The organism is Chryseobacterium sp., from assembly GCF_019236175.1.
GTDB lineage: Bacteria > Bacteroidota > Bacteroidia > Flavobacteriales > Weeksellaceae > Chryseobacterium.
The window spans coordinates 1-230,686 of sequence record NZ_JAFAJM010000006.1 but is presented as its reverse complement, the minus strand read 5'-3'; the positions used below and the strand labels follow the sequence as shown (position 1 = coordinate 230,686).

Genomic DNA, 230,686 nt, shown 5'->3' with positions numbered 1-230,686 from the left:
TAATAAAGTAGTGGGTGAAGAGCGGCTGCTCGTTGATCAGAAAGAACGTTTCAGGGATGTACTGAACGGGATGGACGGGAACTTATACGGGATAACAGACAGTGGGAAACTCTATAAGATTTCGAAAAAATAATATAAAAAACTCCTGAAAATGTTATTCAGGAGTTTTTTGGTAAAAAATATTAAAATCTGAAGTTCAGCCTTGCGAATACCTGTCTTCCGGCAAACCCCATTTGCACAGGATCAAAAATACCTCCTGATTCCGTATTTCCGGAACTTACCTGAGTAGTTTGGAGCGTTGGATATCTGTTGAATATATTTTTACTGCCCAATGTTAAGTTGAGGTTTTTGGAGAACTCATACCCGAAAGAAATGTCTGTGGTCACTTTCGGATTATATACCTGTTGCGCTCCGTCATACCCGATCAGGGTTATCTTATCGAATCTTACCAATTGTAGGTTTGCATTAAATCTGCTGATTTTATAATTGAGATTCAGATTGATTTTCGTTTTGGGAGCTGAAGCTAAGATAAAAGCTTTTTCTCTGGCACTAAGGTAGATATCTTCCTTACCCTTCAGTTGTTCAGAAGTATTTACTTTGGTAATTTCCATGTCGTTATAATTTCCGGCTAAAGTAGCGGTCAGTTTACCGGAACCGATATTTTCATTATAGCTTAGTATGACGTCAATTCCTTTAGTGCGGGTATCAATAGCGTTGGAAAAAAACTGAACCTGATCTATGTATGGGTTTTCATCCTGTATTGTTTGGGGCAGATCGTCTCTGGAGAAATATCCTGTCAGAACAATTCTGTTTTTAACCTTGATGTAATACCCGTCTACAGTTGCGGTAAATTTTCCCGTATTGAACGTAAATCCGGCACTCCCGTTCAATGATGTTTCCTGTTTTAACTGAGGAATTCCGAGATTATTGGCCAGTTTACTGTCATTAGATGCAAGCTGAATGGTAACAAGCTGTCCTCCCTGAAAATTAGTGAATTGCTGGCTGTAATACTTCTGAGCCAGAGAAGGCGCTCTGAAGCCGGTAGAAACCGACCCGCGGAATGCAAACTGAGGAGTGATGGCATATCTTGTAGCAAACTTACCGTTTAAAGTACTTCCAAAATCATTATAATTTTCAAATCTTCCGGCCAGACTGATCATCCATTTTTTTGTAATATCCAGTTCCGTGTCTACATAAGCGGCAAAATTATTTCTGCTTTTGGCGACATCCGTGGAGTAGCCCGGAAACCCCTGAGAACCGCCGGGTCTTACCTGTCCGGATAAGGGATTAGTAATCAGGAGAGCTCCTGGAGTGGCTGACGTTACAGGGTTTCCGTTGATATCATACATCGTATACGAAGCCTGTTCTCCTTTTATAATTTCAAATTTTTCATATCTGAATTCTGATCCGAAAGCAATATTAAGTCCTTCGAGAACTTTGAATGGTTTGCTTGCGTTGAAGCCGGTGGTATTTTGTAGTAAAGAATGTCCGCCGGCATAAAAGCTTGTCGGAGAATTTACTCCCAAAGTCGCATTAATGGTATTTTTTATATCATAGGTAAATCTGTTGCTCCCGAAGGCGTTATAAAAGTCCACATCCCAGTCTGCCACTTTGAATGTAAGTCCGTTATCAAATGTGAAATCTGTAATATTAGTATCCTCAATCGGATTAAAGCCGTTGGGATAAACTGCAGGGATGTTTCCGTCCGCATCAGGAGTTCTTGTCCATGCATATGCGTTGGTATTTCTGTGTGAGAATCCCTGACGTGAATAGAATTTCAGCCCGTCAGACAATGGAAGCTCAATATTTCCGAAAAAATAAATATTTTGAGCCTTAGCATCGCCGAAACGTTGTCTGGGCGCGGTATATTTGTCAGGATTGGCATTACGGATGGCATAATCTTTATTGATAAATTCAGCGGTAAAGTTTCCGAAACCTCCCCTGGAACCTATTTTCGTTCCCAAATTTCCGTTAAAATCAAAGGTAATACCATCAACTTTATGGTCGGATACAACATCATTGTTTCCGGGGCTTTTAAATAAATTCATTCCGTAGAAAACATTTCCCTCGAAACCTTTATTACGGTCATTTAAAATAACATTGATGACCCCGGCAATCGCATCCGAACCATATTGGGCTGAGGCTCCGTCGCGAAGAACTTCTACCCGTTTTATGGCCCCAATGGGAATGGTATTCATATCTGACCCGGTGTTTCCTCTTCCTTTCGTTCCGAAAAGATTTATCAATGAAGACTGATGGTATCTTTTTCCGTTCAGTAAAAGAAGAGTCTGGTCCGGCCCCAGTCCTCTGAGTGTAGCCGGATCTACAGCATCAGCGCCATCTGATCCCGATTGTTTATTGGAATTGAAAGAAGGGGCAGCAAACTGTAACAGCTGATTCACTTCTACCTGTCCGGTTGACTGGCTTACCTGTTTAATATCAATAATATCAATAGGTACCGGTGTATTAATGACTGTCCTCTTTTTATTCCGGCTTCCGGTGATGGCAACTTCTTCTATTTTTGATTCTTTGGTAAGAGTGTCTTTGATCTGCTGAGCATAAGAAAGAGAAGAAGCGCAAAGAAAAATAGCGCTGATGTATTTTATTTTCATATTTGAGACTTTTGGTGGTGATTGTCTCAAAATTATATATTTTTATGTTTAAATCGGCATTAAAATTTGCTATTTATTAGTAATATTTTAAGTTTATTGTGTTTTGGTTAATTTTAAGTAAAATAATAACTTTTTGTATTTTTTTAATGAAAAATTTTAACGCTAAAAGCTTTTGAGAAGTCGGTGAAGTCCTTCTTCTAAAATCTCCTGAGATGTTGAGAAGCAGATTCTTACATGGCCTTCCGCGCCTTTTCCAAACCATCTTTCCGATCCGGGAACAATCGCTACTTTTCCGTGATGCAGAGCATGATTGGCGAACTCCTCGCTGGTTAGTCCGTTTTTGATTTTTGGAAATAAAACAAAAGTAGCTTCAGGAAGATTAGGATGCAATACTTCAGAATGGCTTAATGTCTTAAATGCAAGATCGCGGTTGTGTTGTAAATGACTGAGAAAGTCTCTGTACCAGGGTTTTGCTTTTTCCAGCGCTACACTGGCCGCAATTTGTGATAAGGTGGAAACCCCTTCTATGGTGGAATTGAAATTTGATTTTTCAATAAAGTCTTCAAAAATTTCCTGATCATGGCATAGAACAGCACCGATCCTCAGCCCGGCAATTCCAAATGATTTTGAGAAACCATATACTGTGAAGCTTTTTTTCTTCGCTTCTTCAGAAACCGATGAGTAGGTGTGAAAGTCTTTTTGATCGTATACGATATCACTCCATATTTCATCACTCATTACCCACAGATCGTGAGCAGAAGCTATTTCAGAAATTTTTTTCAAAACTTCTTTAGAATATACTTTTCCCAAAGGATTGTGAGGGTTACAAATGCTGATCATTCTGGTGTCTGGCGTGATTAAAGAAACCATTTTTTCAAAATCAATGGCTCCGGTTTCCGTATCAACAGGGCATAATACAACCTTTCCACCAACGGCTTCTACAGATTTTTTAAACAAAAAATCTACAGGGTCTAAAATAATAGCTTCTTCTCCGGGCTTTAAGAGATAAGATGCTATCAGAAACATTCCCTGTGCGGCACTATTGACTGCTAGAACATTTTCTGGAGTAAAATTCCCAAATTTTTCTGTGTTAAAGTGGTCTGAAACAGTCTTCTTAAACTCAGGAAGTCCGGAAAAAGGGCCATAGCTGAGATAACCGTCTTTAATATATTCAATGATTCCCTGTTCAATTGCAGGAGCAGTTCTGAAATCCGGGTCTGCAGCTGTCAACGGGATAATCCCGTCTTCCAGTGTTGCCCATCTTCCGTTATAAGCTTTTCTTTTCAGAGCCTCAAAATTGATATCGTTATTAGTAAACATTCTTTTTATTTATATGAGATTGGTAAAATATTTTGTGAGTGTTGGTCGAGAGGAAGTAAAAACTGTTCCAGGAGAGTTCTTCCGTTTTTGATGTGAATGTCAATTTCCGGTCTCCTTTCCGCTTCATATTTTCTGAAAGCACTGAAGCTGTTTTCTTCTTCAACGAGATATTTAGTGAGAATGAATGAGTCCTTTAATGCTGAGGTTACTCCCTGGCTGGTAAAAGGAATCAGCGGATGAGCGGCATCCCCGATAAAAACTATATTGTCCTTATAAAACGGGTTGAGTTCTTCCAGTTCATAAACATGCCATAAATGTACGTTTTCATAGCTGGATTCTCTGATAATGGATGAAACCAGAGGATGCCATTCTTCAAAAATTTCTGCCATGTATTTTTTCAGATTGCCTACAGAACATTCTTCACTAATCTTATATTTTTCATTATCAAATTGTGAATACCACAAAATAGTGTCTGCCGAAATTTTTAGTATTCCGAAGGTAAGCCCTCCTTTTTCATGGTGGAATTTCATGAAGTTATTTTCAATACGGGCTGCTATTTCCTCATTTTGAATAATATTGACTACTTCATTTTCCTGAACCATTTTCATTTTTTCATCCTTAAACATTTCCTTTCTGATACGGCTTCTGGATCCGTCCGAGATAATAGCAATGTCAAAATCAATAGCTGTTCCGTCGGGTTCTGTCAGACTTCCTTTTCCGTCAGCCGAAAGTGCCAGTGTTTTTTCATACGTAATTTTTTCAGGAGCGATGTTTTGCCCTAAAATACGAATCAATGATTGTCTTGAAATAACAAATACATTGTTGAGGTCTTTCTCGGCCAGTATTTTTCCCGTATGTGAATATTGTATATATTTTTTCAGAAAATTTCCGTGTCGAAAAAGAAGATCCGGATCTACAATATGGGACAGGAGTTCAATACCTTCCTGTGGAAGAAGAAAACCATGTCCGGCCAGATCCTCTTTTTTTCTTCTTTCATAAATATGATAATCAAAATTATGTTTTTCTAAGTAATTCGCCATGCTCAAGCCGGAAATACCGGCGCCCACGACAGCAATTTTCTTCATTTCGGAATAACGGATTTTTTCAGTTGGTGTTTAATTACTTTTCGTAATTTTTTTAGATAGGTGCAAATGTAAATTAAAAACATTCATGATTTGAAAAAAATAAATTAAATTAATTTAGAATTTCCAATAAATAAAATGAAATGCATAGAATATGTGTTGACGTGCTAAGTTTTTGATTTATTTAATATTAGCAGCATAATAATCTGGTGAAAAGGTATAAAAAAACCGGAAAAGATTCCGGTTTTGTTTTTATGCTTTTTCAAGGTGAACGGTGAAATGCCTTAATATTTCCGGCTCCCAGGTGATTTTATACCCTTTTGCAATCTCCTCACGCCTTTCATAGACATTCTTTACGGCTGCTGCAATATAATCCATATGATTATTCGTATAGGTTCTTCTCGGAATAGCCAGACGTACCAGCTCCAGTTTCGGATAACGGTTCTCTCTCGTTTCAGGATCTCTGTCTGCCAGTAAAGTCCCGATTTCTACAGTTCTGATCCCTGCCTCTTTGTAAATCTCAAGTCCCAGGGTTTGTGCCGGATATTCTGCACGGGAAACATTGGGAAGGAAATTTAATGAATCTATAAAAACAGCATGTCCTCCGATAGGTTTCTGTACCGGAATTCCATACTCGATAAGTTTATTTCCGAGGTATTCTACCTGAGATATTCTGCTTTCAAGATAAGCGAATTCTGTAGCTTCATCAAGACCTACAGCCAATGCTGCCATATCTCTTCCTGCCATTCCTCCGTAAGTAATAAAGCCCTCATAAATAATGGTGAAGTTAGAAGCTTTTCTGAAGATTTCTTCATTGTTTAAAGCGATAAAACCACCGATATTTACCAGTCCGTCCTTTTTAGAACTCATGGTCATTCCGTCTCCGTAGGAGAAAATCTCTTTACAGATTTCTTTAATGCTTCTGTTTTCTTGTCCCTGCTCTCTTTTCTTGATGAAATATGCATTTTCGGCAAATCTTGCAGAATCGAAGAAAACCGGAATTCCATATTGATCCGAAAGAGCCTTTACGGCTTTCATATTTTCAAGAGAAACAGGTTGCCCTCCTGAAGAGTTACAGGTAATGGTGATTAAGCAGAAGGGAATATTTTCTTTAGGATGACTTTTGTAAATATTCTCCAGTTTTTCAAGATTGATATTTCCTTTGAATGGGTGGAGATCATTGATATCAAAAGCTTCATCAATTGTACAGTCAACAGCATGAGCTTTTCTGAATTCAATATGTCCTTTTGTTGTGTCAAAATGAGAGTTTCCGGGAATTACATTGCCTTCTTTTACCAATACTGAAAAAAGTACGTTTTCAGCAGCTCTTCCCTGATGGGTAGGGAGTAGGTATTTAAACCCTGTAATGCTTTCAACGGTATTTTGTAATTGCTCAAAAGAGCGTGATCCTGCATAGCTTTCATCTCCGGTCATCAGTGCTCCCCATTGTCTGTCGGACATGGCTCCGGTTCCGGAATCTGTTAAAAGATCAATAAAAACTTGTGAAGATTTTAAGTTGAAGAGATTATAGTTAGCTTCTTTAAGCCATTGTTCTCTTTCCTCTCTTGTGGATTGGCGGATTTCTTCCACCATTTTAATGCGGAAAGGTTCCGCGTACGGTAAATTCATGGGTTGGTATGTTTTTAAATTGTGTGTAAAGAAAATTTCTTTGAAAATAATTTTCAAATTCATCAATGTACATCTAAAGTGGAATAGGGGTTATTCCGGAGCTTTAAATATATTTTCATCAGAATGAAATCCGGCAACACCGCCGCTTACTGCAAATTTCATAGCTGAAGCTGCAGTCATTCCCACTACGGGTTTGATGTTTTTTTCTTCAGTCACAATCACCCAGCCTGAAATCGCGTACGAATGGGGCAGGTATACCGCAACATAGTTATGTTTATCAACGTCTGACATTTCTTTTTGGGTTAAAAAGCCAATTCTCCATATTTCAGGATTTTCGTTGGTTTTTACCCATACAGGATCGTTGAATTTTTTCTTGTCACCCACAAATGAAGACATCACGTCTTTGGTAGGAGTATAAATATGTTTGACTCCCGGAGTTTTTTCCAGTAGGCTGTCCATGGTGTCAAAAAAGAATCTTCCAACCACAAACTTATTTCCAAGATACCCTAAAATAGCTGTAAATAGTATAATTGAAACGAAAACAAGGCCCGGAATCTGGTGGGCAAGAGCTGGGATCAGATTGTCAATAGCGCTGACAATATACCAGATCACAAAAATGGTAAGCCCGATAGGACCAATAATCAGTAATCCCTGAAAAAAATTTTTCAGAAACAGATTGGCTATATTTTCAAAGCTTGGTTTCTTCAATGGATACTCTTTACTGTTTATATTTTAACCGTGTATGGTTTCTTTATTACCAAAGGATTTAATAATTTCTGCTTCATATTCCAGCCATTCTTCCCAACGTTTGTTAACGGCTTCGGTCTCTCCGAGCTGCCTTGCAAACCCGATGAAAGTCGTATAGTGGTTGGCTTCGGAAATCATGAGTTCCTTGTAGAAAACTTTAAGTTCTTCGTCTTTTATGTTTTCAGTAAGCACTTTAAATCTTTCGCAGCTTCTGGCTTCAATCATGGCGGCAAAAAGCATTTTGTCTATAATCAGGTCTTCTCTGCTTCCCTGAATAATGAATTTTGCTAGCTGGTTGACATAATCATCTTTTCTGGCTCTTCCGAAAGTATATCCTCTTTTCTTGATGATCTCATGCACCTGATTGAAATGCTCAAGTTCTTCCTGTGCGATAGCAAGAAGTTCTGTTACCATTTCCGGATATTCCGGAAGCATAGTAATCAAAGTAATTGCGTTAGTCGCTGCCTTTTGTTCACACCATGCATGGTCCGTCAAAATTTCTTCAATGTTTCCTTCTGCAATATTTGCCCACCTGGGATCAGTGGGAAGTTTCAACTTAAACATGTTATAAATTTTTGTAAAATTAAAACAAATTGAGAAAAGAAAGATGATTTTATTTCAAATTAACTGTTAAAGTGCTAAGAGGCTGTCTTTCTTCTTAGGAATTCCAAAATGTTCCATCCTGCAGTATCCACTTTTTTTAAGGCAGCTGAAATAATGAAAGCCAGCATAATATTGATGCTGTAGATCATGATCATCAGAATCCACCAGGGCATATTTTCTTTTAAAGGGACGACCAGAAAATAGACCAGCGAAGAACTTATTCCCTGAGCGAAGTAGAAAAAAATAGCATTTCTGCCTATATAAGTAATGAAGTTCTCCTTTGTGATTTTTAACCTGTTGTAAAGTGTAAATAAAGTGGCCAGCGAAAACAGGGCCCATATAATATAAGGAATTTTCGGCGGGAATTTATTCTTATTAATTTTGTAAAAAATATCGGATCCGTAATACCAGAACATCCAGATCAGGGCTCCGGCAATGAAAGTATAGATAGCCGGAATGATTTTACCGGGAATCTTTTTTCCGCGCATCCTGTTCCCGATTAAAAATACAGCAAGGTAAAACGCTACATAACCCACTTGTCCTGCGGGGTAATATTCAGGGAAAATGTTGAATAATAAAGTTAAACTTATACAAAGACCGATGAACCAGTTGATATGTTTGGGAAAGAATCTTAAAATTAATACCCCGAATACAGTCAGAATAAAATAGACTTTAAGATACCAGAAACTTCCCATAACTACCGGAAATGTATCGGCATTGGTATATTGATGCAAATACCAGTTACCGAGATTTTCCCATTGCGGGACAGCAGAAATGTTTGTGGCTGAATATTTTGATCCGAATGTTGAGTAGAAGTTCTGAAGCCACTCCATAGAGAAGAATGTCAGTCCAAATATTTTAAAGAAATAATCCAGAAAAAACAAAAACGTTACAAAAATCATATAAGTGATCTGTAGTTTCAGAAGTCTGTAAAAGGTTTTTTCAATATGGGCTCCGGAAGTAATTCCGCTTAATGCATAAAACAAAGCCACATCAAAAACAAGAGAAAATACCCTTACTTCGGCCGGAATATAAAACTGTCCTGACCAGAAGGCGGTGTGGATGAATACGATGGAAAGGGTTGCCAGCCCTTTAGCAAAATCAATATAGAGATCTCTTTTCATTGTAGAAGTTATGGTTCAAAAGTAAATAAACTTCTGCTATTTTTCAAGGGCATAAAAAGAGGCAAACAAAATTGTCTGCCTCCTTTATTAAATATGCTAAAAATGAATGTTGTGTTATTTTAACTGCTTGAACTCTTCAGCAGAAATTTCTCCTGTCTGAATTTTTCTAAGCTCATCGATATACTGGCTCATGTAAGCATCAATTTCAGGGCTTACCGTATTCTTAGCCATCTTGTAAGTTCCGTTTAAAACTCCCTGATAGTAATAGAAGAAGTTATAGTCGAAATTAGCGGCATTAAGATCATATTGACCTAAAAGGAATCCTAAACGCACTGCAGATCTTCTTTGTGCAGGGGTTCCGTGGTGTCCCGGGCTGGTTGTCTGGTAATCACCGATGCTTTGTGCGAATTCGTAAGCTGCTGCAATTTCGCTGAAGTTGGTTTTATTGTAACCGTTTGGTCTTCTCAAGTAATATCCTGCAAAACCGTCTGCTTCCAGTTCATTAGGTCTGGCGGTATTTTCATTGACTGTTGGAAGTCCGAAGATATATTGTAACTGATGACCGTACTCATGAGCAAGGATCATAGCGTTGACAATATCTCCACCTTTTGCTTTTGCATCATAATAGATGGCATAGCCATAATAAATCTTTCCTGTGGAGTAAGAAATGGCGTTGTACGTCGAATTGAAGTTGGAAGGATCGTTTACAAATCTAAGAGTTGGGTTGCTTCTTCCCCACATGCTGGCAATTTGAGTCATCTGGCCATTCATAAAGCTGGTATCTGCGGAATTTTGAAGCCCGGTCATCAGAACAGATGATGAACTCCAGTTGTTATCCACATAATAGCATGCTTTTTCAAGGGCGCTTGGCTGATCCAGTTTTGCACTTGACGCCTCTTGTTGAGGAAGTACAGTGTCTTCCATTTTGTCATCGCTGCACGATGTGAGTGAGGAAACAGCGATAATACCTGCTAAAAAGCAGAAATTAAATGTTCTTTTCATAAAAATATTAGTTTTGGTTAAACGAAGGTATGAAATTATCTCTTATATGTGAATACTTTATTGTTAAAAATTATTCAAAACATAGTGAATAGAATATTTGTAAAAAAAACATTGCTTTGATTGTAAGCAGTTTAGAATTTTATTTGTATATTTGCACCTCGAAATAACTAAAAATTTTATAAACAATGTTTGCAATTGTAGAAATAGCAGGGCTTCAATACAAAGTTGAGCAAGACCAGAAGTTGTTTGTAAACCGTTTAAAAGGAGACAAAGGAGGGAAAGTTTCTTTCGATAAAGTTCTTCTTACTGTAAACGGTGCAATCACTGTAGGCGCCCCAGCTGTAAGCGGTATCACTGTGGAAGCAGAGATCCTTGACCATGTAAAAGCTGATAAAGTAATCGTTTTCAAAAAGAAAAGAAGAAAAGGTTACAAAGTAAAAAATGGTCACAGACAATCTTTAACTCAAATCGTAATCACTGGTATTACTGGTTTTGAAGGTGGAGCTAAAAAAGCTGCTAAAAAAGAAACTGTGAAAGCTGAAGTTCTTTCAGACAACGCAACTGTTAACTTTAGTGAAGATCACGAGCTGAACTATCACTTAAAGAAAAACAACTTGTCTCAGTCTAAAGAAAACAGAGAAACTTTAATTACTTTAGGTAAAGCAGTTAAAGTTGAATTAGAGAAAAAGATCCTTACTCACGAAGAAGTAGATGCTGCTATCGTTAAGAATATTGATCAATTTAAAGCACTTAATAAGTAATAATAATCCACTAATAAAATGGCACACAAGAAAGGAGTCGGTAGTTCCAAGAACGGTAGAGAGTCTCACTCTAAAAGATTAGGTGTGAAGATTTTCGGAGGACAAGAAGCTATTGCCGGAAATATTATTGTTAGACAAAGAGGTACTCAACACCACCCAGGTGATAACGTGGGAATCGGTAAAGATCACACTTTGTTTGCATTAGTAGACGGTAAAGTAGTTTTCAGAAAGAAAGCAAACAACAGATCTTTCGTATCTGTAGAACCAAACGCATAATTTTTAAGCGTTTTATAAAAATTAAAGCCTCAGCATTTGCTGAGGCTTTTTTGTTTGTCTATATAATGGTAAATATTCTTATATATATACCATTATGAGTGAAATATTTATATATTTGCTAACAACCAATCCCTAATCAATTGTGAATGCCGAAAAGCATATAGGCTAGGCTATATAATAAACAAAATAACTATGAAAAATTTAAGAAAACTAACCAAATCGAGTTTGAAAAATATTATTGGCGGAGTAGCAGCAAGCTGCCCTTCCATGTTCCAGTCATGTGATCAATGGTGCAGATGGAGCCCGTGGGAGCAGTCGCACTGTATGCTTTCGGAACCATGTTCGCTGTCAGATTGCCTTTAGACGAGATATTGATAATAAGATTACCGAGGTTGCTGATTCCGGTACTTAGATAAAATTTAATAGCCGTAGTTTCGCTGAGACTGCGGTTTTTATTTTTAATTATATTTTAATTTTTTTAAATGGTGGTGAATTTCAAAGTGGTAATTTTGTAGCCCATTTTAAATAACTTGAACATGAAAGGAAAAATTTTACTGATGCTGGGGCTGCTGGCTTCTGTAAGCTGGCAGGCGCAGACTAAAATATTATTTGATGCTACAAAGGCAGAAAGTGCAGGAAATGCAGACTGGGTTATAGATGCAGACGTTCATAATCTTTATTTTTCATCTACAGGGGTCGCCACTACAGGTACACAATCTAATCCGCAAAGAATTCCGACTCCGGCACAAAGCTCAATTAATGCAGCTACTCCGGAAACCTATTGGCAGGGAGCTTTGAGTTACTGGGGAATTGATTTGGTCCGACAAGGTTATGTGGTGGAAACACTTCCCTATAACGGAAGTATCACCTATGGAAACTCATCCAACCCGCAGGATTTATCAAATTATAAAGTATTTATTATCGATGAGCCTAATATTAAATTTACGGCTTCAGAAAAAACCGCTATGCTGAATTTTGTTTCCAATGGCGGGGGGCTTTTTATGATTTCGGATCATAACCAGAGTGACAGAAATAATGACGGATGGGACTCTCCGGCGATCTGGAATGATTTTTTTACATCAAATGGAGTGATTTCAAATCCTTTCGGAATTTCTATTGATCTGAATAATGTGTCTCCGTCTACTTCTAATTTTGCCCCGGTAAATACAAATCCAACAATTTTATCAGGTCCTCAGGGGAATCCTACACAAATGAAATTTTCTAACGGAGCAACGATGACCTTAAATAGAAGTGCTAATTCGTCTGTACAGGGACTTGTATTTACTACAGGTTCTTCCAATACGGGAACGACAAATGTAATGTTTGCAACAGCAACCTATGGTAATGGCAAGGTATGTGTGTTGGGTGACAGCTCTGTGCCGGATGATGGTACAGGTGACCCCAATGATACATTGTATAACGGATATGCGGCAGATGCCAACGGAAATCACAGACCTCTTCTGGTGAATTCAGTAGTATGGCTTGCCACTCCGTCTAATTTGGCGGTAAAGGAGGATTTAATTGCAAAGGATCGTCGTGCAGAAGTATATCCTAACCCGGCTGCGGATTATGTATATGTAAGGAATCAACAATATAAGACCTATAACATAACGGACGAAGCCGGAAAAATAGCGGCTTCAGGAGCTATACAGGAGAATGGTTTTATCGATATCCGGTCTTTGTCTGCGGGAGTATATTATTTACGTCTTCAGTCAGATAAGGATGTGCAATCAACGAAACTGATTAAGAAATAAGAAATAAAAAGCCGGACATTATCATAATGTCCGGCTTTTTATTGTATATCTATTAGAATCCTACCTGTATTCCTGCTTTAACCCCGAATTTTGATATTCCCGGTCTGTCCAAATAATTTCCTCTCCAGTTGAAGTCCACTCTGAAAAGTCTGATATTTCCGAATCCAATATTTTCAATACCGAATCCGTATTCATAGTAAATATGATCGCTTGGTGCAGAATATTTAAATCCTTCAACATTGATGGCTTTGGAGGCGTCACTTAAAGTTCCATAGGCACCTCTGATGAAAGCTACTTCTCTAAGTTTCAGTTTTTTGATCAATGGGATGTAAGAAAGTATTTTCCCGTTAAAATGATGTTCAAGGTTAAGCGTTGCATAAGTGTCTGCTACAAACTCATAATAATTAAGCTGTGCAAAGGTATTAGGAACGAGCCCGTATGAAAGGTTGGCGGGGATTATATTCTGTAATGCCAAAGGAACGGTGTTGAAGTTTTTTCCGGCTTCAATATTCACAATCGTTTTTCCTAGTGTTCCGATGAGGAATGGTTTGGAAAGCATAAACTGAAGTTTGTCATAATTAAAGTCAGCATTGAAGAGGCCTTCAATGCCTCTCGTGTACCTCAATACAATAGTAGGAGCCAGGTTTTTAGCCTGGTATCTGTCTATTCCGGTCTGAGAGAATCGTGCGCCGGGTTTTGCAATAATACTGAATGTAATATGAGAATCATTGACCGTTTTTCTTAAGTTTCCATCCTTATAATACATAAGGTTAAAAAGCTCAAGATTAGCAGATTTAATACTTTGCATTACCCCGTCTAGCCTTAATTGCACGTTTTTCCAGGGTTCAATAGCTACAAATACCTTAGTTTGATTAACTGAGCTTAAAGAATTATTGTCTCCTCTTGCAAAAAATGTTGATGCAGACTGAGCTCTGGTTGTCACTCCGTCTCCGCTGGTTAATGCGCCTCCAAGCTGGAGAATATCTCTGCTTGTTCCGGCTCCAACCATAAACCGGTTGAGCTTATTGAACATATATCTGGCTTCAAGGCCATATTTTATCTGTTGATCTTTGAATCCGTAGGCAGTATAAAACTGAACCCTCCACATATCGTTCAGCCCAAAATAAGTTCTTCCTCCCAGTCTTATTCTGTCTCCTTCTACTTTATTTCTTCCGTATATTGAAAAAATGGGCCCGAAATCAAATCCTCTAAAGGCATTATAGTGGCGTGATCCCAGGGTTTCAAACAACTTTACCATTCTGTTGAATTTGGGAGTCTGTTGCAGCTTATCAAGCATATTGTATACTCCCTGTTCGGATTTGGACAATGTATCAGGTCTGGCTTTGGTCCAGTAAGCTTCATCTTTTTCAACAAACTTGTCTTCGTATTCTTCTTCTTTTCTTTTGAAAACTTTCGGATCTAAAGGTTTATTGAATTGATAATCGGAGTAATCTACTGATCTTTTAGCAATAATACTTTTAGAGCCCTTCTTTTTTGAAAAAGGGCTTATTTCAAATTCCGTAACAAGCTTTTTGGGAAGGAATGTGTTTTCATCAGGATTATCATACTCAAGTTGAGTAGAAACGCTATTAACGAAATTCACATTGATTTTTTGTGTTGATTTTAAAGTTGCTCCTATAACAGCATAAGTATCAGTATCAATGTAAAGGTTTCCCTGAAATGCCAGAACATCTTTTCTTTTAGGCTGATATCTGATATGAAAAGCTTTCTCTCCGTGAATAGCAATAGTGTCTACAAGACTGTAGTCGTAAGTACTGAATCCATCGGATCCTACGGGGCTCTGGAAGCCGATATCAAAATAATTAAGGGTATTGTCGTATATATTGATATCCCTGTACAGGTTTTTGGCAGAAACGGTAATCACCTGATTGTCCTGAAAGCCTGATGTTTTTTGGGCTACCAATGTTCTCTTGCTGTCTTTGTCCGGTTTGTTTCTTCCGTAATTTTCATATACTGCCTCATTCAGGAATATAGGAAGCCCCAGTCTTCCGCTGGCGGTGGAGTCTGCATAATCGAAAATAAAATCAAGCTTTTTGAAGATCTTTTTCTTCATAAACGTACTGTCTATGTTGTTAAGATCAAATTGTGTCTTTTCGTATTCTTTATACGAGTAAGTATCAAATTTTTCTAATCCGTTATTTCTTTTACGGTCCCATACTTTTTGCATAATAGCATAAGCCGGGTTTTCTTTTTTGTTTTTGTATTTGGGTTTGGAAGTACTGATGACAATTTCCTGGATATTGCTCACCTTTGCCTGTGAAAGCTGTACGAAAATATTGTCAGCAGTTTCAGCAGTAATATCAAGCGTTTCCGGAGTATAATTTTTTTTGGAAAATTTCAATTTATAGATAATACTGTCAGACTGAATACTGAAATTCCCGGAAGTTGTCGTTAATGCAGGTGTTTTGTCATTGTTGATAAAGATATCAACTTTACTAAGTTCTTTGTTGTTTTTTTCATCAACAATTTTACCACTGGCCTTGTTCTGAGCCCACATAAAACTGGTGGCAGTCAGGAAAAAAAATAAAAAATTGTGTTTAGAATTATAATTTAACATCATTCGTTTCTTCAAGCAATTAGCACAAACAAAAAGTATGCAGTTTATTTAATAAAAAAAATTAAAAAATAAAATATTTCCGTGATTTAAGGTGAAACAGCAAATGTAACGAAAATAAGTCTAGTATTTATTAAAAATAAACAGGAAATTCCAGGATCTAAAATATGATGGATCAGTGAATTAATCCTGTCTGAAAATGTCGTACCGTCAGGGATTTATAGAGTCTCCGAAATTGAATATCAGAGAAGGTTTTGAAGGCTTGTATCCATTTTAAATATTCTCCTGCGCGGGAAATGAATAGCCAAAAAAAAGACCTACATTTCTGTAAGTCTTTTTTGCTCCTCCTGCTGGGCTCGAACCAGCGACCCTCTGATTAACAGTCAGATGCTCTAACCAACTGAGCTAAGGAGGAATTTCCTTTGTTTTAAGTGGTGCAAATATAACAGGAATATCCGTACCAAGCAAGTTTTATTCCTTATTCTGTAATATTTTTAACTAAATGTATTGAATTTCAATTAGAAATATTTCGATTATTTTTTTATAACATTACAAATATTTTCCAATAAAGATCATAAATAGCATTATGAGGATGATAAATGACCGTTGTTAACGGATCATTTTATAGTTTTTCAGGGGTTTTTGGAACTGATTGTAATTCAGTTTTAGTTTTTCCGATAACCGGAATATATATTTAATAAAGTTATTTAATCAATAAAAATGACTGTAAAAAAGACTCACATTTCTGCAAGTCTTATTTTTTCTATTTCTTCAAATCTTTAAATATTTCCTGGACAGCACGTTCCAGTTGAGGATCGTTATCCTGTTGCCTGTCCATGAATGTGTTTTTGATATAAATATCCGGTTTGACCCCTGTTTTTTCCAGATTCTGCCCATCCAGTGTATAGGTTCCCCATGCTGGAAGTCTGTAATATGAACCGTCTACAAGGCTTTTTCCGGATGTAAAGATAATCCATCGATAGGTGTCCTGACCGATAATTTTTCCCAATTTCAGCGCTTTGAAGCCTGCTGCGGTCATTTCAGCATCACTTAATGAACTTTCATTTATTAACAGGACAATAGGCTTTCCGGAAGGCGCGAAATTCGGCTGGGTTGTCATTTTCCCTTCGCGGTATTTCCACTGCAGATAAGGCTTCTGGGCAAGGAAATTTAATACTTTATCATGAACATTTCCACCGGTATTGTAACGGAGATCAAGAATCACGGCATCTTTTCTGTTTTCCTGTTCCACCATATCCAGAAGAAAACGGTCCAGTTCATCAGTAGACATATTCTTCATGTATGAATAAGCAATACGGTTATTGCTGAGCTGATTTACCCGTTGGCGGTTGTTGAAAATCCAGTCATCGTAAAGCAATCCTTTTAACTCTGTATAGGAAATCGGGTGTACCTTGGTTGTTATATTTTTTCCTCCGCGGTTAAAAGTAAGAGCAAGTTCATCCTGTTTTTTAGGAGTGGTGAAGTAAGTATCCCGGTTTTCATTAGGGTCGATATTCTTTCCATTGACACTAAGTAACTGATCTCCCGGTTTGATATCGACACCTGAACGGAATGCCGGAGATTTTCGGAGAATCCGTTCTACTGTGTAAGGTTGATCTTTCTTAAAAATAATTCCGGTTTCATTGGTGAAATAATTCAGGTATCTGGTTTCCTCTTTTCCGGTTGAAGAGAATCCTGTATGCGAAGAATTGAGTTCACCCAAAAGATCATTAAGTAAGACCCGCAGATCATTTCTGTTATGTACATAAGGCAGATATCGGGCGTATTGTTCTTTTTTTGCTTTCCAGTTGATGCCATGAAAGTTTTCATCATAAAAGTTTTCTTCAACGCCGGTCCAGGCTTCATCGTACATTTGGGTGAATTCGGAAGCCAGATCTTTATTGAAAGTAAACTGAATGTTGATTTTTTCCGGTTTTAAAGCAGTCAGAGTTGTCTTATAGATGTTACCTTCTATCAGACTAAAAAGATTCTTGTCATTTTTTGTGATATAATCTGCTGCTTTGTCGAAGATTTTTTCGGATTTGGCAGGTTCAAAATCAGTGAAAACCTTTTTAAATAACTGTCTTTTGCCGTTATCCTGATTGGAATTGAATAACAAAATTTCTTTTTTGTCATCCATGAAAACAACAGGGTCATCCTGATAGCCATATCTGTCTGTAACCAGCTCAATTCTTTCCAGAATATTTTCGGGATTGACTTTCAGCTCTTTTACAACCGGCTCTTTTTCCTTTTCTTCTTTTTTCTCTTTGCTTTCTTCTGTTTTTTCTTTTTTATCCTTGTTGTCTTCCTTGCCGTCTTTCTTTTTTTCTGTAGATTTTTCTTCTTTCTTTTCTTCCTCGGTAAACAATTTGTCAAATTTTTCAGATTTATAAGGCTCATCAAACCAATCCAGCGCCATTCTGTAAATATTAGATTTCTGCATGCCTAAAGGATAAGACGGGTTGGTTCTGTCACTGGCAAAATAGATATACTTACCATTGGGAGACCAGCAAGGATCCTGTTCGGAAACTCCGGTGTTGGTAAGGTTTATCGTCTGCCCTTTTTTGATATTATAAACGAAAATATCCAGTTCAAAATTTCTTTTTGCCGAGAACAGCACATATTCATTATTGGGTGAGAAAGAAGGTGCAGAGTTTTGGAATGCCCAGATTTCATCTTTTACAATTGTCGTAGAGCTGAAGTTCTTAAGATCCATCAGTCTTACTTCATCACGGCCACTTAGATATACCGCTTTTGAAAGATCATTGTTAAAGGTTATATTACGGTTGTTGCGTACATCATGTGTTAATTGTTTGGATTGGCCTTTTCCGTCTGCAGGAATACTGAACCAGTTTTGATAGCCTTTGTCGGTCTGGCTGAAAAGAAGGGTACGGTTATCTTTGAGCCATTTAACTTCCATGACGCGTTCCTTACCGTCCGAAATCTGCTGGGTAAACTTTCCTTCGATATCAGAAACAAATAAAACGCCACGGCTTACAAAGGCCATTTTTTTGCCATCCGGAGAGATGTCATAATAAGAAATAGTATTTTCTACACTGAAATTCTGTTCCTTTCCCAGGGTTTTATTTGTATTCAGGCTGGTGGAGAGTACCTTTGTGGTTTTGGCAGCAGTATCATAAATATAGATCTGATAATCTTTTTCAAATATTACTTTGGATCCGTTTGCAGAAACAAAGGGTTTTTTAATCGAGGTATCAAATTGGGTTAATGCTGTCTTTTTGCCGTTTTCAATTTTATAGAGATTGTATTCATTATTATTTTCATCGGAAATAAAATAAACAGTCCCGTTTTTGTCTACACTTGGATTAAAATCTTTCCCTTCATAGGTGGTGTATTGTTTAAAGGATCCGCTTTTGGGGGTGTATCCTAAAATATCAGGATTGTTTTCTCCTTTATAATGTTTACGCTGTACCTGGTTGGCGCTTTCAGAAGAGCTTGTAAAAAGGTATTCTCCGGCCGGAGTTTCTGCAAGTCCATTGGTGTTGTTAAAATAATTATTAAAGAGCTTTTGTGGAGTTTTTCCCTCAATACTTGTTTTAAAACTTCCGAAATTATTATCTCTGTTGGATGTAAAATAAATGGTTTTGCTGTCCCAGCCCCAGTTTTCCATTTCGTCTTTTCCGGTATGGAAGGTGAGTTGCTTTATTGTTCCGCCTTCAGCGGGCATTACATATACGTCGTAATTTCCATATTGATTGGAGCTGAAAGCAAGCCATTTTCCGTCCGGAGAAATACGGGGATTGATTTCCTCTCCGTCCAGGGCAGTGATTCTCGACGCATTTCCGCCATTGGTATCTGCTTTCCAGAGGTCTCCGTCATAAGCAAAATAAGCCGTTTTTCCATCCGGGCTTAGTGAAGGACTTGATAAGAAATAAGATTTTTCCTGCGCTGAGACCTGGATAATGGCAAAGGCAGTGAATAATGAAATAAAGACTCTTTTCATGGGTAATTTGATATTCTTGGAAAAAGGATGATGTTATTTTTGAATGAAAATAGGTATTTTTCCTGTAAATAGGTAAAGTTTTTAAACAAAAAAAAGACTTACAGAAATGTAAGTCTTTTTGCTCCTCCTGCTGGGCTCGAACCAGCGACCCTCTGATTAACAGTCAGATGCTCTAACCAACTGAGCTAAGGAGGAATGTCCTTGTTTTTAAGTGGTGCAAATATAGGACGAATATTTATACCCTGCAAATATTTTTAAGAAATATTTTTAAAAAAATTATAAACCTCCGGTGATCATTTTGAAAATATCACTTCCGAAAATAAGTAACATTAAGCCTAACAGGAAGATAACTCCTACCATCTGGGCATTTTCAAGTACTTTTTGAGGAACAGGCTTTCCTACGATAATTTCGTATAACGTAAATAAAACGTGTCCGCCATCAAGTCCCGGAATAGGAATAAGGTTTAAGAATGCCAGCCATACGGAGAACATTGCTGTGAATCCCCAGAATGCAGTCCAGTCAATAGAAACATTTCCTTTAGCATCTTTGTTGACAGGCATGTTTTTTACGATCGCGATAGGACCGCCCACTTTCTTGTATCCCTGTACTTTTTTATTGAAAATCAGCTTAAACTGTTTGATTTGATAAGTTAAACTTTCAATAGTAAGGGTGAATCCTCTTTTGATGGATCCGAAGAAGCTATAATCATTATGAACAGAATATTTTTCCATTTCCTTGAAAGATAAGATGCCGATAGTTCCTTCTTTAGAAACCGGAATTTTTAAATCTTGCTCCTGATTATCTCTTAATACCTTAAAATCTGTAACTTTTCCTGCATTAGGAATTACCAAAGGCTTTAATTCGTCGTAATAGGTAATCGGTTTTCCGTTGACAGAAAGAATTTTGTCTCCTACCTTCAACCCTGCATCTATCGTAGATTTTGTTACAATAGTATCAACGATCGGAGTCATTCTTGGTGTTAGGAAAGCTTTAGGTTCAGGATCCTGAAAAGCAATTGCTTTTCCGTCATCACTGGTAGGGAAGGTCACTTCTTTTCCGTCTCTTAAAACTGTTATTTCGTCACTTAACAAAACATCTAAAGCCAGTTTCTTGAAATCTTTCTGAGTATTGCCGTCTACTTTTAATATTTTATCCCCGTCCTGAAAGCCCATTTTCTTTGCAGCTTCCGTATAGTGAAGCGGGGTAGTGATTTTATCTGCTTCAAAGATATTTTCTCCGTTCTTACCTACTAAGGCTGAGAATATAATCCACGCCAGGAAAAAGTTTACTGTAACTCCGCCCAGCATAATGATTAATCTCTGCCAAGCCGGTTTTGCTCTGAACTCCCATGGTTCTGCGGTTTTTTTAAGTTGTGCAGTATCCATACTTTCATCCACCATTCCGGCAATCTTCACATATCCCCCGAAAGGCAGCCATCCGATTCCGTATTTGGTTTGCTCAGGATGTTTTCTCCAGTCGCTGTCAGGAAGTTTTGATATATCGATAGGAACTTCTTCTTTTTTTCCGTTTACCTCTATTACTTCAGTGTCCGGAAGATTTTGTGAGAAAAATTTATATTTCCACTTTCCGTTGATTTTTTTCATTGAGAAAATGGAAAACCACGGATCAAAAAATAGGAAGAATTTTTCTGCTCTTGTCTTAAACCATTTGGCCGGTAAGAAGTGCCCGAGTTCATGAAGAACTACAAGTATAGAGATACTCAGAATGAACTGGAAGAGTTTTATTGCTATTTCCATTAATAAATTTTAGATTTTAATTTGCAAAGGTAACAATTATCAAAACTATGCCAAATAAAAAAGCCTCCCGAAACGAGAAGCTTTGTCATATTTAAAGACATTGATTATAAATTAAATGAGACACCAAGGCTTCCGTTGTTACCAACCTCTGCAAAAACACCTATTCTTTCTGTGAAAAAGTATCGGGCTCCGATATGGGCCCCTATTCCAAAGTCTTTTCCAAGAACCCCAAGGTCAACACCCGGATAAATATCCCATTTTGCCGGCAGATTTAATGCATCCTGTAAGTGAAAATTCAGTCTCCCGAAAACAAATACGCGGTTATCCTTGTCATTATCCTTATAATTGTCGAAATAACCATTAATACCGGCACCTACTGATATAAGTTTGTTAAGACCATAATCATACGTTCCCGTAATACCCGTTCCGTATCCCCAGGCGCTCAGTCCCAACTGAATTTTCTGGTCTCCTTTTCCGGTCCATGCCTGAGCATGAGCTACAGTTCCAAAAAAGGCTAGCATCACCATAAAAACCAATTTCTTCATAAATTCTAATTTTTAATGATATTAATAAAAAATACCAAACATCAAAAATGAAACCGAAAATGCATGAGTTTATAAAAAGAAAATACTTTATGAATTATTAAGAAATCCGGTTTTTGATAAATATTTTTAAATATGGATCCCGCTAACCGTTGCGCAGATCAGATTTAGATGTGATTAGCTTGTTTTTTGGTAAAAATAAAAGGTGTATTTTTATACATCGGATTGAAATAATTTAAAAGTAATTAAAGATGAAAATTGTAGGGCTTAATTTAGATATCGTCTGGAAAAATAAAGCGGAAAATTTTAGAATTATTGAAAATGAGCTGCAAAACCAGCAGGCAGATATTTTTCTTTTACCCGAGATGTTTTCGACAGGTTTCTGTATGGATGCCGCTGAAGTTTCAGACAGAAATGAAGAGTCTCTGGAGTTTTTAAAAAAGATTTCAAAAGAAAAGAATACGGCATTCTGCGGAAGTGCTCCGGTAGAGCAGAATGGTCATTTTTACAATAGAATGTATTTTGTACAGCCTGATGGTGAAACCCTGTTTTATGATAAAAGACATTTGTTTTCTTTTTCAGGAGAAGATAAAGTTTATACTCCGGGTAACAAAAGAGTGATTGTAAATTATCAGGGAGTCCGGTTTTTGCTTCAGGTGTGTTATGATCTTCGTTTCCCTGTTTTTGCAAGGAATAATGATGATTATGATGCTATATTGTATGTGGCCAACTGGCCGGAAAAAAGAGTAGGAGCATGGGAACATCTTTTGAAAGCAAGAGCTATTGAAAATCTGGCCTTTGTTTTTGGATTAAACAGAATCGGGACGGACGGGAATAATCTTTTCTATCAGGAAAGTTCTCACTGTTTCTTTGCTGACGGAAAAGAAATTTCCAGTAAAAACGGAAACAGAGTATCGGCAGAATTGGATATGGATGAGCTGAATGATTTCAGAACTCATTTCCAGTTTCTTAATGACCGGGATGATTTTTCCATTCGGCTATAAAATAAATAAGGCTAAGCCAGATGTTATTCCTTCTCAGCCTTAATGTTTTTAGATATTCTATGCAATATTATATGTATTGTTGTAAAAGCCGGGTCAGCGTATTAACGTCACGTACTCCGCTTTCTTTCCACAGCAGTTCACCTTTTTTGAAAACCATTAAAGTTGGTACGCTGCGAACCCCGTATTGTGAGGCAATAGCGGGATACTGGTCAATGTCCACTTTTATAATTCTGGCTCCTTCGCCAACATTTTCTTTTACACTGTTTAAAACCGACGACTGTACTTTGCAGGGCTGACACCAGGTGGCAAAGAAGTCAATAAGTACCGGTCTTTCGGAATTAATGATTTCCTGAAATTTTTGTGACATAGTTTTTAGCTTAATCTGTTATTTTTTATCAGTTTCATTCTGGATCGCTTTTACATTCTTCCAGCTTGTTCCGTCGTAAGCGTCCACTCCGTTTTTCGATAGGATTTCCATCGCCTGATCTGCCTGAATGCCTTTATTGCAAAATACAACAACTTTTTTCCCTTTCAGGGTTTCTATATGATTCTGAATTTCTGCCAAAGGAATATTGATTGCATTTTTAGCTGTTCCGGCAGCATACTGTTCCGGAATTCTTACATCTACCAGTATTACATCAGAGCTGTTGACGACTTCTTTAATATTGCCTTTTGGTGCAAGGACTGCATGGTTTGTTCCGCAGGCAGTCAGCATAAAGGATGATGCTAACACAATTCCCCAAAATTTACTCTTCATTTTATGATGTTTTAGACTGGCATACAAAATCTGTTGTCGGGAATTTTTCGGTTTTTTTAATCCCGTTAAATCCCCCTTCAATTTCAGTGAAATTTCTGATTCCGTGCGAGTTGAGAATGCTGGCTGCAATCATACTTCTGTAACCTCCGGCACAATGCAGGAAGAAATGTTCAGAGTCATCAATACTGCGCGCCCAGTCACTGATGGTATCCAGTGGTTTGTTGTATGCGTTGTCAATATGCTCAGCAGAGTATTCTGTTAATTTTCTGACATCAATTACTTTGGCATCCTGCGTAAACTGTTTTGCAAATTCAGCAGGAGTAATTCTTTTAATTTCATCTGTTTCCAGACCTGCATTTTTCCATGCTGTAAAGCCTCCTTTTAAATACCCTATGACATTGTCAAAACCAACTCTGCTTAATCGAGTAATTACCTCTTCTTCAGTCCCCTCGTCTGTTACTAATAACAGCGGATGTTTGATGTCTACAATCAAAGTTCCTACCCATGGGGCAAAATCTCCTTTAAGCCCGATATTGATTGAGTTAGGAATAAAACCTTTGTGGAATTCTGCTGCACCTCTGGTATCTAAAATCAAAGCTCCTGTTTCTTCAATAAGCCCTTCAAGATCTTCAGCCGCAACAGGGTGTAAGCCTTTGTTCATCACAATATCCAGACTTTCATATCCTCCTTTGTTCAATGCTACATTCATTCCGAAATATTTAGGTGGGGCCGTTAAACCATCCAGTACCTCTCTGATAAAAGATTCTTTATCGGGTTGATTCAGCGCATAATTTGTTTTTTTCTGATTCCCCAGAATATCTACGGTTTCCTTCTGCATGTTTTTTCCACAGGCAGAACCCGCACCATGCGCCGGATAAACAGTAATGCTGTCATCTAAAGGCATGATTTTGTTTTGAAGACTGTCGTATAAAATTCCGGCAAGATCTTCCTGAGTAAGGTTTGTTGCTTTCTGAGCCAGATCTGGTCTTCCCACGTCTCCTAAAAATAAAGTGTCTCCGGTAAAGATTGCTGTTTCAGTCCCGTTTTCGTCAATCAAAAGATAGGTACTGCTTTCCATGGTATGACCGGGAGTATGGAGAACTTTTATTTTTATATTTCCAATTTTAAAGATTTGCTGGTCTTCCGCGATAATGGCTTCAAATTCCGGAGCGGCCGTGGGACCGTATACAATCGGAGCACCTGTTTTTTCACTTAGATCCAGATGTCCTGAAACAAAATCAGCATGGAAGTGAGTTTCAAAAATATATTTTAACGTGACATTATCTTTTTCAAGACGGTCAAGATAAGGTTTTACTTCTCTTAACGGGTCAATAATGGCAGCTTCGTTTTCTGATACAATATAATAGGCACCCTGAGCCAGACAACCTGTATATATTTGTTCAACTTTCATTGGATATTTTATTTAATAGTTAAAGATACAAAGTATTAGATGAAATGTATAAGAAATGTTAAATCCGATTGATAGTTTCTTTCAATAAGACAGACCACTAATACCTGAAGTGCTTTCTTGGCAACAAAAATAATGCCTTACATAATGTTAAATTATAAATACTGTTTTTTATCATGTTTTCTCAATGAAAACCAGATTTATAAGGTGATTATTTATTCTAATCTATAGTAAATTTTGTACAAAATTTCGTTGGTGTTTTCTGAAATGTTTTGATCTGATTTAAATCTAAGATAAGCATCCCTTGCGGCAGATCCTTCTTCATAGTTGATCACTTTATTATACTTTTCATAGATATGATCTTTAATTTTTCCGTTGTCAACAATGCTTACCATCTCATTAAAATATTTTTTGGTGTCATCATGCATAGGCCAGTCTTTTTCATGGAGTTTGTAGAATTCCACCATTTTTTCAATTGCAAATACTTCGGAATCAATTCTCATGTCATTAAACCCTGTCAAAAGCTCTTTCTGTTCCAGGTTTTTTCCGAGCCAGTATATTTTTGCCTGTGCAGCTGCAATTGCCGAATTGGCCATCATGGAATCTCTTTTTACCGTAGGTGAAAGAATGATATCCGGTATTTTACTAACGGGCAGGGGATTCCTGGAGGCAATTTGCAGAATTCCAAAATAGCTTTCAATCTTATTTTTAAGTCCGGCTAACTGTTCATCTGTCATGTCATCACTGGATACTCTGATTTTAAAATCCCAGCCTCCACACTCATAAATGGAAAGGAGCGAATTTTTCTCTACATATTTTACACCCTTAAAAAAATCTGCCTGTCCCATTGAGTGGCTAAACAGAGAATAGATATAATTTACCTTCAGCTGGTCATTGGAAATGCTCCCGAATAAAGGCTTTAACTCTGTACCCTTGTCCGAGTTCTGGTTAAGAGCGTATTCGTATGAAGTGAACGAATCTCTAAGTCTTTGATTATCAATCGAAATTTTGGGGTATATGTATAACGTAAGCGTAGTTTTGGTTTTCTTATCTTTTTGCTGAATATAAGAGATCGCTAAGTGTCTGTTTTTTAAATCATAAGAGTAGATGGCTTCTCTCTGGAATCCGGACCATACGGGAGGGAAAATAACTGAAGTGGCTTCATGGGTGAAATCCCCTTTTACTGATAAATTGATCGGTTGTTTTCTTGGTTGAGAAAAAAGAACTGAAAACAAAAAAGATAGGATGATAATAAAATTCTTTTTATATAAATTCATGTTTGGGTACGTATATTGTTTCAATGCCGAAGGTAAGTATTAATTTACTGTGATTAAAAACAAAAACTTAATAGTATAATATTACTTTAGGTTCGAAATGTTTTATAAAAAATTTTATATTTATAAGTTAAAAAGAGATTAGATGGCAGACAAAACACAATTTATCGAAGAATTAAATGCTAGATATACTCCGAAAGGAGATCATATTATTTTGGGAAAAGCAATGCTGGATGGAGAAGTGGTTCCCGAGGTAAACGTAACGATTCCCTTAAAGACCATCAACCGTCATGGCCTTATCGCGGGAGCTACCGGAACAGGAAAGACAAAAACCCTGCAGGTATTTGCAGAGCAGCTTTCTCATGCGGGAATTCCGTCTCTTGTTCTGGATATTAAAGGCGATTTTTCAGGAATTGCAGAACCCGGGCAAATGAATGCCATTATTGAAGAAAGATATGCAAAAACACAGCTTCCTTACAATCCGCAGGGATTTCCGGTAGAGCTGATGAGTATTTCCGGAGGGAAAGGAGTGAAATTAAGAGCTACCGTTACAGAATTCGGACCGGTTTTACTGAGTAAAATTCTGCAGCTGAATGATACTCAGCAGAGCATTATGTCTATTGTTTTCAAATATTGTGATGATAAAGGGCTTCCTCTTATTGATCTGAATGATTTAAAGAAAGTATTGCAATATGTGACAGATAATGCCCAGGGAAAAGCGGAGCTTGCTGCGAATTACGGATCCATAGCACCGGCTTCTCTGGGGGCTATTCTGAGGTCCATTGTGGCACTGGAACAGCAAGGGGCTTCCGGCTTTTTCGGAGAACTGAGCTTTGAAGTTAATGATTTACTGAAAACAAGAGACGGAAAAGGAGTTGTGAATATTTTAAGAGTAGATGATATTCAGAATAAACCGCAGTTGTTCTCAAGTTTTATGCTTTCTCTTTTTGCAGAAATCTATATGACGTTTCCTGAAGAAGGAGACAGCGGAAAACCAAAACTGGTATTATTTATCGATGAGGCTCACCTGATTTTTGATGAAGCATCAAAAGTACTTCTTTCACAAATTGAAACGATGGTAAAGCTGATCCGCTCAAAAGGGGTAGGAATCTACTTCATTACTCAGATTCCGGGTGATGTGCCTGAGAATGTGTTGTCTCAGCTAGGATTGAAAATACAGCATGCACTCCGGGGGTTTACGGCAAAAGATAAAAAAGAAATCTCTAAAGCGGTGGAAAACTACCCGACTACAGAATATTATAATGCATCAAGCCTGATTCAGAATTTAGGAATAGGAGAAGCTTTTATAACGGCTCTGGACGAAAAAGGAATTCCGACACCACTGGTGCATACTTATCTTATTTCTCCGGAATCCAGAATGGATGTTCTCAGTGATGCTGAAATTTCAGAACTTACTTCCCAGTCTGCTTTAGCTGCAAAATACGAAAAGTTTATTGACAGGGAATCTGCCTATGAAATTTTGAGTGCCAGAATGGGGCAGGCAGTTCAGAACTCAGGGCCTGCTTCAAGTGCAAAACCTGCGAAACAGGAGCCAACGGTGTTTGATCAAATATTGAAAAGCCCGCTTATGAAGAGTTTAGCTAATACAGCATTACGGGAGATGTTTAAATTTATGAAAAGATAATAGATTCGAAGGTTCGTTCTGTTAGAAAGGGGTCAGTTAAATCTTATATATTTTTTTGTTATTTTAGCAGGCTATCTTACTGATCAGGCAATGTCAGTTTAGAGGATTATTAATTTAAATTAAAAAAGCGGTTAGCAAAAATTCAGATGTATTCAATTATAGATATAGAAAGTAATGGTGCAGGTTATAGACATGAGTGCATTATAGATATTGCCATCTACAGGTATGATGGTCAGAAGATTACTGACCAGTTTATATCGCTGGTGAATCCGGAAAGTGATATCACCCCTTTCGTACAGAAATTAACGAGCATTACCCCCAAAATGGTTAAAACTGCCCCGAAGTTTCATGAAATTGCCCGCAGGGTTATCGAAATTACTCAAAATACCACATTGGTAGGTCATAATATCGATTTTGATTACAGGATGCTTCGTCAGTCGTTCAAAAGACTGGGTTATGATTTCACAATCAATACTTTAGATACCATTCCTCTGGCAAAAAAACTGATTCCTGATGAGGTAAGTTATTCATTGGGAAAACTGGTAAAGTCGCTGGGGATTCCTTTGACCAACCATCACCGTGCTGAAGGAGATGCCAGAGCTACTTTAGAGCTTTTTAAACTTTTAATTTCGAAAGATACCGGAAACGAAATCATTCAGAAACAGCACGAAGAAACCAATGCGAAAACCTATATCAACAAAATCAAGCAACTGACTCAGGATTTGCCCAATGAGAAAGGGTTTGTTTATTTTCAGGATGATAAGGGGAAAATTATTTTTTCGGATTACATTCAGGATATTAATAAGTTTTCGAAAAAAGTTTTTAATTCTAAATCAAAAAAATGGGAACAGATCCAGAGAGAGGTTGAGCAGATTAATTTTGAACTTACCGGAACGGATATTATTGCCAAATTAATTCTGAACTCCAAGAATACTAAGAAGAAAGAAGTTTTGCCGTTTGGTCTTTATTTCAGAAATGATAAATATATTGTTGAAAAGAATAAACTCAATAAAACAGAAAAACCCATCTTAAAATTCAGATCCTTTACCCAAGGAACAAAAGCCGTTGAGTTTTTAGGAACCCAGGAAGAATTTAAAGACTGTACCGCATTAAAACAAAAAATAGAATTCAGAAAAAGAAATGAGCTTTGGCTGGGATCCGGAAGAAAACTGGGTGAAAAATTATTTTTGATCATTGAAAACGGAAAGGTGGTTTCATTTGGTTTTTATGAATTATTTACTCAGATTCAGACCCTGAGTAAGCTCGCCAAGCTTAAAATTGATTTACCTTTATCTTCAGGAGATTTAAATAATGAACTGCAACTGGCGCTGCTTCGCGGTGATTTTGAGACCTTACCGTTACCGAAATAAAGGGAAATCTGTTTTGAGACAGGGATCAGAAAATAAGGATGCTTTTCAAAGCAATTTTCTTAAAATAAAAAAATAAGTAGTACTTTTGTAAAAAATAAGTAAAAGCAATGCAAAATTTTAAACAAATTAAAACTGGAAAAAAGGGAGCTGTAAGGTTCTCTAAGGTTTGGAATATTTAAAAGAGTTGTCTTGCATAAAAAATAATCAATGTGGCAGACTCTTCTTGTAAGAATCTGCCTTTTTTTATGTTAAAATGAAATTATGAATTCAAAAGAATTATTAAAGATTGCCAATGAGTTTGGCACCCCGGTGTATGTTTATGATGCTGAGTCCATCAAAATTCAATACGAAAAACTTACATCTTCTTTTTTAAAACACACAAAGTTTTTCTATGCCGCGAAGGCGTTGACAAACATCAACATTTTGAAGTATGTCAAGAACTTGGGTGCTTCTTTGGATTGTGTATCTATTAATGAAGTTAAACTTGGGCTAAAGGCAGGGTTTCCGAAAGAGAAAATTTTGTTCACACCCAATTGTGTTGACTTAGCTGAAATAGAGGAAGCAATGGCTTTCGGAGTTCATATTAACATTGATAATATTTCTATTCTTGAGCAATTCGGTAATAAATACGGAAATTCCTACCCGATTTTTGTGAGAATCAATCCGCATATTTTTGCCGGAGGAAACTATAAAATTTCTACAGGACACATCGACAGTAAGTTTGGAATCTCTATTCATCAGCTTCGTCATATTGAAAGGGTGATGAAGAGTACCAACCTGAATGTTGAGGGGCTTCACATGCATACGGGAAGTGAGATCAAGGATCCGGAAGTTTTTCTTCAGGCTTTAGATATCATGCTTGATCTTTCTGAGCATTTTCCTAATCTGAAATACCTGGATATGGGTAGTGGATTTAAAATTCCTTATCAGGACAGTGAAGAAGAAACTGATGTTAGAACATTAGGAAAGAAAGTAGAAAAAGTGTTGGCTGATTTTTCTAAATCCACAGGAAGAAAATTTGAACTTTGGTTTGAGCCCGGAAAATTTCTGGTGGGTAAAAGTGGCTATCTTTTGGTAAAAGCTAATGTGATTAAGCAAACGACAGCTACTGTTTTTGTGGGAGTAAATTCAGGGTTCAACCACCTGATCCGCCCTATGTTCTATGATTCTTACCATCTTATTGAAAACCTTTCTAACCCAAAAGGAGCAGAAAGAATCTACACTGTGGTTGGAAATATTTGTGAGACGGATACTTTTGCATGGGACAGAAAATTACATGAAGTAAGAGAAGGAGATATCCTGGCTTTCCACAATGCGGGAGCTTATGGTTTTGAAATGAGTTCGAACTTTAATTCAAGACTGAAGCCTGCTGAGGTTTTATTCTTAGACGGGAAAGCACATCTGATTCGTAAAAGAGATGAATTTGAAGATTTGTTGAGAAATCAGATCGAGGTCATCTAAAATGATAATATAATACATACAATAAAAAGCTCCGCAGTTGTGGAGCTTTTTTTTATATACTCCTCAGAATTAAGCAGTTTTTAATGCATAAGTCATCAGAAAATTCAATTTAATTATTTAAATTTGATAGAGCTGGGAATGACTTTAAATAAATTTCCGGCTTTCACAAAAATAGAACACCAAACTTATTAATTATGGCCAAAAATATAGCAGAGCAAATTGTAGAAATGCTCGAAAAAGCCAATGTGAAAAGAATTTATGCAGTCACCGGCGATAGTCTTAATCATTTAAATATTGCGGTCAAAAAAAGCAGTATTCAATGGATTCATGTAAGGCACGAAGAAGTGGGGGCTTATGCCGCTGCGGCCGAGGCTGAACTGGACGGTCTTGCGGTATGTGCGGGAAGCTGCGGCCCGGGACATGTACACCTGATCAATGGAGTATACGAGGCTCACCGTTCTCATGTTCCAATGCTGGTTATTGCTTCTACGATTCCCAGCGAAGAAATGGGAATGGATTATTTTCAGGAAACCAATACCATTAAATTATTTGACGATTGCAGCCATTATAATCAGATGATTACCAGACCTGAACAGGTACAGCGGATCGTTCAGTCCGCTATTCAGCATGCTATATCCAGGAAAGGAGTTTCGGTGATCGGACTTCCGGGCGATGTATCGGAGCTTGATGCCGAAGATGCAACGACTTCTTCACAAATATTTAAAACCAATCCGGTCATCAGACCATCAGATGATGAACTGAAGCATCTGGCCGGCCTTATTAATGAAAGTAATAAAGTAACCCTTTACTGTGGGATAGGTGCAGGAGAAGCCAATAAAGAAGTAGTGGAATTATCCCGGTTATTGAAAGCCCCTGTAGGATATTCGTTTCGTGGAAAAATGGCTATCCAGCCCAATAATCCCAATGAAATAGGACTTACTGGACTGTTGGGATACCCGTCAGCTTATCACGCCATGCATGAAGCGGATCTGGTGGTCCTGCTGGGAACAGATTTTCCTTACCAGAAATTTATGCCGGTAAAAAATAAAATTGTACAGATAGATGAAAGCACTGAAAGATTAGGCAGAAGAGCAAAACTGGAACTTGGGCTGACGGGAGATGTTAAAGAAACGATTAAGGCGCTCCTCCCGTTGCTTAAAGAAAAAACAGATGAACATTTTCTTAATGAGCAGCTGGCTTTTTATGAAAAAGTAAAAGAAAATCAGCTTACCTATGTGAAAGATCAGGGTAAAGAAAATGCAATTCAGCCTGAATATGTAGCCCATACTTTAGACAGGGTTGCAGAAAAAGATGCCATTTTCACTGTAGATACAGGAATGTGTTGCGTCTGGGGAGCAAGATTCATTACCGGAACCGGACAGCGAAAAATGCTGGGATCCTTTAATCACGGATCAATGGCCAATGCGATGCCTATGGCTATAGGAGCCTCTTTGGCACATCCTGAAAAACAGGTGATTGCGATGTGCGGAGATGGAGGTTTATCAATGCTTTTAGGTGATATGGCTACCATTTTTCAGTATAAACTTCCGGTAAAACTGATCGTGTTTAATAACAGGACCCTGGGAATGGTAAAGCTTGAAATGGAAGTAGGGGGTATGCCGGATAATGAGACCGATATGATTAATCCTGATTTTGCTATGGTAGCCCGTGCAATGGGGTATCCCGGAAAAAATGTTCACGAGCCGGAAGAAGTGGAGAGTGCTATCAGAGAATGCCTGGACCATAACGGACCTTATCTTCTGAATATCTTTACAAATCCTAATGCACTGGCTCTTCCGCCAAAGATAGAATTTGAACAGGTCATGGGAATGACAAAATCTATGGCTCAGCTCATGCTGGGAGGTAAAATGGAGGAAGTTTTTGAAACCGTAAAATCCAACTATAAACATATAAAAGGACTGTTGTAGAATAATATATAAGTTGCTTAGTGTATTCCTGATCGATAAGTCTTTAAAATTTACATAAAAACTTCATATTTTCCGTAAAGTTTTCTTTTGATACAGGTGGTAAATATTTACCTTTGCCTGCTTTTTAATAATTAATGAATACAATTTAAATTATGAGAACTATATTTTTGTTTTTAGCTCTTTGTGCTGCTCATTTTGCATTTGCACAGGACCAGGAAGAAAGAGATGATTCTTTTATCAAAGACAATAATAAGAATCTTTTAAAAATAGATATTAAAGAACCTTTTATGCAGGTTGCCGTGAAATGCCCTAACTTTAAACCGGCGGCTTATGAAGGCGGAGTGGTGGTCTACAAAAATATTTTAAACAGATATATGTTTGCCTACCTGAATTCGGATTTCTATGCACTGGCCGGAGATTTTACATTTACATTAACCGTGGATGCCAAAGGAAAAGTTGTTGATGTAACGGGTTTTCCTAAGGTTCCGAACAGCGAGGTTTTCTTTGATGATATGCAGTATGTGGTGAGAAGGATTAAGAAAAACTGGATTCCGGCTTCCTGCAACGGACTACCCGTAACCTCCCAGATAAAAGTTAAAATGAGTTTTTCTTCAATATCCGCTGACATCGATTAATCTATGAAAAAATATCTTTTAATTTTACCGCTGTTGTTTTTAGGCTTTAAAGGATTTTCACAGGCAGTTGTTCCCCGGTATCAGGGACAGGAAAGTTTTCAGAAAGCAGAATTTCCGGGCGGAGAAGAAGCTTTTAAAAAAGAATTTTTAAAAATGGTTTACTCTTATATTGATATGGCTTTATATGCTGTTCAGGGAGAGGTAACTTTTATATTTAATATTGATCCTAAAGGAAAAATTGATAAAGTGGATATACTTCCGAAGTTCAAAAACAACGAAATGTTTATTGATGATATGAAGTATGCGCTTAAAAAAGTGAAAAATAAATGGAAGCCTGCTGTAAGAAACGGGGTTCCCATTGATTCTAAATTTATAATGAAGATCAATTTCGAGCATAATCTTTATGACGTTAACTAGCATATATATTTGACTAATAAAACAAATAAAAACACTACCATGAATGAAAAAAAAATGTATACTGCCTTAAAAGGTATTATTGTACTCCTTTTCGCGGGCTGTACAGTTTTATGTAACGCTCAAATTCTTGATGAGTACCCTAAGAATCAGGAGTTTTACGAAGGAGGAAGCGTTAATTTTTACAAAGAAGCCCATGAGTATCTCGTAAGTAATAATTTAAAGGAATGTGATGCCGGAGAAATTTATCAGCCAAGAATTATTGTAACGGAAGAAAAAGGAATTAAATTTATAAAAGATACCGATACGGCAAATATTGCAAAAAATAAATGTGCATACGATTTGTCCAGACTGTTGATCCAAAATCTGAAGAACTGGAAGCCTGCAGAAGTTAATAAAAGAAAGATAGGCGCCGTTACAGAGTTTATATTCTATCCCAAAGATATAATGAGTAATTATAAACCGGGATATAATGCCAGTCATTTTGTAAAATATGCACAATATCCTGAAGGTGTAAAGAAATTTAAGAACCTTTTTCATGATAATTTTATGATGATTTTTCAGGATTACGCTGTTCAGGGAAACATAAATCTGGAGTTTTATATTGATAAAAACGGGCAGATTGCTAATCCTAGGATTTATCCTGAGATTGATAATCGTAGTTTTAATATTGATTTTATGAGAACTCTTGCAAGGATGAAGAAGCCCTGGAAGCCCGCATTGTATGGTGAGATACCTATTAAAGAAAGGATTTCTTTTCCCTTAAATTTTTCAGTTATATATACTGAATATTAGCCCTGCCATTCTGTCACAATATTTTGTATCTTTGCAGACTCATCTGTTTGGAGTATAAAATTCATCATATAACCCCTGAGATTTAGATTCCGAACTTTAAATTGATTATCGTGCAAGAAAAATATATAGACGAAACAAAGCAGGGAGAAGCTTTTGCTATCGCAGAAAGACCGGAGAACTCTAAGAAACTATTTTTGGAAAGCTATGGTTGTCAGATGAATTTCTCTGATTCTGAAATTGTAGCATCCATTCTTAATGAGCAGGGATATAATACAACGATGAAGGTAGAAGAAGCTGATCTTATTTTACTTAATACCTGCTCCATCCGTGAAAAAGCAGAACAGACCGTAAGAATGCGTCTTTCCCAGTTTAAAAATCTTAAGAAGGAAAAACCGAATATGACGGTAGGGGTTCTTGGATGTATGGCGGAAAGATTAAAAACTAAATTTCTTGAAGAAGAACAGTTGGTTGATCTGGTGGTAGGGCCGGATGCTTATAGGGATTTGCCTAATCTATTGATGGAAACAGAAGACGGCAGAGATGCTATCAATGTTATCCTTTCTAAAGAAGAAACCTATGCAGATATTAATCCGGTACGTCTGGGTGGAAATGGGGTGACTGCTTTTGTTACCATTACCAGAGGTTGTGATAATATGTGTACATTCTGTGTAGTTCCGTTTACCAGAGGCCGGGAAAGAAGCCGGGACCCGCATTCTATTATTGAAGAATGTAAAGATCTTTCGAAGAACGGATACAAAGAAATTACCCTTTTGGGTCAAAATGTAGATTCTTATTTATGGTACGGAGGAGGTCCTAAAAAGGATTTCGCCAAAGCTTCTGAAATGCAGAAAGCTACTGCTGTTAATTTTGGGCAGCTGCTTGATTTAGTAGCTAAAGCTGTTCCTGAAATGAGAATCAGATTCTCTACTTCAAATCCACAGGATATGAGCCTTGATGTATTCCACATGATGGCCAAGCACGATAATATCTGTAAATATGTACATCTTCCAGTGCAGAGCGGTAGTAACAATATGCTTCAGGCTATGAACAGACAGCATACTCGTGAAGAGTATCTTGAACTGATCAAAAAGGCGAAGGAAATCGTTCCTGAAGTTGCATTTTCACAGGATATGATTGTTGGATTCTGTAACGAAACAGAAGAAGACCATCAGGATACGCTGAGCCTTATGCAGGAAGTAGAATATGACTACGGATATATGTTTGCGTATTCAGAAAGACCGGGAACACCTGCACACAAAAAAATGGATGATAATATTCCTGCAGATATAAAACAAAGACGTCTTGCTGAGGTAATTGCATTACAGGGAGAGCTTTCAAGAAAGAGAATGAAATCTTATGTAGGAAGAATGCATCAGATTTTAATCGAGGGTACTTCCAAAAAGAATGAAAACCAATGGAAAGGAAGAAATTCACAGAATGCCGTATGTGTTTTTGATAAATCGGAAGAACAGAAAATAGGTGACATTGTGAACGTTTTTGTTTACGATAATACACAAGGCACACTTTTAGGGAGAATTGCCGAATAATATTACGCTGATTACACTTAAAATATTATGCTGAAAATAAATGTACGGTTATATTGCCGACATATTTTTAGTAAATTGTGAAGAAAAGAAAGGATCATAAAAGGGTAAGCAGATTATGATCAATATTTAATCTATAAAATTGAAGATGGAAAAGTTTCAGAGGTATTACCTTAGCTTTTTGTTACTTATAGTTTATACCAATACTATTGCACAGGTAAATTGTAATGCAATAGAGGGTGAAGACTGTAAAAAAGCTTGTGAGTTATACAACTGGGCTTCAGAGTTGCAGGATACAAGGGGATCTCAGGGATATGCTGATCAGAGGATCAAGCTTTCTTCCGATCTTATAGAGGGGTATATAGAAAAGGGCATTCCATATTTTAAAAGCGGAAACTTTTTTACCCGGAAAATAGCAATCAACAGAGCCATTGATCTGGTTTCTGAAAATATTCTGGGATACAAAAGCTGGGGTCAGTTTCAATTTCAGGGAGATTATAACAGGGTAATCCGTGATTTTGAGATACTGAGGAAATATTATCCTGAAGAGCCGGTAAGGTCTCAGAATAGAACGGGTAACCCGGGTATAGTAAAAGCTATATCCTATCGTGGCTTTGAACAGAACGAAAAAATTACAGGGATTATTGACATGCAATTTGCTGTCAGAGCTTGTGTAAAGGGAACGTCTGATCATGACCAGCCTGGATTAGCTTTCTGTGAGCAGGGGAAATATGATAAAGCCCTTGAAAATTTTGAAAAACAAAGGAAGGCATACAACTTTGCCGGAAATATATACTTTAAAAGTAAAGTTTCTAAAATCAGAAACAAGGATTATTTGGATTTAAAAGCGTTAGCATTACAGACGTATGACGAGGCAAAGACCATGAAAGACGGCTATACGCATTATCTTAACAATGTCTACAGAGCATAGAAAAGCTGTAGATGACATTAAATCAATAATCAAAAATTTACTTATGAGCAACGAGTTACAAAGCATAAAAAATCGTTTCGGAATCATCGGAAACTTTCCGGCACTCAACAGGGCATTAGAAAAATCTATTCAGGTTGCCCCTACGGATATTTCCGTTCTGGTCATCGGAGAGAGTGGCGTGGGAAAGGAATTTATTCCGAAAATCATTCATTCAGAATCAAGAAGAAAACATCAGCCGTATATTGTGGTCAACTGTGGGGCGATTCCTGAGGGGACTATAGATTCTGAATTATTCGGACACGAAAAAGGCGCATTTACAGGAGCCACAGCAACCCGAAAAGGATATTTTGAAGTAGCAGACGGAGGAACAATCTTTTTAGATGAGGTAGGAGAATTACCACTGCAAACACAGGTTCGTCTTTTAAGAGTATTGGAAAGTGGGGAGTTTATGAAAGTGGGTTCTTCACAGGTTCAGAAAACCAATGTTAGGATTGTTGCAGCTACCAATGTTAATATGATGAAGGCTATTCATGACGGAAGATTCCGCGAGGATCTGTACTACCGTTTGAATACTGTTCAGATTGACATGCCTCCTTTAAGAGAAAGAAAGGGAGATATTCATTTGTTATTCCGAAAATTTGCTATTGATTTCGCGGAAAAATACAGAATGCCTGAGCTTGAACTTGAGCCTAGTGCAGTACATTATATTGAAAATTATTCTTTTCCCGGGAATATCCGCCAGTTAAGGAATCTTGTGGAACAAATGACTGTTGTGGAAAGAAACAGGAATATAACAGCAGAAAAACTTGCGGAATATATCCCTATGGAAACCCATCTTCCGATGGTCGTCAACAGCCAGACTACTCCCAAACAGAATGACTTCGGGAGTGAAAGGGAGATTATGTACAAGATTCTTTTTGATATGAGAAATGATATCAATGATTTAAAATCCTTAACTTCGGAATTGATAAAGAACAGAGGAACAAGCGACCTGAGCAGTCATGAAAAAAATCTGATCAACAGGATCTATACTCCTGAAAGCCAGCCGCAGGTCAATCAGGGATCTTTATTGTATTTTGAAAATAATAATGATGCCCCGGTAGTCCAGACTCCTACGATTATTTCAACACCGGATGATACTTATGAAGATATTGAAGACATTGAGGTAGAGGAAAATAAACCTGAATCTCTGTCTCTTCAGAATAATGAAAAAGATTTAATCATCAAAGCGTTGGAAAAACATAAGGGCCGCAGGAACAGAGCAGCAGATGAACTGGGAATTTCACAGAGAACGTTATATAGAAAAATAAAACAGTATAATCTGGAAGATTAATATCCGGCTTTTGTAAAAAAGCTTTTGATATAATTCCATGAAATAATATAAAAAAATGAATATTAAGATTAAAAATATTAGTCTGAAAAGGCCAATATTAGTGGGGATGCTTTTCGTTTTGCTGGGAGTTCTACACTCATGTTATAGCTTTACGGGATCATCATTAACAGATGAAAAAACAGTTCAGATCAACGAGTTTCCTAATAATGCCGCTCTTGTGAACCCTACATTATCCCAGCAATTCTCTACAGATATTCAGAACAGATTTCTGCAGAGAACAACATTGAAAGGAACCAAAGAAAATCCTGATATTCTGATAGAAGGAGAAATTACAGATTATAGTATTACTCCTACAACCATCAGTTCCACTACACAGACCACTCCTTCGGGAGGAGTAGTGCAGCAGGCTCAGAACAAACTTACCATCACTGTGAAGGTACATTATGAAAATAAAGTACATCCGGATTCAAGTTTTGACAGAACCTATTCTGATGAAGCAGCTTTTAACAGTGATTTATCACAAAGTATGATAGAAAGTACTCAGGTGAAGATAGTTACCGATAGAATTATTAATAAGATATTTAACGACATTGTAGCGAATTGGTAAGATGAATCCAAGAGTTTTAGAATTAATAAAAAATCCGAAAAATATTCAGTCAGAAGATCTTGGTCTTTTGAAAGAGGAGATTCATGCTTTTCCTTATATTCAAAATATCAGGGCGCTCCATTTGTATGGGGTACATCTTTATGATCAAGGTAATTATCAGAAAGAACTTTCTACAACAGCAGCCTATACTACAGATAAAAAGATTCTTTATCAGTTGATCAACGGGATCATTCAAAAGAGCCCGAAGCAGGAGTTTGCTGAAGAGAAACAGATCCTTAAAAATGCTGACAAAGCATCCCGGTACGGGTATAAAGACAAAGGGTTCCCGCTCAGAAGAGATGAATCTCCTGTAAAAGAGGAAGAAAAAGAAAATATATCCTGTGTAGTAGAGACTCCGCAGGAGGTTAAACATCTTTATATCAACGGTGAAAGAAACCGGATTCTTTTTGAAGGAGAAGAAAATTTCCTTGATGAAGAAAATCAGGAAAAAATAGATATTGAATCTACAATGGAATCGGGGGTTCTGGTAACTCAGACAACAGCGCCTGTTTTGGGAGATGCGGAAAAGGAGGAAGTAAAAGACGAAAATGCAGGTGAAGATTTTACGCCCGAAACGATCATTGATGAAGATAAAATTTCTTCAGAAGCAGAAGTCAGAGAAGTAGAACAGGAAGCAGAATTGAGTTTCCATGAGACTGAAGCTTTATTACCTGAAGTTACTATTGAAGAAGAGGCTCAGGAAATAAAGGAAACTGCTGAAAGTGATGCGATTTTGGATTCAGTAGAAGAGAATAATATTGAGCAGCCTGATGCTGAACTTAGCTTCCACGGAACTGATGCATTTCTGCCTGATGTTAAAATCCAGACACATAATACTGAAGAGGTAACACCAGAGACCCCTGAAGGTACTCAGTCAAATGTTAATAAGCATGAAGACGAAATGAGACGCCTGATTGAAGAGGTGGAGAAAAAAATGAAAGAGGCAAAAACTGTTCCTCAGGAGATAAAAGAAGAGCCTGAGCCGGTATCTGATGCTGAAATTAGTTTTGCGGAAACCCAAAGTTTTCATTTCTGGTCAACTGAAAAAGAAGAGCCGGTAAAAGCTGAAGAGGCAGAGACAAATTCCACAGAGGGTATTTCTGAACTTTCTGACCCTGTAAAAGATGAAGCTACCGGAGAAAGTGCGGAAGAAGAAAAAGAAGCCGTTTCTGAAGTTCAGTCTTCCTGGAAGCCCATGAGTGTTGAAACCAATGTGCCGGATTCTTTGATCAGTAAATCTGTACAGACGTCTGACCCCCAAAAAGATGCTGCTGTACATCAAAAGCTACCCGTAGCTGCTAAAACTGAGGAGAAAGATGAAAATAAGACGGAAGATACTACTGAGAAAATGACTTCCGAACCGGAAGGAATCTCTGAGCCGGTAGAATCTGAAAATACCGAAAATATCAAAGATGAAACGGAAGGAGTAAAAGACGAAGTTCCTGTAATGAATGTATCATTCTTTGGTACGGATATTTCCAGTCTGAGAGTGGAAGAAAAAGAGAAGGAGAAATCAATACAGGTAAAAGAGTCTCAGGCTTCTGTAAAAGAGTCTGCGCAACAGGTTCTGGACAGTAACGTTCCCGGCTTTATCAATACATGGCAAAGCTGGCTTAAAATCGACAGAACGGAAGAGGTTGAAAAAGATAAAGTTGAAAATAAAGAAAAAGTGATTGATTCTTTTATTGAGAATAATCCTAAAATCAGCCAGCTGAAAGAAGAAAGTACCTATGTCGTTAAAGAAAAGAATGATGATATTTCACATTTAATGACAGAAACGCTGGCTAACCTTTATTTTGAACAGAAACTCTATACCAAGGCCGTCAAGGCATTTGAAATATTAATCAGGAAAACACCTGAGAAAAAAGAGTATTTTGAGTCTAAAATTCAGGAAATAAAAGATTTCAGAAGTAAAAATTAAAATAGAAAGGTACTGCTTAAAAACAGTACCTTTTATTTTTATGAAACCGGGGTTTTATGAATCTTTTTGTTGCCCCGTAATTTCTTCCAGGCTTTTCGCCCGAAAACAATAACCAGGATAATCAGTATAATACTTAAAACTGCGGCAATTACAGGCATTGCCATTGCCAGAATCGACATAATGCCGGCTCCTGCTGTTTCAGTCGTTCCTACAACAGAATTTCCTAATCCTCCCGTGGTAGCCGTAGAAGCAGCCCGTATTCCGGCAAAACCGGAGCTGATCGTCGCTGCTGTTCCTCCTCCTGCAATCAGAGCGAGTGCCCACTGTGGAAATGTGCCCAGATCCGCAAACTGGCTGGCAAATAATATAGAGCCGGCGACAGTAGCCATAGGAACAGAAATAGTATCTAATAAATGATCTATAAAAGGAATATAATAAGCTAAAATTTCAACAATGGTAGCAATTCCTGTCGTAATGAGGGTAGGTAAGCCTGCAAGCCACTGAAACTGTTCATTCATGGGAATCCAGTTAAAATAAGAAGCCAGACTTACAATAAACAGAGGCAGGAAAACCCGAAACCCTGTAGCCGCCGCCAATCCGATTCCGATAAATGCGCCGATGACATAAGAAAAGTAAGGAACATGGTCTAACATATTAACTTTCAGATTTATTGTTTTCCCTAAAATTACAAAAAGTATCCGAGATGTAATGAAATTCCGGATTTAGTAAAAACAAAAAATATAACCTCTGAAATCTGCAGGAACAGGCTTGAAGTAAACAATGATTGAAAAATTATTTTTTCTGTGCTTCACAAAGTTTGATAAACTCTGCTTCAACATCCTGATATTTTTGGGGCATTTCGGAAGAAACCCAAAAAAGCATGGCTAGAGTTTTTTCTCCAAAAGCTTCTCTGAATAAATTTTTATTCAATCGGTAACATTCTCTCAAAAGCCTTTTTAAACGGTTTCTATGCACTGCTCTCTTAAAATACCTCTTAGATACAGAAACTCCAAATTTGCCGCTTTCTATGGGTAATCCCGGTTTATTTTTCAGAATAATGATTCTCAGATTTCCACATGTTCTCCATTTACCTTTTTCGAAAAGTAAACTGATTTCAGTGTTTTTTTTGAGCTTTTCTGCGGTAGGATATTTGAAATTCTGCATTAATCTTGTTTCACTAAATAATTGATTACTTCGGCAGCTGCATATAGCCCAAAGATGGCCGGGATGAAGCTGATGGTGCCATAAAATGACTTTTTGAAGTTGCTTCCGTCCGTCATTTTCAGGCTCTCTTCCTTTTGAATCTCATTGGAGAATACACATCTGAAACCCTTATTGATTTTTTCCTTCTTTAACCTTTTTCGGACCTGCTTGGCCAGAAAACAATTGTGGGTTTTGCTGATGTCTCTCACCATTACCATGCTAGGGTCGGTTTTTCCACCGGCGCCCATTGAGCTGATCACTTTTATTTTTCTTCTTCTGGCAGCCTTTATCAGGCATATTTTTGGAGTTACACTGTCGATACAGTCAAGAATATAGCTAAACTTTCCGGAGTCCAGTACTTCATCCATTCTCTCAGGATTCAGAAATTCATTAATTTTGATGAGCTTAAGTTCAGGATTGATGTCCAGCAGGCGCTCTGCAACCACTTCCACTTTATGTTTTCCAACGGTAGAATGTAAAGCCGGGAGTTGTCTGTTGATATTCGTAATGTCCACCGTATCACCATCTACAATTGTCATACTTCCGACACCGGCTCTGGCAAGAAATTCTGCAGCAAAAGAGCCTACTCCGCCAAGACCTACAACCAGAACATTTGCTTTCATCAGCTTTTCTAATCCGTCTTCTTTGATTAAAAGTTCAGTTCTTTCCAGCCAGTATTTATCCATTTCTTATCGTGTGTAAATTTTCTAAAATTTGTTCGTTAAGTTGTTCCAAAGAAATCTCTTTTATCTCCGAAACTTTCTGATAGAGTTCTTTGATGTTAAAATCTTCATTATCAGTCTCTAAAAAGATTTTGTCTATTGGAGTATTTTTTAAAATATCCTGCAAAGATAGATTATACAAAACAGCTTTTCCAAAACTCAGATAAAAATTATTGGCTAACAGATCTTCGGCAATCCGTCTTTTTTTGTTAAAACCATGAATAATCATAGGTTGTCCGGCTTTCTTTTTAAAAGAAATAACCTCATAAAATTTTCTGACGCAATGAATAATAATAGGTCTTTTGACTTCGTTGGCTATAAGAATCTGTTTTAAAAAAAAATCTTCCTGAGTTTTCTGATCAACACTTACCAATGAATCTAAGCCGCATTCTCCAATAGCAAAGCAGTTGGGAGAAAGGATACGCTGCAACCAGTCAAACTGCTGTTTCTCATTATTTACATCAATATCATTCGGATGAATGCCTGCCGAATAAGGGAAGTCCGGGGGTGTCTCTCCGATATTCAGATTATAAATACCATTTTCAGTATTTTTTTTATGATGATGAAAATCAAAAAAATCCATCCTCAAAAATACTATTATTTAGAATTAATGTAAAATTATTAAACGATCGTTTATAAATGTGTTAAAAATTTCTTAACTTTACTCAAAGTACACTTCATGAAGAAAAAATTTACAGAAAAACAGATACACATACTGGATATTGCTGAAGAGTTAATTGCTAAAAAAGGGTACGAAGGAACATCTGTCCGCGATATATGCTCCAAAGCTAATATCAATGTTGCAATGATTTCTTACTACTTCGGCTCTAAAGAAAAGATGATGTCTTATCTTTACCAATACAGGGTACTAAAAACAAGAGAGAATTTTTCGGAATTTGCAGATACCATTAAGGAAGGAAAACCCGAAATGCAGATGAGAGAAATGATCAAGTACATTGTTTCCCAGTTATTTAAATACAATTACTTCCATGGGTTTGTTACTCAGGAGCTGCGTCATACAGAAAATTTAAAAGATGAGCTGCTGGATTTCTATCAGTTGTTTGTAAAAAAACTGGATGAGGTTATTAAAAAAGGAGTTGCTTCAGGAGTCTTTACATTTACTCCTAAACCTGAAGATATTCTGACCATGATTATTGGTTCAACTTTATTTGTGATCAGGAATAAAAATTTTTACGAGCTGTATGTGCCTAGTAAAAATGAAGAAACCTATACCAAAGAAGCAGAAAAAAAGGTGCGGATGAATCTTTTATTGAGTGTTTTTGCAATTTTGGGATACGCTGCAGACTAAAATTACGTTAAATATTCATAAAAAAAAATCTATTGACAAAAAAGTTATATTTTTGCAAATTAGTAAATCGGCTGTATAATCCGAAAACTGTTGAATTTTTTATATGAAAAAATATATTTTAGGTCTGTTTGCAGTAGCAGTAGTCGCTTCATGTGCAAGCCGTCAGGAAAAAGCAATGAAGAGTGCTGACAAAGAGTTTATCTTAAAAGCAGCGAATGACAACTTTGCTAAAAAAAGATGGAAGAATGCCTTAGCTCTCTATGACAGACTAGCCAATTTGGTTGCAGGAACAGATGATTTCCCGAACGTAGGTTTTAATACGGCCTATGCAAACTATTATGATAAAAGTTATAAACTGGCAGGACATCAGTTTAAAAATTTTGCAGTCAATTTTCCAAAAGATCCGAGAGCAGAAGAGGCAGCATATATGTCTGCACTATGTTATTATGAAGGGTCTATGGATTATAATCTCGACCAGTCCAGTACAGAACTGGCTCTGAATGAGCTTCAGGATTTCCTGAATAATTATCCTAACTCCGAAAGAGCTAAAAATATCAACCAACTTATTGAAGAATTGTCTTACAAACTTGAGTTTAAAGCGTATGAAAATGCAAGACAATATTTCAAAATGGGGCAGTATAAAGCCGCTAATGTAGCTTTGGAAAATGTATTGGAAGATTTCCCGAGTACAAAACTTCGTCCAAAAATTTATGATTATATCATGAAGGCCCGTTATGAATTGGCAATGAATTCTGTATATGATCTTAAAGACGAGCGTATTGAAAGTGCATTGACTTATACGAAAGTGGTGGAAAAGGAATTACCTAATACGGAATATTCAAAGACAGCAGCAGACATGCGCTCAAAGTTAGAAAAAGAGAAAACTAATTTTGTTGTTGTTAAGAAACAAACAGAAGCCAGAATCGCAGCTTTAACGGCAAAGCAAAAGAAAGAAGCCGCTAAAATGGCAGAAAAGAATAAAACTGATCAACAAATCAAAGATCAGATCAGCAATGAAAAGAAAGCAATGCAGATGCAGAGGGATAGTGCAGCACTTCAGACCCCTCCACCGGCAGCGACTTTCAAAATTAAAAGATAATTTGTAAATTTGCCATCTTAAAATAAAAATAATTTTCTCAAAATGAGTGTAAAAGATACAAAAGCAGAAGTAAATACGATTACTTACGACAAAGATAAGATTGAAGATAAAGTAGGCTCAATCTATGAAGCTATTGTTATCATGGGAAAGAGAGCAGAGCAAATCAATGCGGAGATCCGTACGGAACTTCACAATAAATTAGATGAATTTGCTGTTCACAATTCTACATTAGAAGAAGTTTTCGAAAACAGAGAGCAGATTGAAATCTCTAAACATTACGAAAAACTTCCAAAGCCAACTTCAATTGCAATTGAAGAGTGGCTAAACGATGATGTTTATTTCAGAAAAACAGAAGACAGAAAATAATCATTTGTGTTTTTTATATATGAAGGTCATAAAGGAATTGAATTCTTTTATGACCTTTGTTGTTTTAAACCCTGATTGTGCGAAAAAATAAGTATTTTAGTATTTCAAAAATTAAAACTAAATGAGTATTTCCGGTAAAAAGATACTTATCGCAGTTTCCGGTGGAATTGCGGCTTATAAAATTCATTTCCTGATAAGAGACTTTGTAAAAAAAGGGGCCGATGTACAGGTGATTATGACTCCTGATGCAGAACATTTTGTAACGAAACTAAGCTTATCAACCCTATCGAAAAAGCCTGTATACTCTGACTTTTATGGGGATAACGGAAACTGGAACAGTCATGTGGAACTGGCCCTTTGGGCTGATGTAATGGTTATAGCACCCTGTACAGCCAATACTTTATCTAAATTGGTACACGGAATGTGTGACAACCTTGTGATTGCCACTTATATGTCTGCAAAATGTCCTGTATTTATTGCTCCGGCAATGGACCTTGATATGTATGCCCATCCTTCTACCGGAAAAAATCTTGAACTGGCAGAAAGTTTCGGTCATATCGTGATTCCTGCAGAAAATGGTGAACTTGCAAGCGGACTGATAGGGCAAGGAAGAATGGCAGAGCCCGGAACTATCTGTACGATTGTTGAAGATCATTTTAATGATGGAAGTAAAACAAGGAGTCTGGAAGGAAAAACGATTTTAATTACTGCGGGACCTACGTATGAAGCTATAGATCCCGTAAGGTTCATAGGGAATCATTCTTCCGGGAAAATGGGATTTTCTCTGGCGGAAGAAGCATCAAAAAGAGGCGCCAAAGTCATTCTTATTTCGGGACCTACTTTTCAGTCCGTTCATGATCAGAATGTAAAGCTGTATAAAGTGACTTCGGCTAAAGAAATGCTGGCAAAAGTTTTTGAATTTTATGATAGAATAGATATAGGCATTGCAAGTGCTGCTGTTGCAGACTATGCACCGAAAGAAGTCGCCAAAGAAAAAATTAAAAAAAATGATGAGAACCTGACCATTGAACTGGTTAAAAATCCTGATATCCTTAAAACTATGGGCGAGAAGAAAACCCATCAGTTTCTGGTAGGTTTTGCTTTGGAAACACAAAATGAAGAAGAAAATGCAAAAGCTAAGCTTGAAAAGAAAAATCTGGATATGATTGTGTTGAACTCTCTTCGTGATGAAGGGGCCGGTTTTAAAAACGATACCAATAAAATCAAAATATTGACCAGAACGGAAAAGAAAGAATTCAACCTTAAATCCAAAGACGAAGTTGCTAAAGATATTCTCAATTTTGTTGAGTCTCGGCTTTTAAAATAATTTTAATAAATTTCCGTTCTCAATTTTTAATAGACAATGAAAAGAATTATAAGTTTATTTTTTCTGTTACTGATATATAATACAGGCTTTTCTCAGGAACTGCTGGCAACGGTTCAGGTGAACTCTCAGCAAATAGGAGGAAGTAATCAGCAGGCTTACAAGTCATTGGAAAAAGGTCTTAGAGACTTTGTCAATAATACCAGCTGGACCGGGAAAAAGCTTCAGAACTTTGAAAAAATAAAATGTGGTTTTTCAATCATTATTTCTGAAAGAACGGACAATAAATTCAAAGGAAGTATCGTCATACAAGCTGTAAGACCTGTTTATAATACAACCTACGAATCTCCTCTGATCAACCTTCAGGATAAGCTTTTCTCTTTTGAGTATATTGAGAATGAAAATCTTATTTTTAATGAAAGACAGTTTTCCGGAAAGAATCTTACCGATGTGGTCAGTTATTATATCTACCTGATTTTGGGATATGATGCAGATAGTTTTCAGTCTATGGGAGGATCTCAATGGTTTTCAAAAGCCCAGCAGATTGCTCAGAATTCACAGAACAGGAATTATGAAGGATGGAATACAGTGAATGAGCCAAGAAGCCGCAGTATATTAGTCAATGAAATCTTGAACCCGAACTGGAGCCAGCTGCGATCTACTATTTATACCTACCACAGAGCCGGATTGGATAATTTGTTTAATCAGGATCAGGGAATGGCCAAGAAAGTGATTTTTGATGCCCTGATGCAGCTTAAAATGTATGAAAACTCATTCCAGCAGGCTTATTTTTTCAATCTGTTTATGGATAATAAGAGCGATGAAATCTTTAATATTTTCAACTCGACAAATAATGGTCCCGTTAATATCAATGATTTGAAACAAACGATGATTATCCTTTCACCGAAAAATATTGATAATAAATGGAATAAGTGGAAATAGTAGAATTGAGAAAAGATACTATTGAATACTGATCTCTAAAATTTTATATTTGCATTGCTTAAAGTAATCAGCGATAAATCCATGCTCTCAAGAATTTACATTAAAAATTTTGCCTTAATTGATACTCTGGAAGTATCATTAAAGAATGGTTTACAGGTAATAACCGGTGAAACGGGAGCAGGTAAATCCATTATTTTAGGAGCTCTGAGACTTATCCTTGGGGAAAGGGCAGATATCAAATCTGTTTCAAATGCCGAAGAAAAAAGCATTGTAGAGACTGAATTTGCCCTGAATAATCAATTTAAAAAATTCTTTATTGAAAATGATCTTGATTATGAACTTCAGACGATTATCAGAAGAGAAATTCTGCCTTCCGGAAAATCGCGTGCATTTATTAACGACGTTCCGGTAACTCTGGATGTTCTTAAAGAATTTTCGTCTCAACTGATCGATATTCACTCACAGTTTGAAACATCCAATCTTTTTACTTCAGAATATCAGTTTAAAATTATAGATGGGCTTTCTGAAAACAAACAGCTGATTGAAGAATATCAGCAGGAATTTTCTGATTTTCAAAATTTAAAACTGCAACTTAAAAAACTTCAGACGCAGCTTTCCGAAACCAATAAAGAAAGTGATTATAAAGAGTTTTTGCTCAATGAGCTTGAAGAACTGAGGCTGGATGATGTAGATTATGAGGATATGCAGAATCAGCTTGCCATTCAGGAAAATGCAGGAATGATATCTGAAAATCTGGGGCAGATTTTATCAAGATTTCACCAGGAAGAAATTGGTATTCTGTCTTTTTTTAATGAAGCTAAAAATAAACTTTCAAGGATTTCTGAAATTTCAACCAGTTTTGCAGAATTGGATGCACGTCTTGAAACCGCTTTTGTGGAGATAAAAGATATCATTGCTGAGCTTGAGAATGAAGCTGAAAGAGTAGAAAGTAACCCGGAGAATTTATTGCGGCTTACAGACCTCAATAATAAAATCAATGCATTGCTTCTAAAGCACAGCGTTGCAGATTTCAGTGAGCTGATTGATATAAGGAATGCTCTTGCCGGAGATCAGAAAGGGGCAACGGAACTGGAAGCTCAGATTGCTGAAACAGAAGAAAGCATTGCTGCAAAGCAAAAAATACTTCAGTCTTTGGCGGAAAAATTATCTAAAAACAGGAAAAAAAATATTCCCGTTTTTATAAAAAAAGCAGAAAGTCTTCTTAAAAAATTAGGACTTGAAAAAGCTAAAGTGGATATAGAACTACAGGATACTGCTGATTTTACTCCTTTCGGGAAAGAAAATATACAGCTTTTATTTCAGGCGAATTCGGGATTTCCTTTACGTCCGATTCAGACAGCTATCTCAGGTGGAGAAAGATCAAGGGTCATGCTTGCGGTGAAAAAAATTATCGCTGAAAGTGATGATCTTCCGACATTGATACTCGATGAAATCGATACCGGAGTTTCAGGAAAGGTCGCAGAAGAAATCGGAAATCTGATGCGGGAAATGTCTAAAGATATGCAGCTGATTGTTATTTCACATCTGGCTCAGGTAGCTGCAAAAGGAAATGATAATTATAAGGTCGTGAAACAGGATATTTCAGGAAGAACACAATCTACCATTATACCTTTAAATAATGACGAAAAACTGACGGAAATTGCCCAGCTGCTTTCCGGAAGTAAAATTACAGAAGCGGCTTTGGCGCAGGCCAAAGAGCTTATCGGGTAAAAAAAATCATTCATTTTTGAAAATAAAAAAGGATCAGAAGTCACTTCTGATCCTTATCATTATTTATATTTAATTGCTATTGTAGGATTTATTTCAGACTTCCTACCATATCTTCAGGTTTTACCCACTCATCAAACTGTTCAGCGGTTAACAATCCCAGATTGACAGCCTCCTCTTTTAATGTGGTTCCGTTTTTATGGGCTGTTTTTGCAATCTTTGCCGCATTTTCATACCCAATATGGGTGTTGAGAGCAGTTACCAGCATTAAAGATTTGTCAACAAGTTCTTTAATTCTTTCATGGTTAGGTTCAATACCCACTGCACAGTGATCATTAAAGGATATACAGGCATCTGCAATTAACTGAGCAGATTGCAGGAAATTATAGGCCATTACAGGCTTAAAAACATTCAGCTCATAGTTTCCCTGAGTTCCGGCAAAGGAAATAGTGGTATCATTTCCCAGTACCTGAGCACAAACCATTGTCATAGCTTCGTTTTGTGTCGGGTTTACCTTTCCCGGCATGATTGATGAGCCAGGTTCATTTTCCGGAATATGAATCTCACCAATTCCCGAACGGGGTCCGGAAGCCAGTAACCTGATATCCTGTGCAATTTTAAATAAAGAGACTGCCAGTTGCTTTAAAGCGCCATGGCTTTCCACAATGGCATCGTGAGCAGCCAGTGCCTCGAATTTATTTTCTGCAGTGATAAAAGGCTGATTGGTAAATTTAGCTATATATTCTGCTACTTTTACATCATAACCATTGGGGGTATTAAGACCTGTGCCCACGGCAGTACCTCCCAATGCAAGTTCAGAGAGATGGGGTAGAGTATTTTTTAATGCTCTCAGACCAAACTCCAGCTGGGCAGCATAGCCTGAAAATTCCTGTCCAAGAGTCAGCGGAGTTGCATCCATAAGATGTGTTCTTCCGATCTTTACAATATCTTTAAATGCTTTAGATTTCTCTGTAAGTGTATTTTTTAGCTTCTCTACAGCAGGAATTGTTACTTCCACTACTTTTTTATAAGCCGCAATGTGCATAGCCGTAGGATAGGTATCATTGGAAGATTGTGATTTGTTGACATCATCATTAGGATGTATTTCTGATTTTTCTCCTAATATACCGCCGTTATTAACATGAGCCCTGTTTGAAACCACTTCATTAACATTCATATTGGATTGTGTTCCTGAGCCGGTTTGCCAGATGACCAGAGGAAACTGGTCATTCAGTTTTCCTTCCAGAATTTCATCACAGACTTTAGCAATCATATCCCTTTTTTCAGCCGGAAGTACACCTAAATCAGTATTGGTATATGCCGCTGCCTTTTTTAAATAGGCAAATGCATCGATGATTTCGTGAGGCATTGAGCCTTCGGGGCCTATTTTAAAATTATTTCTGGAACGTTCCGTCTGTGCACCCCAGAATTTGTCAGCAGGTACCTGTACCTCTCCCATGGTGTCTTTTTCTATTCTGTAATTCATTGTGATGTAATTTTTTATAAAGTTAGCTAAACAACAGGTGGTATGCAATTGATAATAATCATAATTGATAAAATAATTATGAATAAACGGAGCGGAATATGCTGTAAGAAATCAGACTTCTTTTTTGATATCCGGATTCTTAATCTGATGCCTAAGACAAATCCCTGAAAAAGTAAGTCCACTTCCAAAACCAGCTAATACAAGCAGATCATCCGTTTTTAATTTTCTATCTCTGATCCCATTATACCAGGCAATAGGAATGGAGGCTGCAGAGGTATTTCCATAATTGGTTACGCTTTGTAAACATTTTTCTTTTGGGTATTTCAGCGCTTCACATACATTTTCCAAAATTCTTATATTGGCACTATGGGGAATCATGCAGTCAATTTGTTGTAATGTTAAATTATTTTTATCCAATAGTTTTTGTATTTCTACAGGAAGAGCGGATACAGCCCATTTAAAAACACTTCGTCCGTTCTGATGAATTTTACCATCATTAATAACGGCTGCCCCTCCAATCGGAGCATTCATTTCCGATTTATAAAGATCTTTGCCATAAGAACCCTCCGTAGTGGTTGTGGAATAAAGCATATGTCTTTCTTCAGAAGCTTCCACTAGAACAGCACCTGCTCCGTCACCAAATAAAATACAGGTTGTTCGGTCTGTAAAATCACATATTTTGGACAGTGTTTCGGCTCCTGCAACCAATACCTTACGATAGCTGCCACTGGCAATCAGGCCCTGTGCAAGTATAAGACCGTAAACAAATCCTGCACAACCGGCAGAAATATCGATACAACCGGCATTCTGAATTTTCAGCTTATCCTGTATTTTGCTGGCAACACTGGGGAATGGCTGGTCCGGTGTACTGGTTGCCACAATGATAAAATCAATATCATGAATTTCTTTCTGATAATCAGCGGCCAGATTCTCTACTGCCTTTACACAAAGATCACTTGTAAACTCATCTTTAGCACTAAAATACCGGGTTTTAATGCCGGTTCTGGATACTATCCATTCATCGGTAGTATCAATGATTTTTTCAAAGTACTGATTAGAAACTTTATTTTCGGGAATATAGATTCCGATAGATTCAATTGTTGCTTCCATTTTCTTTTTGTTTTTAACATACCAATTGGTATGTTTGGGTTAAAAAAATTTTAGACCCGAATAGGCCTGATGATTGTCTCTTCTATATGATTGCAGAGATGGATAAGAAAATTATGATTATCATGGGTGATAGACATAAAGATACCTCCTTCTATCATCGCATAGACCATCATCGAAATCTTTTTCGAATCCACTTCTTTACTAATTTCCTGTTTATTAATTCCGGATTCTATAATTCCGGAAATGGTGCTGATCAGTTTTTTAGAGAGTTTTTGTGCTTCATCAAAAAGAACTTTATTGTTAAACTGGGCATCAACGCCTAGATTAAGCATCGGACATCCTCCTATTTCTCTGGTATTTTTATAATAATCTTCTCTGAAATACCCTGTAATAGCCAATAGCTTATCGATACTATTTTCTTTGGCCAATAGAGAACGTCTTAAAGGCATGATAATCTTTTCAATATTATAATGAAATGCCTTTACTGCAAGATCTTCCTTATTTTTAAAATAAAAATAAATGGCCCCTTTTGTTAGTTGCGTGGCTTTTGTAATCTCAGACAGTGAAGTTGCCGTGTATCCTTTCTTATTAAATATCGGCGCTACTTTTTCAACAATAAATTCTAATGTTTCTCTCATAATTCTTTGCAAATATATGCATCTTTTTTATTGAACATACCAATTGGTATGTGTGATTTTGAAATTTTTCATTGTTTTCAGAAAATTCATTAGCAAATCTGTGAACGTATAATAATTTATAATCATTATAAATATCAGTTTTAATAGGCTGTTTTCCTTATATTTTTTTAATGGAAGCCGTATTTTTGTACAAATAAAAAATTGAATGGAATTTAGATATCAGGATCCGTATCCAATTCAGAAAGATGATACGGTGTATAAGAAGCTTACATCAGATTATGTAAAAGTTGAAAAATTAGGAGACAGAGAAATCTTAACCGTAGATCCTAAAGGCTTGGAATTACTGGCTGAGGAAGCTATGGCAGATGTTTCTTTCATGCTGCGTTCTTCTCACTTAGAAAGCCTTAGAAGAATAATAGACGATCCTGAAGCTACAGATAACGACAGATTCGTTGCTTATAACCTGTTACAGAATGCTGCTGTAGCCGCTGAGGGAGCTCTTCCTTCATGTCAGGATACTGGGACAGCCATTGTGATGGGAAAAAAAGGAGAAAATGTGTACACCGGAGTAGAAGACGGTGAGTTCTTAAGCCGTGGAATCTTTAATACCTATCAAAAAAGAAATTTAAGATATTCGCAGGTGGTTCCTTTAACAATGTTTGACGAAAAGAACTCAGGATCAAACCTTCCGGCACAGATTGATATTTATGCCAAAAAAGGAGATTATTATGAATTCTTATTCTTAACAAAAGGAGGAGGATCAGCCAATAAAACATTCTTATACCAAAAAACAAAATCCTTATTGAACGAGAAATCTCTTGAGGAATTTATCAAAGAAAAAATTTCGGATTTAGGAACAGCTGCCTGCCCGCCTTACCACCTTGCACTGGTAATCGGGGGAACATCTGCAGAAGCCAACCTTGCCGCTGTAAAAAAAGCTTCAGCAAAATACTATGATCATCTTCCGACAGAAGGAAATGAAGCAGGTCAGGCTTTCAGAGATCTTGAGTGGGAAGCTAAAGTTCAGAAAATCTGCCAGGAAAGTGCGATTGGAGCTCAGTTTGGAGGAAAATATCTTACACACGACGTAAGAGTGATCAGACTTCCGAGACATGCTGCTTCCTGCCCTGTAGGAATGGGAGTTTCCTGTTCCGCAGACCGAAATATTAAAGGGAAAATTACAAAAGACGGAATCTTCCTTGAACAGCTTGAACAGGATCCTAAGAGATTCTTACCGGATACACCGCCGCATCTGGAAGAAGCCATTGAAGTAGATTTAAATAAGCCAATGCCTGAGATTTTGGCTGAGCTTTCGAAATATCCGATTAAAACAAGACTAAAACTTAACGGGACTTTGATTGTAGCAAGAGATATTGCCCATGCGAAGATCAAGGAACTGATCGACAGTGGAAAACCGATGCCGGAATATTTTAAAAATCACCCGATCTACTATGCAGGGCCTGCAAAAACACCTGAAGGGATGGCCTCAGGAAGTTTCGGACCTACAACTGCCGGAAGAATGGACGTCTATGTTGACGAATTCCAAAGCCACGGAGGCAGTATGATTATGCTGGCCAAAGGAAACAGAAGTAAAGATGTTGCTGATGCATGTCATCAATATGGAGGCTTCTATCTTGGCTCTATCGGAGGGCCTGCAGCGATTCTTGCAAAAGATAATATTGTATCTGTAGACGTTGTGGATTTCCCGGAATTAGGAATGGAAGCTGTAAGAAAAATTGAAGTTAAAGACTTCCCTGCATTTATTATTACGGATGATAAAGGGAATGATTTCTTCGCCGATCTTGCCCACTAATTAAACAAAAAGTCTTTAAGAAAAGAGGTTTGATATCACTATTTCAACGTATGGATTCATGCCTCCTGTCTTAAAAATCTATATAGAATTAAAATAAATTAAAAAATAGAGCTTGTATCTTTTGTGTAAAAAAGAAAAAAGCTTTATTTTTGCCTAAAATCTTTAAGAGAATGATAACGATTTTATCAGCATTTTGGCCGTTCTACCAGTTCCTATGGACTATATTCTTCATAACGATGTTCTTAGTAGGATTCTGGTGTATTTTTATGTTCTTCGGATTGGTAATCCCAATGTGGTTGACAGAAGGTTTGAAAGAGTACTTCGGAAAAGTAAAGCCTTTCGATCCTGAAGATATCAGAAGAAAGAACATTTATGAGCAGGAAGGTGTAGAGGTTATTTACAACCAGCCTAAAGGTAACGGACCTTTCATTCACGATCACGGACATCATCATTAATTGATTGTCATTGCTTTTTCACCTGAATTCTGAAAAAGTAATATCAAAGCAAAACAACATATATAAACCGCTTAATTTTTTAAGCGGTTTTTCTATTTATTATTTCTCAGGTTTTCAGGAGAAATCCCAAATTTCTTCTTAAAAGCCCGGGTAAAGTTCTGAAGATATTCATATCCGCATTCAATTGCAATTTCTTTAATCATCACAGAGCTGTCGGTAATCATTTTTTTTGCTTTCAGCATCCTGAGTTCAGAAATATAATGAGCAATGGTGATGTGATATTGAGCTTTAAACTCTTTTCTGATAATGTTCTGATTGATTCCGATCAGTTTTCCTATTTCTTCTGCCTTTATACTCCGGTAGTAATTTTCATCAATGAATTTTTTAATCATTTCAGGAGTCTTTGGTGCAGATTGTAAGGTGTCTTTTTCACCAAACTGATCAAAAATAAGAATAAGCAGCTTTATAATTTTAGCTTCCACAAAGAGTTTCTGCATTATCCCTTTTTTTGAATACCCGATGATTTCTTTAATAATCATATGCATTTCAACCGTAATTCCGGGAGGAGTGGCTTTATGGAGGAAAATAAAACTATTGTGAATCATTTTTTCCAGTATCTCACCATTTTCAATACTGGATTCAGGACTGATCAAATTAAAAACATACTGGTAACGAATTTGAACTAAAAAATATTTTAAGGACTCTCCGCTTCCAGACCAGAGTCTGCTCTTCTTTTTTTCATCTGAATAATGAAGGATATACTGATTTTTGGAAAAAATAAATTGAGTTCCGCAATCATTCGCCTTCAGATTCACCTCCGGACTTAGTATAAAAAACAAATTAAAACTTGATTTTGTTTCAGTAATATACAAGTCGGAAGACTTTCCGTCATAAAAGTCTATCCGGATGTTTTCTGATTCAAACCATACATTATCTTCTGATAAATCCGTCATACAATCATTATTTTCAACGGTACAATTATATAAAGCCGGATGTTGGATAACTAAAAGTTGGAAAATGATAACTAAGAATTAATCAACACAAGTACTTTTGCGCAAAATTAAATTAAATTTAGAATAATTAAAAATAATATTCGTTATGATTGGAAATTTATATTTTGCGATGAGCAGAAAGGCTGTGGGAATAATGTTGATGCTCATTGCATTTCATTCATTATATGCTCAGGGGATATCACAGAATTGTAACAATACGGATCCCGGAAATACTCCCGGAGATATAGGATGTGTAAGCTTTACCTATCAGGGGCATTCTGTTTCTTATACTACCGTGAGAGGAAATGACGGGAAAATCTGGCTTCAGCAAAATTTAGGCAGCTCTCAGGTTGCTTTATCAATGGGAGATGATGCGGCTTTCGGAGACCTCTTTCAATGGGGAAGATGGGATGACGGGCATCAGCTAAGAAATTCATCTACAGCATCTGCGCCGTCTGTTAACAGGCCGGACGGGCTTGCGGGAAACGGTTCATTTATTACAGGGTCACCGGCATGGTGGGCTGTCATTGGTACAGGTGATGAATGGACGGCAAAAAGCATCAGTGATATAGGAAAGACTAATGGAGTTGATCCCTGTAAAGCAATTGGAGCAGAATGGAAAATGCCTTCTCAGACAGACTGGGCAGGGATTGTGAATGCTGAAAATATTACAGTTCCGGCTACTGCCTATAACAGTCATTTGAAATTACCTGCAGGAGGATATAGAAGTGCGTCTGATGGAGGATTTACATTTGTTGGGGCTAGAGGGTATTTCTGGAGCGCAGATTCAGGCTCGCTCGGAGGAAAATATCTGTACGTAGGTACTATTATGTCGAATCCATCTGCGGGGGCATCCAGAGGTCAGGGTGCTTCAGTACGCTGCATCAAAAATGTTTCATCATTAGGAACTTCAGAGATCAGGTTACATACCGGAGCACTGGAAATTTATCCTAATCCCACGAAAGGAATCGTTACCGTTAAAGCAGATACTTCAATAGAGAGTATACAGATAACTAATATTGCAGGACAACAGATCAATATACCCTACTCGAATAATCAGGTGGACCTGAATCATCTTTCCGAAGGCCTGTATATATTGAAAATAAAATTAAAAACCGGACAGACCGTTTCTAAGAAAATCATAAAAGAATAAACTGTTTTATCTCTAGAATCGGCTGATGACAATATAGTTCATTACAATTACTTTTATTAGCAGGCTCATGAAAATTTTCATGGGTCTTTTTTATTGGAAATGAAATTTTTTAGACAGGGATATAAAGAAATACCTCAGGTGAAAGAAAATTAATAATTATATTCGATAAAAATTAAGAAATGAAAAAACTTTATTCCATCCTTTTTCTGCTGGTTGCGATATGCATTTCGGGGCAGATTAGTTATACCATCACTCCTGATCCTTTTAACGAAACAGATAGTATAACCTTGACTATTCCCGGAGATCAGATAGATGAAACGGCATGGGGAGTTTCCAATCATTCCGTTTATATCTGGTCATGGTCTTTTGATACAAATCATCAGAATAGTCAGGACTGTCCTACCAATGGAAGCTGGAATGATTCAAATGATGTTAATAAACTTAATTATAATGCAACCGCAGATAGTTATTCTTTTACGTTTACTCCAACTTCTTTTTTCGGAAGAACAGGAATCGGAAGGTTTGGGTTTCTGCTGAAAGATAAAACAGGATCTCATCAGACATCACCAGATATTTTTGTTAATGTAGGTGTTCTTAATTTAAATCTGACCAGTCCGTTAGTCAATAGTTTGACATCTGTTCCGGCAGGAGCCTCAATAAATATTACCGCAACTACGAACGTCAATGCTACATTCCAGTTAAAAGCAAACGGCATTACAGTACATTCCACATCGATATCTTCGCAGTCCTATGCTTATTCTTACACGGTTTCAGAGGATGCCACGATGGAACTGACCGCAAATTCCGGGGCAAATTCTAAAAAAGCCTCGTTTATTTTACAGGTGCCCAGAAATGTTATCTCCGAAGCTGTTCCGGGCTGGATCAGGCAGGGAATCAATTATCATCCCACAGACCAGACAAAAGTGGGGCTCGCTCTCTATGCACCTCACAAAAATTTTGTCCATGTCATCGGCAGTTTTAATAACTGGGCGGTAAATGATAGCTATTTAATGAAAAGAGACACGGCTAATCCTGATTTATACTGGATCGAATTAAACGGATTAACACCACAGCAGGTTTACTCTTTTCAATACAGAACCAATGATCTGAAAAAAGTGGCAGATCCTTATTCTCCACAGATCCTGTCTTCTTACGATGATCCGTGGATTTCTGCATCCACTTACCCCGGTTTGCCAATATTTCCTGCAGGGCAGGACTTTGAAGTGTCTTTTTTTAAAACAGGACAGACTCCTTACAACTGGCAGACCACCAGCTTCCAGAGGCCGGCTAAAGAAAATTTAATCGTCTATGAACTGTTATTGAGAGACTTTACTCAGGAGAAAAACTGGCAGTCCTTAATCAATAAGATCACTTATATAAAAAATCTGGGAATGAATGCCATTGAGCTGCTTCCTATTATGGAATTTGACGGAAATCTTTCCTGGGGGTACAATACCTCTTTTCATTATGCTTTAGATAAAGCTTACGGGACGCCCGAAAAATTTAAGGAATTCGTTGACCTCTGTCATCAGAACGGAATTGCAGTTATTCTGGATATTGCTTTGAATCATGCTACAGGCCGTTCACCTTTGGTAAGGCTCTGGAATATAGATCCGGACGGCGACGGATATGGTGAGGTAGCAGCTGATAACCCTTATTTTAACCAGACTCCAAAACATTCCTATAATGTATTTAATGATTTTAACCACACCAGCCCTTCAACTCAATATTACGTTGAAAGATGTCTTCAGCAATGGCTGACAGAATATCATATCGATGGTTTTAGGTGGGATTTAACCAAAGGGTTTACGCAAAGTTGCTCTGAGAATGATGAGACCTGTACCAATGCTTATCAACAGGACAGAGTTGATATTATGAAACATTATGCCGACAGACAATGGGCTATTGATCCGAGTTCATATATGATCTTTGAACATCTGGGAACAGATGCGGAAGAACAACAGTGGGCGAATTACAGACTAGCGGAAGGAAAAGGAGTATTGCTTTGGAATAAACAGACAGATCCGTACAATCAGAACACGATGGGGTATAAAGATAACAGCAATTATGACAGAATGAACCACACTCTTCACGGTTTTACAGGTATGCGGGCTGTAGGCTACGGAGAAAGTCATGACGAGGAAAGACTGATATTTAAAAATCTTGCCTATGGAGCTGTAAACGGAAGTTACAATGTCAAAAACCTAAATACGGCTCTTGAGAGAATGAAAACTTTTGGAGCGACTTTTTTTACGATTCCGGGTCCGAAAATGATCTGGCAGTTTGGAGAGTTGGGATATGATTTCAGCATCAACAGATGTGCAGACGGAACCATCAGTAACGGATGCAGGACAGACGAGAAACCCACTGCCTTTATTCTAGGCTATGATGCAGATGCCAATAGAAAAGCAGTCTATGATACATGGGCTAAAATCATCAGTATCAGGAATGCACATCAGGTTTTTAAATCTAAAACATACAGTATAGAATCCAATAATCTGGCTAATGATCCTAATGGACTGGTCACGAGAATATACGTGTATGATACTACGGTTAACGGGATAAAAAATATTGTAGTACTGGCTAATTACGGAACTTCAGTTCAGAATGTTGTCCCTTACTTTCCTTATCCGGGAGAATGGCAGAATCTGATGGACAATACGGTGATGTCTGTAACTTCTACAACAGCTCCTATCACGCTGCAACCCGGGGAATTTAGAATTTTTGGAGATTACAACGGGACTTTATCTATATCGGATGTGAATGCAGATCATAAATTATCATTGCAAATTGCAGAGAATCCCGTAAAAAACCGTTCTGTGAAATTCATTTTTAATAAGGCAAAAAACGGGGAACTTTTTATTTATGATCTAAACGGTAACAGGATCAATAATTTCAAATTAGACCGTGAAAGCGGGAGTATTGAAATGAAGGTGGGTTATCCTTCCGGAGTTTACCTTGTTTATCTGAAGTCAGATACGGGTGTGGCTATTCAGAAAATGATTGTAAAGTAAATCACAATCTAACAGCATATGTCATTGAGATAATTAAAAAGCAGATCTGTCGGCTGACGGATCTGCTTTTTTGTATATTAAAAAAAATAGTCTACTTTTGCAGTAGATTTATCAAGAAAGGTGGAGGGATTTGGCCCAAAGAAACCTTAGCAACCTGCACGATTCCAGAAGTGTAAAGGTGCTAATTCCAACCCGATGGGGGAGATAAGTGAAGTCAATATTCTATTATGAATTCCATTTCTTGAAGTCTTGTGGAGCCGGGGATTAAACCTTCGGACTGTATTAATAATTTTGCAAGAACAAAAGATGAAAAAATTAGGCATCGCTGTACTACTGCTTGGAACTATACGTGTTGCAGCCCAGGAACAGGAAGAAAAAGGAAAACAGATTGAAGATATCATTATCGTAGGAAACCGGAATGTTAAAAGAACAAAGCTTGAGACCCCCGTTCCTGTAGATGTAATCAATATTGATAAAATACAAAAAAACTCCCCACAGATTACTGTTCAGGATTTACTAAACTATGTGATCCCGTCATTTAATTCCGTAAGACAATCAGCATCAGACGGAACAGAACATATTGATCCTGTAACTTTAAGGGGTATGGGGCCGGATCAGGTACTTGTCCTGGTGAACGGTAAAAGGAGACACACCACTTCTTTGGTGAACTATCAGAACACGGTAGGAAATGGCTCAGTAGGAACAGATCTGAGTACGATTCCGGTGATTGCTATTGAAAAAATTGAAGTATTAAGAGACGGAGCAGCAGCACAGTATGGTTCCGACGCGATTGCAGGGGTAATCAATATTATTCTTAAGAAGAATGAAGGGGCTACTGCAAGCCTTACCTACGGACTAAGTGGCAGAAATGACGGAGATACCTATCAGGCGGGAATTAATTACGGAACATCTTTAGGAAAAAAAGACGGCTATGTCAATCTTTCATTACAGCTGAGCCACAGAGGAAAAACAACGAGAACTCAAAATCATAATTTAGATATCTTCGGAGATAATTTTGCCTATGAATTTGCTCCTGATCCTATAGCTGCAAGAGCTGCAGATGATGCAGAAATCCAAAAAAGGGGATTAACCCGCGATGACTTCAATTTCCAGATCGGCGATGCACAGATTAAACAGGCTCAATTGTTTTTTAATGCTGAATATCCTCTCAATGATCAGTTGAAGTTCTATTCTTTTGGTGGTTTCAGTATCAAAGAGGGAAAAGGATTTGGTTTCAGAAGGCTGCCGAGTGAAACATATAATGTGGTTTCTTCAATTTATCCTAATGGTTTTCAGGCAGTGTTAGGATCTCAGGTATATGATATCTCTTATGCTGTCGGTGCAAAATATAACATGAATAACTGGTTGTTTGATCTGAGCAATACATTTGGAAACAATACATTCACTTATAATGTAAGCAATACTAATAATGCATCCTTAGGAGCAAAATCACCTACCCGCTTTTATGCCGGTGCGCACAGTTTCCTGCAAAATACGGTTAACCTGGATGTTTCTAAAAACTTAAACCGGTTTAATATCGCTTTCGGGGGAGAATTCAGATTTGAACAATACCAGATTAAAGGAGGAGATGAAGCTTCATATACTCAATATGATACCAACGGAAATATAGCCGTAGAGGGTTCTAATGTGAGCGGAGCGGGAGGCTCGCAATCCTTTATCGGTTTTTCTCCGCGTAATGCATTGAGGAAAGACAGGCATTCAACAGCAGTGTATGCCGATGTTTCCTATGACCTCGATAAAAAACTGAATATAGATGCCGCAGTAAGGTATGAAAACTATTCAGACTTTGGAAATACACTGAACGGAAAGCTGGCCGTAAGATACGAGTTTATAAAGAATTATGCGGTAAGAGCAGCGGTGGGAACAGGTTTCAGAGCTCCTTCCCTTCAGCAGCAGTATTTTAACAACTCTTATGCTGATATTTCAACCACCGGTTCAAAAATTGTAACCAAAGGGATTTTTAGCAATGACAGTAAAGCGGCACAGGTTCTTGGTTTTGATCACTTAAAACAGGAAACATCCGTAAACGGAAGTGCAGGATTTACATTAAAACCGGCAAAAGGACTCTTTATTACAGTGGATGGATATATCATTAAAGTAAAAGACAGAATTGTTATTACGGGCAATATTACAGATCCGAGATTATCTGATCCTACTATTGTAGGGAAAGGGAATGAGGTAGAAAGCGGAAGGTTTTTTGCCAATGCTATCGATACCGAAACAAAAGGAGTGGATGTAGTGGTTTCCTATGACTGGAAGTTAGGGGGCGGAAATCTTAATGTCAGTCTTGCCGGAAATTATACGGAAACAAAAATTACAGACTTTCATTTTCCTGAAAATATCAATACTCCGAGAGACCAGTATTTTGGACCTGACCAGATCAATATCATTGAGACCCTGTCTCCGAAAACGAAGGCATCACTCGGATTGAATTACGGGATCGGAAAATTTAATTTTCTCGTGAGAAATACTTATTTTGGTAAAGTGATAAGAGACGGATATCCTTTTGGGGGTGTTCAGGAGTTTACACCAAAGGTAGTTACAGACATCAGTGTAGGATATGATATCACCAGAAATATTAATTTTACCATGGGAGCAAACAATGTCTTTGATGTTTTTCCGGATCTGCAGATCTATGAAAACTCATATTACGGAGTATTCAAATATGCACCGGTACAGATGGGAACATTGGGAAGCTACTTTTTTGGGAGACTTAATTTTAATTTTTAATCATTCATGAGTACTGCTTCACATCAGATCGGCTGGAAGACTGCCGCTGCCATCGTTGTTTCCAATATGATAGGAACAGGCATCTTTACCACGCTTGGGTTCCAGTTGTCCGATATTACAAATACCTACAGCATTTTTTTATTATGGGCTATAGGAGGAATTTTAGCATTATTCGGTGCCTTTTGCTATGCCGAATTGGGCTCTCATTTTAAAGGCAATGGCGGAGACTTTATCTACCTTAAAGAAACCTACCATCCTTTATTCGGTTACCTGATCAGCTGGATCTCCTTAATTATAGGATTTTCGTCACCCGTTGCACTGGCTGCACTGGCTATGTCGAAATATCTTTCCGCATTTGATTATACTTTTGGAAACGGTTTTGCCATTGCAGCCCTGTTTTTTGTTGCAGCCACACTATCATTCAGCCTAAAAACATCAAGCCGCTTTCATAATTTTTTTACATTCATTAAAATAGCCTTTATTATTGTCCTTGTTATTTTGGGAGTAGGGCTTTCGGGATCCTCACAAATTGGAAATAGCCTGAATTTCAGTGATAGCTGGAAGAACGAAATTATGCTACCCGCTTTTGCTACTTCTCTGGTTTTTGTTACCTATTCTTATACCGGATGGAATTCAGCGTCCTATATTGCCGGAGAAATAAAAAATGTACAGAGAAATTTACCTAAATCGCTTATTATAGGAACCGTTTTCGTGACAGTGAGCTATATTCTGGTGAACTACATTATGCTGAAACATGCTCCCGTAAGCCAGCTGGCCGGAAAAGAAGATGTAATGGGAGAAGCCGCCGTGAATATGCTGGGCCCTGCCTTTGGGAAAGTCGTAAACGTTTTTATAGCACTTCAGCTCATTGCCACCATCAGTGGTTATTTGTGGGTGGGGTCCAGATTAACCCAGGCCTTTGCTAAAGACAGCTATTTATGGAAACCTCTTTCAGCAGGAAACAAAAAAGGAATTCCGGTAAGGGCTATTTTTGCCCATGCTGTGATTGCTGCTATTATTATCCTGACCGGAAGCTTTAAAGAAATTTTTGTCTATACTGCTTTCATCCTTCAGCTGTTTGCCAGCCTGGCCATTTCTACCGTATTTTTCCTTAAAAAAGAAAACAGAAGAATATTTAAATCCAATGCCTTTTATATTTTCCCGGCTGTTTTTCTGCTGTTCAGTATTTATATTCTCTATTTTACATTGATTCATAATCCTAAAGAAAGTTTTATAGGATTGGGAATTGTGGCTGTAGGAATTATTTTATATATAATTGACAGGAGACTTTCCAAAGAAGTTTAGGAGGAGTGCTGAGAACGTGAAAAGCAGGATGCCCCGATTCATAAATTACCCATTTTGCTAATTTCCCTCTAATGCTCAAAAATTTATACTTTAATTTTGAATTAATAATGCTTATCTTTGCACCCACAAAAATTCCAGAATGTCTAAATCATTAATTCCAAAATTAGAAGCTATAAAACAAAGATATAATGAGGTTGCAGACCTTATTATACAGCCTGATGTCATTTCAGACCAAAAAAGATATTCTTCTTTGAACAAAGAATATAGTGATTTGGGAAAAATTGTAAAAGTTTACGATCAATATAAAGGAGCTTTGGATGCTATTGAAGAATCTGATGAAATCATCGCTGATGGGTCAGACAGAGATTTGGTAGACTTAGCTAAAGAAGAAAAGCTGGAAGCTCAGTCCAAAATTCCAGGATTGGAAGAAGACCTTAAAGTATTGTTGATTCCTAAGGATCCTGCAGATGATAAAAACGTTATTGTTGAATTACGTGCCGGAACAGGAGGTGATGAAGCTGCCATTTTTGTAGAAGATATTTACAGAATGTATACCATGTATTTCAAGACAAAAGGATGGAGACATGAAGTGACCGATTCTAATGAAGCTGCAAAAGGATACAAAGAACTGATCATGAAAGTGGAAGGAGAAGGAGTGTATGGGATCATGAAATTCGAATCGGGAGTTCACCGTGTACAACGTGTACCGGAAACGGAATCTCAGGGAAGAGTTCACACTTCTGCAATTACTATTGCGGTTTTACCGGAAGCAGAGGAAGTGGATGTAGAAATCAATCCGGCTGACATCGAAATGCAGACTTCGCGTTCAGGAGGTGCAGGAGGTCAGAACGTAAACAAGGTTGAAACTAAAGTTCAGCTTACCCACAAACCTTCTGGACTTGTCGTTGTTTGTCAACAGGCTCGTTCTCAGCTGGCAAACCGTGAATTGGCAATGGAGATGCTCCGTGCTAAATTATATGATATCAAACTGCAGGAAGTTCAGGGAGATATTGCCGCTCAAAGAAAAACAATGGTTTCTACAGGAGACCGTTCTGCAAAAATCAAGACCTACAATTATCCGCAGGGTAGAGTTACCGACCACAGAATCAATAAGTCGATGTACAACCTTGATGCTTATATGAACGGAGATATTTCTGAAATGATTGATGCCGTAATCATGGCGGAAAATGCAGAAAAAATGAAGGGAGAAGAAGAAAACTACTAAAGTTTAAAAAAATAGATAAAAGGCCTTTGATTTTTTCAGAGGCTTTTCTTTTTACATACATCATAACATAAACAAAATATAAACTATGAAAAATCTCAAAATTATTTTACTGGTATTGCTTACCGTAGCCGGGCAATATGTCTCAGCACAAACAGAGGTAAAGAAACCTAAAGAAGTGTTCGAATTATTTTTCGATACCTTTTTGAAAAATGATGACGCTGTCCGCATGAAACTTAATGACTATCTGAGGCCTACTGTAGAAGGCCAGGATGCTTATCAGGTCGATTTTAAAGAGACTTCTGAAGAAGCTGTTACGAGTACAACAGAAGGTTTCCTTGCTATTTTTCCTAAAGCCGCTGCTACAGCATGTAAAAAAGAGGCAGAGGAGTATGTCAGACTTATGTTTGATAATTTCAGAAAGGGGCAACTCATGATAAAAAGCGTAAAAGTGGTTCCTAACGAATATGTTGAGGGTCAAAAAATTGCAGAATTAACGTATACCGTAAGCTTTAAAGTTCCTTCAAAAACACCGGCACAACCGGGAACAGATCCGAAAAAAGTGAAAGCTGAGGATTTGAAAAAATATTTAGCAGCATTGATCGATGGTTTTAAAAATGCAGATAAAGTGATTTCTACAGATCAGAAATTCAGCCTGTACGAACTTAAAGAAGGAGATAAAATATACTACTGGAACGGAAGCCCGGATGAAATCGTAACAAATCTTACCGATTTCTATTTTGATAGTTTTAATTAAAAAATTCAAAAAGTCCTGTTTTACAGGGCTTTTTTTATTTCACATACTTTGCGTATTTTTGATAAAACCGTTCACTATGAATTTTAAACCTATGTTATTAACTGCTGGAGTTCTGTTTTCAGCATCTTTTTATTCTCAAAAAATGAATTATCCAAAAGCATTAAAAGGAAGTCAGACAGATACTTATTTCGGTACTGCCGTAGCAGACCCTTTCAGAGATCTGGAAAATGATTCCGAAGCAACAAAGAAGTGGGTGGATGAAGAAGTAGCCTACAGTCAGAATTACCTTTCAAAAATTCCATTCAGAGATAAAATAAAAAATCAGCTGAAAGATATCTGGAATTATGAAAAAATCACGGCGCCCTTCAAGGAAGGCGACTATACTTATTACACAAAAAATAACGGATTACAGGCACAGGCGGTTTATTACAGAACAAATAATAAAACAAAAGCTACAGAAGTCTTTTTAGATCCTAATACATTCTCAGATAAAGGAACTACTTCACTTTCCAATCTGTCATTCAACAAAAAAGGAACACTTGCCGCTTATTCTATTTCTGAAGGCGGAAGTGACTGGAATAAAATTATGATCATCGACGCAGTTACAAAAAAACAGATTGATGAAACATTGATGGATATTAAATTCAGTGGAATTTCATGGCAGGGAGACGAAGGCTTCTATTATTCAAGCTATGACAAACCAAAAGAAGGGACGGTACTTTCCGGAATGACGGATAAACATAAGGTTTATTTTCATAAACTGGGAACAAAACAATCAGAAGATCAGCTGATTTTCGGAGGAGAGAAAACACCAAGAAGGTATCTGGGGGCTAACGTTTCCGAAGACCAGAGATATCTGATTATTTCAGCAGCAAATGCTACGAATGGTAATGAACTGTACATCAAAGATCTTAAGAAAGGCGGTGACTTTGTTCAGATTACAAAGGGATTTGATATCAATGCAAGTATTGTTGATACCCAAGGTGATGATCTCTTTATTTTCACAGATAAAGAGGCACCTAATATGCGCCTTGTCAAGACTACTATCAATAACCCGGTACCTGCGACATGGAAAAATATCATTCCGCAAACAGAACATGTACTGGGAATTTCTTCAGGAGGAGGATATTTCTTTGCCACTTATATGATTGATGCTATTGATCAGGTAAAACAGTTTGACAAAACCGGAAAGTTAATCAGAGAAATTACACTTCCGGGAAAAGGAAATATTTCGGATTTCGAAGGTAAAGAAAAGGAAAAAGATGTCTATTATTCTTTCAGCAATTATATTACGCCGGCAACGATCTACAAATTTAATGTCGATTCAGGTAAATCCGAAATCTATGAAAAGCCGAAAGTGAAGTTTAATCCTGATGAGTATATTTCAGAGCAGGTATTCTATACCTCAAAAGACGGAACAAAAGTTCCTATGATGATCAACTATAAAAAAGGAACGAAGCTCGATGGTAAAAACCCAACGATTCTTTATTCTTACGGAGGTTTTAATATCAGTTTACAACCCGGATTTTCTGTAGTCAATGCTATATGGATGGAAAACGGAGGTATTTATGCCGTTCCCAACATTCGTGGCGGAGGTGAGTATGGTAAAAAATGGTATGATGCCGGTACAAAGATGCAGAAACGAAATGTTTTCGAAGATTTTATTGCAGCAGGAGAATATCTGCAAAGCAAAGGCTATACTTCAAAAGAATATATGGCCCTTTCGGGAAGATCAAACGGCGGCTTACTGGTAGGAGCAACGATGACGCTGCGTCCGGATCTGGCAAGGGTGGCATTTCCGGGAGTGGGCGTATTGGATATGCTGAGGTACAATAAGTTTACGGCTGGAGCCGGATGGGCCTATGACTACGGAACCGCAGAAGACAGTAAAGAAATGTTTGATTATCTTAAATCATATTCTCCGGTACACAACGTAAAAGCAGGAACATGCTATCCTTCAACCATGATCATTACCAGTGATCATGATGACAGAGTCGTTCCGGCCCACTCATTTAAGTTTGGCGCTGAACTACAGGAAAAACAAGCCTGTAAAAATCCTATTTTATTAAGAATAGAAAAGAATGCAGGACACGGCGCCGGAAGATCAACTGATCAGGTGATCGGTGAAAATGCAGACCTTTTATCGTTTGCATTATATGAAATGGGAATTAAGAAATTAGAAAAATAATTCCTCTGAAAAAAATAATAATAAAAACCTTGTTGAATTTAATTTTTGACAAGGTTTTTTAATTCATAAGAAGTGATCACCGTATTTTCAGCAATTATTTTTACATCTTTATTTTGTGAACTGTGTAAGCTTATTTTCATCTTTTCAGATTGGATAAATTTTTCTTTATGATTGTAATCATTTCGCCGCTACCATATCCTGAAGATTTTAAAACTGAATTCGGATCATTTTTAAAGATCACTTCTATTGAAAAATAGGCTAATTCATTTTCAATTTTAGTTAAAATATATTTTACATTTCCTGAAAAGGAATACCCTTCAGCCTTATTATCTGTAGCCCGCTTTACGGTGAAAAACGCTCCTGTTTTCATGTTTTTTACTGTAGGAAAATCAAGGGAAAAGTATTTTGGTAATGAATTTATATACTGATCTTGAGATGAAGAGCCCGTGTTGGCAGGGGCAACAACAGATAATTTACCTTTCACCACATCTCCTTTTAGAATGGAAGATGAAAAGCTTCCTTCTTTCTTTTGCTTTTTGCCGTCACTGTCAATATCAAAACTAATACTGCTGTAAGAGAAATCAAAAGGAAAAGCTCCTGTAGTCTTCTTGCCTGTTGTATATTCCGAAGTATAATTCATGAGGTATCTCAATTTCCTGTTTTGATTATAGGCTGCTTTTTTTAAAGCTTCAATATCATGAGCAGATCCCGTAATTTTCATTGTTCCTGAATTGTCAGTATGTTGCTCTATTGTAAAATGAGAATTTTCAGGAAAGCTAAATTCAAAATCAATGGTCTCTTGACTATATACAGAAAGCTGCATAACTGTAAAAAGCATAAAGGAAAATAGTGTTTTCATGTTTAATTTTTAAGAGACAAAAATAAACATTAGAATGATTGAGAATCTATTTGACAAGCGAATTTTATAATTAAATCTATTATTTCAAAAATGTGTAATTTTAGCCATCTAATAAATCCGAAAGTATGAGACGGGAAGTTCAAAATAAAACTCCTCAATTTAATATAACTGAAAAGAAAACTGAAGTCTATCCGTTCGAAAAAGATGGACTGCAGTTGAAATCTTCCTATAAAGCAGAAGATATTAAAAATCAAGAATTAACCCAGACTTCTCCGGGAATTGAACCTTATCTGAGAGGGCCGTATTCCACGATGTATGTTCAAAAACCATGGACAATCCGTCAGTATGCCGGATTTTCCACTGCCGAAGAATCCAATGCCTTTTACAGAAGAAACCTGGCTGCAGGACAAAAAGGACTTTCAGTGGCATTTGATCTTGCAACACACAGAGGATATGATTCTGACCACGGCAGAGTGGTTGGGGATGTAGGAAAAGCAGGAGTAGCCATAGACTCTGTTGAAGATATGAAAATCCTTTTCAATGAAATTCCGTTGGATCAGATTTCAGTGTCTATGACAATGAACGGAGCCGTACTTCCTATTTTATCTTTCTATATCGTTGCCGCGGAAGAACAGGGTGTAAAACAGGAATTGCTTTCAGGAACCATACAAAATGATATTCTGAAAGAATTCATGGTGAGGAATACCTATATCTACCCGCCGGCTCCTTCCATGAAGATTATTGCAGATATCTTTGAATATACTTCACAGAATATTCCGAAATTCAATTCTATTTCTATCTCGGGTTATCATATGCAGGAAGCAGGAGCTACTCCGGTACTGGAAATGGCCTATACCCTTGCAGACGGATTAGAATATGTAAGAACAGGAATTAAGGCAGGGATGAAGGTGGATGACTTTGCACCAAGGCTTTCATTCTTCTGGGCTATCGGGATGAATCACTTCATGGAGATCGCTAAAATGCGCGCCGCAAGATATATATGGGCTAATCTTTTAAAGCAATTTAATCCTCAAAATCCGAAATCTTTAGCATTAAGAACACATTCACAGACTTCCGGCTGGTCTCTGACTGAGCAGGAACCTTTCAATAATATCACAAGAACAGCTATTGAGGCCTTATCTTCAGCGTTAGGAGGTACACAGTCGCTACACACCAATGCACTCGATGAAGCTATTGCTCTCCCTACAGATTATTCTGCAAAGATTGCAAGAAATACACAGATTATTCTTCAGCAGGAAAGTAGAATCTGCGATGTTGTAGATCCGATGGGAGGCAGTAATCTTGTGGAAAGCCTTACCCAGCAAATGATTGAAGAAGCCATGAAGTATATCGATGAGGTAGAACAGGAAGGCGGAATGACCAAAGCAATTGAAGCGGGAATTCCTAAAATGAGAATCGAAGAAGCAGCTGCCAAAAAACAGGCAAAAATTGATAGCGGAGAAGAATTCATTATCGGAGTTAATTCTTTTAAAACATCCTTGAAACAGGATGAAATTGAAATTCTTGATATTGATAATACAGAAGTTCGCAGAAAGCAAATTGAAAGATTAAATACCATTAAAGCTGAAAGAAATACGGAAGCTGTAGATCAGATTCTGAATGAGATCCGCGAAAGTGCAAAAACTGGAAAAGGAAATCTTCTGGCATTATGTATTGAAGCTGCAAGAAGAAGAGTAACTCTTGGCGAAATGAGTGATGCTATGGAAGAAACCTTCGGAAGATATAAAGCAAATATTAAAACAATTTCTGGTGTATATGCTATGAATGCCGGTAAAAACGAATACTTTGAAAAAGCTCTTCATCTTAGTCAGAAATTTGAAGAAGAAGAAGGGCGCCGTCCAAGATTGATGGTTGCTAAAATGGGACAGGATGGGCATGACAGAGGAGCAAAAGTAGTGGCAACAGCCTTTGCCGATATGGGATTTGACGTAGACGTAGCACCTTTGTTCCAGACTCCCGAAGAAGTTGCCAAACAGGCCGTTGAAAATGACATTCATATTTTAGGAGTATCTTCCCTGGCTGCAGGGCATAAAACACTGGTTCCGCAAGTCGTTGAAGAGTTAAAAAAACTGGGTGCAGATGATATTACCATAGTCGTAGGCGGGGTCATTCCACAACAGGACTATGAGTTTCTGTATGCAAACGGAGCCGATTTTATCTTTGGACCGGGAACTAACCTTCCAAAATGTGCAGTAGAAATTTTAGAAAAATTTTTAGAAAACTAAAACAGATATAAATCTGAAAACCATAAAGCCTGCGAAGAAAAAGCTGTTTTTTTCGTAGGCTTATTTTTTATCATCCCTTTGATGGAGATAAAGGAGACTTTATTACCCTGGTGAAAAAATTCAGCAGAGCAGGACCTTTTGTTAATTGGTTTATAGAAAATTTTAAAAATTCAAATCAGACCAAAGCAGCATTGTTTCCGGCTCCGGATTTTGCAGAAGGGGTGAATTTTTCTGATTATCTTAATTACAGAGAATTTGATTTTCCGGCAATAATGATCACGGATACTTCATTCTTCAGGAATAAAAATTATCATGAGTCTACGGGGACTTTAGAAACCCTTGATCTAAAAAGAATGACCAGGGTAACTGACGGAATTTTTATGAGCTTAATTCACCTTAAGTGAAAAAAAAAATTTGATTCTCAAAAAAATTATTATATTTGCATCTGAAAATCAAGTTTAACCAATAAAAAAACAACGAAGCAATGTTCAGAACAAAACAGAATTCTACAGTTGGATTACCGCTTATGGTGGTAAGGCTTCGTGGTTTGGTACATTCTTAGAATAACAGTACAATGAAATATCAAAACCCGAAGTCGTAGAGATTTCGGGTTTTTTATTGCGCAATATTTCAAACTTTAGTTTCCCCGAAATCTTTTCAGTGTTATTAAGAACAAAGTGAAAGAATTTTTTCGATTCAAAATTCATGCTGTTCATTATTGTTAAAACTATCAACTAATATTTTAGTTAAAAAGGATACATAACAACTTCCGGAATTCTGGAATTTGTACCTGATATCCCGTGTCTTAACATGGAAAATAAGATAACCTGCTGTTCTTAGGCCTAAGAAGCGCAAGAAGCAGAAAAAGAACAATTAGAAAAGATGTAGAAAACGGATCTTATCAAAAGCAGGAAGTATGTTTCCTGCGCTATGACTGCAACAGAACTTGCAGAAATGTTTATGGACTTATAGTCCGGCTGTTATTTAAAACAACAACAATGGGAAATTTAAAACTAAAAGGAAAAGATATATTAAAACTCGGTTATCCGAATAATCAAAGTGTCAATGTGGCTCTGGAAGTCATGAAAAGAAATTTTGCCACTAAAAATATCCATCATGTGAAATCTCTTTTAAAGGAAATTCTGATCAGTCCTGAGAATTTTGAAAAGGATCTGACCTTTGGACAAATTGCAGAAGCATTGCTTTCGTCCAGAAAAACAGAAAAAAGAATGCTGAATACACAGCGTGCCTCCTTTCAGATCTTTGGGGATCATATTTCAGAAGAAGCAAAGAATCAGCTGTATACTGCCTTAAAACTTCCAATATCAACGCAGGGAGCTTTAATGCCTGATGCACACAGTGGCTACGGGCTTCCCATCGGTGGAGTACTGGCAGTAGAAAATGCAGTAATTCCCTATGGGGTAGGAATGGATATCGGATGCAGAATGAGCCTCAGTATCCTGGATACCCCGGTTTCCTATCTCAACGGAGCAAGAGATAAGTATGAAAAAGCTCTTGCAGAGCATACGAAATTCGGAATGTACGAAACCCATAAGTCTCATATTGACCATGAAATTTTTGAAAGAGATACTTTCGATCTTATCCCGGTTCTAAGGAGATTAAAGGGAAAAGCAATTAAACAGATGGGGTCATCCGGAGGTGGAAACCACTTTGTGGAATTCGGAGAAGTAGAGATTACGGAAGAAGATGAACAGATTGGTTTACCAAAAGGAAATTATCTGGGAATTCTCTCACACAGCGGATCAAGAGGACTGGGTGCTGAAATTGCTCAATATTACTCAAGAGTGGCAACAGAACAATGCCCTTTGCCAAAGGAAGCCCAGAATTTTGCGTGGCTGGACCTCAGTACACACCTGGGAATGGAATACTGGACGGCGATGAATCTTGCAGGAGATTATGCCTCTGCCTGTCATGATGATATTCACAGGAGACTGGTAAAAGCCGTTGGAGGTAGAGTAAAAGCCAGAATTGAAAACCACCATAATTTTGCGTGGAAAGAAATTCATAACGGAAAAGAAGTAATTGTTCACAGAAAAGGAGCTACCCCGGCTCATAAAAATGAGTTGGGAATGATCCCCGGATCTATGACTGCCAAAGGATTTATTGTTCGCGGAAAAGGAAATCCTGATGCACTGAACTCAGCGTCACACGGAGCCGGAAGGGCATATTCAAGAGGAGTGTGCAGAACCCTTTTCACTCAGAATGATATTAAAAATGAATTGAAACTGAAGAATGTCACCTTAATGGGCGGGAATGCCGAAGAAGCTCCTATGGCCTATAAAGACATTCATGAAGTGATGAATGCGCAAAGTGAAATGGTAGACATCCTGGGAACATTTCAGCCAAGAATTGTAAGGATGGACAGATAAACTGAGCGGATTGTTTATAGTTGGCAATGAATACTATTTTACGGATCAGATAAAATCCAATGAATGCTTATCTGTCAACTATAAACCTTTAACACTAAAGTCAAAAATTTAAACAAATGGGAACTCCACATACTATAAAAAGATACGGAGAAGTATGGCCGGAATTCAGAATTAAGTCCGGATTTGAAATTTTAGAAAAATTAAAAAATAAAGTCATCATATCAGGCGGATGGGCATGGCATTTTATGTCTGAAACCGGACATACGGAATATAAGCATGCCCACGACCATAAAGATATTGATGTTTTTGTAAAAAAAGAAAATGTGGCCGAAGCGGTGGTAATTCTTCAGCACGAAGGATTTCAGAAAGTATGGACCCGCTATGATCATCTGCCCGGTGAAGAAAATTTCCGCAGATATGAGAAAACAGTGGAATCGGACTATGGAAAGTTTCACAGAATTACTTTTGATTTTTTCGAGAGAAATGATTTGAAAACAATTGAAATCTATGGTTTTACGGTTGTGAAACCTGATGTACTGCTCTCATTTTACAGAAATATTCATTCCAGTGATAAATGCTGGGCGGTGATGGCTGCAAAAGATTTATTACAAAAGGGGACAGATCCTGTAGGACATCCCCAATTAAGCAAAATGCCTAAGTAACAATGGAAAAATTAATACAAATCACTTCAGGAAGAGGCCCTTTGGAATGCCAGTGGGTGGTAGCTAAAGTGCTGAAGACCTTTCTTGAAGAAGCAAAACAGAATACAATAGAATATGAAATCATTCACCGCGAAAACGGGGATGAAAATCTGACCCTGAAGTCGGTAACCTTACTTCTGAAAGGAAAAGAGCTGGACGGCTTTTTAAAGAGCTGGTTAGGAAGTATCTGCTGGACTGGAAAGAGTACGTTTAGAAAACTCCATAAAAGAAGTAACTGGTTTATTGGGATTTTTGAACTTGAAAATCTGAAAACGATTGATTTTCATGAAAAAGATATTCAATTTCAGACTGCAAGAAGCCAGGGAAGCGGAGGACAGAACGTCAATAAGGTAAATACGGCAGTGCGTGCCACTCATCTTCCCAGCAGACAAAGTGTTTTCGTGCAGGATTCAAGATCACAGCTTGAAAATAAAAAATTATCCGTTCTACGATTACAAGAAAAAGTAACAGGAGTTTATCTTCAACAGCTGGAGAGAAAAATGCAGGAAACATGGTCTCAGCATATGCAGGTTCAGCGCGGAAATCCTGTCCGTACTTTTTCAGGAACAGATTTTAAAAAGAATTACCAGGACAGATCTTTCAAAAAACAAAGAAATGTCCTTAAAAATGAACTTAAAAATTATAAAAATGACCTTAACTAAAAATAAATATTATTTCGAGGCTTTAGACCATTTTCCATATAATCTTTCTGATTGTCTGGATTCTCTGAATTATGCATTATCCTACGAACCTGAAGATGCGGACAGTCTTTGTCTGATGGGAAGGGTATATTCTGAAATCCTAAAGGATTATGAAACAGCAAAGAAATATTTTGAAGAGGCAATGCTGTATAATGTAAACAATGTAAATACACCCAAATACTATATAGATTGCCTTTTAAATAATGAAGATTATGATGAGGCAATGAAACTTATAGAGTTTGCTTTGCGAATCAAGGGTATTGATAAATCAGAGATTTTTTGTTGTAAATCGGTTTTATCGGAAAGAAAAGAAGATTATAAAAATGCACTGCAGGATCTTAAAGAAGCAAAAAAATTCACTTATTGCAGGACGACACTTGAAATTGTGGAAGACAGGGAAAAGTTTATTAAAGCTAAAATGCCTAAAACACGAACCCGAAAAAAAGCTGAAGACGTATCGCTTTAACCCTTTTCATTCATGTAAAAAAAATAAGCTTTCATTTGAAAGCTTATTTTTTGTTGACAGAAATAAGATAATCATAAACCATTTGATGCTGATCATCACTAAGCTTAGCCTTGGGAGCCATTCTGCTCAGTGTGTTGATCCATCCCTGGTTGTCATGTTTAGTCGGTTCCGGTAATTTGTGGCATTTAGCACAGGAATTTTCAAAAATGGTTTTTCCCTGAGCCAGCTGTGCACTTGAAGTGTATTTTGGACCGGTCACTGCCGTACTTTTCGGGCCGCAGGAAAGAAGAAGTGCTGATCCTGCAATACTACTTAAAATTAATTTTTTCATATCCCTATTTTTATTTGGTGATTATTTTTTCACAGAAACAATATAATCGTAAACCCATTTATGCTGGTCATCAGTTAATTTAGCTTTTGGAGCCATTGCATTCATAATTCCTACCCATTGTGTGGCATTGTGTGAGGTTGGATCCGGTAATTTGTGACATCTTCCGCATGAGCTTTCAAAGATTGTTTTTCCCTGAGCAATTTCTTCTGCCGTTGAGGTTGAAGATCCTGCAGCAGCAGTAGCTGTAGAAGCTTTAGGGGTACAGGATACCAAAAGAACAGCCGTGAATGATGCTGCAGCGATGAATTTTTTCATTTTTCTTATTTTTGAGATATAACAAATGTAATAAATTCTCTAAGGCGCTGATCTGACGGAAGCTAGTTTTAATTTAGAAGAAATAAAAATTAGAATAACGGAAACTAAATAATGGGAGAGCAGTAATCTGTTTTCTTAGCTTATGACCCGTAATTCTCTATTGATCATTCCCTTTTTAATTATTAATTTTGAGCCAATGAAATTTTCTACAGAAGAGCTAATAGAAGGAATACAATCAGGCAATAAACGTTTGATTGCTAAAGCTATTACATTAGTTGAAAGTAAAAAGGCCGAGCATAGAGTACAGGCAGAAGACCTTCTTAAAAACATTATGCCGCTTACCGGTAAATCTGTCAGGATTGGAGTGACCGGTGTACCGGGTGCAGGAAAATCTACTTTTATTGAAAATTTCGGCAGACTGGCGATTGCTGAAGGTAAGAAAGTTGCTGTTCTTGCTATTGATCCGAGTTCTTCCATTAATAAAGGAAGTATTCTGGGGGATAAAACGAGAATGGAAGAGCTGGCCAAAGAAGAAAATGCTTTTATCAGGCCTTCACCAAGTTCAGGTTTTTTAGGAGGAGTGGCCAATACCACTTTTGAAACCATGATGATTTGTGAAGCGGCAGGATATGACTATATTCTGATCGAAACCGTTGGTGTAGGTCAATCTGAAGTATTGGTTGCCGATATTACTGATGTTTTCTTATTTCTTAAAATTATTGGCGGTGGTGATGAACTTCAGGGAATAAAACGGGGAATCATGGAAATGGTAGATCTTATTTTTATCAATAAAGTGGATCAGGATAATCTTCAGAAAGCGAAAAATACAAGACTGGAATTAAAACGGGCTTTAGATTTTATTCCGCCTAAAGAGAAAGGCTGGAAAATTCCTGTTTTATTAGGGTCAGCACTACACAATGAAGGGCTGAAAGAGATTTATGAGTCCATTGCCGGATTTATTGATCTGAAGAAGAAAAACGGGCGTTTTGAAGAAGTACGTACTCATCAGGCAGAAAAACGATTTGAATACTGGGTTCAGGAATATATCTTATCCCTGATGAAAAAAAGCAATTCCATGGAAGAGGCCTACTTTATGCACAAAAAAAATGCTTCAGAAATGGTTTCTAATCCAAGTACTGAAGCAAAATTATTTGTTGAAAAATTTTTATCAGGAGAATATAACGGTTAAGGTTTTTCTTTATCCTGTTTTACCATAGTTTTTGAAACATAGCCGTCATAAGTGATCGGTTGTCTGTCACTGCTTCTTACAGAAACAAATGCTTTACCGTTTTTATAAACCTCAATATTGATATCGCTGACATTCGAAATATCATTAGTCTTAATCTTTATAGTCCAGTTTCCTTTTTTATTCTGAGACTGATTAATGGTAAAATCTTTTGATGTGAAACGATAGCTATTCTGATCGGGGTTTCCAAAGCTTGGGTTATATATTCTTCCGAAATAGGGCAGAACTACCACAATATTGCTTTTACTCACATCAATCGTATAATTTCCGTTCAGGTCCAGCATTCTTGTAGCTGTCGCATTAGGCATCGAATTCATGATATTAATAACATCATAGTTCGTAGGATTTGCTCTTTGCGCATAGAATGTAAACTCTTGTGAAGTAACTAAGGTATCCACTGTTTTGGAATCCAGTGAGCCTTGAGATGCACAACTTTGAAAAAAGAACAAAAATCCGGAAATTAATAATAGAGAAATATACTTTTTCATGATTGAAATAATAATTATTAAATTTAAACAGCAAAATGTATGCAAATATATTCTTTCCGGAATATTTTGGAATAAAAATTGTTAAGGTTGAATTATTAACACTCAAAATATGAAAGTTACACATCTATTTGGTATGGGAGCTATAGCTCTGTCGATTGTTGCCTGTACAACAAACCCTATTACAGGGAGATCATCGTTACAGCTGGCCAACAATTCTGAAATTTTAACAATGTCTGCACAGGAATATAAAACGACATTGTCTAAGGGTAAAGTAATTACCGGTACGGCAGATGCAAAAAGAGTGGCAAATGTAGGAAGCAGAATTAAAAATGCTGCAGAAAGATATTACCAGAGTATAGGGCGTTCAGCAGATCTTGCCAGTTATAACTGGGAGTTTAATCTTCTTCAAAGCAGTGAATTGAATGCGTGGTGTATGCCCGGAGGTAAAGTAGCTGTATATACAGGAATTCTCCCTATTACAAAAGATGATAACGGACTTGCTGTGGTATTGGGGCATGAAGTTTCCCATGCTTTGGCAGGGCATGGAAATGAACGTATTTCTCAGGCTATGGTTGCCCAATATGGAGGTGCTATCCTTGGAGGAACAATTTCAAATGCACAATGGGCAGGAGTTTTCCAAAAGGTTTATCCTATCGGTTCTCAGGTAGCTTTATTAAAATACGGAAGAAATCAGGAATCAGAAGCTGATGAAATGGGGCTTTATCTGATGTCTATGGCAGGATATGATCCTAGAGCAGCTATCCCATTCTGGAACAGAATGGAAGGCGCTTCTTCAGGAAGCAGACAACCGGAATTCCTTTCTACTCACCCGAATCCCGAAACCAGAATTTCAGATATTAATAAGGACCTTCCAAAAGCTTTAGAATATTATAAGGCAGCAGGAGGGAAAATATAATAATATAGAATTTTTAATCTTGAGTAAAGCCTTATTAAATTTTTAGTAAATTTGGTAAGGCTTTTTAATGTAATCACCTAAACACAATATTATGAAGAGTTTATCAATTACCGGACTTATCCTTTTAGCGGTTTCCGCTTTACTCTTTTATCTTACCACAGATTTTGCGGTCGAACAGATTAAAATTTCTCATGTTATGGGAATGATGGCAGGAGTGGGAATAGGCTTAATCATTGGCGGAATGGTAGGATATGTAAGTAAAGGAAGCGCGATGAAGGCAGAGCAGAAGAAAAAAGAATTCAAACAGCTGCAAAAAGAAAAAGAAGAACTGGAAAAACAAGCTGCTGAAATTGCAAAACGCCAGGCAGAAATTGAAAATCAAAATAAGAGTCCTCAAATTTAAATTTGAGGACTCTTTTGTATAGTGTTATTTTCGATAGTAGCTTAAAACTTATATCCCAGTCCTAGCATAAATAAGTTAGGTCTGTTGTCATACCTGATTTCCGATCCGGAAACTCTGTTGATGAAATTTCTTTCATCTTTGCTGAAAGCCCCTTCATAACGTGCATTTACAATAAGTTTCTTGATTTCAAGCTGTGCTCCAAACTGATAACCTACTGTAAAATCGTTTTTGGCATTTTCTTTAAAATCATTATAAGTATTGTCTTTGTTTAAATTAAAACTTCCGACAGGACCTACAAATACACCCAGCATATTTCCTAAAATATTATAGCCTAAAAGAACCGGAACATCAATACGATTACTTTTTACATCAAAAGTAGTATTCTCCGTAGTGAACTCATTTTTGAAGTGGGTATAATAAATTTCAGGCATTACAAACAAAGAGGTAGGCAATCCTACTTTTAGCGAAAGCCCCACATTGAAACCTACGTTATTTTTTCCTGTTCCCGAAATAGCATCATTCACGGTTCCTTTAATATTGGACCATGAAGGAGAGCCTGTAGGGAATATTAAATTGGCTTTACCTGCCAGTGAGATCTGTGCAGAAGCCCACATTGAAAACCCTATTAACGCTATACTAAGTACCTTTTTCATTATCGTCTATTTTTGTAATTGTATTTTCAATTGTTTTATTATTCTCAAGCAGATATTCTCGCAGTTCTTTGAAGAGTTCTGAAGAATAAACGAAGTCAATCAGGTTTTTATTGCCTGCAGTAATCAGGATGTCCTTGTTTCCTTCCCATTCTTTTACTCCTAATCTCAGGTATAAAATTTTCTCGCCGATCGTCATTACAGAGTTCATATCATGGGTATTAATGATCGTTGTTGTATTGTATTCCTTGGTGATTTCGTAGAGAAGATCATCAATTATTTTAGAGGTATACGGATCCAGCCCGGAGTTGGGTTCATCACAGAATAAATACTTTGGGTTGTTTACAATAGCTCTGGCAATTGCAACCCTTTTCTGCATTCCTCCTGAAATTTCAGACGGATATTTTTTATCAGCCTTATCAAGATGTACTCTGCCTATAACTTCAAAAACTCTTTTCTTTTTCTCTTTGTAGGTAAGGTTGGTAAACATATCCAGTGGAAACATAATATTTTCTTCCACTGTTAAAGAGTCGAACAAAGCACTTCCCTGGAATACCGTCCCGATTTCTGAACGGAGATGTTGTTTTTCATCCCGGGTCATGGTATTGATATCCTTTCCATCGAATAAAATTTCTCCGGAAGAAGGCATATAAACATTCAGTAAACTTTTAAGAAATACTGTTTTTCCGGATCCACTCTGCCCAATGATCAGGTTTACTTTTCCTTTATCAAATGAAGTTGAAATTCCCTTAAGTACTTCAACATCGCCAAAACTTTTCTTAAGATCTTTTACCTCAATCATCAGCTTAATATTAATTGGGTTAAAATTAATTCCGAAATGATAATGAATACCATTGTCCAAACTACGGCCTGCGTACTGGCTCTACCTACTTCCAGCGATCCGCCTTTCACATTGTATCCGAAATAGGAAGGAACTGTGGCAATAATAAAGGCAAAAACGGTAGTTTTTATAAAAGCATAATAGATAAACAGATTGGGCATATACATCTGAATTCCGATAATATAGTCATTTTCTGTCCAGTTTCCCGTCAGAATTCCGGCAATATAACCACCGCCAATACCAAATACAATACTAATGGCAATCAGAAGAGGGTTAAAAAGCATACAGGCAATTATTTTAGGAAAAATCAGAAAATTAGGAGAATTAACGCCCATGATATCCAACGCATCAATCTGTTCGGAAACCCGCATTGTTCCAATACTGGATGCGATGTAAGACCCTACTTTCCCGGCCAGAATCAAACTGATAATCGTCGGCGCAAACTCCAAAACGAGAACTGCTTTTGTTGCATACCCTACAAACGATGGTGGAATGGGAAAGGAAGAAGCATCAAAGTTATTGAACATCTGAATGGCCACAACCGCCCCTACGAATATAGAAGTGAAGACCACGAGTCCAAAAGAATTGACTCCCAAATCATTAATTTCTCTCATGAACAGCTTCCAGAATACCTTCATTTTCTGAGGTTTCTGTAAGGATTTACCCAGAAGGATCATATATTCTCCTACCGCTGTAAAAAACTTTTTTAACATACCGCTAAATTAGACTTTTTTATTTAATTAGGCTAAGGTTGAAGGTAAGACTGAGGCTTAGTTGAGTGTTAAAATTATCTCAATGATTACTGTGTATGCTATTTATTTTGCATTTTTATCACCGCCGATAACCAGTAGAACTGTTTTTAAAATCACCACAAGGTCCAATACAAAACTCCAGTTTTTTACATAAAAGGCATCTGCCAGAGCTCTTTTTTTCATTTCTACTTCCACATCACCGAAATCACCACGCAATCCGCTTACCTGCGAAAGACCTGTAATTCCCGGACTTACCATACTTCTTAAACTATATCTCCCTATTTTTGGTTTATAATAATTATCAACAGCCAGCATATGCGGGCGTGGCCCTACAACAGACATTTCTCCTTTTAAAACATTCATGAACTGAGGAAGTTCATCCATACTCGTTTTTCTTAAAAATTTACCAATTCTGGTAATTCTTGTATCATTTTCACGGGTAGTACTGGTGGTAGACTCATCATTCACTACCATCGTTCTAAATTTAATACAATTAAAGACTTCTTCATGAAAACCATATCTTTCCTGTAAAAAGAAAACCGGACCTTTGGAAGTTGTCTTGATTAAAATAGCAATCAGTGGAAATGCCCATGAGCAAACAAAGACCAGTATCATAACAGAGAAGATGATATCAAATGTTCTTTTTACCAGAAAATTAGAATAATAATCTAAAGGATACCTGGCCTGATTAAGAACCGGCTGTGTCTGAATATACCCCAGATCATAAAGGAAAAAATCACTCTGTGTAATGCTGGGTATCAATGAAATATGAACTTTGTTGTACTCCGCCAGTTTGAATATTTTTGATTCCATATCCTCATTAAAGGAATTTTCAGTGGATAAAAACAAAGTATGAATTCCGTTTTTCTTCCAAAAATCAACCAGATCGTATGCATTGATGTCCTCTTTTTTGTATTCAAATACTCTGTATCCATAGTCTTTACGGTCTTGAAATATGTTTTTTAAGATGTCTGTAGAATTGCTGTTTCCCAAAAACATAACATTTCTGTGATTGATTCCCAGTGATCGTAAATATTTGATAGAGAAATAAATAAGAGATTTTGTCAGGAAAATAAATATCAGTAAATAGAACGAAAGCCAGTAAATATCCGAATTGAAAAAAACATTTTTACTTACTTTTCCAATAAGCAGAACACCCAGTATAAAAAATAGAAAATGGATAAAAAGACGTTCGAGAAACAAGGTATAGGTCAGGTTTCTCGGGATATTATAAATTTTTGTCCTACCACTTAGAAGTACCCAGAACAAAAACAACAAAATCAGAGAGAAAATATTCTGATACCACGTTTCCTCATGATATTTTAAACTTTCGTTTCTGCTTATAAAAAAAAATATGAAGATAGATGCAATAACCATGAGGTCAAGCAAAATAATGATCGATTTCAGGTATCTAGAGTATCGAATTCTCTGCATCTATCGGTATTATATCAGATACTGCTAATGTACGTATTTTTATGGGATATTCAGATATTTGTGAGTCTGAACTGAAGCCTGCCATTCCGGATGTTCAAGAATAAAATCTGTAATCTTAGGATACATGTCATCTCTCTTACTCCATTCACTCTGAAGATAAAGTTTACAGCTTTCAGAAACTTTGGCAGCCTGTTCTTCAGCAAATGTAAAGTCATGATTGTTGAAAACAATGACCTTCAGCTCATTAGCCTTTTGATAAATTTCCTCTTTAGGCAGTCCTGTTTTCTTTGGTGAAAGAGTAATCCAGTCCAGATGCCCGCTCATCGGGTATGCTCCGGATGTTTCAATATGGATTGTACATCCTAATTCTTTCAGTTTTGAAGTCAGTATTTCCAGATTCCACATCAAAGGTTCTCCTCCTGTAAGAACAATGGTTTTACAATGCCTGGCTGCTGTTTCAGCAATTTCCGTAGCATCCATTAAAGGATGTAAATCCGGATCCCAGCTCTCCTTTACATCACACCAGTGACATCCGACGTCACAACCTCCTAATCTGATGAAATAGGCTGCTTTTCCGGTGTGTGCTCCTTCTCCCTGTAAAGTGTAAAAATGCTCCATCACAGGGAGCATTTTACCTTCTTTTAATAAAATATCTTGTTCTTTATTCATTTTAAAATTAGTCGTTATAGACCGAAGTTTTATAAGCAATGATAGTGTTTTTCATCAGCATCGCTCTTGTCATAGGACCTACTCCGCCCGGAACCGGTGTGATCCAGCCTGCTTTGGCAGCACAACTGTCAAAATCTACATCACCCGCCAGATAATATCCCTTTGGAGAGTCGTCATCTACTCTTGTAATACCTACATCAACGATTACAGCTCCGTCTTTGATCATTTCTCCCTTTAAGAAGTGAGGATCTCCCAATGCTGTAATAACGATGTCTGCTTTCTTGGTATATTCTTCGATATCTTTAGTATATGAGTGGGTAAGGGTTACGGTAGAGTTTCCCGGGAAATCTTTTCTTCCCATCAGAATACTCATCGGCCTACCTACAATTTTACTTCTTCCGATGATTACACAGTCTTTCCCCTTTGTTTCAATATTATATCTTTCCAGTAATGTTAAGATACCGAAAGGAGTTGCCGGTAAGAAAGTATCCATTTCCAATGCCATTTTTCCGAAGTTTTCAGGGTGGAATCCATCCACATCTTTTCTCGGGTCAATAGCATTAATGATTTTTTCCTGATCAATCTGGTCCGGTAAGGGTAACTGAACGATAAATCCGTCAACTGCTTTTGATTTATTTAATTCGTCAATTTTTTCCAATAATTCAGACTCAGAAACTGTACTCGGGAATTTAATCAAGCTGGATTGAAATCCTACTTCTTCGCAGTCTTTCACTTTTGCATTTACATAAGCTTTGCTTGCACCGTTGTTTCCCACAAGAATTGCTACCAAATGCGGAGCCCTTCTTTTTCCTGCAAGGATTTTTTCCACTTCAGCCTTGATCTCTGCTTTAATTTCTTTGGATACTTTAAGTCCGTCAAGAATTTCTGCCATTTTTACTTTTTTTACTTTTATTTAGATTTTATTGAATACAACGATATCCTGAAATTCATCAGCGCCTTCTTTTTCAACATCATTTCTCCAGAATCCCTCTTGTACGGTGGTTACTTTCAGACCTGCATCATGAGCCATTTGGCTTAACAACGGGATGCTTACCGCAATATTGGCAGCCGTTACCTTGTCATCCATTAATTTATAGCCTTCAAACTGGTAAGGGAAAGCCATACTGCCGCCTTCAGTTTTAGAATCATCGTATAAGAAGAAGGTAGACAGGCATTGCCCGTCACTTTTTAAAACCCTGCTGATCTCCTGCAGATATCTTTTGATTTCAGGAATCTGCATATGAGTAAATACTGAAAACAGGAAGACTTTATCAAATACCGCATTTTCATAAGGAAATGTAAAATGATCAGCTTTCTGGCTGAAAGTATTGTACAAATCGTTATAAATCGGCGTAAACTTAAAATTGAAATTAGGATATTTCTGATGTATATTTTTATTACACCACATAATTCCTTTTTCTACCGCATCAAAACCGTCATAACTTCCTTTGTCAATAAGTCCGGTTAATGCTACGGCAGTTCTTCCGATACCACATCCTACATCCAATACATGATGAGTATTGTTTAAGCCTATATACTTTTGCAAGACATTCATCTGCCGGATTCCGTGAGGAAGAAAATCACTGCTTCCTACATAAATATCCCCTTTTTTAGGCTCGTTTTTAGATCTTTTTCCGGTAATTCCTTCATAAAGATCTATTGGGAAATAATAGATTTTTCTCCCCAAAAGTCTCAGTTCAGGAGGTAATTTATAATAATATGATCGTAATGCAGACATCTGCTATCTGTTTCCTTTATAGTAGTTAATTAATCCGTTAGTAGAGCTGTCGTGTGAGCTGATAGCCTCATTGTTTTCAAGCTCAGGAAGGATTTTATTGGCCAGTACTTTTCCTAATTCCACTCCGAACTGGTCAAAACTGAAGATATTCCAGATCACTCCCTGAACGAAAATTTTATGCTCATACAGAGCGATTAATTGTCCTAATGAAAAAGGAGTTAATTCTTTGAATAATATAGAGTTGGTAGGCGTATTTCCATGGAAGACCTTAAAGTTTAATAAACGATCAATTTCTTCATCAGATTTTCCTGCGTTTCGAAGCTCTTCTTCCACTTCTTCTTCAGTTTTTCCAAAAGCAAGGGCTTCTGTCTGAGAAAAGAAGTTGGCTAATAATTTATCCTGATGGTCTGAAACTACATTAGCGCTTTTTGCATAGGCAATAAAATCTGCAGGAATCAATTCCGTACCCTGGTGAATCAGCTGGTAAAATGCGTGCTGTCCATTTGTTCCGGGTTCCCCCCAGATAATGGGTCCTGTTTCATATTCCACAAACTCACCGCTTCTGTCCACACATTTTCCGTTACTTTCCATATCTCCCTGCTGAAGATAGGCTGCAAACCTGTCCAGATATTGAGAATATGGAAGGATGGCATAGGTGGTTGCTGCATAGAAATTGCGATACCATATTCCTAAAAGCCCCATTAAAACAGGAATGTTTTCAGAAAAATCGGCAGTCTGGAAATGCTGATCGGTGTCAAAAGCACCTCTAAGAAGCTGTTCAAAGTTTTCATATCCTACAGATAGAACAATACTTAACCCTATGGCACTCCAAAGGGAATATCTTCCGCCTACCCAGTCCCAGAATTCAAAAATATTTTCTTCTGCGATTCCGAATTTTTTAACTTCTTCAATATTGGTAGATAAAGCCACAAAATGTTTGGCAACATCTTCCTGATTGCCTGCTTTCAGGAACCAGTCTTTCGCCGAGTTGGCATTGGTCATGGTTTCCTGAGTGGTAAACGTTTTGGAAGCAATGATAAATAATGTAGTCTCAGGATTTAGATTTTTAACAACTTCTGCAATATGATTACCATCCACATTGGATACAAAATGCACGTCTAATCTTGTCTTGAAATGTTTCAGAGCCGAACATACCATTACAGGTCCCAGATCAGAACCTCCGATTCCGATGTTAACCACATCCGTAATCTCTTTTTCGCTGAAGCCTTTGTGTTCCCCTGATATAATTTTTTCGGAAAAAGCCTTCATATGATCAAGAACTCTTTTGATCTGCGGTTTGATGTTTTCACCATCCACAAGAATTTCCCGATCTGAAAAATCTCTTAATGCCGTATGTAATACTGCTCTTCCTTCCGTTTCATTGATTTTGTCGCCTGAGAACATTTTAGAGATTGCATCTTTCAACTGGCATTCTTCAGCCAGATGTAAAAGAAGTTCTTTTGTTCTTGAATCAATCAGGTTTTTAGAATAGTCAAAAAGGTAATTGTCCTTTTGTAGAGAAAATTCTGCAAAACGGGTAGGATTATAGTGGAAAAGACTTCTCAGATCAAAGTCGTTTCCTCCGAAGTGTTCATCAAGAGCTTTCCAGCTGTCAGTGTGTATAGGATTTATTTTTGATAACATATTTTTGAGGATTTATAGTGTTCAGAGAATAATTTTTGGGATCAATACTATTTTTAATCCATAATACTTTATTTCTGATCTGCAAATTTAAGGAAAAATAAAACCTCAATTAAATTTGAACGTGATAAATAACAATTTTTTAAACACTCAACCTCAGAAATCATCTGAAGTTGAGTGTTTAAGGAACAAAAGGTTTTTTTGAACTTTATTCATCTATTTCATTCAGAATGCTTTCCAGTTGTTTAGCATGTCGTCCATAGATGTATTTTGTATATAAAACGATAGCCGCTACATACACCAGAGTGGTGATTAGTACCAATATCGTTAAATACTGATGATAGATGCTGGTAAGGTCAAGTAAAGAACTTCCTTTTTTCTCAAGCGTATAATAGGCCTGTAGACCTATGGTAAGCAAAATATGAGGTAATAATAAAAACCCGAATGACTGATACCGTTCCATATTCAGACGGAGCTCATGATAGATTCTCCAGAGACTGTTCTTGGTATTTCCGGTATAGAATTCGGTTTGTTTATAAAATTTATAAAATCCAAATAAATAATAGGAAGAGATAACCACCAATATGACATAGGAGGTGTAATATAGGGGATATACCGATGGGCTAAATTTGAACATAAACGGAAAGAATCCAATCATAATGATAGAAATCACCTGCAGCGGAAATTCTTTTTTCATAGTCTTTTGTATTTTTTCAACAGGGTGTTTACTTTCTTTTAGTTGCTGTATATTGTCAGGAATATTGATGTTATTGTCTTCATTATTCCACTGTTCTTTTAATTGATCAAAATTCATAACCTGATTTTTTTATGATTTGCTGTATTTTTTCTTTGGTTCTGTTAAGTTTTACTCTGGCATTTCCTTCGCTTAAGCCAAGGTTGCTCCCGATATCTTTATGTGACATTCCTTCCATGAAATAAAATATAACTGCTTTTTCCAGGACATGAAGTTCCTGTACTGCCTTATAAAAGATTTCCAGTTGCTTATCCTTTGCCGGGTTATAATCTTCATGTGGTACTTCAAAATGAAGTGGTGCCTCTGAGTGATAATGAACTCTCTGCTTTTCCTTTTTTAAAAATGTAATGGCGGTATTTATGGCGACACGATACATCCAGGTGGAAAATTCGCTGTTTCCTTTGAAATTCTGATAAGATTTCCATAGCTGGATAAGGATTTCCTGCTGGAGATCTTCACGGTCTTCTGCAGAATCAGCATACATACGGGAAGCTTTGTATATAATGCCTTTATGCTGGTTGATGAGCTTTAAAAAAGCAGTTTCAGTAGAGCTACTCACAATAGTTTCATGGTTTATTTATGGTTATAGGCCGGAAATGGGTTTTACCGTATATCCCTTTGACTGTAAAAGTGGAATGATACCATTGTCACCCATCAGATGAGAACCTCCGACAGCGAAAAATGAACTTTCTTTTTTCATTATTTCAGGCATTGCTTTTACCCAGTTTATATTTCTGTCTGTAAGCATTGCTTTTTCCTGTTGAGCATTCATAAACTTTTCATTCTTAAAAAGAGTATATAATGATTGTGTGTCCTCATTTTTGAAAGCTTTAATCATTTTTCTGAAAAGTATTTCGTAATCTTTGCCTGATTTTAATTGTGTTATAATGGTTTTAAGGTCATAAGCCTTGTTGATGGCTGTCATCTGATCTCCGACTTTTTCCAGACCTCTGATTTTCTTTTTTTCTGCTACCGCTTTTTGGAGAAGTTCCATTTCATACATCTTCATTTCGGCCTGAGGACAAGGTACGGCTTTCAGTGCAAGGAGAGCATAAAGTCCCTGAGTACTTAATTGGTCTGCATTTTTCAGATTCGTACCATAATCAGCAAGAATTTGATCAAGTTCTTTGGCTTCATCGGGAGAAAGCCGGGCAGAAATTCTTTTATCTGTCTGATACATTTTCTGTAAGGCAGCTATTTCAGAAGGATCTGTATAGTTGATTTCCATAACGAAATTTTCCGATTGTTCGAGAGCTTTCAGTACTTTCGGTTTTATTTCAAAGTCTTTACTGCATAAGATATGAAAAGTTCCGGTAATATAGGATGGTTTTGAAAGTCCGTTTCCGGAAACCTCCCATAAGAGGCTTTGATAGGTTGCTTTGTTTTTGTTTTGAGCGGGTATAGCTATGGATGTGAATGATAATAACACTGCAAATCCCAATTGTAATAAGTTTTTCATCGTATTATTTTTTATGATTTAATATTCTTTACACAGTAGGTAAGGGCAGCATAATAATCGTTACAGTTTTTTTTAAAAAATAAAACCTCCTGAGAAACAGGAGGCTGTAAAATCTAAAATTATGATGATAACCGGCTGGTTAGGATAGTTTTTATTCCGGGATTTTGGATTGTATTTTTGATTTTTTTCTTTTTCTGATGAAGTAAATCACTCCGCCTGCAATGAATAAAAGTGGCCAGATATTGATAAGGGCTACAATAATTCTCTGAATAAGGTAGAATCCGTATACGAAACCGTCTTTTACATTATATATAAAATTGTATTTGTATTTATTATCAGTGCTGTTGGTATTGGTAACAGGTATTTCTGCAATACGGAGTCTGGGTTCTTTGATATAAATGTCAATGCTGCTGTATTTCAGATTATCTGTAGTGTCCATATTGTACATTTTCTGAAGATTGCTTTCAGCCATATTATCATCATCCAGCTTTACTTTTTCTTTGTTTGTTTTAAGTTGGCTGATGTTTTCGGATGTTTTTTTATTTCTCTTTCCTTCCAGTTCCGCATATTTGATACTTGAAGTGATATCTTCCGCATTAACGGATCTTGAGTTGAGAAAGACTTTGTTTTTATTGATCAGTTCCAGAAAGTTTCCTAATTTTTCAGTAGGGATACGCACTTTCATGGTATTCTCCGACTGATATTTTTTTACAAGTACCGCTTCTTCATTCGAAGTGTCATAGGTATTTTCAGAAATGACATTACTTTTCATATTGCTGTTGGTGACGAATCCTCCGAGATCCTGAGCGGATTTTTCAATGGAGACTGTTGCTTCATAGACATCTTTCACTTCCATATTGATATCAGCAGTTTTGATAAACTGTTTATCCTTTACTTTCATTGTGGCAACCGATGAAATACTGTCGGATGTTATAAGGGATGTGGAATCTGCAGAAGCATATGATTCAAGTTCACTCGCGGATACTTCTCCTTTTTTACATGAATAAATTCCTAATAACAGAACTGCTGATAATGATAATTGTAAGTAAGTGGTTTTCATAGTATGGGTTTTATGGGTTTGCTTAGGTCAAAGTTCAGGCAGGATTTTTTGTAATGCTTGAAAAACTGAAGTAAAAGAATTGTAAAGAAATTTTTACGGTGCAAATATTTGAAAACGAGTATTTTGTAAAATTGTTCTATAGGTCTTAACTTATTTTCGGAGTAATTTTTGCTTATCTTTTTACAAACCAAAATCATAAAAATCATTATGTCAAATACTTTTTCCAAAATCAGAAACGCCATAGGGCTGTTCACTTCCATAGATTTTGAACAGTTGAGTACTATTTCTAAAAAAGTAGATCTGCCCAGACTGATGCATAATTTTTCAAAATTAGACGATAAGCAGCTTGCCGGCCTGATGAAAATGCTGGATCCGGATAAGAAAAAGAAAGAGCTTCCCCCTATTGATGGTGATTTTTATGATATCTACCATACACTATCTCCGGAGCAGAGAGAAATTCAGCTTAAAGTGAGAGATTTTATGGAAAAAGAAGTGAAACCGCTGGTGAATCATTACTGGTTAAGAGATGAATTTCCTTTTGAACTGATTCCTAAATTTCAAAAACTTAATATCTGCGGGGTAACCTATGAAGGTTATGGATGTCCGGGAATGCCTTTTCTGATGGAAGGGGTCATCGCTATGGAAATGGCAAGAATAGATGCTTCCATTGCTACTTTTTTCGGCGTTCAGTCCGGGCTGGCCATGGGTTCTATTTATATCTGCGGTTCGGAAGAACAGAAACAGAAATGGCTGCCTCAGATGCAGAAATTTGAGAAAATAGGAGCCTTTGGTCTTACAGAACCCGAGGTGGGATCCGGAGCCGCTGGAGGCCTTACGGTAACCTGTAAGAAAACAGCTGACGGATGGATTCTGAACGGACAGAAAAAATGGATAGGTAATGCAACATTTGCGGACCTGGTGATTATCTGGGCGAGAGATCTGGACAGTGGAGAAGTAAAAGGTTTTATTGTAGAAAAAGATAATCCGGGATTTTCCGTGGAAAAAATAAAAGGTAAAATGGCACTCAGAATCGTTCAGAATGGATTGATTACTTTAAAAGACTGTCTGATTGCTGAAGAAAACCGCCTGCAAAATGCCAATTCATTTAAAGACACCGGAAAAGTGCTTAGAATGACAAGGGCAGGTGTTGCCTGGATGGCTACAGGCTGTGCCAGAGGGGCTTATGAAAGCGCTTTGGATTATACCAGAAAAAGAGAACAGTTTGGAAAACCTATTGCTTCTTTCCAAATGATTCAGGGACATCTGGTTGAAATGTTGTCTAATCTTACTGCAATGCAGACCATGGTTTTCAGACTATCTGAAATGCAGGATGAGGGTATCCTGAAAGATGAACATGCCTCTTTAGCCAAAGTGTTTTGTACCCTGAGAACCAGAGATATCGTATCCAGAGCCAGAGAGGTTATGGGTGGAAACGGGATTTTGCTGGAGTATGATGTGGCAAGATTTGTAGCAGATGCTGAAGCTATTTATTCCTATGAGGGAACAAAAGAAATCAACTCGCTTATCGTGGGAAGATCAATTACAGGATTTAGTGCATTTGTGTAAACAGGAGAGCTGACAGTTGATAACCAACCGTAGGCTATCAACTGTCAGCCATTATTCAAGATCATTAGCTGATTAAACTTTTATATTTTTCTTTGTTATCAAGAATTGCCCAAAGGTTTATTAAAAGGAGCACCACAGCCATTCCTATTCCCATCTGAGAAGGGTCCCGGTAAACATTTTGAAGAAATACACCTGCCATAACAGGAAGAATGACGATAGCGCCTAAAGCTCTGGTTTTCGGAAAAATAAACAGAATTCCGCCCACGATTTCCACGACTCCCACCAAAGGCATCAGCCAGCCTATCTCGGTAAATGCGGCATATATTTTCATTTGCTCATCTGTCATTTTGGGCATAGGAGCGTACTGAAAGAATTTGTTTAAACCTGCATTGATAAAAGTGAGGGCAAACAAAAGACAAAGGATGAATTTTACGATTTTCATAATTGGTAATTTTACATCAAATGTAAGATTAAAATGAATTTAATGTATTTATTTTTGATAAAAATTAAAAATTAATACCGCATCTGTCTTTTATGTTCGTGTTGTCTGAAGTGAGGGTGTGATTTTTTTCAATGCCAGTTATAAAATAAATGCCGGCAGAAGTTTTTTAATCCATTTCCTTCAGGGTAATGTTTTTTGAAATTTTGTAGGTTTTTTTCTTTTTATTGGGTTTTTGTTCTTCCCCAAGCAGCCTTCCCCAAGGTTTTAAATCATCCACTTTTTCACAGATGATTTTGATGATGGCAATAGCCGGAATACATAAAAACATTCCTGCAATTCCCCAAAGGTGCTCACCCAAAAGAATTCCAATGAATGAAAATAAAGCGTTTATTTTTACTTTTGAGCCTACGACAAAAGGGAGGACAATATTTCCATCCACAGCATGTACACCTATATATCCGATAATTACATAGATACATGTGGAAGGTGTTGAAGTGGAAAATGCAATGAAACATGATATCAGTAACGAAATAAAAATTCCGAGGTAAGGGATTACATTTAATAAACCGGTTAATACCGCTAAAAGGATAGCATATTTTACACCTAAAACAGTAAGGAGGATGGAGGTAAGGGATGAGACGATAATCACCTGAAGAAATAACCCAAAAATGTATTTCTTGGTCATGACACGGATTTCGTTTACAGCTTCCTGGACACTGGCTTTATGTCTTTCACTAAAAACAGTAACAATGAAATTATTTAAAACTCTTCTGTAATTTAAAATGAAAATGAAAAACAGGGTGAAGAATATAATAAATCCGAATCCTGTTGAAAATATTCCGAAAGTAAAACCTAAAATTGCACCGGAAGAAGATAGCAGCTTATTCAGTCCCTGATTGATATAATCTACCTGCTCATCCACTTTTACATTAAAGGTTCTGGAAACCCAGTGCTGAAGACTATTGAAGACGGTAGTAAACTGCTCTCTGAGGTGAGGCAGATCTTTACTGAAATCAGATAATTGAGTGGTGAAAAAATAAATCAGTCCGCTTAGAATGGCCAGCATAATAAAAACTGAAGTCATGGTGGAAACCGATCTGGGAAATCTTAGTTTTCTTTCCATAAAAGTAGCTGCCGGTAAAAATAACATTGCCATTAAAAAAGCAAAGAAAAAAGGCGCTAAAATAGTCTGCCCTAATGCCAGAAGATAGCCGACTCCTATGAGAGAAATCACAATGAGGGTAAACTTGACAAGGAAAGGAAGTCTAAGAAAATTCATAATTTAAAATATGCAGTGTAAAAATAAAAATAGGAAAAACCTGCTGAATTGAGAAATTTTTATTTAATCAACATGGTTTTTTATTTTTAACGCAGCAAATTTCATTCCATTGAAATGGCGGATACCACAGGTTTGATGCGGTATAAAGATGATAAAGCAGAAACACGCCTCGGATCATCGTGACGTGTTTCATTATTGAGAAGTTGATATGTTATATAAGTTATTTTTCGATAGCAATATCTATGACCTCTTCCATTCTGTTTATATAATGAACGGTCAGGTTTTTCAGATAATCCTTTTTGATTTCCTCTACATCTTTTCTGTTCGCTTCACAAAGAATAACCTCCTTAACTCCGGCTCTGGTTGCGGCAAGTAGTTTTTCTTTGATTCCCCCTACAGGAAGTACCTTTCCTCTTAAGGTAATTTCTCCTGTCATTGCAAGATGTGGTCTTACCTTTTTGTTTTTAAATGAAGATACCATAGAGGTTAACATCGCGATACCTGCAGACGGTCCGTCTTTAGGAGTAGCTCCTTCAGGAACATGAACGTGGATGTTTTTCTTATCCAGTTCTTCCTGAGGGATACCTAATTCATCATGTCTGGCTTTGATATATTCTAAAGCAATCGTTGCAGACTCTTTCATGACAGTTCCTAAATTACCCGTCATAGTAAGAGCTCCTTTTCCATTACTCAGGATGCTTTCGATGTAAAGGATGTCTCCGCCCACACTTGTCCATGCTAAACCTGTTACAACGCCAGGAACTCCTGTAATTTCAGAAAGACTTTTAGGTCTTGGGACTCCAAGGATTTCATCTACTTTTTCCAGTGAAATTTTTGGATCATAGTCCTTTACTAAAGCTGTTTGTAAAGCTACCCATCTTGCAATGGATGCTATTCTTTTCTCTAAAGTTCTTACGCCGCTTTCTGAGGTATGAGCTTCTATAATATGTTTAAGCTCAGGATTTCCAAGTTTAAATGATTTTGTATCTAATCCGTTTTCTTCCTGTTGCTTTTTAATTAAATGTCTTTTTGCAATTTCAATTTTTTCCTCCATTGTATACCCGGCAATCTGAATGATCTCAGTTCTGTCCAAAAGAGGAGTCTGTATTGTAGAAAGTGAGTTGGCGGTAGCGATAAACATTACTTTAGACAAATCGTATCCCATTTCAAGGAAGTTGTCATAGAATGATTTATTTTGTTCAGGATCAAGCACTTCAAGTAATGCTGAGCTTGGGTCTCCGTGAAGCCCCTGTCCGATTTTATCAATCTCATCCAAAACAATTACGGGATTAGACGTTCCGGATTTTTTGATAGATTGTAAGATTCTTCCGGCCATTGCACCGATATAGGTCTTTCTGTGTCCACGGATTTCACTTTCGTCATGAAGCCCTCCTAAAGACAGACGTACATATTTTCTTCCCAACGCATCCGCGATAGATTTTCCTAAAGATGTTTTCCCAACTCCCGGAGGTCCTACCAATAACAGGATGGGAGATTTCATGTTGTTTTTTAATTTCAAAACAGCCATGTGTTCAAGAATTCTTTTCTTAATATCTTCCAGTCCGAAATGAGCTTTGTCTAATACCTTTTCAGCTTTTGCTATATCAAAGATATCCTTTGTATAAGTTTCCCAAGGAAGATCAGTGAAGAAATCCAGATAGTTTCTCTGGACATTATAATCCGGAGAATTAGGATTTTGACGCTGTAATCTGCCGATTTCCTTCTGGAAGTGCTCTTCCACCTCCTGACTCCATTTTTTTGTTTTTGCTTTGGCGATAAGATCTTCCACATCGCTTTCAGGGCCACCACCTAATTCTTCCTGGATCGTTCTGATCTGTTGATTAAGGAAGTATTCTCTCTGTTGTTTGTCAAGATCCTTAGAGGTTTTCTGATGAATCTGGCTTCTTAATTCCAGTTTTCTGAAATCCTCATGCATCATTTCGTAGCATTTATTGGCTCTTTCTGTCATGCTTTTTTCTTCCAGTAACTTTTGTTTCTCCACAGAGGGGAAGCTGGAATTGGTACAGATAAAGTTCAGTAAATCATCATTATTATTGATGTTTTTGATGGCAAAGTTAGCTGCATTAGGGATATTGGGATCGAGTTCAATAATTTTTAAGGCAAGGTCCTTGATGTTTTCAAGTAATGCCTCATATTCATCCTGATTTTTAGGCTTTATATCTTTTAATTTTGATATTTCAGCTTTAAAATAAGGTTGGTTATCAACAATTTTTTTGATTTTAAAACGGTGAAAACCTTTGGTAATGGCTGTGATATTACCTTCCGGTAATTTAATAATCTTAATGATCTTGGCTAAAGTACCGGTAAGATAAATATCTTTTTCGGTAGGTTGCTCTACATCTGAGTTTTTCTGGCTTACAATCCCGATGAAATCTCCGTTCTTCTGAGCTTCTTCAAGAAGTTGTATTGAGGTTTTTCTCCCTGCGGTAATAGGAATTACCACATTGGGGAACATTACCATATTTCTTACGGGAAGTATCGGGAATATTTTTTGTTCGGAATTTTTATCAGTTTCCGAAAAGTCGGAAAGATTGATTTCCTCAGCCACAATATCAAATCCATCGCTGATCATTTCTTCTAAACTAATATCTTCAAATTCTGTCATAGTCAATCGAATGACAAATTGTCATTTTCGTTTTTAATCGTTATAGTGATTTTTTATAATACGTCTTGAAAACGTGTGTTATATTATAATATCTTAAATTGCACAATACTTATGCCATTTGTTTTTTGGCTGAAAATATGGTCAAAATTTCCTTTTTTGAATAATCTTTAGGATTAAAAAGTAAAATAAAGAACTTCTGTTTCTGTAATTTCTTAAAAATGTGTATTTTCGCAAACTGATAAAAAACTATAATTTATAAAATGGCAATTTTAGGACAGATTAGGAGTAAGCCTTGGCTTTTAATGGGAGTAATAGCCTTAGCGCTTTTAGCGTTTTTGGTGAACCCGGACAGTATCGACAAGGTTTTTGGAAAAAATCCTGACGTTTTAGGAAAAGTAAATGGTGAGAAAATCACCCGCGAAGAGTTCAATGATCAGCTTTTCGTGTTGCAGCAGCAGGCTGAACAGCAGGGTCGTCCGAAAAACGGTCTTGAGGAGCAGGCTTGGCAGTTACTTGTACAATCTAAGCTTATCAAACAACAATTTGAAAAATTAGGTTTTGAAATGAATGATGATTATTTCTGGAGTCAGGTTCAGTATGATCAGATGTTTGCTCAAAACCAGCAGTTTTTTGATGAGAAAGGTAATTTTAAAACTCAAGAGCTTAAAAAAGAAATTGAAACATTACAAAACACTAATCCTCAAGGGTATAGCCAGTGGTTGAAAACAAGGAAGACCATTGAATACAGATTGATGGCAAGACAAGTGTTTACCAATATTTCTTCCGGAATTACTACAGGTAAGAAAGAAGCTGAGGAACTTATGAAGCAAAGAGATCAGCTTGCTGATATCGACTTCGTAAAAGTTGACTATGCTGCCTATCTTCAGAAAACTAAAATCAATGTGACTACTGAAGATCTTGCAAATTATATCAAGCAGCATCCGGTAATGTTCAAAGCAGAGCCTAGCAGAAATATAGGAATCGTATATTTCCCGTCTAAACCTAGTGCGGCAGATGATGCGGCAACTCTGAAAGAAATTACAAAACTATACTCAGGAGGTACGGATGCAAGCGGAGGTACAGAAAACTTCCAGAATACAAAGAATGATTCTATGTTTGTGATGGCCAATTCTGATATGCCATTCAATCCTCAGTATGTGAAGCCTACTCAGCTGCCTGCGGCAATTCAGGGGCAAATCACTACTGCAGCAATCGGGCAGACTTTTGGTCCGTACAAAGAGCAGGATTTTTATGTAGTGTCTAAACTGGTTAACAAAAAGACTTCAGATTCTACATTGTCAAGACATATTCTTATCGCTTTCAAAGGAAGTCCTGCCGGAGAAGGAGTGACGAGATCTAAAGAACAGGCTAAGAAACTGGCAGATTCTATCGGGGCTATCGTAAAAGCTACTCCTGCAAGATTTACAGAATTCCTTAAGCTTTCAAACGATCCTAACTCTGCAGCACAGGGAGGTAGTTTAGGTTGGACAACTCCGGAAACGCCTTTTGTTCCTGAGTTCCTTACTTATCTGGCAAACAACCCTAAAGGGGCTACAGGAGTGGTGGAAACTCAGTTCGGATATCATATCATCAATATTGAAGATAAAAAATCCGGATCAATGGGGTATAAGGTAGCTAACTTAGTGAAAGCCATCAAGCCTTCTGATGCAACAGAAGCTGAAACAGATAAAAAATCAAGAAAATTCATTCAGCAGGTTCAGGGGAAATCTTTCAACGATTTCGTAAACATTGCTAAGAAAGATAATTACCAGTTCTCTAATCCGAAGGCTGCTAAAAGATTTGAAGGTCAGCTTCAGGGCTTAGGAACTGAAAAAGATGCTGATATCTTAACTTGGGCTTTCGATAAGAAAAGATCTAAAGGAGATACGGAATTATTTACTGTAGAAGGTACGGGTGATAGAATTGTGGTTTATCTTAACGGAAAACAGGAAGCAGGTCTTGCTGATCCTGAATCTGTAAGAGACCAGATTGAAGTGGTTGTTAAAAATAAATTAGCTGCAAAACAAATCTCTGATAAAATTGCAGCAGCTAAGGCTTCCAACTTAGATCAGATTGCTAAATTATTTGCAGCAACAAAACAATCCGCTCAGGTTAATTTGCTAAATCCTTCAGTGGCCGGAGCAATGGAACCTAAAGTAGCAGGTGCTGCATTCGGAGTGGCGAAAGGAAAACTTTCTAACCCGGTTGAAGGAGGTACAGGGGTGTATGTTTTGATTAAAAAATCAGAAACTGTAAACAAGCAACCTGGAGATCTTAAACAGTTCACAGAATCTATTACACAGAGAAATGCAGGAATGTTCGGACAGGCTTGGTTAAAAAGTCTTCAGGATAATGCAGATATCAAAGATTATAGAATTGAGATCTGGAATAAGCTGGGAAATCAGCAACAATAAGAAATGAGTTTCATCAATATAAAAGCGACAAATTTATTTGTCGCTTTTTTTGTATTTAACGCAGAACAATAAAGGAAGGGATTTATTTAAAATGTACTATATTTGCTTATTAGAAAAATATTAGCAAGTGAAGTTCAGTAAAGAATTAAAAGCTGGTGTGATTACACTTCTGGCTATCGTAGGCTTTGTGGTGTTGTTTCAATTTATGAAAGGGAAAAGCCTTTTTACTACCGACAATATATTTTACGCAAAATATGACAATGTGGAAGGCCTTGCGCAGTCTTCAGCAGTCTCTATTAATGGTCTTAAAGTAGGTCAGGTAGATAAGATTATCCCTCAGACCGGTAAAGACGGGAAAATTAGTTTTGTTGTAAAAATTACGGTGGATAACAAATTTGAGTTTTCAAAAAATTCAACTCTGGAAATTTTCGAACCGGGACTCATGTCCGGAAAAGAAATGAGAGTCAATCTTGAATACGGAGGCGCTACTGCAAAAGACGGAGACACTTTAAAAGGAGCTTTCAAATTGGGAACATTGGGAAGCCTTTCTTCTCAGGTAGGTCCTGTAAAAGATCAGCTACAGGTGGTGTTGCATAGAGTAGACTCTTTAATGACTAATGCCAACCAGGTGTTTGATGCCCAGAATAGAGCAGAAATCAAAGCGTTATTATCTAACCTTAATAAAACTGTAGGTGCATTACAGACTACAGCAGGAAGTGTCAATAATTTAGTAGGCCACAATGACCCGAAGCTGCAAAAGGTATTGGATGATGCCAGTCTTACCATGCAGAGTGGAAAAGTGACATTGGATAAATATGGAAACCTGGCACAAAGTATTGATACAAAACAATTAAATGCTACAATTGCCGATCTTGATGCTACGGTAGGAAAGCTGAATCAGGTAATCGGCGGAATAGATAAGGGAGAAGGAAGTTTAGGTAAACTGATGAAGGATGAACAACTTTATAATAATCTGAATTCGGCATCGTCTAATCTGAATTCATTAATCGAAGATATGAAAGCGAACCCTAAGAGATATATCAATTTCTCGGTTTTCGGTAAAAATAACAAAGACTAATACACCTTATGCAGTACATCGATAATATTATTTTCCTGATTCTATTAGTAGCTGGATTTGGCCTTTTTGCCAAAAGCCTGCTAAAGATCTATAGAAATATCAGACTGGGTCATGAAATTAACAGAAACGACAGGAGATCTGAGCGCTGGAGTACCATGGCTAGAGTAGCGATGGGACAGAGCAAAATGGTGAAACGTCCTGTTGCCGGAATACTGCACATTTTTGTTTATGTAGGTTTTGTTATTATTAATATAGAACTTATTGAAATTATCGTTGACGGATTGTTCGGCACTCACCGGTTTCTGGCTTCCGTTTTCGGGAACAGTTTTTACAGCTTCTTTACAGCAACATTAGAGGTATTAGCTCTTTTGGTAGTGATCGGAGTAGTGGTGTTTTTTATTCGAAGAAATTTTTATGGGGTGAAAAGATTAACCATGAAAGAACTTTTCGGATGGCCTAAGCATGATGCCAACTGGATTCTTATCATCGAATTTGCTTTGATGATGGCATTCTTTAAAATGAATGCTGCTGATTGGGTGCTACAGCAAAGAGAACTTTTACCGGCACACGGAAGTTTTCCAATCAGTTCTATTGTCTTAGGACCGATCTTTAGTAATTTTAGTAGTAGCTTCCTGTTTTTTACAGAAAAAGGAGCATGGTGGTTTCACTTTGTAGGAATTCTTTTCTTCATGAACTACCTTTACTATTCAAAACATTTACATATTATTCTGGCGTTCCCAAGTACGTGGTATGCTAATCTTGATAAAAAAGGAAAATTCAATAATCTTGATTCTGTAACGAAAGAGATTAAACTGATGATGGATCCGAATGCTGATCCTTATGCCGCTCCGGCTGAAGGGGAAGCAGATGCCGCTCCTTCTAAATTTGGTGCAGAAGATATCTTTGATCTGAATCAGGTACAATTACTCAATGCGTATTCATGTACGGAATGCGGACGTTGTACTTCAGTTTGTCCGGCCAATATTACAGGGAAAAAACTTTCTCCAAGGCTTATTCTTATGAAAACAAGAGACCGTCTTGAAGAAGTAGGAAAGAATATTGATAAGAACGGGAAATTTGTAGATGACGGCAAAAAACTGCTTAACGATTATATTACAAAAGAAGAGCTTTGGGCTTGTACAACATGTAATGCCTGTACAGAAGCTTGTCCTGTACTCTTGGATCCGCTCTCCATTATTTTCGAAATGAGAAGATTTCTGGTGATGGAACAGTCTGCTGCTCCGCAGGAACTGAACCTGATGATGACAAACGTGGAAAACAATGCCGCTCCTTGGCAGTATAATCAGGCAGACCGTTTGAACTGGGCAAATGATTAAACCATGAAAAAACTAGTATTACTATTACTATTCGTATGTTCCGGCTGGGTGCTTGCACAATCTGCGGACCAGAAGAAAATTCTTGAAGACTCTCAGGCTTTCATGTCTATGTTTCAAAAAAGAAACTACGACGGAATGTTGGATATGACTCATCCTGCAATATTTGAGAAAGTAGACAGAAAAGCCATGACGGACGGTTTCAGGAAACTGTTTGAAGGTAATGACGAGTTTCAGGTAGAAATGGTGGATGCTGATAAAAATACATTTAGTGTTTCTGATATTTTTACCACTACAGAAAATACCCAATACGCTTTCAGTACTTATCCTATGAAAATGAAAATGATTTTTCTGAAGGAAAAGTTTGATGAAGCCAAAAAGAAAATGATGTTGGGAATTCTGGAAGCGCAAGGTATGAAAGCCAGGTTTTTAAATGATACCTCTTTAGAAATGAGTAAGGAAAGTATGATCCTTGCCCTTAAAGATAAAACAACAGGTAATGCCTGGAAGTATCTGAATTATGACGAGGCCAATCCCCTGTATGTTTCTATCGTTCCTGTAGAAGTAATGAAAAAGGCAAAGGAATACTATGCTAACTTATTAATTAAACGAAAAGAAAATGCAAATTAAAACAATGGCAGAATATGCTGCCGAAGGAAGATCCCCGGAAGTTTTATTTTGGGTTGGATGTGCGGGAAGTTTTGATGACCGTGCTAAAAAAATTACAAAAGCATTTTGCAAAATATTAAATAAAATAGGCGTTGAATTTGCAGTATTGGGACAGGAAGAAAGCTGTACCGGAGATCCTGCAAAAAGAGCCGGAAATGAATTTGTTTTCCAGATGATGGCCCTTACGAATATTGAAGTCCTTAATGCTTATGAAGTAAAGAAAATCGTGACGGCATGCCCGCATTGTTTCAATACACTTAAAAATGAATATCCAAGTTTAGGTGGACATTTTGACGTGGTACATCATACCCAGTTCCTTAAAACATTAATGGAAGAGGGCCGATTAAAGATTGAAGGCGGAGCATTTAAAGGAAAGAAAATTACATTCCATGATCCATGCTATCTGGGAAGAGCTAACGATGAATATGAAGCTCCGAGAATTTTACTTGAAAAACTGGATGCTGAGCTGGTAGAAATGAAACGTTGCAGAACCAATGGTCTTTGCTGTGGAGCAGGAGGTGCACAGATGTTTAAAGAGCCTGAAAAAGGAAATAAAGACATCAATATCGAAAGAACAGAGGAAGCCTTATCTTTCGAGCCTAAAGTGATCGCTACAGGGTGTCCTTTCTGTAATACCATGATGACAGACGGGGTAAAACACTTTAACAAAAATACAGAAGTTGCCGTAAAAGATATCGTAGAACTTCTTGCTGAAGCAGAAGACTTGTAATCTGACATATTCCTATGAAGATGCAATGGAGATTATCCTTTTTGGTGGTAATATCTATATTGACATTCCTTAGTTTCTGGAATTATAGCAATAGAGTATATGATTGGGATATGCCGGGATATATAGGATGTCTATATACCTCAGAATTCCCTGATTCCCCGGATAAAGTTCGTCAGCTTACTTTTACATCTATACAAAAAGAAGCTTCAGCTGAAGATTATAAGTATCTTACAGGGGAAGCTCCTTTTAACTTATCAAGGCAGTATTTCGAAAAAAATACCCAGGCTTTTACAGAACAATTACCCTATTTTCAAATAAAAGTAGGGTATATTTATATGATTACCTTTTTTTACAAATTGGGTTTTTCATCTCCAATGTCTGTTTTACTGGTGAGTCTTATTTCCTACTTTTTTTCTGGGCTGCTTTTGTTTTATATCTTTAAAATCCTTTTTCCTGAAAAATATGTGCTTACGGCATTAGTGACAATCGCAGTGATGCTTTTTCCTCCCATGACCTATATGGCAAGGGTTCCGGCACCGGATATGTTTATTTTTCCGTTTCTTCTCATTTTTATAATAGGGCTTTTCAGGCAATGGACTTCGTGGGTTATGTTTCTTATCCTTTTAAGTATTACTTTCATACGTCCGGATTACGTTACTTTCACTTTGACCTATCTCGCTGCCATTTTTATCTTCAGGTATTATAAAGAAAAGAAAACAGATGTTTTCCTTATTCCACAGGGAATCGCTATTTTACTTCTGTATCTGTTTATCATCAAATTCTACCATTATCCGGGCTGGAAAGATCTTTTTTATGATTCATTTATAGAAAGAAGGCCCATTATTTCGGCAAAACCTGTTGAAGTAACTCTTCATGACTATCTTCCAATTCTGTATGTGAAGATTATTTACTTTAAGAAAGTGACCTTGTCTGTTGTATTAATGACAATATTCATTTTCTGGAGATCAAAAGATGCCTGGGTCAGAATGATTTCTGTCTTTTTTCTGCTGAATGTTTACATTAAATTCGTATTCTTTCCGCAATCCGGAGCATTAAGATTTTTCTTCCCGCTGGTTTTTCCTCTTTTTATAATGGTGCTTTATACTTTTAGCCCAAAATATAATGGCTTTAAACTCAAGAATATTTCTTAATTTTGATACTTTAAATGAACAGGATATAGAATTCCGGTAAATCTTTTTCTGACCTTAAACAGAAATGGGAGACGGAGGGGTATAGCCTTAGAAAATAAATGTTTTAGATATGAAAATTGAAGAATCTAATATTGTAGAAACCAACGACTACAGAGTTATTATATATCCGGCTTCAAGGCCTTTTGAGACAAAAGAAGCGAAATTAATTACAGAAAAACTGTTTGATTTCCTTGCAACATGGGCTGCTCACGGAAAGCCACTTTCTTCTTCTTTTAAAATTGAAAAAAATCAATTTATCATCATCTGTGTAGATGAAGAGAAAGAAAGTGCTTCAGGATGTAGTATTGATGCTTTAGGGAAAATAATGAGAGAAATTGATGAAGAGTATCAGCTGGGACTTTTCGACAGAATGAAGGCAAGTTTTGTAGAAAACGGTGAAGTCAAAACACTGAAACTTCAGGACTTTAAATCTCAGCTGAGAAACGGAGAACTTTCATCTGATATTCAGGTTTTTGATTTTTCCAAAAATACATACCTGGATTTTTTGAGCCACTTTCTTCTGCCATTAGAAAAAAGCTGGGCAGCATCTATCAAATAAGTATTTTGAATAATACCGTAAATAATCATAAAGTGGAATTCAGTTCCACTTTTTTGTTTTAATGTATCTTTGCACAGATTGAGTAAAAGCTAATGCCGAAAGTACTTTTTTTAACAACTTCACACAGTTATAACGATGACCGGATTTTTTATCACCAGGCCATAGCGCTCAGAGATGAAGGGTACGAGGTTAAAATATGTAGTTTATATGCTGATTATAAAGGTGTTATTGACGGTATTGAAATTGAAGCTTATTCTATTTTAACGGCAGGCATAGCAGAGAAAAGAAAAGTATTTCAAGAGGTGTGTCATTCTTTTCAGCCGGATATTATTATTTGTTCCGAACCATTAGCGGTAATAAGCTCAAAAGATTTTGTCAGGAAATACCGTATCAAATGTATTTATGATATCACAGAATGGTATCCTTCCATGAGAATGGTGAGTATTTATTCCTCGTGGCTTCTAAAATTTCTTCATGCAGTTAAATTTTTCCTGATTCAGTTATATGCAGGATTTATAAGTACCCATTTTATTTTTGGGGAGTCTACAAAGAAATTTCCTCTGGTGTATTTCTTCCCTTTTAAAAAGAACCTCATATTACCTTATTTTCCGGATGACCGGTATATGTATCCTCATATTAAACGGCTGACTCCGGGTAAAATAACCTTGTGCTATACAGGTCAAATGTCTAAAGAAAAAGGAATTGAAAATTTTTTTAATGCCATTGATGAAGTACGTAAAAGAAAACCGGATTTAGACATCGAGATCCTTCTTGTAGGCGGTACCAGAAGTAAGCAGGATGAGCTCTACTTTTCGGGGTTGCTGAATAAGTTTGCCTGGAAGAATATAAAAATAGGTAAAACAGCATCTTTTGAAACATTTACCCGGTCGTATGCAGAAGCAGACCTCTGTTTTGATCTTAGGGATCTTAATTTTGAAAATGATCATTGTCTTCCTATTAAAATATTTTACTACGCCGCTTCGGGGAAGCCTGTTATTTATACAAATCTTAAAGCGACAAGAAAGTATGTGGATGTTGCAAAATTTGGATTTTTAGTCAATCCTGAAGATGCGGAAAATATTGCAGACATCATTCTGAGATATGTAGAAACTCCTGAATTATATGATGCTCATGCCCATCATGCACGGGAAGAATACGAAAAGAAATATAACTGGAAGAGCATCAGGAAATCATTCATAGATTTCGTTGGACAAGCCTTAAAAAAATGAAGCAAAATACTTTTTTTAAAACTTTTATTTCCCGTTTTTTAATATTGATATTAAACTTCGGACTCGTTATTTATTCCACCAATATGTGGGGAAGTGAAGGAAAAGGAGTCATTTCAATTGTAATTGCAGATTTAACGATTATTTCTTTTTTCAGTAATATCTTTGTGGGGAGCAGTGTAACCTATTTTGCTCCTAAATATAAAACAGAACAAATCCTGGGATATGCCTATCTCTGGTCGTTACTAGTAGGGATTTCGGTTCCTGTTATCTTTGGTCTTACCCGTCACAATTCAGAATACTCGGGTTATTTAATGGCCTTATCTATAGTATCATCTCTTTTGGCAGCCCATGTCAATTTATTTGTCGGACAGCAGAAAATCAAAATGTTTAATCTGTATACGATTTTACAGCAGGCAGTCCATATCGTATTCCTTGCCGTTATTATTTATGTGATTAAAATGACTTCTGTGGAGGCTTATTTTATTGCTCAGATAGGATGTTTCACCATTCTGTTTATAATAAGTGCCTTTCAGTTGCTGAGAAATTGCCGCTTTTCAGAGATTTCATTTTCCCTGAAGGTTCAGTACAGCTTATTTGAATATGGGTGGAAAACACAGCTAAGTGCTTTTCTGCAGTTTTTGAATAACAGAATGTCGTTTTATTTTCTTGAATATTTTAAAGGCATAGTAAGCGTCGGAATATTTTCAATAGGAGTTGCTTTTTCTGAAGCGATATGGACGGTAAGCCGAAGTTTGTCAATCATACTATATTCCGATGTGGTTAATAATAAAGAATCTGATATTGTTATTGAAAAAACTAAGATTTCACTAAAGATGAGCTTCTGGATTACATTAGTCTTTATTGCCGGGATTTTACTGGTTCCCGCATCATTATATACCTTGATTTTCGGGAAAGATTTTCATCAGACAAAACAGATTATTTTATTTTTATCACCCGGAATCCTGGCTATTGCAGTCAGTAATATTATCGGATATTATTTTGCCGGGATCAATAAACTGAAAATTTTAAATGTAAAATCTATTATTGGATTGATTTTTACCCTTATTTCTTCTTTTTATATTATTCCACGTTGGGGAATTACAGGCGCCTGTCTCATTACTTCAATATCGTATTGCCTTTCTTCAGGAATCTTGTTCTGGAGATTTTATCAGCTGACAGCCTTTCATCTTCGGGATTATATGATCTCCAAAAATGAGTTTAGTCTGCTAATGAATAAACTTTTAAAAAAATAAATCAGCGCATTATTTTTATATTTGAATGAATATCCGTTCCTTTAAATGCTTTAGAGAATTAAAATAAATTCTATCTTTGCTGTACATGAGAAACATTGTTTTTGGAGCACTGATTATTGTTTTTGCATTTCTAAGTTGTAATAGAAGTGATGATGATTCTTTGCAGAGAATTGATCAGATACTGAATATCTATATGAAAAACAGTTCAGGACAGGATTTATTGAATAGTCAGAAAACAGGATCTTATACCAATTATTTTATTAATGATAGTTTGGGAGACAGAGAAAATTCCCCGGTGAGTATTCCGTTGAAAATGGCTCCGGATTCCACATTTTATATGGAGTATATTGCCGGTGCAAAGAGAAAAAAGCTCGATTCCTCAGGGACAGCCTATTATTCTGTAATGACTCTTGGGCTGAGAACAGTCACTAATAATGTTGCGGATACCATCTTTGACCGGTTAAGAATCGTATACCGCATGAGCCCGACATTATTTCAGGTCTCAAAGGTGTATTACAATGATGTTTTGGAATATTCAAAAGAAGCTGAAGCACCAACTTCGATAAATAGGGTTACTATCACAAAATAGTTTTAAATTTGTAAAATTGTTAGCTCGTATTGAGCTAAACATCTAATATTTAACATCTAAATAAAATGTTACAAGTCAATTTTTTGCGCGACAACAAAGAACGCGTTTTAGAAGGTCTTAAGAAGAGACAATTCAAGAATCTTGAGTTGGTGGACGAAGCTATCGCTGCTGACGAAGAAAGAAAAAAAATCCAGTTTGAATTAGATTCCCAGCTTTCCGAAATCAATAAAATCTCCAAAGAAATCGGACTTTTAATGAAAGAAGGAAAAAAAGAAGAAGCGGAATCGGCAAAATCTAAAACAGCACAGTACAAAGAGTCGAGTTCAGAATTGAAAACCCAGTTGGAAGTAAAAGAAACGGCTTTACTTGATATTTTGTATCAATTACCAAACATTCCGAACGAATTGGTAAAGAGCGGAGCTTCTGCTGATGATAACGAAATTATTTTCCAGTCTCACACGGTAGAAGGTCTTGGGGAAGGAGCTATTCCTCACTGGGAGCTGGCTAAAAAATACAATCTTATTGATTTTGAATTGGGCGTGAAGATCGCCGGAGCAGGTTTTCCTGTGTATTTAGGAAAAGGAGCAAGGTTACAAAGAGCTTTAGTTCAGTATTTCTTAGATAAAAACGTAGAGAAAGGATATACAGAAGTAAATCCGCCTCATGTTGTGAATGAAGCTTCCGGTTTCGGAACAGGGCAGCTGCCTGATAAAGAAGGTCAGATGTATTATATCAACGAAGATAAATTATATCTGATCCCTACTGCGGAAGTTCCTGTAACGAATCTTTACCGTGATGTCTTACTTGATGAAAAAGATCTTCCGATCAAGAATACCGCATTCTCTCAGTGCTACAGGAGAGAAGCAGGAAGCTACGGAGCGCATGTAAGAGGGCTGAACCGTCTTCACCAGTTTGAAAAAGTAGAGATCGTAAGAATTGAAAAACCGGAAAATTCTTATGCTGTTCTGGAAGAAATGGTAGAACATATCAAAGAAATCCTTACCGATCTTGAATTGCCTTTCAGAGTATTAAGACTTTGTGGCGGCGATACAGGGTTTGCATCTGCCATGACATACGATTTTGAAGTTTGGAGTGCAGCCCAGGAAATGTGGCTGGAAGTAAGCTCTGTTTCTAACTTTGAAACTTTCCAGGCCAACAGACTGAAATGTCGTTTCAAAGCCGACGGTAAATCTCAGCTTGTACATACCTTAAACGGATCAGCAATGGCTTTGCCAAGAATTATGGCAGCATTGCTTGAAAATAATCAGACAGAAGAAGGAATTAAACTTCCTAAGAAGATTGCTGAATATGCGAGATTTGATGTAATTAATTAATCTCAGTTTAGCGCAACATAAAGCCCCATCGATTTTTCGATGGGGTTATTTATTATTCTGTTACAATAATGATCTTTTCGTCAGCATGCTTTAATTTTGTTTTTTTATTGTACATCGCTTTCAGATCGTAGTCTATTTTTACGGAGTAATCATCTGTTTGTTTCAACCAGTCATGTTGGCCTGTTACCGATTTTATTTTATTTTCAAATCTTAAAGTGGTTGATATTTTTCTGAAAAACATACCCATCATTCCGGGAATCCTGTCTGCTTCTTCTTTCGGACTTTTGCTGCGAAGAGCTTCTTCAATATTTTTAAGATTAAAGCTTTCGGAATTGATTACCAGTGTTTTACCGTCCCATTCATTAAAGATATTTTGATCTGCAGGAAGTTTTTCTTCTTTATTGAAGCTTTTCATTATCTGGTAATCATCACGGGTGAAATGTTCCATTTTAAATGTAAAACCTACAGACTCATTATTTTCTTTTTTATTTTTCATGAAAATCTTCTTCATGATTTTAATGGAATCCTGATTGTGGGTACTTAGTTTTCCTTCCTGCTTTTCCAGATCGTAGAGGCTTATCCAGGATGTGGGAAGCTTATCAAAGTCTTTAAATTCATTCTGCTGTAATGAATCAGGAGTCATTGCTTTCATTTCTGCCATAAATTCTCTGGTATCAAAATCAATCACAGAGGTTGATGCGGCGTCGCGGTGATAAACAATTTCGGAATTCATTACACAGGACTGCATCACAAGGAGGCTTATAAAAAATAAGATAAGCTTTTTTTTCACGGTTTATTTAAAAAGATATTTAATGACAATTTACGGCGCCGTTATGGTCTCGGGTTATAGTCATCGCTTCTGCTTTTGGTGACACATAAGGAATTCCGAGTTCCAGGCCTCTCAGAATGAATAATCCGCCAAGGATAATCATAATAAGGGGAACGGCTTTTAAAATTTTTATTCTGAAAGCCTGATTCATGAGATTTCCGGCTAAAACAACAGCAAACATGAACGGAAGGGTTCCCAAACCAAATAAGGCCATATAAAACGCTCCCTGCCATATTCCTCCGCCTGCCAGACTGGCGGTAAGAGCCATATACACCATTCCGCAGGGAAGAAAACCATTAAGGATGCCGGTTGTAAACCTGGAGCGGTAATCTGCTTTCTGAAGAAGTCTCCCTAAATTCACTTTAACGGTGTACAGAAATTTGGAAAGGAAAGGAATCTTAGAGGCAAAATCTTTTCCTCCAAAAGAAAATACAGCCATTACAATCAGAAGTACTCCGGCAGTGATTGTCAGGTATTTCTGAAAGCCTGCCATTTCAAAACCCTGCCCGATAATTCCCAGAAGCGCACCTAAAAGAGAATAGGTGAAAATTCTTCCGAACTGATACGTAAGGTTCTGAAGATAAAAGTTGGCAGCCTGTTTTTTTGTTAATCCCATTGACAATGCAATAGGGCCACACATTCCGATACAGTGAAAACCGGAAGCAAAGCCTAAAGCAATAGCCGATATGACAAGTCCTATTTCCATATCACATCATAATCCATTCTGTAGTCTGTTTTGTCTTTCGTCCAGTTCAGTCTTAAAGTATAATTTCCTGCTTTCAATACCTGTGCAGGGATAATAAAAGATTTGCCGGCGTCAAGCTGTACAGATTTCTTGATATCTAAATTCTGGTCGTCGGTTCTGTTCAAAACAAATTTTACCGTAGTATTAGAATTATCGTATTCTTTAGGAAAAGTGATTTTAATTCCATTGGTATCCTGGCTGTATACAGGCTTTTCCTGCAAGTCATCAGCTCTTTTTTTGGCGTCAATCACATCCTGATACTTCAATTCCTCTTCGTAATAATTATCTGTAACCATTTCAGAGTTTTTCTGCCCGTTCGGGAAAAGAAACATCATAGAGAGTATAAAAATTATGAATGCCAATAATGCAATTACAACACCGTGTCCCCAACTAAAGTTCTTCATCGTATTAAATTAAAATTGTAGTTTGAATGGTCCTTCAAAATAGGTCTGGTAAGAATCAATCAGCTTACCCTTCATATCATAAACACCAATCGTAATATTTTGTTTGGAAAGTTTCATTTCATCTTCAGGGAAACTGATATTAATAGTTCCCTTAGAAATTTTATCTCTGTCTACCTGGATTTTGCTTGATGCACTGTAAATAATTTCACCGTGTGCCGGTTCCATTACTTTAATGGTAACTATTTTTTTCTCGTTTGTTTTATTTAAGAAAGTATAGTTGTAGGTATTGGTAATTTTACCGTCTCTTACAAAGAATGTACTTCCGGCAGGTTTAATGAATTTAGCTTCCATTTCACCACGGCTGTATAGAAGATATCCTAAGAAACCTACAAGAAGTAATAAAAAGATACTGAATCCTTTCATTCTTCCCGTAAATTTGAACTTAGTCTGCTGTTCAATTTCGTTTTCGGAAGCATATCTTACCAGTCCCTTAGGTAATCCTACCTTTTCCATTACTTCATCACAGGCATCAATACATGCGGTACAGTTTACACATTCCAGTTGCTGGCCGTCTCTAATGTCGATTCCCGTAGGGCATACCACCACACACTGATGACAGTCGATACAGTCACCTTTACCAGCTGCTTTCCGGTCTTCCCCTTTTCTCCATTTCGATCTGTTTTCTCCTCTTTTAAAATCATAGAAAACATTAATGGTATCTTTATCAATTAATACTCCCTGAAGTCTTCCGTAGGGGCAAACCAGCGTACACACCTGCTCTCTGAACCATGCAAATACAAAGTAAAATGCCGCGGTAAGGAGAATCATTACAATGAAATTAGTAGGATGGGCAAACGGTCCTTCAGATACAATTTTAAACACTTCTTCATATCCCACTACATACATAAACATGAAGTGAGTAATGATCAGTGAAATAACAATATAAACAGACCATTTTAAGCTTCTTTTCCAGATCTTCTCAGTATTCCATTCCTGTCTGTCCAGTTTCATCTGCTTGTTACGGTCTCCTTCAATAAGATATTCGATTTTACGGAAAATCGATTCCATAAAAATTGTCTGAGGGCAAATCCACCCGCAGAAAATTCTTCCGAATGCAATCGTAAAAACGATAATAAATATTAAAGAGGCAATCGCTCCCAGAGTCAGAATAAAAAAGTCCTGTGGATAAAATGGCTGCCCAAAAATAAAAAACTCTCTGTCTATAACATTAAAAAGCAATAGTGGGTTACCATTGATTTTGATGAACGGGAGTGTAAAATAAATAATTAATAAAAGATAACTTACCAGATTTCTATAGTTGGTGTATTTTCCTTTAGGTTTTCTTGGGAATACCCATCTTCTTTTTCCGGATTGCTCCATTGTCCCTATAGAATCTCTGTAAGTCTCAGGGTCCAGAACCTGTCCCTGTCCGCCGCGTACTTCTATTTCTTCTATGTCTGACATATTGTAATGTGTTTAAAAAAGAAAAAACATAATTCGTTACTATTTTTAAGGTAATAACAAATTATGTTTTTTTCATATGTTTCTAATTTTCTAAATTATTCTTTTTCCCAATGTGCTTCAGTTCCCTGAGGAGCTGCTCCTCCCTGAGCCGGAGTCACTGGTGGCTGTTCCTGGTTGATATGATATACATAGGCTGCAATCTTCTCAATTTCTGCTCCTGAAACCTCGCCGTTTTTACCGAATGGTCTCATCGCAGGGTTAGTAGGAGAACCATTCCAGTCCATATGGAATACGTTTTTGAATAACGTCTTCTCTGGCTGGTTGATCCAGTAATTATCAGTAAGGTTAGGTCCGATACCTCCACTACCGTCTTCTTTGTGACAAGATGCACAGTTTGTTTTGAATAATTCTTTACCTTCTGCAATATTATCAGCAGAGTACTTTGCTGTTTCAATGGTTACAGGAGGTTGATTTTTCTGATATTCTGCAATGCTTGCCAATTGTTCTTTATATTCTTTCTCATATTCGCTCAACGGATGTGCGAAATCTGTGAAAGAGAAGGCGGCAATATAAACAATACAAAAAGCAGTCCCAAAATAAAATAAACCTACCCACCATTTTGGTAACTGGTTATCCAGCTCCATGATTCCATCAAAACCATGGTCGATAAGGATATCTTTTTCTTCCGTTTCAGATTGCTTTTTGAATGCTGCATCATACATTCTTCTTAAGAAAGGAACTTTCTTTTCAGCTAAATAGGCTGCTTTTTCTTCCGGAGATAATTTTTTAAACTTGTTGTTTTCAATAAGATCTCCAATAGAACTGTGGATATATGCTAAGATACCAGCGATCACAACAGTTCCCCAGAAGTAAGGCGAAGCTAGGAACGCGTAGCTCTGTACAAACAAATAATAAAAAACGATTAAAAGCCCGATTATTATTAAGATGTTTACGATAACAGGTGTTCTTTGTTTCATAAAAATAGTTTAATTTTTTAAATTAAAATCGTCATCTTCTTCATCCCCAAGTGGAGCCTCTTCTTCTTCTTTGTAATATTTTTTAGGCCTGCTAAAAACATAAATTACTAAAGCTACGAAGAACAGCATAAAGAAAATCAGAGCCAGCGTCTGGTAGAGACCAGCGTTTTCTGTATTGGATAATATATCTTTAAAGTTCTGAGGAATCATATGAACCTTTTAATGTTTTAGTTATTACTTGCTGTTTTGATTTCAGTTGTTTTGATATCAGTTCCCAGTCTCTGAAGATAAGAAATAAGAGCTACGATTTCTTTTTTCTCTAATTCTCCCTGAGGTCTCTTAGCATATGCCACTTTCAGGTCATTTGCTTCAGAGAAGATATCTTTTACAATTTTAGCCGATTGGTTATTTGCCCAATTGTCAGCAGAATCTATCTGAGCCTTTGTGTAAGGTACATCAAATACATTCTTCATCAGCTTCATTTTGTCTACCATTTTAGATCGGTCTAAGTTAGTAGCAATTAACCAAGGGTAACGTGGCATAATAGAACCTGCAGAAGTAGATCTTGGGTTGTACATATGCTTATAGTGCCAAGAACTTGGGTTTTTCCCTCCTTCTCTGTGCAAATCCGGTCCAGTTCTCTTAGAACCCCATAAGAACGGTCTGTCGTATACAAATTCTCCAGCTTTAGAGTATTGTCCGTTTTTACCGTTGAATCTTGTAATCTCATCTCTGAACGGTCTGATCATCTGAGAGTGACAAGCGTTACATCCTTCACGGATATAGATATCTCTACCTTCTAATTCAAGCGGTGAATATGGTTTTACCGCAGAAATCGTAGGGACACTCTTCTTAAGAGAAAGGGTAGGGATAATTTCAATTGAACTACCGATAGATATTGTAATGAAAGATAAAATACCTAGTAATACCGGAGTTCTTTCAAGCCAAAGGTGAGTACCTTCTCCCTCTTTTCTGTTCTTACTGATGTTGGCCAATGCAGGTGCTTCAGCAGGAACTTCTTTCTGGAATGATCCTTTTCTTACCGTAGCAATAACGTTAATGATCATTAGGATAGATCCTGAGATATAGAATAAACCTCCTACGAATCTCATTTTGAAATAAGGAATAATTGCCGTTACAGTATCCAACCAGTTTTTCCATAATAAGGTTCCGTCCGGGTTGAATTGTTTCCACATTAATCCTTGTGTAAATCCTGAAATATACATTGGTACTGCATAGAAAATAATTCCTAATGTACCTAACCAGAAATGCCAGTTAGCTAATTTTACAGACCAGATTTTTGTTCTCCACATGATGGGTACCAAGTAATAGATAACCCCGAATGCCATGAAACCATTCCATCCAAGAGCTCCTAAGTGTACGTGACCGATAACCCAGTCCGTAAAGTGACCAATTTTATTGATGTTTTTTGTTGCTAAAAGCGGACCTTCAAATGTTGCCATACCATAGCAGGTAACAGCTACAACGAAGAACTTAAGGATAGGATTTTCCCTTACTTTATCCCAGGCTCCTCTCAAGGTAAGAAGACCATTTAACATTCCTCCCCAAGACGGTGCGATAAGCATAATAGAGAAACCAGTTCCTACTGCCTGAGCCCATGCCGGAAGAGCGGTATACTGAAGGTGGTGAGGACCAGCCCAGATATATACGAAAATTAATGACCAGAAGTGAATAATAGACAATTTATAAGAGAATACCGGTCTGTCTGCAGCCTTCGGAAGGAAGTAATACATTAAACCTAAAACCGGTGTTGTCAATACGAATGCAACCGCATTGTGTCCGTACCACCACTGTACAATAGCATCTTTTACTCCCGCATATGCTGAATAAGATTTCCAGCCAGTGAAAGATAAAGGTACTTCAAGGTTGTTGAAGATGTGAAGCATTGCTACAGCAATCCAAGTACCTATGTAGAACCAAATCGCTACATAAAGGTGTCTCACTCTTCTCTTTGAAATAGTCAGGAACATATTGATCCCGAAAATGATCCATGAGAATGCAATCAATATGTCGATCGGCCACTCGTGTTCAGCATATTCCTTAGAAGTATTGATCCCCATAAAGAATGTAACGAACGTAGCAACGATCATAAACTGCCAAGTCCAGAAATGTAACCAAGACAATGTATCACTGTACATTCTCGTTTTTAATAATCTTTGTAATGAGTAATAAATACCCGTGTAAACAATGTTACAAACGAATGCAAAGATTACGGTATTGGTGTGCAACATTCTGATTCTACCAAATCCAAATGCACCATGAGTGTTTATTAAACCTTGAATATTACCAGATGCTAGACTTTTAATGGTTGTATCATCCGTCCCGAAAAAGAATTCAGGTAATTCAGGGTAGAAAAGCATTAATGCCGCCGTAAGCCCGAACGTAAATCCTATGAGACCGAAAACTAAGGTCGCATAAAGGAACGCACGGACAATACTATTGTCATAACTAAACTTTTGTGTTTCCATATCAACTATTCACTATTTTTCTCAATTTTTATTATTTTCTCCTATTTCTTTCTCGTCTTTATTCTTGTCGCCAGTTTCATCTTCTTCTTGGACTCTCTCGTCGTCGAAAAGGATTCTGACAGCCGGAGATTCATCATCTTCAAACTGTCCTTTTTTGGCATACACTATAAATACGACCAAGAAAATCGCAGCTAAAGAAACACTGCAGAGGATCATTAAATATAGAATATCCATTGGACAACAAAATTAACCTATTTTCGGGGTTCAAATTTAGTGAAAAATAATGACATTCATCACGAAATGCTGATTTCAGCTAATTTAAAATCAGTCTAAATAAGGGCTTTTAAGCCCGTTTTTTAAAATATTTCCGACCTAAAATCCAGGTTGAAACTGTAGTAAAGGTAACTACTGTGATCGAACTGATTGGCATGATGATTGCAGCGAAGAGCGGATGCATATGCCCTGTAACAGCGTAACTTAAACCAACAATATTGTACAGGAAACTAATTATAAATGTCATTTTCACAATGGTGATCGAGCCTTTGCAAACGTTCAGGTAATCGTCCAGTGTGACTACTTTATCACCGTTCATAATCACATCGGAGGATGGTGTAAAACTGTTTGTATCGTCGGCAATTGCAATTCCTACATTACTTTGTTTCAAAGCTCCGGCATCATTAAGGCCATCTCCAAGCATCGCAACTTTCATGTGCTGATCCTGAAGGGTTTTAATATAATTGAGTTTGTCTTCAGGGTTCTGGTTAAAGGCCATTCCTTTATAATTTGGAATAAGTTCTTTAAGCTGGTTCTCTTCTGAGGAATTGTCTCCGCTGAGGATGAATATCTTGTAGTTGGTTAATTTTTGGAAGAGGTCTTTGAGTTTCGGACGGTATTCGTTTTTAAAGATAAACTTTCCTAGGAACTGATCGTTTTTACTGATATAAACCGCTGTTTCAAGATTTTTCGGCTCCTGATTATTGTAGCGGGCAGACCCGATTTTATATAGCGTTCCCCGTACATTGGCTTCATATCCTTTTCCTGAAATTTCAACAAAATTTTCTACAGGGAAGTAATCATCATGTACATCTATGAATTCATATAATGATTTTGAAAGCGGGTGGTTCGAGTTCTTTAATAATGTTTTAATATTCAGTGAATCAAATTCTCCGATTTCAGTACCGTCATATTTAATGTTGGATTTTTTTCTATGCGTAATGGTTCCTGTCTTGTCAAAAACAATGGTGTCAAGTCGGGCAATTTTTTCAATCGTTAAAGTATCTTTTACATAGAACTTGTTTCGGCCTAAGATTCTCATAATGTGACCGAAAGTGAACGGTGCCGACAGGGCAAGCGCACAAGGGCACGCAATGATCAGAATCGCTGAAATCACCTGGAACATTTTCTCTAAATCAATGAATGCCCAATAAATTCCCGCAACAAGAGCAATGCCTAAAATAATGAATGTAAAGTATTTACTGATGTTGTTGGTCAGCGTGTCCAGTCCTGTTTCATGCTTTTTAAAGGCCTCTTTGTTCCATAGCTGGGTAAGGTAACTTTGATCTACGTCTTTGATGACTTCCAACTCCAGTGATGATCCTATCTGCTTACCTCCGGCAAAGATCTTATCTCCGGGCTGTTTGCTGATACTTTCACTTTCTCCTGTGATAAAACTGTTGTCGATGTTTCCTTCTCCGTTGATCAGAATGGCATCTACCGGAATGATTTCCTGGTTTCTAACGAGAATTCTATCACCCACTTTTATTTCAGAAAGTAAAATATTATCCTGTTTTCCTTCAAAATCAACTTTCGTTACAGCAATTGGATAGAAAGATTTATAATCTCTGTCGTAGGAAAGTGCATTGTATGTTCTTTTTTGGAAAATTTTTCCGAGAAGCATGAAAAATAAAAGTCCACAAAGAGTATCGAAATACCCAGGACCATAATCGGTCACAACTTCATAAATACTTCTCCCATATAGAACAAAAATTCCTAAGACAATCGGAACATCAATGTTGACGATTTTATTTTTTAAACCATACCACGCAGATTTATAATAGTCTGAAGCTGAGTAAAAAACAACAGGCGTTGCCAGAAGGAATATTAAGGTTCTGAATAAGCCTTTGTAATGTTCCATCCAATAATCTTCACCTCCTATATATTCAGGAAAGGCAAGGAACATTCCGTTACCGAAGGCAAAGGCGGCAATAGCAAATTTTACTAATAAGGATTTGTCGAGATGATCTTCGTTTTTATCAGCAGTTTCAAGGCTGATAACAGGTTTGTAACCAAGGTTAGTTAGAAATTTAGCAAGTTCGCTTAATTTCAGGTCGTTATGGTTGAATGAGATCTGTAAGGTCTTCCGTGTGAAATTAACCTGAGAATACTTGATGTGTTTATTTAAAGTATGTAAACTTTCCAATAACCAGATGCATGATGAACAGTGGATTACAGGGATTTTGAAAGTGACAAGGCTGGTGCTTCCTTCAGAGAAATCAGTGATCTTTTCGAATATTTCAGGAGTGTCCAGATAATCAAACTGAGTAGAATTGTCATCACTCGGACGAATTCCGGCTCCTTTATTAAGCTCGTAGAAATTACTTAAATTGTTTATGTTAAGAATTTCATATACGGACTTGCAGCCGTTACAGCAGAAAGTCTTTTCATCAAACAAAATTCTTTCTTTTTCTATCCCTTGACCACAATGAAAACAGTTCTCGCTCACCACCATAAAATATTGAACTACAAAATTATAACAATTTTTTTTGTTTATCGTGTTAAAAAGTTCTATTTTTGTGATAAATATCATATAAAATGCCGCAGGAACAACAGATAGCAATTGAAGAGAGGTTCGCCAGAGTTTTTAATGATAAATCATTTAAGGAAAGACTTTCTAGCGCAGATTTTGAAAAATACATTAATGGCAAAAAGAAACTGAGTTTTCAGAAACACGATACCATTTTCGAGGATGGCGAAACTCCTAAAGGAGTATTTGTTCTGGAAAAAGGAGCTGCCAAATTATCCAAATCAGGAGCATTCGGGAAAGACCAGATTTTAAGATTTATCAAAGAAGGGGATATTATCGGCTATCGTTCTTTGCTTTGTGGTGAAAACTTCCAGGCAAAAGCAGAAGCAATGACAGATATTGAATGTGTTTTCTTACCTGCAGATATCTTTATGTATCTTTTAGAGGTGGATCCGCAATTATCTTTCGTAATGCTTCAGAAAATTTCTTACGAATTAGGAGAATCTTCCAATACCATTACCTTCCTTGCACAGAAAACAGTGAGAGAAAGACTTGCTGAAATATTATTGCTTTTGGAACAGAAGCTGGGAGTAGATCCTGAAGGGTTTATCAAAATTTCTTTGACAAGGGAAGAAATCGCCAATATTATCGGTACTGCTACGGAAAGTGCCATCCGTCTGATCTCTGAATTTAAACAGGACAGCCTGATTGAGGTAGACGGAAGAAATATCAAAATTCTAAATCACGACAAACTCATGAAACTCGGTCACGTAGTTTTATAAATCATAAAATACACACCCTATGGGAGTTGGAGTAAGCTTTGAAAAATATCAAAAGATAGAAAGAAAAGGAACTCCAACTTCCGTACATTTTGAATGCACAAAAATTACCGAATACAATATAGGTGTCAATGAAACCCGTGAAGTAAGATTTAAAGTAGGGGGCAAAAATGACGATGAAAAACGCAGTATAAAGTTTGATTTTAGCAATTCAAATATATCTCTGTCCACATCCAGTTGGAAGGCGGAAAACGAATGGATCTTAAGGACAAAAATCACAGGTAAGAAAAATGGTACAACAGTTATCACGGTAAAGGTAGAAGATAAGACCTTAAACAGTATTACTATACATTGTGTTGATTACAAGGATGTGTTTTCAGAGGAGAATGTGAAGAGGTTAATTGCTGAAAATAAGATATCTATTGCTGATCACACTGCGTGTATTGTAGCTGCTGATAAACAATTAGGTAAACTATTAGATAATACAAGTGATTTTATCACGAATAGCTCTAATAATAATGCTGATGTATACACAGCATATAAAAGAGTTGAGCAAATAAAGAAGAAAGGTTTTTTGGCAAATGAAAAAAAATTTTCTCAATATGTTTTTAAAGGCGGAGGAAATTATCAACCTAAAGAATATAGTGAAGAAAATAAGCATGCCGTTTCTGATTATTTAAAAGCTTCTATTAACGGTAAATTAGGATATCATGTTTTTTACTTTACAATTCTAAATGGATATCATGTTCTTACTCTTGTTATTAACAATCAGAATCCTTGTGATGTAAAATTCAAAATTTATGATCAACTTAGAGATAGAGGGGAATATGTTTCTCTCTTAGAGGTAGATAATAAATTATTAGAAATGAATACTAATAATTGGTCTGGAGCAGCCAGCCTAACAAGAGATAAAACCGCATCAACAAAATTTGGAATATGGAAAATACAAAGGAAATAGTATTAGTTATTCTGGTATTTTTATTTTTAGGATGTGATAGTCAGAAAAAATATTATGATTCACATTTTAATCAAATTTCTAATACTAAAGACCTGAAAGAAATTAAATTAAATCTGATTCGTTATGAAAATAAATTAAATATTGTTTCTGATTACATTATTGGTGTTGGTGGAAATGATGAGAAAATAAATTTTGAAAAGAAAGGTTTCTTATTACAAGATTCTATTTATTCATCAAAAATCGGCTCGTATCAACTGGTTGATAATATTATCGATGTACCTACTTATACTGAAATGGAAAAGAATACTTTGTACAAGGATAAAAATAATATTTATTATAATGCTACTTCACGAAATAGCAATTATCCTTATTTAATTTTAGATTTAAATGTTTCTGAATCTAAGATTCTTCCCGGAGGGTATATTAAAGATAGTAAAACTGTTTATAGTTATGGAGGTGTAGTTTGTACAAAAATAGACAGTACTGATGCTAAGGGGTTCAGTGTTATACAGCTAAAAGATACCATTACAAATAAGGTATTTTATAGAGGGAGAAATAAAAAATCAATCTATTGGAATGAATCTAAAATGTCAATAGAAGATTTGAAACTTTTACCAATTGGAAGAAAACAAAAAGATTCTCTATATAAAACTTTTCTGCTTGAATGACCTCTTTTAGTTTTGATTCTATTTAGACGGTAATTATAACGAAAATAGTTTCTATATATCATGCTTACTGCTTTATTGTTCGTATCTTGCAGACCACAAATCCTGATTTTTTAAATTATTCTTCAAGAGAATACTATATATATTTCTAACATAGTCAATAAAACGTAAAAAGATAAATTATGTCTGTTCACTCTGAAATTAAAAAAGTTACGACTGAAACCTTGCGTAAAATGAAATTCGACAAGGAAAAAATAACAATGCTTACAGCCTACGATTTTACCACGGCAAAAATGGTAGACGCAGGCGGGGTAGATGCTATTTTGATTGGAGACTCTGCAGCAAATGTAATGGCTGGTTTTGAAACTACATTACCCATTACCTTAGAGCAGATGATCTATCACGCTCAAAGTGTGGTAAGAGGAACTGACAGGGCTTTGGTTGTGGCAGATTTACCATTTGGGACCTATCAGAGTAATCCGGAAAAAGCATTAGAGTCTGCGGTAAGAATGATGAAGGAAGGAGGAGCTCATGCGGTAAAAATTGAAGGAGGGAAAGAAATTTCAAAATCAATCAAGAAAATCATCAATGCAGGAATTCCGGTAATGGGACATTTGGGGTTAACACCTCAGTCAATCTATAAATTCGGGACCTATAAAGTAAGAGCAAAAGATGAAGCTGAAGCTGAAAAGCTGATTGCTGATGCACAACTTTTGGAAGAATTAGGATGTTTCTCTGTAGTATTAGAAAAAATCCCTGCTGATTTGGCTAAAAAAGTTACAGAAAGCATTTCTATTCCTACTATCGGAATCGGTGCAGGAGCAGATTGTGACGGCCAGGTTCTGGTATACCATGATATGGTAGGAATGAACAAAGGATTCAGTCCAAAATTCCTGAGAAGATACCTTGATCTCTACACTGAAATTACAGGAGCTGTTTCCCAGTATGTACAAGATGTGAAAAACGTAGAGTTTCCTAACGAAAATGAAAGTTATTAAATAATACATGAATAATCAACAACAATCTCTTCAGGGAATTTTATCTATTGCAGCACTGATCTGCCTTGCGGTGGGCTGGTTTAATTTATTCACACCGGAAATTAATCATCTGCTTTCCAGAAAGGTCTTTTATATTCTGATCGGGGCCAGTTTCTTTATTCAGGCACCTATGCTTACGAATAAGAATTTTGTATACGGAATGTATGCGGCGGCCGGAATTTGTGTAATAGGTGCATTTTTACCTGAAAGTTCTAATCTTGCATGGGTGAAGACATTGGGGCTTCTGGCCGGAATTATACTATCACTGTCCAATAGAAACAGATAGGCTGAAAGCTATGAAGGAGCAGATTGTATATGAAGATAACCATCTTTTGGTGATTAACAAAAAAGTCGGACAGCTTGTACAGGGCGATAAAACCGGTGATGAATCTCTATTGGAATCCATTAAGAATTTTATTAAAATAAGAGATAACAAGCCGGGGAATGTTTTCCTTGGCCTGGTTCATCGTATAGATCGTCCCACATCAGGCCTCGTAATCTATGCTAAAACATCCAAGGCGCTTTCCCGTCTTACACAGATGGTGAAAAACCGCGAGGTCAAAAAAACCTACTGGGCAGTAGTAGGAAAAGAAATGATTCCTCAAAGTCAGCGGCTGGTTCATTACCTGAAGAAGAACGAAAAAAATAATAAAGCAATCGTTTTTCCTAAAGCTACCGAAGGAGCAAAAGAAGCCATTCTTACCTACCACATTATTAAAACGCTGGAGAATTATATGCTTCTTGAAATTGATCTTGAAACCGGAAGACATCATCAGATCCGTGCCCAGCTATCAAAAACAGGAGTGCCGATCAAAGGAGATCTTAAATACGGAGCACCCCGTTCCAATCCGGATGGCGGAATAAATCTTCATGCGAGAAAATTGGAGTTCATTCATCCTGTTACCAAAGAAAAAATTGAAATTACAGCTCCCGTCCCACAAAATGATGCGGTATGGAGAGCATGCGAAGAATAGACGAAAACATTAACTATTTCAACACAGTATATCAAAAAAAATAAAACAGACCATCTCTATCATGAGGTGGTTTTTTGTTTTAATCCAATATTTGATTTTGCCTGTTCTGAAAAAATACCTAACTTCGGCCCATACTTTAGGGGTGTCTGTGAAACAACAGACTGAGACTTTACCCTTTGAACCTGATCTGGATTATACCAGCGTAGGGAAAAGTAGATGACTTTTGCTGTACATTCTATTGTACAATAACAGCCATTCCTAAAGTGTATTTAAATTATTAGGAATGGAGCTTATAATTAACCACACCCGAAAAACATTTGATGTACTTCCTGAAAATCTGGAGGCACTACTGGCTATGGAATTACCCGGAAAAAAGAAAGGTATTGCCGTAGCTCTCAACAATCGCATTATTCCGCTGTCAGCCTGGGCGGAAACACTCCTTAACAACAAGGATTCAGTTTTAATCATCACCGCTACTCAGGGCGGATAATTCTCATATTTAATACCAATACTTATGGCTCATTCAATTACGTGTTCGCCATTTCCGAACTCCAAGAAAATTTATGTTGAGGGGAAAATACACCCTATTCATGTAGCAATGCGTGAAATACAGCTTAGTCCAACCAAACTTACCAACGGAGGTTTTGAGGATAATGCTCCTGTAACGATCTATGATACTTCAGGTCCTTATACTGACGTCAATGCAGAAATTGATATTCAGAGAGGTCTTCCAAGAATCAGAGAACAATGGATTCTGGACAGAAAAGATGTTCATGTCCTGGGAGGAATCACTTCAGAATATGGAAAAGCACGCTTAGCAGATCCGCACCTTAACGAATTGCGCTTTTCATATGATCATAAGCCAAAGGTGGCACAGGACGGAAAAGAACTCACTCAGCTGTATTACGCGAAGCAGGGCATTATTACTCCTGAAATGGAATATGTAGCGATCAGGGAAAACCAGAAGATAGAACAACTTGAATCTGTTTCCCGGGAAATGGCTTTTCAGCATACCGGAAATAGTTTTGGGGCCAATACTCCTAAAAGTAAAATTACCCCTGCGTTTGTACGAGATGAAATTGCAGCCGGAAGAGCTATTATTCCTAATAATATCAACCATCCGGAAAGTGAACCGATGATTATCGGACGTAATTTTCTGGTGAAAATCAATGCTAATATAGGGAATAGCGCCGTTTCTTCAAGTATCGAAGAAGAGGTGGAGAAAGCAGTCTGGGCCTGCAGATGGGGAGCCGATACCATTATGGACCTTTCCACAGGAAAAAATATCCACGAAACCAGAGAATGGATTATCAGAAACAGCCCGGTGCCAATTGGAACCGTTCCCATTTATCAGGCGCTGGAAAAAGTGAAGGGAGTTCCTGAAGATCTGACATGGGAAGTTTTCAAAGATACTCTGATAGAACAGGCAGAGCAGGGTGTTTCTTATTTCACAATTCATGCAGGGGTTTTACTGCGCTATATTCATTTGACTGCTAATAGAGTAACGGGTATCGTATCCAGAGGGGGATCTATTATGGCGAAATGGTGTCTTTTCCATCACAAGGAAAATTTTTTATATACGCATTTTGAGGAGATCTGTGAGATCATGAAAAAATATGATGTCGCATTTTCTCTTGGAGACGGCCTTCGTCCCGGTTCTATTGCTGATGCCAATGATGCCGCTCAGTTTGCAGAACTGGAAACGCTGGGTGAACTGACTAAAATTGCCTGGAAGCATAATGTACAGGTAATGATCGAAGGACCGGGACATGTTCCCATGCATATGATCAAAGAAAATATGGATAAGCAGCTGAAGGAATGTCACGAAGCCCCATTCTACACACTCGGCCCCCTGACTACAGATATTGCGCCGGGATACGATCATATTACTTCAGGAATCGGAGCCGCCATGATCGGGTGGTTTGGTTGTGCCATGCTTTGTTATGTAACACCGAAGGAACATCTTGGACTTCCGAATAAAGAGGACGTAAAAGTAGGAGTGATTACCTATAAATTAGCAGCCCATGCTGCAGATCTGGCCAAAGGACATCCCGGAGCACAGTACAGAGATAATGCTTTAAGTAAGGCCAGATTTGAATTCAGATGGGAAGATCAGTTCAATCTTTCACTGGATCCGGATACCGCAAGAGCCTATCATGATGAAACACTTCCGGCAGACGGAGCAAAAATTGCTCATTTCTGTTCCATGTGCGGACCCAAGTTTTGTTCCATGAAGATTACTCAGGAAATCCGGGAGTCTGCTGAAAAAGGAATGCTGGATAAATCACAGGAGTTTATTGAAAAAGGAAAAGAAATTTATATATGATCCTTGTTATCACTTCTGAATTTACCGTTCCGAATGAAACGACTGTTATTAATCAAATGTTCGGAGAAGGGCTGGATGTGCTCCATGTCCGTAAACCTCTGATCAGCCGGAATGAAATGATTGATTTCCTCTGTAAAATTGATGAAGCTTTTTATCCTCGGCTGGCCCTGCATACCCATCATGATCTCGGAAAGGATAATCGTATTTCAAGAATTCATTACAGGGAAGCAGACAGAAAAGAAAAGAAATATAAGCCTTGTAAGGACGGAAAAAACATCATTTCAACTTCTGTACATGATATTTCAGCTTATAATACATTGGAAAAAGAATGGGAGTATGCTTTTATCAGCCCGTTCTTTCCCAGTATTTCTAAAAAAGGATATGGTGAAAATTCAATGGTGATGAAAAATATCGGACAACGCAATAATCCGGATGTAAAACTGATTGCTTTAGGAGGAATTCATCCGGATAATATTCAGCAGGTCCTGGAGACAGGAGTGGATGGTGTCGCTTTATTAGGAGCAATCTGGGGAAATGACAATCCGCTATCTGTCTTTAAACAATGCTTAAAGCTCTAACTATTTATATCTATGGAAAAATTACAATACATATCCCAGGGAAATACAAAAAAAGAACAGGAACTGAATATCCGTAAAGCTCTGGATCATGGGATACAATGGGTGCAAATTCGCTGGAAAAATGCTCCGGAAAAAGAATTAATATCCCTGTGTGAGATTTCTAAGCGATTATGTTCTTCATATCAGGCCATATCTATCATCAATGATCATGTGTACCTGGCTAAAGAAATTGATGCAGACGGAGTTCATTTAGGGCTGGATGATCAGTCTGTGAAAGAAGCAAGATCAATTTTGGGAGATCATAAGATCATAGGAGGAACGGCCAATACTTTGACGCATGTTCTTCAGAGATTGGATGAATCCTGTGATTATATTGGTCTAGGGCCTTTGAGATTTACATCAACAAAGGAAAAACTGAGCCCTGTTCTGGGTTTTGACGGATATCGGGCAATTATAGAAAGTCTCAGAGGAAAATCACTGCCGGTCCCAAAGATATTTGCTATTGGCAGCGTGACGGTTGAAGATATTTTAACGTTACGGCAAATCGGAATTTATGGAGTTTCGGTGTCGGGAGAAATTACAAAGCAACCCACCGTCATTCATGAATTTAAAAATGCAATGATCTGAAACGGTATTAAAAATGTTAGGATCATCAACGAATAAGAAAATGAAGGGTTAAAAAAATATTTAGATATGGATAATCAAAAATTAGTAATAGCAGGCAGAACTTTTGAATCGAGATTGTTTTTAGGAACGGGGAAATTCGGGAGTCTTCAGGATATGGCAGCATCTGTAATCGCTTCAGAAACAGATATGGTAACAATGGCGCTGAAAAGAATTGATGCTCAGGCTCATGAAGAAGGATTGCTGGATTCATTAAGAGAAACCAGCGTTCATCTTCTTCCCAATACATCCGGAGCAAGAACGGCGAAAGAAGCGGTATTAGCTGCACAACTGGCAAGAGAAGCTCTGGAAACAAACTGGGTGAAGCTCGAAATCCATCCGGATCCGAAATATTTACTACCTGATCCCATTGAAACATTGTATGCTACTGAAGAACTGGCAAAGCTGGGCTTTATAGTAATGCCTTATATTCATGCTGATCCGGTTTTGTGTAAACGGCTTGAAGACGCAGGAACAGCCGTCGTAATGCCTTTAGGAGCCCCTATCGGAACCAACAAAGGCCTCAGAACCCAGGATTTCCTGGAAATTATTATCAGCCAGACTAATGTTCCCGTTGTCGTAGATGCAGGAATAGGAGCGCCTTCAGATGCGGCAAAAGCTATGGAACTGGGAGCAGATGCAGTACTTGTTAATACTGCCATTGCTGTAGCAGGAAATCCGGTGAATATGGCTGTAGCCTTTAAAGAAGGTGTTATTGCCGGAAGACGGGCCTTTGAATCAGGGTTAAGTGCAATAGCTCATCATGCAGAAGCATCAAGTCCGCTTACTTCGTTTTTATTTGAATAAATCAGAATCATGAGAAGTTTTAAAGATGTTTTTGAAAAATATCAGTGGAAAGAAGTAAAGAAGAAACTGGATCAGGTAAGCCTGTCCGATGTTCAGACGAGTCTTCAGAAGAAAAATAAAACACTGGATGACTTTCTCAATCTGCTTTCTCCGGCGGCAGCTCAGGAACTGGAAAAGATGGCAGGGATGACCCGGGCTTTAACTCAAAAGAGATTCGGAAAAACCATTCAGCTTTATGCTCCGTTGTATCTCAGTAATGAATGTCAGAATATATGTACTTACTGCGGTTTCAGTCTTGATAATCAGCTGAAAAGGAAAACACTTTCCGATACGGAACTGATGATAGAAGCCTCCGTCCTGAAATCTATGGACATTAGTCATGTACTGCTGGTCAGCGGAGAAGCGAATAAAATTGTAGGGGTACCTTATTTTCAGAATGCTGTCCGTAAATTAAAACCTTATTTTGCCAATATCTCCATAGAGGTACAGCCTTTACTGGAAGGTGAATATCAGCTTCTTCACGAAGAAGGAGTTCATTCGGTTTTGGTGTACCAGGAAACTTATCATGAAGAGGTTTATAAAGAATATCACCCGAAAGGAAAGAAATCTAATTTTCATTTTAGATTAGATACTCCGGACAGAATAGGAAGGGCAGGGATTCATAAAATAGGTCTCGGCGTTTTACTGGGACTTGAAGACTGGCGTATTGACAGCTTTTTCAATGCTCTCCATATCGATTATCTTCAAAAACAGTACTGGAAGAGCAAATTCTCCGTTTCCTTTCCAAGGTTGAGGCCGGCGGAAGGTATTATTGAACCTAATTTTATTATGGAAGATAAAGATTTATTACAGTTGATCTGCGCGTACAGAATCTGGAATGAAGATCTGGAAATTTCAATTTCTACAAGGGAAAATGAAGTTTTCAGAAATAATATTGTGACCCTTGGGGCTACAGCAATGAGTGCCGGTTCCAAAACAAATCCCGGCGGATATGCTGTTGATAAAGAATCTCTGGAACAATTTGAAACCAGTGATGAACGTAGCATGGAGCAAATCAGAGCTGTGATCAAAAAAGCAGGTTATGATCCTGTCATGAAAGACTGGGATTCCGTATACAGCGGAGTTTAATAAAGCCATTTGGAATGAAAAACGAAGATACTTTTAAAAGATACAGCCGTCAGATATTTATAAATGAAATCGGTCTGGAGGGACAAAAAAAAATTATAGCTGCAAAGGTCCTTGTCATTGGGGCCGGAGGACTTGGAAGTCCTGTTATCCAGTACCTGGCGGCGGCTGGTGTGGGAACGCTGGCTGTTATGGATTTTGACCATGTGGAGCTCCATAACTTAAACCGGCAGATCATCCATACTGAAACCGGGATTGGGAAATTAAAGATAGAAAGTGCAGAACAGTTTGTGGAGCAGCTCAATCATCAGATTCATTTTATAGGAATTGGTCAGAAAATAGATGGTTCCAATGCCGTGGAGATCATTTCTCAATATGATATTGTGGTGGATGGATCTGATAATTTTACAACAAGGTACCTGATGAATGATACCTGTGTTAAATTGGGAAAAGCGTTGGTCTATGGAAGTATTCTGGGATTCTCAGGACAAGTTGCTGTATTTAATCATGACGGAAGTAAAAATCTCAGAGATCTGTTTCCCGAGCCTCCTGTTGAAGAGATGCCCGATTGTGACAGTCTGGGGGTATTAGGTGCTTTGCCGGGAATCATTGGAAGTATGATGGCACTTCAGGCGCTGAAACTTATTGTCGGATTGTCTGTTAACGTAAATCAGCTTACCCTGATGGATGCTTTAGAATGGAGATTTCAGACATTGGATTTTTAGCCAGGTTTTTCTATTCAGCCAAAACCTGGTATTGCTAATAAAAAAGGCGGTAATTTCTTTACCGCCTTTTGTATGATGTACAAAATTACTGTCCCTGCTGCATTACTCCGCCATTATCTTCTTTTTTAGTGCTGTTCAGAATATTTGGATCCTCCTTGGCCAGTTTATTTCTGGTAGGAATTTTATAGTTGATGGAAATACCGAAATTCCTGGAGTCATATTTGGTTCTTATCAGGACCCTTTCTCCCTCAGGTGGGTTGGAATAAGCCTGCATCACCTGACTGTTGAAAATGTCATTGGCAAATACGGAAACCGTCAGACGTTTATCCATAAACTTCTTAGTCAGTGTAATATTGAGGGAGTTGTTGAATGGCTTATCTGCTGTAAAGTAAAAATATCCTCCTTTGGGTGTTAGGTAGCTGTAATTTACATTCATATTGATTTCCTTTGGAAGAATAATCTGGGTCATTACATTAAAGATCCAGAACCCTCTGTTGTTGAGGTTGTCAATATCGTGTTTCTGATATCCTGCATAGAGATACATAAAGTTGATTTTATCAGGGTTGAAATCAAACTTCATGATTTCGCTCATCGGCTTGCTGAAGATCATAAACGGAATAGGAAGTCCCACATTGAAATTGTGAATCCTCATACTGGAGATATTGATCTGCTGGTTATAAAGATTTTTGCCGTCTTTTCTGATGATCTGTGCCACCTGATTGCTTGCCGAGCTTACGCTGTATCCGATAAAGGCATAATCGAAAGCAGAAATTTTCAGCTCATAGTTATCAAAGATTGTAGGCTGAAGGTTCGGGTTACCGGTAATCTGTGTATTAGGTCCGCCGAATGTTGTGTTATTCGGGTTTAATGCTGAAATACTTGGCAGGCTGATTTTTTTATTATAATTAGCCGCTACATAGACCTGTTTCATCATATTATACTGGATACTTGCATTCGGAAATAATTTAAACTTATTAAATGGTGTTAAATTATCCTGAACGAGCTGTTTATCTTTGATATATCGGGTAATTCCGTAAATATCATAGTTTTCGGCTCTTGCTCCTAGTGTAAAATCAAATTTTTTGAGCTTTGCCTGGAACTCCAGATAAGTGGATGCAGTCTGTCTGTGATACTCCAGGTTGGTAATTCCGAAACTGTCCGTATCATAGTCCTGTCTTTCATATAATCCTCCGGCGCTTACTTTCCCTCCGTCAAGAAGCTTGATGGGCTGGGCGTAATCCACTTTGAGGTTGGCTATTCTCATATCGGAATTGTTATTGAGTACATTTCCCAATGTTGAAAAATTATGGTCTGTGGAAGGGGGATACATCTTATCTAAAAGCAGGTTGTTCTGAGCAAACTTGCTGGTGGATTTTGTGTATCCAAACTGGAAATCCAGTTTTTGAGACTTATCACTGAATCGCTTCTGATAGGTTACAACAGCTTCCTGTCTCAAAGTACGGGTGTTGGCATTGTCCGCAGAATTAAAATTATAGTCTCTGTAATAATATCCGTCAGGTTTTGTGTTATCAAGAACTTTTTCTATCGCAGAACCGTTACTTTGGGTTGAGTTGTCATTATTGTTGTGATAGATATCGTAATTCAGTAATAATCTGTCCTGTCCGAGTTCAAAAGTGATTCCGGATTTCGCAAAATATCCTCGTGCATACCTGTCTGTATTTGAATATAAAAGCTGGTCCTGTTGGGTATTGAGCATGCTTTCACGGTAATTTTGGCCCACGTTCAGCTGCCACCCGAAAAATTTGTTTCTGGCATTGAGGTTCAGTGAGTTGCTTACCCTGTTTCTGTATTTGTCGTAGTTGGTAAACGTATAATTTCCGGAATAGGTTGCCGTCAGGTATTTATTGGCATTTTTATTCGTAATGATATTCATAATAGCACCTCCGGAAGTGGCCGGAAATTCCGCTCCGGGTTGTGTGATAACTTCAATTCTTTCTACTGAATTGGCAGGCATTCCTTCCAAAAAAGAGTTGAGGTCATTAGAAGTAATGTTTAACGGTCTTCCGTTAAGATAAACATCCAGCATTTTTCCCTGATACATCATTCCCGCAATGTCTGTTGCGACAAGTCCCGGAAGTTTTTTTATCCCTTCCAGAACATTCCCGTTGTTCAGTTGAGGCTGTTCCGAAAAGTCAAAAATAGTACGGTCGGCTTTTTGTTCAACGGCTTTTTTAGTTTTGGTAATGACAACGCCGTCAATTTGTTTTTCTTTTGGTTGATTATTGCTTTTTTCCTGTGAAAAAATAAACACAGAACTTAAAAACGATAAAGTGAGTATAGTTTTTTTCATAAGCTTTTTACTACTACTCGGTTAGACGCCAAAAAATAATTTTTGTTACAACTTAGGTAAATATTGACTTGATTTTTTATTATAAAAACCCCGAAACAATCGAAGTTGGAAGGGCGGAAAATAATTTTAATTAAATATAAAATGAAAAATATTAAAGTAAAATTAATTGAGTTGCCGTCTTGTACTATGTAAGCAATTAAACATATAAACAATTGATAATTAAAAAGTAAATCCGGATCTGCTTTGTCTTACATCAAAAGAAATAATATGTAATATCAAACAAAATGAATAACAAAATAAAATTTATTCTGCCGAGATTATTAGGATTAACGGTATTGGCAGGAGCAGCAGTATTGATCTTATCCATCATTTTCAAACTATTGCTGGCAGGGCTTGTATTAGCCGGGATCGGAACATTTGTTGCAAAGATGATCGGTAAAAAACGGGAAAAACAAATGAGATATGGGAAGGATATGATAGAATTTCTTCCTTATCACAACAAATATTCACAACAGGAAAAAACATTTTCACCCGTGGTTAAAGAAAACCTAGCCATTATTCCAATCCAATAAACAATCATTATATAACACCTATCAAATAATTAGATCATGTATACACAACACAATCATACACACCACCCATTCGGGAAACAAGGACAATGCGGAGCTTTTGACAAAAGCGCTTTCGGAAAGAAGTTTAAAGAACATTTTATAGCAGGCAATCAAACGCTAAAAGAAATGTTTGACCGGAAAATGAATCAGCATAAACCTGTCAATATTATCGAAAATGAGGATAATTTTACGGTACAACTTTATGTTGCCGGTTTAGAGAAAGAACATTTCACGGTTTCCGTAAAAGATCAGATTCTTATCATTTCTTACACTCAGGAAGATCAAATACCAAATTCAAAAATTGTTTATCAGGAATTTTATGCGGATTCTTTTGAACGTAGATTTCAGCTGACGGATAGAGTTTTTGATGATCAGGTTTCAGCAAAATATGAAAATGGAGTTTTAGCAGTGGTCTTACCTAAAAATCCGGAAAAGAATAAACCGGAGCAAAGAGTAAATATTATCTAATCATTCCAGTTTATTAATAGAAAACAAAGCCTCATAAGATTTGTGGGGCTTTATTATTATATAGCTTTCCCATATTGATCAAAAAAAGACGACTTCCGATAGAAGCCGCCTTTTTTTATTAATCGATCTAACAATTAATTTTATTTTTCCTGTTGTTTAATTAAGTTCAGCGCAGAGCCTGCCTTAAACCAGTCAATCTGCTGATCGTTATAAGTATGATTAGCCATGATAATGTCTTTAGTTCCGTCTTTGTGAACGAATTCTAAGGTCAGTTGCTTTCCTGGAGCAAACTGATCAAGGTCTAAGAAGTTAACCGTGTCATCTTCCTGGATTTTATCATAATCAGCCTCATTGGCGAAAGTGATTCCTAACATTCCTTGTTTTTTAAGGTTGGTTTCGTGAATTCTCGCGAACGATTTTACCAGTACAGCTTTTACTCCAAGGTGTCTTGGCTCCATAGCAGCATGTTCTCTTGAAGAACCTTCACCATAGTTTTGGTCTCCTACAACGATGGTTGGAACTCCTGCAGCCTTATAAGCTCTTTGTACAGCAGGAACTTCACCGTACTCACCTGTTAATTCATTTTTAACATGGTTGGTTTCCATGTTATAAGCATTTACTGCTCCGATTAACATATTGTTTGAAATATTATCAAGGTGACCTCTGTATTTCAACCAAGGTCCCGCCATGGAAATGTGGTCGGTAGTACATTTTCCGAAAGCTTTGATCAATACCTTAGCTCCGGTAATATTTTTACCGTCCCAAGCCGGGAATTCTTCTAACAACTGAAGTCTGTCTGAAGTAGGGCTTACATTCACAACAACACTGGAACCATCTGCTGATGGAGCCTGATATCCGTTGTCATCTACGGCAAATCCTTTTGCAGGAAGTTCGAAACCTTTAGGTTCATCCAGTTTTACCTGCTCACCGGCTTCGTTTGTTAAAGTATCCGTAATCGGGTTGAAATCTAATCTGCCTGAGATAGCTACTGCAGCTACCATTTCCGGAGAAGCTACGAAAGCGTGGGTATTTGGGTTACCATCAGCTCTTTTCGCAAAGTTTCTGTTGAAAGAGTGGATGATGGAATTTTTCTCTCCTTTTTCAGCACCTTCTCTGTCCCATTGTCCGATACATGGCCCGCAAGCATTGGTAAAGATTCTGGCGTTTTCAAATTTTCTGAAAGAATTTAAGAAACCGTCTCTTTCTGCGGTAAATTTCACCTGCTCAGAACCAGGATTGATTCCCAAAATGGCTTTAGGTTTCACTCCTTTAGACACCGCATCTTCTACAATAGAAGCAGCTCTTGATAAATCTTCATAAGAAGAGTTGGTACAAGAACCGATAAGAGCCCATTCAACTTCTAAAGGCCATCCGTTAGCTTCAGCTTTAGCTCTGAATTCAGAAACAGGAGTTGCCAAGTCAGGAGTGAAGGGTCCATTCAGGTGTGGAGCCAGTTCAGAAAGATTAATTTCGATTAACTGATCGAAATATTTTTCAGGGTTTGCATAGACTTCAGCATCACCTGTTAAGTGCTCTGCAATTCTATCAGCTGCGTCCACAACATCTTGTCTTCCCGTTGCAGATAAATATCTTCTCATTGAATCATCATATCCGAAAGTTGAAGTCGTAGCTCCGATTTCAGCACCCATGTTACAGATGGTCCCTTTACCTGTTGCAGAAAGAGATTCCGCACCTTCACCAAAGTACTCTACAATACATCCTGTACCTCCTTTTACGGTAAGAATTCCTGCTACTTTCAGGATTACGTCTTTAGCGGAAGTCCATCCGCTCATTTTACCGGTTAATTTAACCCCGATAAGTTTAGGCATTTTAAGTTCCCAGGCCATTCCGGCCATTACATCTACTGCATCAGCACCTCCGACACCGATAGCGACCATTCCTAGTCCGCCGGCATTTACCGTGTGCGAGTCAGTACCAATCATCATTCCTCCAGGGAAAGCATAGTTTTCCAATACAACCTGGTGAATGATACCTGCTCCGGGTTTCCAGAATCCGATTCCGTATTTATCACATACAGAACTTAAGAAGTTGAATACTTCTGAGTTTTTGTTGATACCTTCCTGTAAATCTTTATCAGCACCTACTTTTGCCTGAATCAGGTGGTCTGCGTGAGCGGTTGAAGGAACAGCTACTTTAGCTTTTCCTGCCTGCATAAACTGCAAAAGTGCCATTTGTGCTGTGGCATCCTGCATCGCAACTCTGTCCGGTGCAAAGTCCACATAAGAGTTTCCTCTTTCATATTCCTGTGTAGCATTTCCTTCCCAAAGATGGGTGTAAAGGATTTTTTCTGAAAGGGTAAGAGGTTTTCCCACAATTTGTCTTGCCGCAGCAATTCTTTCCGGGTAACGCTCGTACACTTTTTTGATCATATCAATATCAAAAGTCATATCTAATTGTAATTTTTATTTCTTTTCATTACGTCTCTTACCCTGTTGGGAATAGAAACTCTGTTTTTATTTACATCAAAAAACGTTCCTATAATCCTTAAACAGGGATAATTATAGTGATGAAATCAAGTGATTTTATCACTTTCAATTTAAGAAAAAATAGAATTTATTTTCTTGATTTATCGCAAAAAAAATAGTATATCCCTTAAAATAGAAACATTCTAAACAAAAAAATTGAAAGATCTTATATCCTAAAGGAATAAAATCTTTCAATTTATATTAATTTCTTTCAAAAGTCTTATGACTTAAAGCTAAGCTCTGTTAGTGAGCGTGTGTACTTGTCAGTTCTTTGATAGAAGGAACAAAAGTGGTAAGGTCGATGCCTTCTACAGCTGCCTTATACTCTTCAATACTTGGAATTCTACCAATGATTGCGGATAAAACGACAACCGGAGTAGATGCCAGTAAAGATTCTCCCTTTTTACGTTCAGAATCTTCAACCACTCTTCCCTGAAATAGACGGGTGGAAGTTGCTAAAACAGTATCTCCTTTAGCTGCTTTTTCCTGATTACCCATACAAAGGTTACATCCCGGACGCTCAAGGTACATTACATTTTGATATTCTGTACGGGCTTCTCCTTTCGGAGCGTTATCATTAAATTCAAAGCCGGAATATTTTTCTAATAATTCCCAGTCACCCTCTGCCTTTAATTCATCAATGATGTTATAGGTAGGTGCTGCTACTACAAGAGGAGCATTGAATTCTACTTTTCCTTGTTGCTTTTCAAGGTTTCTCAACATTTGAGAAACAATCTTAAGGTCTCCTTTGTGAACCATGCATGATCCAACGAAGCCAAGATCTACTTTTTTCTCCCCTCCGTAATAAGAAAGATCTCTGATGGTATCGTGAGTATATCTTTTAGAAACATCGTCGTTGTTTACATCCGGGTCAGCAATCATTGGTTCTACGATTACATCAAGATCTACAACTACTTCAGCGTAATATTTAGCATTGGAATCAGGAGTAAGAGCCGGTTTTTCACCAGATCTGATCTCTTCAATCCTCTTGTTTGCTTTATCAATTAATCCCTGAAGAACCTTATTGTGGTTATCCATTCCTTTATCGATCATGATCTGGATTCTGCCTTTAGCAATTTCCAATGATTCGATTAGGGTATTATCTTCAGAAATGTTGATAGAAGCTTTAGCTTTCATTTCAGCAGTCCAGTCTGTAAAGGTAAATGCCTGGTCAGCTGGAAGCGTTCCGATGTGAACCTCAATGATTCTTCCCTGGAATACGTTCTCCCCTCCGAATTGCTTCAACATCTGAGCTTGTGTAGCATGAACAACATCACGGAAGTCCATGTGTTCTTTCATATTTCCTTTGAAAGTTACTTTTACAGATTCAGGAATTGGCATGGATGCTTCTCCGGTAGCCAGTGCAAGAGCAACTGTTCCTGAGTCGGCTCCGAAAGCAACTCCTTTAGACATTCTGGTATGAGAGTCACCACCAATGATGATGGCCCATTCATCTACTGTAATATCGTTAAGAACTTTATGAATTACGTCTGTCATGGCGTGGTATTCCCCTTTCGGATCACGGGCAGTAATCAGACCGAAATCGTTCATAAATTTCATCAGCTTAGGAATGTTAGCCTGGGCTTTTTTATCCCATACTGAAGCGGTGTGGCAACCAGACTGGTAAGCACCGTCAACGATTGGAGAAATTACTGTTGCTGCCATGGATTCAAGCTCCTGAGAAGTCATAAGGCCCGTTGTGTCCTGAGAACCTACGATATTCACTTTTACACGAACATCTGATCCTGCATGTAATACTTTACCCGGTGTAGAACCCACAGCATTTCTGTTGAAGATTTTCTCTACCGCTGTAAGTCCTTGTCCTTCATTAGAAATTTCTTTTGACGGAGCAAAAACCTGAGGAGCTTCTACTCCTAAAAGTTCTGCGGCGAATGTTTGAAGCTTTTTACCAAATACAATCGCATAAGATCCGCCAGCTTTAATGAATTCCATCTTTTGCGGTGTGAAAGATCTGGTAAGATCAATTAATTCCTGATCTCCGTTATATAATTTCTTTTCTTTTGTATTAATTGTTAAAACAGTTCCTGTAGCTACTGAATAAGCTTCTTCAAGAACTACTTCACCGTTTTCATTGCGAACAACGTTTCCGTTTTCATCTACTTTTTTCACCCAGTTTTTAAGGTCGATTCCGATACCTCCTGTAACGTCTACCGTTGTAAGGAAAATCGGAGAAATACCATTAGTTCCTCCAACAATCGGAGCAAAGTTTACGAATGGTACATAGGGGCTGGCTTGTTTTCCTGTCCAAAGAGCAACATTGTTTACTCCCGACATTCTTGAAGAACCTACTCCCATTGTTCCTTTTTCAGCAATAAGCATCACGCTTGCATCAGGATATTGTGCCTGCAAAGCTTTAATTTCTTCCTGAGCTTCAGGAGTGATCATACACTTTCCGTGAAGTTCACGGTCTGATCTTGAGTGCGCCTGATTTCCCGGAGAAAGTAAATCCGTTGAAATGTCACCTTCACCTGCAATATAAGTAACCACCTTGATTTCTTCAGCTACTTCAGGAAGTTTTGTGAAGAATTCGGCTTTTGCGTAGCTTTCGATGATTTCCTGAGCGATTTCATTACCGCTGTTAAAGGCATCCCTCAGACGGGTTGTGTCTGCTTCATAAAGGAAAACCTGTGTTTTAAGGACTTTCGCCGCTTCTTTAGCAACTGCAGCATCATTTCCTAAAGCAAGATCCAGTAATACTTCAATAGAAGGACCTCCTTTCATGTGAGATAATAATTCAAAAGCAAAAGCCGGAGAGATTTCTTCTACTACGGATTCACCCAGAATGATTTCTTTTAAAAATTTTGCTTTTACACCTGCTGCACTGGTAGTTCCCGGTAAGGTGTTGTAGATGAAAAATTTAAGAGAATCCGATCGGTCTGCACTCTCTGAATCTTTAATTTGTGCGATGATTTCGCTTAGTAATTCAGCACCATCAATTGGCTTTGGATGAAGCCCCTGGTTTTTTCTTTCTTCAATCTCTTTGATGTAATCCTTATAAATATTCATAATAGAAGTCTTTCACTCTTAAAGGCAGATGTATAAAACAGCGATGAATGCTGTCACTTTTTACCGGAACTGTGCAATACAATAATAACATTTTGATTTTTCGCAATTTAATACGCAACATGAACCGGAGTAAAGTCAGTATAATCTACACTTTTTTTAAAAGTTTTAAAATTATTAAACAATTCAAAATGTTCCCCAAAATTACGAAATTTTACTATTTTATGAGAATGAAATTATTTAGATTCTTTATAAATATGAATTTTATAATATCTATTTTTGGTCGTATTTTTGCAGGCAAATGATGAATATGAAAAATATCCTTAACGTTTTGTGTGTTTTTATTTCGATATCCGTTTTCTCGCAGACTCAATCTGTGAAGAAAATTAACGTTAAAAATGTGTCAAAAACCACGATGAAAAAGGGAATTGCAACGATTAAGCCTAATCCTGATCTGGTTGTTATTTATAAAGATCTTCCGGTACTTATCCCTAAAAAAAAGGGGGATAAATTCGGATATGTAAATCAGAACGGTAAATGGATTATTCAGCCCGAATATCATATTGCCGTATTTTTTTATGAAGACTGTAACCTTTTGAACTCTCCTAATGAAAAGGTCAGAAAATTCGGAACAGATCAATATGCAACCGTTGAAAAAGATATGATTTCTTACAGAATTGACCAGACCGGAAAGAGAGTCTATCAATTCAAAGATGCAGATTTCGGGAAATGTAAATTTGAAGAATACAAACAGCAGCCATTTCAGGCCTATGTTTTAAATGGTTTTTACGGAGTGATTGAAAAATCAAAATTTGTGAATGAAGCTGATTACAGGCAATATCAGATTTATCCTCAGTATCAGTATCTGTACATCATGGAAGGAAATGATGTGACCAATCCTATGATTGTAGCATCCATCAACGATAAATTCGGAGTAATTGATGTGAATAACAAGATTATTATCCCTTTTGAATATTCCAATATCAAGCGTAATTTCAGCTGGAAACTTGGAAAAATGTTTGAAGTGACCCAAGACGGGAAAAATTATTATTACATTGATGCTCGCAACAAAGAATACTAAGAAGGGATGACTTATTGATAATAATTCATATTTTATGAAATATTTATTTCGGGATATAATATATTGAATATTAATTGAATATCTGGTATTTGCAAGCCGGAATGCTTCACTTGATGGATCTCATATATTTTTTGTAATTTTGCCGCTGAAATAAAGGGGTGCTTTAACAGGCTGAGATTATACCCGATGAACCTGGAACGGATAATGCCGTTTAGGGACGCCCAGGCTCTGCCATGAGCCGGAATTGTATAATATCTTATCGATCCCCTTTTATTCATTAAATGTTAAAATTTATAGAATGAAAGGATTATTTTTTTTAGGGCTTACCGTAGGCTCTGTGGCCTTTATCCAGGCTCAACATAAAGATTCTCTGAATACCAGGGAAATTGAAGCGGTCAACTTTACCAAAAGACTTCCTGTAGCAAAAGAAATTATTAACGTTCAGAAAGATCTGGACGGTAAAAATCTCGGACAGGATCTTCCGGTTCTTTTAAAAAATCAGACGTCAATCATTTCTACCTCAGATGCCGGAAACGGGGTCGGATATACCGGTTTCAGAATTCGTGGAGTATCAGGATCAGCAATTAATGTTATGATGAACGGGGTTCCTTATAATGATTCCGAAAGCCAGGGCACATTTTTTGTCAATGTTCCGGATTTAACAAGTTCTGCCTCTCAGATTGTCATTCAACGGGGTGTGGGGACTTCTAATAATGGGGTTTCAGCTTTCGGGGCAAGTATCAATGTGATTTCAAGGGAACCCGAAGAAAAGTTTTACTTTAAAACAGACGATAGCTACGGTTCTTTTAATACCTACAAATATTCTGCAGAAGCAGGTTCCGGAAAGTTCTGGAAAAACCGTCTTTCGGTCATGGGTAGGTATACCCGTATTCATTCTGATGGATATATAGACAGAGCTTCTTCCGATTTACATTCGTATAATTTCACGGCCCTGTTTGAAGAAGGAAAAACCAAATTGCGTTTAATGGCTTTTGGAGGAAAAGAAAAAACATATCAGGCCTGGAACGGAATCAGCAGGGATATGTGGGAAACAGATCCTAAGTTCAATATTTCTGGCGCCATCTATGATGCCGGTTTTGAAAATATCGTCGGCTTCTATAATAATGAAACGGATAACTACAGACAGAACCATTATCAGTTGCTTTGGGAGCAGAAATTTGATGACCGCTGGAATCTGGAAACCACTTTTCATTATACCAAAGGAAAAGGGTATTATGAAAATTATAAACAGGGAAGTTCTTTTTCAAAATATAATCTGCCTGATATCATTGAAGGTGGCCAGATTATTAAATCTTCAGATTTTATCAGAAAAAAATGGCTGAATAATGACTTTTACGGAGTGGTTTCAACATTGTACGGAAAATTTGAAAATCTTGATCTGAACTTTGGAGCCGTTGCTAACCAATACTATGGCAGACATTACGGAAATGTCACCGGCGTATTTTATCCTCAGATTGATGAAAGTGAATACTACAGAAATCGCTCTGTGAAGAATGAGGTTTCCGGTTTTGCAAAGGCGCTGTTTAGAATGAACAATTTTGAATTCTTCGGTGATCTGCAGCTTAGAAGTATTAATTATAACACTAAGATTATCATGGCCGGAGATAAAGAAGGAGCCAATCTCGATAAAAACTGGCTGTTTTTTAATCCAAAAGCAGGGGTGAATTACAGAATCAATGGTGGAAAGGTCTTTTTATCTTATGCCCATGCCCATCGTGAACCGAACAGAGACGATCTGATGGCAAACAACGAGGTTAAGCCAGAAAAACTTCATGATTTTGAAGCCGGTCTGGAAAAGCAGTTCGGTTTTTTATCAGTGACTGCGAACGTGTATTATATGTATTATGTGAACCAGCTGGTACTGAACGGAGAACTTAATAACGTAGGGGCATTTATCAGAACCAATTCGGGAAAAAGCTACAGAAGAGGAATTGAAGTAGGGGCATTGGCAAAACTATCCAAACAATGGGAAGTTTCAGGAAACCTGAGTCTGAGTCAGAACAGAAATGAAGACTTTAATATTCAGAACGGAAATGTACCTGTAAGTCTGGGCAATACGCAGATTTCATTCTCTCCGAATGTGATTGCGAATCTGGGATTAAAATTCAATCCAAATAAAAACTTCCAGTTTGCCCTGATGAATCAGTATGTTGGGAAACAGTATCTGGATAATACGGAAGATAAAAATCTTCAGCTGAAAGATTATTTCCTTACAGATTTTAATGCACAGTATCAGTTTAAAATTGCTAATAATGATATTGCTTTAAAATTGCTGGTAAATAATCTTTTTAATAAGAAATATGTTAATAACGGATCTGTTTATGAAGGGCAGCCTTATTATTTTTCACAGGCGGGCACCAATTTTATGTTTGGAATCAGCTGGAAGATTCAATAACGGATCAGAAGAAAACTATAAATGTTAAGATTGGAAAGAAGATGAAGAGGATCATTTATAAATTCGCTATTTTATCTTTTTACCTTTTAATTATTTCATACGGGTATTCCTTTTTACTACAAAATAATCAAAAGACTGTTTCGGCAGTCTTTTTTATATCAGATTAAATGTCTTAAAAAGTCATGAAAAAGTTATAAATTTGCCACCAAATGAATATTTCAGCTTACATTTTAGAATACTTGAAACAATTTGGAACTGCTACAGTTCCAGGCTTTGGCGTATTTTCTCTGAAAAATTCTAAGGCAATTATCAATTCTGAAAACGGAAGTATTCTTCCTCCGGCCAGCCAGATTGATTTTACCATAGATTATGAAGTACAGTCTGATGAACTGACCGCTTTTATAGCAGCACAAAAACAAATGTCTTTGGAAGCTTCAAGAAGTGATTTAAAAATCCAGACTGATTTTTGGAAGAAAAAACTTCAGGCAGAGCAAGTTCTGGACATCCAGAGTCTTGGGACCATTTTCATAGAAGATGGGCATACCCATTTTAAAGGAAAAAGAATAGAATCAGGCCACCCGGATTTTTACGGATTGGAAGAAATTCGATTCTCAGACATTAATAATGGCGAAAAAGTAAATGCTTCAGAAAATCGTGAAAAAGATTATAAATTCAGGAAAACAATTCTCTGGATTTTCCTTCTTCTTATTCCGGTTTTAGGAATCTTATACTTTGTATTTACTAATCAGGAATTTATTTTTGGAAAAAAATCCTTTACTAATGTTTCTGTACAGACTTCTACCCACAGAATTGTAAAAGACACTGTAAAAGTAGTAGCCCATACTCCGGAATTACCGGTTTCTGATTCTCTGAAAAAAGATTCATTAACAAAACCAGCCGTAAAAGCAGTGAAATCTGCTCCGGCTCCCCGAAATAACACTAAGACTAAATGGCAAAAATAAAAACAGCGTCAGAATCCCTGACCATTATGACTAATATCGTTCTTCCGAACGAAACAAATTCTTTAAGAAACCTTTTTGGAGGTGAGCTTTTAGCAAAAATGGACCGTTGTGCGTCTATCTCTGCAGCAAGACATTGTGAGAGAAGAGTAGTGACGGCCTCTGTTAATCACGTTTCTTTTAACCATCCGATTCCTGAGGGGGGCGTTGTGGTACTGGAGTCTAAAGTGTCCAGAGCATTTTCTACTTCCATGGAAGTCTATGTGGATGTATGGTCAGATGACCCGATTAATCAGAAAAAAATTCATACCAATTCAGGTATTTATACTTTTGTTGCTGTAGATGAATTTAACCGTCCGATTCCGATTCCGGAAATGATTCCTGAAACAGAAGAGGAAAAAGAAAGATTCGCTGCTGCATTCCGAAGAAAAGAGCTTTCTTTAATTCTTTCTGGAAGAATGAAGCCGCTGGAATCCGTGGAACTTAAAAAATTATTCCAGGAGCCGCAGGAAGAACCACAGGTTTCTAAAAAAGATAAAAAATAAAAACAAAATGCTTTTAATACTGGACTTCCAAATTAAAAGCATTTTATTTTTATATTCATACAATAGAATTAAGAACACTTTCATCCCAGACGGGAATAGTGTTATTTGTGAAATCGTTAGTGTTATTTATGTTTACATTATGAAAATTCTCCTTTTAGATAAAAATCATCCTCTTATCACCGAGCAGCTTTTGGCAAAAAACTTTATACTGGAAGAAGACTTTACGTCTCCATATGATGAGGTTTGTAATAAAATCGAAAATTACGACGGGATCATCATCCGAAGCAGAATTCCTTTGGACCAGAACTTTCTTGAGAAAGCGAAGAATCTGAAATTTATTGCAAGAGTAGGTGCCGGAATGGAAAATATTGATATCCCTGTAGCTGAAAAATTAGGTATTCAGTTAATTAATTCTCCGGAAGGAAACAGGGATTCTGTGGCGGAGCATGTGTTAGGAATGCTGCTGCTGATTATGAACCGGCTTTTCATTGCTTCCCAGGAAGTAAAAAACGGAATCTGGAAACGTGAAGAAAACAGAGGAGACGAATTGCTGGGGAAAACGGTGGGGCTTATCGGATATGGAAATATGGGAAAAGCAACAGCCAGAAGACTTTCAGGTTTTGGATGTAAAGTGATTTTTTATGATATTCTTCCCGGACTTTCTGACGAATTTGCCACACAAGTTACATTCGAGGAATTGAAAAAATCTTCGGAAGTTATAAGCCTGCACATTCCTCTGACTTCGGAAACACACGATCTTATTGATGAGGTATTTATCGGGGAGATGAAGAATGACTTTTACTTTGTCAATACTGCAAGAGGGAAAAATGTAGAAACGAAAAGTTTAGTTAATGCACTGAAATCAGGAAAAGTAAAGGGAGCCTGTTTGGATGTTCTGGAATATGAAAAGTCATCTTTTGAGCATCTGGAAACTGAAAATGAAGATTTAAAATATTTACTGGATTCGGAAAACGTTATCGTAACACCTCATATTGCTGGCTGGACCCATCAGAGTAAAGAAAAACTGGCACAGTTTATTGTAGATAAAATTGTTGCTTCCTATTGTTAATCAATAAGATTGCCTTTTTGACAATATAGCCGGAGGAGTTTATCAACGAGGGATAAGCTTTTCTGGTTTTTTTGTTGTTCCTCCTTTTTACAATTTTCTCCATTTGTGTTAAATAATTCATAATGTCATGCTCATATTTACTATTTACTTTTGAGTTTTATTAAATTGCCGCTCATTTTTGAATCTCATGACGACGCGTAATTTTCTATTTATTTTAACAGTTCTTTTATCTGTATTATCCTGTAAAAAAAAGTCTGAAGCAAAGACAGCTTCGGCCGAAAATGCAACCAACCTTCCTAATTACGGAAGTGTGGATCTGGGAAATATCTTCAACAAAGCGGACGGGGAACTTTTAAATAAACAGAATACGGTAAATTATATTGACCAGTATTACAAAAAAGTCTGGGAAGCAGGAGATTTAAGTGGTGGAATTCTCGTGGCAAAAGGGGATGAAATTCTGTACGAAAATTACAGAGGCTTCGGAAGAGAAGGAAATCAGATGCCAATTGATAAAAATACACCTTTGCATGTGGCTTCCGTTTCAAAGACTTTAACCGCTATGGCGATGATGAAGCTGGTAGAAGCCGGAAAAATAAAACTTTCAGACCATCTTACCCAGTATTTTCCGGGATTTCCGTATCCTAATGTTACCGTTCAGACTTTGCTGGATCAGAGAAGCGGGCTCCCTAAATATGAATATTTTATTACCAAAATACAACCTGCACCGGCAGAACTATCCAAACCATTTCTTCACAATCAGGATGTATTGGATATGATCATCAAATATAAACCTGATCTGGCCAGAGATACAGATACCGGTTTTATGTACTGTAATACCAATTTTGCTTTATTGGCTTTACTGATTGAGAAAGTGACCAAAACTCCTTTTCCTCAGGCAATGAAGGAAATGGTTTTTACTCCACTGAAAATGGAACATACCTACATTTTTCAGGAAAAAGATATTCCTACGGCTTCACAGTCTTTCTATTATGGAAGAAATAAATTATATCCGCTAGACAGGCTGGATCTTATTTATGGTGATAAGAATGTATATACAACACCAAGAGATCTGTATAATTTTTCGAAAGCAATGTTTTCAAAGAATTTCTTAAAACCAGAGCTGATGCAGATGGTATTTACTCCTTACAGCAATGAAAAAAACGGGATGAATAATTACGGATTGGGATTCAGAATGAAAATTTTTGACAACGGAGAGAAATTAACTTATCATAACGGATGGTGGCATGGAACGAATTCCGTATTTGCTCACCTTCTCAAATCTAAAGTTACCATTGTCGCTATTGGAAATAAATACTCGAACAAAGTATATACAGCACTTGCATTGTCGGGATTATTCGAGGATTTCCCTTTGCAAAAGGATAAGCTTCATACGGTTATGAATGACAATAAAGATAGTTTGAATTCCGGACAGGAGGTTTTTGGAGAATAATGTTTACTTTTGCTTAAACATTTTCATGAAAAGGTTTCTTTTATTATTCGTTATCTGTTTTCTTGTACATTCCTGTGCGAGAGTAGGATCTCCTGTAGGAGGGCCTAAAGATACTCTGGCCCCTAAATTTTTAAGTTCTAATATTGATACGACAAGGATCAATGTGAAAAGAGATATTCATGAACTCCGTCTGGATTTTGATGAATATGTGACCCTGAAGGATATCAATAAAAACCTGATCATTTCTCCACCTATTAAAAATATAAAGCGAATTCTGCCTTCCAATATTGCTAATAAATTTGTATTGATCCAGTGGGCTGATACATTGCAGGCCAATACCACCTATAATTTCAATTTTGGAAATTCAATTGTAGATAATAATGAATCTAATCCGCTCAGGTATTTTAACTTTGCTTTTTCTACCGGAGAAAAGCTGGATGACCTTTACATTAGTGGAGAAGTAAAGGATGCCCTGGAAATCAAGAAAAAAACAGGCAGTAATGAAAATAAACTGGTTGTAGGGCTGTATCAGCTAAAAGATACGATGAACTACAAACAGAAACCTTATTATATCACAAAAGTTGATGATGACGGCTATTATGAACTCAATTACCTGAGCCCGGGTAAATATAAGATTATCGCTTTTGATGACGAGAATGGCAATTCTGTATATGATCCCGGAAAAGAAAAGATAGGATTTAAAAAAGAAGTTATAGATGTTGAGAAATCTATTTCAGGACTAAACCTCAAAGTATATCCTTCTAAAAAACCTTTGAAATATTCAGAAATGAAAGAAGCTCCCGGTGGGGTTCTCATGACGTTTGAAGGGCATCCGTCTGATGTAAAAGTACAGTCTGTAACAGATAAGCTTAAAGATATCAAAGTAACCCACGGGCCGAAATCAGATTCGGTAAGAATTTGGTTTGATGCAGTAAAAGCCGATGTAGGGCAGACGGTAACGGAAAAGCTTTTGTTCAGCTATGATATCGGAACAAAAAAAGACACGGTTTCAGTATTTTATAAATACAATAAGAAAAACGTGATGGATATTAACAGTGATAACGGAGGAGGTTCATTAGAACCTAAAGCTGACTTTAAAATCCTGTCCAATTATATGCTTGACAAAATTGATCCTTCAAAATGGATTTTGAAAAGCGATAGTTTAACGACTCAGGAGTTCACTGCAAAAATTTCGGAAGTGAATCCGTACCAGATTATTGTTCATTCGGATTTTGTAAACGGAAAGAAATATCAGCTGACTATTCCTAAAGAGACTGTATCCTCATTCTATGCTAAAAATACGCAGTCTAAGCGTTTTGATTTTGATGTGGCTAAAATAGATCAGTTTGGAAGTCTTGCTTTCACTCTCTTGAATGGTCCTGCAACCAGCTACTGGATTCAGCTGCTCGATTCTTCCGAAAAGGTAATCTATCAGAAATATACTAAAGGAGATAAAGTGAAATTTAATATCCTGAAGCCCGATGAGTATATTGTCAGAATACTGGTAGATAACAACGAAAATAAATATTGGGATGAAGCTGACTTTGCCACCGAGACCTTTGCGGAAGATGCCTATGTATTCTACAAGAAGGCTATTGTTAAAGGATTATGGGAAACGAATGAAGAATGGGATTTGAAAGATACCCGAACGCTGGATAATCCGAAAGGAACTGCTGTTCCTGCTCCGTCTGCGGCTCCGCCTGTTTCTGCTGACGAAAAGAAAGAGGCTGTTGAACAGAATGTGAAAAAAGAATTGAAATCCGATAATGCTATTGTAACTCCCGTAAAAAAGTAGTAGGCTTATGAAGACGGCAAAAAAAATAATCTTTTGGAGTTTGGTTGCCTTTGCTCTGATCCAGTTTATTCCTATTGACAGGGTAAATAAGCCGGTGGATGTTAAAGTTAATTTTGTAGACTCCAGAAAGACTCCGGAGAAAATTAAAACCTTGATTAAAGGAGCCTGTTATGATTGTCATTCCAACGAAACGATATATCCTAAATATGCTTTTATAGCCCCTGTTTCATGGTCTGTAAAAAGCCATATCAATGAAGGAAGAGAACATCTTAATTTTTCTGTTTGGGAGACTTACAATAAGGATTTAAAAGTAAATATGCTCAGCAAATCCATTCAGGCTATTCAGGCTAAGACAATGCCTATGCCGGGATATATTGTCTATCATCAGGAAGCTAATCTTTCAGATGCTGAAAGATCATTACTGACTCAGTATTTCGAAGAAATGCTGAAATCAAAAACGTATTAACTTTGATCGTAAAAAAACGCTCGCAGATTTTCTAAATCTGCGAGCGGATATATTATAGGCATTACTTATTTAAATAATCCTTGAAAAACTTCTTCTGAGAATCGAAAGCAATATCTTCAGTGTTCAGTTCCCGTAAAGGAATCCAGATCGCTTCTGATATTTCTGAAAGCTCAAGATTCACCTCAAACTTCTCCGCTACACGATATTCATAAAAGAGATCAATTGTGTTGTAATCAATCTCTTTGTATTGATATACATTGGGAAGACTTGTGAGGTATTTCAGTTTTGAAATATCGACATCCAGCTGAAGCTCTTCAAAAAGCTCTCTTTTGCAGGCCTCTTCTGCGCTTTCTCCGGGATCAACAAATCCTCCTGCCAGATCCAGCTTTCCTTTTTTAGGATCTCTGTTTCTTCGGGTAAGATAAATGTCGTCACCATGTCTGATGATTACCGCTACTGCGCCTGCAACATTATTATAGAGTGTAAAGCCACAATTGGGACAGCTCCATTTCTTTTCGCCATCCCAGTGTAAAGATTCCTTGCCACAGCTTGGGCAATATTTCAATAGTTTCATTGAGCAATATTAATATTTCTCGGGTGATAACTCAAAATAACATCCCGAAGTTCTTCCGTTTTCAGGTGGGTATAGATTTCCGTTGTGGTAATACTGGAATGACCTAACATTTCCTGTATGTAGCGAAGATCTGCCCCATTCTGCAATAAGTGTGTTGCAAAAGAATGTCTGAAGGTATGCGGTGATATTTTTTTATTAACCCCTGCTTTATCAGTAAGTTCTTTGATAATAAGAAATACAATGACTCTGGACATGGAAGTCCCGCGGCTGTTTAAAAACAGAGTATCTTCATATTTTTTATTGATTTTACCTTTAGAACGTACATCTTTGATGTAGCTTTCCAGCAATTCGGCTGTATAATCTGCCAAAGGAACGAAACGGGTTTTGTTTCCTTTTCCGTTGACTTTGATATACTGCTCTTTGAAGTTGATATTTGATATTTTCAGATCTATCAGTTCAGATACACGAAGTCCGCAACCGTAGAGTACCTCAATAATACTCTGGTTTCTTTTTCCGAGATCCGTATCCACTTCAATTGCCGTAATGATTTTGTTGATATCATGTAAGCTTAAAGTATCCGGTAGGTACAGCCCTAATTTAGGTCCTTCGAGTAGTGCAGCAGGATTATCATCACGAAATTCATCTTCCAGCAGAAATTTGAAAAAGGCCTTGATGGAAGAAATCCATCTCGCTTGAGACCTTTCACTGAATTTTTGTTTGGAAAGATTGAAGATGTACTCCTGCAGGTTTTCGTAGTCAATAGAATCTGGGCCGACATTTGCCAGATCTTCTTCTGCGTAATCTTTTAACTTTTTAATATCCCGAACGTAGGCGTCGAGAGTATTGTCTGAAAAATTTCTTTCGAAACGAAGAAATATTTCAAAATCTTTGATCTTTTCATCCCAAGTCATTTGTGCTTATTTTTTTAGTTCACAGTCCGATATTTGTTCTATTTCAATATTATGGTTTCTCAAGAACGATATCCCGTCGTCATCCGAATATTCATTAATATACACCAGTCTTGTAATTCCTGCCTGCAGAATCAGTTTACTGCATTCTTTACATGGCGACAGCGTTAAATATAACGTGGCGCCTTTTGCAGACTGAGTGGAAGCTGCGAGTTTTAATATCGCGTTAGCTTCCGCATGCAGAACATACCAGTGCGTTTTTCCCTCTTCATTTTCACAGCAGTTCTCAAACCCCGAAGGAGTTCCGTTGTAACCATCTGAAATAATCATCCTATCTTTTACGATAAGAGCTCCAACCTGTTTTCTCTTACAGTAGGAGAGTTTTGCCCATTCCTGGGCCATTTTTAGATAAGCCTTGTCAAACTTATTCATACCGCAGCATTAGTTTTTCGAAATAATTTGGATTAAAAGCTTGAAAGATTAAAAGTTCGGCTTTCTTTTCTCCAGGAAAGCAGTCACTCCTTCTTTCTTATCTTCCATTTCAAAAAGTTCCCCGAAATACTTGATCTCAGTTTCGAAACCTTTATCCGTGTCAGATAAATTCACGGCGTGGATAGCCTTAGATATTGCCATTGGTGAATTGTGGGCAATAATATTCGCTAATTCTTTCGTTTTTGTTAATAATTCTTCAATAGGGTATACTTCATTAACCAATCCGATTTCCTTTGCTTTTTGAGCGGGAATCATTTTGGCAGAGAAGATCATTTCGTTGGCAATACCTTTTCCTACAAGCTTTGGAAGTCTTTGGGTACCTCCGTATCCAGGGATAAGTCCCAGGGTTACTTCAGGAAGTCCTAATCTGGCGTTTTCCGATGCATATCTGATGTGGCATGCCATAGCAAGCTCTAAACCTCCTCCTAATGCAAAACCGTTGACGGCGGCAATAACAGGTTTAGTCATATTTTCAATTTTATTGAACAGAGCGTTTTGCCCGTTTTTCGCAAGCTCTTCCGCTTTTTCCTGTCCAAAATCACTAAATTCTTTAATGTCAGCTCCAGCTACAAAAGATTTTTCTCCGCTCCCTGTAAGGATAATAACTCTGCAGGTGCTGTCTGCATCAAGCTCATCCAGTGCTGTACTGATTTCCTGAATAGTCTTTGCATTTAGAGCATTTAAACTTTCAGGTCTGTTTATAGTAATGATAGATAATTTATCTTCTTTTTTTAATAATATATTTTCGTAACTCATTTTTCCACTTTAAAATATCATCCCTTGCAAATTATGAATTTTTTACAAAAAAAAGGAAAAAATATTATTTTTTTTTCCTTTTTTTTGATTTATTGTTCGATATGATTATTTCGAATGATTCATCATATTTGCATCAATATTAACATTTAGCTGAGAAGCCACTTTCATGCCAAGCTCTATGTTTGCTCTAAAAAAGTGGCATAGCTGTCGGTTGATAATCTCATCTCTCTTAGGTCCGGTGATTCCATTCATACTTCCGACAATATTTTGAATCAGATGGTTTCTGTCTTCAGTATTCATTGCTTTTGAATACAATAATCCGGGTTGTGTATAATGATCACTATCATTCTCATTTCTATTGTAGCTGGCAACATGTGCACTGTCTAATTCATATTCGTATCCTTTATAGGCTGGGTCAGCCTGGATATCATCAAAACTGTTAGGGTGGTAGTTGGGTTTGTCCTGATATTGGCTTGAATCAGCCATGTAGCCGTCTCTCTGGTAGTTATTCACTGCAAAAGGACACCTGTTTACTTCTAATTGGTGAGCATTTACTCCCACTCTGTACCGATGAGCATCAGGATAAGAGAATAATCTTCCCTGAAGCATTTTGTCCGGTGAAAAGCTAATCCCGTTGATCAGACTGCTTGGTGAGAAGGTAGACTGCTCTACATGGGCAAAGTAATTGACAGGAACTTCATTAAGCTCCATTTCACCTACCTCAATTAAAGGAAAATCATCATGGAACCATACCTTAGTTACATCAAAAGGGTTCCATCTGAAATCTTTTGCCTGCTCCTCGGTCATTATCTGAATATAGAGTGTCCATTTCGGGAAGTCTCCGTTTTCAATAGCGTTACACAGGTCCTCCTGTGCAAAATCAGGATTCTCTCCTGCCATTTTCACCGCGTCTTCATTGGTGAAATTTTTTACCCCTTGTTTGGTTTTAAAATGAAATTTCACCCATACCCTCTCATTATTGTCATTGATCATAGAAAATGTATGAGAACCAAAACCATGCATGTGCCTGTAGCCATATGGTGTTCCTCTGTCTGACATTAAAATAAGAACCTGATGAAGTGACTCCGGGTTTAAACTCCAGAAATCCCACATCATAGTGGCGCTTTTTAAATTGGTTTTAGGAACTCTTTTCTGGGTATGAATAAAATCCGGAAATTTTTTTGCATCCTTAATAAAGAAGACCGGTGTGTTGTTTCCTACAAGATCCCAGTTTCCGTCTTCCGTGTAAAATTTCAAAGCAAATCCTCTAGGGTCTCTTGCTGTATCTGCACTTCCTTTTTCTCCTCCTACGGTTGAAAACCTTGCAAACATTCTGCACGAGTTTCCTACTTTTGAAAATAGTTTTGCTTTTGTATACTTGCTGATGTCATGGGTTACTGTAAAAGTCCCATAGGCACCGCTTCCTTTGGCGTGTACAATCCTCTCAGGAATTCTTTCCCTAACGAAATGTGCAAGATTTTCCTGAAGTATAAAATCCTGTAACAATACCGGGCCTCTTGGTCCTACCGTTTGGGAATCCTGATGCTCAAAATAAGGTGCGCCGTTACTTAACGTTAATTTTTTAGAATCCATATATTGATGATTTGAATAATTGTTTCTTATTTTAAATCTCTGTGTAAAGGTAGTGAATATCAAATTTACTTGAATTTTTAATTGCTAATAGCAAAAACATTATATCTTTGTAATAGATAATATTAATCAAATGAACATTCAGCAACTGGAGTATCTTATCGCTGTTGATAAGTATAAACATTTTGGTAAAGCAGCTCAGGCATGCTTCATTACCCAGCCTACCTTAAGTGCCATGATACAGAAATTTGAGGATGAGCTGGATGTGAAGGTTTTTGACAGAACAACACACCCGATCCGTACTACAGATGTAGGACTTCAGATTATCGATCAGGCTAAAGTCATTATAGAATCGGTTAATGAGCTGAAAAATAAAGCCAATCTTTTGAATAATATTTTAGGAGGAACCATCAATTTAGGAATTATTCCTACCGTTTCTTCTTTCATTTTGCCGACGGAAATCTTTAAGTTCCTTGAAGAAAATCCGAAGATTCAGATGAATGTGAAAGAAATGACAACGGATAATATTATTAAAGCTTTAAAAGCCGGAGAACTGGATGCAGGAATTATTTCTACTCCTTATGATACGGCGGATGAGTTTTATCAGGATTTCCTGTTCAATGAAGAGTTGATGATTTACAGCTCCAATACTGAAGCTAATAAAAAGAATTCATACATTATCCCTGAAGAACTGAATGTTGAAAAGGTCTGGTTGCTGGAGGAAGGAAACTGCCTTAGAAATCAGTTTGAAAACATTTGTCATCTGAAAGAAAATACATTAAAGCCTAAGAATCTGGATTTCCTGGCTTCAAATATCCAGACTTTGGTACATATGGTAGATAAAGTAGGAGGAATCAGTATTTTACCTGAACTTGCTTTAAGCCAGCTTTCGGATGAACAGAAGAAAAATGTCTTCAGATTCAAGAAGCCTTTCCCTTATCGTGAGATCAGTATTATTTATTATAAACCAACATTCAAACAAAAAATCATTGATGAATTATCACATTCTATCAAAAATTCTTTAGAACTTAAATTGAATTATCATGAAAGTCCGAAAGAATTTGTAAGCATCAAGCCACAGTAATCGGGATGCTTTAAAGGGATACAAATCATTAATTTAAAGAAAATTATAATTAGTAAACAAAAATTTTGAGTATTACGAAAATAGTGCTTAAATTTGCTGACGTTTACAGACGAGGAAAAATTTGACCTGATTGCAACCTCTATAAAAAAATGCTAAAACAGTATTCTTTTTCTGGGCAATTTATTCTTATTTTTCGTCAATAAATTTTTTTAATCTAAAAAACAAAGAATAATATGTCTTATTTATTTACATCTGAATCAGTTTCAGAAGGACATCCGGATAAAATTGCCGACCAAATCTCCGATGCATTAATCGACCATTTCCTAGCATACGATAAAAGTTCAAAAGTGGCATGTGAAACTCTTGTAACTACCGGACAGGTGGTATTGGCAGGAGAAGTGAAATCTGATGCTTACCTTGATGTGCAGACAATTGCCAGAGAAGTAATCAACGGAATTGGATACACCAAAGGAGAGTATATGTTCAATGGAGATTCTTGTGGAGTTATCTCTGCCATCCATGAGCAGTCTCCGGATATCAACCAGGGTGTTGATAGAGCTGTAACAGATGAGTCTTTTGAAGCAAAAGCAAGTGCACAGGGAGCTGGTGATCAGGGAATGATGTTTGGGTATGCGACTAACGAAACTGCTAATTATATGCCCCTTGCATTAGATTTAGCCCATACTATTCTTAAAGAACTTTCTGCCATCAGAAGAGAAAATAAAGAGATCGCTTATCTTCGTCCGGATGCAAAAAGCCAGGTAACTATTGAATATTCTGATGACCACAAGCCTGTCAGAATTGATTCTATCGTTGTATCTACACAGCATGACGACTTCGGAACTGAAGAAGAAATGCTGAACAAGATCCGTGAAGATATTAAAAATATTCTGGTTCCTAGGGTTGTTGCACAACAGACTGAGGAAATCAAAGCTTTATTCAACGATCAGATCAAGTATCATATCAATCCTACCGGTAAATTTGTAATCGGTGGTCCTCACGGAGATACAGGTCTTACAGGAAGAAAAATCATCGTTGATACCTACGGTGGAAAAGGAGCTCACGGTGGAGGTGCTTTCTCAGGAAAAGATCCTTCGAAAGTAGACAGAAGTGCTGCATATGCTACAAGACATATCGCTAAAAACTTAGTTGCTGCAGGAGTTGCTGACGAAGTTTTGGTACAGGTTTCTTATGCTATCGGGGTAGCTGAGCCTTGTGGTTTATATATCAATACCTATGGAACTTCAAAAGTAGATCTTCACGATGGGGAGATTGCTAAAAAAGTATCTGCTATTTTTGATTTAAGACCTTATGCTATTGAGCAGAACTTAAAATTAAGAAATCCTATCTATCAGGAAACTGCTTCTTACGGACATATGGGTAAAGAGCATTATGTAGCTGATAAGACTTTCAATAAAGGGCAGAAAAACGAGATTACATTAAAAGATCTTGAGTTCTTTACATGGGAAAAACTTGACAAAGTGGAAGAAATTAAAGCCGCTTTCGGAATTTAATTTTTTTCTTTACAGAATAAATGGCTGCTTTATCTTTTTGATAAGGCAGTTTTTTTTATTTTTACATCTTAATAATTGAAAGATGATGAATTTTCGAACTGCATTTGCAATCCTGTCCCTGTTTTTTCTAAGTACTTTAGTAAAAGCGCAGTTAACCATGCATAAGATGATTAGTGTAGGATATACCTATCAGAATCAAAGCTTTGGGGAGCTTGGAGGTAAATTGCTTTTTCTTAAGAATGATGATGTTATTTACAGGTTAGGTGGATCTGCATTAATGGGAGTTGCAGATTCAAAGTTTGCCATCATGCCAAAATTACAGGCGGATGTATTGCTTAACTTTGAAAAGAACGTGGATTTTTACCATTCATATTACTTTCTGGTAGGAGCTGAAGGTACCAATAAATATATTGCTCCGAAAATTGGAGTTACCTTATTCGGAATGTTAGACCTTACAGGCGGATATGCTTTTCCTATCGGAGATACCCGTTTAAACGGAAAGGAAATGAAAGGGTTGAATATTAATTTTACATTAAATATCCCTACTGTGTTTATTCATGACATGTTTAAGTGATTTTTATTAAATTTTTATTGCAAAAATTTAATAATTGATTAACAGTTATTAAAAAATTATTATATTTACGTCATAATATAATTGTGCCGCCTATCGAAGAGACTCTACTCTGAAGAACTGTTTTGTGTATACAGCAAAAGCCAGATAATGTATCTGGACGAGGGCTGGTCTGCAAATATTATATTGAGAAGAGTTATGAAATCAAAATCGGATAGTTTACTAATTTCGCTTTATCAGAAAGGCGACGAGGGCGCATTATCGACCCTTATTCACCGCCATCAGAGAGAACTGTTTACATTCATTTTTTATAAAATTAATGATGAAGATTTAGCCAACGATATTTTTCAGGATACCTTTATGAAAATTATTGTGATGCTAAAAGAAGGACGTTATAACGAGGAAGGTAAATTCATTCTTTGGGCTAAGAGAATTTCTCACAATTTAATCATTGACCATTTTAGATCAAAAGCCAAGAACATCAAAGTTTCAGAGACTACTTTTGAAACAGATGAATATTCTATTTTTGATTTAATCAGAGAGCCTTCTGAGAATATTGAAGATCAGCTTGTAACCAATCAAATTCAGGAAGACCTGTTGAGAATGTTGCAGTTTCTTCCTAAAAACCAACAGGAGGTGATAAAACTAAGATTTTTCGACGGGCTCAGCTTTAAAGAAATCGCCGATCATACGGATATGAGTATTAATACTACCTTAGGTAGAGTACGTTACGCTTTAATAAACCTGAGAAAAATCATGGATGAAAATAATATAATATTAACCAGATAGATAATATTTCATAAAAATTCACGTTGTAAGGAAAACATGCTTCGCCTATGAAAAAAAATGATTCCTTAAAAGTGAAAACTTTGAAACCAAAAAAACAAACCATAGATTTCTTGCTGAATTTTTCCAAAAGTCTTGATGTAATCAAGAGCAAGACTAAGAATTATACGATCTTAAAAAATTAAAAATCACTATCTTTGTGCTGTATGAAAATGCAGCACGTTTTTTTTGATCTGGACAATACGCTCTGGGATCATCGCAGAAATGCCTATCTGACCATCAAGGAACTTTTTGAAAAACAGGAAGTAACTTCAAAGTACAATATAGACTTTGAAGCGTTTCACGCTGTTTACCATGAGATCAACGAAGATCTCTGGGAAAAAATAAGAGATGGGATTATAGGTAAAGAGTACCTGAGAGAACATCGATTCTATGACTCTTTTAAACATTTTGGAGTAGATAATAAAGAGCTTGCTCTTTATTTTGAAGAGCATTTCCTGGATAATATCGTAAGCTATAATGAACTCGTAGAAGGTGCGGAAGATATTCTTAATTATTTAAAAGCTAAGAATTATACGTTGCACATTATTTCTAATGGCTTTCAGGAGGTTACGGAAAGGAAATGTACACTATCCGGTATTGCCCCTTATTTTGAAACAATTACCAGTGCAGATGCTGTGGGCGTAAGAAAACCCAATCCTAAGATTTTTGAATATTCTCTGGGTTTGTCTGATGCACGAAAAGAAGAAAGTATTCTGATTGGGGACGACTGGATTGCTGATGCAATGGGAGCCACAGATTTCGGAATGGATGCTATCTTTTTCGATGTCTATAAGGAAGATAAGCAGAAGGAAGGCATAAAAGCAATCACTCATCTTCAGCAGATCAAGGAATACCTTTGATTTTTCAGCTCAGCTGAAAAGCTGCAGAAGCCTGCTGTTCAGGCTTTTGAAACGGATTATACAAAAATACCCCCGACATTATAACTTGGCCGAGTGGATAATACAGGATTATTCGTTAAGAATAAAATGATAGGTATTCAAAAAACGGTCTTCAATAATGGTGGGTATTTTACCTGTTTTTTTTGCTCCGCACTTTTCATAAAAGCCATCCGCATTAGGATCAGCAAAAAGCTCAATATATTTATAATGCAATGCCCGGGCAACTTCTTTTGCCTTTAGTATCATGTCTGTACCTAATCCTTTGCCGTGATATTGGGGTAAGATCCACATGCCGTCCAGTTCGGTATACATTCCATGGTCTTTCAAAGAAAAATAACCTATAAAATCATTCTCAAAGAAACCTTTATATATGACATGATTCTTAAAGTTGTCAGGAGTTACAGTTAAGTCATCATGCCATTGTTCAAGCAATTCTTTGGAGTAGCCCCAATGGCCTTTCGCAATTCTTGCTGTTTCGGAAAGAAGTTCACAATCCTTTGGGGTTGCTTTTTCATATACTGGTTTCATAAAACAAACTATAGTAGTTGCATAAAGGTACACAAAATTTGTTATTTCTTCTTTTTACTACTGACTTGTATCCATCCGTTTTTTTCCCAATTCTTTCCCAAATTGATTGTGATCTTTGCTTCAGAATATAGATTAAAAAACTTAAGGTTATGAAAAATGTAAAGAAAATCACAAACGTATTTATTTTAATTTTCTTGCTGACGGGAAGCTTTACTCTGGCACAAGACAGAGCTATTCATCCTAATAAACTGCCGAAAACTGCCAAAGTATTTTTAGCAGCTCATTTTAAAGGAATATCCGTAAGCTCAGCTATAGAAGACAGAGAAATTTACGGAGTAGATGAATACAAAGTGTATTTGAGAAACGGAATGAAAGTGGAATTTGATAGTCATGGAAACTGGAAGGAAGCAGACGGGAAACATCAGAAGTTGCCCTACGGTTTTATTCCTGTAGCTATCAGAAATTACACTGTAAGAAACTTCCCGAATACGTATATCGTTAAGATAGAAAAAAAGAGGTGGTCTTACAACGCTGAATTATCCAATGGATTGGAAGCAGAATTTGACCGAAGCGGGAATTTTAAGAAAATTGATGACTAATTCATTATTAAAGTTTAACACTAAAATTTAACATTATGGTCAACTGGAGTGTAATAAGAAGTAACGGAAGAAAAATGGCTTCCAGCAAGATTAGAAAAAGTATTGTCTCTTTTATGACAAAGCATCATCCGTGTAGTGTAGTTAAATCTATTGAGAAAAAATATAATGCCTATAAAATTCATCTGATGAACGGGCTGTGTCTTATTTTCGATGCGGACGGACGCCATGTGAAAACAACTTAACGGATGATGAAAGAAAGTCTGGGGAATGAAGCCGTCGATTACCTGTATATGGCAGACATTGTATCAGTACTGTATCATATTGTTTTGTTACTGATGATGTATTCATAAGCTTTCAGGAGTATCTGGCTTCACTTCTCAATATTCCTTGATAATTTTATATATTTGATCGTATTTAAAGTAAAATAAATCCAGTCATATGAAGATTTTAATAGTAGAAGATGAACCGGAATTAAAAGAAACTGTACAGAAATTTCTGGAAGCAGAGCAGTTTATTGTAGAATATGCCCATAATTACAGTACAGGTCTGGATAAAATTATTTCTTATGAATACGACTGTATTCTTCTTGATATTATGCTGCCGGACGGAAGCGGTATCGATTTACTCAGAGAATTAAAAAAACTGCACAAAAAAGATCCTGTGATCATCCTTTCTGCCAAAGATTCGGTGGATGATAAAGTGACCGGTCTGGAAATAGGCGCAGATGATTACCTGGCAAAACCCTTTCATCTTGCAGAACTGATGGCCAGAATAAGGTCTGTGATCAGGAGAAACCATCAGGACGGGGAAAATAAGATCACTTATAAAAACATCAGTATTGATCCTGATAACAGGAAAGTAACGGTAGGTAAAAAAGAGCTTGTTCTCAATCGCAAAGAGTATGACCTTCTGTACTATTTTGTTATTCATCCGGAAAAAACACTGCAGAAAACTACACTGGCTGAAGCGATCTGGGGAGATTATATCGACCAGGCTGACAGTCTGGATTTTATTTATTCACAAATTAAAAACCTTCGTAAAAAATTAAAGACTTTTCATGCAGAAGCCGATTTTCAGGCTGTATATGGAATAGGATATAAATTTATCTGATGAAAGTTTCATTAAAATATTACACCATAAAGTACCTGATTATGGTCCTGCTGTTAATTATTGCAGTTTGGGCGGGGCTGTTTTATGCTTATATTCTGGATGAGGTTCATGATAATGTAGATGATGGGTTAAGAAACAGAAAGATACAGATTATTAAGGCGGTGTATCTGAATCCGCAATTGTTGAAGAACAATGATTTCGGATTCAATGAATTTAAAATTATACCTATTAAGGCTGGTGAGTATAAAAATAAAAGCAGGCTTTACAATAAGATGTATTATATGGAATACGATGATAAAGATCAGCCATATCGTGTACTGGAAGCCGATTTTATTGATCAGTTCAGGAAGCATCAGAGACTGGTCATCAGAACTTCTACTGTGGAAGAAGATGAGTTGATCTATGATCTGACAACAGCCTTAATTGTTCTCTATATTCTCTTAGTGATAAGTATTGTAGCCGTAAACGGATATCTGCTTAATAAAGCCATGCGCCCGTTTTATTCCATTCTGCAAAAACTTAAACAATATCAGTTTGGAATTCCGTCAAAGAAGGAAAACACGGAGTATTCCATCAAAGAATTCGGAGAACTCAACACAGAGATTAATGAGATGATTGAACGTAATGAGCTTGTATTTTATCAGCAGAAACAGTTCATTGAAAATGCCTCTCATGAACTTCAGACTCCTTTAGCTATTGTAATTAATAAAATTGATCTCCTTATTCAGAATGAAGATCTTGAAGAAAGAAGCCTGAATTTTCTTACCGAAGTAAAAGGAGATATGAGAAGAATGGTAGGGCTGAACAAATCATTGCTCATGCTTTCCAAAATAGAGAACAGCCAGTTTCATAAAACATCAGGGGTTGATTTTAATGAGGCTATTGGCCATCTGGTTCAGAATTATGAAGATTTTATAGAATTTAAAAAAGTGAATGTTCGTATAGTGGAAAAAGGATATTTTATAGCGGATTTTAATCCTGATCTTGCTGATATCCTGTTGTCTAACCTTCTTAAAAATGCGGTTAAGTATAATCATGAAAACGGCAGTTTAGACATTGTCATTGAAAATGATATGATCGCCTTTAGAAATACCGGTTCATCAGTTCCCTTAGATCCGGAAAAAATTTTTAACCGTTTCTATAAACAGGGCTCTGATCATACCTCTACGGGTTTGGGGCTGTCCATTGTTAAAACAATTGCAAAGCAGTATCCGGGCTGGGATGTGAGTTACGAATTTGAAGAAGGAAAACATTGTTTTATCCTTACAAAGAATACAACGTGATAAAAACAATTCCTTCAGCTCTGATGATATAAAGAAAAAGCTGTATCACCTTTGATACAGCTTTTTTATGATACAGCGTTCAGGATTACAATCCTAAGCTTGTTCTTACTCTTTTAAGAGTTTCCATAGCGATTGGACGGGTTTTCTCTGCTCCCTGTTGCAGTTTAGCTTCCAGTTCATCAAGGTTGTTCATATAATAAGAGAATATTTCTCTTTCTTTAGCAAAACGTCCCAGAATAAGATCTAAGAGCTCTTTTTTGGCATGGCCGTATCCGAAGTTACCGGCAAGATATTTTGCTCTCAGTTCTTCTGTTTGTTCAGGTGTTGCAATCAGCTCATAAATCTGGAAGGTCTTATCTGTTGCAGGGTCCTTAGGTTCTTCTAAAGATTTTGAATCTGATTCAATGCTCATCACCTGTTTTTTTAGTTCCTTTTCCGGAAGGAAAATATTAATGATGTTTCCCATGGATTTAGACATTTTGCGTCCGTCTGTTCCCGGAACATATTTTGTGTCCTGCTGAAGCTCTGCCTGCGGTAATACAAGAACTTCACCCATCTGATTATTAAATCTGGAGGCTACATCTCTCGCAATTTCCAAATGCTGAAGCTGATCTTTCCCTACAGGAACAATTTCAGCATCATATAATAAAATATCTGCTGCCATCAGAATAGGATAAGTAAATAATCCTGCATTGACGTCATGAAGACGGTCTGCCTTATCCTTAAATGAGTGTGCCAATGTTAATCTTTGATAAGGAAAAAAACATGATAAATGCCAAGATAGTTCACAGGTTTCAGCAATATCGCTTTGTCTGTAGAAGAATGTTTTTTCGGTATCTAATCCACAAGCAAGCCAAGCCGCAGCAATCTCGTAGGTGTTCTGTCTCAAAGTCTGCGCATCCTTAATCTGTGTAAGAGTGTGAAGATTCGCAATAAATAAGAATGATTCATTTCCTTCCTGCTTTGAAAGTTCAATCGCGGGAATAATAGCCCCTAATAAATTTCCAAGATGGGGGGTTCCGGTGGCTTGAATGCCGGTAAGAATTCTTGACATTTGTTTATAATTTATATTTAAAAATTCATGAATTGCAAATTTACGAGGTTTAATGGGAATAATGAATTAAAAGAGCAAAAGATTGTCTTCAAAATTTCAATATAGGCTCAGTTCGATTAATAGAGGCGGGCTTTAGGCCGCCTTATAATAAAGAAACCATTTCATTGGCTTTAGCCCAAACTTAAAAATAGACTCCTGCAGATTTTTATCATAATGATGTATGAAAGTGTGTGTAATCCGTGGTTAAAAAGATTAAGGAATTACAACCTTCTCCCCTCCAAATTTTGGTTCTACTCCAAAGATTAAATCCCAGTATACTTTTGCTTTGGCCAGATATTCTCTCATATTGGTCTTTAATCCTGCGTATTTATTAACATCTGCGGCATTGTATCCGAAAGCCTGAATTCCATTTTGTTTAGCCAGAAAAACAGCTCTTTCATTATGGAATTTCTGAGAGATGATGATCAGCTTCGTCTGTCCGAAAATATCTTTAGCCCGTATTACAGAATCAAGCGTTCTGAATCCGGCATGGTCCAGGATGATTTTATCCTGCGGAACTCCCTCCTGAATCAGGGCAGTCTGCATATCTTCCGGCTCATTATAATCCTTGGTACTGTTGTCCCCGCTTACGATAATGTACTGTATTTTTCCACTCTTGTAAAGATCGGTAGCTGCTTTTATCCGGTTGTAGAAATAAGCATTAGGTGTTCCGTTATTTAATGTTTTACTGGTTCCCAGCAGTACTGCTGTTTTTGCTTCCGGCACGTCAGCAATAGCAAAGGAAACCAATGCTTCGCTGTCCTTTTTAATACTGTAATTCGCCCAGGCGATAAAAATAATTCCCGCCACAAAGAGAAGCAGGAAAAATTTTAAAATATTTTTAATTATTCTTTTCATCAGGATATACCCTTTAAAATTCTAGGCCGTTCGGAAATGCTTTTTTTCTGAAGATTAAAAGGAAAGCAGCGCCTACCGTAATCGCAGAATCAGCAACATTGAAAATATATTTGAAAAACTCAATATGTTTTCCGCCAATTAAAGGCCAGCTTTCAGGAACATACCAGTCTACCAACGGGAAGTGGAGCATATCTACGACACAGCCCTTCATAAAAGTAGAGTATCCGTTTCCGAAAGGAGCAAATTTGGAAATTCCTCCGTATCCGATCCATCGGTCTATACTAGGATCATAAACAGTTCCGCTATCGAAGATCATTCCGTAGAACATTCCGTCGATAAGGTTTCCTATCGCTCCGGCAAAAATAATAGCCATTGGAATTAAAAGATAATTAGAAGCCCCTTCCTTTAGCCATTTTTTAAACATGTATACCATCCCTCCGATCAGGAAGACTCTCAGGATTACCAGGAAATATTTTCCGATAATTCCACCGAAATGAAATCCGTAAGCCATTCCGGGATTTTCTACAAAAGTCAGTTTAAAACCAGGTAAAACAGTTATACTGTCATCCAGATTAAAATGGGTTTTAATATAAATTTTTGAAGCCTGGTCAATTAACAATACCAAAAATGTGATAGCTAAAATCTTTTTCATTACAGTCCTTTAGGTTTTGACGGTCTTGGCGCTTTTACATTTTTGTTATCGCTTGCTTTTTTAATCACTTTCTGGCCATTAAAAGAACTCTTCACATGAGCTTTTTCAAATTTAATGTTCATTTCTTTTAAAACGCTTTTCAGTGCGTTAAGCTCCATAGAATTTTTAGGATGTACTATGATAGATTCCATTTCTTATATTTAAATTTTACATTTTGGACAATTCGTTAAGCTTTTTTCTGTCTTTAGGAGACAGATCATTGATCCCGTTTTTGCCCATCTTACTCAAAAGTCTGTCAATTTCTTTCTCCCGTTCACGTTTATCAGAATTGAATTTGTCATCAATTGTATAGTTTTTCTGACGGTCAGGGAAGAATCTGTTTTTGATCCGGTCTCTGTTGAAAAACAATATGACAACTGCGATGATAATTCCTAAAATTAATAATTCGCTCATGGGTATACATTAAAAATTAGGTTTATAAAGTATCCTTGAATACGATATAAACCCAATATTATTTTACAAACCTTCCGGTTACTTCTGCATATTTTTCGCTTCGATGCTTAGCGTAGCGTGCGGAACGGCTAAAAGTCTTTCCTTAGGAATCAGCTTTCCTGTTACTCTGCAAACACCATACGTTTTGTTTTCGATTCTGATTAACGCATTCTTGAGATCACGTACGAATTTTTCCTGTCTTCCTGCTAAAATAGAGTTCTGTTCTTTACTCAGTGTTTCAGCCCCTTCTTCAAAAGCTTTGAATGTAGGAGAAGTATCATCTGTTCCGTTATTCTGGTCATTGATGAAACTTTCTCTGATCAGCTGAAGATCTTTTTCTGCTTTTTCTATTTTTTCTTTAATGATCGCTTTAAATTCCTGTAAATCAGCATCGCTGTATCTAACTCTTTCGTCTGACATATTCTTTCTCTTTTTTAATAAAATTATGAAATGGAATTTGAAATACAATAACTACATGTTAATTTTTTTCGATATTTATCTTAAAATTAACCTCATCTATTTCGATTTCGTTAAAATTTGAAAGTGAAGATACAATTTCTATTTTATTTGACAAGACTTCGGAAGAAATATATTCTTCATTTTTCTTAACATCTTCCATAAACGGTGAATTTTCTTCAAGGGAGATGTTTATCCGGTCTGTCAGGTCAAAATTCTTTTCTTTTCGCAGGTTCTGAATTCTGTTGATAAATTCTCTTGCGATACCTTCAGATTTTAACTCATCGGTTAACGTCAAATCTAATGCCACAGTTGTTTTACCATCGGAAGTGACTGTCCACCCCGGGATATCTTTTGTTGATATTTCCACGTCTTCAAGAGTAATTTCATACCCCTGGATATCAAGCTTTCCTTCTTTTTCAAGGCTGGCAATTTGTTCTGTGGTAAGATTCGCAATCTCTGCACCCACTACCTTCATGTCTTTTCCTAATTTAGGACCCAGCGCTTTGAAGTTGGGTTTTATCTGTTTTACAATTAAGTGTGATGCCTCTTCAGCATTGATTAACTGTAATTCTTTTACATTGACTTCCTGTTTGATCAGATCTGCCACCGCAAGAATCTGCTCTTCTGTTTTGGAATCCAGTACAGGAACAAGTACCTTTTGTAATGGCTGACGTACTTTTACGTTCTCCTTCTTTCTTAAAGAGAAAACCATACTGGTAATATTCTGAGCCAGGTGTGTTTTTTCAACCAGATCCTGATCGATTAAACTTTCATCAGCTACAGGGAAATCCGTTAAATGTACAGACTCATACTGATCTTTACCTGTTACCTTATTTAAATCCTGATACAGCTGATCCATAAAGAACGGAGCAATCGGTGCAGATAATTTCGCCACTACTTCAAGACAGGTATATAAAGTCTGGTAAGCAGAGATTTTATCATCAGAATATTCTCCTTTCCAGAAACGTCTTCTGCATAATCTTACATACCAGTTACTCAGGTTGTCATTAACGAATGTACTGATTGCTCTTGCTACCTTCGTTGGCTCGTAATCTTCGTAGAAGGCTTTTACTTCTTTAATCAGAAGGTTCAGTTCGGAGAGGATCCATCTGTCAATTTCAGGGCGGTTTTCCACTTCTTTCTCAGAATAGTTGAAGCCGTCAACATTGGCATATAAAGCAAAGAATGAATAAGTATTATAAAGCGTTCCGAAGAACTTTCTTCTTACCTCGTCGATTCCTTCAATATCAAACTTCAGGTTTTCCCATGGGTTTGCGTTGGAGATCATATACCAACGTGTCGCATCAGGTCCGTATACAGAAAGTGTTTCGAAAGGATCTACTGCATTTCCTAAACGTTTAGACATTTTCTGTCCGTTTTTATCCAGAACAAGACCGTTGCTCATTACATTTTTATAAGCAACAGAATCAAAAACAGCAGTTCCAATTGCATGTAGCGTATAGAACCATCCTCGGGTCTGGTCAACTCCTTCAGCGATAAAATCAGCCGGGAATGCTTTATTGTTGTCGATTAATTCTTTATTTTCAAAAGGATAATGCAATTGAGCATAAGGCATAGAGCCTGAGTCAAACCAAACGTCAATCAGGTCGCTTTCACGCTTCATCGCTTTTCCTGAATCAGAAACCAATATTACTTTGTCTACTACATTTTTGTGAAGATCCACAAGTTCATAGTTAGATTCTGCCATATTTCCGATGATGAATCCCTGGAACGGGTTTTCGGTCATCAGTCCTGCCGCTATTGATTTTTCTATTTCATTGTAAAGTTCTTCTACAGAACCGATAATCTTTTCTTCTTTCAGATCATCCGTTCTCCAGATCGGTAACGGAATACCCCAATATCTTGAACGGGAAAGGTTCCAGTCGTTTACATTTTCCAGCCAGTTGGCGAAACGCCCTTCTCCGGTAGCTTTTGGCTTCCAGTTGATGTCTTTGTTTAAATTAACTAATCTGTCTTTTACAGCAGTCATTTTCACAAACCATGAATCCAGCGGATAATATAATACCGGCTTATCTGTTCTCCAGCAGTGCGGATAGGAGTGAACATATTTTTCTACTTTGAAAGCCTTGTTTTCTGTTTTCAACAGGATCGCAAGTTCTACATCCCATGACTTCTCAGGGGCAGTTCCTTCATCGTAATATTCATTTTTGATATACTTTCCGGAGAAAACCTCAGGAACATTTTCTCCTTTAATGAATTTACCCTGTAAATCAACCAATGGAACAAGGTTGTCATTTTCATCTTTCACCAACATTGGCGGGATCTCAGGTTGAGCCATCTTGGATACTCTTGCATCATCAGCACCGAAAGTAGGAGCTGTATGAACGATACCTGTACCGTCTTCAGTCGTTACAAAGTCTCCTAAAATTACTCTGAATGCATTTTCAGGATTATCATTGGGTGTAAACCAGGGAACTAATTGCTCATATCTTGTGTCAACAAGTTTTTCTCCCGTAAATTCCTTTAAAATTCTAAAAGGAATTACTTTAGTTTCAGGAGTGTAGCTGGCAAAATCCTCATCCGTGCCCTCTGTATATTTTTTACCGAAAACCTTAGGTAAAAGAACTCTTGATAAAACAACAGTTACAGGCTCAAATGTATACTGATTGAAAGTTTTCACTACAACATATTCAATATCTCTACCCACGGTAAGAGCCGTATTGGAAGGAAGCGTCCATGGAGTTGTCGTCCATGCAAGGATATGTACATCTCCGGCAACATCATTGAATAATGCTGAAGAATCTTTCTTAACTTTAAACTGAGCCACAACCGTTGTATCTGAAACATCACGATAGGTTCCAGGCTGGTTGAGCTCATGGGAAGAAAGTCCTGTTCCTGCCTTAGGAGAGTAAGGCTGGATCGTGTAACCCTTGTACAATAAGCTTTTATCGTACAATTGTTTCAGTAACCACCAAACCGTTTCCATATATTTTGACTTGTATGTGATATACGGATCGTTAAGATCTACCCAATATCCGATTTTCTCGGTAAGGTTATTCCAGACGTCTGTATAGCGCATTACTGCTTCACGACAAGCCTTGTTGTAGTCTTCAATAGAGATTTTTTTGCCAATATCTTCTTTAGTGATTCCTAATTCTTTTTCTACACCCAGTTCCACAGGAAGACCATGCGTATCCCAACCCGCTTTACGGAAAACCTGTTTTCCGTTTTGCGTCTGGTAACGGCAGAAAATATCTTTCAATGCTCTTGCCATTACGTGGTGAATTCCAGGCATACCGTTTGCTGAAGGCGGACCTTCATAAAAAACAAACTCAGGATTACCCTGACGAATCTCAACACTTTTACTGAACGTATTATTCTGTTTCCAAAATTCCGCTACATTGTCAGCTATGTCAATAAGGTTGAGGTTTTTGTATTCTTTAAATTGGCTCATTGTAAATATCTCAATATCGTTGATTAATTAAGTCTGCAAATTTACTAAATTTTGTCGGTTTATAATATATGTTTTATTTAGGTAATTTCTATTAAAAACTTCAATTTCAGAAATATAAACGGAAAAAGGGTTAAAAGAGTCTCGTAAATGAACTTTATGTGAATTTTTTCTTCACCAGAAATGGCTCTATATCCGCTTATGTTACAAGAATAATCATCCTTTAGTCGATAGAGATTTACGGCAGCTCCCTGCAGATCTTCACCGGTTATAAAGATGTTTTTATAAATGTCTCTCCGGATTTTCGTATATTTAAATTAACGAAAAACCAAATGTTGTATGAAAATCTTTTCTAAACTGATGTTGATTGTGTGTTTCATCAATATCATCTCCGTACAGGCTCAGAATAATTATCCACAGAATTATTTCCGTAATCCGTTGAATATTCCTATACAGCTGGCTGCCAATTTCGGAGCAGTAAGAGGAAATCATTTTCACATGGGACTGGATATCCGGACCAATAGCCAGGAAAATTTACCCGTAGTGGCTGCGGCTGACGGATATGTAAGCAGAATAAAAGTGGAAAGGTATGGCTTTGGAAATGCAGTTTATGTTACCCATGCCAATGGATATACGACTGTATATGCTCATTTGAACAGCTACTTTAATGCACTTGATGAGTATGTCAAAGAAAGACAATATAAAGATGAAAAATGGGAGCAGGATATCACTTTTCAGCCAGGGCAATTTCCTGTTACAAAGGGACAATTGATTGCATTAAGTGGAAATACAGGCGGTTCTGCAGGACCTCATTTGCATTTTGAAATCCGGGATACTAACACCGAGGAATGTCTCAATCCGCTGTTATTCGGCTTTGCTATTCCGGATAATGTTGCACCTGTTATCAGCGGGTTATATTGGTATGACCGAAGATTCAGTACCTATGAGCCCGGTGCTAACGGAATTGCCGTGAAGAAATCCGGAAATACCTATACAACTGATGTAATTAAGGTAAACTCACCGATGATAAGTCTCGGGGTTAAAGCTTTTGATAAGGCAAATCAGGGGTTCAATCTTGGTATTTACCGGGCGGAACTGCTGATGGACGGAAAACTTATTTATGGCTTTTCTATCGATAAAATAAGCTATGATGATACCCGTTATCTGAACGGGTGTATAGACTATACCAAATTTATAAGAGATAAAGCAAGTATCCAGCATTTATCCGCATTGCCGGGAATGAAGCTGCAGAACTACAGTATCCCCGGTTTATCTGGAGTTATCAGTCTTCAGGACGGAGACCTTCATACTATTGAAGTTGTTTTAAAAGATGTCAGAGGAAATACAAGCAGACTGATTACAAAAGTTCAGCTTAATACAACGGGGATACCCATTGCTCCTTCAGCAAAAGCAATAATGTCCGGTGAGGCCAAAACCATCACTACAGATCATGCCGAAATGAATTTTAGCAAAAATGCATTTTATGATGCGGTACATCTTAATCCGTACGAAAAAACAGATGCTGAGGTGAATCCGGTTTCCGATATTATTGTACTCCACACTCCTTATGTTCCTGTTCATGATTATTATACCTTGAAAATTAATCCCAATAGAAAACTGACGAAAGAAGAACAAGGCAAAGTCGTGATGGTGCTTGATTACGGAAGTGATAAAGATGTGGTAAAAGCAAAATGGAATGGCGATCAGGCAGAAGGGCAGTTCAACAGATTGGGAATGGTCAAGCTGATAGTGGATGATAGCCTGCCTTCCGTTTATACGGACTGGAAGGACGGAGCAATGGTAAACAGCAGTATTCTGCGCCTTAAAGGGAAAACAAAAGTTGGCGATATTGTTTCATTCAGAGCTGAACTGGATGGGCGATGGCTGCGTTTTGCCCGGTCAAAAGATGATTTCATTTATACTTTTGATGAAAAATGCCCGAAAAGTTCAGGAGCACATACGTTAAAGGTGACAACGGTGAATACCGCAGGGAATATCAATATCCAGACTTTTACTTTTCAGAGATAAATCAAAAGAACAAGCTAATCTTTTAGCCTTTTCATGTTGCAGTCTTTTAATTTTAAATACATTTGTCTTTTAAAAATTAAAATCATTGGAATTCTATCCATCCATCGAAAGATCAGATATTCGGGAAATCAAAAAGTTTCAGGAGGAAAAGCTTCGTGAGCTATTGATTTATCTTGAAGGCAATTCACCATTTTATCAGAAGCTATTCAGTGAAAATAATATAAAGGCAGAGGATATCCGGACCTTAGAAGATCTGCAGAAAATTCCCACTACCACAAAAAATGATTTGCAGCAGCATAATCATGATTTTTTCTGTATTCCACCGGATAAGATTGTAGATTACAGTACTACCTCAGGAACATTGGGCGATCCTGTTACCTTTGGTTTGTCAGACAATGACCTCGAAAGACTGGCTTATAATGAGGCGATCTCTTTTGCCTGTGCCGGAATTCAAAAGGGAGATGTGGTACAGATGATTACTACAATTGATAAACGATTTATGGCCGGACTTGCTTATTTTTTAGGATTGAGAAAAATGGGTGCAAGTGTGGTGAGAATGGGGCCGGGAATCCCCGAACTTCAGTGGGATTCTATTTTCCGATATAAGCCTAAATATCTAATTACTGTTCCTTCTTTTTTGCTGAAAATGATTGATTATGCCGAAAAACATGGATTAGACTATAAAAATTCAGGTGTTTACGGAGCCGTTTGTATTGGAGAAAGCATCAAAAACCAGGATTTTACAGACAATATTCTTTCACAAAAAATTAAGGAAAAATGGAATATTAAGCTTTTTTCCACTTATGCTTCTACTGAAATGAGCACTGCTTTTACAGAATGTGAGTTCCAGACAGGAGGACATCATCACCCTGAACTGATCATTACGGAAATCCTTGATGATGAAGAGAATCCTGTCAAAGATGATGAGAGTGGCGAACTGACGATTACTACTCTGGGAGTAGAGGCGATTCCGCTGTTAAGATTTAAAACAGGAGATATTGTAAAAGCTCATTATGAGCCTTGTCAGTGCGGAAGAAACACGATGAGGCTGGGTCCCGTAGTGGGACGGAAACAGCAGATGATCAAATATAAAGGGACGACGTTGTATCCGCCTGCCATGAACGATATTCTGAATGATTTTAATACTATTCTATGCTATCAGATCGTTATTCAGGCTAATGAGATCGGTCTGGACGAAATTATCATCAGATTGAGTACAGACGAAGAAAATGAAAATTTTGTCAATGAAGTGAGAGACCATTTTCGGGCAAAACTTAGGGTAAGTCCTAAAATTGAAATCATTGAATTTGATATTTTATCTAAAACCGTGTTTAATCCAAACAGCAGAAAACCTATTACGTTTGTAGATTTAAGATAAAAAAACTAAGAATAACCATGAAAAAAACATTATTTCTATTTATGATCGCTGTTTCCATCTGTGTAACAGCACAAAGAGTCAGGCTGGCTTCCGGTGATTATCATTTTTTAAAAGACCAAAAATTCATTAAAGTAGTGTTCCGGTTTGAAGGAGTAACTTTTAACAGGAAAAAAATAACGGAAGAGCAGTATATTGCTGAAAGAATGGATGAGATTGAGAAAAGAAGCGGAAAAGAGGAAGCCCAAAAATGGAAAAACGACTGGGAATATTCAAAAGCCAAAACTTTTCAGGATAAATTTCTGGCCTCCTGGAATAAAAATACAGACATCAGAGCAGCGACTAAGTTCGAAAAAACCAGGTATACATTGATTGTAGAACCTACCTGGATTTCTCAGGGTATCTTTGCCGGAGTGGGCAGTATTCCAGCTGAAATGAATTCTAAAATGACCTTTGTGGAAACAGAAAATCCCGATCATGTTCTCATGGTTGTTGAAGGATTGAAAGCTACAGGAGATAATGTTATCGGAATTCCTAACCACAATGACCGTATTGCCGAATGCTTTGCAAAGACCTCAAAAATGCTGGCCCTTAAAGTTGATCATTACGCTAATAAATAAAATACGCTACGCTTTAAAATTCTAAACTAAATATGAAAAAATTATTATTACTGCTGTTCATAGCGGTTGTCACTTCTGTTTCTGCACAAAGTAAATTTAATTATGAATATGGAAATTTTGATTTCCTTAAAGATCAGAAGGAAGTAAATGTTCAGTATGTATTTGAAAATGTTTTGTTTCAGGTAGATCATTATACCGAAGAACAATATCTTGAAAGAAGAAAGACTGAAACACTGGCTAAGAAGGGTGAAGATGCGTGGAAGAGCTGGATCGAAGAATGGAAAGAGCATACAGAATCTGTGTTTATGAATAAGTTTATTGAGGGATTGAATGCTAAATCAAAGAAAATCAGATTTGGAAAGGATATAAAAACAAAATATACGCTGATTGTAGAAACAAAATGGATTTATCCGGGATGGAGTGGCGGAATGATCATGCAGCCTGCTAAATTATCTACTGTGATAACGTTTGTGGAAACAGATAATTCCGGGAAAGGGTTAACAAAAATCCAAACGGATAAAATTGAAGGAGTAGGAAGCAAAGTAGATTACGGAATGGAGTATGGAAGAATATCCGCAGCTTACGAAAAAACAGGAAAAGAGCTGGCTAAAGAGATCAATAAAAATATCAAATAAAACAAAAAACGGTCTGAATTTCAGACCGTTTTTTTTATTGTTGTTCCTGCTTTTCCATTTTAATCAGATTGGCAAGGTTTTTAATAACCGTATCGTGTTTTTTTACAAAAGGATTGTCTTTATTCCATACATATCCTGCTAATACTGCGCAGATCTTTTTCTTTACATCCGGATTTTCGGGCTGGTGGAAAAACAGCTCCTGAAGATTTCCGGTGTACCATTCTTTAACATAGGTTGTGAATACATCTACACCATAAAGAATGTAATCCGTATACTCTGTCTGCCAGTTGATTTTTTCTCCGTTGAGCTGTCTTAAAGCCAGTTTTGCAGCCAGCATTCCGGACTCTGTGGCAAAAGCCATTCCTGATGAGAAAACCGGATCAAGGAATTCAGAAGCGTTACCCGTTAAAGCAAATCCGTCCCCGAATAAACTTTTTACAGAGCATGAATAATCTTTCAGATGTTTGGGCTCAAAAAGGAAATCTACCCCACCAAAACGTTTTATGTAATAATCCGAAAGAGAAATCGCTTTTCTTAAAGCTTCTGCCGTATCTCCGTTTTCAGCCAGTTTTTCAATATATTCTGTAGGCCCTACAATGCCTAAACTTGTGTTCCCATTAGAAAAAGGAATTACCCAAAGCCATACTTCAGTTTCAATAATATCAAAAGAGATCAGTGTTCCTTCTTCTCCGGATTCCCTGTTAATGTCTTTCACATGTGAAAAAATTGCAGAATGCGGAGACAATTTCGAAGGCTTTTCCAAATCCAGTAAGCGGGGTAAAACTCTTCCGTACCCACTGGAATCAATCACAAACTTTGCGTGGATTTCTTTAGTCTCACCGTCTTTACCTCTGACGGTGGTAATTGAATCGGTACCCTGAAATTTGATATCAATAACTTCTGTCTCAAATTCAAGATCAATACCTTTATTAATCACCTCCTGAGCAAGAGTGTTGTCAAAATCAGCTCTCGGAACCTGCCATGTCCAGTCCCAGCCTTCTCCGAATTTATTACTGAAGTCAAAAATGCATACTTCGTCACCGCGAAGAAAGCGGGCCCCCAGTTTTTTTTCGAAGCCCATTTTATCCAGAGCAGGAAAAAGGCCGGCTTCATCAAAGTGGTCCATTACCCTTGGAATTAAGCTTTCTCCGACTACCAGTCTTGGAAATTTTGTCTTTTCGACCACTTTTACGTTGACGTTATTCTTCTTTAGGTATGAAGAAGATACGCATCCGGAAGGTCCAGCCCCGATTACAAGAACGTCAACAAATTCTTTGCTCATCTTTGATTTTTTATTTTAATAATAACTTCTATCTTTGCCGCAAAATTAGTGACAATTAATTAATATTTTACAAAATTATCAACTATTACTTTTGATTAATGAAAATAAACCACTTTTTAGAGCTGAAAGACTTTCAAAAAATTATCATTGAGAATGAAAAAATCGAACTGGATGAATCACTTTTATCAAGAGTGAACGCAAGCTTCCAGTTTTTGAAAGAGTTTTCAAAAAATAAAGTAATATATGGTGTAAATACCGGTTTTGGGCCAATGGCTCAATTCAAAATCAGTGATGAAGATACTCATCAGCTTCAGTACAATCTGATAAGAAGCCATTCTTCTGGAATCGGAAATCCTTTGCCTGCAAAGGAAGTAAAGGCTTGTATGCTGGCCAGAATGAATACTTTATCATTAGGAAATTCCGGAGTACACCAGTCTGTTATCTACCTGCTTCAGGAATTAATCAACAGAGATATTATTCCGTTGATTTTTGAACATGGAGGAGTAGGAGCAAGTGGTGATCTGGTTCAGCTGGCTCACCTCGCTTTGGTACTGATAGGTGAAGGAGAAGTATTTTATAAAGGAGAAAGAAAATCTACTAGAGAAGTTTTTGAAACGGAAGGACTGGAGCCTATAAAAGTGGAAATCCGTGAAGGTCTTGCTTTGATGAACGGAACCTCGGTAATGTCCGGTATCGGTATTGTGAATGCCTATAAAGCGGAGCAGCTGACTGAAATTTCCATTAAACTTTCCTGTGCAATCAATGAAATTGTTCAGGCCTATGATGATCATTTGTCTGAAGCACTGAATGGTACAAAAAGACATTATGGCCAACAGAAAGTAGCAGAAAGAATGCGTGCTCATCTTGCAGACAGTAAACTGATCAGAAAAAGAGCAGACCATCTGTATACCCATTTTGAAGAACAGGAAAAAGTATTTAAAGAAAAAGTACAGGAATATTATTCGTTACGATGTGTACCGCAGATTTTAGGACCCGTACTGGATACATTGGAATACACGGAAAAGGTTCTTGAAAATGAAATCAATTCTGCCAACGATAACCCGATTATCAATGTGGAAGACCAACATGTCTATCACGGCGGAAACTTCCATGGAGATTATATTTCTCTGGAAATGGACAAGCTTAAAATTGTGGTGACGAAGTTGACAATGCTTGCAGAAAGACAGCTGAATTATCTTCTGAACGCTAAAATCAATGAAATTTTGCCTCCTTTTGTAAATTTAGGTAAATTAGGTTTTAATTTCGGGATGCAGGGAGTACAGTTTACGGCAACTTCCACTACAGCAGAAAGCCAGATGTTGTCTAACTCTATGTATGTTCACAGTATTCCTAATAATAATGATAATCAGGATATCGTTAGTATGGGAACCAATGCTGCCGTAATCTGCAGAAAAGTGATTGAAAATGCCTTTGAAGTACTGGCTATTGAAGCAATTACTATTGTTCAGGCTATTGAATACCTGGGTTTTCAAAATGAAGTTTCCTCTTCTACGAAAGAACTTTATAACGAAATCAGAAAAATTATTCCTGCATTTTCAGATGATATGATCATGTATCCTTATCTGGAGGAGGTGAAAAAATATTTAAAAGCAATGTAATTAACAATTAACATTAATTGTCATTATATTATAGCGAACTAAAAAAACTAAAAACGAAATAAACACTAACGCATGAAATGTGCAATTGTAACAGGAGGCTCCAGAGGAATCGGGAGAGCTATCTGTATAAAACTGGCCGAAGAAAAGAACTATCATATTCTGATCAATTATACTTCCAATGAAGCTGCCGCCAAAGAAACGCTGGCTAAAGTGGAAGAATTGGGTGCTACAGGAGAAATTCTTAAGTTTGATGTAGGAAATACAGAAGAAACCCAACAAGTTCTTACCGCGTGGCAGGAGAAAAATTCCGGTGCTGTGGTAGAAGTGATTGTGAATAATGCAGGAATCACAAAAGACGGCCTTTTTATGTGGATGCCGAAAGAAGACTGGAACAGTGTAATCAATACCAGTCTGAATGGTTTTTTTAATGTAACGAACTTTTTTATTCAGAAATTACTACGTAATAAATACGGGAGAATCATTAATATGGTCTCTGTTTCCGGGGTAAAGGGAACTGCCGGTCAAACGAACTATTCAGCAGCAAAAGGAGCTTTAGTAGGTGCTACGAAAGCGCTTGCTCAGGAAGTGGCTAAAAGAAATATTACTGTAAATGCAGTAGCTCCGGGCTTTATTAAAACGGATATGACCCAGGAATTCAATGAAGATGATCTTAAAGCAATGATTCCGGCCAACAGATTTGGCGAAGCGGAAGAAGTGGCAGATCTGGTTGCCTTTTTAGCCTCTAAAAAAGCGTCCTATATTACCGGAGAAGTTATTAATATCAACGGCGGAATTTACTCATAAACAATCTAACAGTATAGCAATTTACCAGTGTAGCAGTTTCTATTTGAACGGAATAAAATGATTGTTACCATTATACTGATACATTGTTACATTTAAATATAAAAGCATGGAAAATAGGGTTGTGATTACCGGAATGGGGATTTATTCCTGCATCGGGACTTCTTTAGAAGAGGTCAGGGAATCCCTATATCAAGGAAAATCAGGTATCATTTTAGACCAGGATAGAAAGGAATTTGGTTTCAGATCAGGGCTTACAGGTGTTGTACCAAAACCGGATCTGAAAAACCTCCTGAACAGGCGGCAGCGTGTAAGCATGGGAGAAGAAAGTGAATATGCTTATCTTGCTACCGTTAATGCATTGAAACAGGCTCATCTTGATGAAACTTTTTTAGACGCCCACGAAGTTGGGATTTTATATGGAAACGACAGTGTTTCCCAGGCAGTGGTAGAATCTATTGATATTGCAAGGGAAAAGAAAGATACTACATTGATGGGATCGGGAGCGATCTTTAAATCAATGAACTCAACGGTAACGATGAACCTTTCTACGATTTTTAAACTGAAAGGAATTAATCTTACCATCAGTGCTGCATGTGCAAGTGGTTCGCATTCTTTAGGACTTGCCTATATGATGATCAAGAACGGGTTTCAGGATATGATTATATGCGGCGGCGCTCAGGAAACCAACAAATATTCCATGGCAAGTTTTGATGGATTAGGAGTTTTCTCAGCCAGAGAAGAGGAGCCTGCGAAAGCATCAAGACCTTTTGATGCAGACAGAGACGGTCTTATTCCCAGCGGAGGAGCAGCAACTTTGATTGTCGAAAGCCTTGAATCCGCCCAAAGAAGAGGGGTTCCGATTCTGGCTGAAATTATTGGCTATGGATTCTCTTCCAATGGCGGGCATATTTCAACCCCTAATGTTGACGGACCCGCTTTGGCCATGGAGAGAGCTTTAAAACAATCGGGATTAAAGGCTTCAGATATTGATTATATTAATGCTCACGCAACATCTACTCCTATCGGAGATGCCAATGAAGCAAAAGCTATTTATGAAATTTTCGGAAGTGAGGTTCCGGTAAGTTCCACCAAATCCATGACAGGGCATGAATGCTGGATGGCTGGTGCAAGTGAAGTTATTTACTCAATTCTGATGATGCAACATGATTTTGTTGCTCCGAATATTAACCTGGAAAACCCTGATAATGAGGCTCAACGTATAAATTTGATCTCGAAAACAAAAAATCAAAAAATTGATGTATTTTTGTCGAATTCTTTTGGTTTTGGGGGAACCAATTCTGCATTAATAGTTAAAAAATTTGATTAAAAACATGGAAAGGGAAAAAATAGTGGCCATTGTTAATGATTTTCTTGTCAATGAATTTGAAGTAGACGGAGATGAAATCAGCAATGAGGCTAACCTTAAAAATACATTAGGCTTAGACAGTTTAGATTATATTGATATGGTCGTTGTGATCGAATCTAATTTCGGAGTGAAATTAGGAGAGACAGATTTCAAAAAAATGGTAACATTTGATGATTTCTATACAACTATTGAGAATAAGATTGCTGAGAAAAACGCTTAATATCGAGTAGATCTCTATTCTTAAAAAGTACCAATGTAATACATAATGCAGCAGCATAACCGTGCTGTGCATATTTCATACAACGATTGTTACATTGGTATATCGTTATACTGACAAATTTTACATATGAATAAGTGGAAAGGTAAATCTAAAGGAACGGTTCTGGGCTACAGAATATTCGTTTGGTGTATTAGAAATATCGGGATCAGAAATTCATATGTTGTCCTTTATTTTGTTGCGACTTATTACGTTCTGTTCCAGAAAAAGAGTAACCGGTATATCCTTTATTATTTTCAGAAAAGACTTACGTATGACTATTGGAAAGCCAGGCGTTCCATCTTCAGCAGCTATTTTACTTTTGGAAAAGTTCTTATTGACAAAACGGCTATTTCTGCCGGGCTGAGAGAGAAATATACCTATGAGTTCGATGGTATTGAAAATCTCAGAAACCTTTTGGCTGCAAAGAAAGGCGGGGTTCTGATCAGTGCTCATATTGGTAATTTTGAAATTGCCGAGCATTTTTTTGCCGATATTGATTTTGACTGCCAGATCAATCTGGTGACTACTGATCAGGAAGTTACGGTGATCAAAGAATATCTCGAAAGTGTTGCCGTAAAAGAAAGTAATATCAAATTCATTTATGTCAAAGAAGATATGTCTCATATCTTTGAGATCAATCAGGCATTGGCTAATAACGAGCTGATCTGTTTTACCGGTGACCGTTATTTTGAAGGATCAAAATACCTTGAAGCTGAGCTGTTGGGGAAAACAGCAAAATTTCCGGCCGGTCCTTTTCTTATTGCATCCAGATTAGGAGTACCTGTAGTATATGTGTATGTAATGAAAGAAAATAACCTTCATTATCATTTGTATGCCAGAATTGCTCAAAATATCAAAAATCGTGATTCACAGGGATTATTACATTCTTATGTTCAAAATCTTGAGACTATGGTAAAAAAATACCCGTTTCAATGGTTTAATTATTTTGATTTTTGGGATGATATTGATTAATTTTTCTATTTTTACCCTCGAAAACTAACAAAAAAACTAAAAACCTTTAAGATTTTGAGAATGTAAGAACGCCGGATCGTATTGTGGGACGATCATCTCATTCCGGCTCCTTTAGTTTCAACATTTCTTAATTTTAAAAACACAGGCTCTTTTGAAAAAAGAATATGACATACTTGTAATCGGCAGTGGATTGGGAGGTCTTGTTTCAGCTCTTATTTTAGCGAAAGAAGGTCTGAAAGTCTGTGTACTGGAAAAGAATAATCAGTATGGAGGAAATTTACAGACTTTTTCGAGAGACAAGCTTATTTTCGATACAGGGGTACATTATCTGGGCGGCCTTTCTAAAGGTCAGAATCTGAACCGTTTCTTTTCTTATCTCGAAATTATGGATGAGCTTGAGCTTCAGCAAATGGATGAGGACGGCTATGACAGAATTTCCTTTGGTGAAGATCATGTAGAATATCCCCATGCTCAGGGATATCAGAATTTTGTGGAACAACTTTCTGCCTATTTTCCGGAGGAAAGAGAAAATCTGGAGAATTACTGTGAAGAAATTCAGTATGTATGCAGTCATTTTCCGAGATATAATGTCGTGGGAAAAGAGGAATATAATGAAGAAATTCTACATTTAAATACCCGCCGATTTATAGAATCGGTGACTCCGAATAAAAAACTTCAGTCTATTTTATTAGGCTCTAATTTTCTGTATGCAGGAGATTCTGAAAATATTCCTTTTTATGTTCATGCCTTAACGGTTAACTCTTATATTCAAAGTGCCTATAAGTGTGTAAAAGGAGGAAGCCAGATTTCTAAGCTGCTGATCAGGAAACTCCGCCGGTACGGAGCTGAAGTTCATAAACATTCGGAAGTTTCGGAATTTATTTTTAATGAAAATAATATTCTGTCTTCAGTAAAAACGGTTTCTGGAAAGGAATATGCCGCAAAACAGTTTATCTCGAATATTGAAATTCGCTCTATAATCAGGCTGATTGGAGAAGAAAGGCTTAAAAAATCATTTCTTAACAGGGTATTAAGCTGGAAGCCTGTCTCATCATGTTTCAGTATTTATGTGGTTTTAAAACCTCAGAGTCTTCCTAATTTTAATTATAATATATACCATTATTCATCAGAAGAGCTGGTCTGGAATGCCTTTCGCTACAGGAAAGAAGCATGGCCGGAAACCTATATGCTGTCCTCTTCCCCGTCAAAGCATCATCCTGAGTTTGCGGAAAGCTTAACAGCGATTTCTTATATGGATTTTGATGAGGTCAGAGAATGGGAGGCTACTTTTAATACGATAGCAGACGAGCATGAAAGAGGTTTGCAGTATGAAAGCTTCAAGCTGGAAAAAACTGAAAAAATGTTGACTGCGCTGGAAAAGAAGATTCCCAATCTCAGACATGCGGTAAAGAAAATATATGCATCCTCACCCTTATCTTATCGGGATTATATTGGGAGTATTGACGGAAATATGTACGGTTATATGAAAAGTTCAGAGAACCCCCTTAAAACAATGGTTTCTCCGCGGACTAAGATTGAGAACTTGTTTCTGACAGGGCAGTCAGTCAATATGCATGGAATACTCGGAGTAACGATCGGTGCATTTAATACCTGTGCTGAAATTTTAGGAAAAGAGATTATTGATCTTCGTCTTCGGCAAATGACCTAATAAACCTACCGTGAAAAAAACTAAAACCTACCCTTTATTTATAAAGCTCCTTTTTTACTCACTACCTGCATTGATGCCTATTTCATGCGGAATTTCAAAGTCTGTTCATCATATCCCTGAAGTCAGCCAATATCCCCTGCAAGTTCCACAGGTGAAAAAAATTAATGATACTACGTTCAGCTATCAGCAAAATTATTTAACCAAAAATAAGCAACAGCTTTGGGAACTCTACATTAAAGGAAATCCCCTGCAGTTAGGCTATAATAATGGAGCTTTAACTCAAGATCTGATGCAGAAACAGGAAGCGATATTCTTTTCAAAAGTGGAAAGTTTTGTTCCTTCAAAATTCAGACAAAGACTGTTGAGAGGCTTTTTAAAATGGTACAACAGAAAAATGTATCTTAATATACGTGAGGATTATCAGGCAGAATTATATGGGTTGTCACAGTATTCTTCAGACCAGTATGATTTTATTGCACCTAAATATTTAAGAAACCTCTATCTCCATGGGGCTCATGATATAGGACATGCCTTGCAGGACCTTGCCATAGTAGGATGTTCTTCACTGGCTGTCTGGAATGAAAATACAGAAGACGGGGATCTTCTGATCGGAAGAAACTTCGATTTTTATGTGGGAGATGACTTTGCTAAAAATAAACTGGTGGAATTTGTAGTGCCTGAAGATGGTATCCCTTATATGTCAGTAAGCTGGCCTGGAATGATCGGGGTAGTTTCGGGGATGAATAAAGAAGGAGTCACCGTGACAATCAATGCAGGAAAGTCAAAGATTCCTTTAACGGCAAAAACTCCTATTTCTCTGGTTACAAGAGAAATTCTTCAATATGCTAAAAATATTGAAGAAGCGATTACAATAGCCCGGAAAAGGAAAGTTTTTGTTTCCGAATCTATATTGGTGGGGAGTGCCCATGATAAAAGTGCAGTGCTCATTGAAGTGTCTCCTAAGAATTTCGGAGTCTATCGTGTACAGAATACGGCGCAGGTAGTTTGTACCAATCACTTCCAGTCTGAGCCTTATAAAGAGGATAAAAGAAATCAGAGGCATATTGAGGAAAGCCACTCGGAATACCGCTACGAAAAGTTACAGGAACTTTTACAGGAAAACCCGAAGCTGACTCCTGAAAAGATGGCTTCCATTTTAAGAAACCGCTCAGGATTAAAAGATAAAGAAATAGGGTACGGAAATGAAAAAGCACTGAATCAGCTACTGGCACACCATGCCGTTATATTTTCACCACAGAAAAAACTGGTCTGGGTTTCCTCCAATCCTTATCAGCTGGGCGAATTTGTATGCTATGATCTGAATACAATCTTTTCAGATGGAATTTTGTCACATGATTTTTCGAAACCTGAACTCAATATTGCCAGAGATCCTTTTGTAGATACCCGGGAATTTAAAGACTATGAAGAATACAGAATTCTGCAATCAAAAGTAAATCATGCTATTGACAGTAAGAATGTACTCACGGATGAATTTCTTGCCCGTTATGTATCTTTAAATCCTTATTTTTGGAAAGGATATTATCTGGTTGGGAAATATTATTTTTCCAGAAAAGAATACTCAAAGGCAAAAACTGAATTTGAGGTGGCCTTATCCAAAGAAATTACAACAATTCCGGATCAAAAGAATGTTGAAAAATATCTGAAGAAAACTTTGAAGAAACTGAAATGATTCCTAAACATATTAAATTCCTGTTCTGTATTCCTGTCTTAATCATTATCGGCTATTTTATTTATCTATGTGTGGTATACGGATCAATACCTGAAACAATACCTATTCACAGTTACGGAAATAATCCCGATCTCTATGGGAGTAAAGTATTCCTGTTTCTGCCTGTATTGCTGAATATAGCCATCCTTATTTTTACATGGCGGATTATCAAAAGACCGGATAAAATTGCATTTACTTTTGAAATAAAGGAAGATGAAAAGGAAAAAATATACCATACCACACAGCTGGCTTTGGTCATCCTTGCTGTATTTGTGACCATTATGATGAGCCCCTTATCGTTTTCCGATGTTGTGTATAAGTAGAATGCTGAGAACAGGTGCTAGATTTAATTGTTCTCCGGATTTAGTCTGTTTAAGAAAAGAAATGTTGCAACCCCGGAAATTGCGGATAAAGTGGTACTTAAAATAAAACTGCCGATGATATACTGAAGCAGATTGTTTTTAATCAGTTCAAAATTCAAATCCTGGCCAAGAATATTGCTGTCTCCATGAACAAACGGAGCTCCCAGAAATAAAGAAGCTGCAATGATGAAAGGAATGAACGGAGGTAAACTTACATTGGATGCTACAAATGCAAGCACTTTATTCAATTTGAAAAGTACAGATAGACTGATGACAAGAAGGGTCTGAAATCCCCAAAAAGGAGAGAGACCGATGAATACCCCCAATGCAATGGAAAAAGCCTTGGTACGGTTGCTGCCGTCACTTTCTAAGACATCTTCCTGAATGAATTGTTTAAAGCTTTTTTTTTTGAAATTATTCACGAAGTTTCTCGGAATAATATAAAACAGGGTAATGGTTACCAGAACGGTATTCAGAATACTGATCCTCGTAAAATCCCTGAACGGTCTGAAATGAGAAACTCTTTCTGCCGGATCATACAATACCTTGACAGGTACATTTTTTACCGGAACATGCCTCCATGCAGTTCTGACAATAATCTCAATTTCAAATTCAAATTTCGGGGTGAAATATTTCTTCGGAATTTTATGAAGAGGGTACATTCTGTAGCCTGATTGCGTATCTTCCAGCTTAATTCCGGTTTCAAACCAAAACCAGAAATTAGAAAAACGGTTTCCAAAGCTGCTTTTCTTTGGAATACCATTCTGAGACATATTCCGGTTTCCGATGAGAAGAACATCTTCCTTTTCCTCAATGAGTGCATTTACGAATACAGGGATGTCATCAGGATAATGCTGTCCGTCAGAATCAATAGTGATTGCATAAGCATAGCCCTGTTCTTTTGCTTTTCTGAAGCCTGTTTTTAACCCGTTTCCTTTTCCCTTATTTTCAGGGAGTGTAATCACCGTAATCTGAGGATACTGTAAAAGAATATCCGGGGTAGAATCAGTAGACCCGTCATTGACCACAATAATACTTTCGGTATAGTATAAAACACCGTCAATTACTCTTTTCAGAGTTTTCTCATTGTTGTATGTGGGTATTAAAACACAAATTTTCTTCTCAGAAATTGCATTTTGTACTTCAGCAAAAGGCATTGGTTTATTTTAAAGTGGCTCTTTCAGCCTCGGTGATGGTTTTAGACTGCATGGCAAATCTCTTGATATAGTTTTTCAAGGCAGCATTCTGTTTGCTGTAATGCGTAAGAAGAAATTCCTTGTCATCCTTCAGACTTCCTCTGTATCCTACAATTTTAGGAATGTTTTCCTGAACACTTAATCTGATCAGACGGAGCTCAGCATTGTTCGGATTGCTTTTGATGACGCTTTCAAGACTGGTGGCTCCTGTTTTTACCAATGCTTTTCTGTTTCCTTTCGAAACTTTCGCTTCCATAATTTTAGCGGCAGCTTTATACCCAACCGTTACGGCATCGGATCCGGGCTGCTTTTCGGCAATATCTATAAATGTCTGCGTATTGGTATTAGATTCATTCGCTTTTGCATAACTGTTTCGTACAGATTCCAGATCAGACTGAAAGAAAAAGACAAATGCGGCTAAGAATGATAAAATAAGTTTCATGATGGTAATTTTTTATAGCTTACAGACATTTTTAATGCAATAGTCTCGCCAAAAGAAGTGGTATTTTTGACTTTAACATCTTCCCCGTCTCCATTAATATCCAGCTGAAGTTTTAAATCCGGCGTTTCAAAAGGATTGATAATCGCCATAAATTTTACATTGGAAGCTGTTTTTAAAAATAATTTTGATCCGGTGAATTCTTCAGTCAGTTCTTTTACGATTTGCATCATACAAACTCCCGGAGTTACCGGATTTCCCGGAAAATGGCCCTTGAAAATATCATGGTCCTTATTTAAACGGATAAAGGCTGTAAAACTTCCATTTTCTGCTTTTTCGTAAGATTCTAAGGTATAAAAGTTTGTAAGAATAGTTTGCATGATCTTATTTTTTAAGAGTAAAGGTGTAATACACTCCCGCCTGGAATGTCACATTGGTATGATCGTTATAAGCGTGTACAAATCCTTTTTTGATTCGGGCTTCCAGTCCGATATTCTTGGTAATATCATATCCGGCGCCCAATAAAATGCCCATATCCACAGCGGTAGGGGAAGGAATATTGTCACTGTCTGTTAAAAATTCTAGTGTGGGACCAAAATGAATATTAAACCGGTCAAAGTAAAATTTATTCACAACGGCTGCCCCTACATAAGAAAGGTTTACTGTTTTAGACTCTACAGCCGGATTCTGGCTTTCAAACTTAGCTCCCTGACGGCTGTAGTATAATTCAGGCTGCAATGCATAGAATCTGGCAAAACGGATATTGGCCTGAAAACCAATATAAAAATCGACTTTTGATTTGATGTCAAATTTATTCGTTCCGTATTGATAATAACCATTGCTGTCGCTATAAGACCAATAATCTGTGGTAGGACCGTTGGAAAGATGCGAAATATTGGCGCCAAGTCTTATTCCCGGATTAAAGGTTACCTGTGCAGATGATAAGGCTGCCCAAAAAATCAAGGCTAAGAAATAGAGTTTTTTCATGTTTAATTTGAATCGGTTTCCGTTTCGGTTATTTGAAATAATTTGATAGTGATCTTAAAGTCTTTGTGTATAAGATGTAAGCTGTCCGCGAAGATATGCTTTTTTGCTTCAAAAGTAAAATCGATTTTTTCCCTGTTGTTTTTCGTGTAAATAATCTGTTTCAGGAGATTATTTTCTTTGTTGAAAAATAAATAATAGCTTTTATGATCTTCTTTTGAAAGGTATATCCTTGCATTTTCATTCTCAAAACTTTCACTTACGGGATATTGTTTTTTTAAAAGTTGTTGAAAATCATTTTTTAAAAAATTAATAACAATCTTTTTATCGAGATCCGGAAGAACGTAGTTGAGCTTAAAATCATGATCTGAAATTTCAAAATCAATCAGTTTGTTTCCAAAATCTGATGTTAATACGACACGGTGCGTCGTATCATTTATTTTTTTGATGATCAGAATTCCGCTGACATGATTTTTATAAATGTCCATCTGACATTTGTATACATAATCTTCAGAAGATGAAAAATATAGATTTTCCACCATTTTTTTTGAATCGGAAACCGGTTTTACCCCTGTGAGCTGATACGATTTGCAGGAAGCAAACAGGATGATTATCAGACTACAAACTAAACTCAGACGCAGGTATCGAAGCATTGATCTTTGTATTTTTAAAAATAATATTGGTAGTATCTCCGGATGCTTCTGTCATGTTAACCTGAGAAACCGTGGATTGGTTCTTAGGGAAATACAGTTCAATCTGTTTGATATATTTCAGCAGCTGTGCCGTCTTAGGAACAAACTTAGCCATATTGTAGTTTCCGTTTTTGAAATAAGTGACCGTAAATTCAGGATCATTGAACATCGTGCCGTTTGAGCTTCCGACAATCAGTTTATTGATTTTTTCAAAAGTTTTACTCTTGGCATCCACAGACGATTTCTTGCCCTGATCGTTAATGTAGATTTTATTGCTTTTAAAAACAATGCTGTATTGGTAAGGCTTGGTATATTTCCAGCTCAGCATATTGGGTGTCTGTAATGACATTTTTCCGTAAGTCACAATGCTTTTGTCCAAAAAATCCATTTTTTTGGTTTGGGTAAAGTCGCTTTGTAAAGTTTTGATCTCCTTGGTTTCTGAGGAAACTTTGGAGACAAATGCTTTTGCTTCAGCTCCTGACATTGCCGTATTCTGAGCAAAAAAAAGACTGGATGCTAATAAAAATGCTCCAAAAGCAATATTTTTAATCATTTTTCTTTGAATTTATAATTGAATCAATGGTAAAAGTTGAGTACTTTTTATCTTTCAAAAATACTAATAAATCTATCAGAACACGATACGTTTTTTCTGAGGTATCATGGAGAAGGATGATGCTGCCTTTTTTAAGGTTCCTTGTAATTCTTCCGTAAATTTTCTTTTCGTTATCAATAATGGTATCTAAAGAACGGACATTCCATCCGATACTTATCTTTTGAGTTTTCCGGATGGCTTTGGCAATGTTGGGATTGGTAACCCCGAAAGGAGGTCTGTAGAGTTTCGTTTGTGTATTTCCGGTATTGTATATGATATCATCACATTTTTCAATTTCCTGAACCATTTTGGAAACAGATAAAAAACCGGTTGAATTGGAGTGAGATAGTGTGTGATTTCCAATGCAATGACCTTCAGCAATAATCCGCTGAAAGGTTTCCGGATATTTTTCAATCTGTTTTCCGATACAAAAGAACGTCGCTTTTACCTGATGTTCTTTTAACAGATCCAGAAATTTAGGGGTAAATTCAGTAGGGCCGTCATCAAAAGTGAGGGCAATTTCCTTAATCCGGGTACGTTTATGAATAATACTGTTAACAAAGTAGCCCAGTTCGATATGAAAAGAGCCCCAGACTACTACAGCAGAAAAAGCCAGAAAACAAAAAATATATACCCAGAAGCTCCCTTGAAACGCATAAATAAAAACGTTACAGAAAAGATAAAATAGGATGAATGAATAATGTCTCATCGTTCGCTGTTTTAAGTCTGTTTTTAGAAATCGGCCGCTTTTCCTTTATTCGGTTATACCTTTTCCAATAATATCAGGCTGTGATCATGACCGGCCAGATGATTGTAAAGGAGAATATTCTTCACTTCATTTTTATTCACCTGATTAATCATCATTATTTCCGGAATCTGTTGTTCCTTAAGAATATGACAGGCCGTAAACATTGAAAATCCGCTGGCTGTATTGAATTCGCCACTCAGATGTTTGTAATATAATATTGCTGAATCCGGGAATAGATCCATTGCTTCGGCGTAATAGATATCTGAAGTTGCATCACCACTAAAGCCTAGTATAACAACATCGATATCATTACCGGAGAGCTGATTTCGGGTTAAAAAATCAATAATACAATTCTGAATATGGTCTGGTTCCAATGTATTAATAATCCGGATGTCTTTTAAACCAGCATAAGACTGCTCAGTTTTGTTTTTACCAACCACGAAAAAACTAGCCCCTTCACCCCAGATCACTCCGTTTGTAGTAGAGGATAAATAATCGGCAGGAAGGTCTGCTTCTTTTTTAATGGTATTGTTAAGACGGTAAAGTTCCATTGTTCTGTCGGTTTGTTCATCGGTGGAACCTACCAGAACATTTTCCGCTTCATCATCATTGATCTGAAGCTGTGCATCCAGTAATGAAAACTCAAGTGATGAAGAAGTATTTACATAGGTAAAGTTGTAGGAATGGCATTGTAATCCAAGTGCAATCTGCCCTGCAACTGTATTATGGGTAGATTGTATAAAAAAGGTAGGTGTTAAAAACTCCTCATTATTATCAATCACATTTTTCAGAAACTTTTCAGAATCCTGGGAGCAGCCCATTCCGGTACCTACAATGATAGCATCCGGTTTTTCAATGCCTGCTTCCTGTAAAGCATAATGGGAGGCTACGGAACTCATTTTTACTGTTTTAGACATTCTCCTGATCATTGCAGGAGGAATAAATTCCTTATAATTCGGTTCTATGGCTTTTAGAATCTGTACTGAATTTTCGGGAGTAAGATTCTGAAGAATATTTTTATTTAAAGTGTCCTGAACAGAGATGCAGGATGCACTGTTGATGTAGACCGGATTCATGATTTCGAAAATATTAAAGTTGAACAATTGCCTCCAAATCCGAATGAATTGGAAAGAACATGATGAATGTCCTTCTTTTTCAGTTCGGTAACAGGTGTTAAATCAAATTCTGCCATTTTCGTTTTAAAATTCAGATTCGGGAAAATGAGGTTATGCTGCATCGCTAAAATTGAAAACACAGCTTCAATTCCGGCTGCTGCAGCTAAAGTGTGTCCTGTAAATGCTTTGGTGGAACTGAATTCAGGAACCTGGTTTTCTCCAAAAATTCTGATCATGGCAATTCCTTCCGACAGATCGTTATTGGGGGTAGCTGTTCCATGAACGTTAATATAATCAATATCTTCTTTTGCCAAACCCGAGATTTTCAAAGCCTGTTGCATGGCTAAAAAGGCGCCTTGTCCGTTTTCTGACGAAGCGGTCTGATGATGGGCATCATTGGCATTTCCATATCCGGAAAGGTAAGCCAGTACTTTTTTATGGTCTTTTTTTACCACTTCTTCAGATTCAAGAACTAAAAAAGCAGCGGCCTCTCCTAAATTGAGTCCTTTACGGTCATTATCAAAAGGAGTATTGTATGAATCCGTAAGGATCATCAGGGTATTGAACCCGTTTAGCGTAAATTTTGAAAGAGAATCTGTTCCTCCGACAATCACACGGTCCAGAACACCGTTTTTGATAAGCTTAGCGCCCATCATAATAGCATTGGCGGCTGATGAGCAGGCTGTACTTATGGTAGAAACCATGCCTTTTAATCCCAGATAACCGGCAATAGCCAGAGAAGAATTTCCGGCATCGTGAGCGTCAATATATTTTTGCTTTTCAGGAAAGTCTTCGTAAGAGTAGAAATATTTTTCAGTGATATCCATTCCTCCCACACTGGTAGAAGAAATAAGACCGGTTCTGTATTCGTTAATCTCTGAAATTCCTGCACTTTCTATGGCTTCTTTTGCAGCAATCATTCCCAATAGAGAAGTTCTTGTAACGTTATTGTCTTCATGAAGCTGAAGTTTTTGTACAAGCTCCTCATTGGATAATTTTATTTCTCCTGTTTTAATAGCTCCGGCATGACGGGTTTCAAACATCTGAATGTCTGAAATTCCATGTTTTCCGGATTGAAGAGAAATAAAGCTTTCCTCCACATTATTTCCAATGGAGGAGATGATGCCCATTCCTGTTATGGCAATTTTTTGACTCATTAATTAGTTTTCTATGAATTATTTAAACGCAATGAGCGCAAAGCTTTTGTATGATCAAAGCGTTTTAAGTTCGCAAGGACGTTTCACTCAGCTAAGAAAACATAATTGGTATTCATTGCTAAGCGAAGCGCCCCTGCGCCCGAAAATATTTTTAATGTTTAAAAAGCTTAGGGAACCTAGCGTTTAAAAAAATTATTTTGTTCTGTTTTCTTCGATGAATGCAGCCATGGTATCGATGGATTGAAAAATTTCCTTTCCTTTTTTAGGATCAGCTAATTTTATTCCGTAGTCTTTATCAAGAAGAACAATAAGCTCCAGGGCATCGATGGAATCAAGGCCTAATCCGCCTCCGAATAACGGATCCGTATCTTTAATTTCCTCTACAGAAACATCTTCAAGATTAAGAACATCGATAATTTTGTGCTTCAATTCAGTTTTTAAGTTTTCCATAATTAATTTAATTTTCCAATGTATCAATGTAACAGTTTATCAATTATTGTTGCATTGCTATATTGTGATATTGTTACATTTATTATAAGGTTAGCAAATATACAAAAGCTTTGTAATTTTCCTGATACAATTCAACCCAGCCACATAATACTTTATCTGCCTTTCCTGAACTTAGGATCTGTTCAGAATAATCATTTAAAAATTTTTCATCAAACTGATCTAAAACAAAAAAAGCATTCTCTGTCTGCATTTTGTGTTTAATGCTGATTTCTCCCACGCAGATGTTGGGTAATGTATAGACAAAAACGGCAGGACTGGGAAAATAGCTGTCCTGAGAATTGATACTTTCCTGATATTTGTGATCGGTATCCAGGCTGGATGATCTGTTGGCAAAAACCAGAGCTGTTCTGCTGTGGTCTTCATCTTTTAAAATCATTTCTGAGGCAAGGAAAGCGAGTTTACTCAGATTATCCATTTTATGGAACTTCGGATAGCTTAGTTCCAGATGCTTATATGCTTCTTTTGCAAAGTCGGGGAAACTAAGATTTTCGCTTTCAAAAATAAGGTTTCCGTCAATCGTTATTTTTGAATTTTCTATAGTGCAGGTACTGGTTTTCATCATTTTTCTAACATTTTTCCAATACAAGTGCGGCATTACATCCTCCAAAGCCTGAGGCTGTTTTCAGGATATACCGGATCGTTGCAGGCTGGGTTTCTTTAATGATATTTAAAGGTTGGGATACTCCTGTTTCCTCGAAGTTTTTAGACGGAATCAGGATGCTGTGGCGTGCACTTTCCATAGAAATAATACTTTCCAGCAATCCGGAAGCGCCCAGACAATGCCCGTAGAACCCTTTCATACTGTTTAAAGGGATGTGCTGAAGATTCATTCTGTTGAATGCAATGGCTTCCATTTCGTCATTGTACAGGGTAGCAGTGCCATGGGCAGAAATAAAGCCAATATGTTCCGGAGAAAGGCCGGCTTCTGTCATGGCATTTCTGATACTTGCATACAGACCGTCTCCTGTTCTTGAGGGACCCGAAATATGATTGGCATCATTAATGGCGGAATCTCCTAAGACTTTAAATCTGAATTTTTCATTTCCGGTAGGTTCAGCTGTGATATACACTGCTGCGGCAGCTTCACCGATATTAATTCCGTTTCTGTTTATATCATAGGGTTTACAGGGTTCCGATCCTATGGCCTGAAATGAATTGAAGCCTGAGATCACAAATTCGGAAATCTCATCTCCTGCGATAACAAAAGCATTTTTATATTTTCCTGCCTGAATAAGATTTTTAGCAACAGCAATAGCCATTACCCCTGAAACACAGGCGTTGGAAACTACGACAGGGCGGGTTTTACATCCGAAAAAATCTGCTATTTTTTTTGCTAATACTGAAAGATAAACTCCTTCAGGCAATTCGGTTTGGTTTTTTAATAAGCTGATATTTCCTTTTGTTGTGGATAGGATGAAAGCAGTTTCTTCCGTAAATTCATACTGTTCAGCTAAAGGTTTCATACTGAGAAGCAGCATTTTTTCCAGTCTTGTGAAGTCCTGATTTTCAAAGCTGCTGCTGAATGTCTTGTTCAGTTGTTCAGAATCAATCATGGATGCATAAAAAGCACCCTCATTTTGATCTTCAGGATTACCGGTTGAGTTTTCTATAATCTGATGTAAAGCTACTCCTGATTTTCCTTTTAAGAGAGAATTCCAATTGGCTTCCACATTAAATCCAAGAGGAGTAACGCAATTGTATCCGGTGATATAAATTTCCTTCATCATGATAGTTCCATTTTATCTTTCCAGGTTTGAAAAAACTCCGGATTATATAAGCATAAATTTCCGTCTCCATCCAGGAATACCTGAATCGTTTCTCCACTGCAGACCAGTTTGCCTTCCTGATTGAAAAGTTCGTATTTATAAATCAGTTTTGCAGAAACGGTATTGATAAAGGTAGTGACAATGCTGAAAGTTTCACCATATTTAAGAGGAAGAAAGTGCTCACAGGTACTTTTTACAATAGGAGTTACATATCCTGCTTTTTGAATATCAAGATAAGTCAGACCGTGTTCACGTCCGAAAGCTTCTCTGCCATCTTCAAAATAAACGATATAATGACCGTGCCAGACAATTCCCAGTGGATCTGTCTCATTGAATCTTACTCTTACCTCTTCAGTACAGGTTAATCTGTTTTCTTTAGATTGCATTGTGTTTAAACGTTGTGGAGTTTTCTTTCGTAAAAAATAGAAATGGATACGGTAGCTATATAGAATAGAAGCAAAAATGCCAGTTCTTTGGCAATTCCGCCGATTCCGCTATTTCTTAAAATAATGTCGTAATAAGCATTCAGTCCCCAGTTCATGGGAGAGAATTTTGCTACGGTCTGCATAAATTCGGGCATCAGAAATACAGGCACCCAAATTCCTCCGATAGCGGCTAATACCACTACAGAAGTGGCTCCAAAAGGAGCAGACTGTTCCTGGGTATCTGCAATAGTTCCCAGTAAAACTCCAAAGCCTATGGCTGCAAGTCCTGCAAATAAGGTTACCGTAAGCAGCTGAGCCATTTTTCCGGAAACATCAAATGCCGGAAGATCCATATAAGGAAAAAGATAAACGCCTACTGCAACCATCAGTAAAAACTGAATGATACAAATGATAAGATAGGTACATGTTTTTCCTAAAATATGTACAAAATACGGAGTAGGACTTATTCTTGCCCTTACACTCGTTCCCTGGCTTTTTTCTTTGACAAGGTTAATAGATAAAGGAACTACAATGAAGAAGATGGCAAATAATGTCCAGGCCGGAACATTATGCTGAACAGAGTTTGGAATGACATCCATGGTCCCTTTTTTAGGGCTAATCTCTTTAAAGCTGATCAGGTTTTTATTTTCATCAAGATTTTCTGTAGTTCCGAGCTGATCCTGAAATGCTTTGTAAATCTTTTTATTTTCGATTTCAAAAACCATTTTGTTGACAGAGTTCATCACAGAATTTTTGAATCCGGCATTGGTGGCCGGGTCAAAATACAAATGAATCTCTTTGGTCTTGGAAACCGGCTTTTTAGTGGCCGTTGAATCACTTTCAAGCCCAAAAGAACTGACGATGGCCTGAACTTTTGAATCAATATTTGAATTTAAATCCTGGGTAAGATGCTCAGGAATAACGATAGCCATTTGATAATCTCCGGCAAACACCGCTTTCTGAGCTGATTTCTCATTGAAATTGGTGAGCAGCTGGAAGGTTTTGCTGTTTTCCAGCTCACCTTTTATATTTTTTGAAACCTCTGATTGATCATTGTCAATGAAGATAATAGGGATTTTTGAACCTTCAAGGTTTTTAAAAGTAGAATCCTGAATCAGGGTAATGGTGACAATCAAAAGTAGGGGCATCACGAAAATGATGACGATTCCTCCGATATCTCTTTTCAGAAGAAGAATTTCTTTAACAAAACTTCTCCACAGTTTATACAACAACATCTCTTAGTTCTTTTCCGGTTAATGAAATGAAAACATCCTCAAGGTTTTCAGCATGGGCAATCTGAGCTACGAGCTCTTCAGGAGTTCCCACAGCATGAATTCTTCCTCTGTCGATAATAGCGATTTTGGTACAGAATTCTTCCGCTTCAGAAAGGTGGTGAGAGGTATAAATAATACAGGTACCGTTTTTATTCAGTTCCTGTAAAAAATCAATAATCACTTTCTTTGACTGGACATCTACGCCTACGGTAGGCTCATCCAAAAATAAAACTTTAGGATTGTGAAGCGTTCCGGCGATAAGGTTGCAACGGCGTTTCATTCCTCCGGAAAACTGACCTACCTGCTTATCTGCGAATTTTGAAAGACCCATGATTTCCAGAGACTCATCGATTGCTTTTTTTAGTGTTCTGTGTTTTAAGCCATATAAACTTCCGAAAAACATGAGATTTTCCCGGGCGGTAAGGGTAGGATACAGAGCATATTCCTGAGGAACAATGCCAATGATCTGCCTGATTTTGAAATGATCTTTTTGTGGAGACATACCATTGATCTTAAACTGCCCTGAAGTAGGCTTGATTAATCCGGAGAGCATAGAAATCAGTGTGGTTTTTCCTGCGCCGTTGGGACCGAGAATTCCGTAGATCTCATTTTTATCAATAGTCAAGGAGATATCATTTACAGAAAACTCATCAGAATTTTTGTATTTTTTATATAAATTTTTAACCTCAATCATCGTGTCCGTCATATCAGATTGCATTTCTCAGTTTTTTATAGAAAGCTTCTTCCAGATCGGCTATATGAAGCATTGTTTTTGAAAGTTCCTGATAAATATTGCTTTTTGAGTTTCTGTTTTTATATACTCTGGCAATATCCACGGCAAAATCTCTCCAAAGATCTCCGATGGCTGTAATCTCTTTTGAAAGCTCTTTTAACTGGTCGTTTTTAAGGATGACAGAAGCTTCCTGAAGAAATGCGCCATAGATAAACCTGAATCCTCCGCCTCCGGTTCCTATTTCTTCCTGCATTCTGATCAGCTGGCCCAGATAATGATTGGTCACTTTGGAACCTTTTTTTTCAGCCCATTTCGGGATACTTCTGGCTACCCATCTCATGGCTTTAACTCCGATAAGAGGTACAGGAGCCAGCATATTTTTACAGGTATCTTTAATTCCTTTTTTAATGGCTTCTTCCAGATTGATATTTTCGGGAACATAAATAGGATAATACATATGTCCTTTCGGAGGAAGTGCTCCTTTAGCATATCTTACTTTTTCCAATTCCGATTCTGAAAGAGAAGTGACATAGTCCATTACCGGATCACTGATTAAAAAATTTCCTTCTTCTTTCCCATAAACAACAAGATTGTGGGCATTAAAATGGAATTTATATTCTTCCGGAAAATAGGTCAGATTAAAAACTCCTACCTGTAATCCTGTAGGAATATTTTGCTCAAGATTTCTTTCCAGGGCTTTTTGGGCATCTTTAGGATTTGAAAATTTTTCTCTTTTTATTTTAATTCCTAATCTTTTGGCTGCTTTGCTAAAAATAGCGCCGGGCATCGGGCGATAGCTGAAACCGGGGGCAAAATTCACTTTTAAAAAAGGAAGATATACAAAAAACAATCCGGAACCGATTCCGAAAATCATAGGTTCGCTTAGTTTGAGTCCTTTATTAAGCAGTAGATTAGAGGCAACACCGTTTTCGCAATGTGCAGTCTGATGGTGTTCAAAGTTTAATTTCATTTGCAGCTTGTATCTTTTTCATTGGGAAATGGAATCTGATTCCATTTATTTTCCATCGAAGTTTTTTAATTCATCTACTGAAATTCCAAATGCATCGGCATATTTTTTCAGTGTTGTTTCACTTAGTGTTTTAAATTTTCCGGGTTTAAAGTGTCTTTTCACTCTCCATTGCCACATCCCTACGTATGAAGCAAGAACAGGCAGGTCCATTTTATTCAGTTCCATAAAATAAACGATCGGACTGGCTATATTATTGGCTACATTTTGTTTTGCATCCTGAATTCTTTCATGAATAAGCTCCATGGATTCATCCAAAGCCGCTTTCTTTGCATCCCAGCCTGTGCTGTTGGCGGTAGTATAATTGTCATTTTCATCCGTTACATACAGAACCTCCGTCATATTGGCGGATTTAAGATTGCTTTCGTCTTGAGGTAGGTCTTGTTTTTTCATCTAAATAATATTATTTTTTAGATTCCAGATGAAAAATGGTTCACCTGTTTTGATTATTTTAATCAGGTGGCTAAAATAGTGAAAATACATTATATGTAAATCATATTAAATTCTGAGGAGTTATTGTGAGAGAAAAAGGGGTTATTTGGGATAAAATGCAGATTCATTTAAGATATATTATTGTATTTACTTCCGTTTGAAACCTGTGGAAATTTATAATCGGCTGAGCTTATATCATTTCCGGTTACCGGCAGGCTTTGAGTATTTATTTTTACAGCAGTTGTGATGGGCTCTATGTTTAACTAATGGGGTGGAATAGAATCTTAACTAACAATATTAGTATTTTTGTTATTCCTACTTGTAAGCAGTCGGCTGTAACAAGTATATCCTAGAATAAGACTAATGTTTAAGAAATTTGGATTGAAAAATTAATTAACAAATAACAACTATGAAGAAGTTTTTTATTTCTGTTTCGCTTTTCTGTATGCTGAGTGCAATGGCCCAGAAATTCGATACCCAAAAGCTGACGGATGCTCAGGGATACAACTATGAAACGGTAAAGAATGATCAGGCCGGTGTAAGAGTGTATACGCTGAAAAACGGACTGAAAGTATACCTTGCAAAAAATGAGGATGCTCCGAGAATCCAGACCTATATTCCTGTAAGGACAGGGTCAAATAATGACCCAAGTGATAATACAGGGCTGGCCCACTATCTGGAACATATGATTTTTAAAGGAACCTCGCATTTGGGAACCCAGGATTGGGTAAAGGAAAAGGCTTTGCTGCAACAGATCTCTGATCTTTATGAACAACACAAGGCTGAAAAAGACCCTGCTAAAAAGAAAGATCTTTATAAAAAAATCGATGAGGTTTCTCAGGAAGCTTCGAAATATGCGATTGCTAATGAATATGATAAAGTAATTTCTTCATTAGGAGCTACGGGAACGAATGCTCATACCTGGCTGGATGAAACAGTTTATAAAAATAATATTCCATCCAATGAGCTCGAAAAATGGCTTAAGATAGAGAAAGAGCGTTTTTCAGAACTGGTATTACGCCTTTTCCATACAGAGCTTGAAGCAGTATATGAAGAATATAACAGAGCGCAGGATAATGACGGACGCCTGGTTAATTATGCATTAATGGAAGCTCTTTTCCCTAAGCACCCGAACGGACAGCAAACAACTATCGGAACTTCGGAGCACTTAAAAAGCCCTTCAATGGTTGCAATCCATAAATATTTTGATACCTATTACGTTCCTAATAATATGGCCGTTGTAATGGTAGGTGATCTTGATTTTGACAAAACTATAAAATTAGTTGATCAATATTTCGGTTCTTTCAAATACAAAGAGCTTCCTATGAAGAAGATGGTGACAGAAGAACCGATGACTAAGATTGTCTCCAGAACTGTAAAAAGTCCTTCTACACCAAGAATGACCATGGCCTGGAGAACAGATTCTTACGGAAGTCAGGAAGCAAGACTGGCAGACATCGTTTCTGAAATTTTAAGCAACAGGGGAGATGCGGGATTAATTGACCTTAATATCAATCAGAAACAAAAGACCCTTGGAGCGGGCGCTTATGAATCTCCGTTTAAAATGTACGGAATGTTTGCTCTGGTAGTTACTCCTAAAGAAGGGCAGAGTTTTGATGAAGCCCAAAAACTATTGATGGATCAGCTGGATCTTGTGAAAAAAGGACAATTTCCGGACTGGATGCTTAAGGCGATCGTTAATGATAAGAAGGTTCAGCGTATGAAAGGCTGGGAAACGGCAGACGGGCTGGCTACAGAGCTTTATGGTGCTTATATCAAGGGAAGAACTTGGGAACAGGAGCTTGATGATATTAATCAGTATGAGAAGATCACAAAAACAGATGTTGTGAAATTTGCCAACGATTTTTTTAAAGATAATTATGTAGTCGTTTATAAAGAGAAAGGGGTGAATGATAAGCTTGTCCGTGTAGAAAACCCCGGGATTACACCGATTAAATTAAACAGAGAGGCTCAGTCTCCTTTCCTGAAAGATATTCTAAATACAAAAGTTGCAGAGATCAAACCTGAGTTTGTAGATTATAAAACAGCAATCCAGACTTCTCAGATCAAAGATAAGACGGTAAGCTTTGTAAAAAATAAATATAACGAAGTTGCACAGGTAAGCTATATTTTCCCTTTTGGAACAGACAATGATAAAGAGCTTTCTATTGCAGGAACTCTTTTCGGATATCTTGGGACAGATAAATACACACCGGAACAGTTGAAGGAAGAATTCTATAAACTTGGGATCACCACCAACATCAGAACTACCAATGATCAGATGGTTATTACTTTAACAGGTCTTGAAAGCAATATGAAAAAAGGGGTAGAGCTTATGAACCACTGGATGACAAATGTAAAAGCCGATAAAGCGGTTTATGATCAAACGGTGAAGACTATTTTAGAGGCAAGAGCTGTTGCTAAAAAGGATAAAACAAAAATCATGGCCGCTCTTACTAATTATGCTAAGTATGGTAAAGATTCAAGAATGACGGATATTGTTTCTAAAGACCGTCTTGAAAAGATTGATGTTGCCGAACTGATGAAAAAGGCAAAAACATTAACCCAATATCCTTACCAGATCCTTCTTTACGGACAAGATCAGGCAGGATTGGAAAAAGCAGTGAAACCTTATATCGTTAATACAAGCCTTCAGCCTGCAAAAGCTAAAGTATATACAGAGCCTGCTACCATAGGAAAAGTATACTTTACGAATTATGATATGGTACAGATGGAGATGTCTAAAGTAGCAAAAGGAAGTACGGTGAATCTTAGTAATTTCGGAAAAGCCAACGTTTTCAATGAATACTTCGGAAGGGGGCTTTCCTCTATTGTTTTTCAGGAAATCAGAGAAAGTAAATCTCTGGCTTATACTGCTTATGTCTCTTATGCTAATGCTTCGGAAAAAGGACTTGCCAATTATATTACCAATTATATAGGAACGCAGTCTAATAAACTTCCGCAGGCGGTAACTGCGATGAATGATTTGATGGAAGAATTGCCACAAATTCCGGCACAGTTTGAAAATGCGAAAGGTTCCGCATTAAAACAAATTGCTTCGAACAGAATCAACAGAACGAATATTTTCTTTAGCCAGCTGGCGCTGAAAAAGCTAGGAATTGATTATGATATCAGAAAGGATACCTACGCGGAAATTCAGGGTCTGACATTGCCTCAGCTTACAGGATTTTACAATACTGAAGTAAAACCTGTACAATACAATACGGCAATTATCGGAAAGAAAGAAAATCTGAATATGGAATCTATTCATAAAATGGGTGAGTTCCAGGAGGTGTCTCTTGAAGAGATCTTCGGATACTAATCTCTTTTTAGTCCATAATATGTAAAAAGTGAGGCGGAAACGCCTCACTTTTTTTATTAATAACATGAGCTTACCTCTGATCATGAATGTTTCACGGATTTGTATAATGTTTCACGTGAAATGCATCGGATTGATATATTTTTTATCAGAATTAACAGTGCTTTTTTAAGTGGTTAAGTTGTTGTTTTTTAGATGTTTATTTTATTTGTGTTCAGTGGCTGTCCTGTATGTTTTACGGATTTTTCAATAAAAAATAATATCAATTCCGGGATTCATTTGCTTATTTTTAAACTCAAAATAAGTATCATAAGAAGAAAAAAGCTGCACAGAATGTACAGCTTTTATTATTTTAAATTGAATGTAATTTATACTTAAGATTTTACCTCCTGAATAAACAGGTTTATATCTGCCCTGATCAGTAGTTCATCGTTATTGAACGTCTCACAGAAGATATGACAGATATTTTCAAACTGTGAAACAAGGGATGCTTTTGAGATAATGGTATCACCTACGTTGGGAAGAGCAAAGATCTCGATTTTTTTGATATGGGTAATAAAACCGATCACTCTGGTATCTGCTTCCGGATTTTCAAAGAAACTTTGCCCCAGAATAGAAGAACAGGTTTGTGCCAGATTTTCAATCAGGCCGGCTTCCACAAATTCATTCCGGTGAACAAAGATATTATCTTCTTTTATTTCAAAGGAAGTCACAACTTTTTCTTCCGTTAATTCCAGAATGTAATCTGCCATCAGCATGGGATCACGATGAGGTAAAAAATTGTGTATATTGATAATATGTTCTTCCCTGATTTCCATTAGGCTTATTTTACGGCAGTTTTCATTTGAGATTTTGCAATCACCTCACCATTCAGTCTGGTGATAATATCTACGAGTGTTACTCCCATTACTTCATTAAGAATAGTGACCTCGGAGGTGAGATGGTCTCCTGTTTTAGGCAGAGTTTCCGCCTCGAAGGACTTAATGGCTCCAATATATCCTGTAGGAGCATCCTTTCCGGATAAATAATATTTATAACCGGTGTGTAGTGCTACGCTTTGTGCCTGATGTTCAATTATTCCTGAAGCCTGAAAGTTTCCGTCCTGTACAAAAAGGTTGTCTTCTTTTATTTCAAATGCAGAAATAAGATGATTTTCAGAATATTCTGTAAGCCCGTGTACCATTACAAAGGGGAATCTTTGTGGAATAAGACCTTCAATAAAGTCCTGATCAGATGTGGGGAGTCTGTTTTCCATTAGCAGACAGTTAATAATGCACAAGAATAGGCAAATCTTCCGCTTTCAGGAACACAAAGAAGCACTTTTTCTCCTTTTTTTAATGTTCCGGAATTCATCAGTTCCTCCAAAGCAACAAAAATAGAACCTGCACCAATATTTCCAACGTCAGAAAGGTTATAGAACCATTTCTCCGCAGGAAAGTCCATTCCTTTTTTAGCAAATTCTTCTTTCAGTCCATCTTTAAAATAACCGGAAGAAATATGGGCCAGTACATGGTCTATTTTGTCAGGATCCAGCTGATGCTTGTCAAAAGAAGCTCTTAAGCTTTCAGCACCTTTTACCAGAATGTATTTATCCAGAATTTTAGTGTCCTGTTTTATTGCGAAGATTGATTGCTTCAGCCATTCATCTGAAGGGTAATCTGCCCATGATTTTAGACTTCCGTCTTCCTGTTTTTCGCATCCTGCATACATACATGCCTCGATTTCGTGAGCATAAGAATAAAAATCTATAAATTCAATTCTTAAAGAAGTGCTGTTTTCTCTGGGTTTATTTTCTAACAGAAAAGAACCTGCGCCGTCAGAAAGCATCCATCTTAGGAATTCTCTTTTGAATGCAATGATAGGTCTTTCTTCCAGTAATATTAGATTTTCGGCTTCGTGATTAAATTTGTCTGCAGTCATCCATGCAGACATTCTTTCGGAGCCGGCACATACTGCATTTTGCTGTACACCGGCTTTTACAGAAAGGAAACCGTAATTAAGTGCATTCATTCCGGAATTGCAAAGACCTGTTGAGGTATTGATCTCAATAGATTTTCCAATGTTCAGCTCACCATGAACCATGGAGGCATGGGAAGGCTGAATCTGGTCCGGAGAAGTAGTTCCTACAGATAATAATTTCATATCTTCCTTTTTGAAATTTTCGTCAAAAAGTCCTTCAATTGCTTTTGCGGTAAGCTGCGCATTGGTATGCGTAGGGTTTCCTTCTTTATCCAGAGCGTAATATCTTGTGGTGATTTTATTATTTCTTAAAATAAGTGATTTCGCTTTAGATCGCGCATCATTGATCAGCCCGAGATAAGTTTCCATTTCATCATTCGATACCGGCTCATTAGGTAAGAACTTTGATGCTTTTGTTATAAATACGTCGTACATTCTATTTTAAATTAATTCCTTGTAAATATCTTTTTTGCTTTTGTCTTTTAAACCAAAATATAGGGGTTGTAAGGAGGTGCAAAACCAACACGACAGGTGAGATAATCCATATCGCAGCCATCAAATATACCTTAAAGAATTTTATTAGCAATGGGCGTTTTTCTTTTTTCTTTATAATCAGATTAGACCACACGGTGAAAATTTTATTTCCAACCTTCTCAACCCGCACCAGGAACGGGCGAATTTCTATGGCTCCGTTTTTAACAAGATCCGGCTGTAGCTGCCCCAGGTCGTTATTTCTAAAGTGGTTCTCAATGATTTTCCCATATTTTACAGAGCCTGTAATTTCTTCATCCGAAATACCGGCAGCAGGAAGCATCCCTGATTTTTCTTTCTGTCCCGTGGTCAGCCACCGTAAAATAGTCAGCACACTGGTGTAATTGTCATGTCTGTCTACCAGTGCTATATTTCCTACAAGTTTTGCTTTAAGATCCTTTAAATATACTTTCAGTTTTTCCTGAGAAAGCATCCACATATTTCTGGTTCCTGAAATGGTTACAACCGGAGTGTCTCTCAGGATATTCTCTGCATAGCCACTTTTCAGAAAGGAGATGATAGGGATGGATGGTGTGAGATACCATACCTGATATCCAAACAGAATGAGATCATACTTTTTATTCAGTACTTCTTCTGATGGTGGCAGAATTTCTTTTGGAATCTGTAGATAAGATTCCGGAAAAGTGTTGAAAAAAACATCTCCCGGCCAGGGAAAAGGAAAGTCTTCCTTTAGCTGTATATTATAATAGGTGATATCATATTCTTCCTTTTTGGCTTCAAAAGGCTTGGCGATGTTTCGTACAATCTCCTCCAGTTGACCGGTCTGAGAATAGTATATGACAAGTATATTTTTTTTCATTACTGTTTATTAGCGTTTACAAAAATATGTTTTTCATATTTATTATGAGACTTTAAATACTTTTAATGATTCAGAACTGAATTTTAATGAATGGTTTTGGCTTAACAACGGAGTATTTTGAGTATTAACAAAAATGATGGTGTCAGGTGAAATCCGGATGTCATTCATGTTGAAGTCCGGATCTGAAATAATAAGTACATCAATGTCTTTATTCACTTCCGTAAAGTCTTTAATATAATGCAGTTTTCTTTTTTTAACCAGATAACTGTGTGCTGCGGTTTCTCTTTTCTCGTCATCTTTAATAATGCTGAATATTCTTCTGCCTGCCTGATAAAGAGTCAGAAGAGCATCTTTCTGCCCGAAATCATTGGCAATATGAAGAATGTTAGCATCTTTGGGAATATGTTTATTCAGTTCGAAGTAGACAGATTTATGGGTGTTGAAATCTTCTTTTACTTCTTTTACCACATCACTGTTTTTGTATAAATAACTTAAAAACAGTTTCTTTTTAAAATAATTTTCATCTTCAAGCGTTTCACGTAGTCGGGCAAACTCATCTCTGAAATAGGCATTGATTTTTTTTGTTCTTTCAGAATAATTTTTTCCGAAGCTGATATCGTCTTTACTAATTCTGTCGCCTATTTTTACCGTAATGCTTCCATCGTAAATAATAAAATCTCCTTTGGGTAATACCTCAGAGTTTCCGTGAATATAAATAGGAAGAATATCCAGATTAAATTGTTCTGCAAGATAGAATGCTCCCTTGTGAAACCTTTTAATGTCATTGGTGTAAGATCGTTCTGCTTCAGGAAAAACAACAAGTGAGTAGCCTTGTGCCACTTTTTCTTTCAGTTTATCCATCCCGTTTTCAATACCCTGAGATACAGGAAAGAATCCCAGTGCTCTTACCAGTTTCCCGAAAATAGGGGATTGATATACCCAGTCGTTGACCAGATAGATGATTTTATGAGTCGTCATTGCAATAGCTAATGTATCCAGAAATGACGTATGATTGGCAATGATAACGGCAGGTTTGCTGAAGTCTTCTTCCGGATTTATGATAATCCTTTTCTTAACGAAAGGATTTGAATACAATACCGAGGTTAAAAATTTTGCAAGAATCAGTTTAATAATATTGAGTGTTCTACCCCTGGAATTTTTAACAAAGAAGCTTCCGAACGCTGAAAATAAAAAGCCTCCCACTCCGTAATATAAAAATGAAAGAAGTGAATTGGCAAGCAACCTGAAGGTAATCGGGGAGAGTCCTTTTTTTGCTCTGTTTGTAATCAGTAGCCTAAACCAGAACGGGTATAATGTTGAGGTAATGATGATTACCGAGAACATTCCGATCAGAGCCACCAATGCTAAAGAATGGAGAGCAGGATGTCTGGCAAAGATCAAAGAGCCGATGGAAAGAATGGTGGTGAAAACAGCCAGGATAATTGAAATTCTATAGGTAGGAAGTTCGTTTTTACCGGAAGTGTGTTCTTTTTGCATTGCCTGAGTCAGGAAAATACTGAAGTCATCACCTACCCCGAAGACTAATGTACAGACTACCGTACTGAAGATGTTGAGTTCTAGCCCCAGGAAATATAAAATCCCTGCTGTTACAACTCCCGTTAATACTATGGGAAACATAGTCAGTACAGTCAGTTCAAAGTTTCTGAAGAAGACAATAATTGTTAAAATGATAGCCAGCAGAGAATAATTAATCAGTGTATTAAAATCTCTTTTCAGTAATCCCAGAAAGTTTTCATTCATTTGCTGACGGTCGATAGCAATTGCATCATGTTTCTTTTCAATGTCTTTGATAAAGGAATCTCTTTTTGTTTCATCCACCTTCACGACATTGGATACTGTGTAAAAACCGTTTTCATTACTCAGAAACTCAGAAATCTGCAGAGCTTTTACTTTTTTGTAGTCTTTCAGCGGTAACGCGGAATAATTTTTATTCAGAACATCATTGAAATTATCAAAAGCTGCGCTGTTGAATCCGAACTTGTTTCCATTGGTGATAAGCTCGGAAATGGTCTGTTGTTTTTTATGGGTATCCCAAAAAGCCTTCCATTCATTAATTTTCTTTTGCTGATCTTTTTCAGAAAGCACAATACTTCCGATGGAATTATAACTTAATATTTTCCCTTCTTTCTTTTCTTTTTCAAGAAAATCTGTCAGTTGTGAATTTCTGGTTAGAGCTTCTTCTTCAGAATTTCCGTAAGAAATAGTATAGATAGACTTGGATGTGATATCTGAAAGCTTTTGTAGCTTAGCTTCGCTGAGTTTTAATTCTTTCGGAATGTAGTTCAGGTCCCCGATGTCTTCGTTGAATTTTACATGTCTGAATCCAAATAAACAGGCCAGAATAATTACAGAACAGCCAATAATCAGGGGTTTGTTTTTTTCGTAGGGATAAGAGCCGATCCTATCAATGAAATTTGTGCTGTGTTTTTCACTTGTTTCCTTAGGTTTATAGAGCTGCGGAACAATAATCAATGCTGTGACAGAAGATAAAATCACGGTAATGGCTGCAAAAAGCCCCAGATCTTTTAATGCTTCAGAGCGTACAAAAACCAGGCAGAGAAAAGAAACCGCAGTAGTAGCACTGCTTAAAACAATTGGTTGGGTAATCTCTTTATAAAGTTCTTCAATATTGTTATTGTGCTTATAATGAGTAAGAATATGCAGGGCATAATCAATAGTAATTCCGATAAGAATGGCTCCTACACTTAATGAGATTGCTGAGATTTTATCTTTAATGAAATATAGAATCAGTAAAGCCAGTAAAACGGAAAATACAGTAGGAAGAAAAACGATCACAGGTGTGAAGAAATTCCTGAAATAATAAATCAGTAAGATTAACAGAACGGTCATGGAGATGACTACCGTATTCTGAATATCTTTCTTGATCTGTTTGGCATTGGCCACAGCAATTACAGGGGAACCGAAATAACTGATTTCTGTTTTGCCTCTGAACTCTTTGTTGATGTTCTCTTTTATTAAATTTAATCCGTCAATAAAAGCCTCATTAGATTTGGTATCATTACTTTTATTTTTAGGGTCTATAAATAATAATAGATTTTTTCCGTCTTTGGTAACAATATAGCTGTCTTCAAGTTTGAAGTCTTTACTGATGTTGAGGGCATTCAGTTTTTTTATTCCCAGAAAAGTTAATCCAAGAGGATCTTTTTTGATGAAATTTTTAGTGACAAGACTCGTTGGTGAGACCAGAGAAATATAATTATTTTCTACCTGTTGGGCAATGCTGTCCTTCTGAAGTTTTCTTTCAATTTCTTTATAATCATTTTCATTCAGGAATAAAGGCAGGTTTTGATTGACAAAATCAAACGTTTCGGAAATTTCATTATCATTTACCTTTCCCTGTACAGAACCGATGTATTTTTTCAAAGGCTCAATCTTTTGCAGGAAGGAGTCCGCTGTTTCAGAAAGCTGAAAGCTGTCATCACCGGATTTGTTCTGTATGATAACAATAATCTTGTCTGAGAAGTTTAACTGTTTGAGAACTTTTGCTGTAAGATCAGATTTTTCATTTTTGGGAATGATCTGATTGATATCCTCTTCAAAGTTGATTTTTGAAGCAAAAAAGATACACATTACAGCGATCCCTAATGCAATAAATACAGAAAGGATTTTGTTTCTGGAAATAAGATAATATAAAAATATAAAAAAACGATGCATTACATTATAAAGTCAAGTCTGCAAATTTAAATTTTTAAGTATTAGTTCAAAATAGTTTAGGGGTAAGTTTTGGCTGAAAATCAATAAAATATTCTAGCAGGAATGAAAAAAAAATCTACTTTTGCAAAAGTTCCCTTTTGATAAAATGTATTTTAAAACAAAAAACTTCTTGAGTAAGAAATTGAGATTTTGATATGTTTAAAAAAATTGATGAAAAAATAAACGGACTTTTATTGGTCATAATTTTCCCTTTCCTGCTTTTCGCTATGGCATACTACGGGTTTGAAACTTCGTATGTTTTGTGGATAAAATCTGCAGAAAAGGCTCCGGATTTTATGTTTACTTCCGTATATGCTTACCGGGTGATTCCAAATTTTCTCAGTGTGCACGTGACGGAGATTTTCACGTATGTTGTTGAAAATTATACTCCTTTTCTGAAAAAAACATTGTCAAAAAGCGGATCTTATTTTTATCATAGCACCTTTCTCATCAATGCTTTCTTTTTTATTCTATCATCTATTATTTTAGATAAAATCTTACAACTGAAATCAGCAGGGTTGCTGTTAAATTCCAGAGTCAGAATGTTGGTTCATCTGTTGGCGGTTTTTCTGATTGTAATCGTTCAGTATGTTCCGACCAATTGTGATCTTATTGCTATTTTCTTTTACCTGTGGGGTATTTTTCTTAGCTTACAATATTTTCATAAAAGAGAGACCATGAGTTTAATTACTTTGTGTATAGTGATTTTTGTTTCAACATTCGTAAGGGAAACGGCCTGCCTGAATATTGCTTTTTTTGCCGCCGTATTTTTTGATTGGAATACATTTAAAAATAAAGACTACAGGTCTGTAAGAGATATTTTCTTTGTTTTCGCTGCATTTTGTGTGGCTTATATAGGCTTGAGGCTGAGCATCTCTCAGAAGTCTTCTTTTTTTGAGGGGATCTATTTTCTTAAAAACTTTACAAGTTTTTATAATCTGGCAGGGTTGCTTTTTGGGATTATAGGATTTTATTTTAGTTATATACTGTGCAGCGAATCCGGCTCTAAACTTGTTTTTAAAAAATTTCTTTTCTTTTCGTTACCTTACCTTGCCATGATTACAATGGTAGGCCTTTTTTGGGAAACAAGATTGTTTTTACCCTTAATTCTTACAGGAATTGTGATCGCTTCACATCAGTTTAAAAATTTTATACCGAATCAATGAGTTTATTGCATCCATATTATATAATCGCCATTGTTTATATGCTGTTTTTCAGTATTCAGGAAGTCTTTGGCAGAAAGGTGGAAAAGAAGTGGTTCTGGTTTCTAGGGGTTTATCTGATTCTTATTGCGGGTCTTCGTGATAATGTAGGGCCTGATTATGGAAGTTATCGGGGAATTTATATTTATTCTGATACAAAAAGTTATCTAAGTATTATTATGAAAGCCCTTCATATGGAAGGACCTGAGCATTTGGATGTGGAATGGCTCTATACGTTGATAAATAAGATTTTACTTAACGTCTTTGACGCACCTTTTTATATGCTTACCCTGGTCATTGCTATTTTTGCAGTATTCTTCAAAGTAGAATATACAGATGATAATACATTCTATCCCTTTACTTTTACATTGTTGATTTTTATTCCCGGATTTTTTATTGGTGAAAGCGGACAGATCAGGCAGAATTTAGGGACCTTTATGGTGTATTTTGCCATACGGTATATTAAAGAACGAAAATTCTGGCATTACCTTTTCTTTATATTACTGGCAGCCGGAATACATAGTGTCAGTTATTTGTTTTTACCAATGTACTGGCTTGTTCGCATTCCGTTGAATAAGATTACCATGCTGATACTGATTATTACCTCGATATTTTTATCTCCGTTTGAAGTATACAGAACTTTTGGAAGTTTTCTGGATGGTGTCGCCGGAAGTACGATGCTGGTGGAAGGGTTTAACGGGTATATGGATGAATCTATTCAGAGGCTGAACGGCGGTTTTGGAATTCCCGAAGCCATGATGGCTATTCTGACTTTTTTCCTGTTTGCTTTTGATACCAAAATGAAAGAGCTCTATCCTTATTATGAATATCATAGAGCCTATGCTGTTATCGGGATTTGCTTTTATTTTATCTTTAGAAATAATCCTATCTTTTCATCAAGATTGGCCGGAGCGTTTATCGGATTCTCCTATTTGCTGATTCCTAATGCTATGTATGTAGTTTCAGCCAATGTTAAAAGAATGATTTATGCATTTATTATAGCGCTTACTATTTTCAATTTTGTAGTTTTCTCCGCTTTCAATAATATAAAAGCAGGAAGATTTACTATTGATTTATATAAAAATTATTTACTTCCATAGTGTTGTCTTATTTTTTTACAAAAAGCTTATTAACATTAAAAATATAAAATAAAAAGTGGTATTAATGCCACTTTTTTCTTTTGGTGTATTTTTTGATCGTGTTAATTTTAAATTATTGATTTTTTATTCATAAAGCGATTGAATTGAACTATTTGGTGTTAGTTCGGTTTATGTTGTGTTTGTTTATGAAAACGTAGCGTATTTTATATTAAAGGTGTAAAGGTGTGCTGGTGTTTGTATAAATATCAGTAAGATGAAAAAATCAGTGTTTAAAACGTTAGTGGCAATGATTTGCCTAGTGTTGATATGTATAGGCTCTGTTTATGGTATAGAGCTTAAAAAACGGGAGGTTAGGGTTGAGAAACTTCACAAAAATTATACGGATACGATTGCCGTTATCTCTCGGTCAAAGGATGGAAATACCCGCAATTCTGATCACTTCCGTATAAAGCGGGATAAGAAAGCGATGCATGTAGGCTTTTCAGACTACAAAAATAATCAGAAGGTCAGCAGAAAGATTTATGATGATGGAAGAGACTGGACAAAAGCTCCTAATAGTTATTTTTTTGATCCAAGTCAGAATAATGAAGGTTTGTATGTTCCTGTAAAGAAGGCATATGTCATGTGGCTGCAGGATAAAATCCTCGGAGGTTCGGGAATTCCTGCCGGAAAAGTTACGGCAGATGTTCTTTGGGAAGATAATCCGGGGCTGATAAAGTCAGGTGTAGGATATGTCCTGGAAATAATAGATTCCGGAGAAAATGCTAAAATAAAAGTCCCCATTAATAAATCTAAAGAAGGAAATGCTGTTGTTGCTTTGAAAATTAATGATGAAGTCTTCTGGTCATGGCATATTTGGGTAACGGATACTCCTGAGAATGGTTCAACTTACAAAAGTTTTACCGGAGTATCAAGACAACGGACGAACGGAGTTACAGAGAAGATTCCGGACGCCGAATGGAAGTGGATGGACAGGAATCTGGGTGCTCTCGGCAATTCAATCACATCCGCAGAATGGAATAAAAACGGAGGTTTGCTTTATCAATGGGGAAGAAAAGATCCTATTCCGCCACTGGCTTTAAAAGGGAATGATTTTTATGAAGTTTCCGGATCAATAGGAAGAGTAAGACACAGAGATGCTAAAAATTTTACAGGGGCTGTGAAAATTGATGATCTTAGAAAATTTGTACTGCTTTCCAATGCTGAAGTAGGTAATAATATCAGGCTGTCTGTCAAAAATCCGCTAAGCCTTATTTATGTTAATAAAGACGATAACTCAGGGCCTGCTTATTATAATAACAATACAGCGCTGATGGTCAACTGGTTCGGAAAATCAGCTTCCATCCCGGATGCACAGCTTTCTGAGCTGAATTTATGGTCAGATAATTCTCAGGGAAAAATTGATGTTAATTATAATGATGACGGAAATGCAAGACCCTACAGGGATAAATCTTCCTATGACCCCTGTCCGAATGGTTGGCGAATTCCTTCAGTACTGGTAGCCAATCTGGCATCTCAAACTTATATAGATGATGTAAGAATAGACTTTTCACCCTTTGGAGTGAGAACAAATATGAGTAAAAATACTTTTGAGACTAATAAATATCATATAATCAAGCCAACGGATGCCAATACTCCGGATTATATGAAGGGGTTTAAATTATATGCCAACACAGGGTTTGATTTGTCCAGTGTGAATGGTTTGAATATGGGTGTGTTTCCGGGGACGGGGCAATTGGGGCTTACGGTTCATTTAGGACAATATACAGATCAGCACCATACCGGTTTGTGGACGGCAACTATGGCCAAGCATTTCGATAATACGCCGGTAGTTGGAGCAAGAACACTTTTTATGGTTCCAGATAAAGATCAGCCGGATATTCCTGATGCTGCTTTTCCCGCTATCAAAGGCAGGTACTGGTATATGCCCTTAGCAACCGGAGAAACTTCGGGAGCTAATGCATGCCGGTGTATAAAAGATCCTTTATATGTGCTGGATAATTATGACTTTCCCACGGAATATTTACCTCCTGTTGTTGAATTCAGAGAGGGAATGAATAATCCGAATACCTATCAGATTGTAAAAAGCGCAACAGCCACTACTCTTGAGATTCCTGTAAACAAGGCATTCTCTGTTCAAAGTGAAATTTTAAATAATAGAGATATTCTTTCTCCGCTGAATTTTAATAATTTAAAAGCTAACGTTCTCTGGAGTACAAATTCAGGCCTGATAAGTAAAATAACAATTCCTAATGCTTCGCCAGGTTCACTTTCCGGAATTTCAAATACTAAAATTGTTGTTGTGGTTACCCCCAATCAAAGTGGAAATGCAGTAGTAACTTTGCATAACGGAAGTATTGCAAATCCTGTTTATTGGAGCTGGCATATTTGGGTTACGGATACTCCGGTCGCTTCCATTTCTTACACCACCGAACTGCCGAATACGGATGCTGTGAATTACGTAAATTATGTTGATAAAGGATCAGGTCCATTGCAGACAGAGTTTATGGACCGGAACCTTGGTGCTACCGATGCTTTTCCGTTAATTGCCAATCCGTTAACTCCTACCGCGGCAGAACTGTCAAAAATTCGGGCTTCAACAGGAATGCACTATCAATGGGGAAGAAAAGATCCGATTCCCACTTTTCAGTATGCTGATAACAGAGCTTCTTATAATATATTTTTAGGAAGTACAGCGGCAGACGGAACGGTAAGCTATACGACCCTGACCTCGGCAACTTATAATAATTTCCCCGGAAACTATATTGTGCCGTTTAATACCTATACAAATGCTGCCAATGCCAATGTGGTGACTTCAGATAAAATTGCAGATAAAATTTCAAAAGTTTTAACTTATTCTGTACGAAATCCTTTGGTATACATGATTCCGAGTACTTTTGCTCCTTTTAACAGTGCTGCTCCCAATTTTACAAACGGAACAGACTGGCTGGCCAATGAACCTAATCTGGCGCCCGACAGATGGGGAAGAGCAACTAAAAAATCACCTTTTGATCCGTGTCCTGACGGATGGAGAATTCCGGATGTCATAGGGACTGCCATTACAGCGAATCAGGATTTTGGAATTTCCCCGTGGTATAAAAAAGATAAAAATGTAGCAACGTCGTATAGTATACTTACAGATTATTTAGGGACACGGGTAAGAAATCCCAGTACGACAACTACAATTGGATATACCTTTGATGACCGGTCATACAGAATCGGGACATATCCGAATTCAGGCTCGCGAGGATTCAGAAGTGTGACCGGTAATCAAAGCGCAGCAGGAAATTATAATGTTATTAATTTCCAATATCCCGGAATCTGGACGGGAGCTCTGCTTTCAAATTACATAGGAAGGCCCATTGGTGTTCTGTGGGATGCGGCTTCTTCCACAAACCGGATGATTGCTTTTCATGATAATAATGATCCTTATTTCGGAATGAATTGCAGATGTGTAAAAATGAAATCTGATGCCAATGGTAATGAATCAGGGCCTATTCCTAAAGATCAGGTCACGGTTTCATCTGCATTGACAAGGGAGTTGATAACTTTTCGTGAAGAAGAGGTTAATGAAAAAAAATAAATGTGCGGGAGCAGAACTGAAAATATGCCGGTTCCATATGGGGCCGGCTTTATGGTTGTGTATTGTAGGCTGAACATGTCATTCACTCTTAAACAATGATCATGAATTAATCCTGTTAAAAAAAAGAAATATATGCTTATGAATATTTGTAAATTCATAATTTTAGGACTTATAAAAAATGAGCAGCAGCCAGTTTTCCAGGTTGTTTCTTTTTACAGGTTTTAAAAATACACTATGAGGTTAGAGAAATTTATACACTGTTTTAATATTAAGATCTTTATTTATTTTCTTATTGCAGTTACTGCCATTTATACTCTCGCTTTTACCTATATCTATAATTTTAAAGATGACGGATATATTCTCGCAGACTGGCTGATCAATTATGAAGACGGCGGGTTTAAAAGAAGAGGGCTTTCCGGAAGTTTTTTCTTTATTTTACAGGATCTTACAGGACTGAGGCTTAATTATATTGTTTACTTTTTTCAATTTTTAATTATTGCCGGATTCTTCTGGTACTATACAAAGCTGATCCGGTATAAGGTAACGGACTTTCTTTATCTGTCATTGTTGATGTCTGCTATAGGTTTTATCGGATTATTAAATACGGTAACCTATGTAGGAAAAAAAGAATTCATTGTCTTTCTGTTGTTTACTTATTTTGTTTACTTACTGGATCATGATAAACTTTCCAAAACAAAAGAGTATATTTTTTGCGTATTGCTTTGTATCAGTACATTATTGCATGAGGTGACACTCTTTTATATTCCTTATTTTGCCATTGCACTTTATTTAAAAAGAGGAAAGCTGGAGTATGCCGGATATATAAAATATTTTATAGCCGCTGGAGTACCGGCTGTGCTGATTATCCTTTTTGGTAAAAATGTCAATGAGGGTATGTCTCTGGAGATTTTAAATAAAAGAGGAGTACACCCTACCTATGGTATTTTTTATTGGAGTATTGATGAAAGACAATATATAAAGGAACATGCCAAAGAATATAGACTTTATTTTGTAAGTCTGGCAATAAGTGTTTTTCATATAGGGTATTATTTCAAATATCTAAATAACCGAAAGATTTTATCTATTTTGTTGATCGGTGCACTTTTGTTTTCATTACCACTCTTTTATCTGGCTATAGACTGGGGAAGGTGGATGTATATCCATATGATGCTTATGATTGTGCTTTTTGCTTTAGTGCTGAGGAATGGGCGCTCAATTTATGTTTATGAACCCATCATGGTCAACAAGAAGTTTTACGTGGTGCTAAGTATCATAATCTTCTCATTACTATATAGAGTGGAGATGTCAGGATGGGGTTTTACATTCGAAGGAATCCTTTACAGGGTCTTTGTTGCCCCTTTAGAATTGCTAAATAAAATTTGATTATAAAAAGTATATAATAAAAAAGCTTTACTTTTGCAAAAAATTTTTAGAATGTCGAAAAATTTAGTAATCGTCGAGTCCCCGGCAAAAGCAAAAACTATTCAGAAATATTTAGGAAAGGATTTTGAAGTGAAATCCAGTTTCGGACATATCCGGGATTTGCCTAAAAAAGGTATGGGAATAGACCTTGCTACATTCAGCCCTGATTACGAAGTTTCCGCAGATAAAAAGAAATTAGTAACGGAATTAAAGGCAGCAGTAAAGAAAGCGGAGATGGTGTGGCTGGCTTCCGATGAAGACCGTGAGGGAGAAGCTATTGCATGGCACTTAGCCGATGAATTAAAACTGAAGCCTGAAAACAGAAAAAGAATTGTTTTCCATGAAATTACTAAAAATGCCATTCTAAAAGCAATAGATAATCCAAGAGATATTGATCAGAATCTCGTAAATGCCCAACAGGCAAGAAGAGTTTTAGATAGAATTGTAGGTTTTGAAATGTCACCGGTATTGTGGAAGAAAGTAAAACCAGGGTTGTCTGCAGGAAGGGTGCAGTCTGTTGCTGTAAGATTAATAGTAGAAAGAGAAAAAGAAATCCGTGAGTTTACGCCAAAAGCAAGCTTTAAACTGGATGGAATTTTCTTACATAATGCAGAACAGGAAATTGCCGCAAAACTTAAAAAAGACTTCGATAAAGAAGCAGATGCTGAAAAATTCCTTGAACAGGCAAAAACAACGGAGTTTAAAGTTCTCAATGTTGAAACCAAGCCCGGAATGCGTTCTGCATCGGCTCCATTTACCACTTCCACATTACAGCAGGAAGCTTCTTCAAGATTAGGGTATAATGTGACTAATACGATGCGTCTGGCGCAAAGATTATATGAAGAAGGGTTTATTACTTATATGAGAACAGACTCGGTAAACCTTTCTCAGGAAGCGATTGAAGGAGCAAAAAAACAAATTATTTCAGAATACGGTGCCGAATATTCTTCACCAAGAAATTATACAACAAAGTCTGCATCTGCACAGGAAGCTCACGAAGCGATCCGTCCTACGGATTTTGGCGTGACAAGTATTAGTGATGCTCAGCTGAACAAACTGTATCAATTGATATACAGAAGAACACTTGCTTCCCAGATGGCAAATGCCAAGATTGAAAAAACAGTTATTGAAATCGGAAATGCTTCCTTACCGCATCATTTTGAAGCACAGGGAGAAGTAATTATATTTGACGGATTTTTAAAAGCTTATGGTATTGTAAAGACGGAAGAAGATGATGAAGAAAACAATGAAAAGCTATTGCCAAAAGTAAAAGTTGGTGAAATTCTAAGCTATAAAACAATCACCGCTACTGAAAAATTTACCAGACCAAGTGCAAGATATACGGAAGCGGGTCTGGTAAGAAAACTTGAGGAATTAGGGATTGGTAGACCTTCTACTTATGCGCCTACGATTCAGACGATCCAGAACAGAGAATATGTTGATAAACGTGAGATTGAACCACACACCCGTGAAGTCATTAAAATGTCTCTGGTGAAAGATAAAATCAAGAAAGTGGTTCTCAGCGAAAAGTTCGGAGGTGATAAAAATAAATTTATTCCTACCGATATAGGAGAAGTCGTGAATGACTTCCTTACAGATAACTTTACGGAAATCCTGGATTATGGTTTTACAGCAAGAGTAGAAGAAAGTTTTGACGAAATTGCGAGCGGAGATCAGAAGTGGAAAGAAATGATGACGAATTTCTACTCCAAATTCCACCCGAGAATTGAAGATGTAGAGGAAAATGCTGATCGTGCAACCGGAGACAGGTTGTTAGGAGTAGATCCTAAAACAGGTAAAAATGTACATGCCCGAATCGGCAGATTTGGAGCAATGATTCAGATCGGAGAAACAGATGATGAGGAAAAACCAATTTTTGCCTCATTAATGGCAGGTCAGAATATTGCAACCATTACTTTTGAAGAAGCACTTGAGCTGTTCAAATTACCTTTTGATTTAAGTGAAGTAGACGGACAGCCGGTTTCTGTAGGAGTAGGAAGATTTGGTCCTTATGTAAAATGGGGAGAAACATATATCAGTATTCCAAAGGGTGAAGATCCGCTTTCGGTAGACCAAAACCGCGCAGAAGAAATCATCAGCGAAAAGAAAAAAGCTGATGCCCCGATTGCTACTTATAAAGGTGAGCCGGTAACGAAAGGAACAGGAAGGTTTGGACCATTTATTAAATACAAAGATATTTTTGTAAATGTTCCTAAAAAATACAATTTTGATAACCTTTCTCAAACGGATATCAATGAGCTGATTGATGCTAAACTGGAAAAAGAAGCCAACCGCTATATCCAACAATGGGAGAAAGAAAAGATTTCCCTTGAAAACGGGAGGTGGGGTCCTTTCATTAAATTTGGAAAAGCAATGTTTAAAATTCCAAAGAAAAGTGATGACACCAAATATGATGCGGAAGAACTGAAAGAGGTTTCTCTGGATGAAGTAAAAAAATGGATCACGGATCAGGATAAAAATGCTTTTGCAGAAAAGAAAAAACCAGCGGCTAAAAAAACAACTGCAGCCAAGAAAACAACTGCTGTAAAAAAGCCTGCCGCCAAAAAGAAATAATATCAAAAAATACCATAGAGCCGTTAACAGAAATGTTGACGGTTTTTTTTATGAACAAAAGTATCACAGCCTCATGTCTTCCTATGGTTTTTTTGTATGTTTGTTATATCAAGAAATTAATAAGTTATTACATTTTAAGTTAGAATATGGATTTTGAAGACTTTATCATTTCACCAAGAAATTTCAAAACAGAAAGCTGGCAAATCGGTAATCGTATCACAAAAGATATAAAAGAAGACAGTATTGTGCTTTTATTCGTGTCGGACTACAGAGGAGCAAACGGAGAGGCGGAAGTACAGGATTTTACAGCGGTCAGAAAGGAATTTTACAAACTGTCACAGTTGGATTTTGACATTCCGGTTGTGGATCTTGGGGATTTGGTGTCCGGAAAATCTGTTCAGGATTCTCATTATATTCTGCAGGAAGTTTTATCTGCCTGTCATTATAAAAGAGCACTTCCGGTGATTATCGGCGGATCCAACGACTTTGCATTTTCTCTCTTTTCAGCATTGAATTTTCATCGAAAAGAGATCAATTATACCCAGGTAAGCAATATTATTTCTCTTAAACAAGGTGAAAATATTAATGAACATACCTTTTTGAGTAAAATTTTCGGAGCCAAGAATTTTTCTATTAAAAACTATCATCATCTAGGATATCAGAAACATTTGAATGAAATGGATTCTGTACGATTGATTAAAGAAGTAGAGTTCGATATCATTCGTCTGGCCGAAATGATGAATTCCACTGAGAAAACAGAGCCTTTTTTCAGAAAAGCAGATCTGGTGACTGTCAATTGTGATGCTATCGAAAGTTTTAGTGAGCCTTTTTCAATGAATCCGCAGGTAAATGGATTAAACAGAAGAGAGGTCTGCGCTTATATGAAAGAAATCGGATTAAGTGAAAACCTGAAATCTGTAGGTATCTTTAATTATAATATTTATTCGGAAAATCAGCTGAATCATCAGTTGCTAGCGCAGATGTTATGGTATCTGATTGAAGGTATTAATATTCAGCGGTCACATCCGAAAGAAAGACATTACGAATTGTTCTATGTTCTGGTAGATGACAGACAATATGCTTTTAAAAGGGATACCTTCAGCAATTTGTGGTATTTTGGTGAAGATGAAAATATAGAAAACTGTGTCCCATGTTCCAGAAGGGATTTTGATGATGCCAAAAAAGGCTGGCTGAATGCAAGACTGATGAAATTTTAATGTATGATAAACGTTCCCTCAAAAGTTTCCATCATTGTTCCCGTTTATAATGTCGAAAATTATTTGGCAACATGTTTAAATTCTTTAGTTCATCAAAGTCTTCAGAATATTGAGATTATTGTTGTAAACGATGGAAGTACGGATCAGTCTGAAGAGATTATTCAGAATTTTGCCAGGGAATATCCTGAAAAAATAAAAGCTTTTACCAAAGAGAACGGAGGGTTAAGTGATGCCCGCAATTTCGGACTTGATCATACAACAGGGGATTACATAGGTTTTGTAGACAGTGATGATTATGTTACGGAAACTATGTTTGAAGATATGTTGTTTCTGGCAGAAAAACATCAGGCTAATATGGTGATCTGCAATATTCAGAAAGTAGATCAAAACGGAAAGATTACTCAAAAGCTGACTCAGATTCCCAATATGTCTGAGAGCATCTGTCTGGAAGAAAATTTTTCCGTATTTGCAGATCTGAGCTATTTTGCCTGTAATAAATTATTTAAAAGAGACCTTTTTACCGGGAAAAGATTTAAAAAAGGAGTGCATTTTGAGGATATTCAGCTCATTCCCCAGCTTTTATTGGACTGTACTCATATTGCCCAGACCCAAAATTTCCATTATCAGTATCTTGAACGGACTGATTCTATTACAAAAACTCATACCGAGAAGGGACTCGATATTCTTAAAGCAGTAGCTGATGTGGAACACGCTTTTGAGCGATCCGTATATTCAAATAAAAGAAAAGAACTGAAAAATTTTCAGATTTTTGAAGGAGTGTATTCTTTTCTGGCCTATCTGGCCTTTGTAAAAGAAGAGAAAGTCTTCTATGAAATGGCTGATCAGCTGAGCGTTTTTATTAAAAAAAGAGAGATAAAAATTCAAGATATATTGAACTATAGTCGTTTTGGTAAGAATTATCTTTTATCTTTGCCAGTGAAGAAAAAGATTTTTTATCTCTTATTTTTTGCAGGACAAAAGAAATTGATAAGAAAATTGATATAAACACAAATGTAAGTGCTATTGTTTCGAACACTAGAAAAATTATAATGAAGATTATCGATGAATCTGCACTATGATTTTTCATTTGAAGCATAGATGTACTGGATAAGAAAAAGAATGAAAAATTTTGAATTGTTCTTAAGCGGGTCGGGGATCCCTATTTTCTACTTGAAAATAGGATTAGGTTTTGTATTCTCTTTTTTAATAACCTTTTTTTCCATCCCTACTATTGTTAAAATTTCCAGAAGGAAAAACCTTATGGATGAACCGGGAATAAGAAGTTCCCATCTCAGAAAAATTCCTAACCTTGGCGGAATTGCCATTTTCTATTCCATAGGGATTTGTGCTTCCATATTTGCTTATGAGCTGTTTGATCTCTATAAATTCTTATTTGCTTCATTGATTATTCTCTTATATGTGGGGGTAATGGATGATATTGTGGTGATGAGAGCCTATAAAAAGCTGGTCGCACAAATAGTTGTATCATCATTAGTGGTTATCGGATCAGATATCAGGATAAGAAGCTTATTTGGTATTTTCGGAGTATATGAACTCGAATATTTTGTGAGCATTGTTTTCAGTATTATAACATTTATTGTGCTGATTAATGCTTTCAACCTGATAGATGGTATTGATGGTCTGGCAGGCGGGTATTCTGTGATTTGCAGTGCGTTTTTCGGTATTAGTTACTACAGACTGGGGGAATACAATTATCCGCTGGTTATATTATCTGTCGTAATTATAGGTACAGTCATGGCATTTTTATACTACAATCTGTCAAATTATAGGACGAATAAAATTTTTATGGGGGATACCGGTTCTATGTTGCTGGGTTTCTTGCTGGCTTTCACCTCTATCTGTTTTATCGATATTTTTATTGATAAAAAAATGGCAGATGTTCCGAGGTATCATTTACAATCCGCTCCTGTGGTTGCTGTTGCTATCCTGATTCTTCCCATTGTGGATACATTAAACGTAATCGTAGTAAGGCTTCTGAATAAAAAATCTCCATTTGATGCGGATAAAAACCATATTCACCATAAATTGTTAAAACTTGGCTTCACACACAGAAGATCATCGTTTTATATCATTGTTTATTATCTGATGATTGTGGCGATAGCTTATTATTTAAGACACACAAATGTGAATATCTTATTGCTGATTATCATTTTACTAGGCTTTTTAGGAGCTTATTTACCTGATTTGCTGTATCGTTTAAAAAACAATAAAAATTAATAATTTAATCTTTACTTTTGTAAACATATCTAAATATGATGAAGAACTTTAAATATTTATTTTTAATCCTACCCTTTTTACTTACTTCCTGCATTACCCCAAAAGATGTAAGGTATCTGCAGCCAAGTGAAAGTCTTGTCATTAACGAAGAAGGTCTTGTTCCCTACAATATACCTGTTTATCGGATTACAAAAAATGACATCCTCAATCTTAATATTGTTACCACTCCAAAAGGAGATGCCGCACAATTCTATTCTTCCAATAATACATCGGGAGGAGTGGGAGTTCCTCCGCAAAATACAGGCGCCATTGCCGGAGGAAGAGCCCTTGGCGGAAACGGAGGTGGAGGAGGGGCCAGCATGGGAGGAAATATTAATTTCTATTTTAACGGACTTAAAGTAGACTCCAACGGAGATGTTAATGTTTTTGGAATCGGGTATATTAAGGCAGAAGGAAGAACATTGGACGATGTAAAAACAGAGATACAGACTAAAGTCAATGAAAACTTTCAGGATGGTAAATCAGAAGTAAGATTAAATACTGACGGTATTACGTATTATATTCTCGGAGATGTGGAAACTACAGGTCTTTCCGGTGAAAAAGTAGCTCACAAAAATACAATGACAATCACTGAAGCTTTAGCTATTAATGGTGGTTTAAACAGAACTGTTGATAGAAAGAGTGTTGTGATTCACAGAAAATTACCTGAAGGAATTAAAATAGCCAAAATAGATCTTACCCGTGAGGATCTTATGAACTCACCGTATTATTATGTACAAAATGGTGATGAGATTTATCTGAATACCAGAAAGAAGAGTCTGAATGGTTTCGGAAAAGATCCTATTCAGACATTGCTTACCAGTGTGACGGCAATTACCACTGCGTTAACTTTATACACAATCCTGCAAAGACTTTAATCTCATGATTCCAGAAAACGACATTAAAGCAGGACAAGGCAACTCCTCCAAAGATAAGTACGGGGCGTTTGCATTATTTGATATTGAACATTTTTTAAGAAGATTACTTAAAAACTGGTACTGGTTTGTGATTATGCTGTTTATCGGCTATGCTATTTCCTGGATTTATAGTAAATATTATGCACAAAGTATATTTGCTTCAGATATATCCTTAAGTACATCTAATAATACTGCAAGCTTTTTACAACCTACCCAGGCAAGTCAATCTATTAACTTTATCTGGGGACAAAACGGTAATCAGGACGGTATATTCTTAAAAAAAATGCTTTTATCAAGATCTCATAACGAGTTTTTGGTGAAAGAGCTGGATCTTTTTGTTAATTATTCCACAAAAGGACTGATAAAATCTACCTACTTGGATAAAGATGATTCTCCTGTTTTTTTACAGATAGATAAGAAACATCTTCAGCAGATTAATTATTCTTTTACACTGGTTCCAAAAGGTGGTGGAACTTATGAAGTCGTTTTGCCGGAAGAAGGAGAATCTACAAGTTTATATAATTTCGAAACCGAAGGATTTCAGACAATTAATGCATATGCCAGACCTGCTAATAAAATCATCAGAGTCAATGAATGGTATAATTCACCTAATTTAAGATTCAGATTACTTCAAAACCCGGTTAGTCCTAAAATCAAACTGGATAATGTTATTGTAAGTCTGAATTCAGTAAACCAAAGCGTTAATGAAATTATTTCTACCATTGCCGTTGATTTCGATAAAGAGATTAATAGTATTATGGTTATTACTAAAAAAGGGTACAATCTTAACAGTACGGTTAACTTTTTGAATAAATCTGTCGCAGAATTACAGAAAAAGAGACTTGCTGATAAAAACATAGTGAATAAAAATACGGATCTTTATCTGCAGGGAAATCTGGATAAAATTCGTAAAAAACTGGACTCCAGTGCATATGTCCTGAATTACTTAAAGACTTCGGAAAAACTTTATAACATTAAGGACAGGGATGAAAAATCACTGGATAAAATCAAAGAGTTAGAAGCAAAAAAAGCTGATATTGTCAGTAAAATAAGTTCTTTAAATAGCATTAAAAATACCCTCCAGTCTCAGGATTTTGATAAAATGATCGGTACCAATGCTGCTGGCTTTGAAGACGGAATGTTCACGGCAACAGTTACTGAACTGAAAGCATTGTACACCAAAAGGTCAGAAATGGCTGCGATCTATAAGCCTAACTCTGAGCCCATGAAAGAGGTGAACAGATTGATTAACGAAGCTAAAATGGGAGCATCGAATAGTCTGAGAAATTATTACGGCAGATATTATGATGAAATCAATAAAATTGATCGTGAGGTAGGTAATGCCAATGCTGATCTTGCTTCCTATCCGGAAAAAGAAAGGAAATATCTTGATGCGGAAAGAGGTTATAATATGATTGAAGCTACCTATAACAGTCTTTTGAGCAGACAAAATGATACCCAGATGAGAATGGCAACCAATCAATCTGATATCAGTGTCATTGACCCTGCAAAAAATCTGGGACAACATCCTATTGGCCCTAATGTAAGACTGGCAAGGATCAGTATCATATCAGGAATGCTTCTGCTGCCTTTGGTATTTATTCTCATCGGAGAACTACTTGATAGTAAGATCAGAAATATTAAAGAGCTGATAAGTGCCACTAAAATTCCATTATTGGGAGTTATCGGAAACAACAGCAACGAAAGTATGCTTACCGTACTGGAACAGCCTAAGTCCTCCGTTTCGGAAGCGTTTAGAGGAATCAGGGCTAATATGAGGTTCCTGATCGATAATGAAAGTGAAAAAGGAAAAATGATATTGGTAACTTCTTCCATCGGTGGAGAAGGTAAAACTTATGTTTCCATCAACTTGGCTTCTGTAATAGGCTTAAGTGATAAAAAAACAATCCTTTTAGGAATGGATCTTAGAAAACCTAAAATCTTTGGTGATTTTAAAATTGATAATAAATATGGTATTTCAAATTATCTTACCGGAGAAGTAGAAATAGATCAGATCCTTAATAAAACAAAAATTCCGAATCTGGATGTGGCAACTTCGGGACCCATTCCACCCAACCCGTCTGAACTTTTAATGAGTCAGAGAAATATCAAATTTATAGAAGAATTGAAAGAAAAGTATGATTTTATCATCATCGATTCACCACCTGTAGGTCTGGTAGCGGACTCTTATGAATTAATGAAATATTCTGATGCCAATCTTTATGTTGTGCGCCATGAATACACAGAAAAATATATGCTGAAGATGGTAACCGATAAATATCATAACAATGAAATTGATCATTTAGGCCTTATCTATAATGATTATAATACAAAACAGGGATATGGTTACGGATATGGCTATGGATACGGCTATGGCTATGGATACGGTTATTTTGATGATGATAAAAATTATAAAGAACCCCTATTAATTAGGATCAGGAACAGAGTACGAACATTGTTTAATAAAAATTAGAGCCTTAAACCCTCATCTAATGGGGGTTTTCTCATATATTATTTATTTTCAATCTGAGAAAAAAAGAATATTTTTGCCACTTTGCCGTTTACTTTATAACAAATTATGTTTTTTTGTTTATTTTTAACTAAACATTAAGATTATCATTAATATAAAAATGTTTTATATTTGCAAAAATTAAATTTTAAAATAACCATAAATCCATATTCTTTTATGAATAAAAAATTATTGTTTAGCTTCCTCGCCTTCCTTGGAGTGGTGAGTGTTAAAGCACAAAGAAACGAATTGGGAGTTCGTCTAGGGATGAGTAACCTAGTGGGAGATGTAGGAAGGACAAATTATATTTTACAAAAGCCGTTGGATTTAAACAGAGTATCAGATTGGGGTGTCCCGTTTTATGGAGGATTGTTATACAGATTTAATTTTAACCCGCATCAAACTGTTAGATTGGATCTAGGATATAATCAGATCCAGTTTAGTGATAAAGCTGCGAAAGAAGAATATAGAAAAAACAGAAACTCATACGGAAAGAATAATGTATACGAAGCAAGTTTAATGTTCGAATACAACTTTTTCCCAATAAATAATGAACAGGTGAGCATGGTAAGCCCATACATTTTCGGAGGTATTGGTGCTTTAATGTTTGATGCTCCCAAAGCTACCCTTGTGAATGACTTCAGAAGAGATGCGGATGGAGTGGCGCAAGCGCCTATTAATGAATTAGACTTCCAGACGAGAACAGAATATTCGTTAGGAAAAAAAGTAACAGTGCATATTCCTTTTGGAGTTGGTTTAAAGTATAAATTTAACCATACTTGGGCTATATTTGCAGAAGCTACCTTCAGATATACACTGACTGATCAGCTGGATCACAGTAAAATTTTATCTAAAGATGTAAAAACTTCTTATAATGCAGATATTTTAGACCCTGCAACGGGAGGTTCATTATTACAGTCAGGAAGCTATTACGCAGTCTCTAAAGAAAGACAAGATGCGTTTGTGAAAAGTAGAAATATTGGAGATGATAAATCTAATGATTGGATGAATACTTTCAGTTTAGGACTGACATTTTCATTCGGAAGACCTCCATGTTATTGTGATTAATTAATATGTCGTTGATTAAAGATAAAATAAATTCTGAGAATTTACCAAAACACGTGGCTATCATTATGGATGGCAATGGAAGATGGGCAAAATCTCGTGGCGAAGAAAGAACTTTCGGTCACAAAAATGCCATTAATGCAGTAAGAAATGCCATTAATGCTTGTAATGAGGTCAATATTCCTTATTTAACATTATATACATTCTCTTCAGAAAACTGGAATCGTCCGGCTGAAGAAGTAAATACCCTTATGAATCTGCTTGTAGAGACTTTGTTGCTTGAAGCAGAAGAGATTTTTACCAAAGGGTTAAGAATGCATGTGATAGGGAATCTGAATGCACTGCCGACTTTAGTAAGAGAGCAGTTGCAACATGTGGTAGAGCTCACAAAAGAAAACACAAAAGGAAACTTAGTATTGGCGATAAGCTATGGCTCGCAAAATGAAATTTTAAATGCTGTAAAAAATATAAGTTCTGATGTAAAAGAAGGAAAAATAGACGTAGAGAATATTGATGAAAATTTATTCGAAAGCTACCTCTATACAAAAGATTTTCCTCCTGTAGACCTACTGATCAGAACCAGCGGAGAAATAAGAATAAGTAATTTCCTCCTTTGGCAGATTGCTTATGCGGAATTTCAGTTTTTAGATGTCCTGTGGCCGGATTTTACAAAAGATATTTTCTTCCAATGTATTGTTGATTTTCAAAACAAAGAAAGAAGATACGGACTAACCGGTGAACAGATACAAGGCCAATAAATTTTTAAGAAAAGAAAGACTCGATAAAATGAAGTTTAGACTATTACCCATCATTATGTTTGCTGCTTCTGCACATTTTTATGGACAAGTAACTCCTCAAGACAGCACAAAAGTAAATAATGCTGTACATGCAGAAAGTGAAGTAGGCACTTATACACTTAAAGACATTGTAGTAGATGGGGTAAAAAAATATACACCAGCTCAAATCTTAAGATTTACAGGCTTATCCAAAGGAGAGAGTGTAGATATTCCGGGACAGAAAATCAGCAATGCTGTTAAAAAGCTTTGGGATACCCAATCTTTTTCTGAAGTGGAAGTTTATGTTCAGAGTATTGAAGGACAAACCATCATTCTGAGATTTTATCTGGAAGACCTGAAAGAACTTGGAGAAGTTAAATTCAAAGGAAAGGGAATCGGTAAATCTAAAAGTGAAAAACTGGCCAAGGATAATAACCTGAAGCCCGGAACAAAAATCACTCAGAATCTGATTTCAAGTCTTAAAACAAATATTCCGAAAGACTATATCAAAAAAGGTTTTGCAGATGCTAAAATCAGTATTCAGGATAAGGCTAATGCCGGTGACCCTGCTTTGGTAGACTGGACGATCAATGTAGAGAAAGGGAAGAGAGTAAAGATCGACCATATTGAATTTGAAGGAAACGAAACCGTAACGGACAGAAAGCTTAGAAATAAAGCCTTCAAAGAAACCAAACAAAAGCGTTTTGGTATCGGCGGAATTTTGAAATCATCAAAATTTATCGAAGACAAATATCAGGAAGATAAACGTAGTTTAATCAATTATTATAACTCATTAGGATACAGAGATGCAAAAATTGTTTCAGATTCTGTATGGAGAAATAAGAAAAATAATTACGAAATCAATGTAAAACTTAACGAAGGTAAAAAATATTACATTGGAGATATTACGTTTACCGGAAATACAGTATACAATACGGAAATGTTGCAAAGACTTCTTGGATACAAGAAGGGTGATATTTACGATGCCGTAGGATTTAATAAAAAAGTAGGAGAAGACGGAGGTAAAGAAGATGATTCAGATATCAAATCTGTATACATGAACAATGGTTACCTTTTCTCAAATATAACACCGGTAGAAAAATCTGTAACAGGGAATGCCGTTAATCTTGAAATTAGAATTAACGAAGGCGAGCAGGCTACCTGGAATAAAGTGACATGGCAGGGAAATACAACAACCCATGACCACGTTATTTTGAGAGCACTAAGAACAAGACCCGGTGATTTGTTCAAGAAAACAGAAATCAAAAGAACTTATTTTGATTTAGCAGGGATGTCATTCTTTGATCCACAACAAATCGGACAGGATATTCAGCCCAACCAACAGGACAATACGGTAGATATCAACTGGAAATTAGTGGAAAAAGGATCTTCACAAGTTCAGTTGCAGGCCGGTTATGGTGGTTCCAGCTTTATCGGAACATTAGGATTGACATTTAACAACTTCTCGTTAAAGAATTTCCTTAAATTTAAAGACTTCAGACCAGTCCCTCAGGGTGATGGTCAAACGTTATCAATTCAGGTGCAGGCAGGACAATATTTCCAGAATTACGGGATCTCATTTACTGAACCATGGTTATTTGGAACAAGACCTACAGCACTTTCTGTAAGTATTAACAACTCTGTTGTCAGATATAGTACCTCTATTACCAGTACAAGTTCAGATCCGTCAAGATTGAATATTTTCTCTGCTTCAGTGGGGTTAAACAGACTGTTAAACTGGCCGGATGATTATTTCTCCTTATATACAGGAATTCAGTTCCAGAAATATAACTTTAGTAACTATCCGTTCCAATTCGGAGATACTACAGAAAACTATGGAAATGCAAATAACTTTAGTATTAACTTAGGATTAAGCAGAAACTCGGCAGGTATTGACCCTATTTTCCCGACAATGGGTTCTAATATCGAACTTTCGGCAAAACTGACTCCTCCATATTCATTGTTTAGCAATAAAGATTATTCTACAATGAACCCGATTGACAAGTATAAATGGATGGAATTCTATAAAATCAAGTTCAAAGCAGATGTCTATAATGAGATCATTGGTAAATTGGTACTAAGATCTTCTGCTGAAATGGGATTCATGGACGGATACAACAGCCAGTTGGGAGCGCCGCCTTTTGAAAGATTCTATATGGGAGGAACAGGGCTATTCGGTGGTAGATATGATGGTAGAGAACTGATCCCTTTAAGAGGTTATGAAAATGCTTCCAGTTATGGAGGAGATGTTTCTCAGGGTGATATTACTCCAAAAGGAGGTGGAACAATCTACAACAGATTTACCCTGGAGTTAAGATACCCGATTTCCATGAATCAGACTGCTAAAATCTATGCATTGACATTTGCTGAAGGAGGTAACGTATGGAACTCTTGGAGTGGATACAATCCGTTCCAGTTAAAAAGATCTATAGGTGTTGGTGTCAGAGTATATATGGGTGCATTTGGATTAATTGGATTTGACTTCGCTTACGGATTTGATAAAGTTCTTAACGGTACTGAACCATCCGGATGGAAGACTCACTTCTTGATGAACCAATCATTATAATTATACATATGAAAAATTTTAAAGTAGCTTTCACATTCGTTTTGTTCTTGTTTTTTGGACTAAGTAATGCCCAGAAAATAGGTGTGGTGGATACTGATTATATTTTAAATAAACTCCCTCAATACAAAGAAGCTGAAGCGAGATTAAACTCTCAGATTGATACCTGGCAGTCAGAACTTCAAAATCTGCAGTCTGAGTACGAAAGAAAAAAAGCTGCTTTTGAAAGTGAAAAAGTATTATTGATAGGAGATCAATTAAAGCTGAGAGAAAAAGAAGTCGTAGATCTTGATAAAAATATCAAAACAACAACCAGCTTGCGTTTTGGTGCCAACGGCGAAATCACAAAGTTAAGAACAAACTTGGTGCAGCCGTTTCAGGATCAGATCTGGAATGCTATCAAAACAATGTCCGAGAAAAACGGTTTGGGCATAGTTCTTGATAAAAGCAATAACATTAGTGTCATTTTTCTTCAGAAAAAATATGATTTTACAGATAAGGTCCTGGACATTTTGTTAAAGGGTACCGAGAAGAAAGAAAAAACTAATAATAAAAGTAAAAAGTAATTTTTTATATTAACTTTTACTTAAATTTAAAATCTAAAAACAAATTAAATTATTTATTTTACCAGTTATGAAAAAATTAAGTGTATTATTTGCAGCGGTAATGATGGTTGTATCAGTAGGTATGGCAAAAGCTCAAAAAATTGCTACTTTAGATGTAATGGGAGTTCTTAATGCAATGCCTGAAAAGAAAAAAGCTGATGCTGATCTTAAAACATTCTTAGATACAAAACAAGCTGAGATCAAGAAAAAGGCAGATGCTGGACAAGCTAAACTAAAGCAGTACAGTGAAGAAGCTCCTAAGAAAACTGCAGACGAAAACAAAGCTAGAGAAGCTGAATTACAAAAAATTCAGGAAGAAATAGGCCAAATGCAGGAAAAAGCTCAAAAAGATCTACAGGCTAAACAAGATGTAGCTTTCGGACCTATTGAGAAAAAGCTTAACGATGCAGTAGAAAAAGTAGCTAAAGCTAGTGGATATGACTACATCATGGATGCCAATTCAGCAGCATTCGTTTATAAAGCAGGACCAGATGCTACTGCAGCTGTAAAAAAAGAATTAGGAATTCAATAATTTCTGCGAATTAACAAAGATTTATAAAACTAACCGCCTCTTTTAGAGGTGGTTTTTTTATTTTTGCGGAATGGAAAAAGAAGTATCAACCAAGGTAAAGGTTAGATTTAGTGACTGCGATCCGATCGGACATCTTAATAATGTGAAATATCTGGATTATATGTTCAACGCAAGAGAAGATCATGTAGAAACATTTTACGGATTTACTTATGAAGAATATACAAAGCAAACAGGATGTACCTGGATTGCCATTCAAAATGAAATTGCTTATCTGAAAGAAGTACGGTACAATACACAGGTCGTTATTAGTAGTAAAACAATCGATATACAGGACAGAACTGCTAAAGTGGAAATTCTGATGAAAAGTTTAGACGAAAAAACGATTCATGCAGTATTATGGGTAACCGTTATTTACTTTAATGTAAAAACAAGAAAATCTGAAATTCATCCTGAAGATATCAAAGAAACTTTCCATAAATTTTATGTAAACTTAGAACAAAAAGATTTTCAGCCAAGAGTGAAATTTTTGAGATCTCAAAATGCAAGAAACTCTTAAATAAGCCAAGTAAATCTTTTGTCAATTTTAAAGAATAATATAAATGAAAAAAATACTGGTAATAGGTAGCAATGGCCAATTGGGAAATTGCATTAGAAAAATAGCCCCTGATTTTGAACATAAATATGAATTTTTATTTACCGATTCAGAAACTTTAAATATTACAAACGAAGAACAGGTAAACGATTTCTTTTACGATAACAAACCAGACTACTGTATCAATGCTTCAGCTTATACAGCTGTCGACCTCGCTGAAACTGAAAAAGAAAAAGCATTCGCAGTGAATGCCGATGGGGTTGCCAATCTTGCTCAGTCTTGCGCAGAATATAAAACAATTTTGATTCATGTTTCTACCGACTATGTTTTTGATGGAGATACAAACCTTTCATACTCCGAAGACGATTTTACCAATCCGATAGGAGTATACGGAGAGTCAAAAAGAAGAGGAGAGGAGCTTGCATTGGAAATTAACCCGAGATCCATTATCCTGAGAACATCTTGGTTATATTCAGAGTTCAATAAAAACTTTGTTAAAACCATGCTGAATTTATTTTCGCAAAAAGAAGAATTAGGCATCGTTGCCGATCAGTTCGGACAGCCTACCAATGCTAACGACCTTTCAGAAGCCATAATGGATATTATTGAAACGCCGGAAAAAACATTTGGAATTTTCCATTTCTCCAATTATCCTGAAACAACCTGGTTTGAATTCGCTAAAAAAATTGCAGAATTTTCAAAGTCTTCCATAAAATTGAATCCTTTAACAACGGATCAGTATCCTACCCCTGCCAAAAGACCGGTAAGAAGTACCATGGCATTAGACAAAATAGAGCAGATCTATAAAATAGAACCTAAACATTGGGAAAATAGTCTGGAAGAATGTGTAAACATACTTTCACAACAATAGCATTAAAATATATGAGAAACTTTGCAATCATCATTTCGACATTATGTGTTCAGCTTTTGAGTGCACAGAATGTTTATCTGAACAAAGTTGAGAAAGTCAACGACAATAAAGATAAATTTTTATATAAAAAAGACGGTGCAATTGCAGATGCTATTTATTTAGGAGAAATAGGAGTCCAGGGATTTTCAAAAGACGACGCAGCTGTTTTTTCATTAATTCATAAAAAAGCAAAAGAAATTGGCGCCAATACATTTGCATTAAAACCTTTTGATAAAATTGATGGTACAGTTGAGCCGTTTAATCCTGCCAACTATAAAATTTCGCTTTACTATACACCAAAAGAAAAATTAGTGGTTAGTGATGGGGCCATGTATATATTTGCTTCCTCTGAAAAAGATCAGAAAATAAGTGTAAATCAAAAAGACTATATCTTAAAACCCAGATCATTTTTAAAATTTAAAATTATTCCCGGGCAGATTTATACAATTTCAACAAAAAAATTATTAGGCTCAACAATCAGAGTTCAGCCAAAAGATAATAATGAGAATATGTATTTTCAGATTTCTTCTCTTAAAATTAAATCGGATACTTCCGGAAACGGAGGTTTGAATCTGAAATCAGGTGATATTATTGGTTTAGAAAAATCTTACGCCGAATTTTTGAGCACTATTTATCAGGAAGAGACCTTGTAAAAACGCCATTAAAAAGCTGGTTATTACGTGAGAATAATAACCAGCTTTTTTTTGAAAAAAAATTCACATTTGATTTTTCCGACTTTTCCTGTCCCTTCCCGTATATTCAGGAGCTTATACCCGCTATCCGCTCATACTCCTCGTGCCGGGTTTCCCTCACCATACCTTTCATCTTTCCATTCCTTACTGCGGGGTACCCGCTTCTATCGGGGCTAAATATGGGAAGCGAGCCAATAACCAGGATAAATAACGATAATACCCATCCATAGGAGCGGTCTTCAGCCCGTTCATTTAAAAATACATTCTCCAATTCGATAAGGCTTTCGCCTTACCCTATATATAATGTATGCATCTCCGTCCGGGTCATATCCCATTTTCGAAAACACCTTCATACATCCGTTATTCTTATATATATAGACTAATATCTGTTCCGCTCCGTGTATCGGATAGCCCGCCCAAACATTTGTTTAAAATTTTTCCACTTGCTGATCAGCATATTAGCCTTAAATATTACGATTATATGAATTTTAAGTTAAATAAACTTGCGGGGTAATGGAGAAGTTTCTATCTTTGCCCCACTGAAAAACGAAAGAGATTCGG

The 230,686-nt window shown here is 36.9% G+C and carries 208 protein-coding genes, 2 tRNA genes and 2 riboswitches (1 of these 212 cut by a window edge); of the genes, 117 read left to right on the top strand and 93 right to left on the bottom strand.

Translation table 11 applies throughout. From position 1 onward, the window contains the following. Window positions 1-133 carry the 3' portion of a PQQ-dependent sugar dehydrogenase gene (locus JO178_RS06815; protein WP_291933395.1) on the top strand. 1,085 nt of this gene lie to the left of the window's left edge, so only the last 133 of its 1,218 coding nucleotides appear in the window; its start codon lies beyond the left edge, outside the window; it ends in the stop codon at window positions 131-133. Window positions 134-182: 49 nt separating this feature from the next. Here JO178_RS06815 and JO178_RS06810 read toward each other — a convergent pair whose 3' ends face one another. The 8 genes from JO178_RS06810 to JO178_RS06775 all read right to left on the bottom strand — a co-directional run bounded on the left by JO178_RS06810 (window position 183) and on the right by JO178_RS06775 (window position 10,119). Then, the gene (locus JO178_RS06810) at window positions 183-2,612 is read right to left on the bottom strand and encodes a TonB-dependent receptor (protein WP_291933393.1); all 2,430 of its coding nucleotides are present in this window, start codon (window positions 2,610-2,612) and stop codon (window positions 183-185) included. 162 nt (window positions 2,613-2,774) lie between these two features. Then, a complete protein-coding gene (locus JO178_RS06805) occupies window positions 2,775-3,932 on the bottom strand; it encodes a pyridoxal phosphate-dependent aminotransferase (RefSeq protein WP_291933391.1) in 1,158 nt (385 codons plus the stop codon). A gap of 5 nt (window positions 3,933-3,937) precedes the next feature. Beyond that, entirely contained in the window at window positions 3,938-5,017 is a 1,080-nt protein-coding gene (locus JO178_RS06800) for an FAD-dependent monooxygenase (protein ID WP_291933389.1), read from the bottom strand. Between the two features lie 249 nt (window positions 5,018-5,266). Continuing rightward, window positions 5,267-6,643: a tryptophanase gene (locus JO178_RS06795; protein WP_291933387.1), complete on the bottom strand. Its 1,377-nt coding sequence runs from the start codon at window positions 6,641-6,643 to the stop codon at window positions 5,267-5,269. 90 nt (window positions 6,644-6,733) lie between these two features. Further along, window positions 6,734-7,351 (bottom strand): DUF502 domain-containing protein, encoded by a 618-nt coding sequence (locus JO178_RS06790; protein WP_291933385.1) that lies wholly within the window; start codon window positions 7,349-7,351, stop codon window positions 6,734-6,736. A 24-nt stretch (window positions 7,352-7,375) separates the two neighbouring features. After that, the gene (locus JO178_RS06785; RefSeq protein ID WP_291933383.1) at window positions 7,376-7,954 is read right to left on the bottom strand and encodes a tRNA-(ms[2]io[6]A)-hydroxylase; all 579 of its coding nucleotides are present in this window, start codon (window positions 7,952-7,954) and stop codon (window positions 7,376-7,378) included. A gap of 74 nt (window positions 7,955-8,028) precedes the next feature. Continuing rightward, the gene (locus JO178_RS06780; protein WP_291933380.1) at window positions 8,029-9,117 is read right to left on the bottom strand and encodes an acyltransferase family protein; all 1,089 of its coding nucleotides are present in this window, start codon (window positions 9,115-9,117) and stop codon (window positions 8,029-8,031) included. A gap of 114 nt (window positions 9,118-9,231) precedes the next feature. Continuing rightward, entirely contained in the window at window positions 9,232-10,119 is an 888-nt protein-coding gene (locus JO178_RS06775; RefSeq protein WP_291933378.1) for a metalloprotease, read from the bottom strand. 185 nt (window positions 10,120-10,304) lie between these two features. On the opposite strand from JO178_RS06775, the gene rplU reads away from it, so the two are divergent. The 4 genes from rplU to JO178_RS06755 all read left to right on the top strand — a co-directional run bounded on the left by rplU (window position 10,305) and on the right by JO178_RS06755 (window position 12,910). Further along, window positions 10,305-10,880, top strand: coding sequence for a 50S ribosomal protein L21 (gene rplU / locus JO178_RS06770; protein WP_291933376.1), 576 nt, complete (start codon window positions 10,305-10,307; stop codon window positions 10,878-10,880). An 18-nt stretch (window positions 10,881-10,898) separates the two neighbouring features. Beyond that, complete coding sequence (gene rpmA, locus JO178_RS06765) at window positions 10,899-11,156, top strand: 50S ribosomal protein L27 (protein WP_002984034.1); 258 nt, start codon at window positions 10,899-10,901, stop codon at window positions 11,154-11,156. 192 nt (window positions 11,157-11,348) lie between these two features. Further along, on the top strand, window positions 11,349-11,519 hold the full coding sequence (locus JO178_RS06760; RefSeq protein ID WP_291933374.1) for a hypothetical protein: 171 nt from the start codon (window positions 11,349-11,351) through the stop codon (window positions 11,517-11,519). A 173-nt stretch (window positions 11,520-11,692) separates the two neighbouring features. Beyond that, on the top strand, window positions 11,693-12,910 hold the full coding sequence (locus tag JO178_RS06755; RefSeq protein ID WP_291933372.1) for a T9SS type A sorting domain-containing protein: 1,218 nt from the start codon (window positions 11,693-11,695) through the stop codon (window positions 12,908-12,910). 52 nt (window positions 12,911-12,962) lie between these two features. Here the strand turns inward: JO178_RS06755 and JO178_RS06750 are convergent, their stop codons facing one another. From JO178_RS06750 to JO178_RS06725, 6 genes are all read right to left on the bottom strand, one after another. Next, on the bottom strand, window positions 12,963-15,491 hold the full coding sequence (locus JO178_RS06750) for a DUF5686 family protein (RefSeq protein ID WP_291933370.1): 2,529 nt from the start codon (window positions 15,489-15,491) through the stop codon (window positions 12,963-12,965). Window positions 15,492-15,826: 335 nt separating this feature from the next. After that, window positions 15,827-15,900, bottom strand: a tRNA-Asn gene (locus tag JO178_RS06745). A 348-nt stretch (window positions 15,901-16,248) separates the two neighbouring features. Continuing rightward, window positions 16,249-19,449: a S41 family peptidase gene (locus JO178_RS06740; protein ID WP_291933368.1), complete on the bottom strand. Its 3,201-nt coding sequence runs from the start codon at window positions 19,447-19,449 to the stop codon at window positions 16,249-16,251. A gap of 121 nt (window positions 19,450-19,570) precedes the next feature. After that, a tRNA-Asn gene (locus tag JO178_RS06735) sits at window positions 19,571-19,644 on the bottom strand. A gap of 81 nt (window positions 19,645-19,725) precedes the next feature. Beyond that, complete coding sequence (rseP, locus tag JO178_RS06730) at window positions 19,726-21,207, bottom strand: RIP metalloprotease RseP (RefSeq protein WP_291933366.1); 1,482 nt, start codon at window positions 21,205-21,207, stop codon at window positions 19,726-19,728. A 104-nt stretch (window positions 21,208-21,311) separates the two neighbouring features. Next, window positions 21,312-21,752 (bottom strand): DUF6646 family protein, encoded by a 441-nt coding sequence (locus JO178_RS06725; RefSeq protein ID WP_291933364.1) that lies wholly within the window; start codon window positions 21,750-21,752, stop codon window positions 21,312-21,314. 248 nt (window positions 21,753-22,000) lie between these two features. Here JO178_RS06725 and JO178_RS06720 point away from each other — a divergent pair, with 248 nt between their 5' ends. Continuing rightward, window positions 22,001-22,753, top strand: a complete 753-nt coding sequence (locus tag JO178_RS06720) for a nitrilase-related carbon-nitrogen hydrolase (protein WP_291933362.1) — start codon at window positions 22,001-22,003, stop codon at window positions 22,751-22,753. 67 nt (window positions 22,754-22,820) lie between these two features. On the opposite strand, the gene trxA is transcribed toward JO178_RS06720, so the two are convergent. The 4 genes from trxA to JO178_RS06700 all read right to left on the bottom strand — a co-directional run bounded on the left by trxA (window position 22,821) and on the right by JO178_RS06700 (window position 26,195). Continuing rightward, complete coding sequence (trxA, locus tag JO178_RS06715; protein ID WP_291933359.1) at window positions 22,821-23,120, bottom strand: thioredoxin; 300 nt, start codon at window positions 23,118-23,120, stop codon at window positions 22,821-22,823. A gap of 18 nt (window positions 23,121-23,138) precedes the next feature. Next, the gene (locus JO178_RS06710) at window positions 23,139-23,510 is read right to left on the bottom strand and encodes a rhodanese-like domain-containing protein (protein WP_291933356.1); all 372 of its coding nucleotides are present in this window, start codon (window positions 23,508-23,510) and stop codon (window positions 23,139-23,141) included. A gap of 1 nt (window position 23,511) precedes the next feature. Then, window positions 23,512-24,921 carry an MBL fold metallo-hydrolase gene (locus JO178_RS06705; RefSeq protein ID WP_291933354.1) on the bottom strand — a complete coding sequence of 470 codons (1,410 nt, stop codon included), beginning with the start codon at window positions 24,919-24,921 and terminating at the stop codon, window positions 23,512-23,514. A 212-nt stretch (window positions 24,922-25,133) separates the two neighbouring features. Next, window positions 25,134-26,195, bottom strand: coding sequence for a hypothetical protein (locus JO178_RS06700; protein ID WP_291933352.1), 1,062 nt, complete (start codon window positions 26,193-26,195; stop codon window positions 25,134-25,136). A 142-nt stretch (window positions 26,196-26,337) separates the two neighbouring features. Here JO178_RS06700 and JO178_RS06695 point away from each other — a divergent pair, with 142 nt between their 5' ends. The 12 genes from JO178_RS06695 to JO178_RS06640 all read left to right on the top strand — a co-directional run bounded on the left by JO178_RS06695 (window position 26,338) and on the right by JO178_RS06640 (window position 40,815). Next, window positions 26,338-27,837 carry a helicase HerA-like domain-containing protein gene (locus JO178_RS06695; protein ID WP_291933350.1) on the top strand — a complete coding sequence of 500 codons (1,500 nt, stop codon included), beginning with the start codon at window positions 26,338-26,340 and terminating at the stop codon, window positions 27,835-27,837. Between the two features lie 146 nt (window positions 27,838-27,983). Further along, window positions 27,984-29,207 carry a 3'-5' exonuclease gene (locus tag JO178_RS06690; protein ID WP_291933347.1) on the top strand — a complete coding sequence of 408 codons (1,224 nt, stop codon included), beginning with the start codon at window positions 27,984-27,986 and terminating at the stop codon, window positions 29,205-29,207. A 261-nt stretch (window positions 29,208-29,468) separates the two neighbouring features. Further along, window positions 29,469-30,668 (top strand): diaminopimelate decarboxylase, encoded by a 1,200-nt coding sequence (lysA, locus tag JO178_RS06685; protein ID WP_291933345.1) that lies wholly within the window; start codon window positions 29,469-29,471, stop codon window positions 30,666-30,668. A gap of 194 nt (window positions 30,669-30,862) precedes the next feature. Beyond that, complete coding sequence (locus JO178_RS06680; RefSeq protein WP_291933343.1) at window positions 30,863-32,596, top strand: thiamine pyrophosphate-dependent enzyme; 1,734 nt, start codon at window positions 30,863-30,865, stop codon at window positions 32,594-32,596. 152 nt (window positions 32,597-32,748) lie between these two features. Then, window positions 32,749-33,231, top strand: a complete 483-nt coding sequence (locus tag JO178_RS06675) for a hypothetical protein (RefSeq protein ID WP_291933341.1) — start codon at window positions 32,749-32,751, stop codon at window positions 33,229-33,231. Window positions 33,232-33,234: 3 nt separating this feature from the next. Next, complete coding sequence (locus JO178_RS06670) at window positions 33,235-33,648, top strand: energy transducer TonB (RefSeq protein WP_291933338.1); 414 nt, start codon at window positions 33,235-33,237, stop codon at window positions 33,646-33,648. Between the two features lie 39 nt (window positions 33,649-33,687). Then, window positions 33,688-34,440: a hypothetical protein gene (locus JO178_RS06665; RefSeq protein WP_291933336.1), complete on the top strand. Its 753-nt coding sequence runs from the start codon at window positions 33,688-33,690 to the stop codon at window positions 34,438-34,440. A 110-nt stretch (window positions 34,441-34,550) separates the two neighbouring features. Further along, on the top strand, window positions 34,551-35,987 hold the full coding sequence (gene miaB, locus JO178_RS06660; protein ID WP_291933333.1) for a tRNA (N6-isopentenyl adenosine(37)-C2)-methylthiotransferase MiaB: 1,437 nt from the start codon (window positions 34,551-34,553) through the stop codon (window positions 35,985-35,987). A gap of 145 nt (window positions 35,988-36,132) precedes the next feature. Continuing rightward, window positions 36,133-36,915: a hypothetical protein gene (locus JO178_RS06655; RefSeq protein WP_291933331.1), complete on the top strand. Its 783-nt coding sequence runs from the start codon at window positions 36,133-36,135 to the stop codon at window positions 36,913-36,915. A 43-nt stretch (window positions 36,916-36,958) separates the two neighbouring features. Beyond that, the gene (locus tag JO178_RS06650) at window positions 36,959-38,248 is read left to right on the top strand and encodes a sigma-54 dependent transcriptional regulator (RefSeq protein ID WP_291933328.1); all 1,290 of its coding nucleotides are present in this window, start codon (window positions 36,959-36,961) and stop codon (window positions 38,246-38,248) included. Window positions 38,249-38,303: 55 nt separating this feature from the next. Further along, on the top strand, window positions 38,304-38,855 hold the full coding sequence (gene lptE, locus JO178_RS06645; protein ID WP_291933327.1) for an LPS assembly lipoprotein LptE: 552 nt from the start codon (window positions 38,304-38,306) through the stop codon (window positions 38,853-38,855). A 1-nt stretch (window position 38,856) separates the two neighbouring features. Next, a complete protein-coding gene (locus JO178_RS06640; RefSeq protein WP_291933325.1) occupies window positions 38,857-40,815 on the top strand; it encodes a hypothetical protein in 1,959 nt (652 codons plus the stop codon). Between the two features lie 38 nt (window positions 40,816-40,853). Here the strand turns inward: JO178_RS06640 and JO178_RS06635 are convergent, their stop codons facing one another. The 4 genes from JO178_RS06635 to JO178_RS06620 form a co-directional block, all read right to left on the bottom strand. Further along, a complete protein-coding gene (locus tag JO178_RS06635; protein WP_291933323.1) occupies window positions 40,854-41,468 on the bottom strand; it encodes a DUF4126 domain-containing protein in 615 nt (204 codons plus the stop codon). A 139-nt stretch (window positions 41,469-41,607) separates the two neighbouring features. Then, window positions 41,608-41,979: a ribonuclease P protein component gene (gene rnpA, locus JO178_RS06630; RefSeq protein WP_291933321.1), complete on the bottom strand. Its 372-nt coding sequence runs from the start codon at window positions 41,977-41,979 to the stop codon at window positions 41,608-41,610. After that, on the bottom strand, window positions 41,979-42,704 hold the full coding sequence (locus JO178_RS06625) for a tRNA threonylcarbamoyladenosine dehydratase (protein ID WP_291933319.1): 726 nt from the start codon (window positions 42,702-42,704) through the stop codon (window positions 41,979-41,981). Before JO178_RS06625 ends, rnpA begins: the two co-directional genes overlap by 1 nt. Next, the gene (locus JO178_RS06620; protein WP_291933317.1) at window positions 42,697-43,323 is read right to left on the bottom strand and encodes a TatD family hydrolase; all 627 of its coding nucleotides are present in this window, start codon (window positions 43,321-43,323) and stop codon (window positions 42,697-42,699) included. Before JO178_RS06620 ends, JO178_RS06625 begins: the two co-directional genes overlap by 8 nt. Window positions 43,324-43,419: 96 nt before the next feature. Here JO178_RS06620 and JO178_RS06615 point away from each other — a divergent pair, with 96 nt between their 5' ends. From JO178_RS06615 to JO178_RS06590, 6 genes are all read left to right on the top strand, one after another. Continuing rightward, window positions 43,420-44,049, top strand: a complete 630-nt coding sequence (locus JO178_RS06615) for a TetR/AcrR family transcriptional regulator (protein ID WP_047097234.1) — start codon at window positions 43,420-43,422, stop codon at window positions 44,047-44,049. Window positions 44,050-44,152: 103 nt separating this feature from the next. Then, on the top strand, window positions 44,153-45,148 hold the full coding sequence (gene bamD / locus JO178_RS06610; RefSeq protein ID WP_291933313.1) for an outer membrane protein assembly factor BamD: 996 nt from the start codon (window positions 44,153-44,155) through the stop codon (window positions 45,146-45,148). Window positions 45,149-45,190: 42 nt separating this feature from the next. Further along, window positions 45,191-45,514, top strand: a complete 324-nt coding sequence (locus JO178_RS06605; protein ID WP_039370228.1) for a DNA-directed RNA polymerase subunit omega — start codon at window positions 45,191-45,193, stop codon at window positions 45,512-45,514. A 121-nt stretch (window positions 45,515-45,635) separates the two neighbouring features. Next, window positions 45,636-46,841: a bifunctional phosphopantothenoylcysteine decarboxylase/phosphopantothenate--cysteine ligase CoaBC gene (coaBC, locus tag JO178_RS06600; RefSeq protein ID WP_291933309.1), complete on the top strand. Its 1,206-nt coding sequence runs from the start codon at window positions 45,636-45,638 to the stop codon at window positions 46,839-46,841. A gap of 36 nt (window positions 46,842-46,877) precedes the next feature. Beyond that, window positions 46,878-47,780, top strand: coding sequence for a DUF4835 family protein (locus JO178_RS06595; protein ID WP_291933307.1), 903 nt, complete (start codon window positions 46,878-46,880; stop codon window positions 47,778-47,780). A gap of 81 nt (window positions 47,781-47,861) precedes the next feature. Further along, window positions 47,862-49,511 carry an AAA family ATPase gene (locus tag JO178_RS06590; protein WP_291933434.1) on the top strand — a complete coding sequence of 550 codons (1,650 nt, stop codon included), beginning with the start codon at window positions 47,862-47,864 and terminating at the stop codon, window positions 49,509-49,511. A gap of 88 nt (window positions 49,512-49,599) precedes the next feature. Here JO178_RS06590 and fumC read toward each other — a convergent pair whose 3' ends face one another. From fumC to JO178_RS06575, 3 genes are all read right to left on the bottom strand, one after another. Then, window positions 49,600-50,994: a class II fumarate hydratase gene (gene fumC / locus JO178_RS06585; RefSeq protein ID WP_291933304.1), complete on the bottom strand. Its 1,395-nt coding sequence runs from the start codon at window positions 50,992-50,994 to the stop codon at window positions 49,600-49,602. Between the two features lie 111 nt (window positions 50,995-51,105). Then, window positions 51,106-52,104: a ketoacyl-ACP synthase III gene (locus JO178_RS06580; protein WP_291933302.1), complete on the bottom strand. Its 999-nt coding sequence runs from the start codon at window positions 52,102-52,104 to the stop codon at window positions 51,106-51,108. 50 nt (window positions 52,105-52,154) lie between these two features. After that, the gene (locus tag JO178_RS06575; protein WP_291933300.1) at window positions 52,155-52,742 is read right to left on the bottom strand and encodes a TetR/AcrR family transcriptional regulator; all 588 of its coding nucleotides are present in this window, start codon (window positions 52,740-52,742) and stop codon (window positions 52,155-52,157) included. Window positions 52,743-52,947: 205 nt separating this feature from the next. On the opposite strand from JO178_RS06575, the gene JO178_RS06570 reads away from it, so the two are divergent. Together JO178_RS06570 and JO178_RS06565 are read left to right on the top strand one after the other, a co-directional pair. After that, window positions 52,948-54,555, top strand: a complete 1,608-nt coding sequence (locus tag JO178_RS06570) for a fumarate hydratase (RefSeq protein ID WP_291933298.1) — start codon at window positions 52,948-52,950, stop codon at window positions 54,553-54,555. Window positions 54,556-54,725: 170 nt separating this feature from the next. Beyond that, the gene (locus JO178_RS06565) at window positions 54,726-55,010 is read left to right on the top strand and encodes a hypothetical protein (RefSeq protein ID WP_174441949.1); all 285 of its coding nucleotides are present in this window, start codon (window positions 54,726-54,728) and stop codon (window positions 55,008-55,010) included. A gap of 92 nt (window positions 55,011-55,102) precedes the next feature. Here JO178_RS06565 and JO178_RS06560 read toward each other — a convergent pair whose 3' ends face one another. Continuing rightward, entirely contained in the window at window positions 55,103-55,963 is an 861-nt protein-coding gene (locus tag JO178_RS06560; RefSeq protein ID WP_291933294.1) for an AraC family transcriptional regulator, read from the bottom strand. Window positions 55,964-56,108: 145 nt separating this feature from the next. Between JO178_RS06560 and JO178_RS06555 the strand changes: the two genes are divergently transcribed. The 7 genes from JO178_RS06555 to JO178_RS06525 all read left to right on the top strand — a co-directional run bounded on the left by JO178_RS06555 (window position 56,109) and on the right by JO178_RS06525 (window position 68,392). Next, window positions 56,109-57,155, top strand: a complete 1,047-nt coding sequence (locus JO178_RS06555) for a T9SS type A sorting domain-containing protein (protein WP_291933292.1) — start codon at window positions 56,109-56,111, stop codon at window positions 57,153-57,155. Window positions 57,156-57,334: 179 nt separating this feature from the next. Further along, window positions 57,335-60,169: an alpha-amylase family glycosyl hydrolase gene (locus tag JO178_RS06550; protein ID WP_291933290.1), complete on the top strand. Its 2,835-nt coding sequence runs from the start codon at window positions 57,335-57,337 to the stop codon at window positions 60,167-60,169. Between the two features lie 105 nt (window positions 60,170-60,274). After that, window positions 60,275-60,380: riboswitch (SAM riboswitch) on the top strand. Between the two features lie 95 nt (window positions 60,381-60,475). Next, complete coding sequence (locus tag JO178_RS06545) at window positions 60,476-62,920, top strand: TonB-dependent receptor (protein WP_291933289.1); 2,445 nt, start codon at window positions 60,476-60,478, stop codon at window positions 62,918-62,920. 6 nt (window positions 62,921-62,926) lie between these two features. Continuing rightward, entirely contained in the window at window positions 62,927-64,225 is a 1,299-nt protein-coding gene (locus tag JO178_RS06540; RefSeq protein WP_291933287.1) for an amino acid permease, read from the top strand. Between the two features lie 139 nt (window positions 64,226-64,364). Further along, window positions 64,365-65,450 (top strand): peptide chain release factor 1, encoded by a 1,086-nt coding sequence (prfA, locus tag JO178_RS06535; protein ID WP_291933285.1) that lies wholly within the window; start codon window positions 64,365-64,367, stop codon window positions 65,448-65,450. A gap of 85 nt (window positions 65,451-65,535) precedes the next feature. Continuing rightward, window positions 65,536-66,204 carry a hypothetical protein gene (locus tag JO178_RS06530; protein WP_291933283.1) on the top strand — a complete coding sequence of 223 codons (669 nt, stop codon included), beginning with the start codon at window positions 65,536-65,538 and terminating at the stop codon, window positions 66,202-66,204. 91 nt (window positions 66,205-66,295) lie between these two features. Further along, the gene (locus tag JO178_RS06525) at window positions 66,296-68,392 is read left to right on the top strand and encodes a prolyl oligopeptidase family serine peptidase (protein ID WP_291933432.1); all 2,097 of its coding nucleotides are present in this window, start codon (window positions 66,296-66,298) and stop codon (window positions 68,390-68,392) included. Window positions 68,393-68,528: 136 nt separating this feature from the next. On the opposite strand, the gene JO178_RS06520 is transcribed toward JO178_RS06525, so the two are convergent. Then, on the bottom strand, window positions 68,529-69,251 hold the full coding sequence (locus JO178_RS06520; protein WP_291933280.1) for a hypothetical protein: 723 nt from the start codon (window positions 69,249-69,251) through the stop codon (window positions 68,529-68,531). 125 nt (window positions 69,252-69,376) lie between these two features. On the opposite strand from JO178_RS06520, the gene scpA reads away from it, so the two are divergent. The 6 genes from scpA (at window position 69,377) to JO178_RS06490 (ending at window position 75,755) form a co-directional block, all read left to right on the top strand. After that, window positions 69,377-71,497 carry a methylmalonyl-CoA mutase gene (gene scpA / locus JO178_RS06515; RefSeq protein WP_291933279.1) on the top strand — a complete coding sequence of 707 codons (2,121 nt, stop codon included), beginning with the start codon at window positions 69,377-69,379 and terminating at the stop codon, window positions 71,495-71,497. A 110-nt stretch (window positions 71,498-71,607) separates the two neighbouring features. Further along, a complete protein-coding gene (locus JO178_RS06510; RefSeq protein WP_291933277.1) occupies window positions 71,608-71,901 on the top strand; it encodes a hypothetical protein in 294 nt (97 codons plus the stop codon). Between the two features lie 594 nt (window positions 71,902-72,495). Then, the gene (locus JO178_RS06505) at window positions 72,496-73,887 is read left to right on the top strand and encodes an RtcB family protein (protein WP_291933274.1); all 1,392 of its coding nucleotides are present in this window, start codon (window positions 72,496-72,498) and stop codon (window positions 73,885-73,887) included. Window positions 73,888-74,003: 116 nt separating this feature from the next. Beyond that, on the top strand, window positions 74,004-74,549 hold the full coding sequence (locus JO178_RS06500) for a hypothetical protein (RefSeq protein ID WP_291933272.1): 546 nt from the start codon (window positions 74,004-74,006) through the stop codon (window positions 74,547-74,549). A 2-nt stretch (window positions 74,550-74,551) separates the two neighbouring features. Next, window positions 74,552-75,250 carry a peptide chain release factor H gene (gene prfH / locus JO178_RS06495; RefSeq protein WP_291933270.1) on the top strand — a complete coding sequence of 233 codons (699 nt, stop codon included), beginning with the start codon at window positions 74,552-74,554 and terminating at the stop codon, window positions 75,248-75,250. Further along, window positions 75,237-75,755 (top strand): tetratricopeptide repeat protein, encoded by a 519-nt coding sequence (locus tag JO178_RS06490; RefSeq protein WP_291933268.1) that lies wholly within the window; start codon window positions 75,237-75,239, stop codon window positions 75,753-75,755. The genes prfH and JO178_RS06490 overlap by 14 nt, the downstream gene beginning before the upstream one ends. Window positions 75,756-75,798: 43 nt before the next feature. Here the strand turns inward: JO178_RS06490 and JO178_RS06485 are convergent, their stop codons facing one another. Then, the gene (locus JO178_RS06485) at window positions 75,799-76,086 is read right to left on the bottom strand and encodes a c-type cytochrome (protein ID WP_291933266.1); all 288 of its coding nucleotides are present in this window, start codon (window positions 76,084-76,086) and stop codon (window positions 75,799-75,801) included. 21 nt (window positions 76,087-76,107) lie between these two features. Further along, window positions 76,108-76,401, bottom strand: a complete 294-nt coding sequence (locus JO178_RS06480) for a cytochrome C (protein WP_291933265.1) — start codon at window positions 76,399-76,401, stop codon at window positions 76,108-76,110. A 196-nt stretch (window positions 76,402-76,597) separates the two neighbouring features. Here JO178_RS06480 and meaB point away from each other — a divergent pair, with 196 nt between their 5' ends. Continuing rightward, window positions 76,598-77,590, top strand: coding sequence for a methylmalonyl Co-A mutase-associated GTPase MeaB (gene meaB / locus JO178_RS06475; protein WP_291933263.1), 993 nt, complete (start codon window positions 76,598-76,600; stop codon window positions 77,588-77,590). Here meaB and JO178_RS06470 read toward each other — a convergent pair. Next, window positions 77,587-78,135 (bottom strand): DUF4251 domain-containing protein, encoded by a 549-nt coding sequence (locus JO178_RS06470; protein WP_291933261.1) that lies wholly within the window; start codon window positions 78,133-78,135, stop codon window positions 77,587-77,589. The genes meaB and JO178_RS06470 overlap by 4 nt on opposite strands. A gap of 109 nt (window positions 78,136-78,244) precedes the next feature. Between JO178_RS06470 and JO178_RS06465 the strand changes: the two genes are divergently transcribed. Continuing rightward, the gene (locus tag JO178_RS06465; protein ID WP_291933260.1) at window positions 78,245-79,051 is read left to right on the top strand and encodes a M48 family metallopeptidase; all 807 of its coding nucleotides are present in this window, start codon (window positions 78,245-78,247) and stop codon (window positions 79,049-79,051) included. A 91-nt stretch (window positions 79,052-79,142) separates the two neighbouring features. Then, the gene (locus tag JO178_RS06460) at window positions 79,143-79,454 is read left to right on the top strand and encodes a hypothetical protein (protein WP_291933257.1); all 312 of its coding nucleotides are present in this window, start codon (window positions 79,143-79,145) and stop codon (window positions 79,452-79,454) included. 41 nt (window positions 79,455-79,495) lie between these two features. Here JO178_RS06460 and JO178_RS06455 read toward each other — a convergent pair whose 3' ends face one another. The 12 genes from JO178_RS06455 to JO178_RS06400 form a co-directional block, all read right to left on the bottom strand. Then, window positions 79,496-80,107 carry an outer membrane beta-barrel protein gene (locus tag JO178_RS06455; protein WP_291933255.1) on the bottom strand — a complete coding sequence of 204 codons (612 nt, stop codon included), beginning with the start codon at window positions 80,105-80,107 and terminating at the stop codon, window positions 79,496-79,498. After that, window positions 80,091-80,906 carry an ATP-binding cassette domain-containing protein gene (locus JO178_RS06450; protein ID WP_291933253.1) on the bottom strand — a complete coding sequence of 272 codons (816 nt, stop codon included), beginning with the start codon at window positions 80,904-80,906 and terminating at the stop codon, window positions 80,091-80,093. Before JO178_RS06450 ends, JO178_RS06455 begins: the two co-directional genes overlap by 17 nt. Beyond that, entirely contained in the window at window positions 80,906-81,658 is a 753-nt protein-coding gene (locus JO178_RS06445) for an ABC transporter permease (RefSeq protein ID WP_291933251.1), read from the bottom strand. The genes JO178_RS06450 and JO178_RS06445 overlap by 1 nt, the downstream gene beginning before the upstream one ends. Window positions 81,659-81,760: 102 nt before the next feature. Then, window positions 81,761-83,131 (bottom strand): exopolysaccharide biosynthesis polyprenyl glycosylphosphotransferase, encoded by a 1,371-nt coding sequence (locus JO178_RS06440; protein ID WP_291933249.1) that lies wholly within the window; start codon window positions 83,129-83,131, stop codon window positions 81,761-81,763. A gap of 39 nt (window positions 83,132-83,170) precedes the next feature. Then, entirely contained in the window at window positions 83,171-83,800 is a 630-nt protein-coding gene (locus JO178_RS06435; protein ID WP_291933247.1) for a 7-carboxy-7-deazaguanine synthase QueE, read from the bottom strand. A gap of 7 nt (window positions 83,801-83,807) precedes the next feature. Continuing rightward, complete coding sequence (locus JO178_RS06430; RefSeq protein ID WP_291933245.1) at window positions 83,808-84,692, bottom strand: bifunctional 5,10-methylenetetrahydrofolate dehydrogenase/5,10-methenyltetrahydrofolate cyclohydrolase; 885 nt, start codon at window positions 84,690-84,692, stop codon at window positions 83,808-83,810. A 21-nt stretch (window positions 84,693-84,713) separates the two neighbouring features. Continuing rightward, window positions 84,714-85,538: a class I SAM-dependent methyltransferase gene (locus JO178_RS06425; RefSeq protein WP_291933243.1), complete on the bottom strand. Its 825-nt coding sequence runs from the start codon at window positions 85,536-85,538 to the stop codon at window positions 84,714-84,716. Between the two features lie 3 nt (window positions 85,539-85,541). After that, complete coding sequence (pgi, locus tag JO178_RS06420) at window positions 85,542-87,182, bottom strand: glucose-6-phosphate isomerase (protein ID WP_291933240.1); 1,641 nt, start codon at window positions 87,180-87,182, stop codon at window positions 85,542-85,544. 205 nt (window positions 87,183-87,387) lie between these two features. Then, the gene (locus tag JO178_RS06415; RefSeq protein ID WP_291933238.1) at window positions 87,388-87,993 is read right to left on the bottom strand and encodes a hypothetical protein; all 606 of its coding nucleotides are present in this window, start codon (window positions 87,991-87,993) and stop codon (window positions 87,388-87,390) included. Next, entirely contained in the window at window positions 87,983-88,492 is a 510-nt protein-coding gene (locus tag JO178_RS06410; protein ID WP_291933236.1) for an RNA polymerase sigma factor, read from the bottom strand. The genes JO178_RS06415 and JO178_RS06410 overlap by 11 nt, the downstream gene beginning before the upstream one ends. 24 nt (window positions 88,493-88,516) lie before the next feature. Continuing rightward, window positions 88,517-89,392, bottom strand: coding sequence for a TraB/GumN family protein (locus JO178_RS06405; RefSeq protein ID WP_291933233.1), 876 nt, complete (start codon window positions 89,390-89,392; stop codon window positions 88,517-88,519). A 151-nt stretch (window positions 89,393-89,543) separates the two neighbouring features. Then, the gene (locus tag JO178_RS06400; protein WP_291933232.1) at window positions 89,544-90,452 is read right to left on the bottom strand and encodes a DUF4349 domain-containing protein; all 909 of its coding nucleotides are present in this window, start codon (window positions 90,450-90,452) and stop codon (window positions 89,544-89,546) included. A 207-nt stretch (window positions 90,453-90,659) separates the two neighbouring features. Between JO178_RS06400 and JO178_RS06395 the strand changes: the two genes are divergently transcribed. Then, complete coding sequence (locus tag JO178_RS06395) at window positions 90,660-92,018, top strand: acyl-CoA dehydrogenase family protein (protein WP_291933230.1); 1,359 nt, start codon at window positions 90,660-90,662, stop codon at window positions 92,016-92,018. 64 nt (window positions 92,019-92,082) lie between these two features. Here JO178_RS06395 and JO178_RS06390 read toward each other — a convergent pair whose 3' ends face one another. From JO178_RS06390 to lon, 3 genes are all read right to left on the bottom strand, one after another. Continuing rightward, window positions 92,083-92,460 (bottom strand): DoxX family protein, encoded by a 378-nt coding sequence (locus JO178_RS06390; protein WP_291933227.1) that lies wholly within the window; start codon window positions 92,458-92,460, stop codon window positions 92,083-92,085. Window positions 92,461-92,626: 166 nt separating this feature from the next. Next, window positions 92,627-93,739 carry an AI-2E family transporter gene (locus JO178_RS06385; protein WP_291933225.1) on the bottom strand — a complete coding sequence of 371 codons (1,113 nt, stop codon included), beginning with the start codon at window positions 93,737-93,739 and terminating at the stop codon, window positions 92,627-92,629. A 220-nt stretch (window positions 93,740-93,959) separates the two neighbouring features. Next, window positions 93,960-96,365 (bottom strand): endopeptidase La, encoded by a 2,406-nt coding sequence (gene lon, locus JO178_RS06380; RefSeq protein WP_291933223.1) that lies wholly within the window; start codon window positions 96,363-96,365, stop codon window positions 93,960-93,962. A gap of 260 nt (window positions 96,366-96,625) precedes the next feature. Here lon and JO178_RS06375 point away from each other — a divergent pair, with 260 nt between their 5' ends. The 11 genes from JO178_RS06375 (at window position 96,626) to serS (ending at window position 108,744) form a co-directional block, all read left to right on the top strand. Further along, on the top strand, window positions 96,626-98,779 hold the full coding sequence (locus tag JO178_RS06375) for a peptidylprolyl isomerase (protein ID WP_291933221.1): 2,154 nt from the start codon (window positions 96,626-96,628) through the stop codon (window positions 98,777-98,779). A gap of 127 nt (window positions 98,780-98,906) precedes the next feature. Continuing rightward, window positions 98,907-99,857, top strand: coding sequence for an MlaD family protein (locus JO178_RS06370; protein ID WP_291933219.1), 951 nt, complete (start codon window positions 98,907-98,909; stop codon window positions 99,855-99,857). Window positions 99,858-99,865: 8 nt separating this feature from the next. Continuing rightward, on the top strand, window positions 99,866-101,194 hold the full coding sequence (locus JO178_RS06365; protein WP_291933217.1) for a (Fe-S)-binding protein: 1,329 nt from the start codon (window positions 99,866-99,868) through the stop codon (window positions 101,192-101,194). Between the two features lie 3 nt (window positions 101,195-101,197). Further along, window positions 101,198-101,821, top strand: a complete 624-nt coding sequence (locus JO178_RS06360; protein ID WP_291933215.1) for a hypothetical protein — start codon at window positions 101,198-101,200, stop codon at window positions 101,819-101,821. Beyond that, on the top strand, window positions 101,811-102,590 hold the full coding sequence (locus tag JO178_RS06355) for a (Fe-S)-binding protein (protein ID WP_291933214.1): 780 nt from the start codon (window positions 101,811-101,813) through the stop codon (window positions 102,588-102,590). Before JO178_RS06360 ends, JO178_RS06355 begins: the two co-directional genes overlap by 11 nt. A gap of 14 nt (window positions 102,591-102,604) precedes the next feature. After that, window positions 102,605-103,741, top strand: coding sequence for a hypothetical protein (locus tag JO178_RS06350; protein ID WP_291933211.1), 1,137 nt, complete (start codon window positions 102,605-102,607; stop codon window positions 103,739-103,741). Window positions 103,742-103,850: 109 nt separating this feature from the next. Beyond that, a complete protein-coding gene (locus JO178_RS06345) occupies window positions 103,851-104,339 on the top strand; it encodes a hypothetical protein (RefSeq protein WP_291933209.1) in 489 nt (162 codons plus the stop codon). A gap of 92 nt (window positions 104,340-104,431) precedes the next feature. Further along, the gene (locus tag JO178_RS06340) at window positions 104,432-105,568 is read left to right on the top strand and encodes a glycosyltransferase (protein ID WP_291933207.1); all 1,137 of its coding nucleotides are present in this window, start codon (window positions 104,432-104,434) and stop codon (window positions 105,566-105,568) included. Beyond that, window positions 105,565-106,821, top strand: a complete 1,257-nt coding sequence (locus JO178_RS06335) for a polysaccharide biosynthesis C-terminal domain-containing protein (RefSeq protein ID WP_291933205.1) — start codon at window positions 105,565-105,567, stop codon at window positions 106,819-106,821. Before JO178_RS06340 ends, JO178_RS06335 begins: the two co-directional genes overlap by 4 nt. Before the next feature lie 85 nt (window positions 106,822-106,906). Continuing rightward, on the top strand, window positions 106,907-107,410 hold the full coding sequence (locus JO178_RS06330) for a hypothetical protein (RefSeq protein WP_291933203.1): 504 nt from the start codon (window positions 106,907-106,909) through the stop codon (window positions 107,408-107,410). A 65-nt stretch (window positions 107,411-107,475) separates the two neighbouring features. Further along, window positions 107,476-108,744 carry a serine--tRNA ligase gene (serS, locus tag JO178_RS06325; RefSeq protein WP_291933202.1) on the top strand — a complete coding sequence of 423 codons (1,269 nt, stop codon included), beginning with the start codon at window positions 107,476-107,478 and terminating at the stop codon, window positions 108,742-108,744. A gap of 52 nt (window positions 108,745-108,796) precedes the next feature. Here serS and JO178_RS06320 read toward each other — a convergent pair whose 3' ends face one another. The 9 genes from JO178_RS06320 to JO178_RS06280 all read right to left on the bottom strand — a co-directional run bounded on the left by JO178_RS06320 (window position 108,797) and on the right by JO178_RS06280 (window position 118,374). Further along, complete coding sequence (locus tag JO178_RS06320) at window positions 108,797-109,534, bottom strand: hypothetical protein (RefSeq protein ID WP_291933199.1); 738 nt, start codon at window positions 109,532-109,534, stop codon at window positions 108,797-108,799. Between the two features lie 19 nt (window positions 109,535-109,553). Then, complete coding sequence (locus JO178_RS06315) at window positions 109,554-110,279, bottom strand: sulfite exporter TauE/SafE family protein (RefSeq protein WP_291933197.1); 726 nt, start codon at window positions 110,277-110,279, stop codon at window positions 109,554-109,556. Continuing rightward, entirely contained in the window at window positions 110,270-110,722 is a 453-nt protein-coding gene (locus JO178_RS06310) for a FixH family protein (RefSeq protein WP_291933195.1), read from the bottom strand. Before JO178_RS06310 ends, JO178_RS06315 begins: the two co-directional genes overlap by 10 nt. 9 nt (window positions 110,723-110,731) lie before the next feature. After that, window positions 110,732-112,186 carry a cytochrome c oxidase accessory protein CcoG gene (ccoG, locus tag JO178_RS06305; protein ID WP_291933193.1) on the bottom strand — a complete coding sequence of 485 codons (1,455 nt, stop codon included), beginning with the start codon at window positions 112,184-112,186 and terminating at the stop codon, window positions 110,732-110,734. Between the two features lie 95 nt (window positions 112,187-112,281). Then, a complete protein-coding gene (locus JO178_RS06300) occupies window positions 112,282-113,163 on the bottom strand; it encodes a cbb3-type cytochrome c oxidase N-terminal domain-containing protein (RefSeq protein WP_291933191.1) in 882 nt (293 codons plus the stop codon). A 9-nt stretch (window positions 113,164-113,172) separates the two neighbouring features. Beyond that, on the bottom strand, window positions 113,173-113,373 hold the full coding sequence (locus tag JO178_RS06295) for a CcoQ/FixQ family Cbb3-type cytochrome c oxidase assembly chaperone (RefSeq protein WP_291933188.1): 201 nt from the start codon (window positions 113,371-113,373) through the stop codon (window positions 113,173-113,175). A gap of 17 nt (window positions 113,374-113,390) precedes the next feature. Then, window positions 113,391-115,652 (bottom strand): cytochrome-c oxidase, cbb3-type subunit I, encoded by a 2,262-nt coding sequence (gene ccoN / locus JO178_RS06290; protein WP_291933187.1) that lies wholly within the window; start codon window positions 115,650-115,652, stop codon window positions 113,391-113,393. A 21-nt stretch (window positions 115,653-115,673) separates the two neighbouring features. After that, window positions 115,674-115,886, bottom strand: a complete 213-nt coding sequence (gene ccoS, locus JO178_RS06285) for a cbb3-type cytochrome oxidase assembly protein CcoS (protein WP_291933185.1) — start codon at window positions 115,884-115,886, stop codon at window positions 115,674-115,676. Window positions 115,887-115,995: 109 nt separating this feature from the next. Continuing rightward, complete coding sequence (locus JO178_RS06280; RefSeq protein ID WP_291933183.1) at window positions 115,996-118,374, bottom strand: heavy metal translocating P-type ATPase metal-binding domain-containing protein; 2,379 nt, start codon at window positions 118,372-118,374, stop codon at window positions 115,996-115,998. Window positions 118,375-118,463: 89 nt separating this feature from the next. Here JO178_RS06280 and JO178_RS06275 point away from each other — a divergent pair, with 89 nt between their 5' ends. From JO178_RS06275 to JO178_RS06215, 13 genes are all read left to right on the top strand, one after another. Beyond that, a complete protein-coding gene (locus JO178_RS06275; protein WP_034692595.1) occupies window positions 118,464-119,177 on the top strand; it encodes a Crp/Fnr family transcriptional regulator in 714 nt (237 codons plus the stop codon). Window positions 119,178-119,196: 19 nt separating this feature from the next. After that, window positions 119,197-120,132, top strand: a complete 936-nt coding sequence (locus JO178_RS06270; protein WP_291933180.1) for a hypothetical protein — start codon at window positions 119,197-119,199, stop codon at window positions 120,130-120,132. Beyond that, window positions 120,111-120,800: a DKNYY domain-containing protein gene (locus JO178_RS06265; protein WP_291933177.1), complete on the top strand. Its 690-nt coding sequence runs from the start codon at window positions 120,111-120,113 to the stop codon at window positions 120,798-120,800. The genes JO178_RS06270 and JO178_RS06265 overlap by 22 nt, the downstream gene beginning before the upstream one ends. Window positions 120,801-120,979: 179 nt before the next feature. Further along, on the top strand, window positions 120,980-121,795 hold the full coding sequence (gene panB, locus JO178_RS06260) for a 3-methyl-2-oxobutanoate hydroxymethyltransferase (protein ID WP_291933176.1): 816 nt from the start codon (window positions 120,980-120,982) through the stop codon (window positions 121,793-121,795). A 7-nt stretch (window positions 121,796-121,802) separates the two neighbouring features. Next, a complete protein-coding gene (locus tag JO178_RS06255) occupies window positions 121,803-122,120 on the top strand; it encodes a hypothetical protein (RefSeq protein ID WP_291933174.1) in 318 nt (105 codons plus the stop codon). A 10-nt stretch (window positions 122,121-122,130) separates the two neighbouring features. Further along, a complete protein-coding gene (locus tag JO178_RS06250; RefSeq protein WP_291933172.1) occupies window positions 122,131-122,808 on the top strand; it encodes an RluA family pseudouridine synthase in 678 nt (225 codons plus the stop codon). A gap of 128 nt (window positions 122,809-122,936) precedes the next feature. Continuing rightward, a riboswitch (TPP riboswitch) is annotated at window positions 122,937-123,034 on the top strand. A gap of 57 nt (window positions 123,035-123,091) precedes the next feature. After that, a complete protein-coding gene (gene thiS, locus JO178_RS06245) occupies window positions 123,092-123,298 on the top strand; it encodes a sulfur carrier protein ThiS (RefSeq protein WP_291933171.1) in 207 nt (68 codons plus the stop codon). 24 nt (window positions 123,299-123,322) lie between these two features. Beyond that, a complete protein-coding gene (gene thiC / locus JO178_RS06240; protein ID WP_291933169.1) occupies window positions 123,323-125,134 on the top strand; it encodes a phosphomethylpyrimidine synthase ThiC in 1,812 nt (603 codons plus the stop codon). Next, a complete protein-coding gene (locus JO178_RS06235; protein WP_291933167.1) occupies window positions 125,131-125,712 on the top strand; it encodes a thiamine phosphate synthase in 582 nt (193 codons plus the stop codon). Before thiC ends, JO178_RS06235 begins: the two co-directional genes overlap by 4 nt. 12 nt (window positions 125,713-125,724) lie before the next feature. Continuing rightward, window positions 125,725-126,339 carry a thiamine phosphate synthase gene (locus JO178_RS06230; RefSeq protein WP_291933165.1) on the top strand — a complete coding sequence of 205 codons (615 nt, stop codon included), beginning with the start codon at window positions 125,725-125,727 and terminating at the stop codon, window positions 126,337-126,339. Between the two features lie 66 nt (window positions 126,340-126,405). Continuing rightward, window positions 126,406-127,182 (top strand): thiazole synthase, encoded by a 777-nt coding sequence (locus JO178_RS06225; RefSeq protein WP_291933163.1) that lies wholly within the window; start codon window positions 126,406-126,408, stop codon window positions 127,180-127,182. Between the two features lie 9 nt (window positions 127,183-127,191). After that, window positions 127,192-128,310 carry a 2-iminoacetate synthase ThiH gene (gene thiH, locus JO178_RS06220; RefSeq protein ID WP_291933161.1) on the top strand — a complete coding sequence of 373 codons (1,119 nt, stop codon included), beginning with the start codon at window positions 127,192-127,194 and terminating at the stop codon, window positions 128,308-128,310. Window positions 128,311-128,324: 14 nt separating this feature from the next. Next, window positions 128,325-129,032 carry a HesA/MoeB/ThiF family protein gene (locus JO178_RS06215; RefSeq protein WP_291933159.1) on the top strand — a complete coding sequence of 236 codons (708 nt, stop codon included), beginning with the start codon at window positions 128,325-128,327 and terminating at the stop codon, window positions 129,030-129,032. Window positions 129,033-129,117: 85 nt separating this feature from the next. On the opposite strand, the gene JO178_RS06210 is transcribed toward JO178_RS06215, so the two are convergent. Then, window positions 129,118-131,343, bottom strand: coding sequence for an outer membrane beta-barrel family protein (locus tag JO178_RS06210; protein ID WP_291933157.1), 2,226 nt, complete (start codon window positions 131,341-131,343; stop codon window positions 129,118-129,120). Between the two features lie 284 nt (window positions 131,344-131,627). Between JO178_RS06210 and JO178_RS06205 the strand changes: the two genes are divergently transcribed. Next, window positions 131,628-131,915, top strand: coding sequence for a hypothetical protein (locus JO178_RS06205; RefSeq protein WP_291933156.1), 288 nt, complete (start codon window positions 131,628-131,630; stop codon window positions 131,913-131,915). Between the two features lie 36 nt (window positions 131,916-131,951). Next, window positions 131,952-132,422 carry an Hsp20/alpha crystallin family protein gene (locus JO178_RS06200; protein ID WP_291933154.1) on the top strand — a complete coding sequence of 157 codons (471 nt, stop codon included), beginning with the start codon at window positions 131,952-131,954 and terminating at the stop codon, window positions 132,420-132,422. A gap of 140 nt (window positions 132,423-132,562) precedes the next feature. On the opposite strand, the gene JO178_RS06195 is transcribed toward JO178_RS06200, so the two are convergent. After that, window positions 132,563-134,830, bottom strand: a complete 2,268-nt coding sequence (locus JO178_RS06195) for an aconitate hydratase (protein ID WP_291933152.1) — start codon at window positions 134,828-134,830, stop codon at window positions 132,563-132,565. A gap of 321 nt (window positions 134,831-135,151) precedes the next feature. Further along, window positions 135,152-137,935, bottom strand: coding sequence for a bifunctional aconitate hydratase 2/2-methylisocitrate dehydratase (locus JO178_RS06190; RefSeq protein WP_291933150.1), 2,784 nt, complete (start codon window positions 137,933-137,935; stop codon window positions 135,152-135,154). Between the two features lie 412 nt (window positions 137,936-138,347). Between JO178_RS06190 and JO178_RS06185 the strand changes: the two genes are divergently transcribed. From JO178_RS06185 to JO178_RS06150, 8 genes are all read left to right on the top strand, one after another. Further along, window positions 138,348-139,013, top strand: coding sequence for a WG repeat-containing protein (locus JO178_RS06185; protein ID WP_291933148.1), 666 nt, complete (start codon window positions 138,348-138,350; stop codon window positions 139,011-139,013). 298 nt (window positions 139,014-139,311) lie between these two features. Next, on the top strand, window positions 139,312-141,429 hold the full coding sequence (locus JO178_RS06180; protein ID WP_291933146.1) for a TonB-dependent receptor: 2,118 nt from the start codon (window positions 139,312-139,314) through the stop codon (window positions 141,427-141,429). Between the two features lie 209 nt (window positions 141,430-141,638). Then, entirely contained in the window at window positions 141,639-142,391 is a 753-nt protein-coding gene (locus JO178_RS06175; RefSeq protein WP_291933145.1) for a hypothetical protein, read from the top strand. Further along, entirely contained in the window at window positions 142,379-142,933 is a 555-nt protein-coding gene (locus tag JO178_RS06170) for an acyl-CoA thioesterase (protein ID WP_291933143.1), read from the top strand. The genes JO178_RS06175 and JO178_RS06170 overlap by 13 nt, the downstream gene beginning before the upstream one ends. 139 nt (window positions 142,934-143,072) lie before the next feature. After that, entirely contained in the window at window positions 143,073-144,002 is a 930-nt protein-coding gene (locus JO178_RS06165) for a 2-hydroxyacid dehydrogenase (protein WP_291933141.1), read from the top strand. Between the two features lie 187 nt (window positions 144,003-144,189). Beyond that, window positions 144,190-145,452, top strand: coding sequence for a serine hydrolase domain-containing protein (locus tag JO178_RS06160; protein ID WP_291933139.1), 1,263 nt, complete (start codon window positions 144,190-144,192; stop codon window positions 145,450-145,452). Window positions 145,453-145,477: 25 nt separating this feature from the next. Beyond that, the gene (locus tag JO178_RS06155; RefSeq protein ID WP_291933137.1) at window positions 145,478-147,247 is read left to right on the top strand and encodes an Ig-like domain-containing protein; all 1,770 of its coding nucleotides are present in this window, start codon (window positions 145,478-145,480) and stop codon (window positions 147,245-147,247) included. A 7-nt stretch (window positions 147,248-147,254) separates the two neighbouring features. Next, window positions 147,255-147,713, top strand: coding sequence for a heme-binding domain-containing protein (locus JO178_RS06150; RefSeq protein WP_291933136.1), 459 nt, complete (start codon window positions 147,255-147,257; stop codon window positions 147,711-147,713). 61 nt (window positions 147,714-147,774) lie between these two features. Here JO178_RS06150 and JO178_RS06145 read toward each other — a convergent pair whose 3' ends face one another. The 5 genes from JO178_RS06145 to JO178_RS06125 all read right to left on the bottom strand — a co-directional run bounded on the left by JO178_RS06145 (window position 147,775) and on the right by JO178_RS06125 (window position 152,036). Next, entirely contained in the window at window positions 147,775-148,287 is a 513-nt protein-coding gene (locus tag JO178_RS06145; RefSeq protein WP_291933134.1) for an NUDIX domain-containing protein, read from the bottom strand. Next, window positions 148,284-149,198, bottom strand: a complete 915-nt coding sequence (xerD, locus tag JO178_RS06140) for a site-specific tyrosine recombinase XerD (protein WP_291933132.1) — start codon at window positions 149,196-149,198, stop codon at window positions 148,284-148,286. The genes JO178_RS06145 and xerD overlap by 4 nt, the downstream gene beginning before the upstream one ends. A gap of 6 nt (window positions 149,199-149,204) precedes the next feature. Then, the gene (locus JO178_RS06135; protein WP_291933130.1) at window positions 149,205-149,627 is read right to left on the bottom strand and encodes a dCMP deaminase family protein; all 423 of its coding nucleotides are present in this window, start codon (window positions 149,625-149,627) and stop codon (window positions 149,205-149,207) included. Between the two features lie 48 nt (window positions 149,628-149,675). Further along, window positions 149,676-150,443 carry an enoyl-CoA hydratase-related protein gene (locus JO178_RS06130; protein ID WP_291933127.1) on the bottom strand — a complete coding sequence of 256 codons (768 nt, stop codon included), beginning with the start codon at window positions 150,441-150,443 and terminating at the stop codon, window positions 149,676-149,678. A 105-nt stretch (window positions 150,444-150,548) separates the two neighbouring features. Continuing rightward, on the bottom strand, window positions 150,549-152,036 hold the full coding sequence (locus JO178_RS06125) for a catalase (protein ID WP_291933124.1): 1,488 nt from the start codon (window positions 152,034-152,036) through the stop codon (window positions 150,549-150,551). 130 nt (window positions 152,037-152,166) lie between these two features. On the opposite strand from JO178_RS06125, the gene JO178_RS06120 reads away from it, so the two are divergent. From JO178_RS06120 to JO178_RS06100, 5 genes are all read left to right on the top strand, one after another. Next, window positions 152,167-153,117 carry a LysR substrate-binding domain-containing protein gene (locus JO178_RS06120; protein WP_291933122.1) on the top strand — a complete coding sequence of 317 codons (951 nt, stop codon included), beginning with the start codon at window positions 152,167-152,169 and terminating at the stop codon, window positions 153,115-153,117. Window positions 153,118-153,350: 233 nt separating this feature from the next. After that, entirely contained in the window at window positions 153,351-154,631 is a 1,281-nt protein-coding gene (metK, locus tag JO178_RS06115) for a methionine adenosyltransferase (protein ID WP_291933120.1), read from the top strand. Window positions 154,632-154,713: 82 nt separating this feature from the next. Continuing rightward, window positions 154,714-155,205 carry a hypothetical protein gene (locus JO178_RS06110; RefSeq protein ID WP_291933118.1) on the top strand — a complete coding sequence of 164 codons (492 nt, stop codon included), beginning with the start codon at window positions 154,714-154,716 and terminating at the stop codon, window positions 155,203-155,205. Between the two features lie 195 nt (window positions 155,206-155,400). Further along, complete coding sequence (locus JO178_RS06105; protein ID WP_291933431.1) at window positions 155,401-155,991, top strand: sigma-70 family RNA polymerase sigma factor; 591 nt, start codon at window positions 155,401-155,403, stop codon at window positions 155,989-155,991. A gap of 203 nt (window positions 155,992-156,194) precedes the next feature. Beyond that, window positions 156,195-156,890: a YjjG family noncanonical pyrimidine nucleotidase gene (locus tag JO178_RS06100; RefSeq protein ID WP_291933116.1), complete on the top strand. Its 696-nt coding sequence runs from the start codon at window positions 156,195-156,197 to the stop codon at window positions 156,888-156,890. Window positions 156,891-156,998: 108 nt separating this feature from the next. Here the strand turns inward: JO178_RS06100 and JO178_RS06095 are convergent, their stop codons facing one another. After that, on the bottom strand, window positions 156,999-157,457 hold the full coding sequence (locus JO178_RS06095; protein ID WP_291933114.1) for a GNAT family N-acetyltransferase: 459 nt from the start codon (window positions 157,455-157,457) through the stop codon (window positions 156,999-157,001). Window positions 157,458-157,606: 149 nt separating this feature from the next. Here JO178_RS06095 and JO178_RS06090 point away from each other — a divergent pair, with 149 nt between their 5' ends. The 4 genes from JO178_RS06090 (at window position 157,607) to JO178_RS06075 (ending at window position 160,449) form a co-directional block, all read left to right on the top strand. Next, window positions 157,607-158,056, top strand: coding sequence for a PepSY-like domain-containing protein (locus JO178_RS06090; protein WP_291933112.1), 450 nt, complete (start codon window positions 157,607-157,609; stop codon window positions 158,054-158,056). 35 nt (window positions 158,057-158,091) lie between these two features. Further along, entirely contained in the window at window positions 158,092-158,298 is a 207-nt protein-coding gene (locus JO178_RS06085; RefSeq protein ID WP_291933111.1) for a hypothetical protein, read from the top strand. Window positions 158,299-158,494: 196 nt separating this feature from the next. Next, window positions 158,495-159,166, top strand: coding sequence for a response regulator transcription factor (locus tag JO178_RS06080; protein WP_291933110.1), 672 nt, complete (start codon window positions 158,495-158,497; stop codon window positions 159,164-159,166). Next, window positions 159,166-160,449 (top strand): HAMP domain-containing sensor histidine kinase, encoded by a 1,284-nt coding sequence (locus JO178_RS06075; RefSeq protein WP_291933107.1) that lies wholly within the window; start codon window positions 159,166-159,168, stop codon window positions 160,447-160,449. Before JO178_RS06080 ends, JO178_RS06075 begins: the two co-directional genes overlap by 1 nt. A gap of 85 nt (window positions 160,450-160,534) precedes the next feature. Here JO178_RS06075 and trpS read toward each other — a convergent pair whose 3' ends face one another. The 7 genes from trpS to ileS form a co-directional block, all read right to left on the bottom strand. Next, entirely contained in the window at window positions 160,535-161,503 is a 969-nt protein-coding gene (trpS, locus tag JO178_RS06070) for a tryptophan--tRNA ligase (RefSeq protein WP_291933106.1), read from the bottom strand. 252 nt (window positions 161,504-161,755) lie between these two features. Beyond that, window positions 161,756-162,400, bottom strand: coding sequence for an ElyC/SanA/YdcF family protein (locus JO178_RS06065; RefSeq protein ID WP_291933104.1), 645 nt, complete (start codon window positions 162,398-162,400; stop codon window positions 161,756-161,758). 13 nt (window positions 162,401-162,413) lie between these two features. Then, the gene (locus JO178_RS06060) at window positions 162,414-163,052 is read right to left on the bottom strand and encodes a lipoprotein signal peptidase (RefSeq protein WP_291933102.1); all 639 of its coding nucleotides are present in this window, start codon (window positions 163,050-163,052) and stop codon (window positions 162,414-162,416) included. Then, entirely contained in the window at window positions 163,052-163,243 is a 192-nt protein-coding gene (locus JO178_RS06055; protein ID WP_291933100.1) for a DUF2683 family protein, read from the bottom strand. The genes JO178_RS06060 and JO178_RS06055 overlap by 1 nt, the downstream gene beginning before the upstream one ends. Window positions 163,244-163,259: 16 nt before the next feature. Next, window positions 163,260-163,505 carry a DUF6576 domain-containing protein gene (locus tag JO178_RS06050; protein ID WP_291933098.1) on the bottom strand — a complete coding sequence of 82 codons (246 nt, stop codon included), beginning with the start codon at window positions 163,503-163,505 and terminating at the stop codon, window positions 163,260-163,262. Window positions 163,506-163,583: 78 nt separating this feature from the next. Beyond that, entirely contained in the window at window positions 163,584-163,964 is a 381-nt protein-coding gene (locus tag JO178_RS06045; RefSeq protein ID WP_002983772.1) for a TraR/DksA C4-type zinc finger protein, read from the bottom strand. A 58-nt stretch (window positions 163,965-164,022) separates the two neighbouring features. Beyond that, window positions 164,023-167,418 carry an isoleucine--tRNA ligase gene (gene ileS / locus JO178_RS06040; protein ID WP_291933096.1) on the bottom strand — a complete coding sequence of 1,132 codons (3,396 nt, stop codon included), beginning with the start codon at window positions 167,416-167,418 and terminating at the stop codon, window positions 164,023-164,025. 336 nt (window positions 167,419-167,754) lie between these two features. Here ileS and JO178_RS06035 point away from each other — a divergent pair, with 336 nt between their 5' ends. The 4 genes from JO178_RS06035 (at window position 167,755) to JO178_RS06020 (ending at window position 172,073) form a co-directional block, all read left to right on the top strand. Further along, window positions 167,755-169,443 carry a M23 family metallopeptidase gene (locus JO178_RS06035; RefSeq protein WP_291933094.1) on the top strand — a complete coding sequence of 563 codons (1,689 nt, stop codon included), beginning with the start codon at window positions 167,755-167,757 and terminating at the stop codon, window positions 169,441-169,443. 85 nt (window positions 169,444-169,528) lie between these two features. Continuing rightward, complete coding sequence (locus JO178_RS06030; protein ID WP_291933092.1) at window positions 169,529-170,821, top strand: AMP-binding protein; 1,293 nt, start codon at window positions 169,529-169,531, stop codon at window positions 170,819-170,821. Between the two features lie 17 nt (window positions 170,822-170,838). After that, the gene (locus tag JO178_RS06025) at window positions 170,839-171,438 is read left to right on the top strand and encodes a hypothetical protein (RefSeq protein WP_291933090.1); all 600 of its coding nucleotides are present in this window, start codon (window positions 170,839-170,841) and stop codon (window positions 171,436-171,438) included. A gap of 32 nt (window positions 171,439-171,470) precedes the next feature. Further along, window positions 171,471-172,073 (top strand): hypothetical protein, encoded by a 603-nt coding sequence (locus JO178_RS06020; protein WP_291933088.1) that lies wholly within the window; start codon window positions 171,471-171,473, stop codon window positions 172,071-172,073. A 34-nt stretch (window positions 172,074-172,107) separates the two neighbouring features. On the opposite strand, the gene JO178_RS06015 is transcribed toward JO178_RS06020, so the two are convergent. After that, complete coding sequence (locus JO178_RS06015; RefSeq protein WP_291933086.1) at window positions 172,108-173,355, bottom strand: NAD(P)/FAD-dependent oxidoreductase; 1,248 nt, start codon at window positions 173,353-173,355, stop codon at window positions 172,108-172,110. 98 nt (window positions 173,356-173,453) lie between these two features. On the opposite strand from JO178_RS06015, the gene JO178_RS06010 reads away from it, so the two are divergent. The 8 genes from JO178_RS06010 to JO178_RS05975 all read left to right on the top strand — a co-directional run bounded on the left by JO178_RS06010 (window position 173,454) and on the right by JO178_RS05975 (window position 182,096). Next, entirely contained in the window at window positions 173,454-174,974 is a 1,521-nt protein-coding gene (locus JO178_RS06010) for an aromatic amino acid ammonia-lyase (protein WP_291933084.1), read from the top strand. A gap of 72 nt (window positions 174,975-175,046) precedes the next feature. Next, window positions 175,047-175,778, top strand: a complete 732-nt coding sequence (gene fabG, locus JO178_RS06005; RefSeq protein WP_291933083.1) for a 3-oxoacyl-ACP reductase FabG — start codon at window positions 175,047-175,049, stop codon at window positions 175,776-175,778. Between the two features lie 106 nt (window positions 175,779-175,884). Then, on the top strand, window positions 175,885-177,105 hold the full coding sequence (locus tag JO178_RS06000) for a beta-ketoacyl-[acyl-carrier-protein] synthase family protein (protein WP_291933081.1): 1,221 nt from the start codon (window positions 175,885-175,887) through the stop codon (window positions 177,103-177,105). A 4-nt stretch (window positions 177,106-177,109) separates the two neighbouring features. Then, complete coding sequence (locus tag JO178_RS05995; RefSeq protein WP_291933079.1) at window positions 177,110-177,364, top strand: phosphopantetheine-binding protein; 255 nt, start codon at window positions 177,110-177,112, stop codon at window positions 177,362-177,364. Between the two features lie 126 nt (window positions 177,365-177,490). After that, window positions 177,491-178,375, top strand: coding sequence for a lipid A biosynthesis acyltransferase (locus JO178_RS05990; RefSeq protein WP_291933077.1), 885 nt, complete (start codon window positions 177,491-177,493; stop codon window positions 178,373-178,375). A gap of 151 nt (window positions 178,376-178,526) precedes the next feature. After that, window positions 178,527-180,044, top strand: a complete 1,518-nt coding sequence (locus tag JO178_RS05985) for an NAD(P)/FAD-dependent oxidoreductase (RefSeq protein ID WP_291933075.1) — start codon at window positions 178,527-178,529, stop codon at window positions 180,042-180,044. Window positions 180,045-180,117: 73 nt separating this feature from the next. Then, window positions 180,118-181,734 carry a C45 family peptidase gene (locus JO178_RS05980; protein WP_291933428.1) on the top strand — a complete coding sequence of 539 codons (1,617 nt, stop codon included), beginning with the start codon at window positions 180,118-180,120 and terminating at the stop codon, window positions 181,732-181,734. Further along, a complete protein-coding gene (locus tag JO178_RS05975; protein WP_291933073.1) occupies window positions 181,731-182,096 on the top strand; it encodes a DUF1648 domain-containing protein in 366 nt (121 codons plus the stop codon). The genes JO178_RS05980 and JO178_RS05975 overlap by 4 nt, the downstream gene beginning before the upstream one ends. 23 nt (window positions 182,097-182,119) lie before the next feature. On the opposite strand, the gene JO178_RS05970 is transcribed toward JO178_RS05975, so the two are convergent. From JO178_RS05970 to JO178_RS05890, 17 genes are all read right to left on the bottom strand, one after another. Then, window positions 182,120-183,292 carry a DUF2062 domain-containing protein gene (locus tag JO178_RS05970; RefSeq protein ID WP_291933071.1) on the bottom strand — a complete coding sequence of 391 codons (1,173 nt, stop codon included), beginning with the start codon at window positions 183,290-183,292 and terminating at the stop codon, window positions 182,120-182,122. Between the two features lie 4 nt (window positions 183,293-183,296). Beyond that, entirely contained in the window at window positions 183,297-183,773 is a 477-nt protein-coding gene (locus JO178_RS05965) for a hypothetical protein (protein WP_291933069.1), read from the bottom strand. Further along, complete coding sequence (locus JO178_RS05960; protein ID WP_291933067.1) at window positions 183,770-184,150, bottom strand: 3-hydroxyacyl-ACP dehydratase; 381 nt, start codon at window positions 184,148-184,150, stop codon at window positions 183,770-183,772. The genes JO178_RS05965 and JO178_RS05960 overlap by 4 nt, the downstream gene beginning before the upstream one ends. A 4-nt stretch (window positions 184,151-184,154) precedes the next feature. Further along, window positions 184,155-184,757: an outer membrane beta-barrel protein gene (locus JO178_RS05955; protein WP_291933065.1), complete on the bottom strand. Its 603-nt coding sequence runs from the start codon at window positions 184,755-184,757 to the stop codon at window positions 184,155-184,157. A 2-nt stretch (window positions 184,758-184,759) separates the two neighbouring features. Continuing rightward, a complete protein-coding gene (locus JO178_RS05950) occupies window positions 184,760-185,296 on the bottom strand; it encodes a hypothetical protein (RefSeq protein ID WP_291933062.1) in 537 nt (178 codons plus the stop codon). A gap of 76 nt (window positions 185,297-185,372) precedes the next feature. Continuing rightward, on the bottom strand, window positions 185,373-185,999 hold the full coding sequence (locus tag JO178_RS05945) for an outer membrane lipoprotein carrier protein LolA (protein WP_291933060.1): 627 nt from the start codon (window positions 185,997-185,999) through the stop codon (window positions 185,373-185,375). Continuing rightward, the gene (locus tag JO178_RS05940) at window positions 185,992-186,747 is read right to left on the bottom strand and encodes a polysaccharide deacetylase family protein (RefSeq protein WP_291933058.1); all 756 of its coding nucleotides are present in this window, start codon (window positions 186,745-186,747) and stop codon (window positions 185,992-185,994) included. Before JO178_RS05940 ends, JO178_RS05945 begins: the two co-directional genes overlap by 8 nt. A gap of 53 nt (window positions 186,748-186,800) precedes the next feature. Continuing rightward, on the bottom strand, window positions 186,801-187,862 hold the full coding sequence (locus JO178_RS05935; RefSeq protein WP_291933056.1) for a beta-ketoacyl synthase N-terminal-like domain-containing protein: 1,062 nt from the start codon (window positions 187,860-187,862) through the stop codon (window positions 186,801-186,803). Further along, on the bottom strand, window positions 187,859-189,058 hold the full coding sequence (locus tag JO178_RS05930) for a beta-ketoacyl-[acyl-carrier-protein] synthase family protein (RefSeq protein ID WP_291933054.1): 1,200 nt from the start codon (window positions 189,056-189,058) through the stop codon (window positions 187,859-187,861). Before JO178_RS05930 ends, JO178_RS05935 begins: the two co-directional genes overlap by 4 nt. 192 nt (window positions 189,059-189,250) lie before the next feature. After that, window positions 189,251-189,508, bottom strand: a complete 258-nt coding sequence (locus JO178_RS05925; RefSeq protein ID WP_291933052.1) for a phosphopantetheine-binding protein — start codon at window positions 189,506-189,508, stop codon at window positions 189,251-189,253. A gap of 82 nt (window positions 189,509-189,590) precedes the next feature. Beyond that, on the bottom strand, window positions 189,591-190,130 hold the full coding sequence (locus JO178_RS05920) for a 3-oxoacyl-ACP synthase (protein ID WP_291933050.1): 540 nt from the start codon (window positions 190,128-190,130) through the stop codon (window positions 189,591-189,593). A 4-nt stretch (window positions 190,131-190,134) separates the two neighbouring features. After that, window positions 190,135-191,295, bottom strand: coding sequence for a beta-ketoacyl synthase N-terminal-like domain-containing protein (locus JO178_RS05915; RefSeq protein ID WP_291933048.1), 1,161 nt, complete (start codon window positions 191,293-191,295; stop codon window positions 190,135-190,137). Next, window positions 191,292-191,720 carry an acyl-CoA thioesterase gene (locus tag JO178_RS05910; protein WP_291933047.1) on the bottom strand — a complete coding sequence of 143 codons (429 nt, stop codon included), beginning with the start codon at window positions 191,718-191,720 and terminating at the stop codon, window positions 191,292-191,294. The genes JO178_RS05915 and JO178_RS05910 overlap by 4 nt, the downstream gene beginning before the upstream one ends. 5 nt (window positions 191,721-191,725) lie before the next feature. Next, window positions 191,726-192,994, bottom strand: coding sequence for an ABC transporter permease (locus JO178_RS05905; protein ID WP_291933045.1), 1,269 nt, complete (start codon window positions 192,992-192,994; stop codon window positions 191,726-191,728). Continuing rightward, window positions 192,981-193,751: an ABC transporter ATP-binding protein gene (locus JO178_RS05900; RefSeq protein ID WP_291933043.1), complete on the bottom strand. Its 771-nt coding sequence runs from the start codon at window positions 193,749-193,751 to the stop codon at window positions 192,981-192,983. Before JO178_RS05900 ends, JO178_RS05905 begins: the two co-directional genes overlap by 14 nt. Then, the gene (locus JO178_RS05895; RefSeq protein WP_291933042.1) at window positions 193,741-194,736 is read right to left on the bottom strand and encodes a BtrH N-terminal domain-containing protein; all 996 of its coding nucleotides are present in this window, start codon (window positions 194,734-194,736) and stop codon (window positions 193,741-193,743) included. Before JO178_RS05895 ends, JO178_RS05900 begins: the two co-directional genes overlap by 11 nt. Window positions 194,737-194,781: 45 nt before the next feature. Next, window positions 194,782-195,186: a hypothetical protein gene (locus tag JO178_RS05890; RefSeq protein WP_291933040.1), complete on the bottom strand. Its 405-nt coding sequence runs from the start codon at window positions 195,184-195,186 to the stop codon at window positions 194,782-194,784. Window positions 195,187-195,634: 448 nt separating this feature from the next. Between JO178_RS05890 and JO178_RS05885 the strand changes: the two genes are divergently transcribed. Then, complete coding sequence (locus tag JO178_RS05885; protein WP_291933038.1) at window positions 195,635-198,547, top strand: M16 family metallopeptidase; 2,913 nt, start codon at window positions 195,635-195,637, stop codon at window positions 198,545-198,547. Between the two features lie 371 nt (window positions 198,548-198,918). On the opposite strand, the gene JO178_RS05880 is transcribed toward JO178_RS05885, so the two are convergent. The 5 genes from JO178_RS05880 to JO178_RS05860 are packed head-to-tail and all read right to left on the bottom strand — an operon-like array spanning window position 198,919 to window position 205,550. Beyond that, window positions 198,919-199,362, bottom strand: coding sequence for an ABC transporter permease (locus JO178_RS05880; protein ID WP_291933036.1), 444 nt, complete (start codon window positions 199,360-199,362; stop codon window positions 198,919-198,921). 5 nt (window positions 199,363-199,367) lie between these two features. Further along, window positions 199,368-199,799: a hypothetical protein gene (locus tag JO178_RS05875; protein WP_291933034.1), complete on the bottom strand. Its 432-nt coding sequence runs from the start codon at window positions 199,797-199,799 to the stop codon at window positions 199,368-199,370. Continuing rightward, window positions 199,799-200,938 carry a beta-ketoacyl-ACP synthase III gene (locus JO178_RS05870; RefSeq protein ID WP_291933032.1) on the bottom strand — a complete coding sequence of 380 codons (1,140 nt, stop codon included), beginning with the start codon at window positions 200,936-200,938 and terminating at the stop codon, window positions 199,799-199,801. The genes JO178_RS05875 and JO178_RS05870 overlap by 1 nt, the downstream gene beginning before the upstream one ends. Window position 200,939: 1 nt before the next feature. Further along, window positions 200,940-201,854: a dialkylrecorsinol condensing enzyme DarA gene (locus JO178_RS05865; protein WP_291933031.1), complete on the bottom strand. Its 915-nt coding sequence runs from the start codon at window positions 201,852-201,854 to the stop codon at window positions 200,940-200,942. Between the two features lie 42 nt (window positions 201,855-201,896). Further along, on the bottom strand, window positions 201,897-205,550 hold the full coding sequence (locus JO178_RS05860; protein WP_291933029.1) for an MMPL family transporter: 3,654 nt from the start codon (window positions 205,548-205,550) through the stop codon (window positions 201,897-201,899). A 194-nt stretch (window positions 205,551-205,744) separates the two neighbouring features. Between JO178_RS05860 and JO178_RS05855 the strand changes: the two genes are divergently transcribed. The 18 genes from JO178_RS05855 to JO178_RS05770 all read left to right on the top strand — a co-directional run bounded on the left by JO178_RS05855 (window position 205,745) and on the right by JO178_RS05770 (window position 230,086). After that, window positions 205,745-206,755: a hypothetical protein gene (locus JO178_RS05855; protein WP_291933027.1), complete on the top strand. Its 1,011-nt coding sequence runs from the start codon at window positions 205,745-205,747 to the stop codon at window positions 206,753-206,755. Next, the gene (locus tag JO178_RS05850; RefSeq protein WP_291933026.1) at window positions 206,752-207,891 is read left to right on the top strand and encodes an EpsG family protein; all 1,140 of its coding nucleotides are present in this window, start codon (window positions 206,752-206,754) and stop codon (window positions 207,889-207,891) included. Before JO178_RS05855 ends, JO178_RS05850 begins: the two co-directional genes overlap by 4 nt. Before the next feature lie 253 nt (window positions 207,892-208,144). Next, window positions 208,145-211,474, top strand: coding sequence for a hypothetical protein (locus tag JO178_RS05845; protein ID WP_291933025.1), 3,330 nt, complete (start codon window positions 208,145-208,147; stop codon window positions 211,472-211,474). Between the two features lie 234 nt (window positions 211,475-211,708). Beyond that, a complete protein-coding gene (locus JO178_RS05840; RefSeq protein ID WP_291933024.1) occupies window positions 211,709-212,857 on the top strand; it encodes a hypothetical protein in 1,149 nt (382 codons plus the stop codon). Window positions 212,858-212,908: 51 nt separating this feature from the next. Beyond that, complete coding sequence (gene topA, locus JO178_RS05835) at window positions 212,909-215,470, top strand: type I DNA topoisomerase (protein ID WP_291933023.1); 2,562 nt, start codon at window positions 212,909-212,911, stop codon at window positions 215,468-215,470. A gap of 146 nt (window positions 215,471-215,616) precedes the next feature. After that, a complete protein-coding gene (locus JO178_RS05830; protein ID WP_291933020.1) occupies window positions 215,617-216,687 on the top strand; it encodes a formimidoylglutamase in 1,071 nt (356 codons plus the stop codon). Window positions 216,688-216,690: 3 nt separating this feature from the next. Then, window positions 216,691-217,692: a glycosyltransferase gene (locus tag JO178_RS05825; RefSeq protein WP_291933018.1), complete on the top strand. Its 1,002-nt coding sequence runs from the start codon at window positions 216,691-216,693 to the stop codon at window positions 217,690-217,692. Window positions 217,693-217,806: 114 nt separating this feature from the next. Next, window positions 217,807-218,925, top strand: coding sequence for an MraY family glycosyltransferase (locus JO178_RS05820; protein ID WP_291933015.1), 1,119 nt, complete (start codon window positions 217,807-217,809; stop codon window positions 218,923-218,925). 35 nt (window positions 218,926-218,960) lie between these two features. Next, window positions 218,961-219,842 carry a polysaccharide biosynthesis/export family protein gene (locus tag JO178_RS05815; protein WP_291933014.1) on the top strand — a complete coding sequence of 294 codons (882 nt, stop codon included), beginning with the start codon at window positions 218,961-218,963 and terminating at the stop codon, window positions 219,840-219,842. Between the two features lie 4 nt (window positions 219,843-219,846). After that, complete coding sequence (locus JO178_RS05810) at window positions 219,847-222,354, top strand: polysaccharide biosynthesis tyrosine autokinase (protein ID WP_291933012.1); 2,508 nt, start codon at window positions 219,847-219,849, stop codon at window positions 222,352-222,354. Window positions 222,355-222,567: 213 nt separating this feature from the next. Further along, the gene (locus JO178_RS05805) at window positions 222,568-223,458 is read left to right on the top strand and encodes a DUF6089 family protein (protein ID WP_291933010.1); all 891 of its coding nucleotides are present in this window, start codon (window positions 222,568-222,570) and stop codon (window positions 223,456-223,458) included. 5 nt (window positions 223,459-223,463) lie between these two features. Continuing rightward, on the top strand, window positions 223,464-224,213 hold the full coding sequence (locus JO178_RS05800; protein WP_291933007.1) for an isoprenyl transferase: 750 nt from the start codon (window positions 223,464-223,466) through the stop codon (window positions 224,211-224,213). 28 nt (window positions 224,214-224,241) lie between these two features. Next, window positions 224,242-226,797, top strand: a complete 2,556-nt coding sequence (gene bamA / locus JO178_RS05795; protein ID WP_291933005.1) for an outer membrane protein assembly factor BamA — start codon at window positions 224,242-224,244, stop codon at window positions 226,795-226,797. Window positions 226,798-226,805: 8 nt separating this feature from the next. Continuing rightward, on the top strand, window positions 226,806-227,360 hold the full coding sequence (locus JO178_RS05790) for an OmpH family outer membrane protein (RefSeq protein WP_291933003.1): 555 nt from the start codon (window positions 226,806-226,808) through the stop codon (window positions 227,358-227,360). A gap of 67 nt (window positions 227,361-227,427) precedes the next feature. After that, complete coding sequence (locus JO178_RS05785) at window positions 227,428-227,931, top strand: OmpH family outer membrane protein (protein ID WP_291933001.1); 504 nt, start codon at window positions 227,428-227,430, stop codon at window positions 227,929-227,931. A gap of 70 nt (window positions 227,932-228,001) precedes the next feature. After that, complete coding sequence (locus tag JO178_RS05780) at window positions 228,002-228,487, top strand: acyl-CoA thioesterase (RefSeq protein ID WP_291932999.1); 486 nt, start codon at window positions 228,002-228,004, stop codon at window positions 228,485-228,487. 43 nt (window positions 228,488-228,530) lie between these two features. Continuing rightward, window positions 228,531-229,394, top strand: a complete 864-nt coding sequence (rfbD, locus tag JO178_RS05775; protein ID WP_291932998.1) for a dTDP-4-dehydrorhamnose reductase — start codon at window positions 228,531-228,533, stop codon at window positions 229,392-229,394. A gap of 11 nt (window positions 229,395-229,405) precedes the next feature. Continuing rightward, window positions 229,406-230,086 carry a hypothetical protein gene (locus tag JO178_RS05770; protein WP_291932996.1) on the top strand — a complete coding sequence of 227 codons (681 nt, stop codon included), beginning with the start codon at window positions 229,406-229,408 and terminating at the stop codon, window positions 230,084-230,086. Window positions 230,087-230,686 lie beyond the last annotated feature (600 nt).

What these genes read in the sequence shown, in the direction of transcription:
- JO178_RS06810 (WP_291933393.1), bottom strand. Translation starts at nt 2,612, where the DNA reads ATGAAAATAAAATACATCAGCGCTATTTTTCTTTGCGCTTCTTCTCTT.
- JO178_RS06805 (WP_291933391.1), bottom strand. Translation starts at nt 3,932, where the DNA reads ATGTTTACTAATAACGATATCAATTTTGAGGCTCTGAAAAGAAAAGCT.
- JO178_RS06800 (WP_291933389.1), bottom strand. Translation starts at nt 5,017, where the DNA reads ATGAAGAAAATTGCTGTCGTGGGCGCCGGTATTTCCGGCTTGAGCATG.
- JO178_RS06795 (WP_291933387.1), bottom strand. Translation starts at nt 6,643, where the DNA reads ATGAATTTACCGTACGCGGAACCTTTCCGCATTAAAATGGTGGAAGAA.
- JO178_RS06785 (WP_291933383.1), bottom strand. Translation starts at nt 7,954, where the DNA reads ATGTTTAAGTTGAAACTTCCCACTGATCCCAGGTGGGCAAATATTGCA.
- JO178_RS06780 (WP_291933380.1), bottom strand. Translation starts at nt 9,117, where the DNA reads ATGAAAAGAGATCTCTATATTGATTTTGCTAAAGGGCTGGCAACCCTT.
- JO178_RS06775 (WP_291933378.1), bottom strand. Translation starts at nt 10,119, where the DNA reads ATGAAAAGAACATTTAATTTCTGCTTTTTAGCAGGTATTATCGCTGTT.
- rplU (WP_291933376.1), top strand. Translation starts at nt 10,305, where the DNA reads ATGTTTGCAATTGTAGAAATAGCAGGGCTTCAATACAAAGTTGAGCAA.
- rpmA (WP_002984034.1), top strand. Translation starts at nt 10,899, where the DNA reads ATGGCACACAAGAAAGGAGTCGGTAGTTCCAAGAACGGTAGAGAGTCT.
- JO178_RS06760 (WP_291933374.1), top strand. Translation starts at nt 11,349, where the DNA reads ATGAAAAATTTAAGAAAACTAACCAAATCGAGTTTGAAAAATATTATT.
- JO178_RS06755 (WP_291933372.1), top strand. Translation starts at nt 11,693, where the DNA reads ATGAAAGGAAAAATTTTACTGATGCTGGGGCTGCTGGCTTCTGTAAGC.
- JO178_RS06750 (WP_291933370.1), bottom strand. Translation starts at nt 15,491, where the DNA reads ATGATGTTAAATTATAATTCTAAACACAATTTTTTATTTTTTTTCCTG.
- JO178_RS06740 (WP_291933368.1), bottom strand. Translation starts at nt 19,449, where the DNA reads ATGAAAAGAGTCTTTATTTCATTATTCACTGCCTTTGCCATTATCCAG.
- rseP (WP_291933366.1), bottom strand. Translation starts at nt 21,207, where the DNA reads ATGGAAATAGCAATAAAACTCTTCCAGTTCATTCTGAGTATCTCTATA.
- JO178_RS06725 (WP_291933364.1), bottom strand. Translation starts at nt 21,752, where the DNA reads ATGAAGAAATTGGTTTTTATGGTGATGCTAGCCTTTTTTGGAACTGTA.
- JO178_RS06720 (WP_291933362.1), top strand. Translation starts at nt 22,001, where the DNA reads ATGAAAATTGTAGGGCTTAATTTAGATATCGTCTGGAAAAATAAAGCG.
- trxA (WP_291933359.1), bottom strand. Translation starts at nt 23,120, where the DNA reads ATGTCACAAAAATTTCAGGAAATCATTAATTCCGAAAGACCGGTACTT.
- JO178_RS06710 (WP_291933356.1), bottom strand. Translation starts at nt 23,510, where the DNA reads ATGAAGAGTAAATTTTGGGGAATTGTGTTAGCATCATCCTTTATGCTG.
- JO178_RS06705 (WP_291933354.1), bottom strand. Translation starts at nt 24,921, where the DNA reads ATGAAAGTTGAACAAATATATACAGGTTGTCTGGCTCAGGGTGCCTAT.
- JO178_RS06700 (WP_291933352.1), bottom strand. Translation starts at nt 26,195, where the DNA reads ATGAATTTATATAAAAAGAATTTTATTATCATCCTATCTTTTTTGTTT.
- JO178_RS06695 (WP_291933350.1), top strand. Translation starts at nt 26,338, where the DNA reads ATGGCAGACAAAACACAATTTATCGAAGAATTAAATGCTAGATATACT.
- JO178_RS06690 (WP_291933347.1), top strand. Translation starts at nt 27,984, where the DNA reads ATGTATTCAATTATAGATATAGAAAGTAATGGTGCAGGTTATAGACAT.
- lysA (WP_291933345.1), top strand. Translation starts at nt 29,469, where the DNA reads ATGAATTCAAAAGAATTATTAAAGATTGCCAATGAGTTTGGCACCCCG.
- JO178_RS06680 (WP_291933343.1), top strand. Translation starts at nt 30,863, where the DNA reads ATGGCCAAAAATATAGCAGAGCAAATTGTAGAAATGCTCGAAAAAGCC.
- JO178_RS06675 (WP_291933341.1), top strand. Translation starts at nt 32,749, where the DNA reads ATGAGAACTATATTTTTGTTTTTAGCTCTTTGTGCTGCTCATTTTGCA.
- JO178_RS06670 (WP_291933338.1), top strand. Translation starts at nt 33,235, where the DNA reads ATGAAAAAATATCTTTTAATTTTACCGCTGTTGTTTTTAGGCTTTAAA.
- JO178_RS06665 (WP_291933336.1), top strand. Translation starts at nt 33,688, where the DNA reads ATGAATGAAAAAAAAATGTATACTGCCTTAAAAGGTATTATTGTACTC.
- JO178_RS06655 (WP_291933331.1), top strand. Translation starts at nt 36,133, where the DNA reads ATGGAAAAGTTTCAGAGGTATTACCTTAGCTTTTTGTTACTTATAGTT.
- JO178_RS06650 (WP_291933328.1), top strand. Translation starts at nt 36,959, where the DNA reads ATGAGCAACGAGTTACAAAGCATAAAAAATCGTTTCGGAATCATCGGA.
- lptE (WP_291933327.1), top strand. Translation starts at nt 38,304, where the DNA reads ATGAATATTAAGATTAAAAATATTAGTCTGAAAAGGCCAATATTAGTG.
- JO178_RS06640 (WP_291933325.1), top strand. Translation starts at nt 38,857, where the DNA reads ATGAATCCAAGAGTTTTAGAATTAATAAAAAATCCGAAAAATATTCAG.
- JO178_RS06635 (WP_291933323.1), bottom strand. Translation starts at nt 41,468, where the DNA reads ATGTTAGACCATGTTCCTTACTTTTCTTATGTCATCGGCGCATTTATC.
- rnpA (WP_291933321.1), bottom strand. Translation starts at nt 41,979, where the DNA reads ATGCAGAATTTCAAATATCCTACCGCAGAAAAGCTCAAAAAAAACACT.
- JO178_RS06625 (WP_291933319.1), bottom strand. Translation starts at nt 42,704, where the DNA reads ATGGATAAATACTGGCTGGAAAGAACTGAACTTTTAATCAAAGAAGAC.
- JO178_RS06620 (WP_291933317.1), bottom strand. Translation starts at nt 43,323, where the DNA reads ATGGATTTTTTTGATTTTCATCATCATAAAAAAAATACTGAAAATGGT.
- JO178_RS06615 (WP_047097234.1), top strand. Translation starts at nt 43,420, where the DNA reads ATGAAGAAAAAATTTACAGAAAAACAGATACACATACTGGATATTGCT.
- bamD (WP_291933313.1), top strand. Translation starts at nt 44,153, where the DNA reads ATGAAAAAATATATTTTAGGTCTGTTTGCAGTAGCAGTAGTCGCTTCA.
- JO178_RS06605 (WP_039370228.1), top strand. Translation starts at nt 45,191, where the DNA reads ATGAGTGTAAAAGATACAAAAGCAGAAGTAAATACGATTACTTACGAC.
- coaBC (WP_291933309.1), top strand. Translation starts at nt 45,636, where the DNA reads ATGAGTATTTCCGGTAAAAAGATACTTATCGCAGTTTCCGGTGGAATT.
- JO178_RS06595 (WP_291933307.1), top strand. Translation starts at nt 46,878, where the DNA reads ATGAAAAGAATTATAAGTTTATTTTTTCTGTTACTGATATATAATACA.
- JO178_RS06590 (WP_291933434.1), top strand. Translation starts at nt 47,862, where the DNA reads ATGCTCTCAAGAATTTACATTAAAAATTTTGCCTTAATTGATACTCTG.
- fumC (WP_291933304.1), bottom strand. Translation starts at nt 50,994, where the DNA reads ATGAATTACAGAATAGAAAAAGACACCATGGGAGAGGTACAGGTACCT.
- JO178_RS06580 (WP_291933302.1), bottom strand. Translation starts at nt 52,104, where the DNA reads ATGGAAGCAACAATTGAATCTATCGGAATCTATATTCCCGAAAATAAA.
- JO178_RS06575 (WP_291933300.1), bottom strand. Translation starts at nt 52,742, where the DNA reads ATGAGAGAAACATTAGAATTTATTGTTGAAAAAGTAGCGCCGATATTT.
- JO178_RS06570 (WP_291933298.1), top strand. Translation starts at nt 52,948, where the DNA reads ATGGAATTTAGATATCAGGATCCGTATCCAATTCAGAAAGATGATACG.
- JO178_RS06565 (WP_174441949.1), top strand. Translation starts at nt 54,726, where the DNA reads ATGATAACGATTTTATCAGCATTTTGGCCGTTCTACCAGTTCCTATGG.
- JO178_RS06560 (WP_291933294.1), bottom strand. Translation starts at nt 55,963, where the DNA reads ATGACGGATTTATCAGAAGATAATGTATGGTTTGAATCAGAAAACATC.
- JO178_RS06555 (WP_291933292.1), top strand. Translation starts at nt 56,109, where the DNA reads ATGATTGGAAATTTATATTTTGCGATGAGCAGAAAGGCTGTGGGAATA.
- JO178_RS06550 (WP_291933290.1), top strand. Translation starts at nt 57,335, where the DNA reads ATGAAAAAACTTTATTCCATCCTTTTTCTGCTGGTTGCGATATGCATT.
- JO178_RS06545 (WP_291933289.1), top strand. Translation starts at nt 60,476, where the DNA reads ATGAAAAAATTAGGCATCGCTGTACTACTGCTTGGAACTATACGTGTT.
- JO178_RS06540 (WP_291933287.1), top strand. Translation starts at nt 62,927, where the DNA reads ATGAGTACTGCTTCACATCAGATCGGCTGGAAGACTGCCGCTGCCATC.
- prfA (WP_291933285.1), top strand. Translation starts at nt 64,365, where the DNA reads ATGTCTAAATCATTAATTCCAAAATTAGAAGCTATAAAACAAAGATAT.
- JO178_RS06530 (WP_291933283.1), top strand. Translation starts at nt 65,536, where the DNA reads ATGAAAAATCTCAAAATTATTTTACTGGTATTGCTTACCGTAGCCGGG.
- JO178_RS06525 (WP_291933432.1), top strand. Translation starts at nt 66,296, where the DNA reads ATGTTATTAACTGCTGGAGTTCTGTTTTCAGCATCTTTTTATTCTCAA.
- JO178_RS06520 (WP_291933280.1), bottom strand. Translation starts at nt 69,251, where the DNA reads ATGAAAACACTATTTTCCTTTATGCTTTTTACAGTTATGCAGCTTTCT.
- scpA (WP_291933279.1), top strand. Translation starts at nt 69,377, where the DNA reads ATGAGACGGGAAGTTCAAAATAAAACTCCTCAATTTAATATAACTGAA.
- JO178_RS06505 (WP_291933274.1), top strand. Translation starts at nt 72,496, where the DNA reads ATGGGAAATTTAAAACTAAAAGGAAAAGATATATTAAAACTCGGTTAT.
- JO178_RS06500 (WP_291933272.1), top strand. Translation starts at nt 74,004, where the DNA reads ATGGGAACTCCACATACTATAAAAAGATACGGAGAAGTATGGCCGGAA.
- prfH (WP_291933270.1), top strand. Translation starts at nt 74,552, where the DNA reads ATGGAAAAATTAATACAAATCACTTCAGGAAGAGGCCCTTTGGAATGC.
- JO178_RS06490 (WP_291933268.1), top strand. Translation starts at nt 75,237, where the DNA reads ATGACCTTAACTAAAAATAAATATTATTTCGAGGCTTTAGACCATTTT.
- JO178_RS06485 (WP_291933266.1), bottom strand. Translation starts at nt 76,086, where the DNA reads ATGAAAAAATTAATTTTAAGTAGTATTGCAGGATCAGCACTTCTTCTT.
- JO178_RS06480 (WP_291933265.1), bottom strand. Translation starts at nt 76,401, where the DNA reads ATGAAAAAATTCATCGCTGCAGCATCATTCACGGCTGTTCTTTTGGTA.
- meaB (WP_291933263.1), top strand. Translation starts at nt 76,598, where the DNA reads ATGAAATTTTCTACAGAAGAGCTAATAGAAGGAATACAATCAGGCAAT.
- JO178_RS06470 (WP_291933261.1), bottom strand. Translation starts at nt 78,135, where the DNA reads ATGAAAAAGTATATTTCTCTATTATTAATTTCCGGATTTTTGTTCTTT.
- JO178_RS06465 (WP_291933260.1), top strand. Translation starts at nt 78,245, where the DNA reads ATGAAAGTTACACATCTATTTGGTATGGGAGCTATAGCTCTGTCGATT.
- JO178_RS06460 (WP_291933257.1), top strand. Translation starts at nt 79,143, where the DNA reads ATGAAGAGTTTATCAATTACCGGACTTATCCTTTTAGCGGTTTCCGCT.
- JO178_RS06455 (WP_291933255.1), bottom strand. Translation starts at nt 80,107, where the DNA reads ATGAAAAAGGTACTTAGTATAGCGTTAATAGGGTTTTCAATGTGGGCT.
- JO178_RS06450 (WP_291933253.1), bottom strand. Translation starts at nt 80,906, where the DNA reads ATGATTGAGGTAAAAGATCTTAAGAAAAGTTTTGGCGATGTTGAAGTA.
- JO178_RS06445 (WP_291933251.1), bottom strand. Translation starts at nt 81,658, where the DNA reads ATGTTAAAAAAGTTTTTTACAGCGGTAGGAGAATATATGATCCTTCTG.
- JO178_RS06440 (WP_291933249.1), bottom strand. Translation starts at nt 83,131, where the DNA reads ATGCAGAGAATTCGATACTCTAGATACCTGAAATCGATCATTATTTTG.
- JO178_RS06435 (WP_291933247.1), bottom strand. Translation starts at nt 83,800, where the DNA reads ATGAATAAAGAACAAGATATTTTATTAAAAGAAGGTAAAATGCTCCCT.
- JO178_RS06430 (WP_291933245.1), bottom strand. Translation starts at nt 84,692, where the DNA reads ATGGCAGAAATTCTTGACGGACTTAAAGTATCCAAAGAAATTAAAGCA.
- JO178_RS06425 (WP_291933243.1), bottom strand. Translation starts at nt 85,538, where the DNA reads ATGTCTGCATTACGATCATATTATTATAAATTACCTCCTGAACTGAGA.
- pgi (WP_291933240.1), bottom strand. Translation starts at nt 87,182, where the DNA reads ATGTTATCAAAAATAAATCCTATACACACTGACAGCTGGAAAGCTCTT.
- JO178_RS06415 (WP_291933238.1), bottom strand. Translation starts at nt 87,993, where the DNA reads ATGAATTTTGATCAATTAAAAGAACAGTGGAATAATGAAGACAATAAC.
- JO178_RS06405 (WP_291933233.1), bottom strand. Translation starts at nt 89,392, where the DNA reads ATGAAAAACTTATTACAATTGGGATTTGCAGTGTTATTATCATTCACA.
- JO178_RS06400 (WP_291933232.1), bottom strand. Translation starts at nt 90,452, where the DNA reads ATGAAAACCACTTACTTACAATTATCATTATCAGCAGTTCTGTTATTA.
- JO178_RS06395 (WP_291933230.1), top strand. Translation starts at nt 90,660, where the DNA reads ATGTCAAATACTTTTTCCAAAATCAGAAACGCCATAGGGCTGTTCACT.
- JO178_RS06390 (WP_291933227.1), bottom strand. Translation starts at nt 92,460, where the DNA reads ATGAAAATCGTAAAATTCATCCTTTGTCTTTTGTTTGCCCTCACTTTT.
- JO178_RS06385 (WP_291933225.1), bottom strand. Translation starts at nt 93,739, where the DNA reads ATGAATTTTCTTAGACTTCCTTTCCTTGTCAAGTTTACCCTCATTGTG.
- lon (WP_291933223.1), bottom strand. Translation starts at nt 96,365, where the DNA reads ATGACAGAATTTGAAGATATTAGTTTAGAAGAAATGATCAGCGATGGA.
- JO178_RS06375 (WP_291933221.1), top strand. Translation starts at nt 96,626, where the DNA reads ATGGCAATTTTAGGACAGATTAGGAGTAAGCCTTGGCTTTTAATGGGA.
- JO178_RS06365 (WP_291933217.1), top strand. Translation starts at nt 99,866, where the DNA reads ATGCAGTACATCGATAATATTATTTTCCTGATTCTATTAGTAGCTGGA.
- JO178_RS06360 (WP_291933215.1), top strand. Translation starts at nt 101,198, where the DNA reads ATGAAAAAACTAGTATTACTATTACTATTCGTATGTTCCGGCTGGGTG.
- JO178_RS06355 (WP_291933214.1), top strand. Translation starts at nt 101,811, where the DNA reads ATGCAAATTAAAACAATGGCAGAATATGCTGCCGAAGGAAGATCCCCG.
- JO178_RS06350 (WP_291933211.1), top strand. Translation starts at nt 102,605, where the DNA reads ATGAAGATGCAATGGAGATTATCCTTTTTGGTGGTAATATCTATATTG.
- JO178_RS06345 (WP_291933209.1), top strand. Translation starts at nt 103,851, where the DNA reads ATGAAAATTGAAGAATCTAATATTGTAGAAACCAACGACTACAGAGTT.
- JO178_RS06340 (WP_291933207.1), top strand. Translation starts at nt 104,432, where the DNA reads ATGCCGAAAGTACTTTTTTTAACAACTTCACACAGTTATAACGATGAC.
- JO178_RS06335 (WP_291933205.1), top strand. Translation starts at nt 105,565, where the DNA reads ATGAAGCAAAATACTTTTTTTAAAACTTTTATTTCCCGTTTTTTAATA.
- JO178_RS06330 (WP_291933203.1), top strand. Translation starts at nt 106,907, where the DNA reads ATGAGAAACATTGTTTTTGGAGCACTGATTATTGTTTTTGCATTTCTA.
- serS (WP_291933202.1), top strand. Translation starts at nt 107,476, where the DNA reads ATGTTACAAGTCAATTTTTTGCGCGACAACAAAGAACGCGTTTTAGAA.
- JO178_RS06315 (WP_291933197.1), bottom strand. Translation starts at nt 110,279, where the DNA reads ATGGAAATAGGACTTGTCATATCGGCTATTGCTTTAGGCTTTGCTTCC.
- JO178_RS06310 (WP_291933195.1), bottom strand. Translation starts at nt 110,722, where the DNA reads ATGAAGAACTTTAGTTGGGGACACGGTGTTGTAATTGCATTATTGGCA.
- ccoG (WP_291933193.1), bottom strand. Translation starts at nt 112,186, where the DNA reads ATGTCAGACATAGAAGAAATAGAAGTACGCGGCGGACAGGGACAGGTT.
- JO178_RS06300 (WP_291933191.1), bottom strand. Translation starts at nt 113,163, where the DNA reads ATGAAACAAAGAACACCTGTTATCGTAAACATCTTAATAATAATCGGG.
- JO178_RS06295 (WP_291933188.1), bottom strand. Translation starts at nt 113,373, where the DNA reads ATGATTCCTCAGAACTTTAAAGATATATTATCCAATACAGAAAACGCT.
- ccoN (WP_291933187.1), bottom strand. Translation starts at nt 115,652, where the DNA reads ATGGAAACACAAAAGTTTAGTTATGACAATAGTATTGTCCGTGCGTTC.
- ccoS (WP_291933185.1), bottom strand. Translation starts at nt 115,886, where the DNA reads ATGGATATTCTATATTTAATGATCCTCTGCAGTGTTTCTTTAGCTGCG.
- JO178_RS06275 (WP_034692595.1), top strand. Translation starts at nt 118,464, where the DNA reads ATGCCGCAGGAACAACAGATAGCAATTGAAGAGAGGTTCGCCAGAGTT.
- JO178_RS06270 (WP_291933180.1), top strand. Translation starts at nt 119,197, where the DNA reads ATGGGAGTTGGAGTAAGCTTTGAAAAATATCAAAAGATAGAAAGAAAA.
- JO178_RS06265 (WP_291933177.1), top strand. Translation starts at nt 120,111, where the DNA reads ATGGAAAATACAAAGGAAATAGTATTAGTTATTCTGGTATTTTTATTT.
- panB (WP_291933176.1), top strand. Translation starts at nt 120,980, where the DNA reads ATGTCTGTTCACTCTGAAATTAAAAAAGTTACGACTGAAACCTTGCGT.
- JO178_RS06255 (WP_291933174.1), top strand. Translation starts at nt 121,803, where the DNA reads ATGAATAATCAACAACAATCTCTTCAGGGAATTTTATCTATTGCAGCA.
- JO178_RS06250 (WP_291933172.1), top strand. Translation starts at nt 122,131, where the DNA reads ATGAAGGAGCAGATTGTATATGAAGATAACCATCTTTTGGTGATTAAC.
- thiS (WP_291933171.1), top strand. Translation starts at nt 123,092, where the DNA reads ATGGAGCTTATAATTAACCACACCCGAAAAACATTTGATGTACTTCCT.
- thiC (WP_291933169.1), top strand. Translation starts at nt 123,323, where the DNA reads ATGGCTCATTCAATTACGTGTTCGCCATTTCCGAACTCCAAGAAAATT.
- JO178_RS06235 (WP_291933167.1), top strand. Translation starts at nt 125,131, where the DNA reads ATGATCCTTGTTATCACTTCTGAATTTACCGTTCCGAATGAAACGACT.
- JO178_RS06230 (WP_291933165.1), top strand. Translation starts at nt 125,725, where the DNA reads ATGGAAAAATTACAATACATATCCCAGGGAAATACAAAAAAAGAACAG.
- JO178_RS06225 (WP_291933163.1), top strand. Translation starts at nt 126,406, where the DNA reads ATGGATAATCAAAAATTAGTAATAGCAGGCAGAACTTTTGAATCGAGA.
- thiH (WP_291933161.1), top strand. Translation starts at nt 127,192, where the DNA reads ATGAGAAGTTTTAAAGATGTTTTTGAAAAATATCAGTGGAAAGAAGTA.
- JO178_RS06215 (WP_291933159.1), top strand. Translation starts at nt 128,325, where the DNA reads ATGAAAAACGAAGATACTTTTAAAAGATACAGCCGTCAGATATTTATA.
- JO178_RS06210 (WP_291933157.1), bottom strand. Translation starts at nt 131,343, where the DNA reads ATGAAAAAAACTATACTCACTTTATCGTTTTTAAGTTCTGTGTTTATT.
- JO178_RS06205 (WP_291933156.1), top strand. Translation starts at nt 131,628, where the DNA reads ATGAATAACAAAATAAAATTTATTCTGCCGAGATTATTAGGATTAACG.
- JO178_RS06200 (WP_291933154.1), top strand. Translation starts at nt 131,952, where the DNA reads ATGTATACACAACACAATCATACACACCACCCATTCGGGAAACAAGGA.
- JO178_RS06195 (WP_291933152.1), bottom strand. Translation starts at nt 134,830, where the DNA reads ATGACTTTTGATATTGATATGATCAAAAAAGTGTACGAGCGTTACCCG.
- JO178_RS06190 (WP_291933150.1), bottom strand. Translation starts at nt 137,935, where the DNA reads ATGAATATTTATAAGGATTACATCAAAGAGATTGAAGAAAGAAAAAAC.
- JO178_RS06185 (WP_291933148.1), top strand. Translation starts at nt 138,348, where the DNA reads ATGAAAAAGGGAATTGCAACGATTAAGCCTAATCCTGATCTGGTTGTT.
- JO178_RS06180 (WP_291933146.1), top strand. Translation starts at nt 139,312, where the DNA reads ATGAAAGGATTATTTTTTTTAGGGCTTACCGTAGGCTCTGTGGCCTTT.
- JO178_RS06175 (WP_291933145.1), top strand. Translation starts at nt 141,639, where the DNA reads ATGAATATTTCAGCTTACATTTTAGAATACTTGAAACAATTTGGAACT.
- JO178_RS06170 (WP_291933143.1), top strand. Translation starts at nt 142,379, where the DNA reads ATGGCAAAAATAAAAACAGCGTCAGAATCCCTGACCATTATGACTAAT.
- JO178_RS06165 (WP_291933141.1), top strand. Translation starts at nt 143,073, where the DNA reads ATGAAAATTCTCCTTTTAGATAAAAATCATCCTCTTATCACCGAGCAG.
- JO178_RS06160 (WP_291933139.1), top strand. Translation starts at nt 144,190, where the DNA reads ATGACGACGCGTAATTTTCTATTTATTTTAACAGTTCTTTTATCTGTA.
- JO178_RS06155 (WP_291933137.1), top strand. Translation starts at nt 145,478, where the DNA reads ATGAAAAGGTTTCTTTTATTATTCGTTATCTGTTTTCTTGTACATTCC.
- JO178_RS06150 (WP_291933136.1), top strand. Translation starts at nt 147,255, where the DNA reads ATGAAGACGGCAAAAAAAATAATCTTTTGGAGTTTGGTTGCCTTTGCT.
- JO178_RS06145 (WP_291933134.1), bottom strand. Translation starts at nt 148,287, where the DNA reads ATGAAACTATTGAAATATTGCCCAAGCTGTGGCAAGGAATCTTTACAC.
- xerD (WP_291933132.1), bottom strand. Translation starts at nt 149,198, where the DNA reads ATGACTTGGGATGAAAAGATCAAAGATTTTGAAATATTTCTTCGTTTC.
- JO178_RS06135 (WP_291933130.1), bottom strand. Translation starts at nt 149,627, where the DNA reads ATGAATAAGTTTGACAAGGCTTATCTAAAAATGGCCCAGGAATGGGCA.
- JO178_RS06130 (WP_291933127.1), bottom strand. Translation starts at nt 150,443, where the DNA reads ATGAGTTACGAAAATATATTATTAAAAAAAGAAGATAAATTATCTATC.
- JO178_RS06125 (WP_291933124.1), bottom strand. Translation starts at nt 152,036, where the DNA reads ATGGATTCTAAAAAATTAACGTTAAGTAACGGCGCACCTTATTTTGAG.
- JO178_RS06120 (WP_291933122.1), top strand. Translation starts at nt 152,167, where the DNA reads ATGAACATTCAGCAACTGGAGTATCTTATCGCTGTTGATAAGTATAAA.
- metK (WP_291933120.1), top strand. Translation starts at nt 153,351, where the DNA reads ATGTCTTATTTATTTACATCTGAATCAGTTTCAGAAGGACATCCGGAT.
- JO178_RS06110 (WP_291933118.1), top strand. Translation starts at nt 154,714, where the DNA reads ATGATGAATTTTCGAACTGCATTTGCAATCCTGTCCCTGTTTTTTCTA.
- JO178_RS06105 (WP_291933431.1), top strand. Translation starts at nt 155,401, where the DNA reads ATGAAATCAAAATCGGATAGTTTACTAATTTCGCTTTATCAGAAAGGC.
- JO178_RS06100 (WP_291933116.1), top strand. Translation starts at nt 156,195, where the DNA reads ATGAAAATGCAGCACGTTTTTTTTGATCTGGACAATACGCTCTGGGAT.
- JO178_RS06095 (WP_291933114.1), bottom strand. Translation starts at nt 157,457, where the DNA reads ATGAAACCAGTATATGAAAAAGCAACCCCAAAGGATTGTGAACTTCTT.
- JO178_RS06090 (WP_291933112.1), top strand. Translation starts at nt 157,607, where the DNA reads ATGAAAAATGTAAAGAAAATCACAAACGTATTTATTTTAATTTTCTTG.
- JO178_RS06085 (WP_291933111.1), top strand. Translation starts at nt 158,092, where the DNA reads ATGGTCAACTGGAGTGTAATAAGAAGTAACGGAAGAAAAATGGCTTCC.
- JO178_RS06080 (WP_291933110.1), top strand. Translation starts at nt 158,495, where the DNA reads ATGAAGATTTTAATAGTAGAAGATGAACCGGAATTAAAAGAAACTGTA.
- JO178_RS06075 (WP_291933107.1), top strand. Translation starts at nt 159,166, where the DNA reads ATGAAAGTTTCATTAAAATATTACACCATAAAGTACCTGATTATGGTC.
- trpS (WP_291933106.1), bottom strand. Translation starts at nt 161,503, where the DNA reads ATGTCAAGAATTCTTACCGGCATTCAAGCCACCGGAACCCCCCATCTT.
- JO178_RS06065 (WP_291933104.1), bottom strand. Translation starts at nt 162,400, where the DNA reads ATGAAAAGAATAATTAAAAATATTTTAAAATTTTTCCTGCTTCTCTTT.
- JO178_RS06060 (WP_291933102.1), bottom strand. Translation starts at nt 163,052, where the DNA reads ATGAAAAAGATTTTAGCTATCACATTTTTGGTATTGTTAATTGACCAG.
- JO178_RS06055 (WP_291933100.1), bottom strand. Translation starts at nt 163,243, where the DNA reads ATGGAATCTATCATAGTACATCCTAAAAATTCTATGGAGCTTAACGCA.
- JO178_RS06050 (WP_291933098.1), bottom strand. Translation starts at nt 163,505, where the DNA reads ATGAGCGAATTATTAATTTTAGGAATTATCATCGCAGTTGTCATATTG.
- JO178_RS06045 (WP_002983772.1), bottom strand. Translation starts at nt 163,964, where the DNA reads ATGTCAGACGAAAGAGTTAGATACAGCGATGCTGATTTACAGGAATTT.
- ileS (WP_291933096.1), bottom strand. Translation starts at nt 167,418, where the DNA reads ATGAGCCAATTTAAAGAATACAAAAACCTCAACCTTATTGACATAGCT.
- JO178_RS06035 (WP_291933094.1), top strand. Translation starts at nt 167,755, where the DNA reads ATGAAAATCTTTTCTAAACTGATGTTGATTGTGTGTTTCATCAATATC.
- JO178_RS06025 (WP_291933090.1), top strand. Translation starts at nt 170,839, where the DNA reads ATGAAAAAAACATTATTTCTATTTATGATCGCTGTTTCCATCTGTGTA.
- JO178_RS06020 (WP_291933088.1), top strand. Translation starts at nt 171,471, where the DNA reads ATGAAAAAATTATTATTACTGCTGTTCATAGCGGTTGTCACTTCTGTT.
- JO178_RS06015 (WP_291933086.1), bottom strand. Translation starts at nt 173,355, where the DNA reads ATGAGCAAAGAATTTGTTGACGTTCTTGTAATCGGGGCTGGACCTTCC.
- JO178_RS06010 (WP_291933084.1), top strand. Translation starts at nt 173,454, where the DNA reads ATGAAAATAAACCACTTTTTAGAGCTGAAAGACTTTCAAAAAATTATC.
- fabG (WP_291933083.1), top strand. Translation starts at nt 175,047, where the DNA reads ATGAAATGTGCAATTGTAACAGGAGGCTCCAGAGGAATCGGGAGAGCT.
- JO178_RS06000 (WP_291933081.1), top strand. Translation starts at nt 175,885, where the DNA reads ATGGAAAATAGGGTTGTGATTACCGGAATGGGGATTTATTCCTGCATC.
- JO178_RS05995 (WP_291933079.1), top strand. Translation starts at nt 177,110, where the DNA reads ATGGAAAGGGAAAAAATAGTGGCCATTGTTAATGATTTTCTTGTCAAT.
- JO178_RS05990 (WP_291933077.1), top strand. Translation starts at nt 177,491, where the DNA reads ATGAATAAGTGGAAAGGTAAATCTAAAGGAACGGTTCTGGGCTACAGA.
- JO178_RS05980 (WP_291933428.1), top strand. Translation starts at nt 180,118, where the DNA reads ATGCCTATTTCATGCGGAATTTCAAAGTCTGTTCATCATATCCCTGAA.
- JO178_RS05975 (WP_291933073.1), top strand. Translation starts at nt 181,731, where the DNA reads ATGATTCCTAAACATATTAAATTCCTGTTCTGTATTCCTGTCTTAATC.
- JO178_RS05970 (WP_291933071.1), bottom strand. Translation starts at nt 183,292, where the DNA reads ATGCCTTTTGCTGAAGTACAAAATGCAATTTCTGAGAAGAAAATTTGT.
- JO178_RS05965 (WP_291933069.1), bottom strand. Translation starts at nt 183,773, where the DNA reads ATGAAACTTATTTTATCATTCTTAGCCGCATTTGTCTTTTTCTTTCAG.
- JO178_RS05960 (WP_291933067.1), bottom strand. Translation starts at nt 184,150, where the DNA reads ATGCAAACTATTCTTACAAACTTTTATACCTTAGAATCTTACGAAAAA.
- JO178_RS05955 (WP_291933065.1), bottom strand. Translation starts at nt 184,757, where the DNA reads ATGAAAAAACTCTATTTCTTAGCCTTGATTTTTTGGGCAGCCTTATCA.
- JO178_RS05950 (WP_291933062.1), bottom strand. Translation starts at nt 185,296, where the DNA reads ATGGTGGAAAATCTATATTTTTCATCTTCTGAAGATTATGTATACAAA.
- JO178_RS05945 (WP_291933060.1), bottom strand. Translation starts at nt 185,999, where the DNA reads ATGATTAAAAATATTGCTTTTGGAGCATTTTTATTAGCATCCAGTCTT.
- JO178_RS05940 (WP_291933058.1), bottom strand. Translation starts at nt 186,747, where the DNA reads ATGAGACATTATTCATTCATCCTATTTTATCTTTTCTGTAACGTTTTT.
- JO178_RS05935 (WP_291933056.1), bottom strand. Translation starts at nt 187,862, where the DNA reads ATGAATCCGGTCTACATCAACAGTGCATCCTGCATCTCTGTTCAGGAC.
- JO178_RS05930 (WP_291933054.1), bottom strand. Translation starts at nt 189,058, where the DNA reads ATGAGTCAAAAAATTGCCATAACAGGAATGGGCATCATCTCCTCCATT.
- JO178_RS05925 (WP_291933052.1), bottom strand. Translation starts at nt 189,508, where the DNA reads ATGGAAAACTTAAAAACTGAATTGAAGCACAAAATTATCGATGTTCTT.
- JO178_RS05920 (WP_291933050.1), bottom strand. Translation starts at nt 190,130, where the DNA reads ATGATGAAAACCAGTACCTGCACTATAGAAAATTCAAAAATAACGATT.
- JO178_RS05915 (WP_291933048.1), bottom strand. Translation starts at nt 191,295, where the DNA reads ATGATGAAGGAAATTTATATCACCGGATACAATTGCGTTACTCCTCTT.
- JO178_RS05910 (WP_291933047.1), bottom strand. Translation starts at nt 191,720, where the DNA reads ATGCAATCTAAAGAAAACAGATTAACCTGTACTGAAGAGGTAAGAGTA.
- JO178_RS05905 (WP_291933045.1), bottom strand. Translation starts at nt 192,994, where the DNA reads ATGTTGTTGTATAAACTGTGGAGAAGTTTTGTTAAAGAAATTCTTCTT.
- JO178_RS05900 (WP_291933043.1), bottom strand. Translation starts at nt 193,751, where the DNA reads ATGCAATCTGATATGACGGACACGATGATTGAGGTTAAAAATTTATAT.
- JO178_RS05895 (WP_291933042.1), bottom strand. Translation starts at nt 194,736, where the DNA reads ATGAAATTAAACTTTGAACACCATCAGACTGCACATTGCGAAAACGGT.
- JO178_RS05890 (WP_291933040.1), bottom strand. Translation starts at nt 195,186, where the DNA reads ATGAAAAAACAAGACCTACCTCAAGACGAAAGCAATCTTAAATCCGCC.
- JO178_RS05885 (WP_291933038.1), top strand. Translation starts at nt 195,635, where the DNA reads ATGAAGAAGTTTTTTATTTCTGTTTCGCTTTTCTGTATGCTGAGTGCA.
- JO178_RS05880 (WP_291933036.1), bottom strand. Translation starts at nt 199,362, where the DNA reads ATGGAAATCAGGGAAGAACATATTATCAATATACACAATTTTTTACCT.
- JO178_RS05875 (WP_291933034.1), bottom strand. Translation starts at nt 199,799, where the DNA reads ATGGAAAACAGACTCCCCACATCTGATCAGGACTTTATTGAAGGTCTT.
- JO178_RS05870 (WP_291933032.1), bottom strand. Translation starts at nt 200,938, where the DNA reads ATGTACGACGTATTTATAACAAAAGCATCAAAGTTCTTACCTAATGAG.
- JO178_RS05865 (WP_291933031.1), bottom strand. Translation starts at nt 201,854, where the DNA reads ATGAAAAAAAATATACTTGTCATATACTATTCTCAGACCGGTCAACTG.
- JO178_RS05860 (WP_291933029.1), bottom strand. Translation starts at nt 205,550, where the DNA reads ATGCATCGTTTTTTTATATTTTTATATTATCTTATTTCCAGAAACAAA.
- JO178_RS05855 (WP_291933027.1), top strand. Translation starts at nt 205,745, where the DNA reads ATGTTTAAAAAAATTGATGAAAAAATAAACGGACTTTTATTGGTCATA.
- JO178_RS05850 (WP_291933026.1), top strand. Translation starts at nt 206,752, where the DNA reads ATGAGTTTATTGCATCCATATTATATAATCGCCATTGTTTATATGCTG.
- JO178_RS05845 (WP_291933025.1), top strand. Translation starts at nt 208,145, where the DNA reads ATGAAAAAATCAGTGTTTAAAACGTTAGTGGCAATGATTTGCCTAGTG.
- JO178_RS05840 (WP_291933024.1), top strand. Translation starts at nt 211,709, where the DNA reads ATGAGGTTAGAGAAATTTATACACTGTTTTAATATTAAGATCTTTATT.
- topA (WP_291933023.1), top strand. Translation starts at nt 212,909, where the DNA reads ATGTCGAAAAATTTAGTAATCGTCGAGTCCCCGGCAAAAGCAAAAACT.
- JO178_RS05830 (WP_291933020.1), top strand. Translation starts at nt 215,617, where the DNA reads ATGGATTTTGAAGACTTTATCATTTCACCAAGAAATTTCAAAACAGAA.
- JO178_RS05825 (WP_291933018.1), top strand. Translation starts at nt 216,691, where the DNA reads ATGATAAACGTTCCCTCAAAAGTTTCCATCATTGTTCCCGTTTATAAT.
- JO178_RS05820 (WP_291933015.1), top strand. Translation starts at nt 217,807, where the DNA reads ATGAAAAATTTTGAATTGTTCTTAAGCGGGTCGGGGATCCCTATTTTC.
- JO178_RS05815 (WP_291933014.1), top strand. Translation starts at nt 218,961, where the DNA reads ATGATGAAGAACTTTAAATATTTATTTTTAATCCTACCCTTTTTACTT.
- JO178_RS05810 (WP_291933012.1), top strand. Translation starts at nt 219,847, where the DNA reads ATGATTCCAGAAAACGACATTAAAGCAGGACAAGGCAACTCCTCCAAA.
- JO178_RS05805 (WP_291933010.1), top strand. Translation starts at nt 222,568, where the DNA reads ATGAATAAAAAATTATTGTTTAGCTTCCTCGCCTTCCTTGGAGTGGTG.
- JO178_RS05800 (WP_291933007.1), top strand. Translation starts at nt 223,464, where the DNA reads ATGTCGTTGATTAAAGATAAAATAAATTCTGAGAATTTACCAAAACAC.
- bamA (WP_291933005.1), top strand. Translation starts at nt 224,242, where the DNA reads ATGAAGTTTAGACTATTACCCATCATTATGTTTGCTGCTTCTGCACAT.
- JO178_RS05790 (WP_291933003.1), top strand. Translation starts at nt 226,806, where the DNA reads ATGAAAAATTTTAAAGTAGCTTTCACATTCGTTTTGTTCTTGTTTTTT.
- JO178_RS05785 (WP_291933001.1), top strand. Translation starts at nt 227,428, where the DNA reads ATGAAAAAATTAAGTGTATTATTTGCAGCGGTAATGATGGTTGTATCA.
- JO178_RS05780 (WP_291932999.1), top strand. Translation starts at nt 228,002, where the DNA reads ATGGAAAAAGAAGTATCAACCAAGGTAAAGGTTAGATTTAGTGACTGC.
- rfbD (WP_291932998.1), top strand. Translation starts at nt 228,531, where the DNA reads ATGAAAAAAATACTGGTAATAGGTAGCAATGGCCAATTGGGAAATTGC.
- JO178_RS05770 (WP_291932996.1), top strand. Translation starts at nt 229,406, where the DNA reads ATGAGAAACTTTGCAATCATCATTTCGACATTATGTGTTCAGCTTTTG.